Origin of the sequence: Corynebacterium tuberculostearicum, assembly GCF_013408445.1 — a bacterium.
Taxonomy (GTDB): Bacteria; Actinomycetota; Actinomycetes; order Mycobacteriales; family Mycobacteriaceae; genus Corynebacterium; species Corynebacterium tuberculostearicum.
In genome coordinates, this window is sequence record NZ_JACBZL010000001.1 from 1,317,645 (window position 1) to 1,548,330 (window position 230,686).

Consider the following 230,686-nt stretch of genomic DNA (forward strand, 5'->3'; position numbering starts at 1 on the left):
GGAGTACCTGGACATGGTGGTAGATTACCTTTCTTCCAGCCCGACTGGGCTGGATATCAGGTGTCCACCAAACAGGGGTCAGGTCCTAACCCACCCTAAACCCGCAGGGATCCCCAGAGTCACACGCCACAAGAAAGCGGGGGGTAAAAGCAAAGGTTTAGGGTTCGTTGCCTGCCACCTTCCCGCCAGGTGTGTGCAGTTCCATGGGGTCTAAAGCCATCAAGCGTGTGTGGTGAAGCACCGTCGCGTGAGGTATGTTGCCGTAGAACGCAAAAAAGGGAAGGAGACGGTGATTAACCGTTTCCTTCCCTGTTGTTTCAGTATGAAATTGTTCGTTGTTGTTTGGTGTCGGCGGTGACTTACTCTCCCACAACCTCCCGGTTGCAGTACCATCAGCGTGTGCAGGCTTAGCTTCCGGGTTCGGAATGGGACCGGGCGTTTCCCTGCAGCTATTGACCACCGACAAACATACGAAGCAAAAATACCCTTTTTGGGTGCCCTTTTGCTCTGGGTGTTGTGTCAGATACTGCATAGTGGACGCGGTCACGACAGTGACTGTTTCTTCTTCTCTTGTTGTTTTGCCAGTACACGTAGTGTGTTGGTGTTTGTTGTGGTCAATTAGTACCAGTAGCCTTCACACCTTACAGTGCTTCCAGGTCTGGCCTATCTACCCTATCGTCTTTAGGGGACCTTAACGAAACCTCATCTTAAAACAGGCTTCCCGCTTAGATGCTTTCAGCGGTTATCCCTTCCGTACGTAGCCAACCAGCGATACCCCTGGCGGGATAACTGGCACACTAGAGGTACGTCCGTCCCGGTCCTCTCGTACTAGGGACAGCTTTCTTCAAGTTTCAACGCGCGCGGCGGATAGAGACCGAACTGTCTCACGACGTTCTGAACCCAGCTCGCGTGCCGCTTTAATGGGCGAACAGCCCAACCCTTGGGACCTACTCCAGCCCCAGGATGCGACGAGCCGACATCGAGGTGCCAAACCATCCCGTCGATATGGACTCTTGGGGAAGATCAGCCTGTTATCCCCGGGGTACCTTTTATCCGTTGAGCGACACCACATCCACAAGTAGGTGCCGGATCACTAGTCCCGACTTTCGTCCCTGCTCGACATGTCTGTCTCACAGTCAAGCTCCCTTGTGCACTTACACTCACCACCTGATTGCCAACCAGGCTGAGGGAACCTTTGGGCGCCTCCGTTACATTTTGGGAGGCAACCGCCCCAGTTAAACTACCCACCAGGCACTGTCCCCAACCCAGATCATGGGCCAAGGTTAGATGCTCAATCCGATCAGAGTGGTATTTCAACAACGACTCCACCACCACTAGCGTGATAGCTTCCAAGTCTCCCACCTATCCTACACAAACCGAACCAAACACCAATACCAAGCTATAGTGAAGGTCCCGGGGTCTTTTCGTCCTGCCGCGCGTAACGAGCATCTTTACTCGTAGTGCAATTTCACCGGGCCTGTGGTTGAGACAGCAGAGAAGTCGTTACGCCATTCGTGCAGGTCGGAACTTACCCGACAAGGAATTTCGCTACCTTAGGATGGTTATAGTTACCACCGCCGTTTACTGGGGCTTAAATTCTCAGCTTCGCCAACAAAGTTGACTAACCGGTCCTCTTAACCTTCCAGCACCGGGCAGGCGTCAGTCCATATACATCAACTTAACGTCTTCGCATGGACCTGTGTTTTTGATAAACAGTCGCTTCCCTCTATTCTCTGCGACCCCACAACGCTTCCAGCCGTAAAGACCTTCACGTCGTGAGGCCCCCCTTCTCCCGAAGTTACGGGGGCATTTTGCCGAATTCCTTAACCACAGTTCACCCGAACGCCTTAGTATTTTCAACCTGACTACCTGTGTCGGTTTAGGGTACGGGCCATACACACACATCGCTAGAGGCTTTTCTCGACAGTACAGGATCACCACCATCAACCCTTGTGGGTCTACGCATCACGTCTCAACCAAATGTGTGGCGGATTTACCTACCACACGATCTGCACGCTTACACCACCAATCCAATAAGTGGCGTGGCTACCTCACTGCGTCACCCCATCACTTGAACCACACATCAGGCCCCACGACATCAGCACCACCAGTCTTCAAAGAAGACTAGCAGTGCATCCGCGGTGGTTAGTATCAGTGCTTTATCATGGGCGCGCATGTACGGGTACCAGAATATCAACTGGTTATCCATCGACTACGCCTGTCGGCCTCGCCTTAGGTCCCGACTCACCCTGGGAAGACGAACTTGACCCAGGAACCCTTAGTCATCCGGCGGATAGGATTCTCACCTATCAATTCGTTACTCATGCCTGCATTCTCACTCGCACACAGTCCACGCCTCCTTACGGTAACGCTTCAACCCATGCACGACGCTCCCCTACCCAAACAAAAAATGTTTGCCGCGGCTTCGGCGGTGTACTTGAGCCCCACTACATTGTCGGCGCAGAACCACTCGACCAGTGAGCTATTACGCACTCTTTCAAGGATGGCTGCTTCTAAGCCAACCTCCTGGCTGTCTTCGCGATCCCACATCCTTTTCCACTTAGTACACCCTTAGGGGCCTTAACCGGCGATCTGGGCTGTTTCCCTCTCGACTATGAAGCTTATCCCCCACAGTCTCACTGCCGTACAACACAATTAGTGGCATTCGGAGTTTGGCTGACATTGCTAAGATTGTAGTCCCGCTCAACCAACCAGTCGCTCTACCTCCACCAAGCTATAATACGACGCTGCACCTAAATGCATTTCGGGGAGAACCAGCTATCACGGAGTTTGATTGGCCTTTCACCCCTACCCACAGCTCATCCCCGCAGTTTTCAACCTACGTGGGTTCGCGCCTCCACAACCTCTTACAGCTGCTTCACACTGGCCATGGGTAGATCACCCCGCTTCGGGTCCAGGACATGCCACTTTGCACCCCATTAGGATTCGGTTTCCCTACGGCTACCCCACACGGGTTAACCTCGCGACATGCCGCTGACTCGCAGGCTCATTCTTCAAAAGGCACGCCATCACACACACACACGGTGCTCTGACGGATTGTAAGCACATGGTTTCAGGAACTATTTCACTCCCCTCCCGGGGTACTTTTCACCATTCCCTCACGGTACTCATACACTATCGGTCACACTGAGTATTTAGGCTTACCGGGTGGTCCCGGCAGATTCACAGCAGATTCCACGAGCCCGCTGCTACTCGGGCAACCCAACAACCCACATGCCATTGTCTTCAACTACAGGACTCTCACCTTCTCCGGCAGGCCATTCCAAACCACTTCACCTAACAACAACACACGAGCACGATGATGGTAGTCACCGTCAATTGGGGCCCACAACACCGCACACACAACCCCTACCAGGTATCACATGCACACGGTTTAGCCTCATCCACGTTCGTTCGCCACTACTAGCAGAATCATTATTATTTTCTCCTCCTACGGGTACTGAGATGTTTCACTTCCCCGCGTAAACCCCCACAACAGCTATGAATTCACTGAAGGGTAACCCCACATAACCAGGGCCAGGTTTCCCCATTCGGACATCCTCGGATCAACGCTTAATTGACAACTCCCCGAGGCTTAACGCAGCCTTTCACGTCCTTCATCGGCTCAGCATGCCAAGGCATCCACCATGCGCCCTTAATAACGAACACACAAACCACCACACACAAACATGCGGGTGGCCACACAAGTGAACTTGACAAAAAATTGATTAAAGAAAAAAGAAATCACACAAACACACACAAACAAACCACACGGCCCATTCATCTGTGTTTAATGCTCGCGTCCACTATACAGTTCTCACACAACACCCCAACCACACCCTGCCAACACGAACCGTGTCAACAAGCCTTATGGTCAGGCACAAAAAAGGGGATAATGCCCCAGACACCCAACAATGCACCAACATACAAACAACATTATTTCTTGTTCAACTGTGCATGGACAACGTGTGTCACAAAGCGCCATTCAAACACTTGGTCTTGTCTCATCAGGTGTGTGTTTCACCCGGACAATTTTCAATAATAAAAGTTGGCAGTATGACACTCGCATACTCAACCAACCAAGGGTGCAACTGCACCCGAAAAATAAAAGCTCCTTAGAAAGGAGGTGATCCACCCGCACCTTCCGGTACGGGTACCTTGTTACGACTTCGTCCCAATCGCCGATCCCACCTTCGACGGCTCCCTAACAAGTTTGGGCCACCGGCTTCGGGTGTTACCAACTTTCATGACGTGACGGGCGGTGTGTACAAGGCCCGGGAACGTATTCACCGCAGCATTGCTGATCTGCGATTACTAGCGACTCCGACTTCATGGGGTCGAGTTGCAGACCCCAATCCGAACTAAGGCCGGCTTTCAGCGATTCGCTCCACCTCACAGTGTCGCTGCGCGTTGTACCGACCATTGTAGCATGTGTGAAGCCCTGGACATAAGGGGCATGATGATTTGACGTCATCCCCACCTTCCTCCGAGTTGACCCCGGCAGTCTCTCATGAGTCCCCAACCAAATGCTGGCAACATAAGACAAGGGTTGCGCTCGTTGCGGGACTTAACCCAACATCTCACGACACGAGCTGACGACAACCATGCACCACCTGTACACCAGCCACAAAGGGAAAGACTATCTCTAGCCCGATCCGGTGTATGTCAAGCCCAGGTAAGGTTCTTCGCGTTGCATCGAATTAATCCACATGCTCCGCCGCTTGTGCGGGCCCCCGTCAATTCCTTTGAGTTTTAGCCTTGCGGCCGTACTCCCCAGGCGGGGCGCTTAATGCGTTAGCTACGGCACGAAAGTCGTGAAAAGACCCTCACACCTAGCGCCCACCGTTTACGGCATGGACTACCAGGGTATCTAATCCTGTTCGCTACCCATGCTTTCGCTCCTCAGCGTCAGTAACTGCCCAGTAACCTGCCTTCGCCATCGGTGTTCCTCCTGATATCTGCGCATTTCACCGCTACACCAGGAATTCCAGTTACCCCTACAGTACTCAAGTTATGCCCGTATCGCCTGCACGCCCGGAGTTAAGCCCCGGAATTTCACAGACGACGCGACAAACCACCTACGAGCCCTTTACGCCCAGTAATTCCGGACAACGCTCGCACCCTACGTATTACCGCGGCTGCTGGCACGTAGTTAGCCGGTGCTTCTTATCTAGGTACCGTCACAAAAAGCTTCGTCCCTAGCGAAAGGAGTTTACAACCCGAAGGCCGTCATCCCCCACGCGGCGTCGCTGCATCAGGCTTGCGCCCATTGTGCAATATTCCCCACTGCTGCCTCCCGTAGGAGTCTGGGCCGTATCTCAGTCCCAATGTGGCCGTCCACCCTCTCAGGCCGGCTACCCGTCGCCGCCTTGGTAGGCCATTACCCCACCAACAAGCTGATAGGCCGCGAGCTCATCCTACACCGAAAAAACTTTCCAACCATCACACTAAAAATGGCTCCTATCCGGTATTAGACCCAGTTTCCCAGGCTTATCCCGAAGTGCAGGGCAGATCACCCACGTGTTACTCACCCGTTCGCCACTCGAGTACCCTGCAAGCAGGGCCTTTCCGTTCGACTTGCATGTGTTAAGCACGCCGCCAGCGTTCGTCCTGAGCCAGGATCAAACTCTCCACAAAAAAAATTTCAGAACAAATCCGAAACAGGCCGTGAAAAGCCCGAAACCCAACAAAAGAACAAACCACCACAAACCACAAAAGCCTGTGCTGGCGTCCAAAAAATTACTACAAAGAAAAAATACAGTTCCCTCAACCCGACGGGGTCAAAAATAAGGAAACCAAAAAAGTTGAACACAATCACATGCCAACCAATCCATCTCAATGCAGCCGAAACACCAAACAGCATTCAAATAGGTACGCGTTTCACATACCCAACCGGCACACACCAACCAACAAACCACCTAGGTCTATTGGCAGACAAACCAATCAACACACAACCATGCACACAAAAAATAAAAAGTACATTGGCACACTATTGAGTTCTCAAACATCATCCACACACCACAAAAAATTAACCTACCGTTAACCTCTCGTTGGCGGCTCGTACAAACTTACTCAACTCAATGAACCCTGTCAAATCCTTGAACCAAGTCCGCACGAAATTCGCTCAAAAGTAACCTCCCGGCTACCTCGCGGCGACTTGGATTAATGTAGTCCAACCCCTCCAACAATGACAAATCCCCAGCACACGACGGAAAACGGTGTGCTGGGGGCGTCGTTAAAAGAGCTCTTCTTCTTGAGTTCTTTCAATTGTGGCGCCGAGGCGCTGCAGGTTTTCTACAAAGTTGGGGTATCCGCGGTCGATGTGGAAAACATCGTGGACCGTAGTGGTCTCATCCGCGCACAGTGCAGAAAGTACAAGACCCGCACCCGCACGAATATCGGAACTCCACACGTGAGTAGAAGAGAGTCGTTCTTTACCGCGGACTACTACATGGTGACCGTCAACCTGGGCGTCGGCACCCAAGCGCAGCATTTCATCCACAAAGCGGAAGCGGGATTCAAAGACATTCTCCGTAATGACGGTCGTTCCGTCCGCAATGGCAGAGATACCAATAGCCATCGGCTGCAGGTCGGTGGGGAATCCCGGAAATGGCAGGGTCTGGTAGTCCACAGCCTGTGGTCGCTGATCCATGCGCACGCGGAAACCATTCTCATAGGTCTCTAGTTCCGCGCCGGCGGACTTCAGCTTTTCTAGCGGCAAGTGCAGGTGGCGCGGGGAAATTCCACCCACGGTGATATCGCCCTGGGTCATAGCGGCGGCATACGCCCAAGTGCCGGCCACAATTCGGTCACCAATAACCTCATGCTGGGTGGGCTGCAGCTTATCGACGCCGCGGATGGTCACCACCGAGCTTCCCTCGCCCTCGATATCGGCGCCCATGGACTTGAGCATGGTGCACAGATCGACGATTTCCGGCTCGCGAGCCGCGTTATGGAGAACGGTTTCCCCTTCGGCGAGGACCGCAGCGGTAAGAATATTTTCGGTTGCGCCTACGGACGGGAAGTCCAGGCGGATATTCGCACCTCGCAGGTGCGTAGCCTCTGCCACGACGGCACCGTGTTCAATACGGGTGGTGGCGCCGAGCTTTTCTAGGCCGGTTTGGTGCATATCGAGCGGGCGGGAGCCAATTGCGTCACCACCAGGCAACGCTACCTTCGCGTGGCCACAGCGGGAGGTCAAAGGCCCGAGCACGCAGACGGATGCGCGGAATTGGCGGACCGCGTCAAAATCCGCGTTGGATTGCGGCTGTGCAGGGGTAGTAATCCGAACCTCAGAGCCTTCGATGACTACCTCGCAGCCGAGCCCCTCGAGAACCTTCTTCATGAGGGGGACGTCCAGAATTTCTGGGCAGTTCGTCAGCGTCGTAGTGCCCTCCGCCAGCAAGGATGCGGCCATGAGCTTCAAGACGCTATTTTTCGCGCCATCTACTTTAACGGTGCCCTCAAGGCGAGCACCGCCGGAAACAATAAACTGATCTTTCACAACTGCCTACGCTACCGGTTCTTAAGGCAACGCGCCGATACGGCGTGCGGCATTGACCGCTTCGTAGCGGGTGTGCGCACCGAGTTTGCGCATTACCGAGCGCAGATAAGACTTCACGGTTTCTGCGCCGATTCCCATTTCCTCGGCCGCTTCTACGTTGGTGTGGCCTAGGGCCACACAAGAGAGAACGTCGAGTTCGCGGGCGGAGAGCTTGGTGGATTGCTTCACGCGCACCGGCGAGACCATCTGGTCACACAGCGTCTCTAGCTCCTTGCGCAGTTCTTCGTCTTCTACGCGGTTGGCCAGCATGCGCAGCTTGGAGTGAGTGGAACGGACCTGTTCCCACTCGGCACCGTTCATGACGTGGCCGCGGGCCGCTCCGCCCTTGGACCCATCGGCACGTCGCATGGCGGAATTAACGGCCAGGTCTTGCTCGAGGGTGCGCGCGGTCATCGTCACTTCTTCGATGACCTTGTCACCCAAACGAACTGGGGAGTGCACGCCTACGTAGAGGACGCCGCGAATTTCGCGCTGCACCGTAACGGGCACGGCCACGATGGAGTGCAGGCCCTCATCTTGGATTACGCGGTCGTTCTCGTGCGAAATGGTGGTGGCACGAGTGTAATCGGATACACCTACCGCGCGGCGAGTGCTAACCACTCGCCCACCTACACCGACGCCAGAGTCAATGATCAGATTCTGCAGCGCTGGGGTGCGTAGCCCCACCCACTGTGTGATCTGCAGGCGATTATCGGGCAGCAGCGTGGCGTACATCGTCACCGGAATACCTGTAGCGGTCTTCAGGGACGACAGGGCCGCGCGTACGGATTCTTCATCATCTTTGAGGCGATGCGACTCCATGAGACTCTTTCCTCGTCGGGGGTAACCAAGCAGGTGTACCCGTCCTCCCCCGGGAATTTGGGGACCAGCGGGCAACTGAGTGGAAGTATAGACAGCATGTGGGGGTAATTCGAAATCGCCCTCGGCTTATCCGGCGCTGCAATCCCACATGAAATGCCCGAATACTCAGTCTAGAATTTATATACTAACTGGTCTACTTGTGTAGTGTACGCTTGCGTTGTACGCGATTTGAACCCAAATCTGATTCCCAAAGGAGTCCACAGAATGGCTGTCTACAACAACATCATGGAAACCATCGGCGGCACCCCGCTGGTCCGCCTGAACCGTATCACCGAGGGCAAGGGCGCTACCGTGCTTGCCAAGGTTGAATCCTTTAACCCGGCTAACTCCGTGAAGGACCGCATCGGCAAGGCCATCGTTGCAGCAGCCGAGAAGTCCGGCCAGCTCAAGCCAGGCGGCACCATCGTGGAGGCCACCTCCGGCAACACCGGCATCGCCCTAGCCCTGGCTGGCGCCACCTTGGGCTACAAGGTCATCCTGACCATGCCAGAGACCATGTCCAATGAGCGCAAGGTGCTGCTGCGTGCCTACGGCGCAGAAATCGTACTAACCCCGGGCGCTGCGGGCATGCAGGGCGCCGTCGACAAGGCGAATGAAATTGTCGCCGAGACCGATAACGCCATCCTTGCCGCACAGTTTGCTAACGAGGCGAACCCGAAGATTCACGAGGAAACCACCGGCCCGGAGATTTGGGAAGACGCCGAGGGCAAGGTTGACGCCTTCGTTGCTGGCGTAGGCACCGGCGGCACCGTTACCGGTGTGGGTCGCTTCCTGAAGTCCAAGAACCCAGACCTGCACCTGGCTGCGGTCGAGCCGTCCGACTCCCCTGTCCTGTCTGAAGGCCACGCTGGCCCGCACAAGATCCAGGGGATCGGCGCTAACTTCGTTCCTGAGGTACTTGACCGCGAGCTTCTTGACGAAGTCTTTACCGCCACCACCGAGGAGTCCATCAAGGCATCCCGCGACCTGGCTACCCAGGAAGGCCTGCTGGTTGGCATCTCCGCCGGCGCCAACGTTTCCGCAGCCCTGAAGCTGGCGGAGCGCCCAGAGTTCGAGGGCAAGACCATCGTGGTTGTCCTGCCGGACTTCGGTGAGCGCTACGTCTCCACCATCCTTTTCGAGGACATCCGCGAAGCTTAAATTACTTCGCTTGAATAAAAGCACCCGCCAACCTTGGCGGGTGCCTTTTTTATGCCAGTACTATGTGGGCATGAACATTATGAGCTACATCCGTGAAGACTTAGCAAATGCAAGAGATCACGATCCGGCCGCACGTGGCGACATCGAAAATGCAGTAGTGTACTCCGGCCTCCACGCGGTGTGGTCTCACCGCATTTCGCACTGGATGTGGAAGCGCGGGCTGCGCGGGCCTGCGCGCATCTTGGCGCAGATTAACCGCTTCTTTACCGGCGTGGAGATCCACCCTGGCGCCACAATCGGCCGCCGCTTCTTTATTGACCATGGCATGGGCATCGTCATTGGTGAAACCGCAGAGATTGGCGATGGCGTCATGCTCTACCATGGCGTCACCCTCGGCGGCCAGGTGCTCACCCAGACCAAGCGCCACCCCACCATCGAAGACAATGTCACCATCGGTGCGGGCGCCAAGGTGCTCGGCCCCATTACGATCGGTGAAGGTTCGGCCATTGGCGCCAATGCCGTGGTGACGAAGGATGTTCCCGCCGAACATATCGCGGTGGGCATTCCGGCCAAGAACCGTCCGCGCAACCCGAATGAGCGCATCAAACTGGTCGATCCCGACTACTACATCTAAATTCTTTCCCAGCGGCTCACAGGCAACTGCGGGCCGCTTTTATATGCCTTCTGAGCGCAGCAGGTCGCGGTATTCGGGATTCTTTTCTATAAAGTGCGCCACTGCCGAGCAGGAAGCAATGACTTGCTTGCCGACGCCCCGGACGTCGTCAAGCGCTGCCTTAATCAGCGGCGCGGACAAACCTTGGCCACGGAAAGCATCTTTAATGACCGTGTGGTTGAACTCGCGGGTCGTGCCGGCGTCTACGTAGTAGCATGCACCCGCCTCGACGCCGTCCACGGTAAGGACGTAGCGGGACTTTTCGGTCTGGTGTGCAATAGCGTGTTCCATGTGCCCATACTAAGCAAAAATGGCCCCTCTTTCGAGGAGCCATTATTGTGGCCAGAGCCAGGATCGAACTGGCGACCCCACACTTTTCAGGCGTGTGCTCTACCGACTGAGCTATCTGGCCAGAAACCCGAAGGTTTCCGCGACCCTGACGGGACTTGAACCCGCGACCTCCGCCGTGACAGGGCGGCGCGCTAACCAACTGCGCCACAGGGCCATATTCTATCGTTATTGTGCTCTCGGGCACGAATAGATACTCTACACAACGGCCCTAAAATCACACAAATCACCATGTCACTGCCCCTTTCCAGGACGGTGACATGGTGAAGAACTTAGACGTACGTACTATTTGCGGCGAACGAGCAGGAATCCGCCCGCAGCGCCCACCGCGATAAGGAGAACGACTCCAGCACCGATGAGCATGCCTTTGAGGTTACTGCCACCAGCAGAGTCCTCACCGGCCTGTGCGACATCAGCATCGGCGGACTGCTTCTCTGCATTGTCACCTTCCTTGGGCGCATCCTCGGCCGTGGTCGCCTCAGAGGCCTTAGCTAGGTTGATGGGGGTATCGGAAGGCTCGGCACCTGGCTCAAAATTCGGTGTGAACTCGGGACCGTCCATCGGCTCACCGTCGAGCTCCACCTTGAACGAGTAGCCCTGGTCCATGCCCGACGTAGAATCCAGCGTGCTATTACTCACGCTCTTTGCGAATACGAGATAATACGTGCCGGGGAGCGTCAGGGGTCCATCGATGTACTCGGTACGGTTGGCCCATTGCACGGCGGAATCGCCGGCGCTGCGCTCCACTTTTTCTTCGCTTCCCACGTAGATATCCCCTTGCGCGAGCACGCTGGCACGCGTGGGGTTATAAAAATCCCAATTCAAGTCGTAGCTCGCGTGCTCCGCGACCGTCTTGCGCCCCTGCACAGTCACGACCGGGCGCTTGCCGTAGGGCACATCAAACTTATAGAAGCGATATTCGCCATCAACGATGGCGTCGTTATAGGTCTCCCCCGGCGTCACGGCTGCCGCGGAGTCGAAGGTAGCGCCGCCGGCCACAGGTGCGCCCTCCTCAATCTGCGTGACCTCAGGGAGCTCACGAGACGCATACGGCTTCTTTTCGTCGCCAGCGAACGCGCCAGCCTTGACGTACTGCACGTTGACCTCAACGTCGAGCTCGACATCCTGGTTGATCTGGTCGGAGCTGGACGTGTCAGAGAAGTGCAGCGTTGTCACGATGTCCCAATCGTCCATCTTGATACAACGATCTTCCTCGTCCTCGGGCTGCTTTTCGTTTTGCACCAGCACGCTGGCGGAATAGGGCGGCCTGTAACGGCCGCCGCGCGTCGAGAGTGGGCTCGACTGTACCGTGGTTGCGTAGTCCTCACAGTTGGGCGCAGGGTTTTCAGCCTCGACCGTGGAGCTGAAGTCCGAGGTTTTCTTACCCTCCGCGTTCTGCTCTGGGATAGCAAAGACCGTGACATACGCGTTGTAGCCCTCAGGCACGGAAAGCTTGGTGTAGAACGGGCGATCCTCGCCCTCGTTCTTACCCATACGGGGCAGGACCTTCGTGTGGTAGGTGCCCTCCCCGAGATACTTGGCATTGTCAGGATCATCGGCGAACTCGAACGGGGTACCCTTTGCCTCGTACATGTTGACAGAACGCAGCGTGAGGAACTCCATGTTCTGCGCAAGCTCAGCAGCATTCGCCGCAGCGAGCGACTGGCCGCCCGTTGCCTCAGCGACGCAATCCAGCTCAGACTGCGCCTTCTCGTCAACCTGGAATCCGATGGTGTGAACCGTGAGCCCCACGCCGTCAGCAGCAAGCTCCTTGGCCACGTCGCACACCGGCGGCGGCGCGCAGGTGTCGATGCCGTCCGAGACGAGCACGATGGAGTTGTCGCCCTCGCCGCCGGCAGCCTTGAGCTGTTCCGCGGCCTTCTTCAGCGAGTTTCCGATGGGAGTGTAGCCCTTGGGTTCCAAAGCATTAAAGCTGTCTTTCAGCCCGGCCTTGTCGATCCTCCCGACCGGCGACAGTACGGAAATATCCTGGCAACCACGATCTTTATTATCCGGCGCATTCGACTCCTTGGAGCCATACGCGACGGCGCCGACAAGGGCGCTGTCCGGAAGCTTATCGACGAGCTGGTTCGTCGCGTCCTTGGCCGCCTGCATTTTCGATGGGCCGCCCTCGCTTTCTGGATCCGCCATGGAGAACGAGGCGTCCATAACAAGCGCCACCTTGGACTGTTTATCGCTCGTCGGTCCCAAGTCTGAACTCGGCGCTGTAGACGAAGCTGTCGTGGACGATTCCGCGGACTGCGCGGCTGCGAACGGGACCGCCAGCAAACTGAGGAAAATTATTGAAAGAACTGCGCCCCACGTGCGAGGCGAGAAATGTGATGTAGACATCTAACCTAGCCCTTGTAAAGAGAAGAGTGATTCAATACACAAACGTACCGGGGATGTCTAAAGGTCGCACCTGGAGCAGAAAAGAAAACACTCGGTCCTTACTTAAAACCAGCAAGGACCGAGTGCGTCGCAAAAATGCGACCCTGACGGGACTTGAACCCGCGACCTCCGCCGTGACAGGGCGGCGCGCTAACCAACTGCGCCACAGGGCCATATTGAATTGTGGCCTTAAAAAAGACCGGTATGAAGCGAAAGAGCTTCGTACCCCCAACGGGATTCGAACCCGTGCCGCTGCCGTGAAAGGGCAGTGTCCTAGGCCGCTAGACGATGGGGGCCCGTCGCGCTAAGGCGACCTCTAGAAATATACTGGAGACCTCACCTAGTTACAAAATCGCTCCCCCAGAAAGATTAAGAACCATGCCTGACCAGCATCAAACGTGCTCCTGCCACGAGCCACACGTGCACGGATATAACGCAGATTCAAAGAGTAAGGATCGCTACCTTGCACGGCTTAAACGTATTGAAGGTCAAACACGCGGCATCCACCGTATGATCGAAGAGGACCAATATTGCATCGACATCATTACCCAGATTTCGGCGGTGAAGTCGGCGCTGGAGAATGTCTCACTGGCGCTCCTAGAAGACCATATTGAGCACTGTGTGGCTGGTGCCGCCGCCGAGGACGGTGAGGTAGCCACCGAGAAGCTAGAAGAGGCCATGCGCGCCATTAAGAAGATGGTCAAAAACTAAAAGGAGCCACCCAAAAAGGTGGCTCCAGTTGTGGGCCCTGTGGGGATCGAACCCACGACCTGCGGATTAAAAGTCCGTAGCTCTACCAACTGAGCTAAAGGCCCAACGCCGCTACATTTTAGCGTGCGGTATTTGCAAAGTCCTAATCAGGGGGCGTCGGCAAGCGAAAGGCGCCCAGCTCGCCGCTGAGCGCCTGCCGGGGCGTGGCTAGACTAGCCTCGCATATCGCCCTTCTCCATGAAGCGAACCTGGAAGTCAAAGGCGGTCTTCAGGTCGTGCGGAGTGTGCTGGAACTTGTTTTCCTTGGCACGGTTGAAGTATTCCTCGAGCAACGGACGGTAATCCGGATGTGCCACGGAGATGACCTTCTCCACGCGTTCCTTCGGCGCCAGGCCGCGGAGGTCGGCCACGCCGTACTCGGTAATGATAACCATGGTGTCGTGCTCGGTGTGGTCCGTGTGGGACACGAACGGAACCAACGCAGAAATCGCGCCATCCTTGGCCACCGACGGGGAAACGAAGGTGGAGATATAAGCGTTGCGAGTGAAGTCACCCGAGCCGCCGGTGCCGTTCATAATGCGGGAGCCGGAGACGTTAGTGGAGTTGATGTTGCCGTAGATATCGGCCTCAATCATGCCGTTGGAGGAAATCAGGCCGACGCGGCGGATGACCTCTGGGTGGTTGGAGACCTGCTGCGGGCGCAGGATGATGTGCTTGCGGTAGCGCTCTGCCTCCTCATTCATCTTCTCCGCGTAGTCCGGGGACAGCGCGAAGGAGGTGGCGGAAGCCATGGTCATCTTGCCTGCATCGATGAGGTCGAGCATGCCGTCCTGAATGACCTCGGTATAGGCCTGAATATTCTCAAACTTGGAATCCAGCAGGCCGGCCATCACAGCGTTGGGGACGTTGCCCACGCCGGATTGCATGATGAACTTGTCATACTCAAGGCGACCAGCGGCGACCTCACCCTCGAGGAACTCAATGAAGTTGGCGGCGATCTTCTCGGAAATCTCGTCCGGTTCCTTGAATGGTGCGTTGCGGTCCGGAGCATCGGTCTTCACCACTGCAACAACCTTGTCCTCCGGCACCTCCATGTAGGTGGTACCGATGCGGTCGCCCGGCTTAGTGATAGGGATTGGCTGGCGGTTAGGCAGCTTTTCAATGCGGTAGATATCGTGCATGCCCTCGAGGTTGATGGACTGCCACTCATTGATCTCAATGATGATCTTATCCGCAGCCTCGATGAACTCGAGGTTATTGCCCACTGCGGAGGACGGCACCACGTGGCCTTCTTCGGTAATGCGCACGGCCTCAATAATGGCTACCTGGAAGTCACCGTAGAAGCCCTCTTCTACCTGCTGGCCCGAGTGAGACAGGTGGATATCCTGATAAAGCGCGGTGCCATCATTGAACTGCTTACGCAGGGTGGGATCGGAGTTATAAGGAGAGCGGAAGCGAATCGCCTCGGCTTCCGCCAGAACGCCATCGCAGTCCGGGGCGGTGGACGCGCCGGAGAAGACGTCGATCTTAAATTCCTCGCCCTTTTCATGGAGAGCCTTGGCCTTCTCTGCAATGGCGGTGGGCAGACCCTTGGGGTAGCCAGCACCGGTGAAGCCAGAAATGCCCACGCGGTCACCGTGGTTGACGTGCTGAGCAGCCTCTTCTGCAGAAACCACGAGCTTCTCGAATGGGGCGTACGCGATTCTCTCGGACAAGGGTAATCCTCCTTCATTAAGGGGCCAGCCAAAATAACGGCCGTTCTAATTAGTTACACAGCCCACATTAGCGAATCTTTGCAAGATTTCCACCACTTTTATGTGACCTCTACCCCATAAAGCAAAAATAGGGTACGTCGCCACTGTGGGCCCGGTTGCTATTTTCCCCCGTTAACTAGCACAATTGGGGCGTGAATTTGCGCATTGGACACTACGATCTCTCCTCCCCCGTCATCCTCGCCCCGATGGCGGGGGTAACCAACGTTGCCTTCCGCACGTTGTGCCGAGAGCAGGAGCTGCAACGCACCGGCACGGTGTCGGGCCTCTATGTCTGCGAGATGGTCACCGCCCGTGCACTGGTAGAGCGCAATGAAAAGACGCTGCACATGACCACCTTTGCGCCGCAGGAGGATCCCCGTTCCTTACAGATCTATACGGTGGATCCGGAATATACGTATAAAGCCGCAAAGATGATCGTCGACGAAAACCTGGCGGACCACATCGATATGAACTTTGGTTGCCCGGTTCCCAAGGTGACCCGCCGCGGCGGCGGTTCCGCGCTGCCTTATAAACGACGCCTCTTTGGCAATATCGTCTCCGCCGCGGTCAAGGCCACAGAGGGCACCAATATCCCGGTCACGGTAAAAATGCGCGTGGGCATTGACGACGAGCACCATACGCATCTCGACGCCGGGCGCATCGCCGTCGAGTCCGGTGCCGCCGCCGTTACCCTGCACGGCCGCACCGCCGCTCAGCGCTACTCCGGCGAGGCACGATGGGACGAAATCGCCCGCCTCAAAGAGCATCTGGCAGATACCGGCGTGCCAGTGCTGGGCAATGGCGATATCTTCCGCGCCGAGGATGCCCGCCGCATGATGGAACAAACCGGCTGCGACGGCGTGCAGGTAGGCCGCGGCTGCCTTGGCCGCCCGTGGCTTTTTGCTGAGCTCGGCGCCGCACTGCGCGGCGAATCCATCCCGGCAGAGCCCACCCTGGGCGAGGTCACCCAGGTAATCCTCCGCCACGCGGAGCTGCTGGCCGAGCACGATGGTGAGGACAATGCTTCCCGCGATATCCGCAAGCACATCGGTTGGTACCTGCGCGGTTTCCCGGTCGGTGGCCAGGTCCGAGCGGGCTTAGCCAAGGTCAATTCCCTCGATGCCTTGCGTGAGCTCCTTGCACCTTGGGCAGACTCCGATGCCCTGGCTGCCGACGCCGACGGAGCCCGCGGCCGCCAGGGCTCCCCATCCAAGGTGGCTTTGCCGGATGGTTGGCTCGACGATCCAGAAGACGACTGCGTTCCGGTTGCCGCTGACATTATGAACTCCGGCGGATAACCTAACAAAGGTATAAGAGCAGCTAGGGGCACACAGGAAGCTTTCATTTATGCTCCACTTAAGTTGCGCAAGCCCCGAAATTTTTCGCTATTATCTTTGGCATGCGTGCCGCTTACAGGGAACACCTAGACAATTTCTCCCACGACCTCATCGTGATGTGCGATACCGTTCGCGACATCATGGATAAGGCCTCCTTGGCGCTGCTGCAAGGCGCCTTGGACTCCGCGGAAGATGCCCTCACCATGGCTGAGGAGCTAGATGAGATCCGCGCTCGGTGCTCTGAGCGTGCTGTAAAACTCTTGGCCCTGGAAAACCCCATGGCACAGGATCTCCGCCAGGTTGTCTCCTCCATCTATATCGTGGAGGATCTCTACCGGATGGGCCGGCTTTCCCAGCACATCGCGGACTCCGCGCGCCGCCGCCACCCTGACACCGTGGTACCGGCGAATTACATCGGCTACTTCGAGGAAATGTACCGTCTCACTGAAGAAATGGGGTCGGTCCTGCACGATATCCTCGTCACCCCTGATGCGGATTTGTCCGTCAACCTCCGTGCCGACGATGATGCGGTGGATGATATCAACTCCCATATTCTGCGCATCCTGACTCAGCGCGAATGGGAAGGCAGCGTGCGTGAAGCAGTTGAGACCTCACAAATTACGCGTTACTACGAGCGCTATGCGGACCACTGCGTCTCCGTGGCCGGCCACATCATCTATCTGACCACGGGTCTTTTGCCCAATGCCTATGCCAAGAAGCTAGAAGAGGACAAAAAGGACGCCGACTTCGAAGCACGGATGGCAGATCTCGAGCGTCAATTCCGCCGTTAGACGGATTTAAGCACCAAAGAAGGGGGGCCGGTTCTTTCGAACCGGCCCCCCCTTCTCTCGGACAATCTCTCTTACTCTTTAGCCAAAGCGTCCAGAGATGTAATCCTCGGTCTCCTTCTGGGAAGGATTCTCGAAGATCTTGGTGGTGTCGTCGAACTCCACCAGGTGGCCCGGCTTGCCGGTTGCTTCTAGGGAGAAGAAGCCGGTCTTATCGGACACGCGGGCTGCCTGCTGCATGTTGTGGGTCACGATGACGATGGTGAAGTTTTCCTTCAGCTCGTGGATGAGGTCCTCCACAGCGAGGGTGGAAATCGGGTCCAGTGCGGAGCAAGGCTCGTCCATGAGTAGCACCTCTGGCTCCACGGCGATAGCGCGGGCGATGCACAGACGCTGCTGCTGACCACCGGAGAGGCCGCCGCCTGGCTTGTCCAGGCGGTCCTTAACCTCGTCCCACAAGTTGGCGCCGCGCAGGGATTTCTCCGCGACTTCCTTGAGCTTCTTCTTGTTCTTTTCACCGGACAGCTTCAGGCCTGCCACGACGTTGTCCTCGATGGACATCGTGGGGAACGGGTTAGCCTTCTGGAAGACCATGCCGATGGTGTTGCGTACGGATACCGGGTCGACCTTCGGTCCGTAAATATTGGTGCCATCGAGCAGGATTTCGCCCTTCACGTAGGCGCCGGGGATGACCTCGTGCATGCGGTTGATGGTGCGCAGCACGGTGGACTTACCACAGCCGGAAGGGCCGATGAATGCGGTCACGGCCTGGGCCGGAATCTGCATATTCACGTTCTGCACGGCGTGGAAGTCGCCGTAAAAAATGTTCACGTCATTGAGCGCGAGCTTAGACATTTGGGAGTTTCTCCTCTAGCAAGTGTTTGGCGGAATCGAGTGGTACGGCGTTTACTTCTTAACCGAGAACTTCGCGGAAACGATGCGGGCCGCAATGTTGAGGACGGCGATGAGGATAACCAGCGTCAACGCTGCTCCCCAGAGCTTGTCCAGTACGGCGGGCTGTGCGCCGGCCTTGTACATATCCAGCATCATCAGTGGGAGCGAGGACTGAGAGCCCTTGAAGGCGTCCCAGTTGATGACGGAGGAGGAACCAACCAAGACCAGCACCGGCGAGGACTCACCCATCACGCGGGCAATCGCCAGCATGATGCCGGTGACGATGCCGGACAGGGCGGTAGGCAGAACGATGCGGGCGATGGTCTTCCACTTCGGAACGCCGAGTGCGTAGGATGCCTCACGCAGATCCATTGGGACCACGCGTAGCATCTCTTCGGTATTGCGCACCACGATCGGAATCATCAGCAGCACCAGGGACAGCGCCACGGCGAAGCCGGAGCGGCCGAAGCCGAACAGGGTGATCCACATGGCGAAGATAAACAGGGCAGCAACGATGGAAGGCACACCGGACAGGATGTCCACCATGAAGGTGGTGATGCGGCCGAGCCAGCCGCCCTTGGAGTACTCCACCAAGTAGATGGCGGTAAAGATACCGATCGGGATAGAGATAATGGAGGCCAGAATGGTCTGGACGAAGGTACCAACGATGGCGTGAGCGGCACCGCCGCCGGCAGAGCTATTCATGATGCCGCGCTGGGAGGCGGTCCACCACTCAGGGTTGAGGATGACGCCACTGCCGCGGGCGATGAGTTCCCACAGAACCCACACCAGCGGAATCATGGCCAGAATCATTGCGCCCCAGACCACCGCGGTGGCGATGTTATTGGTCATCTTGCGGGAGCCGGAGATATCCAGGAAGGTCGCGCCGCCTTGGGAGGCAGGCTTGGCATTAGTAGTCGTAGTCATTGATCCTCCCCTCCTTACTTATTCTTCACGATGGCGCGGGCAATTGCGTTGACCACGAAGGTCAGCAAGAACAGCATGAGGCCGGCGGCGATGTAGGCACCAGCGCGCATCTCGTTACCGAACTCGGCAGATGCCAGGGCGATGGCCGTGGCGAAGGTCGTGCCGCCGTCGAAAAGCGAGAAGCGGAAGTCAATCAGCGGGGAGACAACCATGTACAGCGCCATGGTCTCACCCAGTGCACGGCCCAGGCCGAGCATGGAGCCGGCGATGTAGCCGGACATACCGAATGGCAGAACGGTCATGCGGATAACTTCCCAGCGGGTAGCGCCCAGAGCCAGGGCGGATTCCACCTGGCCCGGAGGGGTCTGCACGAAGACCTCGCGCGCGGTAGCAGCGATGATCGGCAGAATCATCACGGCAAGCACGATGCCACCGGTAAACAGGTTGCGGCCGGTTGCAAACGACGGCGAGTTATCGAAGACGTGGAACAGGAAGAAGCCACCCGCCCAGGATTCCATCCAGGAGTAGAAACCGGACAGTGCCGGGCCAAGAACCTGCCAACCCCACAGGCCGTAGACGATGGACGGAACTGCAGCGAGCATGTCCACGAGGAAGCCGAGCGGCTTAACCAAGCGGGCAGGCGCGTAGTTGGACAGGAAGATGGCGATGGCTAGGGCCACCGGCATAGCCAGCAGAAGGGCGAAGACGGAGATGAGAACGGTGGTACCGAACATGGTCGGGATACCGAACTTCATCGCAGAGGTATCGGTGGTCTCCCATCGTCCGCCATAGGTGAAGAAGCCCATGATGCCGCCGTCGTTAACGCCTAGGGCGGGAACCGCACGCCACAGCAGGAAGGCGGCAATGGCGGCAATCATAACGGTGATGAGGGTTGCCGAAGCAGTGGACAGGAATTCAAAGACACGGTCGCCTGGGCGCTTAACGCCGCTATTGGAGCTGGTGGTAGCTACCTCGTCGTGTCCGCTGTTGGAGACTCGCTCGGCAGAGGTGGCGTTTGCATCCGTCTGCTCTGGAGCCGTGGTGAGATTATTGTCTGCCATGAGACTGTTAATCCTTTTCAGCGTTAAGAATGGAAAATATCGTTACATACCTGCGCCCCCAAAGCGCGAATCGTGTGCGGCAGTGGGGGCGGGGAGGTATTAAGCTATTGCAGCTTTAGCGCTTACTGCAGAGCGTCAACAGCAGCCTTCAGCTTGTCCAGGTGTGCACCCTCAACCGGGATGAATCCCTGCTCAGCCAGCTGGTCATCCTGGTGATCCAGGACGGTGGTGAAGAAGGACTTGACCAGCTTGGAGGTCTCCTCATCGTAGCCCTTGGAGCAGACGATGTTGTAGGTGGTCAGAATGAGCGGGTATGCACCCTCGTTGTCGGAGGAGAACAGTGCCTCGGAGTCAACAACCATGTTGTGCTCGGAGTCGGTCTTCTTGAACTCCAGGTTCTCCAGAGCCTTGTTGACGGACTCGGTGGACAGCTCAACCGGGCCGTGGCCGAAGTCGATCTTGGCCTTCTTGACGCCCTCGCCTTCCTTCTGGTCTGCGAAGCCAGCCTCGACGTAGGTGATAGCACCATCGATGCTTGCAACCTGGTCAGCAACGCCGGAGGAGCCGTTAGCACCCTCACCAACAGAGTCTGGGAACTGCTTGCCCTCGGAGTCCCAGTCACCGGTAGCGGCCTTCAGGAACTTCTGGAAGTTTGCGGAGGTACCGGACTCGTCAGAACGGAAGATGACGGTGATGTCCTTGTCCGGCAGGTCAGTGCCCTCGTTATCAGCAGCGATGGCCTTGTCGTTCCACTTCTTGATTTCGCCCTTGAAGATCTTGCCCAGGGTCTTGGTGGAGAGGTTAATCTCGGTGTCACCCAGGTTGTAGGCGATTGCAACCGGACCGATGGTGGTTGGCAGGTGCCATGCCTCGTTGCCATCGCAACGCTTAGCAGCAGCCTCGACCTCACCCTCGTCTTCCTTCAGAGCGGAGTCAGAACCAGCGAAGTCAGCCTGGCCATTGGTGAAGGCCTCAACGCCGGCGCCGGAACCGGAAGCGTTGTAGGACAGGGAAGCGTCTGGGTGATCCTCGGAGAACGCGGTCTGGAAGTAGGACATTGCGTTCTGCTGGGAGGATGCGCCGTCACCGACGAGCTCGCCGGAGACGTCCTCGCCGCCAGCGGAATCGGAGGAGGAGCCAGACTCCTCAGAGCAAGCTACGAGAGCGGTGGAGGTTGCGGCTACGATGCCGAAGATTGCGGCAGTGCGCTTGAAGTTGCGAATCACGGGAAAACCCTTTCCGGTGCAGATCAGAGATTGATTGTCCGAGGAAACCGCATCTCCTAGAGAGATACTTCCTGCATCCCGCTCCGCCTTCTGGGGCGAGATGCAGGCGCACAGGTGCGGTTAACTCACAGGGTGTAAAGCTATCCGCAGGATCTGACCAAAAGGGTGCCAAGAGGTGAACACTGGGTGAACAAACGTCGTGCACCCCATGACGTTAGTCACACACGCCCCATACGACGTGCTCTTCATCGACTTCAAAGCCTAGGCGCTCATACGCCTTCAGCGCCGGATCATTATCCGCTTCTACATAAAGAATTACCCGCTGAGCGCCCTTTTCCACCATGCGGCGCAGGCCAATTTGCAGCAGCGGACCGCCCAACTTCTTACCGCGGTAGTCTTCCGCCAAGCCCACCACGTAGACCTCACCGAAGCCCGGAGTTTCCTCCGCATGCCACTTGGTCCAGTGGAAGCCGGCCAGGACCGGCTCCTCTGCCGTATCCCACAGGAAAAGCAGGTCTGCGGGGTCGAACCAGTCTGCCTCCATGCCACGGTGCAGGCGATCGAAATCCCAGCCGCCTTGTTCGGGATGCCAGGAAAAGGCCTCGTTATTTACCTTGAGCCACTGCTCTTCCACAAAATCCGTGCCCCACTTATCCACCGCTTCGGTGTAATTCAGGGCGGTCAGTGGCAAGCCTTCGGGGCGCGCAGCTGCTGCGAGCTCTTCTCCCCCGATACCCATGACCACCAGCTTGCGGGTGACCTGCAGATCGCGGGAGTGCGCCAGCGCCTGTGCCGCCGGCAGGTTTCCATGGGCCCAAGCTTGCAGGTTGGGGGTCTTAGCGGCGGCGTCGTAAAGCGCGGCACCATAGCCCTGCCCACGGAAGTCAGGGGCAATGAATAGCTCGGCGGTAGAGCCCTCCAGACTGGCTACGCCGCATGGCTCCTCCCCTGCCCAGGCCACCAGGTGGCGGTGCTGCAAGCGGGAATCGCTAAGACCGTTGAGGAATTGCTCCGACAGCGGCGCCATCCCATCCTGGCGTTCGGCCTGCTCAGCCAGCGCTTTTACGCGGCGAGCCAGCTCCGGGGCGTCCGGCAGTTTTTCTTCCGTAATCTTAAAGGCATTGCTAGTCATAGGCCCCAGAATACGTAGGGTAAGAATGAAAGGGTGAGTGTTCTAAAGATTGACCGGCGCATCGTGCACGTCCTCCTCGTGGTGTGCGTGCTGATTGCGGCCTGGGTGGCGGATGCCTGCGTGGCTATGCACACGGAACACAAGGTGGCTCAAGCCGTGAAAGCCAATTCGCGGCTGGATAATACGCCGGATGTCTTCATCGGCGGCACCCCCTACGTGTGGGCGGCGGCTTCGAAGGAAATCCCTTATCTCGAGGTCAAGGCGCTGGACGTGGAGGTGCCCAAGCTGGGCATGGTCAACGCTTCGACCGTACTGCGCGATATCACCGTCACCCCAGAGCAGGTCATGAACGGAGATATTGAGGGCGCGCCCGTCTCCACCTATTCGCGCGGCATTTCCTTGGATGGTGTGGCCCTGGGCCGCCTGTTGGGAATTACCGATCTCTCGATTGCTAACCCGGACGATATTTCCCCCTCCGGTGGCACCTCTGCAGAAGCAGAGCTAACGGGCACCCTGCCTGGCGACGCCCACAAGTCCACCGCCAAGGTCACCCTCCGCCTGGTTGGTCCGGAGTTTCGCATGCAGGTCTATGACACGGACGATGAGCGCCTACAAAAGGCCTTTTCCCTCAACTTCGACACCCGCCAGCTGCCGCTTCCGGCGCAAGCGACCGCGGTAAAGATGCAGGGAGGAACCATTTCCTTCGAGGTACAGCGCCGCAATATCAAGGTGCAGCTGGCCCAGCTCTCCCCGCTAGAGATTGAAGGCTCGGAGCAAAAGGCCGTGGAAGAGGCGGAAAAGAAGGCCGCCGATACCAAGCACCGGTTCGGCCCCGCGCCGCAGACTAGCGCAGGCGAATAAAGTCCCGGAGAACTTCCTTCATCGTGCGCTGATGGGCCTCCCGCCTATCCTGCGGGGCGAATACCTCAATGGCATCCTTCACGGAGGCCAAGGTAACCGCGTCAAAGCGCCCCTCCGATTCTCCATCGGCTTGGAAACGCTGCGGTTCGCGGCAGACGAGCTCTACCCGCATGGCGTCGTCGAAGGCCACCGTCTTTTCCTTGGTGAGCTTATTGAGCCATCCGCGCTTATCAGCACCGAAGAGGTGCAACAGGCCGACAACGCCGCCGAGCCCGCTAAACTCCTCCAACCCAAACAGGGCAAGGCCCTCATCGAAGGAATTGCGCGGGTTAGTCACTACCGGCAGCGGGCCCAGGAAAGTCCACGGGTTGGTATTCGAGGTAAACAGCAGTGGCACATCGTCCTTGCGCAGCTGTTCGCCGCTGCTGGACTCGGCCTTGACTGCAATATGCGGCGGGTTCTTCCGCGCACGGCTCCAAGCCCGAATGGCAACGTTGAGGTAGCGCAGCGGAGTGGCCGAAAATCCCTGCTCACGAGCGCGATCCACGCGGGCCAGGACATCCGCGTCCAAACCGAAGCCGGCATTGACGGCAAACCACCGCTCGTTCCACGTTCCTAGGTAAATGGTGCGGCGCAGATCCCGGTCGAGCATGCGAGCCAGCACATGGGTGGCCTCCATTGGGGTGTTGGGGAACCCTAGAGCGCGCACAAAGACATTGGCGGAGCCGGTAGGAATTACGGCCAGCGCCGGGATGGACTGCGGATCGGGACGCTGCTCATCCGCCGGACCGAGGAGCCCGTTGACTACCTCGTTGACGGTTCCATCTCCGCCCACAGCAATGATGACGTCGTAGTCATCCCTGGTCATTCCCTTGACCATCTCTTCTGCATGGCCAGGGTAATGCGTAAATTGCACCTTGAGGTGCAGGCCCTCTACCGCTTGTAGGCAGGGAACGATTTGGCGGAAGAGGGCGTTGGTTTGTGAGGTCGAGTTTGGATTCGAGATCATCAATGCGTGCACGAGGTCCAAGTCTAGTAGTTAAAAAGGCGGGTGCACGACTAGGCTGGACGCCCATGAGCGAAAATAATAATGAAACCACCCCTGAAAACATCGAGACCACCGCGGCTTCCCACCCGGAAAACGATCCAGGAAAACTCAATGGCAACGATGCCGTGAACCAGGCTGCCGAGCAGTGGAAGGACGCCGCTAGCCGCAATATCCCCGCTCTCGAGCTGGGCGATACCCCGGTACCGGACGATACCGCGAACCTGCGCCAGGGCCCGTCGCTGCACGACGGCCTGTTGGGACTACTCCCCCTTGTGGGCGTCTGGCAGGGCGAGGGCCAAGCCCACGATACGAAGGGCCAGGAATACACCTTTGGCCAGCAGCTGGTCATCGCCCACGACGGCGAGAATTACCTGACCTTTAGCTCCCGCACCTGGAAGATCGATACCGAAGGCAAGCCGGAAGGCCCATCCGTGCGCGAGACCGGCTTCTGGCGCATCTCGGAAAAGGATGAAATCGAGGTCACCTACACCTCTTCTACCGGCATCGTGGAAATCTTCTACGGCGAACCCTTCAATGACCGCGCATGGCAGCTGGAATCCGCCTCCACCATGGTCACTGAAACCGGCCCGAAGAACCTAGGCCCAGGCAAGCGCATGTACGGCCTCATGCCCAATAACAACCTGGGCTGGGTAGACGAGCGCATGGTTGATGGCGAGATGCGTCCCTACATGTCGGCGGAGCTCACCCGCATCGCAGGCTAAACTCCAAGCGCTGCATCAATAAGGTCTCGGATGACGTCCACGTTGTCCGGGGCCTTTAATTTTTTGTCATTGAGCCTAGTTACGCGCGCGGCAACGCGCACCGAGGACACCAACCACACCGAGTCCGCCTTTTCCAGATATTCCACGGTCAGCGGCTTGGCCTTGCAGCGATAGCCTTTCTCTTTGGCATGGGCGAAGAGCGCCGCTTGCGTGGTGCCGGGCAGGATCCCGCGCCCGGCCGCGGTGCGCAGTTTCTCGCCCTTGACGGCCACCACGGTAGAGGTGGCGCCCTCGAGAATTTCTCCGGTGTCCGGATCGGTGAGGATGAGATCCTCAAAGCCCTTCTCCCGCGCCATGCGCAGCATCGCCATGGTGGCCGCGTAATTGAGCGTCTTGGCGGGCAATTCCTCCGCTACGTGCCACAGGCGGGGGCTTGTCATGACGGCGACGCCGTGGGCGCGCTGCTCTAGCACCTTCTCCTCAATCGGCTGCACCACAACCCACGCGCTCGGCCGCCCCGTAGAAGCGCGCCCGCGGGTATAGGTCCACGTGCATTTAGCATCGCCTTGCTCGTCCCCGCAGAAGTCCGCGATGGCGAGCCGGGTGGCTTCTTCCCACTTGTCCATGGGCGGCTCCGGCAGGTTCATCGTGCGAGCTGAATCGCAGAAGCGCTGCGCGTGGCGCTGCAGGTTAGCGGCTTTGCCTCCGCGCACGAGCAGGGATTCAAAGATGCCGTCGCCGCGGGTGACCGCGGCATCGTCGGCATAGATGAGAGGCAACGTGGGCATGTGCCTGCGTACCGACCCTCCAAAGGGCTCCACAACGTAGATGACCGGCTCTTTTCGCGGCGAAAACTTCATACTTTTGATTATGCCCTACCATCGGTAGTTGTGAGTTATTCTTCGCCTCTTCTGCAGCGCGCCGGTGCCGCGGAGCACCAGGACGCGACCGTACTCGATGCCCAGGGCGTAGCCTGGCACTATGGCAATCCGCTGGGCGAGCAACGGGCCGCCGATGGCGGCACCATCGTCATTGACCGCTCCCAGCGCCGCGTCATTCGCGTGAGCGGCAAGGATGCCGCCGAGTTTCTGAATAATCTGCTTTCACAGAAGCTTGACGACGCCCCCGTGGGTTTCACCGCCGGCGCCCTCGACCTGGACATCCAAGGCCACATCCTCCACCACATGGATATCGTGCGGACCGACGACGCCTTTCTTATTGACGTCCCCGGGGCGCAATTCGACTCCCTCTTTAAGTTCCTCACCATGATGGTCTTTTGGTCCGAGGTCACCGTAGAGGAAGCCGATATCGCCATCCTTACCCTCCTGGGTGAGGCCGATGTTTCGCTGCCACCCATGGTGGAGTTTTCCCGCCAGGTCCAGTGGCCGGGAATCAAGCGCGTTGACCTGGGCATTCCGCGGGAATCCTTGGTCGAGGCAACGAAACACCTGGAGGAATCCGGTGCGCGGCTAGCGGGGCTCATGGCGTTTACCGCCGAGCGCGTCCGTGCCCGCGAGCCGGAGCTGGCAGCAGATCTGGATAATAAGTCCATCCCCCACGAGGTGTCGCAGTGGATCAGCCGCAGCACTGCTAACCCGGCCCACGTTCACCTCAATAAGGGCTGCTACCGCGGCCAGGAAACGGTGGCGCGCGTAGAAAATCTGGGCCGCTCCCCTCGCCTATTGGTGCAGCTGCACCTCGACGGCTCCGCGCCGCAACGTCCAAATGTGGGCGATGACATTACTTTCAACGGACGTAAGGTAGGCCGCATCGGCACAATTGTGGATGACTGCGATTTCGGCCCCATCGCCCTCGGCCTAGTGAAGCGCTCTGCGCTGGACGCCGGCACCCTAGAAGTGGGCGATACCGCGGCGTCTATCGATCCTTCCTCCATCCCCGAGGATGAGGGCCCCAAGGCTGGGCGCGAGGCAGTAAACCGGCTGCGCGGGCGTTAGATCTCCCACTAGCTAGGGGGCGGTGCGGAATTTTTTCGTCACACAGGCTATTGTGTCTTACAGGAAGATACTCAATAGACAAGTCGATGGGGCGCCCAAGAATCCCTGGCGCGCCCTACTAACCCAAGGGGGTCATGCACATGGGACGCGGACGCGCAAAGGCAAAGCAGACCAAAGTTGCACGCCAGCTCAAGTACAACTCACCCGAGATGGATATCGAGTCCCTACAACGGGAACTCGCCGCACAGCAAGAGGGTGACTCCCGCGATTATGAAGAGGATGACCCATACGCCGACTACGTCGACGAATGGGACGATGACGACCGCGACGAACGCTAATCTTCCGCTCGCCGCCGGATAGCTCAAGGGCCCTAGGAAATCTCCTAGGGCCCTTCCTCATACCCTCCCCCCTGGCAGGGGCAGGGCCCTGCTAGAAGTTGGGGTGCTCGCCGTGCATGACCACGCGCGGCTCCTCGCCGGAGGCGGAGCGGACGGTGCCCAGCTCCCACGCATCGATGTGGCGTGCGGTAAGCATTGCCAGGGCACGGTCACGGTCTTCGGGATTGACTACGGCAATCATGCCGACACCCATGTTGAAGGTCTTCTCCATTTCTGCCAGCTCCACCTTGCCCACCGAGGAGATGAGCTTGAAGATCTGGCCTGGGGTCCAGGTGGCGCGGTTAATATCGGCCGCTAGGCCTTCTGGAATGACGCGCTCGAGATTGCCAGCCAATCCACCACCGGTGACGTGGCAGAAGGTGGATACGGAGCACTCGCTGGCCAAAGCCAGGCAGTCCTTGGCGTAAATGCGGGTAGGCTCCAGCAGCTCCTCACCGAGGGGGCGGCCAAGCTCCTCCACGTGGCCGTCGAGAGGCATGCCGGCCTGCTCCAGCAGGACGTGGCGGGCCAGGGAGTAACCATTGGAGTGTAGGCCGGAAGAGCCCATGGCGATGAGCACGTCGCCATCGCGAACCTTGTCTGGGCCAAGTACGCCATCGGCCTCAACGACGCCGAGTGGGGTTGCCCGCAAATCGTGGACACGTAGTGGGGCTACCTAGTGCTTAGGCAGCTATTTCTTTTCTACTGGTGGTTAGACCAATGTGGTTTTCGAAGTCGACGGGGCTGACCATCCCTAGTGCAGAGTGCCGGCGCCGACGGTTGTAAACGACTTCCATCCAGTAGGCAACGGCCTTGCGCGCAGCATCGCGGGTAGGCCAACGCTTACGGTCGTAGAACTCGGTTTTAAGCGTCGACCAGAACGACTCAGCCATCGCGTTATCAAAGCACACACCAGTACGCCCCACAGACTGAGCAATGCCCAGGTTATGGCAGACTTCCCAGAGCTTCTCGCTGGTAAATTGCGTTCCGCGGTCAGCGTGGAACACCAGCCCATTAGGAACGTCACCGCGCAGTGTATGTGCCATCCGCAGGGCCCGTTCGACCAGGCATGTATCTTGAACGCTATCCATTGCCCATCCCAGCACCCTGCGGGAATGGCCGTCGCGGACCGCACACAAGTACAACCATCCCTCGCTGGTGCGTAGGTAGGTAATATCCGACATCCACACTCGGTTGAGCTCACCAGTATCAAACATGCGCTTGACCAGGTCAGGAAGAGCTGACTTACGCTTGGATTGAATCGTTGTCACCGGGACAAAGGCACGCGGTGAAATCCCTTCAATGCCCATCATGCGCATCCGCTTAGCCACAGTCTTGCGATTCAGGGTGATCTGGTAGCGCTCGGTAAGTTCTGCGGTGATCCGCGGAGCACCATAAACCTCATCGGAGTCTTTCCAAATCTGATGAATCTTTCGGTCAACGCCATCGTAAAATGCAGCACGATCATTTTCGCCAGATAGTCGCTTCTGCTGCGTATCAGCCCATTTGTAGTATCCAGACCGAGACACTTTTAATAGCCGTGCCATGCGTTTGATGCTGTAGTTTGCCTTCTCCTGCTGCATCAATTCGAACTTTTCTGCTCGCGTTGCTTCGCGGCGAAGAAGGCTGTCGCTTTTGACAAGAACTCATTATCCATCTTGGCTTCCGCCAACTCACGGCGCAGACGAGCATTCTCAGCACGAAGATCAGCCTCACTCATCCCATCCGAGGCCCCTCGGCGTTCACGCTCGAGTTTGACCCACCGGCCTAAAAGCCCGGCGGAGACGCCAATCTCCTTAGCCACATGAGCGATCGGGCGCTCTGACTCGATTACAAGGTTCGCGGCTTCACGCCGGTACTCCGGCGTGTACTTCTTGCGCTGTTGACTCACAATGAACATCCTCTCCTACGGACACAAGATCCGCACAAATAGGGTGTCCACTAAACGAGGGTAACCTCACGACCGCGGTGGCGGAAACATCGTATTCGTTTTCTTCCATCATGCCGGGGTGCTCGGCGGTCTCGCCGCCCAGCAGCGCGGCACCGGCCTGCAGACAGCCCTCGGCGATGCCCTTGACTACCTCGGCTACCTTTTCCGGCACGACCTTGCCCACGGCGATGTAGTCCTGCAGGAAGAGTGGCTCCGCGCCGCAGACAACCAGGTCGTCCACGCACATGGCGACGAGGTCGATGCCGATGGTGTCGTGCTTGTCCATGGCCTGGGCCACGGCCAGCTTGGTGCCGACGCCGTCGGAACCGGCGGCCAAGATGGGCTCCTTGTAATCGCCGAGCTTGAACAGGCCAGCAAAGCCGCCAAGACCGCCCAGAACCTCAGGGCGGGTGGCGCGCTTAGCGTGCGGGGCGAAAAGCTCTACGGCGCGGTCACCCTCTTCGATGCTGACGCCGGCTGCTGCGTAAGTATTGTCACTCATGGTTTCAGGTGTCCTTTGTTATTCGGTGCCGAGCAGGGTGCGCACGGCGTCTGCATTGGAGTTTCCGGCGGGCAGGCCAAGCGGGTACTCGCCCGAGAAGCAGGCGGTGCACAGCTCGGAACGGGGCTGTTCGGTGGCGGCCACCATCTCCTCGATGGAGACAAAGCCCAGGGAATCGGCGCCGATGGTGTCACAAATAGTGGCGCAGACGGTTTCCGGATCGTCGGAGGGGCTGGCGTTAGCGATCAGCTCGCCCGGGGAGGCGAAGTCGATGCCGTAGAAGCACGGCCACTTCACTGGCGGGGAGGCGATGCGCACGTGCACCTCGGCGGCCCCGGCCTCGCGCAGCATGCGGATGAGCGCGCGCTGGGTATTGCCGCGGACGATGGAATCATCCACCACGACGAGCTTCTTGCCGTTGATGACTTCACGCAGCGGGTTGAGCTTCAAGCGGATGCCCAGCTGGCGCAGGGTTTGGGTGGGCTGGATGAAGGTGCGGCCCACATAAGCGTTCTTGACCAAGCCGTGGGCGAAGGTGATGCCGGATTCGCGGGCATAGCCCACGGCGGCCGGATTGCCGGATTCGGGAACCGGGATGACCAGGTCCGCGCCCTCGGCCGGGTACTCACGGGCCAAGCGGCGGCCGATGTCCACGCGGGAGGCGTTGACGGAACGGCCTTTGATATCGCTATCCGGGCGGGCCAAGTAGACGTACTCGAAGACACAGCCGTGGCGCTTGGCCGGCGCAAAGTTCACGGAACGGATGCCGGCCTCATCGATGGCGACGAGCTCGCCGGGTTCAATCTCGCGGATGAACTGAGCGCCGCAGATATCGAGCGCACAGGTCTCGGAGGCCACCACCCAGCCTTTGGCCAAGCGGCCGAGGACCAGCGGGCGCACGCCGTGCGGGTCGCGCGCGGCGTACATGGTGTGACCATCGGTAAAGGTTAGGCAGAATGCGCCCTTCACGCGCGGGAGGAAGTCACGGGCGGAGTCGAAGACGGAGGTGTCTTCATCCACGCCGTCAGCAAGCAGCATAGACAAGCACATGGAGTCAGATACGGACTCCTCATGGGGCTTAATCAAGCCGCGCTGCACGGCTTCTTCGCGCAGCTCCAGGTAGTTGATCAGGTTGCCGTTGTGTCCAAGGGCGATGTCTACCCCAGTGGAGGAGGTAGAAAACATCGGCTGGACATTGGACCATTCCTTGCCGCCGGCGGTGGAATAGCGCGTGTGGCCCACCGCTACGTTTCCTTGGAGGGCGGACAGGGTGGACTCATCAAAGATATTGGCCACCAGGCCCATATCCTTGAAGACGACGATGCGGTCATCATCGCCCACCGCAATGCCGGCAGCCTCCTGGCCACGGTGCTGCAGGGCGAAGAGACCAAAATAGGTCAGCTTGGAGACTTCCTCCCCGGGAGCCCAAACGCCATAGACGCCGCATTCTTCGCGGGGCTCCTGCTCATTCTGATCGTCAAGATTGGTGATACTAGGAGTATGTACTTCTACCACGGCGTTTATATTAGCCTGTCGCGCCGCCGGAAACTAACGGAATAAGCGGCAACCACTGCGCAATTTCGCCCGCGCGGGAGCCGGAAGCATCGACGCGACCAGTGTTTACGGCCTCTTCCCAGTCCGCCAATCCGGTGGCAAGGCGCAGCCAGGTTTCCGGGTCGGTCTCCACCACATTGGGTGGGGTGCCGCGGGTATGGCGGGGTCCTTCAATGCATTGCACCGCAACAAATGGGGGTACGCGCAGTTCCACGGAATGGCCCGGCGCGTCGGCCTCGAGGGTGCGGGCGGTGCAACGGACGGCGTCGGCAAGCAGGGCCCTACCAGGCTTATCGTGCTCCGCCGGGGAGACAATCCAGTCTTTGATGGCCATGACGGCCGCGCGGGTGGCTGCGGGATCGACGGGCTTTTTCATAGCTACATCATAGCTACTGTTATCTTGTTGTTTATGTCACCTACGCCTTCCGTTGCGGAAAATCAGAAATCGCCGGCGCTGACGCTGCGCTTTATGGCATCGCCAACCGACGTCACCATGGCCGGCGCCACCGGCATCAGCGGTGGCCGCGTTCTGGAATGGATTGACAAGGCGGCCTATGCCTGCGCCGTGCAATGGTCCGGCCAGTACTGCGTGACCGCATACGTGGGCCATATCCACTTCACCCGGCCGATCCCTTCCGGGCACATCGTGGAGGTGCGCTCCCGCATCGCCATGACCGGGCGTTCCTCCATGCACATCGTCAACGAGGTACTTTCGGCCGACCCGCGCGAAGGCATTTTTACCCGCGCCTGCGATTGCCTGGTCATCTTCGTAGCCAAGGACCCTGCCACTGGCAAGTCCACGCCGGTGCCGCCCTTCGTGCCGGAAACCGATGAGCAGCGCCGCGTTGAGGAGGCCGCCAAGTCCCGCATTGAGCTGCGCCAGGCCATCGAGGCGGAGATGGAAAAGCAAACCTACGACGGGCCTTCCGACGCCCCGCGCATGGTCAACCGCTTCCTGGCCAAGCCCACCGACGTCAACTGGGGCGGCAAGGTCCACGGCGGCACGGCTATGCAGTGGATCGATGAGGCCGGTGCAGCTTGCACCATGGAGTGGTCCGCGGAGCGCACCGTAGCCGTCTATGCCGGTGGCATCCGCTTCTACCGCCCTATTTCCATCGGTGACCTCATCGAGGTCGACGCCCGCATGATGCGCACCGATACCCGCTCCATGCAGATGTCCATCCACGTCCGCTCCGGCAACCCGCGCGGCGGCCGCGATAACCTGCAAACCGCCATCCATGCCACAGTGGCCTATATCGCCCTGGACCACGATGGCCAGCCGCAGGTAGCCCGCCCCTTCCACCCGCACACCGAGGAAGACAAGCGCCTGGCCGAGCACGCCACCCTCCTGCGCGGGCTGCGCGCCAAGTACTCGCCAAAACCGCTAGTGGTAGCGCCATCGAACCAGCACATCGACTAGCTGCTCTCCCCTCGTTTCGGTGTTAGCAAGTCCATAGTGGCAGCGGGCTCCCCGCCTTTCTGCTTTAGATGGACGTATATGCGGCCGACGATTCCCGCCGCCCGCTTTCGCCTCCCACACACAGAAACGAGGGAATATGCACACCTCAACAATGCGTCGCTCGGCCCGCGCCGGCCTTGCCTTAATAACTTCCGCATTCCTCTTGGCGTCCTGCCAAAATCCGGATAACCGCCCGGAAGAGGAGACTTCGGCCGCCGCACCCGAGTCTTCCGCCCCGCAGAGCGCCGCCAGTTCCACGTCTGCAACCACGGAAGAAACTACCGAAACCTCTGCAGCGGAACACGAGGGTCCACGCGCCACTGCCGAGGGCCACGTGGTGGTCCTTTCTACCGGCGGCACCATTGCCAGCACGCACGATAAGACAGGTGCGGTGGTTCCCACCGTTACCGGCTCCAAGCTAGTGGAGCCTCTTTCCGGCGCCTTTGACAAGGACAAGCTCACATTAGAGGTCAAAGACATTGCCAAGCTGGATTCTTCCGCGATGACCTTGGACGATACCGACACCATCATCACGGCCGTAAATAAGGAACTACAGCGCGATGATGTCGATGGCGTAGTGGTCACCCACGGCACCGATTCCATGGAAGAGACCGCCATCGCCGTCGATACCTTCCAAGACAGTGAGAAGCCCGTGGCCTTAACCGGCGCAATGCGCCCCTTCGACGATCCGGATCCAGATGGCCCGGATAACTTGGCACTCGCGGTAAAGACCGTCACCGATCCCGCGAACGAGGGCCGCGGCACCTTCATTGCCTTCGCAGATCGCGTCATCCCTGCCCGCGGCGCTTTCAAGTCCGATACCTCCAAGGCCGATGGCTTTGCCAATAACAATGGTAAAAAGCAGCCTCAGCGCCCGAAGGCTCTGAAGTATGAGCCGCTGGGTAATACCCGCGTCGATATCATTGCCGCGTACCCCGGCGCGCCGGCCGACCTTATCCAGCGCTCCTTGGACAGCGGCGCCGAAGGCATCGTGATTGAGGGAATGGGCGCCGGCAATATCGGCGACGAGCTAGCACAGGCCGCTCAGGCCGCGGCCAAGAAGGTTCCGGTTGTGCTCACCACCCGCGTGGATCACGGCCCGGTGGAGGGTATCTACGGCGGGGCCGGTGGCGGTGCCACGCTTGCCGACGCCGGCGTTATCTCCTCCGGCACCTTGCGCGCTCCCCAAGCACGTATGCTGCTAGCCGCCGCGATTACGACCGGCACCGATGCTGAAGATCTCTTCGCTCACGCTGAATAAACACTCGCCTTAGAGTACCGGCTGGTGGAGACACAACATTAATGAACGAGTTTTCATCAGCCACGCTTAGTTTCGACCTCGTCCCCGTGCGCATAGTCCGCCAGGAAGCGAAGAAACCGGTGAGCCGGCTCTGGGAGTCGGTTCTGCGAGCTCCACACCACACGTAGGGGCCGGTCAAACTTGATCCCAGCTACCGGGACCTCTACATACTCGCCGGTAGACAACTGCGACTCCACTGCTCGCCTTGCTATAACCCCTGGAGCGCCTAAAGCGCCTATAGCAGCGCGTTGCGCCCCCAGAGATCCAAATTCTCCTGCAGGAGGAGCGAGTGACCCCAGAATGTCCTCTACTACCTCCCGCGTGCCGCTTCCCTGCTCACGCAGAACCAAAGGAGTAGTCTGCAGCTCCTCTTTAGATACCGCAGCCACCCCCTTCAATGGTTCGGATACTGTAGGAGCCCCAGATCCACTTCGGCTATCCGCGCGAGCCCAATAATGCCCTGCAGGGACGACAACAACGAGTTCGTCGTGTCCGGCTACGCGCTGGTGCAGTTCATGGGATACCCAGTTACCTTCCACAATGGCTAAATCCGCCAATCCCTGTACTACATGGCGCTGGGCCTCCCGGCTATTGAGCTGGCGCATACGCAGAAAAGTTTTCGGGTGAGCACGTTGAAACGCCGCAGCCCAGCGCGGGTAATCTACCTCGGCGACTGTATGCGAGACCACCAATTTAATTTCCTCGGTGACGTCTTCACCGATGGCTCTCTCAAGACCACGCGCGCAGTCGTTCAAGGCCTCCTCTAGCACCTCGAGTACCCGGACAACCTGGGAGCCGACTTCCGTAGTAAAACTACCCGCAGCTCCACGCCAAAAAATGCGTTGATTTAGATGCCTTTCAAAATTGGCAATGCGATTACTCACCGACTGTTGGGAGACATTCAGGTGTATGGCGGCCTGATTCATACCCCCATACCGTGCCACAGCAAGTACAGCGTCGACTGTCTGGGCATCGGGGACAAATCCGCGCCGAACTGGTAAAAAGTCATCACTACTACCGATTCGCGAGGGGTACATATTTTCATTGTAACCCCGACCAGAATGAACGCCCTCCCGTAATTTCGCCGTAAAGCATAGCCTCAAGCGCATGTTAAAAATTCAGAACGAGATAGACCTTCCCCCGCTCGGCCCAGGCTGGGCCGGGGCCGTTATGGGCCTCGGAATCTCTTCTACTCTTATCGACGTACACGTAACTCCCCTATTAGGCCCGGCCCCCTCGAAAGCCATGCTTGGGGCTGCAACTATTCTTGCTATATCGCTCGTATTTGGGTTTCTAAAGCACCACAATCCGGGATTTTACGCCGCCGATATGCCCGCTTGGGGCATGGTATCTATGGGCATACTTTCTTTGGGTAGCGCCTACTCCCTCATTTATGATGCCTGGTCGGTTCATACCTTGTGCTGGGCAATAGGAACGGTTCTCGGCGCGGTGACGTGCATCCGTTTTCTCATGTTTCTCATCTGCGATCACCCGCCAGCCCCCGCTTTCACCTGGGGACTACCGCTGGTCGCCCCCATGGTTGCGGCTACCTCCTCAGCTCAGTTGGCACCGCATGCCGGCGAGTGGGGATCGATAGTCCACAGCATCGGCGTAATCAGTTTTGCATTGGCATGGCTTACAGCAGTGCCTACATTCGCCTTCGTTTACCTGCGTACCATTCCGAAAGTTCCTACCAGCTTCGCTACTACTGCTTGGATCCCGCTCGGGCTGGTAGGCCAATCTACCGCGGGAGCACAATTGCTTGCAGGTGAACAATGGCACTTCCGCGCAATGGTCTACGGTGTAGCGATGCTCGGACTTGGCATCCCGCTGGCCATTTACGCCATCAGCAAGCACTGGGGAGCGGCCCTAGGAAGCACCCCCATGTCTTATAACCCCACGTGGTGGGCTAGCACATTTCCCGTAGGTACCTGCTGTCTTGGCACTCATACTTTGTCCACCCAACCTGCAGCACTGACGTTGGGAATGGGCTGGATGGATACCATCAGCGCCGCGCTTCTAGTGCTACTTCTTGTCCACGTCATGTGGGCTACTATCGGCGCAGCCGTGATCGGCTGGGCAAAAGCACGTTGAGTTTTCGAGTCTCATGACTCCTAGGTGAATACCCACCGTAGCGGCGTCAGCATGTGTACCCCCTTACACTTAAAAAGGAGTTTACAGACAGTCCGGCAATTCCTGGGTGGAGGAGATAGACCTGCTAATGTCGCCCTACCCCTAGACGACGACCATCCACACCGCCACGAGGTGTACCACCGCAGCCGCGATGGTCGCGGTGTGGAAGTGCTCGTGGTAGCCGTAGTAACGCGCGTTGCGCCCTGGCCACTTAAAGCCATAGACCAGCGCGCCTAGCGAGTACACCACGCCGCCGGCAAAGAGCAGCCAGACCACAGCGGCCCCCGCCTGCGCCCACAGCGTGGGCAGAAGCGGCAGCACCAGCCAGCCCAGCGCTAGGTAGACCACCACGTCCAACCAGCGCGGGTGGTTAATCCACACCAAGTTGAGCACCGCACCCAAAATGGCCCCACCCCAGGCAACGCCTAGCATCCATGCCGCCTGTACCGGCGATAACACGATAAGGCATAGCGGCGTATATGTCGCGGCAATAAACACCGAGATGGTCGCGTGGTCCGCTCGCCGCCACCACTGCACGGCACGCGCACTAGCCCAGGGGTAGCGGTGGTAGAGCGCCGAGACGCCGAAAAGCCCGACCAGCCCCACTCCGTAAACAGTTACACCAAGCCCCTGCCACCACTGCAGCGTCATCCACGCATAGGTAATGAGCACGGTGGAGGCAATCACCGACAGCAATGCTGCAATCGCATGTCCCCAGCCACGGCTTAGCGGCCTTGGCCCTCGATCGGCCATCCAATAAGTGCGCTGGACAAGGCCCGGCCCCGGCGCGCTATTCGCATGAATCTGTGCCACGGCGGTACGTCCCTTCCACTGACCCGCAACGGATAACTTACGATACCGTAAGTGTACGGGCGTAGGCAGAGGCCTTCAAGGGCCTCGTTACGTAACGCTCGACGAACGCTGCGGTTGCAGCGGTGGATTAATGGAACAAAACAAGAAAAACCCAGCCGAAGCTGGGCTTTTCGCGTATCCGCGCCTTCGAGCGACGAGGAATGGAGAGCGGTTTACTCCACCACGGAGTTAGCGCCCACAGCGTGGTCGAAGAGGTCCGGCAGGGTGGCGGACCAGGCGGAGACCAGCTGGGAGATGGCGACGGACTCGCCGCCGAGGGTAAGGGCGCCGGTTTCGGTGGTCTCGCCAACGATGGCGGCAGGAATGCCCAGCTCGCCGGCGCGGGCGAGGACCTGATCGGCGCGGTCGGCGGTGGTGGCCACGAGCACGCGGGAGGCGGACTCGGAGAAGGCGGCGACGAACTCGTCCTCGTGGACCGCGGTGAGGTCTAGGTTGAGGCCGAGGCCGGCGCCGTCGGCAGTAGCACCGGCGCGCTTTGCCATCTCAAAGGCGGTAACGGCAAGGCCGCCCTCGGAGATATCATGCGCCGCGGTGAGCAGCTCATTGCCGTGGAAGAACTCGGCCAGGCGCTTCTCGTTGGCCATGTCCACCTGTGGCGGCAGGCCATTGAGGGAGGAAGCCTCGGAGGTATCGGCGCTCACCTGTTGCCAGATGGAGCCGCCGAACTCGTCCTTAGTCTCACCTAGGGCGATAAGTACTTCCTTCTCACCTACGGTGCCCAGCTCGTTGCCGATGGCCTTGTGCACGTCATCAATAACGCCCAGCACACCCACCACCGGGGTAGGCAGGATCGGCTCTTCGCCGGTCTGGTTGTAGAAGGAGACGTTGCCGCCGGAGACGGGGATGGACAGCTCCACGGCGGCGTCGGCAAGCCCATGCACAGACTCGCGGAACTGCCACATCACGTCGGGGTTTTCCGGGGAGCCGTAGTTTAGGCAGTTGGTAATCGCGACCGGCTTAGCGCCAGTGACGGCGACGTTGCGGTAGGCCTCAGCCAGCGCGAGGCGGGCGCCCATGTTCGGATCCAGCTTGGTGTAGCGGCCGGATGCATCGGCGGACACGGCCACGCCGCGGCCGGTCTCCTCATCGATGCGCAGCACGCCGGCATCCGCATGGTGGGCCTGGACGGTATTGCCACGCACGTAGCGGTCGTACTGGTTCATGATGAAATCGCGCGAGCACAGCGCCGGGGAGGACACGAGCTTCTGCAGGGACTCAACCAGGCCGCGCTTGTCGGTGCCCTGGTACTTCTGCAGCTCGTCCTGCCACTCCGGGCGGGCATACGGGCGGTCATACTCCGGAGCCTCATCCGCAATGGTGCCGGCCGGGGCATCCACGACGACCTCGCCCTGGTGGCGGATGACCAGATGGTTGCCCTCGGTGACCTCACCAATCTCAGCACAGGTGACATCCCAGTGCTCGCAGATTTCGCGGAACTTCGCCACGTTCTCCGGAGCCACAACGGCGCACATGCGCTCCTGGGACTCGGAGGCGAGGATCTCGGCCGCGGTCATGTCCTTCGCGCGCAGCGGCACGTTATCGAGGTTGACCTCCATGCCGCCATCGCCGGAGGCAGCCAGCTCCGAGGTGGCGCAGGCCAGGCCCGCGCCGCCCAAGTCCTGAATGCCTACGACCACGCCCGCGTGGTAGAGGTCCAGGCAGCACTCGATGAGGACCTTCTCTGCGAAGGGGTCGCCCACCTGTACGGCCGGAAGCTTGCGCTCGGCACCGTCCTCGAAGGTATCGGAGGCCAGCACGGACACGCCGCCGATGCCATCCAGGCCGGTGCGGGAACCGAAGAGCATGACCTTGTTGCCCTTGCCGGACGCAAAGGCCAGCTTGAGGTCATCGACCTTGAGGGTGCCCACGCACAGCGCGTTGACCAGTGGGTTACCGGCATAGGTCTCATCAAAGACGGTCTCGCCACCAATATTGGGCAGGCCCAGGGAGTTGCCGTAGCCACCCACACCGGAGACCACGCCGGGAAGGACGCGCTTGGTGTCAGGGGCGTCGGCAGGCCCAAAGCGCAGCTGGTCCATCACGGCAATCGGGCGAGCGCCCATGGCCATGATGTCGCGGACGATACCGCCCACGCCGGTGGCCGCACCCTGGTAAGGCTCCACGTAGGAGGGGTGGTTGTGGGACTCCACGCGGAAGGTCACCGCGTTGCCGTCTCCGATATCCACCACGCCGGCGTTCTCACCAATGCCGGCGAGGATCTTCTCCCCCATCTCCTCGGTCATGGTCTCACCAAAGTAACGCAGGTGCGTCTTGGAAGACTTATAGGAGCAGTGTTCGGACCACATGACGGAGTACATGGTCAGCTCCGCATCGGTGGGGCGGCGTCCCAGGATATCGTGGATGCGCTGGTACTCGTCGTCCTTCAGGCCGAGTTCCGCGTAGGGCTGCTGCTCGTCCGGGGTGGACTGCGCCTTTTCTACGGTGTCATTATGAACGGTCATAAAAGTGGCCTCCTTAAACCGCCGGCGCCTGGGCGACGGCCTTGATGGCGGATACGAAAAGTCCCAGTCCGTCGGTGGATGGGCCGGTTAGCGTGTCAATGGCGTGCTCAGGGTGCGGCATGAGGCCCACGATGCGGCCGGACTCATCGCTCACACCGGCAATGCCGTTGACGGAACCGTTGTAATTATCGGTATAGCGGAAGACCACGCGGCCCTCGCCCTCGATGCGGGCGATGTCATCATCGCCGGCCTGGAAGCGGCCCTCGCCGTGCTTGGCCGGCACCAGGATCTTCTGGCCCTGCTCAAACTCGCTAGTCCACGCGGTGGTGGAATTGGCCACCTCGAGGTAGGTATCGGTGCAGTGGAAGTGCAGGCCCTTATTGCGGGTCAGCGCGCCTGGCAGCAGGCCCGCCTCGGTAAGGATCTGGAAGCCATTGCAGATGCCGAGCACCGGCATGCCCTGCTTCGCACGATCAATAACGGACTGCATCACCGGCGCGAGCGCGGAAATCGCGCCCGAGCGCAGGTAGTCACCATAAGAAAAACCGCCCGGCACTACTACCGCATCCACGCCGTGCAGATCGGTATCTGCGTGCCAGAGGCTTTTGACCTCTGCGCCGGCGGTGCGGGCAGCGCGAGCGGCATCCACATCATCCAGGGTTCCGGGGAAAGTGATTACTCCGATTGTGGCGGTCACTTACTTGACCTCCAGCCCAACAACCTCGTAGTCCTCGATGACGGTATTGGCCAGCAGCGTGGCGGCTACCTTATCTAGGTCATCTGCGGTGACGGAGTCATCGACCTCGAGCTCGAAGCGCTTTCCCTGGCGCACATCGCTGACACCGGATACCCCGATGCGACCCAGCGCGCGGACGACGGCTTGACCCTGCGGATCCAGAATCTCCGCCTTGGGCATGACATTGACAACTACACGAGCCATGAAATATTTGCCTTACTGTATGGGGCTTTGGTCTGCGCGGCTTAGTTTAGTTGGCACCCCCGCCTTTTACCTAGACTCACCCCCGCAGTGTGGGTTTCACCCCGGTTGAGCAAACTCTACGTGAACCCCAAACGACGCTCTGGCAAACTTCGGCGCGCTCTCCAGCCTGGCCCGGCGCGGCGCTCTACTAATAGACAACGCACACTGTCGCTCTCTTTTTAAGGTTGAATCTATGTCTTCTCGCCGCCTCGGCGCGCTGGCACTTGCCACCGCCTTGTCTTCTGCCGCCCTTGCCGTTCCTACCGCCACGGCCGCCACCGATGGCTCCGCCGCAGTCATCTCCGAGGTCTACGGGGGCGGCGGCAATAAGGGCGCTGCCTTCACCCATGACTTCATCGAGCTCTATAACCCCACCGATGCCCCGATTGACCTGACCGGCTACACCGTGGAGTACTTCTCCGCCTCCGGAAATACCGGCGGCAAGGTGGCGCTTTCCGGCACCATCGCCCCGCACGGCTACTTCCTGGTGCAAGGCGCGGCCGGCAATGGCGCGGGCGAGGCCCTGCCTGCCCCAGATGCCGAGGGCAGCCTCAACATGTCCGGCTCCAAGGGCTCCGTGCAGCTTGCCGACGCCACCGGCACCCCCATCGATGCCATCGGCTACGGCGCCGCTTCCCTCAAGGAAGGCACCGCCGCCGCGGGCCTGTCCAATGCCAAGTCCGCCTCCCGCGACGCCGAGGGCACCGATAGCGATGACAACGCCGCCGATTTCACCAGCGGCGCCCCTACCCCGACCAACTCCGGTAACGAGGCCCCCGCCCCGCAGCCTGAGGAGCCGGCAAAGCCCGAGCAGCCTGCTCCCGAGGGCGTCACTGCCATCGCCGATATCCAGGGCACCGGCGCCGAATCCCCGCTCAAGGACCAGACCGTGGCCACCGAGGGCGTCGTCACCGGCGTGTGGTCCGAAGGCGGACTCAATGGCTTCACCATCCAGACGGGCGGCACCGGCGCCGAGACTACCGACGCCTCCCAGGCCCTCTTCGTGTACATGGGCGATAAGCCGGCCGACCAATACCCAGCCCTCGCGGATTCCGTCGCGGTCACCGGCAAGGTCTCCGAGTTCTACGGTTCCACCCAAATCACCGCCTCCGCGGTCACGCAGCTCGATACCCCGCTGGAGAAGGTCACCCCGCTCAAGGTAGACCAACTTCCCGATGGCAACGAGGCACGTGAGCCCTTCGAGCACATGCTCATCCAGCCCGGCGAGCACACCGTGACCAATAACTACTCGCTCAACCAGTACGGCGAGGTCGGACTCGCCCCCGGCAAGGAAGCCCTCCGTCAGCCTTCCGATATCTTCTCCCCCTCCACGGAACCCAACTCCGATATTCAGAAGCTGACCAAGGACAACGCCGATAAGCTGGTCGCCCTGGACGATGGCCGCACCCGCGACTATCTCAAGACCGACCAGAACACTCCACTGCCCTATATCGCCCAGGATGATGCCCAGACCATCAAGTCCCTGCGCACCACCGATACCGTGACTTTCCAGCACCCAGTCATCGTGGGCTTCTCTCATGAGCAGTGGCGCTTCCAGCCCACCACCCCGGTCACCGGCAACACCAAGGGCGCAGACCTGCCCATCTCTTGGGAGGACTCCCGCGCGGCCGAGCTACACGCCATCGATGACGTCAAGGGCGAGTACACCATCGGCGCCTTCAACGTGCTGAACTACTTCACCTCCCTCGGTGAGGAATTCGGCGGCAGCGCCTACACCGACCGCGAGGGCAATAAGGTCACCGTCAACCGCGGTAAGACCCGCGGCGCCTATACCCAATCGGCACTCGAGGACCAAGAACGCAAGATCGTCGCCGCCATCAACGGCCTCGATGCCGACGTCATCGGCCTTTCCGAAATCGAAGATGGCTACGCCGTTACCGGTGACTTCGCCCAGCGCGATAAGGCGCTCAAGCACCTGACGGAAAAGCTCAACGAGGCCGCCGGTTCCGAGAAGTGGGCCTTTGTCCCCTCGCCTTCCCAGGACGCCGTACCGGACTCCCCGGACGTCATCCGTACCGCGTTCATCTATCACAAGGATGTGGTCAAGCCCGTCGGCGAATCCCGCATCTTCCAGGATGATCGCTTCACCGGCACCGCCCGCGAACCGCTCGCCCAAGAATTCCAACCGCTGAAGGAGGGCGAGGAATCCTTCGTTGCCGTGGCCAACCACTTCAAGTCCAAGGGCTCGGTAGCCAAGGGCGACGCCGACTCCGGCGACGGCCAGGGCAATAACCCGAACGTTCGCAACGCGCAGGCCCAGGCCGTCCTCGATGCGCTGCACAAGCAGGAGGACTGGAAGGACAAGCCGCTATTCGCCCTGGGTGATTTCAATACCTACACCCACGAGACCGCGCTCGATGTCTTCCGCAACGATGGCTTCACCGTCCCTGCCGAAAAGTACGAGGCTGACCCTTCCTACCAGTTCTCCGGCCTGCTTGGCACCCTCGACCACGTGCTGGCCAATAAGGTTGCCACCGGCACGCTTGACGACGCCCAAGTGTGGAACATCAACGCCGACGAACCCGTCGCCTTCGAATACTCCCGCCGCAACTACAACATCGTGGACTTCTACGATGACTCCCCATTCCGCGCCTCCGACCACGACCCGGTCAAGGTCGGCTTCACCCTCGGCGCGGACGACTCCGCCGGCCAGCCGGATGCCCCTTCAGACAAGCCCTCCGATGAGCCAGGTAAGCCAGAGGACAAGCCCTCCGATCATCCTTCTGAAAAGCCGAATAAGCCTGCCTCCGGCTCTGGCTCTAGCTCCAGCACCAGCTCCGTCGGCGCAGGCATCGCCGCCGCCATCGCGGCCATCGTCGGCCTTGTCGCCATCCCTGGTTTCCTCGCCGTGACCGGCAACCTCCACAAGGCCATCCCGGCCCCCATCTGGGTCATGCTGCCAAAGGAAGTGAAGAACTTCATCACTAGCCTGCAGCGCTAACCTCCCACAAACGCAAACCCCGCTCGCTTTTGGATAAATCCCAAGCGGCGGGGTCTTAATTTTTGTGATTTCAACGATTTCGTCCATATAAACCACCGCAACCGTCGACGGAAATGGGCGTTTATATGGACGAAAATCGCGAAGCTGTGCTTATTGCTCCGCGGATCCTCTGACGAGGGAATGCGCAGGCTATTTTGGAAGGTAAGCGCCGTAATCGGCAGGGGTCGCGCCGGCGTTGATGGCCCGGTCGGCGGCTTTGACGAAGTCATTGATTACTTTGCGGTCATCCAGGTTGCGGCCGGAAACCGAAAGGCGGACCGTATTGCCGCGCTGGGCGGAGCGCTCAGCAGCGCGAATAATGTTCTTGCGCCACCACTTGGCGGAACCAAAGCCTTCACCGAAAGAAAGGTTGCGGGCTTGGTGGAACTTACCGGAATTAATCTGGAGGATGCCGCGGGTGGAGGCGGCTACCTCAAACTTGAACTGCGGCAAGACCTGCAAGGTGCCGGGCGACATGCGCCAGCGAGGGGGCGCAAAGATGGTGGGCTCGAAGCCAATCTTGGCCATCTGGCGGGTAGCTCCGGCGAGGCGCAACTTCGCCTCGTGTGAATCGAGGTTGGCGAATTCCGCGCGGCGGCCCTGCACCGAGCGATCGAAACCGTTCAGGATAAGAACGCGGCCGGCATCGGCTTGGTCTTGGAGCCACTTTTTGGTGTCTTTGTCTTTGGCGAGGTGCCAGTTGCCGTCGATATGCGGGGCAATCAGCAGGGAAACAGGAATCTCCTCCCGATCAAGGATCGAGAGGAGCCGGCTAGCCTGCTTCCGTGTGTCATCAAAGATGCTGGAGATAGATACCAGAAGGTGGCCATTCATAAGGAAAATTATCGCACAGGAATTTAGGATTCGCGCGTTGGCCCCCTATCCGGGTTTTACTTCTCCAAGCCGGTGGCCTTGTTGATGGTCCACGCGTACTCGAAGGCATTCTGGCGCCACTTTTCATAGCGACCGGACACGCCGCCATGGCCCGCGGCCATTTCGGTTTTGAGCAAGAACTCGCCGCCGGTGGCCGTCGTTCGCAGCTGGGCGATCCACTTGGCCGGCTCAACATAGAGCACGCGGGTGTCATTGAGCGAGGTAATGGCCAGGATGTCCGGGTAGTCCTTAGCCTCGATGTTTTCGTACGGCGAGTAGGACTTCATGTAGTCATAAACCTCTGGGTCGTGGTACGGGTCGCCCCACTCCTCCCATTCAGGCACCGTAAGTGGAAGCTCCGGCATGAGAATGGAGGTCAGCGGATCGACGAACGGCACGACGGCCTGGATGGCGGTGAAGCGATCCGGGGCCATATTGGCAATCGCACCCATGAGCATGCCACCGGCCGAACCGCCCTCGGCCACCATCTGGTCAGCGGTGGTCACCCCGCGGGCGATGAGGTCATCGGCGACATCGATGAAGTCAGTGAAGGTGTTTTTCTTCTTGAGCATCTTGCCGTCGTCGTACCAGGTACGGCCCATCTCGCCGCCGCCACGGACATGGGCCACGGCGAAGATCATGCCGCGGTCCATGAGGGACAGGCGGGTAACGGAGAATGCCGGATCCACGCTGACCTCATAGGAACCGTAACCATAGAGCAGGGTCGGATTCGGCTGAGTGCGGTCGAGGTCGGCGCGGTGGACAATGGATACGGGGATATCGGTGCCGTCGGCAGCCGTGGTCCACAGTCGGTAGGCCACATAGTCATCCGGGTTATAACCGCCGGGAACCTCCTGCTCCTTGAGGAGAGTAAATTCGCCGGTATCCACGCGGTAATCAAAGAGCTGGGAGGGCTGGGTGAACGACACGTAGCTCACGCGCAGCACCGGTGCGTCCCACTCGGGGTTGCCGGATACGGACACGGTGAAGAGTTCTTCGTCGAAGTTGAGCTCTTCGAATTCGCTAAAGCCGTCGTTCACACGCATGATGGCGGCGCGGCCGATGCCGCCGCGGCGGTAGCCCACCACAATCTGATCGCGGTAGGTGTCCACGCCCTCGATGCGGGTGGTCTCCTCGTGCGGCAAGAGCGCCGGCAGGTCACGTAGGGTGGGCAGCTCATCCTTGGCCTTGGTATATCCGACCTCGAAGTTGGGGCCGGTGGCGTTGTGGGTGACGATCCAGTAATCCTCGCCCTTAACGACGGCGTGATCGACGTCGTAGTCCACGCCAGATTCGCGCTCCCACAGCAGGCGGAATTCACCCTCGGGGTTGTCTTCTTCGAGGACCCACACCTCAGAAGTCACCTTGGAGCTCACGCCAAGGAAGAGGTATTTATCGGAGCGAGCGCTGCCGATGCCGACGTTGAAGTGCTCGTCTTCTTCCTTGAACACCTGCACGTCTTCGGACTGCGCGGTACCGACCTTGTGGCGCCAGATGGCGTCAGGGCGCCATGCCTCGTCGACGGTCGTGTAAAAGATATAGCCGTCACCGGCCCAGGTGGCGCCGTAGAAGATGCCCTTGAGGTGGTCGTCGAGAAGCGCGCCGCTTTCCAAGTCCTTAATATAGAGCTCAAAACGCTCGTCGCCGGCGAAGTCCACGGAATAGGCCAGGTAGCGGCCGGAATCAGAGATGGAGGCAGCGCCGAGGGCAAAGAAGTCCTTGCCCTCCGCCAGCGCGTTGGCGTCAAGGATAATCTCCTCGCCTTCCGGGGTGCCTTCCTCTGGGATAACCGGGGCAGTCCATGGGTCAGCCCCCTCCTCTACCGGGAGCCGGCAAGAATAGCCGTAGCTCTTGCCCTCCTCGGTACGGCCGTAGTACCAGTAATCGCCGCGGCGAGAAGGCACGGACATATCGGTTTGCTTGATGCGGGACTTAATCTCCTGGAAGATATTCTCCGTCATCTCATCCAAGTGCGCGGTCTTCGCCTTGGTGTAATCATTTTCTGCGTTGAGGTAATCCAGGGTTTCCTGGGATTCCTTATCGCGCAGCCACTCGTAGTTATCCACGAACTCGCGTCCGTGGAAGGAACGGGTCACGGGGTGGACGGCGGCCACGGGGGCGGAAAGATTCTCGTTGCTCATGCCGCCCCACTGTACGCGTGGCGCCCCGTAGAGCGAGAGCTAGGCCTCGGGCGAGAGGAAGTCCGCAAAGCGCTCGCCGGAAAGCCGCTCATAGGCCTCGATGTAGCGCAGGCGGGTGGCGGAAACGACGTCGCCGGGAAGCTGGGGCGGGGTGCCGTCGGCGGCTTGATCCCACCCGGAGGCGTCGGAAGTCAGCCAATTGCGCACGTACTGCTTGTCGAAGGACGGCTGGACCTCGCCCTCCACGTAGGAATCGGCCGGCCAGTAGCGGGAGGAATCTGGGGTAAGGACCTCATCGGCCAGCACGAGGGTGCCGTCTTGGTCTAGGCCGAACTCAAACTTGGTATCGGCGAGGATAATGCCCTTCTCCTCCGCGAGCGCGGCGGCCTCGGAGTAGATGCGGAGGGTGGCCGCGCGCAGCTCTTCGGCGCGCTCTGCGCCCAGCTTGTCCACCACGTAGTCGAAGGAGACGTTCTCATCGTGCTCGCCCTGTTCTGCTTTGGTGGCCGGGGTGAAGATGGGCTCGGGCAGGCGGGAAGCCTCAACCAGGCCCTCCGGCAGCTCGATACCGCAGACGGTGCCGTTGGCTTTGTACTCCTTCAGGCCGGAACCGGTGAGGAAGCCGCGGGCCACGCACTCGAAGGGCAGCATATCCAGCTTCTTGACCACCATCGCGCGGCCGAGGCACTCGGCGGGGATGCGCTCATCATCGAGCGGGCCGGCCAGGTGGTTGGGGAAATCGATGGAGTCGAAGAAGAACTTCGAGGTTGCGGTCAGCACGCAACCCTTGTCCGGGATGGCCGGTTCGAGGGCGTGGTCGTAGGCCGAGATGCGGTCCGAAACCACCATCAACAGGGTGTTCTCGTCTACATCGTAGATATCGCGGACCTTGCCGGAGGCAAGATGGGTATAAGAAGAAAGCTCAGGTCGCATGACCTTCATTCTAGCGCCCAGGGGTAGCGAGCACGTTTCGATCAAATAAGCCCCGAAATCCGCGTGTGAACTGCTCCCCATTAGTTGGACTGAGAAATCAGTTTCCGATTAGTGGGGAGTAGTTTTCATTGAGAGCTCGAAGTTTGGTGAGTGAGCATCAGCGGGAGCAGTTGGTTGAACTATTTGAGCAAGGCGTGGGCTATCGTGCCGCTGCTACTGCTCTTGGTGTCTCCACATACGCCGCCCGTATGCTCTGTCGTCGGTTTAAGCTGCATGGCAGACTATGTCTTGTGGAAAAACCGACTAAGCAGCAGTATTCGTTCGAAATCAAGACCGAAGTTGTCCAACGCCACCTTTCTGGTGAGACAGCGATGGATCTTGCGCGCGAGTTTGGCCTGTCATCAGAGCACTTGGTCGGCGGATGGTCGAGGAAATGGCGTAAAGGTGGCGATGAGGCACTAAAACCGAAGCCGAAGGGCAGGCCCAAGGGTTCGGGCACGCCGAAGCCGCTTTCGGAGGAAGCGAAGCTGCGTCGCCAGATCGCGCGGTTGGAAGCGGAAAACGCATATCTAAAAAAATTGCGGGACTTGAGGAATCAGGGACACGCCTGAAGGTCCAGGCGATTGTCATCCTCAAGTCACGGCATCGTCTGCACTACCTTTTGGATGCGGCCGGCATGGCACGGTCGACATTCTTCTATCACCAGAAACGACTCAGCGATCCGGATAAGCACGCTGCGCTCAAAGACGCGATCTGGGAAAGCTTCGAGCGCAACAAGCATCGCTATGGCTACCGACGAGTGCTACTTGACCTGCGCAACCAGGGGTGGGTGGTCAATCACAAGCTCGTCTACAAACTCATGCGCGAGATGGGGCTTCGAGCCAAGGTCCGCCAGCGCAGGCGATATGTTTCTTATAACGGGACGATCAGCCACATTGCCGACAACACACTTGACCGCAAGTTCACTCCAGATAAGCCAAATACCGTCTTTGTTAGCGACGTCACCGAGTTCAGGGTCGCAGGCCGCAAGGTCTACCTGTCACCGGTGATGGATCTGTTCGACCGTTCAATCGTTGCCCACACCGTGGCTACATCGCCGTCGACAGCGTTTACCGCCGATTCTTTAACTAAGACGATTAAAACGTGTGCGCCTGAGCCTGGGTGGATGATGCATACCGATCAAGGTTTCCAGTACAAGCATTCGTCCTGGCGCAACCTGATTCATGACAACGGTGGTGTTCAGTCAATGTCGCGTAAAGCCAACTGTTACGACAACGCGGTCATGGAGAATTTCTTCGGGCACTTGAAAACCGAGATGTACCACGGAGAAGTCTTCGACACCGTCGCAGAGTTCAACCAGGCCATCGACGAGTACATCCAGTGGTACAACACCGAACGCATCCAACAACGACTCAAGGGTCTGACCCCGATGCAATATCGAAATCAGACCCTTGAAGCCCTAACCGCCTAGAATTAAACCAGTCCAACTTTCGGGGGCCAGTTCAGTGGAATTCGGGGCTTATTTGATCGAAATGCGAAAAGTGGGGCGAAATGCGACAGGGGCGCCCTGCGACAGGTAGGGCGCACCGCGATAGGAAGGCGCCCTGCGCGGCTCGTTTTAAAGGATCTCGCCCGGGGTATAGGCCGCGGCCTTGGGGTGCTCGCCTACCAGGGCGTTAATGCGGTTGAGCACCTGGCTGACCTGGGACTCGGCGGCGCCGATGAAGGCGTGCTTATCGGCCAGGGCGGCCTCGAGGTCGGACTCGTCCATGGGCAGGCGGTCATCGGCGGCGAGGCGTTGGACTAGGTCCTGCTCGCCGCCGTTTTCGCGCATATTGAGTGCGACGGCCACGGCGTTTTCCTTGATGACCTCGTGGGCGGTCTCGCGGCCCACACCAGCGCGCACGGCCGCCATAAGGATGCGGGTGGTGGCCAGGAAGGGCAGGTAGCGCTCCAGTTCGCGGTCGATCATGGCCGGGAAGGCACCGAACTCGTCGAGGACGGTGAGGAAGGTTTCGAATTGGCCGTCGAGGGCAAAGAAGGCATCGGGAAGCGCGACGCGCCGAACGACGGAGCAGAAAACATCGCCCTCGTTCCACTGCTGGCCAGCGAGGTCTGCGGCCATGGTGAGGTAGCCGCGGAGGATGACCTGCAGGCCGCCGACGCGCTCGCAGGAGCGGGCGTTCATCTTATGCGGCATGGCGGAGGAGCCAACCTGGCCTTCCTTGAAGCCCTCGGTGACGGTCTCGTTGCCGGCCATCAAGCGGATGGTGGTGGCCAGCGAGGACGGGGCGGCGCCGAGCTCCACCAGGGCGGAGATGGCGTCGAAGTCGAGGGAGCGCGGGTAGACCTGGCCCACGGAGTTGAAGATGCGGTGGAAGCCCAGGTAATCCGCGATAGCGGTCTCCAGGGAGGCGAGCTTGTCCTCGGAACCGCCCATGAGATCCAGCATGTCCTGGGAGGTGCCCATCGGGCCCTTGATGCCGCGCAGCGGGTAGCGTGCCAAGAGATCTTCGACGCGTTCGATGGCCAGCAACATCTCGTCGCCGGCCGTTGCGAAGCGCTTGCCCAGGGTGGTGGCCTGCGCGGCCACGTTGTGGGAGCGGCCCGCCATGACCAGGGACTGGTACTCGGCGGCGTGGCGGCCGATGCGGGAGACCACTGCGATGGCCTTATCGCGGATGATCTCCAGCGAGGTGTGGATCTGCAGCTGCTCCACGTTCTCGGTGAGATCGCGGCTGGTCATACCCTTGTGAATGTGCTCGTAGCCGGCCAGCGCATTGAATTCTTCGATGCGGGCCTTCACATCGTGGCGGGTGACGCGCTCGCGCTCCGCGATGGACTCGAGGTTCACGTCCTCTACCACGGCCTCGTAGGCATCGATGGCCTTGGCGGGGATATCTACGCCCAGATCCTTCTGGGCGCGCATGACCGCAATCCAGAGCTTGCGCTCCAAGATGATTTTATGCTCCGGGCTCCAGATATTGGACAGCTCTGCGGAGGCATAGCGGGAGGACAGGACGTTGGAAATCTTCTTCTTTTCAGCCACGTGGCTATTATTCCATGCCTGCCCCGCCGCGGGGTGAAGGGTTAGAGAGAAATCTCACCGTCTTCTGCTCGCTTGCCGATGTCCCGGCGCACAAAGCCACCCGCAAACTCGATGTCGTCGACGGTGGCGTAGGCGTCTGCGCGGGCGTCGGCAAGCGTGGCACCCTTGCCCAGCACGCTGAGCACGCGGCCGCCCGCGGTGCGGTAGGCGCCGTCGGTATGCACGGTGCCGGCATGGAGGACGCGCTGCGGATCGTCCAAGGCGGCGCCGGAAATGGCATCGCCCTTGCGCGGGGAAGCCGGGTAGCCCTCGGCCGCCATGACGATGATGACGGCGAAGCCATCCTCCCATTCCAGCGGCGGGAGCTCGGAGAGGGTGCCGGTGGCCGTGGCGTGGAGGGCCTCAGCCAGCGGGGACTTGAGCAGGGAGAGCACTGCCTGGGTCTCCGGATCGCCGAAACGGCAGTTGAACTCGACGACGGCCGGGCCTTCTTCGCCCCAGGCCAGGCCAGCGTAGAGCAGACCGGAATAGGGAGTGCCGCGGCGCGCCATCTCCTTGGCCACAGGGGTGCAGACCTCGTCCACGATGCGCTGCACGCCGTCCTCCGGCAGCCACGGCAGCGGGGTGTAGGCGCCCATGCCACCGGTATTGGGGCCCTCGTCGTTGTCATAGGCGCGCTTGTGGTCCTGGGCTGGGAGCAGCGGGACAACGGTCTCGCCATCGACTAAGCAGAAGAGAGAGACTTCGGGGCCGTCGAGGAAGGATTCCAGCAGCACCGGGTTGCCGGCCGCGAGGACGGCATCGACGTGGGCGCGGGCGGCGGTGCGGTCTGGGGTGACCACGACACCCTTGCCACCGGCCAGTCCGTCGTCTTTGACCACGAACTGCGGGCCGAAGCGGTCGAGCGCGGCCTCAATGTCTTCCTCGCCCGCACCTGGGCGCAGCTGCTCCGCGCGGGCGGTCTTGACGCCGGCGGACTCCATGACGTCCTTGGCAAAGGCCTTGGATCCCTCGATCTGGGCTGCCTCCTTGCTAGGTCCGAAGACAGCGATGCCGGCCGCGCGCAGGGCATCGGCCACGCCGGCGACGAGGGGAACCTCAGGGCCGATGACAACGAGGTCCGCGGCGATGCTCTGGGCGAGCTCCACCATGCGATCAGCGTCATCTACCTGGGAGTAGTCCGGGTGGACGGTAGCGAGGGTGGACATGGCCGCGCTGCCCGGCGCGGCGTGGATTTCGGTGCTCTTGGGGTCGGCGGACAGGCCCTTGACAAGGGCGTGTTCACGGCCGCCCGAACCAATTACGAGAATGCGCATGCCCACCATCATAACCAGCGGGTAGCCTGGCACACATGGCTTCTGTATTTACAAAGATCATTAATGGTGAACTACCCGCTCGCTTTGTCTACCGCGATGAGACCTGCGTGGCTTTCCTCTCCATCGAGCCGCTGCGTTACGGCCACACCCTGGTCGTGCCCATCGAGGAAGTAGATAAGTGGACCGACCTGGATCCACAGACCTGGGCCCACCTCAACGAGGTCGCCCTGGAAATCGGCGGCGCTATCAAGACCGCGTTTGATACCCCGCGCACCGGCTACATCATCGCCGGATTCGATGTCCCGCATACCCACATCCACCTCTTCCCCACCGAGAAGATGGAAGAGTATGACTTTGCCAAGGCCTTCGACGCCGATAACACAGACGATGCCGCGATGGATGAGGCGGCCGCCCGCATCCGTCAGCACCTCGGCTGCAACGAGGACGGCGTTCGGGAGGACTAGGGCTCAGAGGGGGCGTCGGCAAGCGCGGGCAGGCGCACCGTAAAGGTGGTGCCGCGGCCGAGCTCGGAGTCGACGCTAATGCTGCCACCGTGCTGCTCCACTAGGGAGTGGACGATGGCCAAGCCCAGGCCGGAGCCGCCGGTATCGCGGGTGCGCGAGGTATCGGCGCGGTAAAAGCGCTCGAAGATATGCGCCGCATCTTCCTGGGACATGCCCTTGCCATCATCGCTGACATCGACCAGTACATCATTGGCCTCGCGGCGCAGGCGCAGCGTCACCGCGGCATCCTCGCCGCCGTGGCGGATGCCGTTGGTCACCAGGTTGAGCAGCACCTGATGCAGGCGGCTGGCATCGCCATTGACCACCGGGATGGACTTGGCATCATTGGCCACCTTAATCTCGCGGCCGGGGAAGGCGGCACGCGCGGAAGAGCCCACGGACAGGGCCAGCTCCAGCAGGTCTACGGGGTGCAGGTCTAGGCGCGTCCCCTCGGCGCGGGTAAGAGCCAACAGGTCCTCCACCAGCAGGGACATGCGCTTGGACTCATCATCGATCTTAGAAAAGACCAGATCCACGTCTTTGGTGGCGCCCGAGCGATAGAGCTCGGTATAGCCGCGCAGGCTGGTCAGCGGCGTGCGCAGCTCATGCGAGGCATCGCCGACGAAGCGACGCATCTGTTCCTCTTTCTCCTGCGCGCGCACGACGGAGCGCTGCAGCTGCCCCAGCATGATATTGAGTGCGGCGGCCAACTGGCCCACCTCGGTGTGCAACGGCCACTTGGGAACTCGCTTGTCTAGGTCACCTGCCGCGATTTCTGACGCCGTCTTTTCCACCACCCGCAGCGGCCGCAACGCCCTGCGGATAAACCAGAAACCCACGGCCGCAATGGCAGCCAGGGCGATGGCGGCAATGGTCACTTGGACCATGGCTAGGCCGTGCAGGATTTCCTTCTCGTGGGTCATATCCTTGGCAATGACCGTGATGACGCCGTTGGAATCCGCGAAGGCGAGCGCGCGCCACTTGGTGTTGTTCTCGATGGACCCCACGGTGGTGGGGTAGCCGCCGAGCGGGATCTTCTCCGCATTCGGGGTAGTCGACGATGGTCCCGAGTAGCGGATGGTGCCATCGGGCAGGTAGTTCAGCACCACGTATTCGGTAGGCGGGCGCTTGGTGTGATCGCCGATGAAAAAGTCATTGCTGATATCGCGCCCCCATGTGGTCGACGCGGAGCGCAGCTCATCATCGACGTTGTTGAAGAGCACGTTGCGCATGATGGAATTCACCGCAAAGGACGAGCCCGTAATGCCGAGCCCGGAGACCACGACGAGGAGGATGACCAGCCACGTCCGCAGCGGCATGGCCTGTGGAATCTGGGAAAACATCCGCCGCTTGGGGGACTTTCCCTCCCCTTCGCCTTGCCCCAGGCCCTCATGCCACATGGACTGCGGGCGCGCCGCCGCCGGTGCAGGCGCCTGGTCCTGGGTCTCCTGTGAATCTTCCATCACTTAAGCACTTTAGGAGCGCGGGGTGCGCAGCACATAACCCACGCCGCGCACAGTGTGGATCAGCTGCGTCTCGCCGGTATCGATCTTGCGGCGAAGGTAAGAGATATAGGACTCGACCACGTTGCCATCGCCGCCGAAATCGTAGTGCCACACGTTGTCCAAAATCTTGGACTTAGACAGCACCACTTCCTTGTTTTGCATCAGGTAGCGCAGGAGGTTGAACTCGGTGGGCGAAAGCTCGATGAGCTCACCGGCCTTGGTGACCTCATGGGTGTCATCATTGAGCGTTAGATCCGCGTAGCTCATGGTGGCGTCGTTGGTGGATTCTTCCGCCGCGCCGCCGCGGCGCATAATGACGCGCAGGCGGGTGATAACTTCTTCCAGGCTAAATGGCTTGGTCACGTAATCATCCGCGCCGATGGTCAGTCCGTGGATGCGCTGGTCCACACCGTCCTTAGCGGTGAGGTAGAGCACCGGGCCGTCCAGGCCTTCTTGACGCAGCTTGCCCAGCAGCTCGAAGCCATCCATACCCGGCATCATGACGTCCAGGATGTAGGCATCTGGGTTTACTTCACGGGCAATGCGCAGCGCCTCGTTACCGGAATTGGCGCTGTAAACCTCGAAGTCCTGGAACTTCAGCGATATGGTAAGCAGCTCCACAATATTGGGTTCGTCATCGACGACAAGAACCTTGGCGAGTTTAGTGTCTTCCATGTTCTCCTCAGACTCCCTTAAAGGTTGTGATTTTCTAACACGTCATCATGGCACGCTTGCTTTCCAGCCTACTGAAGAGTTTCTGCCTGAATCCTGTGAACGTGGATGCTCGGCCTGCTCGGCGCAAAAGAAAACCACGCCCCTCCCCAGGTGAGGAAGGGCGTGGCAGCTAGCGCAGAGCGCTATTTAGAAGTCCTGCGGGCGCGGGATATTGCGCAGGTTGGACTTTGCCATGGTGATCATCTGGCCAACGCCACCGTCCAGAACGGTGCGGGTGGCAGCCTTGGAGAAGCCCATGAGCTGCTCGATGGTCAGCGTCGGTGGCAGGGAGAGGGCGTTGGGGTCAGTAACGACGTCGATAAGAGCCGGGCCGTTATAAGCCAGCGCCTTCTTGATCTGCTCCGGTGCGTCCTTCGGATCCTCGATGCGGAAGTGCTTGATGCCGGAAGCCTCTGCAATCTTGGCAAAGTTGACGGAATCGTGGTCGGTCTCGTGCTCCGGCAGACCCTGCACCAGCATCTCCAGCTTGACCATGCCCAGGGAAGAGTTGTTGAACACGAACATCTTGATAGGCAGGTTGTGCAGCTTCACGGTGAGCAGCTCACCCATCAGCATGGACAGTCCGCCGTCACCGGAGAAGGTGATGACCTGGCGGCCCGGGTTAGCGGCCTGTGCACCCAGTGCCTGTGGCAGGGCGTTGGCCATGGTGCCGTGGCGGAAGGAGCCGATCTGCTCGCGCTTGCCGTTGGCGGTGATGTAGCGAGCGCCCCACACGTTGCACATGCCGGTATCGACGGTGAAGATGGCATCCTCATCGGCATTCTTGTCAATGAGGTCAGCAACGTACTCCGGGTGGATCGGGGTGTGCTTGTCCACGTTGGAGGTATAAGCCTCAACGACGTGCTCCAGCTTGCCGTAGTGCTTCTTAAGCATCTTGTCTAGGAAGGAGCGATCCTTCTTCTCGTCCACGTGCGGCAAGATGTTCTCGATGGTGGCGGCGACGTCACCGGTAACCGGGTAGGAAATCTTGGTGCGGCGGCCGATGTGGGAGCCGTTGATGTCCACCTGTGCCACGTTGGCATCCGGCAGGAAGTCGTTGTACGGGAAGTCGGTACCCAGCAGGATGAGCAGGTCAGCCTCGTGAGTGGCCTCGTGTGCCGCACCGTAGCCCAGCAGGCCGTTCATGCCTACGTCGAACGGGTTCTCGTACTGGATGTACATCTTGCCACCCAGGGCGTGGCCGATAGGAGCCTTGATCTTCTCGGCCAGCTTGAGCACCTGCTCGCGGGCGTCCTTGACGCCGGCGCCGACGAAGAGGGTCACGGAATTAGCCTCGTTGATGGCCTGGGTCAGGGCAGCGGCCTCGGCCGGATCCGGGAAGACGACCGGGCGGCCAGCAGAGATCTTGGACTCGACGAAGGAGTCATCCTCAGCGTCCTGCATGGAAACGTCACCCGGGATAACGAGGACGGATACGCCATTGCCGGCCATGCTGGACTGGATGGCGTGGTGCAGGACAACGCCGCCCTGCTCAGCGGAGTTGACCATCTCGCAGTAGCCAGAGCACTCCTGGAAGATTGCCTCTGGGTGGGTCTCCTGGAAGAACTTGGAGCCGATCTGGCGAGATGGGATGTGGGAAGCCAGTGCCAGCACCTTGGCGCCGTTGCGGTGGGCGTCGTACAGGCCCTGGATCAGGTGGGTATTGCCCGGGCCGCAGGATGCGGCACATACGGCCAGCTTGCCGGTGGTCAGGGAATCTGCCTCGGCAGCGAAGGCTGCTGCTTCCTCGTTGCGGACGTGAATCCACTCGATGGAGGAGCGACGAACGGCATCCACGATCGGGTTCAGGGAGTCACCGACGAGGCCATAAATGCGCTCGACACCCTGCTTTTCCAGGGTGTCAACTAGCTGTTCTGCATAGTTACGTGCCATTAAAAATCATCCTTAACTCTTAATTGGTGTTAATACCACTGTGCTACTTAGACCGCAGGAAAGTCCACTCTTCTCCTATACACTCACATACTGCGTCCCGCTGTGAGGAAGGCAATACTAACCTATCTTGAGCTGCAAACTGCAACGACCGTTCGGTACTGTTTGGTACTGTTTACTGCGCTATGAGTATCCACCCGCCCCGCGCACAAGACCACGCCGCTGCGGCCTCCACGGCCGCCCAGCGGTGGTCTTTCTGCGCCGTCATCTCTCTGGGGTTACTCATGGTTGGGCTGGATAATTCCATCCTCTACACCGCATTGCCGCAGCTATCGCAGCAATTGCACACCACCGATACCCAGCAACTCTGGATTATCAACGCCTACGCGTTGGTGCTCTCCGGCCTCCTTCTTGGCGCCGGCACGCTGGGCGATCGCACCGGCCACCGGCGGATGTTTCTCATCGGCTTGGCCGTCTTCGGCGGCGCTTCCCTGCTCGCCGCGTATTCCCCCAGCGCTTGGACGCTGGTCTTAGGCCGCGCCTTCTTGGGCTGCGGCGCCGCCATCATGATGCCGTCTAGCCTGGCGCTTATCCGCCTGACTTTTCCCGATGAGGTGGAGCGCAACACGGCCATTGGCATCTGGGGTTCTGTCGCCGTCATCGGCGCGGCGGCTGGCCCCACCGTGGGCGGCTTCTTTTTGGAGCACTTCTGGTGGGGCTCGGTCTTTTTGCTCAATGTCCCGGTTGTGGTCGTGACCATTGTGCTGACCTTGTTCCTTGCCCCGCCAAACGCTCCGAACCCCCTAAAACACTGGGACTTCCCCTCGTCCCTGTATTCCCTTATCACTCTCGCCAGCCTAGTGCTGGCCATTAAATCCCTGGCACACAACTGGCCGGTGAGCGCTGCCGCAGGCATCGTCTTCATCTGCGGCGCGCTCGCCTTTGGCCGCCGCCAGGCTCGCTTGTCAGATCCCCTGCTGACCTTCGACATCTTTGGCTCCCGCATCTTCAGCGGCGGGGCCCTAACGGCGGGCGGCGCCATGTTCGGCCTCGCCGGCCTGGAGCTGTTAAGTACCCAAAAGCTCCAGCTTGTCGACGCCCTCTCACCCCTCCACGCCGGCCTCATTATCTCCGCCATGGCTCTATCTGCCATCCCTACCTCCATCCTGGGTGGTGCCACCTTGCATCGCGTGGGGTTCCTCCCACTCATTAGCGGCGGATTCTTGCTCATGGCCGCCGGCATGGCCCTGGTGGTGGTGAGCCGGGGTGAGACGCTTCCCCTACTCGTCTCCGCCCTCGTGCTCACCGGCCTAGGCGCGGGCCTGGCCATGTCCGTGTCCTCCACCGCCATCATCAATGCCGCTCCGCTTCATCGCACCGGCATGGCCTCGGGTGTAGAAGCGGTCTCCTATGAATTCGGCACCCTGCTCTCCATTGCACTGACTGGCACCCTCGTGCCGCTGCTCATGGCCCGCGAACTGCCTCCTCACCTCGCAGAACTAGGTACCGACGCGCTGTATCACCCCGTTTCCCACGCGGCCGCCGCGAGCGCCTACAATGCCGGATATCTTTCCACCATCGGCGGCCTAGCTTGCTTCGCCTTGCTCCTAGCCGCGATAACCGCCTGGTGTTTCCGCGATAACCCGAAATCAGGAGATCCCTATGCCGCGACTCAACAAAAAGAACGCAGCCCTTGAAGCTGCGCTCGACATCATCGCCGCCGAGGATGTCTCTGGCTTGACCTACGACTCCCTGGCGCAAGCAACCGGCATGTCCAAGTCCGGACTCATTTATCACTTCCCTACCCGCCACGACCTGCTCGTAGACTGCCATGGATTTTGCGCCGCACGCTGGGAAGCAGAACTCGAGAAGCTGGCCGGCGGCCACCCGGCAAGCGAGCTCAGCTGGGCCGAGCGTTCCCGCGCGCTCGTATTGTCGATGGGCAAAAATGATCCGCTCATCAAGCTGTTGATGTGTGTACATTCCCAGACCCACCCGGATTTTTCCGCCCAGTGGGCCGAGGTGGATGCGCGCTGGATGGTCGATCCTTCCGCCGCCGAGACGGACGAGGATAATCTGCTGATCATGCTTCTTAGTACCGGCCTGTGGGTGCACGATCACCTCAACCAGCGCAAGCTATCCCCCGCTAACCGCCAGCGCATGGTCGACCGGCTTTTTCGACTTATCGACGCCCCCTCAAAAACCACCGAAGGCTAGGCCCACACCGGGGCCCAGCCTCCTTTTGAGCTGGAGACGAGACTTGAACTCGCAACCTACGCATTACAAGTGCGTTGCGCTACCAATTGCGCCACTCCAGCACCGCGGGAGAAATCCCGCTCGTTGCATAGTACCCGAGCACCGCCGCCGAGGGGAAAGCCGGTCCCCCATCTATGCATTGACAGGGTGCAGGGGCTAAAGTTCAGGCAGAATCAATCCCACATTCCCAGCGCTTTTCGAGGGTTATTTCCGTGTCATTTTTGTCCGCTATGCGGGAGCGCCTGCGCGCTTCCTCGGGCCAGGTAGCCATCATCGACGCGGCTAAAGCCGCACCGCCGCCATCCCCACTCGCTCCGGTCAATCTCCATGACGCCGCCCAAGTCACCGGCGTTATGGAGATCGCCGCTCGCATTGGTGAAATCCTCATCGGAGCCGGCACCGCCAACTCGGATGCGCGCGCCCAGGTGCACCTGGCAGCGTCGTCGTATGGCTTGCACTACTGCCACGTGGATATCTTGATGAATACCATCACCATCCACACCACCATCGGCACCGGCGAGCAGCGCCAAAACCTGCATGTATTCCGCGTGGTGCCGAGCATTGGCGTGGATTTCTCCAAGCTCGCGGCCGTCGATAAGCTCATTCGCTCCATCCACTCCGGCCAGATGCCGCCGGCCATGGCGGAGCAGCGCCTAGACGAGATCGACCGCATGCCAGCGCCTTATAAGCCGTCCACGGTCATGCTCGGCTGGGGCGCGATGGGTGGCCTGATTTCCATGATGCTTGGCGGCGACCTGCTCGTCGGCGTGGTGGCGTTTGTGGTCTCCGCGTTCATCATGGGCTTGAACGCCTGGTTGGCCAATTACCGCCTGCCGCCCTTTTATCAGAATGCGGTCGGCGGCTTTTTCGCCGTCTTCCCGGCCGCCATTTTGTACAACGTCGCAGCCTCCTTCGGCATTAATTTCTCGCCCACGCAGATCATTGCCTCCGGCATCATCGTGCTGGTGGCGGGGCTGACGTTGGTGCAATCGCTTGTCGACGGCATCACGCGCGCCCCCGTTACCTCCTCCGCCCGCTTCTTTGAGGCGCTGCTATCTACCGGCGCCATCATCGCCGGCGTCGGTGTGGGCATCCAGCTGGCCGATTCGCTGGGCTTTAACCTGCCGCCGCTGGCCACGCTGGCCCCACCGGTCTACCACGAAATTCCACTGCTAGTGCTGCTCGGCGGCACGGGTTCTGCTGCCTTTGCGCTGGCCTGCGGCGCAGCCTGGATTGAGATCACCATGTCTGGCCTTACGGCCGCAGCCGGCATGATTTTCTATTACTTCGTGGTGGTGCCCTTCGGCGTCGGCCCGGTGATTGCCTCTGGTCTTTCCGCGGTGGTCGTTGGCCTCGCCGGTGGTTTGATGTCGCGCCGCTGGGGAATTCCGCCGCTTATCACCATGATCGTGGGCTATACGCCGATGCTGCCCGGCCTCATGCTCTACCGCGGCATGTACGCCTCTCTCAATGAGCAGATGATTACCGGCTTTACCAATATGGCGATGGCGCTGGCCATCTCCGGCGCCCTGGCCGCCGGCGTGGTACTGGGCGAGCGCGTGGCTCGCCGCCTGCGCCGCCCGCAGTATTTCCGCCCTTACTCCACCTTTAAGCGCATCGGCCGCTTCTCCTTCCACAAGGCCACGCACTTGGCCCGCAAGGCCCCGCGCATCCCGCGCGTACCGATGTCCCCGTTTGCCCCACGCGTCAATCGCCCGGAGCTACCACCCAAGCTCGGCCCGAAGCCGCCGCAGCAGCACCCGCGCCACGAGTCCCAAAGCCATGCGCCACACACCCGCTCGGCCGCGGACCTGTGGCCGGAGGATTCCCAGTGGCCGGCGCAGCCGCAGCAGCGCGAGAAGACCACCTATACCGTGCCCGGCACCGAAACGTTTCGCGCCCAGAAACCGGAGCAGCCAGGCCCCGAATCCGGACCCGAACGGCCCTAAACGCCGCCGGTAGCGTACAATATTTGCTCTGATAGCTTTTCTTGCAAGCGCTTAAGTAGTTTCCACAACGTTCAGGAGGACACGTCGTGCCACCCAAGGTCCAAGACACCCACCCACAGGCTGACCAGAATCACGCCCTTGAGGAGGAGACCTCCCGCGCAGCCCGCCGCATCGTGGCCACCTATGCGCAGGACTTCCTCGACGGCGTGACCCTGATGTCCATGCTGGGCGTGGAGCCAAAGGGCCTGGTGCACAAGAAGGTGCTGGCGGAGCAGGCCGACGCCGCTCCGAAGAAGTCCACCAAGAAATCCAGCAAAAAGTCCACGAAGAAGTCGACTAAGAAGTCCACCAAGAAATCGACGAAGAAGTCGACCAAGAAGGCTACAAAGAAGGCCACCAAAAAGGCGACGAAGAAGGCCTCCAAGAAGGCAACGAAGAAGTCCACTAAGAAGTCTTAAGTTATTCTTGCACCATGAGTGAGCGTGGCAATGACTTCGTGGTGGTGGCCAACCGCCTGCCGGTAGATCTGGAAACCCGGCCCGATGGCAGCCATACCTGGACGCCCTCGCCGGGCGGTCTGGTCACCGCATTGTCTCCAGTCCTCGAATCACACCAGGGATGCTGGGTGGGCTGGCCCGGTGTGGCCGATGCCGCGCCAGAGCCCTTCCGCACCGATACCGGCGTGCTGCTGCACCCAGTCAAGCTCACCGAGTCCGATTTCGAGGGCTTTTATGAGGGTTTTTCTAATGCCACCTTGTGGCCGCTCTACCACGATCTCATCGTCACCCCTACCTATGACCGCGATTGGTGGCACGCCTATCGCGAGGTCAACCTGCGTTTTGCAGACGAGGTAGCCGAGGTCGCCGCCGAAGGCGCCACCGTGTGGGTACAGGACTACCAGCTGCAGCTTTTGCCTGGCATCCTGCGCCAGAAGCGCCCGGATCTCACCATCGGATTTTTCCTGCACATCCCCTTCCCTTCCGCCGATCTCTTCCGCCAGCTGCCCTGGCGCGAGGAGCTCGTGCGCGGGCTGCTTGGCGCGGATCTCATCGGCTTCCACCTGGAGGCCAATGCCCGCAACTTCTTGGAGCTTGCCCGCCGCCAGGGCCTCGACGTACAAGGCGAGGCCAGCACCCGCGAGGTCACCGCGCATATTCGCCTGCCGCAGGGGCGCACCATCGGCGTGGGTGCCTTCCCCATTTCCATCGCCGCGAAGGACTTTGCCGCATTCACTGGGGAGGAGAAGGGGGACGTCGCCAAGCTGCGCGAAGAGCTGGGCTCGCCCAGGCGCATTATCTTGGGCGTGGATCGCCTCGATTACACCAAAGGCATCCTGCAGCGGCTGACCGCCTTTGAGGAGCTGCTGGACACCGGCGCGCTCGACCCGGAGGAGGTGACGCTGGTGCAGCTCGCCACGCCGTCGCGCGAGCGCCTCGACCATTACAAGGCCACCCGCTCCAAGGTGGAAGAAGCCGTTGGCCGCATCAACGGGCGCTTCGCCCGCGTAGGTCACCCGGTGGTGCACTACCAGCACCGCGGCGTGGCCAAGAGCCTCCTGCGCTGCTACTACCGCATGGCCGATGTCATGCTGGTGACCCCCTTCAAGGACGGGATGAACCTGGTGGCCAAGGAATACGTGGCCTGCCACGACGATGGTTCGGGCGCGCTGGTGCTCTCCGAGTTCGCCGGCGCGGCCGATGAGCTCAACCAGGCCTACCTGTGCAATCCCTTCGATATCGAGTCCGTCAAGGCCGCCTTGCTCAACGCGCTCAAGGCGCTTGACGACGCCCCCTCCACCATGACCCAGCGCATGCTCACCATGCACCAGCAGGTCACCGAGCACGACGTGCAGCTATGGTCCCAGGCCTTCCTGGGCTGCCTGCGCCAAGCCGAAGAACAGGAGGCGGGCGCATGATGTCTCGCTTTCCCCGCCTGGCCGCAGTGCCCATTGCCGCAACCTGCGCCGCCGCACTTCTGGCCGGCTGTGGTTCCGGCGACGAGGAACCCCAAGCCCCTGGCGATGAACAGATCCTGGACAAGCAGTGGCAGGTAGTCTCCATCAACACCACCCCGGATGCCGCCTCCACCATCCCGGAGTCCATCCCGCAGGCACCCACGTTGAGCTTTGGTCAATCCACGATGGTGGGCACCACCGGGTGCGCCCAAATGGTGGGCAAGGTGACCTATTCCACCGATGATGAGCGCCAAAACATCCGCGAAGGCAACCGCCTCCACTTCGATGAGGTGGAGTTTGACGAGACCGCCGAGGATTGCCACGGCGCGTCCGTGTGGGCCGATAACCTACTGCGCAACCTGATTTCCGCGGACCACGATTTCCACTACGCCGTCAATTCCAATAACCAACTGGTCTTAGAACTGGTCACCGATGAGGTGGACTCGCCGTCTATCAAGTTGGTTTCCCTCGGCGGTTAGTTGCGTAGGCTAGAAGCCATGACGCTTTCAACTGCCATCAAGGCCCTTGCCGCCGCCGAGCACCTCGCGGTGGTCTCGGACTTCGACGGCACGCTCTCCCCCTTCGCCACGGCTATCTATGAGGTCGAAATGAACCAGGAATCACTGAGCGCCCTGGATAAACTGGCCCACCTGCCGAATACCACCGCGGCCGTTCTCTCCGGCCGCCACCTCGAAGGCCTCAAGCGCGTGTGCCCGCTGCGCGAGCCCGTTGTCTTCGGCGGCTCCCACGGCGCCGAATCCTCGTGGGAGGAGACAGATCTGACCCCCGCGATGCGCGAGCACCTCGCCACCAAGGAAGCCGAGATCCGCGCGATCATGGAGCGCTTCCCCGGCGCGGATATCGAGGTCAAACCTTTCCAGCGCGTATTGCACCTGCGCGCGCTCGAGGATTCCGATCCAGAAGCTGCCGCCCAAGCCTATGAAGCCGCCCTCGCGCTCGATCCGGGCGGCTTCCCCCGCACGGCCGGCAAGTCCGTGGTGGAGTTCTCCGCCACCCAGGCCACCAAGGGCACGTGGATTGAGAACCTGCGCGAGCGCACCGGAGCCACCGCCATGGTCTTCTTGGGCGATGACGTCACCGATGAGGACGGTTTCCGCGCCCTGCACCAGCCGCCAGACGTTGGCGTCAAGGTCGGCGAGGGCGATACGTCGGCCGTAGTGCAGCTTGCCGACGTCGACGCCGTCGCCCACTTCCTCACCGAGCTCGCCGCCGCCCGCGCGGCCCATGTCGGCCGCCCCGACAACGGCGGCGCTGCCTAACGCGCCGCTGCCTAGCGAAGCGGCACCTAGCGCGGCGGAGCCACCGTCCGCCCGGCCGCGAAGCTGGTCTGCAGCACGCGCCGTAGCATCGCGGCTTCGCTCGCGTCCGAGCCCTCCGCGCCGGCGATAAGCTTGGCGAGCATGTGGCCGGCGGCCGCGCCCTTGGCCTTATTGGGCTGGACGATCGTCGTCAAGCCAAGGCGCTGCGCCGCATCAATGCCGTCGAAGCCGGTAACGGACAGCTCGCCGGGGACGTCGATGCTCCGCTCGCGCGCATAGGTCATCACGCCCAGCGCCATGGAGTCGGTGGTGCACAGGACGGCGGTGAGGTCTGGGTGGGCGTCGAGAAGCAACTGCGCGGCCGCTCGCGTGGTGTGCGCATCGTTGATGTGCTGGGTGACCACGGGCACGGTCTCGGGCGCGATGCCCGCCTGCGCAAAGACGTCCATGGCACCCATGACTCGGGCACGCTGCACGTGCATATCGGCGCCCTGGAGCTCACCCCACGAAATGGGGCCATCGTGGCGCTCGCGTTTGAGGCGAATCGCCAGCACCCCGATCTTGCGGTGGCCGGCCTCCACCAGCGCGCGGGCGGCCGGGGCAATCGCCGCGCGGTCATCGATGCCCACAAACGGCAGGCCCGAATCCGTCGGCTGATCGCAGACCACCACCGGCAGACCACGGCCGCGCGCCGCCTCCAAGTAGGCATCCCCGGCCGCCACGGAGTAGACCACAAAGCCATCCACCGCGGCCGAGCCCACCAGGCTTGCCGCCTCCGCCTCGCCCTCCGGACCGGCCGGGATGAGGGTGAGTGTGGTCTGCGCGCCGGCCGAGGCTTCTGCCATGCCGGCCAGGAAATCCACCGAGGCCATATCCTCGAAGGCATAGGACAGGTGCTCGGTCAGCAGCACGCCCACCGAGCCCGCGCGGCGAGTGCGCAGGCTGCGGGCCGTGGGGTCCGGCCCGGGATACCCCCGCGCCTTCGCCGCCGCCAGGATGCGCTCGCGCGTTGCGGCCGAAAGCTGATCCGGCCGGCTATAGGCATTGGAGACCGTCGTGCGCGAAACACCCAGCTCGGCGGCCAGCGAGGCCAGCGTTTTGCGGGTGGGGCTGCGTTTCACCATGACCGCAAGCATACCCCGCGGCCGTATTTTCAATACATATTCAATTGACAATGGTTCCCATCAAACGCACACTGGAAACTATGCATACCTCACTTCGCGCATCCGCAGCCCTCCTCGCGGCCGGTGGCCTCCTGCTGACCGCCACCGCCTGCTCCTCCGACACCGAGGACTCGGCCGCCGAGCCGGGCGCCCAGAAGAAGATCTCCATCGTCGCGTCCACCTCCATCTGGGCCGACGTCGCCCAGGCCGTGGCCGATACCGCCTCCGGCGTGGACATCGAGGTCAAGCCCATCGTCGAGGGCAACGGCGTTGACCCGCACCACTTCGAGCCTTCCGCGGCCGATATCGCCAAGGCCGAGGACGCGGACCTGCTCGTGGTCAACGGCGGCGGCTACGATTCCTGGATTTACCAGGCCGTCTCCGACCAGGACAATATCGTCTCCGCCCTGCCGCTCACCGATCACGGCAAGCTGGCCGATGACCCCAATGTCATGACCATCGACGCCGCTAAGGCCACCGCCAAGAAGGACCCGAAGAAGGTCACCAATATCGAGGGCAACGAGCACATTTGGTACGACCCGGCCGCCCTCGACGAGGTCGCAGGAAATATCGCTGACCAGATTAACGAGCTCAATACCGATGCCAATGCCAGCACCGAGCGCGTGGACTCCCACGTCGACCGCCTCCGCGACAAGCTCAAGGAACTGCCGGGCGACCTCTCCTACGCACAGACCGAGCCGATTGCGGACTACATCATGAAGTACACCTCCGGCAAGGACGTCACCCCAGAGGGCTACCGCAAGGCCACCATTTCTGAGGGCGAGCCCACCGCGGCCGACCTCGCTGCCTTCACCAAGGCGATTAAAGAGGACAAGGTAGACCTGCTCATCTTTAACCCGCAGACCGAAACCGATACCGCCGGCCGCATCAAGTCCGCAGCGGAAGATGCGGACGTTTCTATCGTCGAGATCGGCGAAACCCCACCGGATGGCAAGGAATTCTGGACCTACTATGACGAGGTCACCGATTCCCTGGGGAAGCTCTAGTGCTCATCCACTTTCATGACGCAGCGGTTGCCCCGCTGTGGTCCAGCCTTAACCTCGCCGTTGACCGCGGCGAGTTTATCGCCGTTTTGGGCCCCAATGGCGTGGGCAAATCCACCCTGCTCGGTACCATCTTGGGAACCCGCAAGCTCACCGCCGGCAGCGTCGACGTTAACTGCCGCGTCGGCTTCATCCCGCAGCAACGCATGTTCCCGGCCGACCTGCCCCTGCGCGCCCGCGACTTAGTCTCGCTCTCCCTGGCACACGGCGCTTTCCGACGCCGCCGCCCTCCCCGCCACCGCGTCGACGAGCTCCTCGCCGAGGTCGGTGCCACCGGCCTGCGCGACCGCCGTGTCGGCCAGCTTTCCGGCGGCCAGCAGCAGCTCATCCGCCAGGCCCAAGCGCTGGCCAACGACCCCGAGCTCATCCTCGCCGACGAGCCGCTGCTCTCGCTCGACCCAGCGCGCCAGCAGGACACCGTGGACAAGCTGGATGCGCTGCGCCGCGAGCGCGGCACCTCCATCATGTTTGTCACCCACGGAATCAACCCGGTGCTCGGGGTGACCGATAAGGTGCTCTACCTCGCCCCCGGCGGCCATACTTTCGGCACCGTGGATGAGGTCATGCGCTCCGATGTCCTTTCCGAGCTCTACGGTTCCAAGGTCAACGTCTTAAACGTCGATGGGAGGCTCATCGTTGTCTAGCTTTATTGAAGACACCCAGTACCTGCTCAGCGTGGACTTTGTGCAGTCCTCGCTTATCGCCTCCGCGCTGCTGGGCATCCTGTCCGGCGTGATGACCTCGCTCATCGTTCTGCGCCAGATGTCCTTTTCCGTCCACGCCACCTCCGAGCTCGCACTTATGGGCGCCTCGGCCGCGCTGCTCTTCGGCCTCAACCTCGGCTTCGGCGCCGTGGCCGGCGCCATCGTGGCCGCCATCATCCTCGCCGTACTGGGATTCAAAGGCCAGCAAGACAGCGCCATCGGCGTGGTCATGAGCTTTGGCTTGGGCCTCTCGGTGCTGTTTTTGCACCTCTACCCCGGCAACGCGAATACCGCGATGACGCTTTTGACCGGCCAGATCGTCGGCGTATCTTCCGCCTCGGTATGGCTTTTGGCCGCAACCACCGTAGTCATCCTCGCCGCCGTAGCCATTCTGTGGCGGCCCATGCTCTTCGCCTCGGCCGACCCGGTCATGGCCCAGGCCGCCGGCGTACCCACCCGCTTCATTTCCGTCGCCTTCGCCGTACTCGTAGGCTTGGCGGCCGCACAGTCGGTACAAATCGTCGGCTCGCTGCTCGTCATGGCGCTGCTCATTACCCCGGGTGCTGCGGCCGTGCAGATTACCTCCTCGCCCCTGCGCGCGGTCATGTGGGCCACCATTTTCGCCGAGGTCTCGGCCGTCGGTGGCTTTGTCTTATCGCTCGCGCCCGGCCTTCCGGTCTCGGTCTTTGTTACCACGATTTCTTTTGTCATTTACCTGGTGTGCCGCCTCATTGGCTGGCAGCGCAATAAAAAGGCGGTGCGCGACGAGGTCGCCGCAAAGCGCTTCCACGCCGACTGCCACAGCACCGCCGAAGAGCACCACGCCGACTAGACTGGGCGGCTATGCACGTACACCGCCGCACCGCGGATGTGGATGGCCGCACCCGCCGCTTTCTCGTCATCGCGCCGGATAACCCCGGCCCGCGCCCGAACCTCTTGCTCTTCTTCCACGGCTCGCTGCAGTCCGGAAACGTGATGCGCCGCTTTACTAACGGCACCTTCGACGAGCTTGCCGACGCCACCAATACCGTCCTCGTCTACCCCGACGGCGTCGACCGCCATTTCAACGATTGCCGCAGCATCCTGCCCGTCACCGCCCGCGCGGAGAACGTGGACGACGTCGCCTTTACCGCCTTCCTCGTCGAGGAGATGCGGCGCGAGTTCGGCACCGGCCGCACCTTTGCCTGCGGCTACTCCAATGGCGGGCAGATGGTGCTCCGCTTGCTTTTCGACGCCCCCTTTAGCCTCACCCGCGCCTGCATCTTCGCCTCCACCCTGGGCGAGGGCGACAACCACGCGCCCAGCAACCCGGCCGGTTACCGGCCCACTCCATTGCTGTTTTTCCACGGCACCGCCGACCCGTATGCGCCGTATGAGGGCGGGGTCGCCGGGCTGGATGCCGAGCGCACCCGCGGCCGCGTGCTTTCCGCGCCGGCCACCGCCGAACACTTCGCGCTGGCCAATGGCTGCCAGCCACCCCGCGACTACCACCCCACCGCGGATGTCACCGCCACCGCATACGACGGCGATTTCCCCGTCGAGCTGTGGACCATGGAGGGCCTCGGCCACGTGATTCCCTCTAGCATGAAAACCGACCCACGCATAGGCCCAAATACGGATTCCTTCCGCGCTGTGGATAAGGTCCGCGAGTTCTTCGGCCTCGACGACGCCCAGGCCTAGTTATCCACACCCGCACCCAACGCACCGGGCGCCGGCGTGCGCCCGCACTTAACGTGTGGAGCCGTGAACGCGCTACAGAAATTCTTGACAGGCCTGGCCGCCGGCATGGACATTATCGCCGACTGCCACGGCCTTACTAAGCGCGCGCTTATCGACGCCGGCTGCCCCGACACCACCGCCGCCCGCCTGCTTGCCCTCGCCGATACCTACTTCGGCCCCACCGCGTTTAGCCGCCTCCAGCGCGAATCCATCGCCGCGGCCCGCACCAACGAGCACAGCCTCACCGCGCTGCTGGCCATCGAGCGCCACGCCACCAAGCTGAAGAGTAAGCGCCAGGCCTGGGCGCTGCGACGGGAGCTATGTGGGATGAAGGGGGATGCGTCGGACGTCGACAAGCAGGGGCGCCAGCGCGTGCGTGAGATTAAAGGCCCACCGCAACGCAAGCCCGGTGTCAAGCTCTACCGCCGCGCCGATGGGCCGTGGACCATGACGATTACCGGCAAGTCTGCGGACATCGCGGATATGCACGCCGCGCTCGATAAGGACGCCCCGCTCGATTCGGTGCGCAAGATTTTTCAAGGCGACGCCGCCGCTTCCCGCACGGCCGTGACCACCAATGTGGTGCTGCGCCTGGACGAACTCGACCGCGTCGTCGACACCGCCGGCGATGACATCACCCTGCAGCTGACCAATGGTGCCCGAATGACCGGCGCGGACCTAGTGCGCCGCGCCTTTACCGTGCACGGATATGTGACTCTGATCCACCCCGTGAAGGGCCCGGTGAACCTGTACCGCACCGAGCGGCTCGCCTCGCCGAAGCAGCGCACCATGGCCGCCGCGGAAAATCCCACCTGCCCGTGGCCGCAGTGCAATTACCCCGCCGATGAATGCCAAGTCCACCACCTCACCGCGTGGCGCCACGGCGGCGAGACCAACCCCGAAAACCTCACCATCGCCTGCCCATATCACAACGGCGTAAACGACGATGACCCCAACGCCCCGCCGCTGCGCGGCCGCCTGGCCAGGGTGGATGGAACCATTAAGTGGCTGCCACCCTGGGCGGAAAGCGGCTAGAAACCTCGCCGGAGGTTACTGGGCCGCGCGGCGCTGGCGTGCGAATTCGGAGAGCACGGAACCGGCCGCGACGGAAGCATTGAGGGACTCGACCCAGTCCGTCATCGGGATGGACATGATGACGTCGCAGTTCTCACGCACGAGGCGAGAGATACCCTTGCCCTCGGAACCGATGACGATGACCACGGGATCCGTCGCGCCGTTATAGGTGTCCAGCGTGTGCTCGCCGCCGGCGTCGAGGCCGACGACCTGGTAGCCGCTCTTTTGGAATTGCTGCACGGTGCGGGTGATATTCGTCGCGCGGGCGACCGGCAGGCGCGCCGCCGTGCCGGCCGAGGTACGCCACGCCACCGCGGTTACGGACGCGGAGCGGCGCTCGGGGATGATGACGCCGTCGCCGCCGAAGGCCGCCACGGAGCGGATGACCGCGCCGAGGTTGCGCGGGTCGGTAATGTTATCCAGGATGACGAACATGCCTGGGCGTGCGTTCTCGGCCGCACGGGCGATGAGCTCGTCGACGTCGGCGTACTTATACGGCGGGATCTGCAGCCCGATGCCTTGGTGCATGCCGTTACCGGTCATGCGGTCCATCTCGTGGCGCTGCACCTCGATGATGGGGATATTGCGGGTATTGCACATGGCTACGGCCTCGGACAAGCGCTTGTCATTGCGGGTACCGGCCACGATGTAGAGCGTGGTGGCCGGCACCTTTGCGTGCAGGCACTCGATGACCGGGTTGCGGCCCACGACCATCTCGGCGGTCTCTTTCTGGTGGCGGCCGGAGTTGCGGCGGTCGCGCTCCAGCTTGGCCTTGTGCTTGGCGTGGTAGATGCGGTCCTCTGCCTTGGGCGTCGGGCCCTTACCGGCCAAGCCCTTGCGGCGCTGGCCGCCGGAGCCCTTGGTTGCGCCTTTCTTATTGGTCTTGCGGATTCCCGCGCCACCGCGGCCGTGGGTACGTGCCATAATTTATGTCCTTTCGGAGTGCTTAACGCTGCGCCAGCGACCAGGTCGGGCCGTCTGGGGTATCGGTGATGGTGATGCCGGCGGCCGCGAGGCGGTCTCGGACGGCGTCGGCAGTAGCGAAGTCTTTGTCCGCGCGCGCCTGGGTGCGCCGCTCCAGCTCAGCTTGTACCAACGCATCCAGCGCGGCATCCGCCCCGCTAGCTTGCGCTCCATCTTCCCACTCCAGCGGGTCAAAGCCAAGTACGTGCGCCATCGCGCGGACCTGGCCAGCCAGCGTGCGTGCCTCGGCCTCATCGCCGGCCGCGAGCGCCTTATTGCCAGCACGGACGGTGGTGTGGATTTCTGCCAAAGCCTTGGGCACCGCGATGTCATCATTCATCGCGTCTGCAAAGCCCTGCGTCCACTCGCCAAGCTCCAGATCGTCAAAGTGGCCGAGGAAGTCCTCGATGCGGCGGTAGCCAGCGGCGGCCTCGGTCAGCGCAGCCTCGGAGTACTCCAGCACGGAGCGGTAGTGTGCCGAGCCCAGGTAGTAGCGCAGCTCCACCGGGCGCACCAGCTCCAGCATATTCGGGATAGACAGCACGTTGCCCAGGGATTTCGACATCTTCTCGCCTGACATCGTCACCCAGTGGTTGTGCATCCAGTAGTTAGCGAATTTATCGCCGGCCGCATGCGACTGCGCAATCTCATTTTCGTGGTGCGGGAACTGCAGGTCTAGGCCGCCGCAGTGGATATCGAAATTGGAGCCCAGGTAATAGGTGGACATGGCCGAACACTCTAGGTGCCAGCCAGGGCGGCCGTCGCCCCACGGGGTGGGCCAGCTGGGCTCACCCGGCTTCGCGGCCTTCCACAGCGCAAAGTCCTGAGGCCCGCGCTTGGCGGAATCCTCGCCCTCGCCCTGCTCCATTTCCTCTACCTTGTTGCCGGACAGCGAACCATAATCGGAGCCTTCGGCCTTGGTCCACGCGGCAACGTCAAAGTAGACGGAGCCATCGGCGGGGTAGGCAAAGCCGGCGTCGATAAGCCGCTGCATATAGTCGACCATCTGGGTGACAAAGCCGGTCGCGCGCGGCTCGACAGAAGGCGGGATAACGCCCAGGGTGTTATAGGCCTTGGTGAACTCGCGCTCATAGGTGGACACCCACTCCCACCAGGGGCGATTATTCTCGGCCGCCTTGGTGAGGATCTTGTCATCGATATCGGTGACGTTGCGCACCAGGGCTACGTCATAGCCTTGGGCGAGCAGCCAGCGGCGCAGGATGTCGAAGGCGACGCCGGAGCGCAGGTGCCCGATGTGCGGCTGGGCCTGCGGGGTGGCGCCGCACAGATAGATGGAGGCGTGGCCGGGGCGAATCGGCTCGAAATCGCGTTGGCTGCGGGTGGCTGTGTCATAAATGCGCAAAGTACTCACGCCACCCAGTCTAATTGACGCGTGCGCGGGGTTAGTGTGGTGGGCTAGGCGCGCCAGACGACGGCCGTGGCAACCGCCGCGCGGCCCTCCTTACGGCCGGTAAAGCCCATATGGTCCGTCGTGGTGGCAGAGACGGACACGGGGGCACCAAGGATTTCGCTCAGTACCGCTTCGGCCTCTTCGCGGCGCGGGCCCATCTTGGGGGTCTGGCCGATGAGCTGCGCTGCGGCGTTGCCGATGATAAAGCCTTCGGATTCGAGGAGTTCGCGGCATTCGCGCAGCAGTTTCGCTCCGGATACGCCGTCGTATTCGGGCCTGCCGACACCCACGAAGGAGCCGAGGTCGCCGAGGTGGGAGGCGGATAAGAGGGCGTCGACAAGCGCGTGCGCTACCACGTCGCCATCGGAGTGGCCCTCGCAGCCAGCATCGCCCTCGAAGAGCAGGCCGGCGATCCAGCAGTCCTTGCCGGCCTCGATCTGGTGGGCGTCGGTGGCGATGCCAACACGCGGGATAATCGGGTTAGTCATGGGTCTCCTCAGTCAGGGCGTGGGCCAGGGTGAGATCGATGGGCGTGGTGATTTTGAACGCCAGGGTATCGCCTGGCACGGTTGCCACGCGCTCACCGTGCCATTCCATGAGGCTGGCATCATCCGTGGCGGTGAATTCGGGCTGCTCGGCCCAATAATCGAGGTTGGCTTGGCGCAGCGCAGGCAGGCGGAAGGCCTGCGGGGTTTGCACGGCGCGCAGGCGGGAGCGGTCGGGAGTGCTCACCACGGCGTCGGCCGCGACTTCCTTGATGGTATCGGCCACGGGAACCACGGGCACGGCCGCGGGGGCGCCTTCGAGCACGCGCTTGGCGACGCCCCGCACCATCGCCGGCGGAGTCAGCGCCCGGGCCGCATCGTGGATGAGCACCACGGCGTCGTCGTCGGGGATTGCCTGGAGGCCGGCCCACACGGAATCGGCGCGCTCGCTGCCGCCGTGCACAAGGCGGATGGGCGCGGCGTCGATGCGGCCGATAATGCGGGCGGCCTCGGGCTCCATATCTGGGCTGACCAGCACAATGACCTCGTCCACCACGCCGGAGGCCAGCAGCGCGCGCACGGAGCGCTCCAGGAGGGTGCGCCCACGCAGCTCGACATAAGCCTTGGGCACCTCGGCACCGAGGCGGGTGCCCTGGCCGGCGGCCGCGATGAGCGCGATGACGCGCGGTTTAGTCTTCGTCGTCGAAGGAGAGGTCATCGAGATCGATGTCGTTGTCGATATCGGTGGTGATGGACTTATCGTCTACCAAACCGGCCGCGCGGTGGCGCTCGATGGTGGCATCGATCTCTTCCATCATGGTGTCAGCCTTCTTCTCATCAACCGGCTTGGCCAGCGCGAGCTCGCCTACCAGGATGGTGCGGGCCTTGCCCAGCATGCGCTTCTCGCCGGCCGAAAGGCCACGGTCCTGGTCGCGGCGCCACAGGTCGCGAACGACCTCGGCAACCTTATTGATATCGCCGGAAGCGAGGCGCTCCTGGTTAGCCTTATAACGGCGGGACCAGTTGCCAGCCTCTTCAACGTCCTCGTCACGCAGCACGGAAAAGACCTTTTCCAGGCCCTCCTTACCCACGACGTCGCGCACGCCGACGTTATCGGCGTTCTTGATGGGCACGCGGACGACTAGGTCGGACTGGTTGATGTGCAGCACCAGGTATTCCAGCGTCTCGCCACCCATCTCGCGGGTCTCGATATCCTCGATGACGGCCGCACCGTGGTGCGGGTAGACGACGACCTCGCCGACCTTATACTCCATTGCCACTCCTTGTGTTCCCGATTTATCCCGGTTGACTAAGGCCGCCATTTTATCACGCACGGCCGCCCCGCCTGCGGATACCCCCGTATACCCCCACGGTCTACCCGCCCGGTTTGGGACTAACTGTGTACTTTATTGCCAAAGGGACTAGGCTAAAGCGTTGACAAGCCCTGTGATCGCAATTGATGGAGGATGCTCAACGTGCAGTCCCTGAAGTCCGCCGCCCGCCGCGGTGCCATTATTTCCGTTACCGCCGTCTCCGCTCTGGCGCTGGCTTCTTGCTCGGCGGGTCACGTCACCCAGACCGCTGACAAGGTGGCTGCGGTCGATGGCGCTTCTGCAAGCACGGAAGACAACAAGGTTGCGGTTCGCGATGTCACCATCTTGGTAGAGCCGGATGGCACCGCTGCGCTGAAGTTCACCGCCGTGAACCAGGGCTACGACACCGATGTCATCTCCCTGGAGTCCGTAGAGGTCGACGGCCAGCGCGTAGAGATGGACAAGGCTCAGCCGCTGCACCGCGACCAGTCCATCATCGCGGATTCCCAGAAGAACCTGGACGCCACCACCCAGCAGGATTCCGAGACCGTCCAGTACATCGCCACCACGCTGAAGAATGATGACTTTGGCTACGCCGGCGACCGCCCGGTTACCTTCGAGTTCTCCAATGGTTCCATCGACGTGGACGCCACCATTGCCGCCACCCAGATGCAGTCCGGCGAATTCGACCGCGATGTCGAGTCCTCCGAGGGCTACTCCTCCGAGGCTCCAAAGAACTAGGCCGCGCCGCCCCAAAGCCCCGCCTCCAGCCCGTTTCGGGCCGGAGGCGTTTGCGTGTTTTAGGCTAGAGGCCATGGCCAAGAAATCTCGCCCCATCCATACCTGTTCCGAATGCGGCTATGTCTCGCCGAAATGGCTGGGGCGCTGCCCCGACTGCGGGTCCTGGGGCACATTGGAGGAACGGGCGCCGGTGGTGGCGGGGCCGGGGACAGCGGGGGCGTCGGCAAGCAAGGGCGTAGCGCCGTCGAGCCCGGCGCAGCCGATTACCAAGATTGGGGCGCAGGCGACTAAGACGGTGCGCACCGGCATCGGCGAGCTCGACCGCGTGCTAGGCACCGGCATTGTGCCCGGCTCAGTGGTGCTCATGGCCGGCGAACCGGGCGTGGGCAAATCCACGCTGCTGCTGGAAGTAGCCTCGCGGTGGGCCCAGCTCGGCCGCACCGTGCTCTATGCGACGGCCGAGGAATCCGCCGGCCAAGTCCGCTCCCGCGCCGAACGCACCGGGGCGCTCCAGGAATCGCTGTACTTGGCGGCCGAGTCCAACTTGGATGCGGTCTTTGGGCAGGTGGATAAGCTCAAGCCGAGCCTCATCATCGTCGATTCGGTGCAGACCATGCACGCCGTGGGCGTGGAGGGCGTATCGGGCGGCGTGGCGCAATCGCGCGCGGTAACGGCCGCGCTGACTTCGCTGGCGAAGTCCACCGGCATTCCGGTGCTGCTGGTGGGCCACGTGACCAAGGACGGCAACGTGGCCGGCCCGCGCGTGTTGGAGCATCTTGTCGACGTCGTCTTGAACTTCGAGGGCGACCGCCAATCCAGCCTGCGTATGCTGCGCGGCATCAAGAATCGCTTTGGCGCCACCGACGAGGTGGGGTGCTTCGAGCAGACGGCCGGCGGCATTCGGGAAGTCGCGGACCCTTCCGGGCTGTTTCTATCGCACCGCGGCACGACGCCGGATGGCTCGGCCGTGACGGTCGCGATGGACGGCGTGCGGCCGATACTCGCGGAGGTGCAGGCGTTGACGGTGGACCCGGTTGCAAAGAACCCGCGGCGCGTGGTGACCGGGCTAGACTCCAACCGCGTGCCGATGGTGCTTGCGGTGCTGCAGGCGCGCGCCGGCCAACGCACCAACGATAAGGATGCTTATGTCGCCACGGTGGGCGGCATGCGGATTACGGAGACCGCCACGGATCTGGCGGTGGCGCTGGCAACGTGGTCCTCGCTGCACGAGCAACCGCTGCCGGCCAAGACGGTGGTCATCGGCGAGGTGGGCCTGGCCGGCGAGTTGCGGCCGGTGCCCAATGTGGAGCGGCGCTTGATGGAGGCCGCGCGGCTGGGCTATAAGAACGCGATTATCCCACGCGGGGATATCGAGCCGGTAGAGGGCATGCGCGTGCACCAGGTCGGGACGCTGGGGCAGGCCATCGCCGCGGTATCGGGATAGCGCCTAGCGCAGCGTGAAGTCCTGCGGCGGGGAGGAGTTATCGCCGATGACGGTGTGGGCGAAGTAGGCCCCAGGTTCGGCCGCGGGGCGGTCGGTGCACTCGCCCGGCTTGGAAGCCTGGCGGGACCACTCGGCCTCGAATTTCACGTCCTTGCCGGCCGGGAAGGTCTGCGAGCCGGTCTGCACGGAGGCGTAGCAATCCGTATCGGACCATACACGCTGGTTATCGGCCATCTTGTAGACCTCGAAGCGCAGCAGGTTCTTGTCCAGGTCGATCTTGCAGTCCGCGGCCGTGGGGTTGGTGACCGTCATGAAGAACTTCGGCAGCTCGCCCTCCGGCACGGAGTAGTTCAGCATGGAGGTGCGCACCTGGAGGTCCGCGAGGTCGCAGGTCTTCTTGGCCGCCTCGGAGCTTGCAGGCGCAACGCTCGACGGCTCACTTTCGGCCGGCTTGCTTTCCGACGCCCCCTCAGCCGAGGCCTCCGCAGCCGTCTCCGAGGCAGCCTCGGAGGTCTCCGGGGCGGCAGAAGACGAGGTCTGCTCCGGCGTGGGCGCAGGGGCGGCGGTATCGGCCGACTCATCGCTGCTGCCCCCGAAGGCGGCCACGGCCGCCCAGATCAGCACCACGGCCAGCACGAGCACGATGATGAGCGCCGCCACGCGGCGGCGCTTGTAGATCTCTTCAGGTAGGGGCTTTTTCTGCGTCACGCTGTCAATTTTAAGCGGTGGGCGCGGGCCGGTGCGCTAAGCCCGCGCCGCGTGTCAGGCTGTACTACTTCACGCCGAGGGTCTGCAGGGTTTCCACGCTGGAGTCTTCCAGCAGGTAGCGCGCGCCGATAACGCCCAAGGCACCCTCATCCAGCAGGCGGCGCACGTTGGGAACGCTGGCCACCAGCTGGGCGACGGTCTGGCGGGTGTGTTCCCGCTCGACGTCGTCAGTCGTGGCATTCGGGCCCGCCACCAAGGCGGAGGCGGCGACCTTCTCAATAATGGGTCGCTGCAGGCCGGTGGGCAGCTCGCCGCCAGCCACGAAACCGGTAGCCGCGCCCACCGCGCCACAAGATTGATGGCCAAGGACCACCAGCAGGTTGGGTTTGAGGGCGGCGAGGGCGTAGTCGAGGGAGGCTAGGACGGCGTCGTCAAGAATGTGGCCCGCGGTGCGGATGACAAAGGCATCGCCGAAGCCGATATTGAAGACGTGCTCGATAGGGGCGCGGGAATCGGAACAGGAAATGACCACCACGCGGGGGTCCTGGCCGTGAGTTAGGCCCTCGCGGTTATAAATCTCGCGCACGTCGACGGTCTCGCCGTCTAATACACGCTGATTTCCCGCTTTGAGGGCCTTCCATACGGCCTGCGGTTCGTGGGCAACATTACGTAAAGGCATAGGCCACATTCTAATGCCCTAGACTATCTCCCACGATGGATTCGCAAGCTCTTCTTTCCTGGTTCGATGCCAATGAACGCGACCTGCCGTGGCGCCGGCCTGGCACGAGCGCGTGGGGTGTGCTGCTCAGCGAGGTCATGAGCCAGCAAACACCGGTCGCGCGCGTGGCTCCGGTGTGGGAGGAATGGATGCGGCGCTGGCCCACCCCGGCGGACTTTGCCCAGGCCACCCGGGCGGAGGTTCTGCGCGCCTGGGGCAAGCTGGGCTATCCGCGGCGTGCGCTGCGCCTGTGGGAGTGCGCGGCGGCCATTGGCGAGGGTGAAGTGCCGGCGGACGTCGATAAGCTGCTGCGCCTGCCGGGCATCGGTGACTACACCGCGCGGGCCGTGGCGTGCTTCCACTTTGGGATAAACGTGCCGGTGGTCGATACCAATGTGCGGCGGGTGTATGCGCGCGCGGAGGACGGTAGGTTCTTGGCGCCGCAACCGTCGAAGCGGGAATTAGCGGCCGTGGCGGAGCTGTTGCCGGCCGAAAATGGGCCGCGTTTTTCGGCCGCGCTCATGGAGTTGGGCGCGCTAGTATGCACGGCGAAGAATCCTTCCTGCGAGCAGTGCCCGCTGCGCGCGAGCTGTGCGTGGCAGCTCGCTGGCCGGCCGCAGCCCAGTGCAGAGGAGCAGGCGCGGGCGAAAAAGCGCGTGCAAAAATTCGTCGGCACGGACCGACAGGTGCGCGGCAAGATTCTGGACGTGCTGCGCGCGGCGGAGCGGCCGGTGCCGCAGTCCGAAATTGACGTGGTCTGGCCCGATGCGGCACAGCGCTCCCGGGCGTTGGCTTCGCTGCTTGCCGACGGCCTCGCCGAGCAAAACGACGCCGGCCTGTTCCACCTCCCTATTTAGGGCGTTAATAATGGCCGGCTATAATCGCAGGTCGCGATCCCGAAGGTGTGATCTGGTTAACGCCAGCGGCCGCGGAAATTGAATCCGCCTGGCAGGTTCACCCACATGCCGCCGCGGGAATTGAAGGTGACCGGCCCTACCTTGGTAGACATCGACGCGCCGGATCCGGAGACGTTGATCCAGCTATTCTTGCCGGTCTTTTTTCTTGAACGATACTGAAGTCCCATAAGCATATATTTTAGCAATTCCACTTCCACCGTTCCTACTGCGCAGTAGGTTTTGGGCATGGAAAAGATTTGACGGGAAACCGGCATCTTCTGATTGCGCGGGCTAAATGGGGTCCGAGCCCGCGGAACTGCACAGAAAAAGCCACCCAGCCTCGCAGAAAGCGAAGTGCTGGGTGGCTTTAATCCTTGCCCCGAGTTACATCGGCTGGCCGGCGCCTGCTGGCGGCGGGTTGTGGCCGTCGTCATCGGAGTCGGAACCGGAGCCGGACTCTAGGTCGGTTCCGGCGGCGGTGGAGCCGCCATCGCCCGGAACGTCCGGGGTGATGGTGTCGGGCTCGCCGGCGTCGGTGGAGTCGGCGTCGTTTTCGCGCACCTCGGCGTCGTCAAGCTGCGGCTCCTCGGTGTCCTCCGGCAGAGGCTTCGGGCGCGGGCTGAAGGTGAACTTCGCGCCCGTGTTGTCCTTGGACTCGCCGTCCCAGCCCTCGACGTCGACGGTGATGATTTCGCCGGCGCCGATTTCGCCGAAGAGGATCTTCTCAGAGAGCTGATCCTCGATCTCGCGCTGAATGGTGCGGCGCAGCGGGCGAGCGCCCAATACTGGGTCGAAGCCGCGCTTAGCCAGCAGGTCCTTTGCCTTCTGCGTGAGCTCGATGCCCATATCGCGCTCGTCCAGCTGCTTGGCCACGCGGCCGATGAGCAGCTCGACCATCTCCACAATCTGCTCCTGGGTGAGCTGGTGGAAGACGACGATGTCATCGATACGGTTCAAGAACTCTGGGCGGAAGTGCTTCTTCAGCTCGTCGTTGACCTTCTGCTTCATCCGGTCGTACTGGGCATCCGAATCGTTTTCGGAGGAACCGGTAAAGCCCAAGCCCACCGGCTTCGAGATGTCCTGGGTGCCCAGGTTCGAGGTGAAGATGAGAACGGTGTTCTTGAAGTCGACGACGCGACCCTGGCCGTCAGTAAGGCGGCCATCTTCCAGCACCTGCAGGAGGGTGTTGTAAATCTCCTTGTGAGCCTTCTCGATCTCGTCGAAAAGCACGACGGAGAACGGCTTGCGGCGAACCTTCTCGGTCAGCTGGCCACCCTCTTCGTAGCCGACGTATCCCGGAGGGGCACCGAAGAGGCGGGAAGCGGTGAAGCGATCGTGGAACTCACCCATGTCGATCTGGATGAGGTCATCATCCGAACCGAAGAGGAAGTTAGCCAGGGACTTCGACAGCTCAGTCTTACCCACACCGGACGGGCCGGCGAAGATGAAGGAACCGGACGGGCGGCGCGGATCCTTGAGGCCCGCACGGGTGCGGCGGATGGCGCGGGAGACGGACTTGACCGCCTCGTCCTGGCCGATGATGCGCTTGTGCAGCTCCTCTTCCATGTTGAGCAGACGGTTGGATTCCTTCTCCGTCAGCTTCAGCACCGGGATGCCGGTCCAGTGCGCCAGAACCTCGGCGATCTGGTCCTCGCCTACCTCGGCGATTTCCTCCAGGTCGCCAGAGCGCCACTGCTTTTCCTTCTCTGCGCGCTCCTCGCCCAGCTTGCGCTCCTTATCGCGCAGGCCGGCTGCCTTCTCAAAGTCCTGGGCATCGATGGCCGCTTCCTTTTCCTTGCGGACCTCAGCGATGCGGTCATCGACCTCGCGCAAGCCCTTCGGCGCGGTCATGCGCTTGATGCGCATACGAGCACCAGCCTCATCGAGGAGGTCAACGGCCTTATCCGGCAAGAAACGGTCATTGATGTAGCGGTCCGAGAGGGAAGCTGCAGCATGCAGCGCCTCATCGGTGTAGGACACGCGGTGGTGCGCCTCGTACTTATCGCGCAGGCCCTTCAGGATCAAGAAGGTGTCATCCAGGGAAGGCTCCTCCACCTTGACTGGCTGGAAGCGGCGCTCCAGGGCGGCATCCTTCTCGATGTGCTTGCGGTATTCCTCAAGGGTCGTAGCACCGATAGTCTGCAGCTCGCCACGAGCCAGCTTCGGCTTCAGTAGCGAGGCTGCGTCGATGGCGCCTTCAGCAGCACCAGCACCAACCAGGGTGTGGATCTCATCGATGAACAAGATGATGTCGCCGCGCTGGTTGATCTCCTTGAGCACCTTCTTCAGGCGTTCCTCAAAGTCACCGCGGTAACGGGAGCCGGCAACCAGGGAGCCCAGGTCCAGCGAGTAAAGCTGCTTGTCCTTGAGGGTCTCCGGAACCTTGCCGTTGACGATGTCGAGCGCCAAGCCCTCGACGACGGCGGTCTTACCAACGCCCGGCTCACCGATGAGAACCGGGTTATTCTTCGTACGGCGAGACAGCACCTGCATGATGCGCTCTACCTCAGACTCACGGCCAACGACCGGATCGAGCTTGCCGTCTTTAGCGGCCTGAGTGAGGTTGCGGCCGAACTGGTCGAGCACCAGGGAATTGGAACGCTCGCCGGAACCGCCGGAGCCACCACGGCCGCCCGCGCCGGCACCCGCACCAGCACCCGCGCCGACCGGACCGGAGCCCTGGCCGTTGGAGGAACCGCCCTCCTGCTGGCCGCCCTCATAACCGGACAGCAGCTGGATAACCTGCTGGCGCACGCGCGGCAGGTCGGCGCCGAGCTTGGTCAGCACCTGGGCGGCGACGCCATCGCCCTCGCGAATGAGACCCAATAGCAAGAACTCAGTACCGATGTACTTGTGTCCCATCTGCAGACCTTCGCGCAGGGAAAGCTCCAGGACCTTCTTGGCGCGTGGGGTAAAGGGGATGTGGCCGGTGTGCGGCTGGCTGCCCTGGCCGATGATTTCCTCGACCTCGCGGCGGACATCCTCCAGGGAGATACCCATGGATTCCAGCGCCTTGGCGGCTACGCCTTCGCCCTCATGGATAAGGCCGAGCAGGATGTGCTCGGTGCCGATGTAATTGTGGTTAAGCATGCGCGCTTCTTCCTGCGCCAACACGATGACGCGGCGAGCACGATCGGTAAACCTCTCGAACATGATTCCCCTATACTTTCGCTTCTAATGTGATACCCACTCTAACGCGGCAGTCCGCCGATAATTTCCGGTTTTGTTCCCAGATGCCCGCAATACCGCCAGAATCCACCATATGCGCAGCTCACACGGGTGTACGCCGGTAGCGAACAGGGGCATGGGCATGTAATCTAGAATCGTTTTATCGTTCCCTGCCCCTCCCTACTATTAAAGGACGTCGCGACCGTGCCCCAGCTTCCTGAGTTCTTTGCCACCCAGCACAACCTGCACGAATTGGCCGTATTGGATGAGGCTCCATCGTCTACCCTCTTTGCGGTCGAAGATGGAACCACGCACCAGCAACTAAGCGTGGAAATCTTCGCGCCGGAAATTACCGGCGTGGTGGATAAGTCCACGGCACTGCATGGGTTGCATCACCCAGCCATCGCGCCGCTGGTAGGCACGGGCACCACCGCGGACGGGCAGGAATTCATCGTGCGCGAAGGGGTTTCCGGAACCCAGCTTTCTGAGCTTCCCAGTAATCTCAGCCGCGAGGAGGCCGCCGACGTCTTCGGCCCGCTGGCGGGTGCGGTGGACTTCCTAGTTTCCCGCGGGCGGGCAGACTTTGCGGTGCATGGGCTGAGGGAGGCCCGGGTGGGCGTCGATAAGCAACGCCAGGTTTCGGTGCTGGCTGCGGCCGGGCCGTCCGGCGAAGAGCACGGCGATGCGGTGGCGGCGTTTGAGGAGCTTGTTGCCCGCAAATGCCCGGAGTATAAGCCCACCGGCAATGCGGGTAGTGCCAAGGACGTGGTGGCCGACCTGCGCCCGCAGCGCGATTTCGATACCGCGCAGATTCCCCGCGTGCAGGAGCCAGAACCGCGCCCTCAGCAGCAGTTTGCCCCGCCGCAACAGCCGCAACCGATGGCCCAGCCCATGGCCCAGCCGCAGCAACCGATGGCGCCCGCGCCGAAGAAGAAGGGCAAGGGCGGGCTCATTGCGCTCATCACGGTGCTGGCGGTGGCCGCGATTGCTGCTGCGGCCGCGCTGTGGTTCTTCCTGTCCTACCCCAGTTGGAATGACAAAGAGCAAAACCTCGCGGATGCGTACCCGGACTTGGTGGGCTCCCGCAGCGGCCAGGACGGATTCGATGGGGCTAAGTGCTCCTCGCGCGAGCCGGAGCCTGGCCAGGAGGCCAAGATTTCCTGCGTGGGCGATGGGTTCAACTACATCGTGACCTACTACCCCAGCGTGGAAGAGCGCGATGCCATGCTTCCCGACGCCGAACCGGTCGAGCTTTCCAATGACCAATGCACCATCCAAAGCTTTGAGACCACCGCGGATGTTCCTACCTACGTAATGGCCGTGGAAGGCACCCAGTCCGCATTCCTGGTGTGGGGCGATAATGCTGAAGAGGAGCGGCTGAACCTGCCGCTGTGCGCCTCTTAGTTTGTCCTTGTTCCTATTCCCCGGAGGGTACGCGCTTGAGGAACGGGGCCAGTACGACGACCACCAGCGAAAGCGCACCGGCAAAAAGGAAAGCCCAGTGCGCGCCATGGGCCGTGGCGGCGGCCTCGTTCATGCCTTGGGCCGCACCGGACTTGGTGCCACGGGTCAGGAAGGTCATCAGGAAGGCAGTGCCGGCCGCGCCCGCCAGCTGCTGCAGGGTATTGAGGATGGCGGAGCCGTGCGAGTAGAGCTCGTCTGGCAGGGAGGCGAGGGACGTCGTCATCAGCGGCGTCATCATAAGCGCAATGCCCAGGGCAAAAAGGATGTGCATGCCAATGACCATCCATACCGCGCTGTCCTCGTTGAGCAGGGTCATCAGCCACGTGCCCGCGGCTAGGAGCAAGGCGCCGGGGATCATGAGCGGGCGGGGCCCGTGGATGTCATAGAGGCGGCCGACCATCGGCGAGATGCCGCCTTGGAGCAAGCCTCCAGGCATGACGACGAGCCCGGTGACCAGCGAGCTTACCGCCAGGGAGGTCTGCAGGTAGATGGGCAGGATATTGACCACGCCGAGCAATAGCCCAAACATGAGCAGCATGCCCAGTACCGCCACGGTGAAGTTGGGAACCGTAAACGGGCGCATGTCCAAAAGGGCGCGATTGTCCTTGGCCAAGCGCAGCTGGCGGCGGGTGAAAAGCGCCAAGGCCACGAGGCCGACGATGAGAACGACGATGTCTACGAGGCCATCTCCCTCCAACATGTTTTCCAGGGACGATACGGCGTAGACCAATCCGCCGAAGGCGAAGACGGACAGCACGACGGACGGGAAATCCAGCGGGGTATCGCGCTTATCCCCCACGTTGACCAGGCGGAAATAGCCGGCGGCGCAGATGAGGCCAAGCAGCGGCGCCATAGTCCAGAAGATGACGTGCCAGCTAGACATGCTCAACACGAAGCCACCTACAGTGGGGCCGAGCGCTGGGGCGACGGAAATGACCACGGAGATAATGCCCATTACGCTGCCGCGGCGCTGCGGCGGGACGAGGGTCATCGCCACCGTCATCAGGGTGGGGATCATCAAGGCGGTGCCGGTCGCCTGGAATACGCGGCCCACCAGCAGCACGCCGAAGGCCGGGGCGAGCGCCGCCAGCACCGTACCGGCAAGAAAAACGCCCGACGATGCCAAGAAGATTTGCCGGGTGGTGAACTTATCCATGAGAAAGCCGGTGGTCGGGATGACCACGCCCATGGTGAGGAGGAAACCGGTAAGCAGCCACTGGGCGGAGGTCGCGGGGATGCCGAAGTCCGCCATGATGGTGGGCAGCGCCACCGACAGGGCGGTCTCGTTCAGGATCATCACCATCGCGCCGAGAACGAGGATGGTGAGGTTGATTTTTACCTCTGCGGAAATGTGGGGATCTGGTTTCTGAGACACCCAGACAGGATACTGAGGCCGCGGGTGCGGGGAAAGTCGAGGAGTATAGTTTTAGTGTCTTCATCCGCGCGGTGAGACCGCGCCACCCGAGCCTAAAGCGAGGTACACCCCAGTGCGTTTTCTCAACGATTCCCATCCGCCGTACGAATTGACCTACTCCGACGTATTTATGGTCCCGAGCCACTCCGAGGTGGGCTCGCGCCAGTCGGTAGACCTCACCACTGAGGACGGCACCGGAAATACCATCCCGCTCATCGTGGCCAATATGACTGCCGTGGCCGGGCGCCGCATGGCCGAGACCATCGCCCGGCGCGGCGGGCTGACCATCCTGCCACAGGACCTCTCCTTGGAAGCGGCCGCAGAAACCATCGCCTCTGTTAAGGCGGCGGACTTGGTCTATGACACCCCAATTACCGTGAAGCCGCACCACACCGTGGGCTATACCAGCAACCTTTTGCACAAGCGCGCCCATGGTGCCGCCATCGTGGTCGAGGGGAACATGCCCATCGGCATCATCACCCCAAAGGACCTGCGTGGGCAGGATAACTTCACCGCCGTCGGCCAGCTGATGACCACCGACTTGGTCACGCTGCCGGTGGGCATTGACCCACAGGAGGCCTTTACCAAGCTGCGCAAGACCTCCCGCAAGCTAGCCCCGGTGGTCAACCCGGATGGCACCTTGGCCGGAATCCTCACGAGGAAGGGTGCGGTGAGGGCGAAGATGTACAGGCCGGGCGTCGACAAGCAAGGCCGCTTGCACATCGGTGCTGCGGTGGGCATCAACGGTGACGTGGAAGGTCGCGCCCGTGCCCTAGCGGAGGCCGGTGCTGATGTCCTCGTCATCGATACTGCACACGGACATCAGGAAAGCATGCTCACCGCGCTGCGCAAGGTGAAGGCGCTGGATCTGGGGCTTCCCATTGCCGCCGGCAATATTGTCACGGCCGAGGGTGTGCGCGAACTGGCCACGGCCGGCGCGGACATTATCAAGGTCGGTGTGGGCCCGGGCGCGATGTGCACCACCCGCATGCAGACTGGCGTGGGCCGCCCGCAATTCTCGGCCGTCTTAGAATGCGCTGCGGCCGCCCGGGAGGTAGGCGCCCATGTTTGGGCCGACGGCGGCGTGCGCGACCCGCGCGATGTCGCCCTCGCACTGGCCGCGGGCGCCTCCAATGTCATGATTGGCTCTTGGTTCGCCGGCACTTTTGAATCCCCAGGTGACCTGCACAAGGATGCCGACGGCGCCTTTTATAAAGAATCCTTCGGTATGGCCTCGCGCCGGGCGGTGCGCGGCCGCAATTCCGATACCGAGGCCTTTGAGCGCGCCCGCCGCGAGATGTTCGAAGAGGGCATTTCTACCTCCCGCATCTACCTCGACCCCGAGCACGGCGGCGTGGAGCACCTGGTGGACCGGATTATCTCGGGCGTGCGCTCCTCGTGCACCTACGCCGGCGCCGATTCCCTGGCCGCCTTCCGCGAGCGCGCCACCGTGGGCGTGCAGTCCGCCGCTGGCTTTGCCGAGGGGCAGCCACGGGCCACGAACCGCTAAAACAATAACCCCAGTGATGTGCAGATGGCCTGCAGGGATCGCTCTGGGGCTTTCAAATGCGACACTACCATGGGAGCCATGACGCCTCAATCAGCTACCCAACGCCAGCTAATTGAATGGTTTTCAGCTCCCAGAATGAGGAGATTCCTCGATCATCCTGACCCAGCGGCTCTTTATCTATGGAACACCCGCGTCTCGAAGGCATTCCTAGAAGATATTCAGCACACTGAGGTACTTCTGAGGAACCACATAAACACAGCACTCTCGGCCAAGTACGGCCCAGAGTGGTTTGACTCCCCAAAAATTCCTTTCACTTCCCAATCCAAGAAAGCAATAACAAAAGCCCAGAGACGCACCAATTTCAATAAGAATCGGAACACAGGAAAGGTAATCGCAGAATTGAATTTTGATTTCTGGCGATACCTGTTGACCACGACTTATCAGACGACGATCTGGCCATGCCTTCACTCCACCTTTTCCTCACGGGTTTCCCGAAAGGATTTCGAGGCTCAGGTACAAACCATTTACACCTTTCGAAACAGGGCAGCCCACCATGAACCCATCATTAGGGACTGCCGCGACATTGAAGAGAAACAATTGGACAACATATCAACAGCAATTCACAAAGTTTGTTCCTGGATCTCCCCGGAAGCGGCCTCCTGGATACTCGAACAGTCAAGAGTTCGAGTGCTAAGAAGCCAGCGTCCCTAGAAGCCCTCCGCTCAGCACGTGCTACGTTGACAGATATGTTGACTCGCTATGACCAAGCGGCCTCCCGCGCGGCCGCGCAGGTTATGGGGCAGTACTCCACCAGCTTCTCCCTGGCCACGCGGCTTTTGCGCGGGCGGGTGCGCGCCGATATCCGCCACCTATACGCGGTGGTGCGCATTGCAGACGAGCTTGTCGACGGCGCCGCAGCCCAAGCCCACACCGACCCCGCGGCCGCACTGGATGCCTACGAAAAGACCATTCTGGCCGCGCCGCAGCAGCGACTGCACACCGACCCGGTTGTGCACGCTTATGCCATCACCGCTCGCCGCTGCGGCTTCCACCGCGAGCACCTTGTTGCCTTCTTTAGCTCCATGCGCGCGGACCTGACCCATCGCGAATACTCCCCGTCGGAGCTGCAGGACTATATCTACGGCTCAGCGGAAGCCATCGGGCTATTGTGCCTGCAAATTTTCTTGGCCGAGGAGAACGTCTCCCCTGCCGACCGCGCCGCCATGGAGCGCGGCGCCCGCGCGCTAGGGTCAGCCTTTCAGAAGATTAATTTCCTGCGTGACCTGCGCGAGGATAGCTCCACTTTAGGCCGCACCTATTTTCAGCAGGCCCCATCTGGTCGGATTGATGAAGCCACCAAGTCCGCGCTCATCGCAGAGATCCGCCGAGAGCTCGCCACCGCCGCGCTCACCATAGACTTGCTCCCGGCTTCCGCGCGGGTGGGTGTGAGCGCGGCGGCGGATATCTTTGCCGAGCTCACCAATCGCCTCGCCGCCACCCCGGCTACGGCGCTTGCCACTACGCGGGTATCCGTGCCGAACCACACCAAGGCTTGGCTCGCGGCCCGCGCGGTGCGCCGTCGCGGCCACGGCAGCCAGACCTCGCCCACTGCCCAAAACTAAGGAGAACGTCATGCACGCCGTTGTCATTGGAGCCGGCATCGCCGGCCTCGCCACCGCCGCTTTGCTCGGCCGCGAGGGCTACGAGGTCACCGTCGTGGACTCGCTGGATGAGGTAGGCGGGCGCGCCGGCAGCTTCGAGGAAGCCGGCTTCCGGTGGGATACCGGCCCGTCGTGGTACCTCATGCCCGAGGCTTTCGATCACTTCTTTGCGCTGTGTGGCACCTCCACCGAGGCAGAGCTGGACTTGGTGGACCTCTCCCCCGCCTACCGCGTCTTTCACGGCGATGCGCCGGTGGACGTGCACTCCGGCACCGAAGAAGTTACCGCGCTTTTCGAGTCACTGGAGCCCGGCGCGGGCGAGAAAGTCCGGGAGTACTTAGCGCAGGCCAGCGATACCTATGACATGGCGCTCAAGCACTTCCTTTACACCACCTTCTCCGCGCCGCTGAACCTGGTGCACCGCGATATCCGCACCCGGATTTCGCGCCTCATGGCTCTGCTGACGGTGAACCTAAAGCAGTACGTGGGCCGAACGTTTTCCGATGCCCGCCTGCGCCAAATCTTAAGCTACCCGGCGGTCTTTTTGTCCTCCGAGCCGGCCGCCGCACCAGCACTGTATTCCTTGATGAGCCACACCGACCTGGTGGAGGGCGTGCGTTACCCGCAGGGCGGCTTCGCCGCCGTGGTCCAGGCCATCTACCGGCAGGCTCAGAAGTTTGGCGCCACCTTCCGCTTGGGCGAAGAGGTGACCTCCATCAAGGTCGCCAACCGTAAGGTCACCGGCGTGCGCACGAATAAGGGCGCCATCCACGCCGATATCGTGGTCTCGGCGGCGGACATGCACCACACCGAGACCCAACTTTTGCCGCCGCAGTTGCGCACCTACCCGGAGCGCTACTGGGGCCGGCGCAATCCCGGTCTGGGCACCGTGCTCATTTTGGCCGGGGTGAAGGGCGAGCTGCCAGAACTAGCGCACCATACGCTGCTTTTTAGCCAGGATTGGGATCCGGATTTCCGCGCCGTCTATTCCGGTCCGGAGCCTTCCCGGCCGTTGGGTGCCTCGGAATCCATCTACGTGTCCAAGACCTCGGCCACCGACCCGAGCGTAGCGCCCGCGGGCCACGAAAACCTCTTCATTTTGGTGCCGGTGCCGGCCGCGGAGGCGCCCGGGTTCGGCGATGCCTACCACGCAGAGGCATCCGAGCGCGTCGCCGCGATTGCCGACGCCGCCCTTAACCACATCGCAGCCACAGCCGGGGTGCCGGATTTGGTGGAGAGGGTCGTCGTCAAGCGCACGCTCGGCCCGGCCGATTTTGCCGAGCGCTACCATGCTTGGTCGGCCGGTTCTATTGGGCCTGCGCACACGCTGCGGCAATCGGCGTTTTTGCGCGGACGCAATGCCTCGCGCAAGGTCGATGGACTCTATTACGCCGGTGCCACCACCGTGCCGGGCGTCGGCGTGCCAATGTGCCTGATTTCGGCTGAGAACATTATCAAGCGCCTGCGTGGCGATACCTCCGCCGGGCCACTTGTGCGCTAAATGCTCTAGGTATCCAGCAAAACTACGCGTCCGCTCCCGCTCATATCTAAGCATTTGGGCAGGCGGTTTTCAGGCTCTGCGTCGTCTAAGAATTTCGGCGCAGAAACATCACACTGCCAGCCATCGACTTTGAGGAAGCCACGAGTATTCATTTCCTCCAGCTTAAATTCGTGGTGCACATAGCTATCCACGACCTGCATAGCTTTGGTGCAGTTCGTGCCATCGACTTGCACGTAGACGTTCTTTCGTCCCCATTGGGTATCTATCTGGCCACAGATAGTGCCCAGTTTTGCAGAGCCGTTGGAATCGGGCGTAGGCGGGAAGTTATCCGCATAGTACTGACCGTTATCTTTTACGGTGAAATGATGGCCCTTCGCCGTGACCGTGAACTCGTCCGAGTTTGGGGCCTCGAAGGTAACGCCTTCAATTTCAACCTTCTCCCCTGCCTTGAGCTGTTTCGGTGGAGTCAGGTCACCTGGGTCCACCACGCCAGACGGGAAGAAGCCCTCCCCCTTTTTGAAGCTGACCATATTAGCCTCCCACTGCGGCTGGTTTGGGTCTGGCATTAGGGGTGGATCTGCAAACTGCACGGTGCACCACGGCCCTTCGGAGAGTTCATTAAAGGAGCACCAGACCTTTTCATCGGGACTTTTAACTCCCCATGCCTTCGACTGCGCGTATTCGGGACCCTTCGCCAAAAAGTCCTCGGCCGAGCGCATCGTGAGACCGGAGTCATCCACTTTCTTATCTGATTCGGTGGTTTCTTCCGCTGTGGTCTCTGGAGAGGAAGCCTCCGCCGAGCTAGCTGCGGTGCTTTCGGTCATCTGTGGGCGGAATTGGGGCGCTTCCTCGTTACCGTCAGCAGAGGAACACGACGCAAGCCCGACGGCCAATACAGGTAGGGCAAGGATAGGGAGAATTCTTTTCATGTCCTGCATTTTTCCATGCGGTGGGAACCTGTGCTGACCTTTCGCAGCATGAATGTGGGAAGAAACACCAGCTGAAAATAACAAGGCCGTCAGCCCGCGCGGGCTGACGGCAAAGCGAGAGGACGCTAGGTGCTACTTCTGCTCCGGTTTAACCAGTGGGAAAAGCACGGTTTCGCGGATTCCCAGGCCGGTCAGGGCCATCAGCAAGCGGTCCATGCCCATGCCGGTGCCGGCCGTAGGCGGCATGCCCTGCTCCATTGCGGCAAGGAAGTCTTCATCCAGCACCATGGCTTCGTCATCGCCACCGGCGGCCAGGCGGGCCTGATCCTCAAAGCGCTCGCGCTGGATAACCGGGTCCACCAGCTCGGAGTAGCCGGTTGCCAGCTCGAAGCCGCGGACGTAGAGATCCCACTTCTCGGTCACGCCCGGCTTGGAACGGTGCTGACGAGTCAGCGGGGAGGTCTCGACCGGGAAGTTCTTGACAAAGATGGGGCCTTCCAGCTGGTCCTCGCACAGGACCTCCCAGATTTCCTCCACCAGCTTGCCGTGGCCCCAGCCGCCGTCCTTGGGGACGTCAAGGCCGATGACGTCGGCAATGCCCTTGAGCGTTTCAACGTCGGTAACGATGGTGACCTCCGGCTGGCCCGGGAACTTGCGCTGCAGGGCCTCATTGAGGGAGGGGTACATCTCGATTTCGGGCCACTCTTCGCCGCCAAAATCGAACTCAGTGCCATCCGCCAGGGTGACGGTGGTCGAGCCAAAGACGTCGCGCGCTACGGCCTGGATGGACTCGCGCGTCATGCGGGCGCAATCGTCGTAGTCGCCCCATGCAGCATAGGTCTCGAGCATGGCGAACTCCGGCGAGTGGGAGCGGTCCACGCCCTCATTGCGGAAGTTACGGTTGATTTCGAAGACGCGGTCAATGCCGCCGACGACGGCACGCTTCAAATACAGCTCCGGCGCGATGCGCAGGTAGAGGTCAATATCCAGCGCATTGGAGTGGGTGATAAACGGGCGAGCGGCCGCGCCACCGTGCAGGGTCTGCAGCATCGGGGTCTCGATTTCAACGAAGTCCTGGCTTTCCAGGTAGTTACGCAGTGCGCGCATGACCTTCACGCGGATCATGGCGTTCTTGCGGGCCTCTTCGCGGATAATGAGGTCGTTATAGCGCTGGCGCACACGGGTATCTTCTGCCATATCGGCAAAGGACACTGGCAGCGGGCGCAGGGACTTAGCGGCCATGGTCCACTCGGAAACCATGATGGACAGCTCGCCGCGGCGGGAGGAAATCACACGGCCGCGCACGGAGATGAAATCGCCCAAGTCAACATCGGACTTCCACGCGTCGAGGCGCTCCTTGCCTACCTCGGCCAAAGAAAGCATGGCCTGCACCTGGGTGCCGTCGCCATCTTGCAGGGTGGCAAAGCACAGCTTGCCGGTATTGCGCATAAAGATAAGGCGGCCGGCAATGGCGTGGGTTACCTCGGTTTCCTCGCCTGGGGCCAGGTAGGTCACGCCTTCTTCCGTGCCCGGCTCTTCGCCCTCGGCCACTACGCGGAAATCGTGGCGCAAATCCTTCAAAGAGATGGTGCGCTCAACGGTGACCGGGTAGGCCTCTACGCCGGATTCCAGCAGGCGATCGCGCTTCTCGCGGCGGATGCGCAGCTGCTCAGGGACATCGTTTACTTCATTATTCTTCTGCTCGCTCACGTTAGCCTAGGGTAGTCGATCCCCACCGCAGCACGCGATTTAGCCCACGCCAACCTCACCCCGGAAAAGATTTACGCATAATTCACTTCACCGTCACCTCCGCGCCAACGCACTGTTACTGAGATCCCCTTATATATATGGCTGTCCCCGTGTCTAAACAATATTTTCAACCCATTTGGAGCAGTAACTATGGCGCTTAAAGGCCGCAACCTTCTCTCTAGTCTCTTTGCCTCCTCTCGTTCCAGCCTGACCTGCACTTACAAGTGCGGTAATGCTTGCTTTGGCGAGTGCGAGAACAAGTCCAATAACCCGTACTTTGCTGACCAGTTCTCCCGCCGTACCGCGCTGCGTGCGGGCAGCCTGTCCGTCGTCACCGTTGGCGGCGGCGCTGCTTTGGCGGCCTGCTCCAACCCGGATGATGCGTCTAATGAGGCTTCTTCCTCCGAGGGCAAGGGCGGCAAAACCTCTGAGGCGAACGTTGAGCTCACCTCCGCAGAGGGCATGAAGTTCGACCCAGTACAGCCAAACGAGAAGGACGAAGTGGTCATCCCGGATGGCTACGAGCAGTCCGTCCTCATTGCCTGGGGCGACCCGCTGTTTGAGGACGCGCCGGAATTCGATGACAAGAACCAGACCGCCGAGGCAGCCGAGAAGCAATTCGGCTTCAACAATGACTTCGCCGGCCTCATCGAGCACCCGGACGATGACAACCGCCTTATCTACGTCTGCTCCCACGAGTACACCACCGAACCGCAGATGTTCCCTAACTACGATGCGGATAACCCCACCGAAGAGCAGGCCAAGATCGGCTGGGCTGGCCACGGCCACTCCATCGTGGAGGTGTCCAAGGTAGGCGATACCGGTGAACTCAAGCGCGAGTTTGGTCCACTCAACCGCCGCATTACCGCTACTACCGAATTCACCTTGGTAGGTCCGGCTGCCGGTTCCGAGTTTGTAAAGACTTCCGCCGATAAGACGGGCAAGAAGGTCAAGGGCACCCTGGCTAACTGCTCCGGCGGTATCACCCCGTGGAACACCATGCTCTCTGGCGAAGAGAACTTTGACCAGTACTTTGCACACGCCAAGCTGGATGACAAGAAGGCACAGGAGTCCCTGGAGCGCTTCGGCTTGGAAGATGGCGAGACCCAGCGCAAATGGGAGCGCTTTGATAAGCGCTTCGACGTCTCCAAGGAGCCGAACGAGCCTAACCGCTTCGGCTGGTTGGTTGAGATTAACCCGCTAGATCCTAAGTCCACCCCGGTCAAGCACACCGCTCTGGGCCGATTCAAGCACGAGGCCGGCAACGTCCACATCGCCTCCGATGGCACCGTGGTGTGCTACTCCGGCGATGACTCCCGGTTTGAGTACATCTACAAGTTCGTCTCCACCAAGAAGTACGAAGAGGGCAATATCGAGCACAACCTCAGCATCTTGGATCACGGCACCCTGTACGTGGCCAAGCTGGAGGGCAACTCCCCCGAGGATGAAATCGATGGCTCTGGCGTTTTGCCAGAGGACGGCTCCTTCGACGGCAAGGGCGAGTGGGTCAAGCTGCTGACCTCTGATACCGAGAACAATAAGTTCGAGTCCCACGTTGATGGCATGTCTGCCGAAGAGGTTGCCGTCTACACCCGTGAGGCCGCCGATAAGGTGGGCGCCACCAAGATGGACCGTCCTGAGGATATGCAGGTTCACCCAGACTCCGAGAAGGTCTACGTCGCCCTGACCAACAATAAATACCGCGGCGCTACCGGAGAGAACGCCAAGAAGAACAAGGAAGAGCCGATGGAGTGGGCTCCTATCAAGGAGAACAAGAACGGCCTGGTCATGGAGATTGAAGATGACCACGCTGGCGAGAAGTTCACCTGGAACCTCTTCCTGGTCTGTGGTGATCCGAAGGAGGCCAATACCTACTTCGGCGGCTTTGATAAGGAGAAGGTATCCCCGATTTCCTGCCCGGATAACCTGGCCTTCGATAGCCACGGCAATCTGTGGATCTCCACCGACGGTAACGCGCTGGAGTCCAACGATGGCCTCTACGCCGTGACCACTGAGGGCGATACCCGCGGTGAGCTGAAGTGCTTCCTGACCGTGCCGGCAGGTGCCGAGACCTGCGGGCCCATCGTCACCGATGAGCGTGTGATGGTCAACGTCCAGCACCCAGGTGAAACCGATGATGCCACCTTTGAAAAGCAGACCTCCCACTGGCCTGACGGTGGCAAGTCCACCCCTCGCCCAGCAGTGGTTGTGGTGTGGAAGAAGGACGGCAACATCGGCGTCGATAAGAAGTAAGCACCACCTGGTTTAAGTACCCACCGCGCGGCCCTCGTTCCTCCGCTGGAACTGGGGCCGCGCTGTTGTTTTCCCTGCCGGCAGCATGAGGTACTGCGCCGCCTGCGCCTTCCAAATATAAATCCACCCGCCGGTCTCCCCCACAGGCTAATACCTATGTGAGTTATGGCATACTATCCGCACGTGTGAGACACGCCACCCAACTGCCCATGAGGAGACGCACACCATGAACTCTCTAGTCCTCGCCATCATCGGCATTGCGATGATGGGCGCCGGCTATCTGCTCTATTCCAAGGTCCTAGGAAAGAGCATTTTCCGGCTATCCCCGAACTACTCCACCCCGGCCCACACCATGGAAGACGGCGTGGACTTTGTGCCTACCAATAAATACGTCCTGTGGGGCCACCACTTCACTTCCGTGGCGGGCGCCGCGCCCATCATTGGTCCGGCTGTAGCCGTCATCTGGGGCTGGGGTCCGGCGTTTCTCTGGGTCACCCTCGGCACCGTCTTCTTTGCCGGCATGCACGATTTAGGTGCGCTGTGGGCGTCGCAGCGCCACAAGGGCCAGTCCATCGGCACGTTGTCTGGGCGCTACATTGGCAAGCGCGGGCGCAACCTCTTCCTCATCGTCATCTTCCTGCTGCTATTGATGGTGAATGCGGCCTTCGCCGTGGTCATTTCGAACCTGCTGGTCTCCACGCCTACGGCCGTAATACCCACGTGGGGCGCCGTCGTCGTCGCGCTGCTTATCGGCCAGGCCATCTACCGCCTGAATTGGAACCTGCCGCTGGTCTCCATCGTGGGCGTTGTCGCGCTCTACGCGCTGATGATCATCGGTGACCGCGTGCCCGTGGTCCTGCCGGATACCGTCCTGGGGATCCCAGCGAACGGCGTGTGGATCATCTTGTTATTCATCTACGCCTTTATCGCTTCGATGCTGCCGGTATGGGTGTTGCTGCAGCCGCGCGACTACATCAACGGCCTCCAGCTCTTTGTGGGCCTGGCCATTTTGTACGGCTCCTTCCTCATTACCCGCCCTACGCTTGCCGCACCGGCGCTGCGCGACAACGTGCCGGAGGACACCCCGGGCATCTTCCCGCTGCTCTTTGTCACCATCGCCTGCGGCGCTATTTCAGGCTTCCACGGCGTGGTGGCCTCTGGTACCTCGTCCAAGCAGGTGGATAAGGAAACTGACGTGCGCTTTGTGGGATACTTCGGCGCCGTGGGCGAGGGCCTACTCGCGCTGGGCACCATCATCGCCACCACCGCAGGCTTTAAGTCCCTGCAGCAGTGGGAAGAGATCTACTCCGAGTGGAATGCCGGCGGCGTGGAGGCCTTCGTACAAGGCGGCGGCGCGCTCATGAATGAGGGCATGGGGATTCCCACCTCCCTCTCCGGCACCATCTTGGCCACCATGGCCGTCCTCTTCGCTGCCACCACCATGGACTCGGGCGTGCGCCTGCAGCGCCTCGTGGTGCAAGAAATTGGCGAGATCATGGGCGTGCGCATCAAGGCCTTGGCCGCCACCGTCATCGCGGTGGGCTTGGCCTTCGGCCTGACCTTCTCCGCCGGCGCGGATGGATCCGGCGGCATGACCATCTGGCCGCTGTTTGGCACCACCAACCAGCTCATGGCGGGCCTTTCCTTGGCCATTGTGGTGGTCATCCTGACCTACCTGCGTCGGCCGACGTGGCCGGTGGTCATCCCGCTCATCTTCGTTACCGCCATGTCACTGTGGGCCGCACTGCTCCAGCTGAAGTCCCTATTTACCAGCCAGAACTGGCTGCTATTCTGCATGGACGTCATCATCGTGGTCGCCGCCATCTGGGTCATTGTGGAAGCCGTCGGCGCCATTTCCCGCGCCCGCAAGGAGACCCCGCTGGAGTGGACCGATGATGACCTTGACGCCCCGCTGCCCGAGCATGCTCGACAAGCTTAAGGCACTTGCGGCCGGGCTCAATGAGTACTACCAGGCCCCGTATCGCGCCAGCTTTGCCAAAGCCCAGCAGCAAGAAGATGATCTCTTCCTGATGCTGGTTGCCTCGGAGGCGCTCGGCATCCCCAACCCGGCCAGTTATTACACCCTGGAGCTTTTGCCGTTGGTCTATGAGGATTTCCACGCCTGGCATACGCGCATGGGAATGGATAGATCCCCGCTGGAGAATATTCAATGTTGTTAGAGGCCGCACCCATCATGTTCTTTGGCGGCAAGGGCGGGGTGGGCAAAACCACCTTGGCCACCGCTACCGCGCTACGCTTGTCCCGCAATCACCGCGTCTGCCTGGTGTCCACGGACCCGGCGCATAACCTGGGGCATATTTTTGGTGCCTCGCTTGGCGACGCCCCCGTAGACCTCACCCCTACCCTGTCCGCCATCGAGATCAACCCTGCACGCGCGACCGAGCAACACCTAGCGCAGGTAGGGAACTCGATGCGCCGCTTTATGCCCGAGCACCTGCACGGTGAGGTTAAGAAGCACCTCGACTTGGCCCGGCAATCGCCCGGCACACAGGAGGCGGCCCTATTGGAGCGCATAGCGGCGCTCGTCGTGGAGGAGTCGGACTTCGACTACCTCATCTTCGATACCGCCCCCTCTGGGCACACTTCGCGGCTGATGGCCTTGCCGGAGATCATGGCCGCCTATACCGATGGATTGCTCTCCCGGCGCGAGAAATCCGATAAATTCGGCTCGCTGGTGCGCGGTATGTCGCAAGGAAGCGGCGCGGATAATGACCCAGTGGACCGGCGCAATCAGGAAATTCGCGCCACGCTTTTCCAGCGCCGCGAGCGCTTTGCCCAGCTGCGCACCGCTCTTACCTCCCCGTGCACCGTGTTCCACATCGTGCTCACCGCTGAGCGCCTGCCTGTGCTGGAATCTGCCGAGTTTCATGCGGACCTCACGAGCAACGGTGTGCGGGTGGGATCCATGCTGGTTAACCGGCGCACCCCGGAGAACCAAGGCGAGTTCTTGGCCGCCCGACGCGCCGCCGAGGATGAGGCGCTCGCACTCCTGCGCACCCAGCTGCCCGATACCCCGGTGCGCGAGGTTCCGTGGTTGCCGGAGGAAGTGGGGACTCCGGGGGCCGTCGGCAAGCTGGCGGCCTACCTCTAGCTCCACCCGCCCGCGCCGCTGTGGGCTTGGGTCTGCTAAAACCGAAACTATGACTTTGCTCACCAACGAATACCTATCCCACTTGCGCGAGGAGGCCGCGGCCGATTCCCGGCTGCGCATCGCGCGCAACGCCATTACCAACGTCGGGGCGGCCAAGGCGGCCCTGGACCGCGACCGCATTACGGCCCTCTACCCCACCACCGAGGTCAAGCTGGATAGCTTGGGCGTATCGGACCAGAAGCGCTCGGGCCGCTGCTGGATGTTCGCGGCGCTGAACGTCTTCCGTCACCGCGCGGCCAAGGAGCTCAACGTTGATAACTTCGAGTTTTCCTTCACCTACCTGCAGTACTTTGACAAGCTGGAACGTGCCAACTTGGTACTCAACCAGCTGCTGGACAAGAAGGACGCCGGCTGGGACGAGCGCACCGTCGCCGCGGTGCTAGACCACGCGGGGGCCGATGGCGGCTGGTGGTGCTTCTTTAGCAACCTCGTAGCCAAGTACGGCGCCGTTCCTGCCGAGGTCATGCCGGAGGTGCGCTCGTCTGGAAATACCGCGGAGATGAACCGCGACCTCGCCACGGTGGTGCGTCGTGCCGCCGCCCAGGACGGACCGCGCGAAGAAATCCTCGCCCAAGCGCGCAAGGATATCCACCGCATCCTGGCCATCCACCTGGGCACCCCGCCGGAGGAATTTACCTGGGCGTATCGCACCAAGGACGAGCAATTCGTGCGGCTGCACTCCACCCCGCGCGAGTTTGCGGATAAGTACCTGCCGAACTTGGACGAGTACGTGGTGCTGGCCGATGACCCCCGCTCCACCAACCCCAAGCATCGCGTGTTTAGCAGCGCCGAGGAGACCAATGTGTTGGGCGGCGCACCGCAGGAGTACCTCAACGTCAGCGCGGCCGAGCTGAAGGACACTGCCAAGCGCAGCCTGGCGGCCGGCGAGCCGGTGTGGTTTAGCTGCGATGTCAACCGCCAGTTCTCCTTCCTCAACAGTGTATGGGACGAGGGATTGGTAGATACTGATGGCCTCTACGGCATCGATTCCTCCATGAGCAAGGAGGAGCGTTTTACCTCCGGCGAGACCGCGCCCACCCACGCGATGGTGCTCACCGGCGTCGATGGTGACCGCGCCTGGCGCGTGGAAAACTCCTGGGGTTCTAAGCCGCCACGCAAGGACGACGGCGAGGACGTGCCCGGCAAGGGCTTTGCCACGATGGCCGATGCCTGGTTTGACCAGAATGTCTTCCACATTGCCGTGCGCAAGGAGCACCTGAGCGACGCGCTTGCCCAGGCCCTTGCCACCGAACCGATTGAGCTTCCCCTCTGGGACCGGATGAACTAAGGAGAATCGAGAAATGACAGAGATTAACCCGAACGAGGTTCATGCCGCCACTGCCGAGCTCACCAGCGATGCCACGCTGCGCCTGGTACGCAATGGGGTGGCCCAGGAGGGCGTCGACAAGCTCAGCCTCGACCGTGAGCAATTGCGCAGCCTTACCCCGGTAACCAGCCATAAGCTAGATTCCTGGGGCGTGGCCGACCAGAAGGCTTCTGGCCGCTGCTGGATTTTTGCCGGCCTCAATTCCCTGCGCGGCGGTCTCATGGACAAAGCCAAGCTCAAGGATTTCGAGCTTTCCCAGACCTATATTTACTTCTTTGACAAGCTGGAAAAGGCCAATTGGTTCCTTACCGCCATGGCCGAGCTGAAGGACCGCGAGATTACGGACCGCACGGTGACCAAGCTCATGGATGATCCCATCGATGACGGCGGCCAGTGGTCCATGTTCGTCGCCCTGGTGGAAAAGTACGGCGTGGTGCCGCAATACGCCATGCCGGAGACCGCGTCTTCCGAGGCCACGGCGATGCTTAACCGCAACCTGCAAACCGTGCTGCGCCGCGCCGCCCACCGCATCCGCAGCGGCGAAGAGGGCGCGCATAAGCAGGCGCTTGCCGACGTCTACCGTATCCTCACCGCCAACCTGGGCCTGCCACCCGAGGACTTTGTATGGCAGTACCGCGATAAGGACGATGAGTTCCACCGCGCTGGCACCTATACCCCACAGGAGTTTGCCCGGGAATACCTGCCGGCGGACCTAGGCGAGTACGTGTGCGTGGTCAACGACCCGCGCAATGCCTATGGCGAGCTCTACACCGTGGAGTACCTAGGCAACGTGGCAGGAAAGCGCGTGACCTATTTGAACGCGCCTGTGGAGGTGCTGCGCGATGCCGCGCGTGCCTCCATCGAAGACGGCCAGCCGGTCTGGTTCGGCTGCGATACCGACCAGCAATCCGATGATGAGCACGGCGTGTGGGCCAAGCACCTGCACGATTATGAGGCCTTCTACGGCGTGGAGATGGACCTGGACAAGGCGCAGCGTTTGCGCCTGCATGAGTCCCTCATGACCCACGCGATGGTCTTTACCGGCGCCGATATCGCAGACGACGGCACCGTCAATCGCTGGCGCGTGGAGAATTCCTGGGGCCCGAAGAAGGCCGATAAGGGCTTTTGGACCATGGCCGATGACTGGTTCGACGAGTTCGTCTTCGAAATCGCCGTGCACCCCTCCCGCCTGCCGGAGCAATACCAAGCGGCGTTGCAGTCCGAGTCCGTCACCACCCTGCCGGCCTGGGATCCGATGGGCGCGTTGGCGCGTTAAGCCTGCGGCACGCTATGACTGCGGCGTGCCAAGGCGGCGCACATAGAGCATGCACTCCAAGTCGCGGTCCTCGTTGACCGCGATGGTGCGCTCGCCCACCTGAGTGAAACCGCGGCTGTCATAGAACTGATACGTGCAGCCGTCATCGGTAAACAAGTAGACATTCTTTCCCTCGTGACGGGCTTCGAAGGCCTCGAGCAGCGCCGTGCCCACGCCGCTCACGCCGGAATTGGGGTCGGCAACGAGGAAGCCGATTTCGCCATCAATGGGGTGCTTACCCAAGTACTTGAGCAGCATGTCCTGATTGGCGGCATCGTAATCATCGCGGTGCCCACCCGGGCGCAGGTTATTAAAGATTTCCACCGCATGAACAAATGCCTTGCGCCACCACGGATATGGCAGCGCGGGCTTGCCCTTCATGGAGGCTAATAGCACGCCGAGGAAGCGGTCGCCATCGTAGGCGGCCAGGATATCGGTGGCCTTGGCGCGCTCTAAATCCCAAAAGTAGCGGCCATAGGCGCGCTCGAAGCGGCGGCTCTTCACAAACCAGTGCAGGTGCATGCCCTCGATGGCAAAAGAAATAGCCTTGGGCTCATCGCGCGGGTCAAGGTCGCGGATCTGGATATCGGTCATTAGTCCTCCGATGGCTGCTGGGAAGCGGTACCCTGCGCGCGCTGTTGCTCGCGCTCGAGCTCGGCCTTGGCTTCGTGTTCTTCAATATTATTAAACCCGATGCCCAGCGGCAGCCCGACGTTATCGATGAGCCGGACGCCGCCGATTGTCGCGGCGACGAGCAAGCGGGCATCACCTTCCTCGGGAGGGGTGCCGAGGTCGCGGCCGCGCACCTCAAGGTAGTCCGGCTCAACGCCTGCTGCGCGCAAGACTTCCGCGGCAACCTCACGGACCTTATCGGCACCGGCTTCGGCGGCATGGGCGCCGGCGGTCAGCGCGGCGGATAGTGCCGCGGCTTGGTCACGGGATTCGGCCGGGACGTTGGTATTGCGCAGGCTCATCACCACGCCATCGGGCATGCGTACGGCGGGCACGCCCTGCACGCGGACACCCAGGTGGAAGTCTTGAACCGCGTGGTGGATGGCGAGGAGCAGCTCGTAGTCCTTTTCGCCGAGGAGGACGTCGGTAGGCGAAAGCGTCAGAATGAGCGCAAGGTACAGCGAGAGATCCTCGCTGAGGTCCGGTTCAAGGGCGGTCGCGGCGTCGGCCGGAGCCACGGCGATGCGGCGGCCATGCGGCCACAAAGTTTGTGGCGAGTAATCCCAGACAATATCCACGCCCTCGGCGCGCAGGAGCTCAAGGTCCTTCTCGTGCGGGGACTGCAGGGCCACGACGGTAACCGCGCCGCGGATGTGCTTGGCCGCGCGCACCAACGCGATATGGCCGGCGTGCACGCCGTTGGTCAGGGGCACGAAGGCCACCGGGCGGCCAGTCTTATAAAAGGCGCTGCCGACCATACGGATGCGCTCAATCTCGCTGATGACGGTGGCGTTTCCCAGCTCTAGGCTCATCGGCTCTCCTCTTGTAGGGCCCACATTTCCAGCTCCTCGCGGCCGTCTACCTCACCTAGGCGGCGGGCAACCTCCACGTAGCTGCGGCGCAGGCCGGGGTCGGTGGCGCCGCGATAGGCGGCGATGATTTCTTCGGTGTCCATGTCCTCACCCACCATGGGCTTTTCCTCTGCAGAGGGAAAGAAACGAGCATCGACCGCCGCAGAGATGTGCAAGCGCCGCAGCATCTCGGCGTAGTAGGCGCGGGCGGCAAAGGCAGGACGTTCGGCATCGGAAAGCGCGACGGCTTCGCCGCGGAACTCGGTGATATTGAGCTCCACCACAGTCTCGCCCAGCTCGTCCAGGGTGGTCACGGCCCAGCGCATGAGTGCAAATGGGGCGAGTGCCGCAACGACACAGCCGCGCGTTTCTAGCGGATCTAGCACTTGGACACCGCGCGAGAGGCAAGTGTGGAACACGATAAGCCCGTGGTGGACGTGGGGTTCAAGAAGTTCCACGGTGGCTTCTAAGCGGGCATCGCCCACGGCGATGATGAGGGCCTCAAAAGAGGCAAGTTCGGCCGGGTCCGAGAGCATCTGCACCTCATGGCCGGCGCGTTCCATGGCATTGGCCAAGGTAAATCCGGCCAGGCTCCGGCCAAAAAGGGCTACCCGCATGCGTGGCGGGCGCATTTATTTATCCTTCTTCTTCGCCTGGGCCAGCAGCTCGGCCACGGATACCGCGCCCTCGCGCTTATCGTCGCTGCGGCGGCGGCCACGGGAATCGGGTTCTTCGGCGGCTGCGCGGTGATGGGAGCGGGCTGCCTTCTGGCGCACCGGCTCGGACTTTTCTGGAGCCACGTGCTGACCGGAGCCCGGGTACTCCGCGCGCTCATCGCGCTGCGGCGCCGCCTGCTGCGGAATATCCTGGGTCTCATCGTTGGCCTTGGTGGCAGCCTCTGGCTTGCGGTGGCTGCCGTGGTGCTCGCTGGCCGCGGACGTGCGGGTGTTCTTCAGGGAATCATCGCCGCCGGTATCCCAGCGCACGGCTTGGAAGCCACCAGTATTGAAGGTGGAGGCACCAGAAGTCTTGCCGGAGGTGCGCTGCGCACGAGTCTTTTCGCTGATGATGTCATTGAGCGGGTTGGACTCGGCGTGCGCCGCGGACGGCTGATTGCCCAATCGGCCGGCGATGGCATCGGCGGACGGGGCGCCGGAGGAGGACTGGGTGAAGTCCACATTGCCTTCCTCAGAGCCAGGGCGAGTAGCGGCCGCGGTCTGGGCCTCGAGCTGCATGATGCGGCGCGCCTCGGCGTGCAGGGCGGCCGGCTCATAGGTGAAGTCCTGGCCGGAAAGATCCTCGATCTGCTTGCGGATGGAAGCCAGCTCGGTGCGGATCTCATCCAGCAATTCTTGATCCGGCAGGGGCTGGCCGTCGGCGGCGCGGGCCTGCTTAAGCTCAGCGCGGTGAGCGCGCTCCTGCAGCTCCAGCTTGGTCACGGACTCCTCGGCCTTGCGGCGGTAGCGCATCACCAGGAAGAAGCCAAGCACGGCGGCCCACAAAGCGGCGATGAGCGCAATCTTAAGGGCTGCGGCAGAGCCGGAAATCAGCATGACGATGCTGGCTACAACGGCCAGCACCACGAGGACGATGAGCCCGATCTGGCCCAGATCCGGCTTGGTCGTCTTGGCGGGAGTTTTGCTAGAAGAAGAGCGCGGCTCAGTCATGCTCACTAATGTACCGCTTGTACCCCATCTGGTGGGGGCGGGGTCTCGCAGTGTCGCTCTAGCCGCAGGCCAGCCGCGGCCATCGCGAGGCCACCGAGCGCGGAGGCAATGACGCCCACGAGGTCATCGGAGGCCGCAGTGAGCGTACCGGCGTTAGGAATGACGTAGACGGCAATGCCGGCATAAATGCCACCCACGATGGAACCCGTCCATGCCGAGGCCTTTCCTACCAGCATGAACTGCGTGATGGTCATGGGGTTGAGCTGCGAATTATCCAGGCCAATGCCATGCTCGTCCTCGGTGGCTTGATCCACCTTCCAGGTCAGCGCCAGACAGACAACGGCCATGAGCCACAGCGTGGCCGAGACCGTTACCGGAATTTGCAGCATGGAGCCATAAAAGCGCGTGGTGAGTATGGCCGCGGCGGCGGCAAAGAAGACCCCGGTGCCGATGAGGGCACCCAGCGAGGTCCGTGTCATAGCTCCTCCATCATGCCCAGCCGGCGAATATCGGCGCGCTCTTTCGGGTCGAGTGCTGCTACCCGCTTGGCGACGCCCTCCCCACTCAACCTAGCACCAGCATCGGCCGCCAACCACGGAATCAGCACGAAGGCGCGCTCGTGGGCATAAGGATGCGGGACGATAAGCTCCGGGTCGTCGGAGGTATAACCTTCAATGTCGACGATGTCCACATCCAGCGTGCGCGGTCCCCAGTGGCGCACGCGGACGCGCTCGGCGGACTCTTCAAGCTTCTGCCCGCGGCGCAGCAGTTCCTTCGGGGTCTCGTCGACGTCCACGATGAGCACCGCGTTGAGGAATTCATCCTGGTCCGTCACGCCCCACGGAGGGGTGGCATAGACGGGCGAGGCGGCGACGATCTCGCCGGCGAACTCGTCGAATACCGTGCGCAGAAGCTCCACGCGGTCATCCATATTGGAGCCGATAGACAGCACCGCACGCATTAGAGGGTCCTCGCGTGCTTGCGGGAGCGGCGGGCGACCACGGCGACGTCGGCAAAAGTGCGCGGAATCGGCGCCTGCGGCTTGTGCAGGGTGACCTCCACGGCATGCAGGCCCTCGAAGGTCTCCATGATGGTATCGGCGACCTCGCTGGCGACGGTCTCGATGAGGTCGCGGGCGGGGCCTTCGATGATTTTCGCGGCGACGTCGGCAAGCTCGGCGTAATTGATGGTCTTGGTCAGATCATCGGTGGCGGCGGCCTCGGCGAACTCGGACCAGCAGGTGATATCCACGATGAAGGGTTGGCCGGTGCGCTTTTCTTCCTCGAAGACGCCGTGGTAGCCAAAGCATTCTAGGCCGATGAGCTCGATGCGGTCTGCCATGTTTTACTCCTTCGGGTTGCGCGGTAGGGCGGTGGATTTCATGGTGCCATTGCCATCGGCGCCATTGCTATAGCTGCCGCTGGCATTGGCCCCACCCTTGTAGCCATCGCCGGCGTTCCACGCGGCCGCAACATCGACGGCGTCGCGGGAGACGGCGACTTCATGCACGCGCACGCCCCACGCGCCCATCTGGGCGGAAATGGCGGTCACGGCCGCAGTCGCGGGATCGGCCAGCAACGGGCTGGACTCCACGCCGCGGTCCTCCCGGATGGCGGCGAGGAAGCGCTTGCGGGAAGCGCCCACCAGCATGGGGAATTCGGCGTCGAGGAACTCCGGCAGGGCCTTGAGCAGCGCCCAGTTATCCTGCGGGGTTTTGGCAAAGCCCAGGCCCGGATCGAGCACGATATTATCGCGGCGCACGCCGGCCGCCAGCGCGTTATTCGCCAGGCGCTCGAGGGTCTCATGCACATCGCGCACCACATCGCCGCCGTGGTCGGCGCTTCCGGCCGCGGAGCCAAAGGCGCCTTCCTGCAGCGTGCGCCAGTGCATCAGGCACACGGGTACGCCAGCCTCTGCCATCGCGCGATACATCTCCGGATCGGCCAGGCCACCGGAGACGTCATTAATCATGTCCACGCCGGCCGCTGCGGCCGCACGGGCCACCGAGGCGCGCATCGTATCCACGGAGGTGCGGATGCCCAGCTCACTCAGCGCCTTAATGACGGGAACCACGCGGCGCTTTTCGACGTCCGCCTCCACCCGCACCGCACCCGGCCGGGTGGACTCGCCGCCGACGTCAATCATGTCCGCGCCTTGCGCCACGAGTTCGCGGGCGTGGTTGATGGCGGCGTCGACGTCCAACCACTTACCGCCATCGGAGAAGGAATCCTCCGTGACGTTGACAATGCCCATCACCAGCGTGCGGTTGGCGATGCTCAGATCCGATACCGAGGTTGCCTGCTGCATGGCGTGCTCCTTCTCGCTTTCGTGGTGAACCGGGGGTTTAGCTGCGAATCAGGCTGAGCACCTCGGCGCGGGAGGCGGCATTATTTTTGAAGCCGCCGCGCACCGCGGAGGTGGTCGTCGTCGCACCCGGCTTGCGAATGCCGCGCATGGCCATGCACAGGTGCTCGCACTCAATGACCACGATGACGGACTGCGCACCGAGGACCTCCACCAAGGCGTCCGCTACCTGCTGGGTGAGGCGCTCTTGGACCTGGGGACGCTTGGCGTACATATCCGCCAGGCGAGCAAGCTTGCTCAAACCGGTAACGTGGCCGTCCTTGCCCGGGATGTAGCCAATATGCGCCACGCCGTAGAACGGCACTAGGTGGTGCTCGCAGGTGGAATAAATGGGGATATCGCGCACCAGAACCAGTTCTTGGTGGTCCTCAGCGAAGGTCTTGTGCAGGACCTCGGTCGGGTCCTCGTGCAGTCCGGCGAAGACCTCGCGGTAGGCGCGGGCCACGCGGGCCGGGGTTTCGCGCAAGCCCTCGCGGTCAGGGTCCTCCCCTACCGCAAGGAGCAGCTCACGCACCGCTGCCTCCGCCCGGTCTTGGTCAAAGGCGGCGCGAGCGGGAATGTGATTATCAGGCATTAGTTATCTTCTTGCTTGTCGTCCTCGCGCGCATAGGGGTTCTTGCGGCGATCCTTCTCATCCCAGCCAGGGGTAAACCACTGGCTGGTCTCGGCATCGGCATTCGCGCCGGCATCCGGCTTGTGGTGCTTTCCACCACCGGTAGCGGGGCGTGCGGCCGGACGGGCGGATGACTCGGAAGCCGGGGCGGACTGGGCGTCGCGGGACTGCTGGGCCGGCTGGGCCGGCTTGGACTCCGCGGATTCCTTAGCGGTGCCGCGGCCCAACTCGCGGGCGGTGTCCGGGTCGACGTAATCGCCGGCGTGCTGACCAAAGTTGAAGCCCACCTCACCCTTCGGCTCTTCGCCGGCGAGGCGGCGCTCACGGGCGGCCCGGGAGGCATCGAGAAGCGTCATCCGCTTAGGAAGCTCCTCGCCGCGCTCCTTCGCCAGCTCGACCGGGGTCTTCACTGGGGCGTAGCCAATCTGGCGCGGGAAGCGATCGTCTTCACCTGGGAAGACGTCGAAGGCCTCGCGCGGCTCGATACCGTCGAAGATGCGCTCCAGGTCGGGGCGACGCAGGGTTTCCTTCTCCAGCAGGGCCTCGGCCAGCTTATCCAGGTAGTAACGGTTGTTGCGCAGGATGTCATAGGCCTGCTCGTGCGCGCGCTCGAGCAGGTAGCGCATCTGCTCATCAATCTTGGAAGCAACCTCATCGGAGTAATCGATGGAGCCGCCACCACCCATCTGGCTGAAGGGATCGCCCTGCTCCTTGCCGTACTTGACGGTGCCCAGGTCCGGGGAGAAGCCGTACTCGGTGAGCATGGAACGAGCGATCTTGGTGGCGTTTTCAATATCGGAAGACGCACCGGTGGTCGGCGCACCGAAGACCAGTTCCTCGGCCGCGCGGCCACCCATGGCAAAGACCAAACGAGAGAAGAGCTCGTCACGGGTGTACATGCCCTTGTCGTCTTCCTGGGAGGTCATGGCGTGGCCGCCGGTGCGGCCGCGGGCCAGGATGGTGACCTTGTACACGCGCTCAATATCCTTGAGTGCCCACGCGGAAAGCGTGTGTCCGCCCTCGTGGTAAGCGGTGACCTTCTTCTCGTGCTCGGAGATAATCTTGCCCTGGCGGCGCGGGCCGCCCACCACGCGGTCGGTCGCCTCTTCCAAAGCGTCGTAGGTGATGACGTTGCCGCCGATGCGGGCGGTCAGCAAAGCGGCCTCGTTGAGCACATTGGCCAGGTCCGCGCCGGACATGCCGGCGGTGCGCTTGGCCAGCTGCGCTACGTCAACCTCTTCTGCCAGCGGTTTATTCTTTGCATGCACGCGCAGGATCTGCTCGCGGCCGGCCAAGTCCGGGTTGGTGACCGGAATCTGGCGGTCGAAGCGGCCTGGGCGCAGCAGCGCCGGATCCAGGATATCCGGGCGGTTGGTGGCGGCGATGAGGATTACGCCCTCGCGGTCACCAAAGCCGTCCATTTCTACCAGCAGCTGGTTGAGGGTCTGCTCGCGCTCATCGTGGCCGCCGCCGGTACCGGAACCGCGCTGGCGGCCCACGGCGTCAATCTCGTCCACGAAGATGATGCAGGGGCTATTTTCCTTCGCCTGCTTGAACAGGTCGCGCACGCGGGAGGCACCCACGCCGACGAACATCTCCACAAAGTCAGAACCGGAGATGGAATAAAACGGCACGCCGGCCTCGCCAGCCACGGCGCGGGCAAGCAAGGTCTTACCGGTACCCGGAGGGCCATAAAGCAGCACGCCGCGCGGGATCTTGGCGCCTAGGTCGTGGTAGCGGGTGGGGTCATCCAGGAAGTCCTTGATCTCTTGCAGCTCGTCCACGGCCTCGTCCGCGCCGGCCACGTCCTCAAAGGTATTGGTCGGCATATCCTTGGTCAATTCCTTGGCCTTGGAACCACCGATGCCAAACATGCCACCAGCGCCCTGCTGCATGCGGGACATGAGCCAGAAGAGCACGCCGAAGAGGATGATCATCGGCAGCAGCATGCTGAGCATGGAGCCCAAGAAGGATTCCTGCGTGACATTGGTCTGGTACTTTTCGGCACCGGAATCCTTGACGGCGTTAAAGACCTGCTCGGAGGCGCGGGCCGGGTACTTGGCCACGATCTCCTGCACGCCGTCGCGCTCGTCTACCGTGATTTCGTCCTTGAGCTTGATGCGCAGGCGCTGCTCGCGGTCATCGATTTCCACCTCATTGACGTTTTTGTCTTTGAGCTGGGTCAGCGCAACGGAGGTATCCGCTTGCACGTAGCCGCGGGCGTCGTTGCTAAAGAAGGTAAAGGCGTACAGCGCGATAAGGATGAGGGCCGCAATCCCGCCGTAGCGAAGAATCTTGTTGTTTTTCATTACTGCGCGATTTTAGTTGGTGGTATAGACATCAGGGTGGAGGGTGCCCACGTAAGGCAGATCGCGGTAGCGCTCCGCATAGTCCAAGCCGTAGCCGATGACGAATTCATTCGGGATATCAAATCCGACATCCAGCAGGTCAATATCGGCCTTGACTACCTCCGGCTTGCGCAGCAGGGTGACCACATTCAGCGAGGCAGGGTTGCGGCCTTCCAGGTTGCGGATGAGCCACGACAGGGTGAGGCCGGAATCGATGATGTCTTCCACGATGAGCACGTTGCGCCCGGCAATATCGCGGTCCAGATCCTTCAAAATGCGCACCACGCCAGAAGAGGAGGTGGAGGCGCCGTAGGAGGATACGGCCATAAACTCCAGCTCGGAAGGGATCGATAGCTTGCGTGCAAAGTCCGTAAGGAAGAATGCGGCGCCCTTGAGCACGCAGACCAACAGGAGGTCTTGCTCAGAGTCGGCATACTTTTCTGAGACCATATCCGCGAGTTCTTGGACGCGGCTTTGCAGTTCCTCTTCTCCAATGAGGATTGCTTCTACATCGTCACCGTAGCGGTTTGCGGGAACGGCGAAGTCTTTCTTGTCGTGCACGTGTGCGCTCCTTTAATGACCAGACAATAGTGCCAGTTTGCCACCTATACGGGCTACTTCCAACCTCTGCCCCACCTGCCGCGCCGATCGCACGGCCACCGGGCCTTGCCCGTGCCAGTGGGTGCACAGCTTGCCGACGTCCCCCACTCCCCTCCTTGTTACCTCTACCCCCTCGCTGACCAGCCACGCCGCGATCGCCCGCCGGCGCCGCGGTTCCGCCATCGCCGCCAGCTCGGCGCAGTCGGTGGTGGGTGGGGTGCGCAGGGCGGCGTCGTCAAGCGCGGCGTCGCCTGCTGCTTGCGCCAGCGCTGGCACCGCGTCCCCGCCGATAATGCGGCTCAACTGCGGAATGACCTCGCGGCGCAGCGCCACGCGGCGGAAATTCGTGTCCTCGTTCTGCGGATCCTGCCACGCCGAAAAGCCCAGCTCCGCGCAAGCGCCTTCGGTATCGGCGCGGCGCACGTTCAGCAGCGGCCGCACCACGCGGGCGCCTTCCACCTCGCTGCGTTCACTCATGCCGGTCACCCGCCCGCGCAGCGCGCCGAGCAGCAGCGTTTCCGCTTGGTCATCGGCCGTATGCGCCACGGCAACCTCTAATCCTTCGTCCGCGCACGCGGCGGCCAGTGCTCGATACCGCGCCGCCCGCGCGGCCGCCTCCATCGACTCTGCCCCTGCGGCAGCGCTCACACCGGCCGCAACGCCGAGCACCCGCGCCCGCGCGCCTAGCTTTCGCGCCTGTTCGGCCGCGCGCTCGGCCTGCGCCCGCGATCCGTCCTGCAGCCCGTGGTCTACGCACAGCGCGAGCACCTCGTGCCCCTCCGCCACGAGCGCCGCCATGAGGGCCAGCGAATCCGCGCCCCCGGAAAGCCCCACCGCCACTGCGTGGTCAAGGCCAGCGGTGCGCACGCCGCGCCGACACGCCAGAAAGTGCGGCGAAACTCGCGGCCAGAAGGGCTTATTAGAACTCATGCAATGCGGAAGCCAACGCGTCTTGAGCCTTGCGGGCGGCCAAGATATCGCCGTCATTTACAAGGAAGGCAAAGGCATATACGCGCCCGGAATTGCCCTGCACGGTGCCGGCTAGGGCCGAGACCCCAGTCAGCGTGCCCGTCTTGGCGCGCACATAGCCCTTGGCCGCGGAATCGCCATAACGCTCGTACAGCGTGCCATCGCCGCCGGCCACCGGCAGGTAGGACACCAGCGGGCGCAGGCGCGGATCCTTGACCGCGCCATTAATGAGCTGCGACAACAGCCCGGCCGTGAGCCGATTGTCCACCGAGAGCCCGGAATTGTCCTTAATGTCGACGCCCTCGACGTCGAATCCCTGCTCCCGCAGTACCTCGAGCGTGGCCTGCGTATCGCCTTCAAAGCTGGCTTCCTTGCCACGGGACATCGCCAGCTCACGCGCAATGGCCTCGGCCATGACATTATCGGAATGGCGCACCATTTCTCGGGCGCGGTCCGCTAGCGGCGGCGAATCCACGCTCGCCACCTCCTGCGCATTCTCTGCCACAGAGCCCATGCCTACCTTGCCCGCGCCGAGGCGATCGCCTAGCTGCTTAGCCACATCCAAAGCCGGCTCATGACTCCTCGGCACATCCCCCGTCGTCGCGCCCAGGCGACCACCGTAGAGCATGGCCGGTTCCATTGGCGCGACGAAGCCGCCGTCCACGTTTTCCGGATCCCAGCCCGGGGCCTGCGCCTCGCCGGACCATACGGAGGTATCGATGTAGACGCCATCGACCTGCTCGACGTTTTCCGAAATCTGCTCGGCCAAATCATCGAGCTGCTCATGCGTCATCCACACATCGCCCGCGGCCTTAATAACCACGTTCCTCTCATTCGCACCGCGGTAGACCTTAGTGGTGATTTTCTCGTTCTCATCCAGCGCCAACGTCGCCGCCGCGGTAGTGAGCACCTTCGTGGACGAGGCCGGGGTCAGCCGCTTATCCGCGTCGCGCTGCCACACCACGTCACCGGTTTCAGTATCGATCACCTCGCCGCCAAAAGTGGCAAGGTCTTTATTCTTAGCGAGCTCATCCAGCTTCGCGCTCAGCGCATCCAGATCTGCCTCGCCCGGCTGTGCTGCGCTCAACGGCTCCTCAGGAGCCTCGACCGCCTGCGCCTCCCCGTGCGAGAGATCGCCATATTCGCGCTGGAGGGTAACGCCCAGCGCAGCCGTACCTCCGACCGCTGCCGCTACCACGAGCGCGGTCGCTGACCACCAAACATGCTTTGCTTTCATTGCCTTTAACCCTAGCGCGAATCCGCAACGCGCTAGACTATGGGCAGTAATTGATACCCAATCCCCCATGGAGGACATCGCTGTGAGCGTTGAAGTAACCATTGAAATCCCGAAGGGCTCCCGCAACAAGTACGAGGTTGACCACGAATCCGGCAAGGTCTACCTCGACCGTTACCTGTTCACCCCGATGGCTTACCCGGCTGACTATGGCTTCATCGACCACACCCTGGGCGAGGACGGCGACCCGCTCGACGCCCTGGTCATCCTGCCGGAGCCAGTCTTCCCGGGCGTAGTCGTTGAGGCCCGCATCGTCGGCGTCTTCAAGATGACCGACGAGGCCGGCGGCGACGATAAGCTGCTCGCCGTCATCGACGACCCACGCTGGGAGCGCTACCAGGACATCAACGATGTGGAGCAGCACATCAAGGACGAAATCGAGCACTTCTTCGTCCACTACAAGGACCTGGAGCCGAACAAGGAAGTCACCGGCTCCGGCTGGGGCGACAAGGCCGAGGCAGAGAAGATCCTCGACGAGGCAAAGGCTCGCTTCAAGTAAAACTTCTGGGCGCGGGCCCCTTGGCCCCCTCCCGGGCGTTTCGATCAAATAGCACCGCGAAAGCGGCGGTTTTCAAGACCGTATTTGATCGAAACGCCCCTTTTTGTCCCCTTTTTTCGCCCTTCTTCGCATCCGCAAGCCCCTCCCCGCGACACCATCCCGTCCCCGCAGTACAATTCGATCACATAGCAGGCCGAAACCACCGGCCTCGGGGGACCTAATTGATCGAAATGAACGCCTAGGGGTGGGCGCATGAGAATCTTCACCACGCGCAAGGCCGCGCACCGCGCTATCAACAACCAAGCCGTGAAAATCTGCCACGGTCTCTATACCGAAGGAAAGCCCTCGCCGCGCGAACTCGCGGAAATCGTCTCCCATCGCTGGCCCGATTCGGCGCTCGACGGCTACTCGTGTGCCCACCACTACCTCGGCCACGCTTTAAGTTTCCCACTCCACTTCCTGCGCGCGGGAATGATGGCCTCCAGCCCGTACTTCCGCAGCCGCCGCGCCCGGCCGAAGGCGCTTGGTCAGCTCAATGGAATTAACGTGTGCAATCCGCTGCAGGCCACAGAAATCATGGCGGAGGAAGACGCCGTCGCCTTCCTCGAGGCCTGCTTTGCCGGCCAGTACGGCGCCTCCCAGATGGAGGGCCACATGCTTGATTTCCAGCGCTTCCCGCAGCACACCCGGCGCGTCCTGGAAAACACCATCCTCGGCGCTGATAGCGTCCCCGAGCGCAACCTCACCCGCGCGCTTCGGCCCCATGTCACCGTGCACAACAACAGATACATTGGCCCTTACCGCTGGGACTTACTCTTGGAGGAGCACAAGCTAGCCATCGAAGTCGACGGCTACGCCTACCACCAGGGCGAGAACCGGCAGCGGTTCGAAATTGACCGCCAAAAGCTTAACGACGCCGTCCACAGAGGCTACAAACCCCTCCACTTCACCGCTGCCACAATCGAGCACCACCTCGACATGGCCGTTGGCCAAGTCCTCGCGATAGTCCACGGAAAAGGCGACCTTGTACAGCCACCGTGGCAGTGGCACCACTACTGGCGGTGGGAACGAAGTCGCTGAGCAAGCTGGTCGGTGCAAAGAGGCGCGAGCCAGCCATCGAGCTCGGGCTCTGGAGCAACGCTCCGGTCAAAAGACGTATTCGCGGAGGCAAGACCAGCGGCCGGCTTGCCTAAGGTACGGACGATTTCCAGCTCGCCAAAGGCGGGAGGAAAGCTTCGTCTGAAGAGGCGGTCTCACCGCTAGTGAGCAACCACGCCCGGTGTGGATACGCGTACGTTCCGTGGCGTCCAATGGAAAGAAGTGTTGCGCGCAAGACACTGTCCGCGATGGCTTCCGAGGGCCCGGGCTTCTCCACCAGACAGACCGCATGGTCCTTCGCATCTTTATTTCGAGCAGTCGTGACCTAACTTTCTGGCCGGATTGTGCTCTGATTCAGCAACGTACGAGTTTTAACCTTCACTAGGTTGAGATTCCACAGTCGGGCCTCATCGACCATAGCGAATTCGGTGGTGTCCTCATCCGAGATGTCGACTTCGATGGTTACGGCATTGTCAGCGGAAGAAATGATGGTGAAGTTAAGCCCTTCAAGCCTGTCAATTAAAGTGGTGACCGCTTCGCTTCTCGGGGAGGTCTTGCCCGAAAGCGAGGTAGCAATATCAACGAGCTTCTTTTCACCGGGTGCTTCATCGCCACTGTCGATGAAGCAATATTGCTGAATTGGCGATCCATCCTCTACAGAGGCAATGAAATGATCTTCCGCTGAACCAACTTTCGTAACCGTAAGCATCCCCGTGACGTCCTCAAAAGCTAGCTGCTCCCGTGGACTGCGGTTATTGCAGGCAAAGTGAATGGTGTCGCCTTGCCGCTTAGTGATAACAATCCCTGAATCGCCAGTCATGCATTCATAGCCAGGTTCGACACCTTCCATGTAACTATGGAGGTACTCGTTAAAAACACTGAGCCAGTCTGACTTTTGTCCGGTTCGCAGACGAAAGCTTGAGCTATTACTTACGCCATCGGTAAGTCGAATGCTTTTTTCTGTCTCATTATCAAAGAGCACGAACTCAGCGCTATAGGTCCTAAGCCTCATTGCCGTGGGTGCCGTTCCTTGGCGAACTTCAAATTCGAGGTTGACAATATATTCGGAGTGAGGCTCCAAGCTCACCTCGATATCGCATTCAATGGTGATGCCATCGATTTCAAGCGTGCCTTGTCGAAGCTCTGTCCGCATCCCTGCCAGACTTTGCATCAAAAATTTCCCTTTCAAATCAGATGAATGCTGAAAACGTGGTGGAAAAGACCCACTCTCGCCATAAACAGAAAGCCGTACCTTGGGCTGTACGTAACTCTAATCACGCCCAAGACAGGTTCGCCTGAATTCAGCTCAGTTGCCGCTGGAAATTGATGCCCTGCACACATCCGCCGCGTCAAGGCGATTCTGGAGTACCTCTCCACGCACCGTTAAAACGCGCACGCACGCCTGCGCGGGGCCAGCGCCCTGTGCGTCACTTTGACCCCTCACACGAACCGACGATCTAAGTGCCACAGCCAGATCCGTGACTTGCACCTGCGTGCGCTCTACCACAATTCGTTCTTCACCACTACGAATCACGCGGTCCTTCGCATCCAAATTCTGAGCAATCGTGGCCTAGCTTTCCGCCCGGTTCGTGCTCCGATTCAGCAGACTGCGAGTGCGAACCTTCACAAGGTTGAGGTTCCATAGTCGGGCCTCATCGACCATAGCGAATTCGGTGGTGTCCTCATCCGAGATGTCCACTTCGATGGTGACGGCATTGTCGGCGGAAGAAATAATGGTGTAATTAAGCCCTCCCAGCCTGTCAATTAAGGTAGTGACCGCTTCGCTAGTCGGGGAGGCCGTGCCCGAAAGCGAGGTAGCAATATCAACGAGCTCCTTTTCCTCGGGTACCTCATCACCACTGTCAATGAAGCAATATTGCTGAATCGGCGATCCATCCTCTGCAGGGGCGATGGAATGATCTTCCGCTGAACCAATTTTAGTGAGAGTAAGCGTCCCCGTGACGTCCTCAAACGCTAGCTGCTCGCGTGGACTGCGGTTGTTGCAGGCAAAGTGAATGGTGTCGCCTTCCCTCTTGGTGATAACAATCCCAGCATCATCAGTCATGTACTCGTAGGCGGGTTCGACACCTTCCCAATAACTATGAAGGTACTCGTTGAAAACACTTAGCTTGCCATCTTTCTGTCCGGTGCGAAGGCGAAAGCTTGAGCAATTGCTAACACCGTCAGTAAGGCGAATGCTGTTTTCTGTCTCATTATCAAACAGTACGAACTCAGCGCTATAGGTCCTAAGTCTCATTGCAGTGGGTGCAGTTCCTTGGCGTACTGCAAATTCGAGGTTCACAATATATTCGCTGTGAGGCTCGAGGCACACATCGATAGCGCATTCAATAGTGATGCCATCTATTTCAAGTGTGTCTTGGCGACGCTCTAAACGCATTGCCGTCAGATCTTCCATTTAAAAGTATCCCCTTCAACGTAAATGAGTAGTGAAAAAGTGGTGGAAAACCCGCTTTCGCTATGAAGAGAAAGCCGAAACATCGGATTCCTATGCAGCCCAAAGTACATGCCCAAAATCTCATACGCTGGCGCATTGGCTTGGGCGGCATCCATCCTTCACGGGTTCCGTTGATTGTCCTGTTCCAGCGCACTCCCAGCAGCCACTCAGGCAGATGTGACCCAGGTCGCCTACAATCGCTTTCAGCCTCAGCACAACAACCCCGGAAGGACCCCACCACTATGGAGCTGCAGCTCAACTTCGTGCACGTCGACGCCGACATGATCACGGATCATGATTTCCTGTTGGACTCGCTTCAGAGCCAGGGGCTGGATGCCTTTCGGACCTTCGACCCGAAGATGGAGGAGGTTGCGGCGACACTGACGGAAATCTTCGGTCAGGAATTCCCAGCGCATTCGGCCATTACGGTAACGGTGGAATCGGGCAACCTGGAGCTGCAGGACCAGCTCACCAAGTTGGCTTACCTGCACGGCCTCGTTGTCTTCCTCGGCACCACGGACATCCTAGTCAATGCGACGGGCATCGATATCAGTAGTGCTGGGCTCGCCTCCTTGACCAACTCCATGGGCACGGTGTGGCGGCAGGTCAGCAGGGAAACGGTGGACCGCGCGTTCGAGGATGCGATTCGCCTGCCCGTGGGCGAGCAGACCTGGGTGCAGGTCATCAACCACGGCTCAGACTCCTACGACTACGGGGTGGACATGTCCATGCGCCTGCTAGCAAACGGGCGCTGTGAGATGGTGTGGACCAGCTTTCCCGCCGCAGATGCTGCCCCGGTATTCCGCAGTCTTACTGTCGGCAGCTACGAGGAGGCCCGGGAACTCCTCCTATCTTTCAGTGACCACAACCCGCTGATTGCGGAGCTCGACTGGGAGCCGTTGGCCCAGCGCCCGCAGAAGAACTTCCTTGACGCCGGGTTCCGCCACGAGCTTCCGTGGCGCCGGCTGGATGCAGTGAAGGAGCTTCCCGCGGGCGTGATGGTCCACCTGCATGCCTGGCCCACGATGTCGCTGGCGTACGGACGGAATGCACAGGGACAGTGGGTAGCAATGGCCTACGATCACCTGGGCACCGAGAACGTGCAAACGTTCGACATCGCAGACGAGGCCATCGCGGTAGTGGAACACTATCTAGGCGGGAACGGAGAGACCTTTTTTGAGATTTTCCCCGCCTCGTCAGTCTCGGATCCGGCACCGTACACCACGGTCACTGCCATGGAGCTGCCCGAGCGCGAGGAGCAGTGGACTGAAGCATCGCTCTGCACGATGCACCGCATCCGCGCCGCCCACAACGGCGAACCTGGGCCCCGGATGCAGCAGTTCATTTCTGCGGTAAACGCCAAGCTGGGAAGTGAAATCCTGCTCGCCGAGGAACACGTCGAGCCCCACGCCCTCACCCGGTTGCTGATCCCCGCTGAGGTCACGGCGGTCACCCTAGAGCGACTTGCCCACGTGGCCTCGAACTACGGCGTCTCTCTGGTGATGGATGACACCATGGCGCTGTACAACCCGTCAGGGCGGGCTTTGCCCAATGCAGAAAAGTGCACGTTGACGCTGCTATCCGAGAATCGCTACGCCAATACCTGGGAGACCACTACGCCGTCGGCAGTCACGGAAGCGGCGCTGCGTCTGTTCCCGGGTTGGAGGCTTAAGGTCATGTCCGGGCGGAATGTGGACTTTCAGGAGCGCTACGCCCTCGAAGTGCGGCAGCAGGATGGGGGTTTTGAAGTAAACCTGGCCGCCCCCGACGGCGGCATGTACGCAATTCCCGATATCCCCCTCCCCTACGCGTTGGAGATGATTGTTGAGTTCACCTACGGTCCGGCACAGATGGTTGACAAGGTGAATTGGGAGCGCAGCCACACGCCCGCAGATGTGAGCGAAGAAGAGCGCTTCGTGCTCAGCGGCACCCTTACTGGCCGAAACCCGTACCTCTTTGAAGAAAGACTTCTTAACGCCGTCCGGGGCGAGGGCCTCTCGGAGGTCGGCACCTGGGCAGTGGTCCATGACCGGCTGGTCCCCGGCGATTACTGCCAGGTCGACCGTGTGGAGCCCGCAGAGAGCGGTGCGGCGCGCTACCTCGTCGAGTGGGGCCACAACAACGGTGAAGAGGAACACTTCCAAATGCTCCTTGAGGACATCGACCAAGCCCTGTCGCTCCTTCATTGGTTTGCGCAGGGAAACCGCGCGGAGTTTGAGGCCCTGCCTTGGACGCGACAAGAGGGGCAACCGCACTAGTCCCGGCACGTGACTAGGGTATGAGGCATGAAAAACGTTCAACCAACCGAAGTACCAGAAGGCGCTCAGCTCATTGATGTCCGCGAGAATGATGAGTGGGCGGTGGAGCGCGCGAAGGGCGCGACCCATATCCCGATGAGTGAGATTACGGGTCGCATCCAGGAAATCGACCCAGACAAGGATATTTACGTCATCTGCCACGCGGGCGGCCGCAGCATGCAGGTCTGCCAGTATCTGGAGCATGCGCTGGGCTGGGACACCATCAACGTCGATGGCGGCACGGATAAGTGGAAGGCTGCCGGACTTCCCATCGAAACGGATTAATTGGCCTTAACCAATCTTTTGGGATTATTATGATGGTATGGCTTCCACGAATAATTCTGTAATCCCAACTGCCCTACTCGAATCCCCGTCGTTCCAGCTGGAGCGCCTCCGCCGCCGCACCCGCGATGGCGTCGAGGCTGCCCTGCAGACCAAGCAGACGACGCTGCGCGAGTACTGGGTCCTTACCTGCCTGGTGGACGCGGATGCCGCATCGCAGTCCTACCTGTCCGAGACCCTGGCCATTGATGCCTCTGACATGGTGCGTCTTATCGACGCCCTCGAGGACCGCGGCTGGGCCAAGCGCGAGCGCGATCCAAAGGATCGCCGCCGCCAGATCGTCGCGTCCACCAAGAAGGGCGCGAAGGTTCACAAGGATCTGGCGGAGCTTGTTGCCACTGCCGAGGACGAGGCCTTGGATGAGTCCACCAATAAGCAGCTCAAGCACCTGCGAAAGTTGGCCAAGTCCATCATTGCCGCGGACGAGGACGAGGCATAAATGGCGGGCCCCGAATCGCTCGTCCCGCAGCAGTACCTTCTAGGTAGCGCGGCGCCGCGGCCCCGCACGCTGTGGGACATCATCACCACTACCGCGGAGATGCACCCAGACGCCGCCGCGCTGGACGACGGCGAAATCATCACCTACTCCGAGCTCATCCACGAGGTCGAGCTGTGGGCCACCGAGCTGCACGCCAATGGCGTGCGCCGGGGCGATCGGATCGGCATTCGGATGACCTCCGGCAAGCGCGAGCTCTACCTCGCCATTTTGGCGACCCTGGCGGCGGGCGCGGCCTACGTGCCTGTCGACGCCGATGACCCAGACGAGCGCGCCGAGATGGTCTTCGGCGAGGCCGATATCGATGGCGTCTTTACTGATGAAGGCTTCCGCTTCCTGCGCGATTCTGCGCGCCCGGACGCCCCCGACAGGTCCGCCGAGGAGCCGGCTGAGAACCCCAATACCCCGCGCCCAGAAGACACCGCGTGGATCATCTTCACCTCCGGTTCTACCGGCAAGCCGAAGGGCGTGGCTGTAAGCCACCGTTCCGCGGCCGCCTTTGTGGATGCCGAGGCCAGCCTCTTTTTGGTCAATCACCCGCACGGGCCGCTCGGCCCGGAGGATCGTGTGCTCGCCGGGCTGTCCGTCGCCTTCGATGCCTCCTGCGAGGAAATGTGGCTGGCCTGGGGCCACGGTGGCTGCTTGGTCCCGGCGCCGCGATCTCTGGTGCGCTCCGGCATGGACTTGGGCCCGTGGCTCATCCGCCGCGATATCACCGTCGTGTCTACCGTGCCTACCTTGGCGGGCCTGTGGCCGGCTGAGGCGCTGGATAATATCCGCCTGCTCATCGTCGGCGGAGAAGCCTGCTCGCAGGAGTTGGTGGACCGCCTGGCCACCGAGGACCGCGAGATGTGGAATACCTACGGTCCTACCGAGGCCACGGTCGTCGCCTGTGCGCAGCAAATGCTGCCCGGACGGCCGGTGTCCATTGGCTTGCCGTTGAATGGTTGGGACCTGGTGGTCGTCGATAAGCAGGGCATGCCTGTGGAAATGGGCGGCGTCGGCGAGCTGGTGATCGGCGGCGTGGGACTGGCGTCCTACCTGGATCCGGCTAAGGACGCGGAGAAGTACGCCCCGCTGGAGTCGATAGGCTGGCAGCGTGCGTATCGCACCGGTGACCACGTGCGCCTGGAAGAAGACGGGCTGTACTTCGTCGGCCGCGTGGATGACCAGGTGAAAATTGGCGGGCGCCGCATCGAGCTCGGCGAAGTCGAAGCTAACGTCGCGGCTCTGGATAACGTCTATAACTCGGCCGTGGCCGTGCAGAAGACCCCGGGCGGCGAGTCCGTCCTGGTGGGCTATGTTTCCCTCGAAGATGAGGCCAAGGGCTTCGATCACGAGGCCGCGCACGCCCGCTTGGCCGAAACCATGCCGGCCGCGCTCGTCCCGCGCATCTGCGTGATGGAAGAACTGCCGGTGCGCACCTCCGGCAAGGTTGATAAGAAGGCCCTGCCGTGGCCGCTGCCGGGAGTGGGCGTGGAATCGACCACGCTGACCGAGACCGAGAAGTGGCTCGCGGAGCTGTGGGTAGAAACGCTCGGCGTGTCCGTGGAAGACGAGAACGCCGACTTTTTCTCGCTCGGCGGCACCTCGCTGGCGGCCGCGACCCTCGTGGGCCATATCAGGGAGCGCTACCCCACCGTGGCCGTGCGCGACCTCTACGACCACCCGCGCTTGGGCTCGCTGGCTGAGCTCATTGCGGGAGCCGAACCGCGCCCCGCGGCTGCCGACGTCCCCTTGCGCGAGGTCACCAAGGTCGGCTTCGGCACCCGGCTCGCCCAGACCCTGATCCAGATCCCCGTCATGACGCTGGCCGCATCCAGCTGGCTGGCCTGGCTCATGCTGGGTTCCACCGTGGCGGCATCGCTGGGCTTTGAGTGGGCCGCGGCCTATCCGTGGTGGCTGGTCATCGTCATGCTCATCGTCTTTGTCACCCCCGTCGGCCGCATCCCCATTGGCGGCTACGGTGCGCGTCTTATTACGGCCGGCATTAAGCCGGGCGATTACCCGCGCGGCGGTTCGACGCACCTGCGCATCTGGGCGGCCGAGCGCTGGGCTAATACCTCCGGCGCGAGCTCGCTGGCCGGTGCTACGCGCGTGAATAACTACGCCCGCACGCTTGGTGTCAAGGTCAAGCGCGGCGTGGACCTGCACTCCCTGCCGCCGGTGACCGGCCTGCTCACCTTGGGCAAGCACGCCGCCATCGAACCTGAGGTGGACCTCTCCGGTTATTGGCTGGACGGCGATATCCTGCATGTCGGTGCCATCGACGTCAAGGAAGGCGCTCGCGTGGGCGCGCGCTCCACGCTGCTTCCTGGCACCGTAGTGGGCAAGTATGCCCACGTGGAGGCCGGTTCTACCGTTACCGGCCGCAAGAAGATCAAGGACGGCCAGCGCTGGTCGGGCTCGCCTGCCCAGAAGGTGGGTCGCTCCAAGCACCGCTTCCCGTCCCATACGCCCAAGCGCCGGCCGTGGTGGGTGGCCATTTATGACGCCACCTCCGTCCTGCTGGCCATCCAACCGGTTGTAGCGCTGGCGGTAGGCGCGGCCATCGTCTTGGCCCTCGTGCATTCCACGGGTGGCGATAGCTTCGTCGGCGCGATCTTCTTCGCGCCCGTTGGCGCGCTGGCGGCCTTTGCCACCTATATGCTGCAGACTTGGCTGGGCGTGCACATCCTCTCGCTGGGCATTAGCCCGGGCGTAGCACCCGTGCGCTCGGCCAAAGGCTGGCGCCTGTGGGCCATCGAGCGCCTCATGGACGAGGCTCGCACCAAGCTCTTTCCGCTCTATGCCTCCCAGCTGACCCCAGCGTGGCTGCGCTCGCTCGGCGCGGAGATTGGCGCCAACGTGGAAATCTCCACCGCGGTTATGATCCCCAAGCTCACCGAGGTCAAAGAAGGTGCCTTCCTGGCCGATGACACCATGATCGGCGGCTACGAGCTCGGCGGAGGCTGGATGCGCACCGGCGAGACCAAGGTGGGCAAGCGCTCCTTCGTGGGCAACTCCGGCATCACCGCACCCGGCCGCAAGCTATCCAAGAACTCGCTGGTTGCCGTTCTTTCTTCTACCCCCAAGAAGACGAAGGCCGGCGCCAACTGGTGGGGTGCACCGCCAGAGCGCATGCGCCGCGTGACCGTAGAGGTGGACTCCCCCGCTAACTCGGGCGAGGCGCTGACCTATAACCCGGGCTTTGCCGTCAAGGCCGCCCGCGGCGTGGTGGAAACCATGCGCCTTTTGGCACCGATGTTTTCTGCCATGCTGCTCGCGGCAACCCTTAGCGTCTACGACTCGCTTCTCGACGCCCTCGGCTTCCCCCTCACCTGGCTCCTCTCCGGCCTCGTGCTCATGGGCATGGGTGCGGTGGCCATGGCCGTCACCGTCGCGGTGAAGTGGATCTGCGTGGGCAAGCACCGCGCGGCCGACCACCCGCTGTGGTCCGCTTTTGTCTGGCTCAATGAGCTGCAGGATACCTTCGTGGAGGTCGTCGCCGCGCCGTGGTTCTTCCAGCACACCTACGGCTCCGGCGAGATCAACCTGGGGCTGCGCGCCCTCGGCGTGGAGATCGGCCGCGGCGCGTGGATCGATTCCTACTGGTTCCCGGAAACGGACCTCATCCGCGTCGGTGAGGCCGCCACCGTGGGCCCTGGCACCGTGGTGCAAACCCACCTTTTCCAGGACCGCGTGATGAGCCTAGATACCGTCACCATCCAGGACGGCTCCACGCTGGCCGCCCACTCGGTGGCGCTGCCGGCCTCGCTCATCGGCACGGCCTCCACCGTGGGTCCAGGCTCGCTGGTCATGCGCGGCGACCGCGTGCCCACCAACGCCGTATGGCAGGGCAACCCCATCGAGCCGTGGGAGCGATAGGCCGCCGCCATAATCTGCGCCCTACCGCGAAAAGTCCTGGTATTTAATCATCTCGCCGGACTTGAAGTCCCAGGCCTCCACCCGGATACGGTCAGCAAAGACCTTGACCCGCAGTCCGGTGGAGGCCTCTTCCTTTTCCTTAACAATTTTTTCGTCATTATCGCCATCCGGTAGGTACTCGTTGAGGATGGCGCCGGTGTTGACCACTGGGAAACCGATGCGGCCGGCCTCGCCGGTGCCGTCATAGCGGCGGGTTCCCCACCAGTTATTCTGACGCAGCGAGGAGTGGCTGTGGCTGCTAAACCACACGATGTTGTTGTACTTATTGACCACGTTGGATAGCGCCTCGAGGTCCTCAAAGTCATTCTGGTACCACGCCGAATGGGACATCGATACCGTCTGCGGCAGCAACGGATGGCTAAAGACCAACGCCGGCGTGCCCTTAGCGTCCCAATAAGCCAGGCGCTCATCTAGCCAGTTGAGCTGCTCCTTGCTAAGGCGCTGGAACGGATCCTTGCCGTGGCGCAGAATATCGGAATAAAACTCGGTATTTACCGAAATGAGCGGCACCCCATCCACCACTTCTTCCTTCCACGGCTTGTCCTGGCCGGAGTGCTTCAGGAAGCGATCCAGGTAGGTCTTAGAGCCTTCCTTGCCATACATTTCGTGATTGCCGATGGTCCACAATTCCTTGCCCGAATCGTGCGGCACCTCGCTGTGCGCGGCCAAGAAATCATCCCACTGCTGCTGCGAGCCATCGTCTACGAGGTCGCCGTTGAGTACGAGTGCCCCGGCCTTATCCTCCATACCGTTCAACTGGCGGACCGCGTCTTTGTAGTCTTGGGGGTCACCCTGGACGTCGGAAAGCACGTCCACGGTAGCCTGCGGCGAGCCCTGAAGCTCACCGAGCGGCTTGACGACGCCCACGTTATCCACCGCCCACCACCAGTCATCATTGCCGTTGTTGTAGCTGAAGCTAACCTGCATATTCTTTGCTCCGGCCGGCACGTCCAAGCCAATGGACTCGTGCTTGGAGAAGACATCCTTATCAAAGACGGCGATTTCCTGAGCTTCCCCACCATCGAAGGAGACCGTCACCGTGGCATTTTGCCCGTCCTTGCCCTGGCGGTAATGGTGGTCGAATTCCACATTCACCCTCTCCTGCCCCGCCACCGGGATGGCCGGGCTCTTTAGACCCGCGGTCATGGAATCACCTTCGGCCAAGCGCTGCTGCTTGTTGTCGATGATGGCGAAGGTGTCATGCGCCTGGGTGAAATAGTGGCGCATATCGGTACCAGAGGCCCAGGTCCAATGGCGCATGTTGCCAAAGGTCCAGCCCTTCCAGCGCGCCTCACCCGAGTCCACGCCGTGTACGTCAGTGCTCCACCCCTCCGGCGCGCGGTGGGTAAACCATGCCGGGGTATCCACCCCGTCGAAGCTCTCCTGCCACAGCACCCGCGATTCTGTGCCTTCCCCCGGCTGCACATCGTCTCCCGCCGAGGACCCCTCGGACGAGCCCTGGGAAGACCCCCAGGAAGAGCCTAACGATGACCCCAAAGAAGAACCAAAGGAGGAACCCGGAAGCGAGGACTGGGCCGCCGCGACGGGCGCGCCCACCATTGCGGTGAGCGCTAGGACAGAAGAGAAAGCACAGAGTTTATTTTTCATAATTCAATTTCTATCCGGCCTGGGCAACGAGGCGGTTACATGTACGTAAACTCTTGGCAAGCACTACATGCCTGCCAAGAGTTCTCGCTTTGAGTTCAGTGTGAATCTAGGCGTGGCGGTCGAGCCAGTCCACGACGGTATCGAGGGCCTGATCGGCAGCCGGCTCATTGAAGACCTCATGCTTCTGGCCTTCCCAAGTCACATACTCCACGTCCTTAGAGGAGATGGAGTTGTACCAATCCTGGGAGAAATACGGCGGCACGATGCCGTCCTTGGTGCCGTGCATGATGAGCGTCGGTGCGGTGAAGAGGTCCGCATTGACGGCGTCATAATTCGCGATTGCTGCCAGCTGCAGGGCGGTACCGGCGCTGGCCTTCTGCGCGATGAGCGGGCTCGAAGCATACTCGTCCTTCACCGTCTGGCTGGTGGAAACACCATCCGTAAACGGGTTGGAAAGCTTAACGTCCTTGCTCCACTCCGGCGATTGTGCGCCGATTTCAGTGCGGTGCGGAATCAGGTTCTGCGCATAGTGCGCATTGAAGCTGGCGAGCTGGGCCAGCGGCAGGCGTTCAAAGATGGTGGGATCCAGCTTCTTCTGGGTCTCCGAAATATCATCCGGGGTGATATTCTTTCCGGCCACGTTCTTGCCAGAAAGGTTCAGCGGCGCGCCGCCACCGTTGGTGATGATGCCATCGACCTTGCCCGGCTCACGGATGCCATAGGCCTCCACAGTCAGCGAGCCCATCGAGTGGCCCAGCAGGAAGGTCTTTACTCCCTGGTTTTCCTCCTTGGCTATGTCCACCACATGGTCAAAGTCATCCAGGATGTACTGGAAGTTATCGATGTGCCCCAGTGGCACGCTGCCGCCAGCGGACTTGCCGTGCCCGCGGTGGTCTACACGGTAGACGTTGTAGCCCGCATCCAGCAGGCGCTTGGCGACGTAATCATATCGCCCCGAATGTTCAGAGACACCGTGCGCAAGAACCACCGCACCGCGTGGGTTGGCTACCTTCTGCTTGCGGTAGTAGATCTTGACGCCCTCGCCGTGAGCGCTGTCGAAGTAGCCTTCCTCATCGGATACCTGCTTTTCCGAGACGGTTGGGCGTCCAAGGACATCTGGTTTCTGATCTGTCGCGGGCGCAGGCGCCGGGGCTTCCTGGGCGATTGCCCATGCCGTGAGCGTGCCAGATACCGCAACTGGTGCCGCCAGTACTGCTGCCGCCGTCAGGCAAGCGGTTACGTGCTTCTTCATCATCACTGTCTCCTCGTGGTGCTGGAGGTCATATCCTTGCGTTAGATGAGATTGGGATAACAGTGATGCTAAATATCCTGAGACGGAGTTCACAAATAGTTTTCGACAATATTACCTACGGTTCCGTAACATAACCGCACGGAAATACCCCTTTAAAATCCCCTAATTTCCACGAAACTATTCCTCCCCAATTACCCCCTTTTGGCACCTCTAAAACAAAAAGCGGGAAACCCGGACTTACCGAGTTTCCCGCCTACTGTGCGGCTACTTTAGCTCAACCTAGTCACCAATCTGATCGCGACCACGCTTCACGATGTTCTCATCAACCTCGCCCACCAGCTCGTGATCCTTGTTCGTGTACTCGAACTTGGACAGCACATAGCGCATGGCGTTAATGCGGGCACGCTTCTTGTCGTTGGACTTAATGGTGATCCACGGCGACTCTTCCGTATCCGTGTAGCGGAACTGCTCTTCCTTCGCACGAGTGTAGTCATCCCACTTATCCAGCGAAGCCAAATCCATCGGGGACAGCTTCCACTGACGTACCGGGTCGATCTGGCGGATAGCGAAGCGGGTGCGCTGCTCCTTACGGGTAACAGAGAACCACAACTTGGTCAGGGAGATACCCGAGCCAAGAATCATATTCTCCAGCATCGGAACCTCACGGAGGAACTCCGCGTGCTGGCTTTCGGTACAAAAGCCCATAACGCGCTCCACACCGGAGCGGTTGTACCAAGAGCGGTCGAAGAAGACGATCTCGCCACCGGCTGGGAAGTGTTCAATATAGCGCTGGAAGTACCACGAGGTGGACTCACGCGGCGACGGCTTCTCCAGAGCCACAGTGCGAGCACCACGCGGGTTCAGGTGCTCGTTAAAGCGCTTAATGGTGCCACCCTTGCCGGCCGCATCGCGACCCTCAAAGATAATAATGTGGCGCTGGCCGGTTTCCTTGGTCCAGTTCTGCCACTTCAGCAGCTCGATCTGCAGAGCACGCTTCACAGACTCGTACTCATCGCGAGTCATACGCTCATCATAGGGGTAATTTTCCCGCCAAGTCTGAACCGGGGAACCATCCGGCATGATCAACGAAGGATCATCTTCATCGGTTCCATCGACGACGTAGCCGTCAGTTTTTGCCAGGTCAATCTCGGGAAGGTCGTCGTCTTTAATATCAGCCATGCATTTAGTGTAACCCGAATGTAGACATCTAGCGCGCTAAATTTCTGTAGTTACCCCTGCCCCCAAATGAACAACAAAACAAAAAGAAGGCCTACCGAAACGGTAGGCCTTCTTGCTTCAGCGAGCGTTAAAGCTCAGAACTGAAGGATGTTCTTATGCGAACATGCCGATCAGCTTGGAAGCACCCTTAGCTACATCAACCAGCGGGGATGCAACCAGGAAGAGCTGGTCGAAGACGTACTTGATCGGCTCGAAGATGCCCTCGGAGGAAGCAGCGAACTGGGAAATGAAGTCAGACATTTTGTCTCCTTAAGACTTGTTTAGGAAATGAAATTACTTGGAGGAAAGGAAATCAGCGTAGGAAGAAAGATTCTCGTTGATGCCCTTGATCGGTGCCATCTCGCCGCCTACGAACAGGTGACCGAAGCCCTGCAGGCCGCCAAGAACCTTTGCCCAGCCTTCCCAGGTGTTAACGAAGTTGTCCAGGTGAGTCTGTACGAGGGAGAGATCCATGTTTGAACTCCTAAAATAGTTCCGAAGCTATCTTGCCCCGGAGGGGTTTGCAGTTTGCAGACACCCTCAGTGGGCGTCACAAGAAATATTTTGGCACAAGTTCAATCTAAAGCAAGTCAATGTTGCATAGGTGTCTTCACATCTAGGCGATTTGATAAGAAAAGAGTTATATCCCATAGGGGGTATTGGAAAATTTTTACCTCACGACACAATCGCCCTGAACTGCGATTTTTGTTTGCTAAATAGTTGATTGCGTTAAATAAAATTTAACACTGTAACGCTTCGGGGTGTAGCGAACGATAGCTATACCCGTAAACTAGCCTTCCCAAGCGAAAAAATTTTTCTAATCCAGCCCGTTAAAATTACCCCTATACGGGGTCAGTGGGGCGCATGGTTCGCGTGTTAAGCACCGTGGCGCTGAATTGTAAGCCTGCCTGAGCAATAAATCGGGCATTGTGAATTGAACATGTGCACCGATTAGAAAACTACATTGACAAGCAGATTCAGCGATTGGCTCGAGAATTTGCGCCGCGCCCATATCGTATCGGCGAAGCAAAGTGGTGTAGACACGCCGAAGCGCCCCACCTCATGCGCTCTAAAGCACAGAAGCGGGGCGCTCAAAAGGGGCTAGAAGGCTGCTAAGAGCCTTGTCTGAGCCCGTCTCTAGACCTATCGGGGATTGGACTTAGAAGCCCATGCCGCCCATGGCGTCAGCGTCCGGCATGCCGTTGTTGGCGCCGGCCGGCTCAGGCTTGTCGGCAACGACAGCCTCGGTGGTCAGGAACAGAGCTGCAATGGAAGCAGCGTTCTGCAGAGCGGAGCGGGTGACCTTAACCGGGTCATTGATGCCAGCCTCCATGAGGTTGACGTACTCACCGGTAGCAGCGTTCAGGCCCTCGCCTGCCGGCAGGGAGGAAACCTTGTCAGCAACAACGCCTGGCTCGAGGCCAGCATTGTGTGCAATCTGCTTCAGCGGTGCAGACAGGGCCTCGCGGACGATCTTGACGCCGGTAGCCTCGTCGCCCTTGAGGTCATCCAGGGAATCCAGGACGGAAGCGGCCTGCAGCAGTGCTACGCCACCGCCGGCAACGATGCCTTCTTCCACGGCAGCCTTTGCGTTGCGGACTGCGTCCTCGATGCGGTGCTTGCGCTCCTTGAGCTCCACCTCGGTAGCGGCACCGACCTTAAGGACGGCAACGCCGCCGGAGAGCTTAGCCAGGCGCTCCTGCAGCTTCTCGCGGTCGTAGTCAGAGTCGGAGCTTTCGATCTCGGCACGGATCTGCTTGATGCGGCCGTCGATCTGCTCCTGGGAGCCAGCACCCTGAACGATGGTGGTCTCGTCCTTGGTGACGACAACCTTGCGTGCCTGGCCCAAGTACTCGAGCTCGGCGGTCTCGAGGGAGAGGCCGACCTCCTCGGAGATGACCTGGCCGCCAGTGAGGATGGCCATGTCCTGCAGGGTGGCCTTGCGGCGGTCGCCGAAGCCCGGTGCCTTAACCGCAACGGACTTGAAGGTGCCGCGGATCTTGTTCACAACGAGGGTGGACAGGGCCTCGCCCTCAACGTCCTCAGCGATGATGAGCAGCGGCTTGCCGGACTGCATGACCTTCTCCAGCAGCGGAACCAGGTCCTTGATGTTGGAGATCTTGGAGGAAACCAGCAGGATGTACGGATCCTCCAGGACCGCCTCCTGACGCTCCATATCGGTAGCGAAGTAGCCGGAGATGTAGCCCTTATCAAAGCGCAGACCCTCAGTTACCTCGAGGTCAACGCCGAAGGTGTTGGACTCTTCCACGGTGATAACGGAGTCCTTGTTTACGGAGCCGTTGCCCACGGTGTACATAGCCTCGGCGATCTTCTCGCCGATGGCCGGGTCAGCAGCGGAGATGCCAGCGGTGGTAGCGATCTGCTCCTGGGTTTCTACTTCCTTAGCAGAGGAGAGCAGGGAGTCTACAACCTTCTTGGTTGCGGTCTCGATGCCGCGCTTGATGCCCATGGGGTTGGAACCTGCGGCTACGTTGCGCAGACCCTCGCGTACCAGAGCCTGTGCCAGCACGGTTGCGGTGGTGGTGCCGTCGCCTGCGACGTCGTCGGTCTTCTTGGCAACTTCCTTGACCAGCTCGGCGCCGATCTTCTCGTAAGCATCCTCGAGCTCGATTTCGCGAGCGATGGAAACACCGTCGTTGGTAATGGTCGGGGCGCCCCAGGACTTTTCCAGGACGACGTTGCGGCCCTTGGGGCCGAGGGTGACCTTGACGGCGTCGGCAAGCGTGTTGAGGCCGCGCTCGAGGCCGCGGCGGGCCTCTTCATCAAAAGCGATAATCTTTGCCATTGTGTTTGTGCTCCTTGGTTTATTGAGGACGACACTCACGTCTTTCTCGCTGCGGACGCCCGCGACGGCATGGCTGGTGAGTGTGAACCAACCTCAACCACAACGATGTAGATTTATCTGACACTCATACTGTGCGAGTGCTAACGACCATTCTGGCACTCTCCTACCGTGACTGCAAGAAAAATGGCGCCCCCGCGAAGGGACGCCATTATATAAGGAATGGATCAAAAACTAGGAGCTCTTCACCGTGCGCTTGGTCCAGCGGTAGATGAACGTCAGCGCGATAATAAAGAGGATCACGCCCACCACGGTGGCGGAGGCACCACCCTCAAAGATTTCCAGCGGGCTGTCGCCGCCAGCGGCGGCAATGATGCCGGCGTTGACCACACCAAAGAGGGACTCACCTACGATGAGGCCGGTAGCCAGGAGGGTACCCATACGCTTGGCAAACTCCGGGTGGGATTGCTTCGCGGCCCACTTGTCATAGAAGGTGCCCAAAATAGCACCGATGGGGATGACGATGGTCAGGGCGGCCGGTAGGTACATGCCCATGCCGGCGGCCAGCGGGGACAGCGAGTACTTATCGGTGAACTTGCGCAGGAGCTCGTCAACAATAATAAGGACAGCACCAATGGCCATACCGATAAAGATGAGGTTCCAGTCCAACGAGCTATCGAAGATGCCGGAGGCAACGGAGGACATCAGGGCGGCCTGCGGGGCGGCCAAGGCGTCTTCACCGGCGCCTTCCATGCCTTGGAAGCCGAAGCCATTGAGCATGACCTGCAGAATCGGCGGGATGACCAGGGAGCCGAAGACCACGCCGATGATGAGCGCTACTTGCTGCTTCCACGGAGTAGCGCCGACGAGCTGACCTGTCTTGAGGTCCTGCAGGTTGTCATTGGAGATGGTGGCAATGCCAAAGACGATGGCCGCGGTGAAGAGCGTGTAGGCCACCAAAGACAGAGGATCCGCAGTGGTGCCGCGGGTGACGGCCGCGATGAGCAGCGAGGCGGCGAGCACGGCGATGATGCCGATGGAGGAAATGGGCGAGTTAGACGCACCAATCAGGCCAGCCATGTAGCCGCACACGGAGGCGATAATCAGACCTACCAGCAGGGTAAAGAGGACGGAGACGGTGATGAGCACGGCCATGTGGTCGTGAATATCGGTACCGCGTACGAAGTCCCACAACAGCAACGCGATAGGCACCATGAACGCCACGATGGTGGTGGCGACATAAGGGAAGGGAATATCGCGCTCGGTGACATCCACGGTGGAGCCGGACTTGCGGGCGCGCGAGGAGGCTAGGGACTGGCGGATGCCCACAGCAATGGGAGCGGCGATCTTCAGCAGGGTCCAAATGGCGGCAATGGCCATGGTGCCCACGCCGATGAAGCGGATGTCATCGGAGAAGGTGGTATCGACGACGTCGGCAAGCGCGGTGGCGCCCGTAATATCGCCGGTGGTGAAAATGGGCAGCAAAATGAAGTAGGAAATCACCACGCCTACCAGCATGGCAATGCCTACCGGCAGGCCCACCAGGTGGCCCACGCCGATAAGCGCGGTGGACAGGCTGGTGCCCAGGGTGGTCGCGCCAGCGCCGAGCTTGAAATAGGCGGTGACTTCGGAGGCGGCGGCCTTCATTGCGGTCAGCAGCGCCATAACGGCCGAGGTAATGCCACCCGCGACGATAACACGCAGGCCCTTGGCATTTTCTTCCTGGCTGGTGCCGGAGGCATTTTCATCGCCCACCTTGAGGACCTCGGCCGCGGCCACGCCCTCCGGATAGGGCAGATCGGAGCCGGTGACCAAAGCGCGGCGCAGCGGGATGGAATACATCACGCCCAGCACGCCGCCGATGATGCACACGCCAGCCGTCTGCACGAAGCCAAAGCCCTGCCAGTACCCCACCATCACCAAGCCGGGGAGCACAAAGATGATGGCGGACAAGGTACCCGCGGCAGAGGCAATGGTCTGCACGATGTTGTTTTCTTTAACGTTGTGGCCCTTGAACCGGCGCAGCACCGCCATGGAGATCACGGCGGCCGGGATGGAGGTAGCAAAGGTCAAGCCCACCTTCAGGCCTAAGTACACATTGGCGGCGGTGAAGATGAGGGTGATCAGGCCACCGATAATGATGCCGCGCAGAGTCAGCTCGGGCAGGGAGGCCTTGGAACCTGCGGCGGATGATGCGTTCGCCATGCCAGGTCCTTTCTATTCTCGGCTATGAAAGTTTCTTGTTTCACCCACGCAGCGGGCTACAGCGGGCTGCAGCCTGCTACGTCCGTTTCTGTCTGCTTGGTGCCGGTTGCTTTCTCGGTTTGGGTCCGAACGGTCAGAATCCGCACAGGGTGGAATGAATAAATTTTAGTTCACCACCCCAGCGTTTTCCTATTCCGGTTGCTCTATAGCTTGGGGCGGGCGGGTACCGTAGAGAACATGACTGCACTTAATGAAAGCATTCGCAACGATCGCGAGACCATTTTCCGCCAGCTCAGCGAGCTCGTGGCCTTTAATTCCGTCCACGACGAGGAAGGTTTGGAGGACCAGACCAAGGGCGCAAGCCAGTGGGTTAAGTCCGCACTGGAAGAGGCCGGAGTGAGCGTGGAAGCCATCACCACGGCCGATGGTTCCACGGCCATCTTGGGTGAGCGCAAGGGCGATGAGGGCGCCAAGACGGTGCTGCTGTACTCCCACTATGACGTGGTGCCGGCCGGCAACCGCGAAGCTTGGGAATCCGATCCGTTCACCCTGACCGAGCGTGAGGCCGCCGATGGCACCACCCGCTGGTACGGCCGCGGCGCCGCCGACTGCAAGGGCAATGTGGCCATGCACTTGGCCGCCCTGCGCGCGGTGGACAATAACGGCGGCACCAAGGTGAACCTGAAGTACCTCATCGAGGGCTCCGAGGAGCGCGGCGGCGAGGGCCTGTCCCAGCTCATCAAGGACCGCCCGGAGCTTTTTGCTGCCGACGCCATCCTTATCGCCGATGCGGGCAACGCCGCTGTGGGCCAGCCGACCTTGACCACGTCCCTGCGCGGCGGCGCGCAGATTGGCGTCCAGGTCGATACCTTGGCCTCCGCCGTGCACTCCGGCCAGTTTGGCGGCGCGGCCCCGGATGCGGCCAAGGCGCTGATGCGCGCCATCGACTCCCTGTCCGATGAGTACGGCCGCACCGTTATCGACGGCGTAGATACCACCGCCGAGTGGTCCGGCCAGGAGTACCCGGCAGACGCCTTCCGCGCCGATGCGCAGCTGTTGGAGGGTACCAAGATCATGGGCGAAGACGACCCGGCCGGTGCCACCCCGGTGGCCAACATGGTCTGGTCCCGCCCGGCCATTACCGTGACCGGCTTTACCTCCACCCCGGTGGCAGAGGCCGTCAACGCCGTGCCCGCCACCGCTTCCGCGCAGCTCAACCTGCGCGTTCCAGCCGGCGCCGATGCCGCCGCGATTGCCGACGCCGTCTGTGATCACCTCCGTGCCCACACCCCATGGGGCGCCCACGTGAAGGCCGAGGTGCTCGAGGCCAATGCCGGCTTCTCCACCGATCCGGAAAAGCCCGCCGCCGCGCTACTGGGCGAGTGCCTCACCGAGGCCTACGGCACGGATACCGCCGCACAGGGCATGGGCGGCTCTATCCCGCTGACCACCGAGCTGCAAGAGGCTCACCCGAACGCGGAGATCGCTCTCTACGGGGTGGAGGAGCCAAAGTGCACCATCCATTCGGCCAATGAGTCCGTCGATCCCACCGAGATCGAAAACATCGCTGCCGCAGAAGCGCTCTTCTTGCAGCGCTACGCCTAAGGGCTCACCCCTCCCGGCCGCCGCTTCGGTTTAGCGGCTTGCCGCCAACTCCCCGCGTCCCGAACCGATGGGATGCGGGGTTTATTTCTGTCCTAAATCGGCCCGAAATAGCGGCATATAATACAGTGCATAAAATTATTCCTTTCAAAGCCGTGGAAAAACTGATAAAGTGGTAAAAGTTGGCCCCGCGCTCGGCCATGTTGCTTGCACTGTGCCGCCGCGTCGTACTCAGCGGCGCGCGGCTCGTGAATGTTCTCGCTTCTCGTCAGCTGTGTTCTCGTGTGTGTGCTCGTGGTATTCGCGGCAGCGGGGTATAAGAACGTGACACAACCATAAGGAGCGTAGTAACCAACGTGCTAGTACTTCTGGGTGCTCTTATCGCCGCCTCCGTGGTCGCGCCGCTGCTCATCATGCGAATGGGTCGCCCGGCTTTTGGAATTTTGGCACTGGTTCCCAGCGCAGGCTTCGTATGGACTCTCGTGCATTTCCTGCGCGGTACCTTCACAGACGGCGGCGCGGTCGAACGCACCGTGGAGTGGATGCCGTCCGCCAACCTGAGTTTTAGTCTCCGCTTGGACGGATTGGGCGCGCTATTTAGCCTCATTATCTTGGGCATGGGCGCGCTGGTGCTGGTGTATTGCTGGGGCTATTTTGATGGCACGCGGCGCCGCCTAGCCATGTTCGCCGCACAAATGGTGGGCTTTGCCACCGCCATGTTTGGCCTGGTGGCCGCGGATAATTTCCTGCTAATGTACGTGTTCTGGGAGATTACCTCCATACTGTCCTACCTTTTGGTCAGCTACTACGCGGAGCGTGCCTCTTCCCGCCGCGCCGCGCAGCAGGCACTCATGGTCACCGCACTGGGCGGGCTGTCCATGCTCATGGGCATCATCCTGCTCGGACGCCAGACCGGAGCGTGGACCTTTAGCGATATCGCCGCCTATCAGCACTTTGCCCAGACGCCATTTGTCACGGTCGCCATCGTGCTCATCTTGGCGGGCGCGCTAACGAAGTCCGCAATCGCGCCGGCACACTTCTGGTTGCCGGGTGCGATGGCGGCGCCGACTCCGGTCTCCGCTTATCTCCACTCCGCCGCGATGGTAAAGGCGGGCATCTACCTAGTCGCACGCCTCGCGCCATCGATGTATGAGGTTGCCACCTGGCACGTGGTGGTTATCTCCCTTGGCGTATTTACCATGCTGCTGGGTGGCTGGATGGCGCTCAAGCAGCGCGACCTGAAGCTGGTGCTGGCCTATGGCACCGTCTCCCAGTTGGGCTTTATTACTTCCATCGCAGCTGTAGGTTCCCGCGAGGCTATGCAGGCCGCTCTCGCGCTGACCTTTGCGCACTCGCTCTTTAAGGCGGCGCTCTTTATGGTCGTCGGCGCCATCGACCACTGCTCGGGCACGAGGGATATCACCAAGCTATCCGGCTTGGGGCGCAAGGAGCCTTTCCTCTTTGGCATCGCTATCATCTCTGGCCTGTCCATGGCTGGCGTCCCACCGCTCTTTGGCTTCGTGGCCAAGGAGGCTGTGCTGGAAGCCACCATGCATGAGGAGCTACTGGCCGGTATGCCGCGCAATATGATGCTGGTGGCCTATGTCCTCGGCTCTATCCTCACCATGGCCTATACCCTGCGCTTTTTGTGGGGCGCCTTCGCTACCAAGCAGGAGGTTAATGGCACGGAGCCAGCAGAGGCCGTCGCCAAGATGCATCCCGTCACCATGGGGCTGTGGCTCTCCCCTGCCCTACTCACCGCCCTAACCGTGGTGCTGGGTGTATTCCCCAAGCCGCTCTCGGCGGCCTTTGACCAGCACCTCAACTCCACCTTCGGCCCGAAGGAGCATAGTGAGTTGGCGCTGTGGCATGGCTTTAGCGTGGCGCTGGGCCTTTCCATGCTCATTATTGTGGGCGGTATTGTCATGCACTGGCAGCGCCAAGTCCTAGTCAAGTGGCAATTCCCCTACCCTGCACTGGGCAATGCGGATGATGCCTATGATTCGGTCATCGCTCTTCTGCGCCAGCTCTCGCTGCGCACGACGGCAACCACGCAGCGCGGCTCCCTGCAGCTGAACCTCACGGTCATCTTTGCCACCTTGATGTTGCTGCCGGTAGCCATGCTCATCAAGGGAGACCTCACCGATATTCGGATGATTGTGGCGGAAAATCCCTGGCAGATCGTGGCCGCCTTCATCATCATGGTGGCCGCTGTGGCCGCTACGGTAACCGATAATCGCTTGTCCGCCGTCATTATCGTTGGCGTAACCGGCTATACGCTTTCCTTCATATTTGCGCTGCATGGCGCTCCGGATCTGGCGCTTACCCAGCTGCTGACGGAGACCATCGTGATGGTACTTTTCATGCTGGTGCTGCGCCGCATGCCGGCCTCCACCGAGTGGAAGCAGGATCCCAAAATGGGGCGCCTACGCGCGTGGCTTTCGGTGGGCACGGGCCTGACGGTAACCGTGGTGGCGATGTTTGCCATCAACGCGCGCCAGTCCAAGCCCATCTCTGAGTTCATGCCGGATCTGGCCAAGGAGATTGGCCACGGCGCCAATACCGTCAATGTTTTGCTGGTGGACCTGCGCGCATGGGATACCTTTGGCGAGATCACGGTCATCATCATCGCTGCGTTGGGCGTGGCCTCTCTGATTTATCGCACCCAGTCCTTCGCCCGCGCGAGCCGCCGCCCCACCCTGCAAGTTACTGGGCGGCGCTGGCTGGCCGCCGGGGTGGAATCGGAGCAGGCACTCAACCGCTCGCTGATGATTGACGTCTCCACCCGCGTGCTCTTCCCGTCCATGGTGGCGCTGTCCTTCTACTTCTTCTTCGCCGGCCACAACGCCCCGGGTGGCGGCTTTGCCGGCGGCCTCGTCGCCGCGCTGGCGCTCATCCTGCGCTACCTGGCCGGCGGGCGCGCAGAGTTGGAAGAGACCCTGCCTATCGACGCCGGCCGCACCATGGGCACCGGCCTCTTCTTGTCCGCACTGGCCGCAGTGACCCCCATGTTCTTTGGCCACCCACCGCTTACCAGCGGGTACACCTCGCCGGAGATTCCGCTCATCGGCAAGGTTTCGCTGCCTTCGGCGTTGGTCTTCGATGCGGGCGTCTACCTCATCGTCGTGGGCCTTACGCTCTACATCCTGAATTCCTTGGGTGCCAAGTTGGATGAGGAAGAGGAAATGCGTAAGCAGCGCGCCCGCGATCGCGCCCGCTCGCTGGCCCGGCAGCAACGCCAACGCACCGCCAAGCAAAAGGCGCAACGGGCGCAACGCAAGGAAAAGAAACAAGCCGCCACAGCAAGCACAGCCGCGACAACAGGAAAGGAGAAATAAAATGGAAGCCAACCTCTTCCTTCTCTTGGCCGCCGGCGTACTCGTTGCGGCAGGCGTCTACCTGCTGCTAGACCGCACCATGACCAAGATGATGTTGGGCTTGTTGCTACTGGGCAATGGAGCCAACCTCTTCCTGCTGCAGTCCGGCGGCTCGGCCGGTTCCCCGCCTATCGACGGCCGCGAGTCGGAGCCTTACGGCGCCGAGATTGCGGATCCACTGGCGCAGGCGATGATTCTTACCGCCATCGTTATCTCCATGGCACTTACGGCCTTCATCCTTACGTTGGCCTACCGCCAGTACCGCTACCGCACGGACGATGTCATTGAAGATGACGCGGAGGATACCGCGATTGCGGCTAAGGCTGCGCGCCCTGGCAATGCGACCGCCAACCCGGACCACGATGAGTCCAATGATCCGACCACGGGCCGCGCCACCAAGCAAGGCGATAACTTCGGACCCGAATCCTTCGAGCAACCAGTAAAGGGGGCCCACGATGAGTGAGACCGTACAGCCGCTTGTCGATGTCCTCTTTCCCTACATCGGCTACCTCATTCCGCTGCCCATTATCATCCCGGCGGTGGCCGCGGCCCTCGCCTTGATTTTTTGCCGCATCCCCAATGCGCAGCGCCAGATCGTGTTCTTCTCGCTGCTCATTACCGCAGTGGTTAATGCCACCCTCATCCTCATTGCAGATTTTGAGGGCATCCAAACGCTGCAGGTAGGTGGCTGGGACGCCCCAGTGGGCATCACGCTTGTGGCGGATCGCCTCTCTGCGGTGATGCTCTTTACATCCTCCGTGGTGCTGTTTTCTGTCATTTGGTACGCCATTTCCCAGGGCGTGCACGATGGCACCAAGGACGAGCCGGTGGCTGTCTTCCTGCCCACCTACATGCTGCTGTCCATGGGCGTTAATATCTCCTTCTTGGCCGGCGACCTCTTCAACCTCTACGTGGGCTTCGAGGTCTTCCTCGTGGCGTCGTATGTGCTGTTGACCCTGGGTGCCTCGGCCGGTCGCGTGCGCGCCGGTGTGGGCTACGTGATGGTGTCGATGGCCTCGTCCATGATTTTCTTGCTCGCGTTGGGCTTTGTGTATTCCTCCGTGGGCACGATGAACATGGCCCAGATTGGCCAGCGCATGCAGGACATCCCGGAGGGAACTCGCATCGCCATCTTTGCCACGCTGCTCGTCGCCTTCGGTATTAAGGCGGCCGTGGTTCCGCTGGACGCCTGGCTGCCGGACTCGTATCCCACAGCGCCGTCGCTAGTCACGGCCGTCTTCGCCGGCCTGCTGACCAAGGTCGGTGTCTACGCCATTATCCGCGCCCGCACCTCCGTCTTCACCGCCGGTGGGCTCGATACCGTGCTCATGTGGGTCGCCCTCGCCACGATGTTGGTGGGCATCTTAGGCGCGATTGCGCAGTCCGATATTAAACGCCTTTTATCCTTTACCCTGGTTAGCCACATTGGCTACATGATCTTCGGTGTTTCCCTCGGCACCGCCCAGGGCCTGTCCGGCGCCATCTTCTACGCCGTGCACCACATTCTGGTCCAAACCGCGCTATTCCTGGTGGTCGGACTCGTTGAGCGCCAGGCTGGCACCTCGTCGCTACGCCGCTTGGGTTCGCTAATGTACTCGGCCCCGTTGATCGGAATCTTGTATTTCATCCCGGCCATTAACCTGGGTGGCATCCCACCGTTCTCCGGATTCTTGGGCAAGGTCATCTTGCTGCAGGCCGGTGCTAATGAAGGTTCCTGGATGGCATGGGTGCTCATCGTCGGTGCGGTGGTTACCTCGCTGCTGACCCTCTACGTCATGATGCTGGTGTGGGCCAAGGGCTTCCAGCGCGACCGCGCCGATGCCCCGGAAGGCAACATGGCGCTCGCGCGCCCCGCCCCGCTTTCCGATATCACCGATGAGGTGGAATTTTCCTCCCGCCAGGATGTGGGCCGCGTGCCCTTTGGCATGATTGCGTCTACTACCCTGCTGGTGGCCGCGTCTACGTCCATTACCTTCCTGGCCGGCCCAATGTCCGGCGTGACTACCCGCGCTGCCGAATCCGCACAAGATACGTCCATCTACCAGTACGCGGTGCTGGGCGACCGCGCGGATGATCCCACCCGCCACCTCAACCAGAAGGAGCGCTACACCGGCGGCGCGGACTCCTATGAAAATCGCCGCAACCCCTCCCCCGAGGCGGAGCCTCCGGCCTCACCGGGCTTAGATGCCCGCACCGACCCAGAAGCCGGCGGCCGCGATTCGCATTCCACGGATGTAAAGTCCCCGGACGCCGCCAAGAGGAAGGATATTAGCGATGACTAACACGCGCTTTTCCGGCCTGCGCCACCGCTTCCGCCCGTGGTTCATCGTCTGGCTGGTAGTCATGTGGTGCATGCTCATGGGCGAGGTTACCGTGGGCAACCTGGTAGCCGGGCTTATCATTGGCTTCGTCATTGTCTTTGCCCTGCCGCTGCCGGCCATGCCTATCACCGGCATCGACGTCTCTTGGGGCAAGCTCATTGTGTTCATGCTCCGCTGGTTCTGGGAGTTGTTCTACGCCTCGCTCAAGGTGGGCTGGCTGGCCGTGCGCCCGCAGCCGGTGCCCAAAACCGCCATCTTGGAGCTGCCCATGCGCTTGGATAATGAGTTCGTACTCTCCCTGGCCGTGACGCTGTATAACCTGCAGCCAGGCGGCACGGTGACCGATATCGACATTGCCAACCGCATGATTACCGTCCATATCCTGGACGCCCGCGATGAGGCCCAGATTCAGCGCGAAATCGGTGCCGTGGCCCACCTTGAGGCCTCATTCATCGACATCTTTGAAAGGAGCCACCCCTAATGGATCCGCAAATCTATAATGCGATTTTGCTGGTGGCCGCCGCGCTGCTGGTGGTCTCCTTCCTCATCACCGTCTGGCGCATTGTCACCGGCCCCAATTCGCTGGACCGCTTGGTGGGTATGGATGGCTTTACCGCGATGTTCCAGTGCGCGCTGGCTACCTATATGTGCTGGTCGCTTAACACGACCGTGGTCTCAGCCATGCTGGTCATTGCGCTGCTGGGATTCATCTCCACCGTGTCCGTCACTAGGTTTAGGAAGAGGGATAGCCAATGAGCTGGTCCTTTATTGCAGATGTACTCTCGCTCATCCTCATTATTGGCGGCAGCGTCCTCACCTTGGCCGCGGCTATCGGCATCGCCCGCTTCAAGGACACCATGTCTCGTGTGCACGCGGTAAGCAAGCCGCAAACCACCGGCCTTATCCTGACGATCCTTGGTGCCATCATCCGCATCACGGGCGCGGAATCCTTCAGCGTTGCCGAGCGCGGGGATTTAGGAATACTCGTTTTGCTGGTACTGTTTGCCATGTTCACTAGCCCGGTAACCGCGCAGCGCACCTCGCGTATTGCACGCCGTGAGGGCCTGTACGGCACCGAGGAATCCATGTCCCGCAACGACCGACCCGCCGCGAAGTCGCTGCGTCGCAAGTAGGAGACGCTTTTCACCGTGAAAAAGCTTTATGGGCTTCCCACTATGGTGACTTTGCTCGCCGCTCTTATCGGCGTCATCGTCTACCGCTTCAGCATCTTCGACGGCAATAGCGCCTTTGTGTGGCGCGTTCCCTTGGATCTGAAGATTTATTGGCTCGCCGGCGGCGAGGTGGCCCAAGGCGCGGATCTCTACGATAATGCCTACATTGGCGACCTGCCTTTTACCTATCCGCCCTTTTCCGGCACCCTTTTCACGTGGCTTTCCACGCTTGACGACGCCCCCTTAATCCTCCTCTGGCAGGGCGGCACCGCCCTCGCCTTGTTCACGGTTATTATGCTGGTCCTGCGCGAGCGCGGGCTCAAGCTCTCCCCGGCAATATGGCTGCTGGGCATCTTGCTGCTGTGCTGCACCCCGGCGAATGAGCCGGTGCACGGCACCCTATTCTTTGGCCAGATCAACATCTTTTTGATGCTGCTGGTGGCCTTGGACATCCTCCCGCGCAAGCGCGCTTTGCCGGGCATCGGAATCGGTTTGGCCGCGGGTATGAAGCTCACCCCGGCCTATATGGGTCTGGTTTTGCTCTTCCAGAAGCGCTGGTGGCAAGCGATCATCGCCATCCTTACCTTTGCGGTGACCGTTGCCATCGGTTTCGTGACCATTCCGGATGCCGCCGATTTCTGGACCGACGCTATCTTTAAGTCCTCGCGCGTGGGCGAGCACACCAACCCCGGTGCGCAGTCGATTCGCTCGGTGATGGTCCGCGCCTGGGGCATTGATGGCGGCCGGATTTGGCTTACCGCCGTGGTCGTGGTCTTCATCTTGACCTGCCTGGCGCTGCGCACCGCGATGAAGCACCGCAATAATTCCGCTGCACTTGCGCTTGCCGGCATCAGCTCCTGCTTGGTCTCCCCGTTCTCCTGGTACCACCACTGGGTGTGGACGGTGCCGCTGGCCGTCGTCGTGCTAGTTGCCGTCAACCAGGGGCTGGGCAAGCGCCTGCACGGTTTCCTCGGCGCGCAGGTCGCTGGCCTCGTGTCGGTGCTCGCTATGTGTGCGGTGACCCTGCCGTTCATCTCCGCACCCGTGTGGCTATCTGCGGCGAGCCGCTCGCTCAACCACTGGGATCTGCAGCCGTGGGGAATGTTGGCCTTCACCGGTGCCGGTGTCCTCTTTATCGCCTTTTACGCGGTGTGGGGTTTTATCCCTGGCACCCAGCCGGAGGAGGAAGCGCCCGCCCCGGGCCGCCACCACCTGCCTGCGCAGCCCGAGCCCGCTACCGCGGAAACCGCTGTACGCCCAGCACGCTCGTTTAATACCGCAGCTACGAGCCGTGGGGGTCAAGGTCATTCACGGGCAGCGCAACCCGTCAGCGATGAAACGGCAGAAATGCCCGCGGTGGGGCCGGAAACGCGCGCGTTCCCGGCGGCGCAGGACATCACCGATATCCCGGATACGCCGGCCTACGGGCGCCACTCGCGCGCAGAGGACTAGCCCCGGACTCGCCTGCCCGCCGCTTTAGAGCGGGCGGAAGGTGCGCAACTCGCGGCAGGTCTCCTCGACCACCTCGCGCCAGCTGCCGGTCTCTTTGAAGAGGCGGCGCTGCCGCTCATAGCCGGCACCGCCATCGATAATTTCGTGGATCAGTTTGAGCTCGTTGACGCATCCCAGCTCGCGCGCGATGGGGCTAAGCTCGTCCACCATTTCCGCTAGCTCGTCCTTGACCCAGGCCTCATCGGTCTCGTGGGAGGTTATCACCAGCGCATCCATGCCGTAGCGGGCACCGCGCCATTTATTTTCTGCTACGTGCCAGGGCTGCAGGATGGGGAGGGGTTCCGCGGCGTCGATAAGCCGGTCGTAGTAGACCACCAAGCAGTGAGTGAGCGCCACGATGGCAGAGAGCTCGCGCAGGTTGGACGTCGCATCGGAGACGCGCACCTCCACCGTGCCCCACTTGGACGCCGGCCGAATATCAAAGTGCATGGAACCGGTGTGGTTAATAACGCCGGAAATGGCTTGGTCGCGCATATAGGACTGCCACTCGGCCCAATCGCGGAATTGATACGGCATGCCTGCGGTGGGCAGCTGTTGGTACAGCATGGTGCGGTTGGAGGCATAGCCGGTATCGAGGCCTTCCCACCCGGGCGAGCACGCAGAAATGGCCAGCAGGTGGGGGTATTTGGTCATCAGCGCATTGATGATGGGCCATACGCGGTCCTCGTGGCTAACGCCCACGTGCACGTGCGTGCCCCAAAGCAGCATCTGCTTGCCCCAGTACTGGGTGCGCGCGATGATTTCTTGATAGCTGGGCTTATCCGAAAGCGGGTTCTCGCGGAAGTCCGTAAACGGGTGGCCGCCAGAGGCCCAGACGTCTACGCCCAGCTTATCGGCGGCTTCTTCCACCGCTTTCAGGGAAGTGTTCAGGTCAGCGATGGCTTCCGGCACGGTATGGCAGATGCCGGTGACCAGCTCTACCGTGTTCTGGAGGAATTCCTTTTCCAGATGGATCTCGGGGTGGGCTGCAGTGGCGAGGTCAATGAGTTCTCCGCCGCGCGGGACAAGGTCGCGCGTGTCGCGGTCCACGAGCGCCACCTCCCATTCCACGCCGAGCGTAGGTTCGGGAGAGCGGGCGAATTGTTCTGCCGGGATCTTCACCCATTCAGCTTAACGGGTGACAGGTATTAAGACGTGAATTTTATTTAACCTGTTCGCACCGGCGGTCCTGCGGGCGCGGAAAAGTTCAAATCACAAAAGTCCAAGGCCTTCGGCCGAAGAACTATGGTGCTTGCTCTTCGGCCGGATGGCCTTGGACTTTAAGTTAGGTGCGCGGCTTGCTTAGGCCTGCGGTACCGCCAGGGCGACGACGACGGCACCGTCATCGGTTGCTTCCTTAGGCAGGTCGCGGTTCATCGGGGCGATATCGGCCTGGTAGCGAGCGGCGACCTCCTTGGCCAGAGCCTCAGCGGAGGCGTCACCCTCGGGGAAGAAGACGGTGGTCTTTGGAACGGTGAGGACATCGCCCGGCAGGTTGCCCACGTAGCCAACCTTGAAGCCGCCGCCCTTGAGGGAATCGGCTTCCTTCTTGGCCTTGTCTACCTCGCCGGAGTTATTGAGGACGCTGACCTTAATATCGTTGCGGTCGCGCGCGGCGGAGTGGGCGTTTTCCTCGCCTGCGGCGGCATCTCCCTCGGCCGCGGCTCGCTCATCGGCAGCGCCGGAGGCAGCTCGGTCGCCTGCGCCGTCGCCTTCGCCCTCACCTGGCGCCGGTGCGGGGGCTGGGGCGCTAGCACCTTCGGAAGCGCCAGGGGCACGGGAACCTGCGGCGTCGGGGCCAGCGGAGCCTTCGGGCGCGGCACCGATGGTGGAACCGGTGGAGTTTTCCTGCGTGCTCTCGGAGGCAACGGTGGAGTCATCGTCGCCCGAGGTCATGGAGTACAAAGCCCAGAGGCCGAGCATGACGGCCACGGCGATGAGGACCATCGCCAGGCCGCGCAGCGGGAGGCCGCCCTTTTTAGCGTGCGCGCCTCCGCCAGCGGGGCGCTGCTTAGCAGCACTGGAAGCGGAGGCGCCGGCAGCAGAGCCGGCGCGGGTTTCGTCGGATACCTTGTCGGTCGAATTTTCCGGATTCACATTAGTCACATACGCAACACTAGTACTCAGAATTAACTATCTGGGGTATTTCCCCGCGCGGCGCGCCGCGTGTCTTCTCGCTCCTCGCGCAGGCGCCGCAGCCGTGCAACCAGGAGGGGGTGGGATTGGGCGGCCGCGGGGGCGTCGAGAAGCAGGTTTAGGCGCTGGTGGTAGCGCACCGGGGAGATGTCCAGCTGCGCGCGGATGGCCTCTTCCTTGCGGCCGATGCTGCGCGGCGCGGTTTCCTCGAAGTCCAAAATGGCGGCGTCTAGGTCAGACAAGGGGGTCATGCCTAAACTGTAAGGCATGACTATTCGCCCCATCGTTATCCACGGCGAGACCGTGCTTCACGAACCCACCCAACCGGTGGAAGAATCCGAGATTTCCACCCCGGAAATGCAGCAACTCATCGCGGACATGTATGAAACCATGGACGCCGCCAATGGCGTAGGCTTGGCCGCTAACCAGGTAGGAATTGGCAAGCGCCTCTTTGTCTACCACTGCCCCGATACGGACGGCCCCAATGGCACCGAGCTGCCGTCCGAGGAGGCGGGCATGCGCAAGGGCTGCGTTATCAACCCCGTGCTGGAGACCTCCGAGATTCCAGAGACCATGCCTGCCGACGACGGCTCCGATGACGAGGGTTGCCTCTCCGTGCCGGGCGAGGGCTTTCCCACCGGCCGCGCCGACTGGGCGCGCGTGACCGGCAAGGACGAAAACGGCAATGACATCTCCGTCGAGGGTTATGGCTTTTTCGCCCGCTGCCTGCAGCACGAGACCGGCCACCTCGATGGCTTCCTCTACACCGATACCCTCATTGGCCGCTATAAGCGCCAGGCCAAGAAGGCCATTAAGCGCCACGGCTGGACCGAGCCGGGCTATTCCTGGGTACCGGGTGAGGACGCCGATCCCTTCGGCCACGACGACTAATGTCTCGCATTTTCCGCTCCGATGCCGTCCAGGTGGGCGAGCGCGTGGTGGCCCGGCGCGACTTCGGCGATGTGCATAGCGATGTCATTGGACATGTGCTGAGCCTCGACCCGCTGGTCATTCGCCCACAAGAGGTCGGCGGCTACCCTTCCGACCTAGAGGCGGTGGAGATCCCGCCGGAGCAGCTGAAGATCATCAAGCGCCTCTCCCCGCGCATGGTCCGCAATTCCGATATCCGCGCCGTGGAGGTTGCCGCGGCCTCGGCTTTCCCCGGCACAGAACACGCCTGGACCAGCGATAGTTCTTGGCTCCTGCGCGCGAGCGAGGGGGTTTCCGGCCACTCCAACTCTGCCGTGCCGGTGGGCCCTTCGGCCGGTTTTACGCCAGTGCCATTGGAGGAGATTAAGGCCTTTTACTCCCGCCACAATCTGCCGGTGCGCCTATTGGTTCCGGAGCGCATTGGCAAGCCGGCCGAGCGCCTGCTCGCCGACCCAGCTTGGGAGACCGAGCCAGAGATCCTCGCCATGGTCCTGCGGGATCTGCCCACGCTTGCCGACGCCCCCTCTACCTCCCCCACTTTCCACATCGCCGCCCAACCCGATGACGAGTGGCTGGCGATGTATCAATCCCGTACCGATGCCCTTTCTGCCGAGGCGTTGCAGAGCCTTGGCGCTCACATCGAGGGACCGCTCGGCTTTGGCCGCCTGGTCCTCGATGGCGAGACCGTCGCCATCGCCCGCGGCACCCTGAGCGAATCCGGCGATGGCACCACGTGGCTGGGTCTTTCTTCCATCGAAGTGGCCGAGGACTTCCGCCGCCGCGGATACGGAGCGCTCGCGCTCCAACATTTGCTGCACTGGGGCCACAACAACGGCGCTGAGCACGCGTACCTCACCGCGCCGACCTCGAATATCGCCGGCGTGCGGCTGGCGGAGAAGCTCGGCTTCATCGAGCAGCACCGGCGCATCTACGCCCGCCTGCGCGACTAGCTCTCCGCGCTGCGGACTTCCGGTCTGGGCGGTGAACGTTATGGGACTCCTTGTGGGCTGGGTAGTGAGCTTGACTCACTACCCAGGTAACCTATGTGGCATGCGCATCGCCACGTGGAATATTAACTCCGTCCGTACCCGCACACAGCGGGCACTGAACCTTATCTCCAAGCACGACATCGACGTTTTGTGCCTGCAAGAAACTAAGGTGAAAGACGATAAGTTTCCACGCGAGGTCTTCGAGGATGCGGGTCTCCATGTCACCTGCCACGGGCTCAACCAGTGGAACGGCGTGGCCATTGTGTCCAAGGAAGAGCCCGAGGACGTCTTTATCGGCTTTCCGGGCCAGCCAGGCTTTGCCAAAGATCCAGAAAAGCCGCAAGACCGTGAGGCCCGAGCACTAGGGGCTCGCATCCGTGGCGTAGAAATCTGGTCACTCTACGTGCCCAACGGCCGCGAGATCACGGATCGCCATTATGACTACAAGCTGGACTTTCTCTATCACTTGGCGCGCTATGCGGAAAATCATGCGCAGTCCAAATTGCTTATGAGCGGTGATTTCAATATTGCCCCGCGCGATGAGGACGTGTGGGATATAGAGGCCTTCCGTGGCAAGACGCATGTCACCGAGCCAGAGCGCGCCGCGTTCCAGATGCTGGAAGAAGCAGGCCTCGAGGAAGTTACTCGCCGGTTCACGGAGGACCAGCGCTATACCTACTTCGATTACAAGGGCATGCGCTTCCAAAAGAACGAAGGCATGCGCATCGACTTCCAGTTGGCTTCAGCCCCGCTTGCCCAGCACGTGACCGGCGCGCAAGTAGACATGGTCGAGCGCGCCGGCGATAAAACCTCCGATCACTGTCCGCTTCTCGCAGATTACAATCTGCCCGATTTCAATTCCGTGCGATAAATGTCTTGGTCTCTTGATCTCAGCTTCTGGCAGCTCGTATTCCTGATCCTTGATTACGGCATCAAGATCATTGCCGTTGGCTTCGTGCCCGAAGGCCGCCGACCTTCCAGTTCAACCGCGTGGCTGCTGGCAATTCTGGTGCTGCCGTTTATCGGCCTGCCGCTGTTTTTGCTCATGGGCTCGCCGTATATCAACCGGCGTCGCCACCGCATCCAGCAAGAAGCCAATGAGAAGATTGAAAACGTCACAGCCCGCACCCCGGATCATCCGCAGGGCCTCCTTTCGGCGGAAGTAGAGTCGGTTATTCGGCTTAACCGCGAGCTGACTGGGTTCCCAGCATTGGTGGGCCATAACCTTGGCCTGCACGCGGATTATGACGAGTCCATTCGCGCCATTGCCGCCGCTATTGACCGCGCCGAGAAGTATGTATCCATCGAGATCTACATCCAGTCCTGGGATGAGACCACAGACGTCTTCTTTGAGTCGCTGCGCAGGGCTACCGCCCGAGGTGTAAAGGTGCGCTTGCTCTTGGATCAGATCGGCAGCTTCAAGTACAAGGGCTACTTCAAGCTGGGCAAGCGGCTAACGGAGATTGGCGTCGACTGGCATCTCATGCTGCCCATCCAGCTGCACAAGGGCCGCTTCCGCCGCCCTGACCTGCGCAATCACCGCAAGCTGGTGATTATCGATGGCAAGGTGGGCTTTATTGGCTCGCTGAATATGATTAAGCGCCAGTACAAGACCAAGGACCGCTACTGGATTGACTACATGGTGGAGCTTTCCGGCCCGATTGTGACCTCCATGTCCGCAATCTTCGCCGTGGATTGGTACCTCGAGGCAGAAGAGAACCTGCCACTGGATGAGCTGCCATATGACGACGCCCAGACTGCCGACGCCAACCACCTCCAGATAATCCCCTCCGGGCCGGGTTACACCACTGAGCCCAACCTGCGCATGTTCAACTCCCTGGTACACCACGCCAAGGACCGGCTGGTACTGTGCTCGCCCTACTTCGTCCCGGATGAATCCCTACTGGAGGCCGTGACCACCGCCTGCTACCGCGGCGTGGACGTGGAACTTTATGTCTCTGCCAAGGCGGACCAATTCATGGTCAACCACGCCCAATCCTCCTACTACCAGGCGCTGCTGGAGGCGGGCGTGCACATCTACCAATTCCCCTATCCCTTTGTTCTGCACTCCAAGTTCATCATCACCGACCCGGATGACCCCGGCCGCGATCCGCTGTGCATGTTCGGCTCCTCCAATATGGACCCGCGCTCGTTCGGCCTAAATTACGAATCCACCATGCTGGTGGCCAAAGGAGACCTCATTGACCAGTTCAACCAGCTCGTATCCAACTACCGGGCCGTATGCCACGAGCTGACCCTTGAGGAATGGAATGAGCGCGGATTTATCCGCCGCTACGTGGATAATGTCATGCGTCTTACCTCCGCGTTGCAATAAAGGGTGCTGTTGCAAAGTTGGGGCAGTAGAAAGACCGGCGTGAAATAATCAGAGCCATGGGCATCTTCTCCGGTCGGCATTTCCCCCGTGACATCATCCTGTGGGCGGTGCGGTGGTACTGCCGCTACGGCGTGAGCTACCGCGACCTCGAAGAAATGATGACCGAGCGGGGTGTGCCAGTCGATCACACCACGATCTACCGCTGGGTGCAGAAATACGCCCCTGAGCTGGATAAGCACACTCGCTGGTACCGGCAGGTACCCGACTGGCAGGCCCAGTCCTGGCGGGTGGATGAGACCTATATCCGGGTCGGCGGCACGTGGTGCTATCTCTACCGGGCTATTACCGCCGGTGGGCAGACCTTAGACTTCTACCTCTCACCAAAACGGAATGTGGCTGCGGCCAAGCGTTTCCTGGCCAAGACGCTGCGATCGAATACGACAGCCGGGTCCCCGCGGGTCATCAACACCGACAAGGCACCAGCTCTGGCCAAGGCAATATCCGAGCTGAAGGCGGAGGGAATCTGCCCTCAGACGGTGGAGCACCGGCAGGTGAAATACCTGAACAACGTTCTCGAGGGAGATCATGGCCGACTTAAAAGAATCCTGGGACCGAAGGGGGCGTTCAAAAACCGAATTTCCGCCTACCGGACGTTGAAAGGGATGGAAGCGATGCATTCATTACGGAAAGGTCAGGGCACGATGTTTGGCTTATGGGCACCCCAATCCGGACGCGGTGATCGTCAACCGGGTCTTCGAGACGGCCTGAGAACGCCGGCACGCAGCGGCCATCAGGAAATGAGAAACTGGGTCGTCTCGGCTCTCCGCCCAACTTTGCAACAGCACCCTGTAGATCTATATCCAGGGGTGATCAACCAACAAAACCGTGCAATACGGGTTACGGTTTAGGCTCCCGCCTCGCCTTGCGGCTCGTTGGGCTGCCGCCCAAATCAATAGATTTGGTTGCCACCAAAGACTCCACTACTTAAGGCACACACGCATTCTCACCGCCACCACGGGGAAAGAAAAACAATTAAAAATAAACCTCTCCTCAATTTCGACAACCTGACGCATCCGCCCACTCCCCTCTACGCCCACCGAGGACGTGTCCGGGACACTCCGTAGTGTGGTGGGCATGAACTTTTTCAACCGACTCCACGAGACTCTCACCCACCTAGAAAACGCTCTAGACAACGCTGCCCACCTGCAGGCGGGCAGGCCTGTCTTTGCCGTCATTGACACAGAGACCACGGGGTTTAACAAGCGATACGACCGCATCATTGAACTCGCCGTCGCCCGCTTTGATGAATCCTTCCGGCTTGTCGACCAGTGGCACACGGACCTGACCCCTGTTTGGTGGACACCTGATATCCAGCCCAGTCGGGCTGGAAGAAAGGTAATCTACCACCATGTCCAGGTACTCCGAACAGTTCAAACGCGATGCCGTGGCCCTCTACGAAAACAATGAGGACCTCTCACTGAACTCAGCATCAGCAGAGCTCGGTATCAACCGTGCCTCGCTGCATTCTTGGATCAAGAAGTACGGCACCGGCAAACGTGCCCGCACAAAAAGCATGCGCGACAAGGTCCAAGCAGCGAATGATTCCGAACGGATCCGCCAGTTAGAAAAAGAGAACGCAAAGCTGCGCGAAGAACGTGACATCCTGCGCAAGGCCGCGAAATATTTTGCCGAAGAGACTCACTGGTGATCCGCTTCCAGTTTGTCTATGACCACCGAACCGAATTCTCGGTTAAGCGGATGTGCCAGGTGTTAAAGCTCAATCGCTCCTCGTTCTACAAATGGGTGCAAACCCGCGAAGAACGCAGGTTAAAGACGTGTTCGGATGCTCTTATTGGTGCAAGAATCAAGACCATCTTCGATGATGAATACGGGCTTTATGGTGCTAAACGCATCGCTGCAAGCCTTAAAGCCGATACGAGCTTTGGCCCGATAAATCACAAGAAAGTCGCACGAATCATGAAATCCATGGGACTTAAAGGCTTTACCAAACGCCGCCGATGCGTCACTACCAGGCGTAAGCCTGGTCACCGCGTCATGCCAGATCTAGTAGGCCGCAGATTCACAGCTGACAGGCCAAACCACGTCTATGTAGGCGACATTACGTACCTGCCGTGTAAGGGCGGCAAGAACATGTACCTGGCCACGGTCATCGACGTCTACTCGCGCAAACTTGTCGGACATGCACTCGCCGATCACATGCGGGTATCACTGGTTATCGAAGCTTTGTCCCATGCCAGGAAAGTCCGCGGAAGCCTTAAAGGGGCAATTTTCCATTCTGATCACGGCAGCGTGTACACCTCACAAGCCTTTAGGAACTATTGCTCGTCGTTGGGTGTGCGCCAGTCTATGGGAGCGGTAGGAACGAGTGCTGATAACGCCCTAGCAGAATCGTTTAACGCCACGCTCAAGCGGGAAATCTTGCGTGACAGGAAAGTCTTTGACAATCCGATCTCCTGCCGCCAAGAAGTCTTCCGGTGGTGCATGCGCTACAACACACGCCGACGGCACTCCTGGTGCAATCTTTCAGCTCCTGACGTCTTTGAAGCCGAGAATTCAGCTACACTGACTAGAGCAGCATAGCTAACCCCCGACGTGTCCACTTTCCGGGGGTCAGGCCCCACGTTGATTAATCCTGACGGCAAGCAGATTAAAAACTCCCACATCCACGGCATCACCAACGCTGATGTCGCCCACGCGCCCACCTTCCCAGAGGTCTACACCGAGTTCGCCGCACGTGTAGATGGGATGGTGCTCATGGCACACAATGCCCCCTTCGATTCGAAGATGATTCTTGCTGAAGCCGAGCGCATCACCCCAGACGGGGAAGACGTGTACTTCCCCTTCGTAGATACCATCGCCCTGGCTAAGCAGATGGTGTCCCTGCGCTCCTACAAACTCTCTGCTTTGCTTGACCATGTTGGGTTGCATAACCCGCAGTCCCACGCGGCTATCGCCGACGCTACCGCCACCGGACAGATGCTCAACAAACTTTTCGGGAAAGAAGCAACCAAGATTGGACGCCAAATCCTCGACCAGGCCGTCACCTTCAACGCCGGCTACACCACTAACTGGGGACTACCTTGCAAGCCCACCGTCACACGCCGCTAACGCGCACCAGTCCGCCGGCCGATAAAAGTCGCCCAGTACGCGTGTCTATCATGCGCGTGCTGGGCGACTTTCGCTTTCAGTGTTTAGGATGCTGCGAGCTTTTGGGCGCGCTGGTAAGACACTCCGAGGACTGTTCCCATATCTCGCACGGTCATTCCAGCGTTTCTCATTGCAACAGCGAGGTCATGAGTGCTTGCCTGTGCCGCAGCGGCCAGTCGTGCCGCTTCTTCGCGTTCTTTTTCGGCGCGAGCTTTCATTTCCGCAAGGCCCGGTGGGAGAACAACATCAACAATAATGTTGAGTTCGTCTGGGTCTAGGCCTGCCTGAAAGGCCAGTGCTTCGCGCATCTCGTCGGCAGCATTAGCTAGCCGCTTAGTTTGGGACACTGCCCCCAGTTCGGCGCATTCGAGCACCCATACTCCGCTGGTTCCGCGTTCTGCGGTTACTGTGTATGTCGTGGTCATTACCTCCACCAGCCTTTCCCTAGTTCTTGGGCGTATTGGTCGAAAAACTTCTTGACTGTCACATCGTCAATCTCACGGTGCCTACCTAAGGTTCGGGTTGTGCTGCCTACCCGATAAGCGTCATGGCGCGATAGGGCGATTTCCTCAAATTCAAGACCGCGCCGCTTGGCTTCCGCTTTCAATTTCTTGATGACGGCGTTTCGCTTCATAACGGTAGTCTACCGACAGGAGACTAAACAAGTCAACCATGGGTAGACAGTTTTCTTGCTCATGTTCCAAAGAAAATTAGGCGTGGGCCGGAAAGGCCAAGCCCTAGCGGGCAAAAGGCCACATTGGCGCAGAAATAGACGCTTGTGCCAAACAGACAATCACGCAAGCGATTGACGAATTAAGCAGATAAGCAAGTGACAACGGCGAGCCCATTAAGCCGCGGTGCGGATGCAACAAAGATAAGGACCCCAGATAAGCACGCTTATCCGGGGCCCTCGACGGCGTTCATCTCGTCTTCGCCAGCGCTACGTTTAGTCGGTCGATCCTTCGCGGGCGAGAAGCTCATCGCGACGCACGCGCATCAATCACAACGAGAAAATTCTTCCTGCGTCACAATCTTGCTTGAAGTTTCATCGACAGTGCTTTCTGAGGAACCTGTAATAATCTCTCCGGGCTTGAGCTCGCGTATTTCCGATAGTTTCGCATCTACTGGATACGGCTGAACATCCTCATGCGAAGTGGAAGCATTCGCAATCAACAGCTCATCAGCTTTTTCTGGTGCTTCAACTGGTGACTCTGCTTGCCAGTTCGAATCCGGATTTGAGATATCAACGTTGAAGTACCCAGACACGGGAACTTTAGCGTTAAAGCTTGCGTATTTATGATTCTCGCCGTTTACGTTCGGACCAGTCAAATCTACGCCGTCTAACTCAACTCCGCATGATTCCACCTCTACAATTACGCCACCGGATTCATTAAGTGAGAATCCAACTTGTCCGGAAATGTCTGTATAAACGGCATTTCCACAGGCTGTAAGAGAGAAAAGTCCTCCTCCCAATAGGAAATAAAGGAACAATTTCTTCATCGCTATCCTCCTAAATGCCCAGGCCAATGCGTAGGATGTACTGTTACTACAACGACGCAATCATTTCTAATCCAGTATTCATTAGAGTAGACATTTCTACATACTGTTCGAAGATTATCTCTAAGCTGTCGATTGCAGTTCGCAAATCCAGATGATGCTCCTCCAGATTCTTTTACATCGAAGTAGCAGATATCATGCCGAGCACATGCACCTCTAAAATCTGCAGAGGTCCCTCCAGGGTAGTAATAAAAATCTGGTGACTTAGTGCAGTAGTCACGCAAATCTCCGGCATTTGGATCGTAGTTATATCGACCAGGCCGTCACCTTCAACGCCGCCCACACCACCGGCTGGGGACTACCTTGCAAGCTCGCCGTCACACGCCGCTAATCCCGTGCTCTGGTTAGGGGGCGCTCCCACAGCTCCACAGAGTGAAGTGTCCCAGGTTTTGTTCCGTCTGAGTAGATGGGAAAATCTGGAATATGCCAAGAAAATTTGACCAGGATGCAAAGGACCGTGTGGTCCGTCTTGTAGAGGACCGTATCTTGGCGGAAAATATGTCGATGCAAGCCGCGTGCAAGGCAGTAGCTCCAAAGTTGGGGGTTTCATGGCACACGGCTCGTCAGTGGACCCAGCAGGCCCGTCGTGCGGGAAGCATCCCAGAACCTGTGCCTGAAGACTTGGCCGCGGAAAACGCGAGGCTACGCCGTGAAAATCAAGAGCTACGCGACACCAATGAGCTACTGAAGGCTGCCTCGGCTTTTTTCGCGTCGGAACTCGACCCAAAACGTCGGAAATGATCCGGTTCATCGATGAGTATCGGGATCGTTTCTCCATCGAGTTCATTTGCGAGACGTTAAACACCCACCGTGTTGGCGGTTTCATCACGTCCCGTGGATACCGCCAATCAAAAGCCCGTGGTATGAGTGCCCGCAGTCTTCGTGACGCTGCTCTAGTCGCGCACATCGCCGAGGTCCATGAAGAAAATTTTAGCGTCTACGGCATCCGTAAGATGTGGCATACTCTGCGCCGTGAAGGAATCGACATTGGCCGTGAGCAGACCGCACGCCTGATGCGTCTTGCTGGAGTCAGAGGCAAAGGTAAAGGTAAGTCTCCTATTACTACCCGCAAGCCGAAGGGACCAGATCTGCGTCCTGATTTAGTTAATCGCAAGTTCAACGCCCCGGCACCGGCCCGATTGTGGGTGGCCGATATTACTTATGTGCGCACTAGAAAAGGATTCGTGTACACCGCTTTTGTTACCGACGTGTTCTCCCGAAGGATCGTCGGGTGGGCACTATCTGATTCAATGCGTACCGAGGCGCTGCCGCTGCAGGCGCTTAATCAGGCGATTGTCAGCGCGAAGGAAACAACGGGGCTGATTCATCATTCAGATCATGGCTCACAGTACGTCAGCATTGTCTACAACGAACGGCTGGCTGAGTATGGAATTGCTGCCTCTACCGGGACAGTAGGAGATTCCTATGACAATGCTTTGGCCGAAAACGTCAACGGTTCCTACAAAAATGAGCTGATTCATCGGCGGTCGTGGGACAGCGTGGTTGACGTGGAGATCGCGACGTTTGAATGGGTTAATTGGTGGAACGAGGTACGGCTTCACCAAAGTCTCGGCTATCGCACGCCAGCTGAGGTTGAGTCAGAGTTTTGGGAAACCAACCCGGCCCAAGAAATAATGGAAATCAAGGCAAATGCCTAGGAACAAAACCCGGGACACTTCATACCGCTGGAATACTCGACTGGCGGGGGCGTTACACTCTCAGCTGTCTTACTTTGAGGTTCTAACACGCAACGCTATGAACAACGCACTTCAAGACTGGAACGATAAGGAAAAAGGCTCCAGAGACTGGTCCCTTGAACACCAATCAGCACAGCTTTTATACGACATGTTCAAAGGGCCAATTGGACAGGCTAGAAAATGGGCTCGGAAAGAATCTCAGCGTCGCCGCAATGGACACGCGCGCAAGAACGCTCCGCTCAGCCATGATGATGTAATAGCTCAACTCACATTAGGTAATTGGTCGAATCTTCTCGGAGAAGCGTTGCCAGACCATCGTCCAAACGCAAAAATACTGTGGAAAGAGTGCTTACACCACGCCTTTCCCCGCGTTGACCTTAAGGACCAATCGAGGGAAAACATTGGGAAGAAAGTCGAAAGACTGACACGTTTACGCAACCGAGTATCACACCAAGAAAACCTCTTGGAAACCAACATCCGAGGACGACTCAACGATCTTCTGACAGTACTTAAAGCCATCGACGCTAGCTACCCTGCCTGGGCTATGACAGATTCTCAAGTGCGACGGGTAGCGCAAGAAGATCCTCGCAAAAGTTGGAGGTAAGGCGTCCCTGGATCCCCACAAGGTCTATCCTTGCAGTTGGGCAAAGATTCTTTCGTTAAAGTCATAGACGTATGGTCCCCACTTTTGTATTGCATTTAGCAATGCTTGGTCATCAAGTCCGACGGACGTATCGACCACGGCCCGCGTATAAAGCTCGACATGTTCTCCGGAGTCGAGGACAAATGCCGTGGGCGCTGGTTCAAAAACATGGAGCTGATTAATAGCCTGAGCCAGTGCCGTACTCAAAGCCGGATGCTGGTTATTGAGCGATGAACCAATGGTAAAGCGCAGTTCGTTTTCTGCCACTTCAATATCCAAGAATTGCCCGCCAATACTTGTTTCTACCACTTGAAAGTTGCCTGCCATACGAGTCTCCGGCATTACTCCGGTAAGACGTGCCATACACATTTCAACTCTCTCAACAGTAACGCTTTCACACTTTTGTGCATCGGGGGACGCAACATCGCTAAAGATATCCAGCACCTCGCCTTGTGGTTGAAGGCGTGCGGGTACAGAAGTTGTATTGCTGGAAGAGATAATTGAATAGGCGAGCGCTTGCGCATACCACTGCTCCACCTCGTCAAGGCTTCGACGCCACCATGCCTGCAGCCGCGCAGCTGTCAGGAATTCTCCGACTAGTAGAGATGCCTTTGCCTGTATTTGCCCCTCGCTGACAACAAAGCGGCATAAACCTGTCGAAGATTGTTGCAAGGCACTGATCAGTGCCAACGCGGTCATTTCATCTGAAACAAGACCAGGAATGAGAAAAGTTGCCTCTGTCGATTCATACTCATGATTGGCTCTGATAAAAGCCTGCAGTCCATCGATGGGGAGGTTTCTCGTGATCTGACCGGTCTCAGTACCGAGATACACGTGGTGGCCAAGATCTGCGAGGGCAACTGCGTATGCATTGATTGTTGTAGGAATGTTCATCTCTAACTCATCCTTGCTCTGAGACAGGGATCGATGACCAAGCTCGGATAGGCCCGTCATGAAGTCCCTGGAAGAACTGATACTTCTCTAGAGGGATACGCGCCGGCGGATCGTAGTCTTTCGCTTCTACCAATTGATCCTCATAAGTATCTGCAACCTGCGCCGGAGTTAAGCGCACTAGATAGCCTTCTGTCCCATAAAAGGAATCGTCATACGGGGACACACCCAGCGGCGCGAGGATGTCTTCGACCTGCTTTTCTCCAAACTGGGACCACATAATCCGCGCGTGCTCGTCGGTAAAAGACTCTTCCGGAAACTCAGTGACCTTTGGCAAGGAATCAAAATCAAAACCGTAGTCTTTAAACGGTTCGGTTTGATCAGAAAGAAACCTCATATATCGATACCACCGGCCATTGGAATTTTTAGCAGTTTCATTTGTCAGACAGCGGTATACATAGCAATCGAGGTAAGTTTCATAAGGTTTCGAAGGAATCGCACGCATTGAAAAACGAAGCATTCCATAGCTTGCTCGGCGGGAAAAAGTTTCATCAGTGTTGTCTACCCATGGTTCATGCTCTATAGAAATGTAGTACGGGACCTGCGGCGTAATTTCTTGCTGGAGTGCAAGGTCGTAGGAAAACTCGGCAATTCCTGGGAGCTTAGTTGATTGTGGGAATGAGCATGGCCCGAATACAGCCGTCCACTCCGAGTTAGTAGGAACAAAAACAAACTGAAGAATATGATTCTGTGGCTTGATTAGTCCTGCTAGTTGGTTTCTGCCAGCCGCTACTTTTTTGACATGAACGTTGCACTCGACCTTGTGATTTTCCCTGTAAAGATAGGGTTTTGCATAAGGGCTATCGAAGCCTGAAGCCCACTTCTCAAATTCCTTGACGACAGTTTCAATTGGAAATCGAAGGAGTTTTACTTCGTACGATATAGGTGCGATGGACTCGGTGAAGAAAAACTTCTTCATTAACCTTCACTCCTTTCATGTTCTCGATCCCACGTGTGCTCTGGATAATCAAAAATTGCTGAAGATCCATAGGCTTGCGCAAGAGGGTAGCCTGCATTAATTAGCGTGGCACGTCCGGTGAGGAAATCTCTATTGAAAGGATCTAGCCCAAAAAGATGCGCGCAGTCAGCCAGATCCTGGGTAGTAAACCGTTTCCGTAAAGGTCCTTTCTTAGCTTTTAGTCTTTCCAACCCAGGGAAGTGAAATTCTTCCGCCTCTGGCCATTGTGTAAATGCTTGAAACCTTGACTCGCCTTCACCGATGCCTACGTCGAAGAATTGCTCGCCTCGATTTTCGGGTACTGGTTCTGAAAGTCCAATAGCGGCATGGATGTCATAGGAGTGGACCGTGAGGTTCTTAGTGCCAGTGCGTGAGCCGAGTGCGTCCTCTAGCTCTCGCTCGTCAGGATGGTCCTGGATAAGCACTTGGGTCATTCCCGGGACGAAAGGAATCGATCCAACAAGTCCAATGAAACTCAGAAACTGTTCGTATTCCATAGGCCTATCGCACAGGAACCATACCCATTCAGGATTCTTGGTTTCCAGGACTGCCGTCCAACGGCGAGGAATCTTCGGATCCCGTACCCCAAGGCGCAGCGCGTTGGGAAGGTCATCGACCGTCGTGTCAATCTCTACATATTGCTGTGACCAGTAACTGTTGGCAGCACCTTCAGGCGTGATGAAAATTCGCGAGCGTGAAGCCGCCTCTACGGCATAGTCGTAGGGAAGTTTTAGGAACAATTGGTCATAGGAATATGGCGCAAACAGATAATCAATATCTCGGCGAAGGTAAAGGGTCATTCTCATACCATTCCAAGTTAAGGGTTGTAGCTATCTACTGCGTTTCGATTGGCCGTGATGACTTTCATGAGGTCGTCGGATTCGTCGATGTCGTCGAGTGTAAGAAGCCAGACGTCTGCATTCGGATTGGCATCCAATAGTTGGCGTGCATGGTGAAACGCTCGTGGTGCAGGAGGTCGATCAAACTCCGTCTTTATTGACCGGCCAGAGCTATCGACAATATTAACGTCAGGGCGTCCGCGACTAAGAGTCTTTAGAACCTTTTTGTCAAGTTTTTCATCGTAGACAAAATCAACATCACGCTGATTTAATCGTGCAGCCGATGCGCCTCGCTTCTGTGCGAATAATGCTTGCATCTGGGCAAACTGGTTTTGCGCGGAGGTTTTCCCAACTGTTCGCTTATGCAGATCCAATGGTTTAGGAGCATTCCGCAAACCAATTTTATTTAGGATATGCGGTTGAGTTACTGGGACTTGAATTACTGAATTTGCAACCTTATCTTGGAGGCTCGAAATTGCCGCAATGACTTGCGTCTCCTTGGTCTTGTACCCAAAGGCCATGATTTCGGAAGCTTTAATATCGCTTAGCGGTGTTGTCCTGTCCCATTTCATGAACACGTTAAGTTCATCTGGGGTTAACGTGTGGATATCGAGCTGATGGACAGTAAATGTCCTGGGATATCCGCCGCAGCGCGAGATAGCAGGCTGAATATGTGCTTTAGTCTTGTTGTGTGTTGGCCTGTGTATGGCGAAGGAATACGTCGGTTGTTGGCGAGATGCTGCTAGTGCGATCCCGCATTTTCCTGGTTTACTCAGACCAGCGATAAGGCGGTCTGCTTTTTGTTGCTTGCGTACGCTTAGGAGTTTTTTGACATCTGGGAGCTTGGCTAAGAGTTTCCGGATAGCCGATGCTGCCTTTAACCCTTTGCCGAACTTAACAATGGCCCCGCCTGGAATGAAGCTTAATGCAGTCCAGAGGCAGCCTGAGATTTCTCCCTTGAAGCAATTGATTACGTCGGTAACGCCTATAAAGTCAAGCAAGATGTTTAGTGCTTCTTTGCCGATGGTTTCTTTAATGGCATCAAGAACGCTTGTCGGTGCGTTGTCACCTGCTCCAGCCATGGAGGCTTCTTGTAGTTCTGCTTCTTCTGCGAGTTGCTTTTGGATTGCTGCGTCGTAGGCTTCTTGAGCTGCTTGGCCTGCACGCTGAGCGTCGTAGCCGGCTTGATTGGCTGATTGGCGTGCGGTTGCAGCAGAACTTGCGGCATCACTTGCTGATTGGTGTGCTTGTAAAGCATAGCTGGTAGCTGCATCGGCATTAGCGCCAGCTTGTCGTGCATCGGCTTCCGCTTGGTTGGCGGCAGCATGAGCTCGCTCTTTCTGGGCTAGAGCAAAGCGTAGGGAGTTTTCTGCGTTGCGCACATGGTCTTGTGCGATTCGGGCAGATTGAGCTGCCTTTCCTGCCCACTGCGAAGCTTGATTGGCGTAGTCTCTTGCTTTTACAGAATCGCCATAGGCGGCGTAGTAGGACTGCTGGGCTTTAGCTGCGCTTTCGGATGCTTTTTGTGCTGCGGAAAAACCCTGTTGAAGTAGAGCGTCGATACTGTCGTTGTAAACTGTGCGCTCGGCATCATCGCCAGACTTTCGAAAAGCTTCAACAGAGACAAATTCGTTGAGCATGGCTCGGTCGCCGAGCACGGCTGCTTCTGCAGAAGCTTTAAGTTCGGGTCCGCCGGTTCTTGCGAGTTCGTAGGCTTGGCGTTGTTGGTCTTCATATCGAGCTTTTTCAAAGCCGCCTTCAACGACAAAATCGGCAAGGTCATCGTAGGTTCCAGAAGAAATGGCTGCGTCAGCTTTTTCCTTAACGGTATTGCCGCCGGCGTCGCGAAGCTGCCAAGCTTGTCGAGTTAGTTCCGGGACTTTCATAGTGTGAACAGTCTCGTTAAGGAACGTGTCTAACTCTGCTGGAGGGTCTTCGATATGCTCGTCGGCAGCTTTGCGGATTTCTGGGTTGGGATCTGCCTGCCACAAGAATTGGGCCTTGGTGACATTGTCTTGGTATTTGAGGGAGTCGAAAGACTTCACGAAGGCCAGAAGATCTTCGTGAGATCCGGTTTGGAGTGCGACTTGAGCGCCGCCCTGGACCATGGAATCGCCTACTTGTAAAGCAGAGACTGTAAGTTGCTGGACTTTTGCAGTGTCGATACTCTCCTCAGGAACTTGCGCTAGAGAGGCAAGTTCTGTCAGATCTGCTTGCAGGCGTTGTTTTTCTTCCTTGTTATCGTGGACTACCTTATCTTGTGCATCTTCGAGTTCACGTGCATATACTGCTTGGTCTTTGAGGTATTGGGCTTCTTGTTCTTGGCGCTGGGTGGCAGCTTCTTGAGAAAGTTTGGCGATGTCATTGGCAAGGTTGATGGCCTCGATGGATTTTATCGCTGATTCTTGGGCTGATTGGGCATTAGCGCCGGCTCTTTGTGCGGCGGCAGAGGCATTGCCGGCTTCTCGTGCTGCGTCTTCTGCGGCTTGGGCGCTTTTGTTTGCGTGGTCGGCGGCTTGTCGAGCTGCTGTACGGGCTTTTTGTACTAGTTCGGTGATCTGGTTGACGATTCCGTCGACTTCGTTAGAGGCTGCGCGTGCTCGAGAGGCTGCTGCGCGTGCTCGTGCGGCACCTGCTCGTGCTTCTGCTGCGGCTTGGTCACCGGCTCCTGCGGCGGCTGCTGCTTCGGATGCAGCGGCTGCTGCCGCATCTGCATTGTTTGCAGCGCTGGCTGCGGCGCCGCTGGCGGTGCGGGCAAAGCCGGCGGCGGCGTCTGCGTGGACAAAAGATTGCGCGGCTTTGTCAGCAGCCCGTGCAGCATCACGAGCTTGTTCGGCTGCTTGGCGCGCTTGAGATGCCATGGAGGCGTCATAGCCTGCCGCAGAAGCACGGGATGCTGCTTCTTGGGCTGCAATCCGTGCCCGAGAAGCAGCAGAGGCTGCACGAGCTAGAGCATCGGCAGTTTGGGCTAAGGCTTGTCGTGCTTCTGCTGCTGCAGCCACTGCGTTATCGGCTACTTGGGCAGACTGGTTAGCAAGCTTTCCTGCCGACGCTGCGGCATTGCCTGCCCTTACTTGTGCTGCATCGGCGGCTAGTGCCTCATCTTTTGCTTTTTGAGTAGCCTGTCGAGATGCCTCTGTTGCCCGTCTGGCTTGGTCAGCGTTTGTTGCAGCGAAGCTTGCGGCACGCTGGGCTTTATCGGACTCTTCGATAGCGGTATCGACCAGTTCGGTAATACTCATCTTCTCTGAGTCTTGGGCCGCATCAACAAACTGCCCATAGCGAAGATACGACTCAATTGCTGTATCTGTATCTGTCATCAGTGCTTCTGAAGCGCCTGCAGCAACTGATGGGAGTGGGGATCGGGAAAGTTCGTAGACTTCGCGTCGTTTATCATCCCAGCGAGCTTTATCTGCACCTGTTGCTGCAAACTCGCTTAGGGCTTCTTCAGTGTCTGTAGATAGTGCCTTTTCGGCTGCTGATTTAAGGACACTTCCTTCTGGCGCTTGGGTCGCTTTCCACGCGGTGGCACGATCATCTTCGGTTTGGGCTGTTTGCCACCCAGTATCGATAAAGTTGCTAAGACTGTCGATATCACCTGCATCAAGTGCCTGTTTGGCTGCGTTTTGAACGTTTTCTTCAGATAGTGAAGAGATTGTCACCACTATTTGGCGAAGGTCTTGAGTGCGGGCCTCATCCATGCCTGATTTCGCATAAGCAGATAATTCTTCTTGCCCGCCTCGAAGTACTTCTTCAGCAGCTGCCTGCGAGGCAGGGAAGTTGGTGCTCACCATTTCAATGGCATAGTTTCGCGCTTGCTGTTCATCAGCAATCTCAGCACCCAGGTCGCGTTGATCTACTTGGGCAAGCGCATGCGCTGACGAAAGGCTAAGCCCTACTGCAGCAGCGGTGATAACGGACATGATTTTTCGAGCGCAATGTGTCACTGTCTTCGCAGGGTGATGATGCTTGTAGCGCATGTGCGGACTTTCTTATCTAAAGGTATGGGTTAATTGGGCGCTATGCGTTACAGCGAAAGCAGCCTGAAAAGGCATACACAGTGGCGGCCCTTTTATTACATGTTTTGTGTTTACTTCCCGGGTAGGGCAAGGCCCTGGTCGATAAACCACACCGATTCACTCGTGCGAGAAGTGGTGGTCGCAACCTTTTGCGTCCCACTTGCTGTGAGAACACGATTTTGATTTAGTGCCGAAGCAAGGCGAGTTCCTGTGGGAGTTTCTGCCACACTTGCAGGACACCACGTTGCACCTTTGGCGTTCGGGTTGCTTTGAACAGCTACCGATCCGTTAGAGTGCATGGTCAAGAAGACGCCTGGATATGCGGCTGCTTCCAAGGACAGGCACTGAGAACCATCGCGGGCTGGGACTACTTTAAAAGACGCGTCGAGGCGATCATTAAAGCCTGAGTTTCTATCTATGCTTGATAGTTCTACTCCGGCCCAAGACAATCGCAGTATTTTTCCGCCGGCATATCGGCCAGCAGAACGCATACTGATCACGTGTGGGTTGGCTGTATCCACGCTAAGGTCGCCAGTGCCAGCACCGGTTGAGGTCGCTACCGGGGTGACCTGCATTTCAACAACGGTAGAACGATTATTGCCAACGTCGATGCTTTGGATTTTTCCTGGTTCCACTACTCGCTGCCAGTACACATCACCATCAGGCAACTTAAAGGCCACTGAAACCGGTACTTTTAAGCGATTGACAACTCCATACGATCCCGTAATGTTCACGGCCACCCAGCCTGTGGGCTTTGTAAGGAAAAAGCACGCTTTAGAATTTTCCAGCTCTGAAGAATCAATACGCACGTACTCCGCCCCAGTAGCACAGTCTTTTTGAACGAGACCACCGTCGCCTGCTGTGGTGTTCACAGGCGTTTCCGCTAGTGCGGGAGAGGTAGCAAGACCAGCAGAAACTATGCAGGTAAGTACTCCGATAGATAAGCGTTGGACAAAAGAATTCACAATAGGCTCCTTGAATCTAGGTACGCAGTTGAACACCGTGGTTACTTCGACAACGGGATATACGTCGTCGAAGAGGAATTAATGGTTGAACGCACAGTTCCGGCAAACTTGCTCCATACCTGTGAACCAATGTGATCGGAGCTAAAAGGACCTTGAACCTTTGAGGTCTGTGTCGGGCCAAAGGATTCGACTACGAGGCGAACCCATGTTTTGTCAGAGCCGGTGTAGGAATTTTCTACGCTGTCGTTGTCGAAGACAACATCGTCATCATCTGCATTGGGGGAAGCTACTTCATCGAATCGGATGTTTAGTGTTCTGCCGCCGCCTTCAGGATGATCACTAGCAGTAACCAGTGAAAACCCTTCATCAGAGATACGCTCTACGGTTACTTTGCTTTTAGCTCCGCCCACACCTGTAAAAGTGCATACGGAGCCCTCGGTAATTTCGTCAGGGCACCCTGAGAGAGGAAAGTACTTATCCATGTTTTGGATAACTTCACGATAAACCCCGGCTGCATGCCACCGCTTGAAGTCGGTGGTGTTAAACAGTGGATAAATCTGACGGTAACTCGAAATATTCTGATTGTCATAAGCCTCCAGGGCCTTGCCAGTAGGTTCAAAATACTGAATAGATCCGCCCTGGAAATCCTGCTTTATGCCTCCGCCTGCAGCGTATTTTTCCGATGTGGGAAACTTCAAAGAGCTACGCTCCCATCCCTGACTTCCCCAAAAATCCCGAATGGGGCCAGAAATACTATGGACCCCGCCAGCTTGTGACCAGTAGATAGATCCGCCTTGAAAATGGTTGTAGCGCCCAGTCTTTTCTGGGGTAAGCAACTCATCAGTGGTTGGGTATCCTAGCTCACCGGTCTCCCAGCCTTGCTGAGCCCATTTATCGCGAATTCCTCCCCACACTTGATGAGCATCAGTCTCTGGCGACCAGTAGATAGACCCGCCCTGGAAATGGTTAAACCGCCCCTTACCATCAGGGGTCTTCAACTCATCAGTAATGGGATATCCCAAGGCCGCGCCTTCCCAGCCAAGATCTCCCCACTTATTGCGAATACGCCCACCCACCTGGTGAGCAATTCCATTATCAACACCGGCATGCCAGTAAATGGAGGCATCCTTAGCAAACACCTGGAACCGACCATTATTTTTAGCTACACGCTCATCAGTTGTAGCGTCACCAAAAGTCTTCCACCCACCAAGCCGGTGATACGCCTCTTCAATACGACCACCAATCCAATGACCGTGAAAAACCTTGGCACTTGAAACACCAGCACCAGCAAAAGTAACACTTGCACATACCGCAATAGTTGCAGTCAGCTTCTTAGCGAATTTCATCCGTAGCCCTTTCACACCACCGCATTTAAAAACAGCTGAACACCAGATAATTGACAGCCTGAGTTAGGGTATCGCTACGGTTGCACACAGTCCATAGATGTGTGTTTTGAAACCTTATCTAAAAACTAAATAATTCGTTAAAACGCCAGATGAGCACATGCGCAGACTCGATTTTCGCGTCTCGCGAAAGGTATTCAAAATAACCTATATGAGGGGTACATATAACTCTAATCTAAACATTTACACTGCACATTCAGGCTGGGCAGTGTACACATTGCATGTCAACGATGCGCTTTGGTGGGTGAAGCGGTGACGGACATTGTTCATGAAGCCCAGGACACGCACCTGTGCGCCTTGTTCATCGAAGCCCACGGGGGCGGTGGAGACTACGAGTACGCGCTAGACGCCGCCACGCTCGCCCGACTCGTGCGCGCAGCACAGAGGGCACTTTCTTAACAACGTCCCGCAGATAATCCAGACAAACTTCTAGGCTTAGCCACCAGCCTCAAAGGAAAGCTGTTGCGGAGACAAGTAACCGCCCCGGCAGGCAGCCCATGAGCTGCCATCCGGGGCGGTGCTGTGCGTTAGAGCCGCTTAGGCGTCGCGCTTTTGCAACAAGAGGACACCGAGGCCCCACAGGATAACGGCCCAGGCAACAAATACCAGGCAAAATCCCCAGTTTTCCTTCCACGGAGCATCAACAGGTTCCATCTCCAGCAGCCAGGACTGGAAAGACTTAAACGGCATGTAGTTCACCAGCTTGCTGCCGACCTTGGGGATGGTGGCTACGAGATTGTCCACGCCGAGGAAAAGGATGAGGCCAATTGCCACGGCACCAGCCGTCGAGCGCAGCAGCAGTCCTAGGCCTTGCGAGAAAAGGACGAGCAGCGCGGCAGCCAGCGGGTACTTCCACAGCTGCTTTTGGCCCATCTCGTCATCCCAAGGGTGAAATTCCGCGGCTACTTCATCGTGGGCAAAAAGCTCGGTAAGCAGGTAGGCGCCCGCCACGGCGATAAAGGTCAGCGCGGCCGCGATAACCGCGTACATGAGCAGCTTAACCAAGGCCACCGACCAGCGGCGCGGGGTAGCCATAAACGTAATGGTCTGCGTACCAAAGCGGTACTCGGTGGTCACGATCATGATGGCCTGGATCATGAGCACGGGCAGGCCGAGGAACAATAGGAAAGACACCGCGCCATCCGAGGTGATAACCCCCATGCCCATCGCTGCCTCTTCAGGATTTTCTGCCGGCTTAGTCAAACGAGCATTGAGGATGGCCCAACCCCAGGCAAAGAAAAGGAAGATGAAGGTGGTCCACCAGAAGGAGCGGGTGGTGTGCAGCTTGGTCCATTCGGACTTCAAGGTATTCAGCATGGCGAATTAAACCTCCTGCCGGGTGGGTCGAGCGAACGGAGTGGCGGCGCCAGCGGTTCCGGGGGTGGGGGCACCGGTGGAGCCGTGGTACTGGACGGCGTCGCCAGTAAGCTCCATGAAGGCATCCTCCAAGGAGGCGCGCTTGAGGCTGAGCTCATTAAGCGGCACCCCGGTGGAGTAGGCCAGCTGGCCCACGAAGTCCGTGGTCTGGTTGGAAATCACCAGGCGGGGGCGGCCTTCCTCGTCGGTGGACTCAGTAAAGGCGATGCCCTCAGAGCGCAGCGCGGAGCTGAAAGCATCGAGATGGTCGGAGCGCACCAGCACAGAGGACTGCGAGTGGTCCTTCACAAAGTCATAGGTGGGCTGGTCCGCCACTAGGCGGCCCTTACCAATGACCACCAGGTGATCGGCGGTCTGAGACATCTCCGAGAGCAGGTGGGAGGAAATCAAAATGGTGCGGCCCTCATCGGCCAGGGCGCGTACGAGCTGGCGGACCCAGCGAATGCCCTCTGGGTCGAGGCCGTTGACCGGCTCATCCAGGATGAGGATGCCGGGGTCACCGAGCAGCGCGCCGGCCAGGCCCAGGCGTTGGCCCATGCCGAGGGAGAAGCCGCCGACCTTCTTACCGGCGACGTCGGAAAGCCCTACCAGCCCCAAGACCTCATCAACGCGGGAAGTAGAAATGCCGTTGGACTGCGCAATCCATTTCAGGTGGTTGGCGGCGCTGCGGTTGCGGTGCACCGCCTTGGCATCGAGCAAGGCGCCTACCTCACGCAGGGGATCTTTCAGCTCGTGGTAGCGCTTGCCGTTGATGCGCGCCCTGCCGGCCGTCGGCGTGTCCAAGCCCAGGATCATGCGCATGGTGGTGGATTTGCCCGCGCCATTGGGACCCAAGAACCCGGTAACCATGCCGGGTTTTACCTGAAAGGTGAGATCGTCAACGGCGCGGACAGACTTATATTGTTTAGTCAGTCCTTCTACTTCGATCATAGCACTAGCGTGCCATAAATCCGGCAACTTTACCTGTTTAATGCCTCCACGCTCTCCCGCAGGGTGGGAAAGGCGTGGCGGAAGGCGGCCAGAAGGGGGAGGCTTTCTACCTCTTCAAAAGGCACCCAGCGCAGCTCATAGGACTCTTCATTAGCTGTAGTAGGAAGCGGGGCGCCGGTGCGCGTGCGTGCTAGGACGGTGGTGTAGGTCCACTCCCCCGGCAGATCCCCCGCCGCGGGATAGGGCCCGGCCGTTACTCGCGCATCGAGCACCTCTACGTCCTGGGGTGCAATCGCGCATTCTTCATGGGTTTCACGCAGCGCGGCCTGGGTGGGCGTCTCCGTAAAGTCGCGGGCGCCACCCGGAATCCCCCAGGTATCGCCGTGATTGGTCCACGCGGCGCGGTGCTGGAGGAGCACCTTGCGCCCGGCGACGAGGAAGAGGCCGGCGGCACCAAATTTTCCCCAGACGCGAATGCCGCCGGGGCCTGCCGCCCAGCCGTCTCCACTGTGAGGGTTATGCATGCTGCCTATCCTAGCCACACACGCGGGTATATGGTGGCGCCCAGCACACTGCGGGCGCTATTCTGAGTGAATGACCGAGCAGGCAGTCCGGGCAGAAAGCGTGCATGACGAGCACGCTCACCCGAGCGATCACTGGCTCGATGAGGTCACCGCGCCCACCGGCCCGGCCTTCAGCGGGCTCAGCAGCCGCGCCATGGAATGGTTCGCGGGCCCGGCGCGCCTGCTGCGCCGCTTCTACTACTTCGCCTCCACCACCCCAGGCAAGCTTTTTACGGTCACGCTCATTCTCACCGTTGCCCTAGGCGCCGCCGGCTTATCGATGTCCCAATCTTCCGCCGCCCGCCACTCCGACCTAGACGAGCTGCTGACCACCACCGAGCCGATGTCAAACGCGGCACACCACCTTTATAGTTCGCTCTCAGTGGCCGATACCGTGGCCACCACCGGCTTCGTACAGGCCGGCGTGGAATCGGAGCGCAACCGCGATAGCTATAACGAGGCCATCGATGCCGCCTCAGTGGCGGCTACCGAATCCGTGCTGGGCACCACCAAAGAGGATGGCCGGGTGCGCGAGCTGGTGACCTTTATCCAACGCGAGCTGCCCGTCTATACCGCAATGGTGGAAAAGGCCCGCGCCAATCACCGGGCGGGCAATGCGGTGGCCAATTCCTATATGTCCAATGCCTCGGCGCTCATGCGCGAGCGTATTCTGCCGGCTGCCTCCGAGCTATTCCAGCTGACCACCGCCAAGGTAAACCAGCAGCAGCAAGAGCTCACCTCGCCGCAGTGGGTGCCGCTCTCCGGCCTCTTGGCGGCGCTCTTCTTCCTCGCCGTGGCCCAATGGTGGCTGTGGCGCCAGACCCGCCGGCGTTTTAACCGCGGCTTCTTAACTGCCAGCGTGCTGCTTTTCTTGGCCATCTCCTGGGTGGCGCTATCCAACCTCGCCACCTGGTCCACCGGCCACCAGGGCTTCGAGACGGCCTCACGCCCGTGGGATTCGCTCACGGCCTCACGAATTGAGGCGCAGCAGGCGCGCACCTCCGAGACCCTCGCGCTGGTGCTGCGCTCCTCCGAGGAGGATTCAATGGTGCGTTTTTCCAGCTCCATCAACTCCATCGAAGGGGCCCTCGAGGATTATGAGGAAGCGCTCAATGATGAAGATGTGGAGGTCACCGACCCAGAACTCATCCACAGCGCCCGGGCTGCCGCCGAGCAGTGGCGCGGCACCCACGACAAGCTCATGGGTGCGCTCAAGGACGGCGACTATGACGAGGCCATCTACCAAGCCACGGCGACCGAGCCCAAGAACGGAGAGATGACCGCGGCGCGTTCCTATGACGAGCTCGACGCGGAGCTTTCGGATCTCATCGGCCAGGCGCGCATCGCCATGCGCAGCTACTTGGAGCGCGGCCTGACCGCCATGACAGCGGTGTCCTCGGCCGTGTTCCTGCTGACCTTGTGCGCCATTATTGCCGTATGGCTGGGCATCCGTCCCCGACTGCAGGAGTACCTCTAATGCGCCGCCCACGCCTTACCCTCGCCGCGCTCGCCTGCGCCTGCGCCGCGCTGCCACTTGCCTCCTGCGATGTTCGCTCCACCCCGCCGCTAGAGGCGCCCGCCGAGCGCCCCCTCGACTCCCGGCCGGGCCCGCCGCTGCCGGAAGGAGCGAAGGTTGAAAAGGCCGGCTCCACCGCCGCGCAGCGCGCCTCTGAGGAAGAGATTAAGGGCAGCTACCGCCCGGATGATAAGAAAGCGAAGGAGCGGGTGCCGGACATCGTCAAGCGCGGCCGGCTCATCGTGGGCGTGGATCGTTCCAATAACTTGATGAGTTACCGCGATGCCGCCACCGGTGACGTGCGCGGCTTCGAGGTGGATATCGCCCGCGAGATTGCCCGCGATATCTTTGGCGATCCCAATAAGGTGGACTTCCGCTTCATAGAATCCTCCGACCGCGTTAATGCCCTCAATACCGGCGCGGTGGACATGATCGTGCGCACCATGACCATTAGCCCGGAGCGCGAGCGCGAGGTGGCCTTTTCCATTCCCTATATGAACACCCAAACCCGCATGCTGGTGCTCACCAATTCCGGCATGAAGTCCGTGAAAGACGCCGCCGGTAAGACCCTATGCGGTGTAGGCGCGTCCACCGCGCTAGAAACCATCCGCGAGCACGCCCCCAAGTCCGATATCTTGGTTACCCGTTCCTGGGGCGATTGCCTGATGGCCCTGCAGCTTAACCAGGCCGATGGCATCGTCGTCGATGATGCCCTGCTCTCCGGCATGGCCGCCCAAGACTCCTATACCTCCATCGTGGGCGAGCCGCTAGAGACCGAGAATTACGGCGTGGCCGTGCGCCGCCCCAGCAAGCAGCATGACACCCGCCCGCTGCTGCGCCAAGTAAATTCCACGCTCGAACGCATCCGCCGCGACGGCACCTGGTCCACAATCTTTGAAGAGTGGCTCGGCGCCTACCTGGAAGAGCCCACCCTGCCGGCCGGTAAGTACATCGAGGAGGACGCTAAGCCATGAGCCATAACCCGAATTTCAGCGACGACGAGCTCGAGTACATCGAGCCGGAGAACCTCGATACGCAGCGCGCCTTCCGCCAGCCCACCAATGCCGCCAATTCCGCGCAGGAGCCGGATGCGCTGGACGATGCCCCCTTGGACGACGGCCCCGCCACCGCCGCCGTTGCTTTCGACCCCTTTGCAGACGAGGATGACGAGGGCACCGCGGCCGTGGCCTTTGCCCCCTTTGCGGACGAGAATGAGCCCGGCGATGACGCCGGTACCTCCGCGGTTGCCTTCGATCCCTTCGCGGACGAAGACGAGGACGCCGATGGTTCCATCGATCCAGACCACATTTCCACCCTGTTAGCAGACCTAGACAATATCCGCGCCCAGCGCGAACAACAGCGCGCCCAAAAGGCCCAGGAGGACTCCTCGCAGCGCTCGCGCCGCCGCGCGCTCGACACCTTTCGCGAGCGCCGCGGCACCCACCGCGCCGAGCGCCGCGTAGCTGATGGCATGGTGCGCCTGCCGTTTATCACCCCGGCCGAGCCGACCGATGCGCTCATTGACCCCACCGAGGAATCCTCCGGCAAGAAGATTCCGCCACCACAGCTACAGCCCGGTGACATGGTGGCCGGACAGTACGAAATCTTGGGCGTTATCGCCCACGGCGGCATGGGCTGGATTTACCTGGCCAATGATCACTTTGTCTCCGGAAGAGTGGTGGTCCTCAAAGGTATGCAGGCCCAAAAATCGGCCGATGAAACCGCCGCTGCGGTGGCAGAACGCGAATTCCTCGCCGATATTACCCACCCTGGCATCGTCAAGATTTTCAACTTCATCGATGACGCCCGGGTGCCCGGCGGCTTTATTGTCATGGAGTATGTCGGCGGGCCGTCGCTAAGAAGCAGGCGCAAAAAGCAACCGGATAAGCTCCTGCCCGTCGATATCGCCATCGCCTATATCCTAGAAATCCTGCCGGCCCTGGAGTACCTGCATTCGCGCGGGGTGGTCTATAACGACTTAAAGCCGGATAACATCATCGTCACCGAGGACCAGGTCAAACTCATTGACCTAGGCGCGGTCTCCGGCATTGGCGCGTTTGGCTATATCTACGGCACCAAGGGCTACCAGGCCCCGGAAGTGGCCACCGAGGGCCCGTCCATCGCCAGCGATATCTACACCATCGGCCGCACCCTGGCTTCGCTCTGCCTCAAGCTACCTACCGAAGACGGCGTCTATCTGCCGGGCATCCCCACCCCGACCGAGGAGCCGGAGCTGCGCCGCTTCCTATCGCTCTACCGCCTGTTGCAGCGCGCCACCGACCCGGATCCGCAGCGCCGCTTTACCTCCATTAAAGAGCTGCGCACCCAGCTCTACGGCGTGCTGCGCGAGGTCATCGCCATCCGCGACGGCCTGCAATACCCATCCCAACATTCGCTTTTCTCGCCGCAACGTACCACCTTCGGCACCAAGCACCTGGTTTTTCGCACCGACCAGCTTATCGACGGCATCGATCGCACCGTCCAAATCACCGCCCCCGAGGTCGTCTCCGCCCTGCCCACCCCGCTGCTGGACCGCGATGACGTGGGCGCCGGCCTGCTGCAGGGCGCTTCCTATGCGGAGCCACAGGAAGCCCTGGAGACCCTCCGCCAGGCCATGCAGACCCCCGAGTACGAGCACTCGGCCGAAATCCCGCTGGGCGTGGTGCGCTCCATGATCGACCTAGGCTATACCGGCCAAGCCCGCCAGTGGCTGAGCTCCATCGAGGACCGCCTCGGCCGCGACTGGCGTTTCCAGTGGTACGCCGGCATTACCGAGCTGCTTCACGATGACTACCGCGACGCCCAGAAATACTTCTCCACCGTCCTCGACCTTCTGCCGGGCGAGGCGGCACCCAAGCTCGCCATCGCCGCCATCAACGAGCTCATCCTGCAGCAGCTGGACTACAGCGATACCGCGCTCATTGACCCCACCGTGGCCCGCGCCTGCTCCAATATGCATTCCACGCTGGCAGATCTCCCCAACTCCGCCTTTGAGGGCCAGCCGGAAATCTGGAACCACGTCACCCAGGATCCGGCCGCGCTGCGCTTTAACTCCATGCGCCTCTACGGCATTGTGTGGTCCACCAACCCCACCACCGTCTCCTCCGCCTTTGGCCTCGCCCGCCAGCTGCGCTCCGAGGGCCAGGTGGAGGTAGCCGTCGTGGTCCTCGACAAGGTCCCCAATGCCTCGCGCCACTATCGCATGGCCCGCTTGACGACGATCCTCCAGCTCATCGTCCACGATCTTTCCGAGTCCCGCATCCGCCGCGCCGCCCGACGCCTCGAAGAGGTCCCCACCAACGAGCCGCGCTTCCTCCAGATTAAGATTGCCGTCATCTCCGCCGGCCTGAATTTCCTGCGCAATGCCGATCTCTCGCGCGCCGCCTCCCCCAACGACCTCTTCGAATACGCCTTTACCCAGCGTGGCCTGCGCACCGGTCTCTCCGAGACACTCCGCGCCCTCGCGCGCCAAGCACCGTTTAGCCGCCACCGCTACGCGCTCGTCGACCTAGCCAACCAGGTCCGCCCCGTCACCACTTTTTAGTCTGCCTTCCTGCTACCAGCCAACAGGGTGCAGAAAACTAGAAAAGGGGCGCGCGGTCTTTTACACCACACGCCCCGTTGTTCAAAGTCCAGCCGTTAGCTAGACGTGAGAATCTTTACTTGTAGAGGCCAGCCTCACGCGCCATTGCGGCGATTTCGGCGGACTTCTGAGCGATAGCCAACTCTTCGTTGGTCGGTACGACAAAGACCTTAACCGGGGAATCCTCGGTGGAGATCATGCGCGGCTGGTCGGAACGGACCAGGTTGCGCGGACCTGACCCCTGTTTGGTGGACACCTGATATCCAGCCCAGTCGGGCTGGAAGAAAGGTAATCTACCACCATGTCCAGGTACTCCGAACAGTTCAAACGCGATGCCGTGGCCCTCTACGAAAACAATGAGGACCTCTCACTGAACTCAGCATCAGCAGAGCTCGGTATCAACCGTGCCTCGCTGCATTCTTGGATCAAGAAGTACGGCACCGGCAAACGTGCCCGCACAAAAAGCATGCGCGACAAGGTCCAAGCAGCGAATGATTCCGAACGGATCCGCCAGTTAGAAAAAGAGAACGCAAAGCTGCGCGAAGAACGTGACATCCTGCGCAAGGCCGCGAAATATTTTGCCGAAGAGACTCACTGGTGATCCGCTTCCAGTTTGTCTATGACCACCGAACCGAATTCTCGGTTAAGCGGATGTGCCAGGTGTTAAAGCTCAATCGCTCCTCGTTCTACAAATGGGTGCAAACCCGCGAAGAACGCAGGTTAAAGACGTGTTCGGATGCTCTTATTGGTGCAAGAATCAAGACCATCTTCGATGATGAATACGGGCTTTATGGTGCTAAACGCATCGCTGCAAGCCTTAAAGCCGATACGAGCTTTGGCCCGATAAATCACAAGAAAGTCGCACGAATCATGAAATCCATGGGACTTAAAGGCTTTACCAAACGCCGCCGATGCGTCACTACCAGGCGTAAGCCTGGTCACCGCGTCATGCCAGATCTAGTAGGCCGCAGATTCACAGCTGACAGGCCAAACCACGTCTATGTAGGCGACATTACGTACCTGCCGTGTAAGGGCGGCAAGAACATGTACCTGGCCACGGTCATCGACGTCTACTCGCGCAAACTTGTCGGACATGCACTCGCCGATCACATGCGGGTATCACTGGTTATCGAAGCTTTGTCCCATGCCAGGAAAGTCCGCGGAAGCCTTAAAGGGGCAATTTTCCATTCTGATCACGGCAGCGTGTACACCTCACAAGCCTTTAGGAACTATTGCTCGTCGTTGGGTGTGCGCCAGTCTATGGGAGCGGTAGGAACGAGTGCTGATAACGCCCTAGCAGAATCGTTTAACGCCACGCTCAAGCGGGAAATCTTGCGTGACAGGAAAGTCTTTGACAATCCGATCTCCTGCCGCCAAGAAGTCTTCCGGTGGTGCATGCGCTACAACACACGCCGACGGCACTCCTGGTGCAATCTTTCAGCTCCTGACGTCTTTGAAGCCGAGAATTCAGCTACACTGACTAGAGCAGCATAGCTAACCCCCGACGTGTCCACTTTCCGGGGGTCAGGCCCCGCTCCTTATCAAAGTGGATGCCGTACATATCCAGGTTGTACAGGGAGTCCTGGCGGACCTCGGTATCGTTCTCGCCCACACCGGCGGTAAAGGTGATGGCGTCCACGCGGCCCAGGGCAATCATGTAGGAACCGATGAAGCGGCGCAGCTGGTGGATGTAGATGTTATAAGCCAGCCAAGCGTCTTGGTCCTCGTTGTCGATGCGCTCGCGCAGCGTACGGAAGTCGTTAACGCCAGAGATGCCCTTGACACCGGACTGCTTGTTGAGCAGGTTGTCAATCTCATCCACGCTCATGCCCGCCTGGCGGACGAGGTGGAAGATGATGCCCGGGTCAATGTCACCGGAGCGGGTACCCATAGCCAAACCGGCCAACGGGGTCAGGCCCATCGAGGTATCGATGGCGCGGCCATTGCGGATGGCGGCAGCGGAAGCACCGTTGCCCAGGTGGAGAGTGATCTGGTGGGTGTGCATCGGGTCGCGGCCCAAAAGGGCCGGCACCTGCTGGGAGACGAACTCGTGAGAGGTGCCGTGGAAGCCGTAGCGACGGATATCGTACTTGGAAGCCACCTCATTGTTGATGGCATAAAGCGCAGCTGCCGGCGGCAGGGTGTTAAAGAACGCGGTATCGAAGACCGCAACGTGCGGAATATCCGGCAGCATCTTGCGGGCCACGCGGATGCCATCCAAGTTGGCCGGGTTGTGCAGCGGAGCCAGCGGGATGAGGTCTTCAATCATGGACTCAATCTGGTCTACGATGAGCTGCGGCTCGGAGAAGAGGCGGCCGCCGTGAACAACACGGTGACCAACGGCGATAACATCCACGTCGGTCGGGCCAACGTTGTGCTCGCTCATGATGGCAAAAGCGCGCTCAAGGCCGAAGGAGTGAGTAGGGATTTCCAGCTCTTCCTTGTACTTCTCGCCACCGGTCTTGACGGTGACGGCGCCGAGGGGCTCGCCAACCTGCTCGACCAGGCCAGAGACCAGCGGGGTATCCGTGGCGCTGGACTCGGGATCGACCAGCTGGAATTTAACGGAGGAAGAACCTGAGTTAAGGACCAGAACGTATGACATTTATTTCTCTCCAGCCTGAATAGCGGTGATTGCAACGGTGTTGATGATGTCCGGAACGGTCGCGCCACGCGACAGATCGTTAACCGGCTTGTTCAGACCCTGCAGGATCGGGCCCACGGCGAGCGCACCGCCGGTGCGCTGTGCCGTCTTGTAGCCAATATTGCCGGCCTCCAAGTCCGGGAAGACGAAGACGTTTGCCTGGCCGGCCACCTCAGAATTCGGCATCTTCTTAGCCGCAACGCCTGGGTCGCAGGCGGCGTCGAACTGCAGCGGGCCATCCACCTTGACGGAAGAATCCAGCTTCTTAGCGGCTTCGACGGCGGCCACTGCACGGTCAACGTCCGGGCCGGAGCCGGAGGTGCCGGAGGAGTAGGACAGCATGGCCACACGCGGGTCGATGCCGAACTGGGAGGCGGTCTGTGCGGAAACGATAGCGATCTCGCCCAGCTGCTCGGCGGTGGGGTTCGGGTTGACGGCGCAGTCACCGAAGGCCCACAGGCGGCCGCGCATGACCATCAGGAAGATGGAGGAGACCACGGAAGCATTCGGCTTGGTCTTAATGATCTGGAAGGAAGGCTTAATGGTGTGGGCGGTGGTGTGAGCAGCGCCGGAGACCATGCCATCGGCCAAGCCCTTGTGCACCATCATGGTGGTGAAGTAGGAAATATCCTTCATCGTCTCGCGAGCCTGCTCGAGGGTTACGCCCTTCTTCTTGCGCAGCTCGGCAAAGTCGGCGGCGAATTCCTCTGCCAGCGGGGACTCGAGGTGGTTGATGATCTCGGCACCAGCCAGGTCGAGCTTCAGCTCTTCGGCGCGGGCCTTGATATCGGCCTCGTTGCCCAGGATGGTCAGCTTGGCAACCTTATCGCGCAGGACCACGTGTGCGGCCTCGAGGATGCGGTCATCGTCGCCCTCTGGCAGGACGATGTGGGAACCGGCGGCGCGGGCCTGGTCAATGAGCTGCTTCTGGAAGAGGTCTGCGGACATGACCGGGGAGACGTCGCCAAGCGCAGCAAGTGCGCCCGGAACCGCTTCCAGGTCGGTGAAGATGCCAGCGACGGTAGCCCCCAGGGATTCCGCATTGTGCTGGGCAAGCTCGCCGGTGCGCTGCGGGGCGCCGGAAATGATGGCCAGCGGCAGGCCAAGGGCGGCAGCTACTTCAGCATCGAAGGCGATATCGCCGGTGCCCTGCGCCACGATATTCTCAGCGGCGGGAGCCTCAGCCAGTACGGCGGCGACGGTGGCATCGAAGTCTTCGAGGCGGATGAGCTCCGCGCCCAGGTCCTTAGCCAGGGCGGGCACATCGAGGCCATCGAAGCCACGGCCGATAGCGCTAATAACTGCGGAATGCGATGCAGACATGCAATTTACCTTTCATTCACGGTCACTTGAACACAATTAACGCGCCTCATAACTTCATGTCAGTCATCACAGTTATCAGCGCGCGGTGACTACTCCACTGTACGCGATTTACCCCCTCCTATGCCCCATCGTGACCTCCCTAAACTGGGGTTAGTAATGCTGTGGTTTTTATCGCATAGTGACCGCGTAGAATATGCAGCACAACGAAAGAAAGGACACCCTAAGCACATGACTACCCCAGTGCGCGTCGCCGTGGTCGGCTCCGGCCCGGCAGGCATTTACGCCTCTGACCTTCTAGTGAAATCCGACCTCGATGTGCAGATCGATCTTTTTGAGAAGATGCCCGCCCCCTTCGGCCTGATCCGCTACGGCGTGGCACCGGATCACCCGCGTATTAAGGGCATCGTGCAGTCCCTGCACAACGTTATGGAAAAGGAAGAGATCCGCTTCCTGGGCAATATCGAGGTGGGCAAGGACATCACCGTCGAGGAGATGCGCGAGTATTATGACGCCATTATCTTCGCCACCGGTGCTACCGCCGATAAGCGCATGGGCATCCCAGGCGAGGACCTCAAGGGCAACCATGGCGCCGGCGAATTCGTGGGCTTTTATGACGGCAACCCCAACTTTGAGCGCGATTGGGATCTCTCCGCAGAGTCCGTCGCCGTGGTTGGTGTGGGCAATGTCTCCCTCGACGTCTCCCGCATCCTGGCTAAGACCGCGGACGAGCTGCTCGTGACGGAGATCCCCGATAACGTTTATGAGGCGCTGAAGAAGAACCGCGCCAAGGAGGTCCACGTCTTCGGCCGCCGCGGCCCGGCGCAGGCCAAGTACACGCCGAAGGAGCTCAAGGAGCTGGACGAGTCCCCGACCATCGAGGTCATCGTCAACCCCGAGGACATCGAGTATGACGCCGCCTCTGAGGAGGCCCGTCGCGCCGCCAAGTCCACTGACCTGGTGTGCCAGACCCTCGAGTCCTACGCCATGCGCGAGCCGGGCGATGCCCCGCACAAGCTCTACATCCACTTCTTCGAGTCCCCAGTAGAGGTATTGGGCGAGGACGGCCACGTCACCGCCATTAAGACCGAGCGCACCGAGCTCAATGGCGATGGCTCCGTAACCGGTACCGGCAAGTTCACCGAGTGGCCGGTGCAGGCCATCTACCGCGCAGTGGGCTACCACCCGCAGTCCGTCGACGGCGTACCTTTCGACGAGACCCAGGCCACCATGCCTAACGACGGCGGCCACGTGCTGGCCAATGTCGACGGCGAAAAGCTCCCCGGTCTCTACACCACCGGCTGGATTAAGCGCGGCCCGGTGGGCCTGATTGGCAATACCAAGTCTGATGCCAAGGACACCACCACCATGCTCATCGCTGATTACAAGGCCGGCGACTTGGATCCGGCCACCAAGCGCGATCCGCAGGATATCCTGGACTTCCTGGCTTCCCGCGATATCGCCGTGACCACCTGGGAAGGCTGGCACCGCCTGGATGCCGCCGAGCGCGCCGCTGGCGAGCCGCACGGCCGCGAGCGCATCAAGATCGTCGAGTGGGACGAGATGGTCAAGCACGCCGGCCCACAGGCCTAACCCGTGCCGCATATCATTTCCGCCGCGCCCCTGGGGCAGCTGGCGGCCTTGGACGTCCACCAGCTCTACAAGCTGCGGGTGGACGTCTTTGTGCACGAGCAGCGCTGCCCGTACGCCGAGATTGACGCCACCGACGCCGATCCCCAGACCGTGCACCTGCTGGCCTGGGACGCGGACACCCACGAGCTGCTGGGCACGGCCCGCGTCTTTCCGGCCGCGCCTACTGACGCCGCGCTTGCCGACGCCGCCAACGGTGCCCAAATCGGCCGCTTCGCCCTCGCACCCGCCGCGCGTGGCACGGGCCTCGGCCGGGAACTTTTCCAGGCGGCCGTCGACCTAGGCGAGCGCATGCACCCAGGCCAGCCGCTTTACCTGGAGGCGCAGGCCGGCCTCGTGGACTATTACGCCAGCTTTGGCTTTACTCCGGTAGGCGAGCTATTCGACGACGAGGGAGTCCCCCACCAGCCGATGCTGCGCCCCGCGCCCTAGTCGGCGTCGTCCACGCCGGAGGCAAGCTTTGGGTCGAGCTCCACGCCGCCCTCGTACTCCACGACCTCGATATCGGGGACGTTATCCGCCTCCGGCTGGATGCCGCGCGCACCGCCCTGGGCCAAAAGGCCCGGCGTGGAGGTCACCTCGATCTTGTGCGCCGCTAGTGCTGCGCGGTCGCGCGCCTCCTCCGCGCTTTCCGCGGTGGCAGATACCAAGCCCATGCGACGACCCTTGTAAGCCCCGGGCTTGCCAAAGAGTTTGACGTCCGTCTCGGCGTAGTTGAGGGCCGCGGCGACGCCGGTATAGGCAACCTCATTTAGCTCCTCATCCGCGTGGATGACCACGCTAGCGCCAGGGGTGACCAGGGTGGCGTCGATGGGGTAGCCCAAAATCGCGCGCGCATGCAGGTCAAAGGCGGAAAAACGCTGGGTATAGCAGGTCAGCATCGCCGTATCCGAGGGCCGCGGGGACACGGAGGAAAAGTACACATCATCGCCCGCAACGAAGAGCTCCACGCAGTACACGCCGCGCCCGCCCAACTCATTAGAGATGCGCGCGGCCACCGAGCGCGCGTTTTCCAGCGCAATCTCGCTCATGCCGGTAGGCTGCCACTCCTCCACGAGGTCGCCGCGCTCATGGCGGTGACCGATGGGCTCGCTAAACCACGTGGCCAACTTGCCCGTCGCCGGATCGATGGAGCGGATAGCCAGCAGGGTGACCTCGAGGTCAAAGTCCACGAAGCGCTCGGCCACCACGCGCTGCGAATCCGAGGACACGCGCCGCACGGTCTCCCATGCGGTGCGCACGTCCTCCTCATCGCGGGCAATCATGTGGCCCTTGCCGGAGGTGGACACATCCGGCTTAATAATGCACGGAAAGCCCAGCTCCCCCACCGCTTCTTCCAGTTCCTCCACGGAGCTAGCAAAGCGATACGCGGAGACCGGCAGCCCGATATTCTCCGCCACCTCGCGCACGCACTGGCGGTCCTGCGTCATGGCGCAGGCGCGGGCGGAGGGGACCACGATGGCGTCGCTATGCGCCTCCATCTCCTCCAGCGCTTCTACCGCAACGGTTTCTACCTCCGGAACCACAAAATGCGGCTGAATCTCCTGCGCCAGCTGCAGGATGCGCCCGGCGTCCTTGATATCGGCGACGTAGCTATACTGCGCCACCTGGTGCGCCGGCGCGCCCGCATACGAGTCCACCGCGTGGACCTCCAAGCCCAGGTTCTGGAAGGACATGGCCAGCTGCTTGCCCAGCTCGCCCGAGCCCAGCAGCAATACCTTGGTGGCATTGCTGGTCAGCGGCGTGCCAATATGACCGGCGATCTCGCCTGGACCTGACCCCTGTTTGGTGGACACCTGATATCCAGCCCAGTCGGGCTGGAAGAAAGGTAATCTACCACCATGTCCAGGTACTCCGAACAGTTCAAACGCGATGCCGTGGCCCTCTACGAAAACAATGAGGACCTCTCACTGAACTCAGCATCAGCAGAGCTCGGTATCAACCGTGCCTCGCTGCATTCTTGGATCAAGAAGTACGGCACCGGCAAACGTGCCCGCACAAAAAGCATGCGCGACAAGGTCCAAGCAGCGAATGATTCCGAACGGATCCGCCAGTTAGAAAAAGAGAACGCAAAGCTGCGCGAAGAACGTGACATCCTGCGCAAGGCCGCGAAATATTTTGCCGAAGAGACTCACTGGTGATCCGCTTCCAGTTTGTCTATGACCACCGAACCGAATTCTCGGTTAAGCGGATGTGCCAGGTGTTAAAGCTCAATCGCTCCTCGTTCTACAAATGGGTGCAAACCCGCGAAGAACGCAGGTTAAAGACGTGTTCGGATGCTCTTATTGGTGCAAGAATCAAGACCATCTTCGATGATGAATACGGGCTTTATGGTGCTAAACGCATCGCTGCAAGCCTTAAAGCCGATACGAGCTTTGGCCCGATAAATCACAAGAAAGTCGCACGAATCATGAAATCCATGGGACTTAAAGGCTTTACCAAACGCCGCCGATGCGTCACTACCAGGCGTAAGCCTGGTCACCGCGTCATGCCAGATCTAGTAGGCCGCAGATTCACAGCTGACAGGCCAAACCACGTCTATGTAGGCGACATTACGTACCTGCCGTGTAAGGGCGGCAAGAACATGTACCTGGCCACGGTCATCGACGTCTACTCGCGCAAACTTGTCGGACATGCACTCGCCGATCACATGCGGGTATCACTGGTTATCGAAGCTTTGTCCCATGCCAGGAAAGTCCGCGGAAGCCTTAAAGGGGCAATTTTCCATTCTGATCACGGCAGCGTGTACACCTCACAAGCCTTTAGGAACTATTGCTCGTCGTTGGGTGTGCGCCAGTCTATGGGAGCGGTAGGAACGAGTGCTGATAACGCCCTAGCAGAATCGTTTAACGCCACGCTCAAGCGGGAAATCTTGCGTGACAGGAAAGTCTTTGACAATCCGATCTCCTGCCGCCAAGAAGTCTTCCGGTGGTGCATGCGCTACAACACACGCCGACGGCACTCCTGGTGCAATCTTTCAGCTCCTGACGTCTTTGAAGCCGAGAATTCAGCTACACTGACTAGAGCAGCATAGCTAACCCCCGACGTGTCCACTTTCCGGGGGTCAGGCCCCCTGGATTATCCATGAAAATGCTCCTTCTAAGCCGCAGGCAGCGGCGTTTACTGCCTTAAATTATTTCATATTTAGGCCCCAACCCCACCACCTACATGCCAGGTGAGCCGGATAGGCGAAGGCGCCCTGTGGGCAATTCCACAGGGCGCCTTGAAAGGTTCAGCCTAGGCTGCAGGTGCCTCAGCCGGAGCCTCGGCTGGGGCTTCGGCCGGAGCCTCCCCTGCCGGCTGCTCGGCGGGCTGCTCTGGCTCGCCTACCGGCTCCGCCACGGTAATGATGTTGTCCTCATAACCCAGCGCGCCACCAACGAACTGGCCACCGCAGGTAATGAGAACCAGGCGGTTCTCGCCTTCCTTATCATTAACCACGTCCGGGAATCCGGAGCCCTTCGGCAGGCGGTACGGCGCCTCGGTCACGCGGAAGGTACGCTCTTGGCCGTCGATGACCACGGTAAATTCCTGGTCCTTCTTCAGCTTGGTGAACTTCTCCGCATAACCAGTGCCCTGGCCCTGGTAGTTAATGTGGCCGGTAATCACACTCGAGCCCACATTGCCCGGCTCGCCCGGCACAGCGGAGGCGGAGTACCAGCCCACGCGGGTGACGTCGTGTGGCGGAAGCAGCACGCCCTGGTCCGTGACCTGTACGGGGTCCACGGCCGCGTACTCGCCATCGATGCCCACGGACATGCCTTCAAAGCCCTTGAATTCACCAGGCGCGGCCTCATACTCGTGCTCCTGCTGGCCCGAATCATCCACGAAGGCATCGGACTTCGGCCCGGATTCTTCCGACGCACTCTCGCTGGCCACCGTCTCTGGTGCCGAGCCGGCCTCATCCTCATCATCGCGCGCCAAGTACAGCACTACCTGCAGCAAGACCAATGCCACCACAACGATGGCCGCGATAATAGCGATCAGCTTGCCACGGCCCATGCCCTGCTTGCCGACGCCCCCTTCTTCCTCACTCGCCGGATACTGCGACATTCCATTGTCTTCCGGCTGCTGTGGTTGCGCATGCTTTCCCATAGCTAGCTTCCTCTACTTCCTCGTTTTGTCTACCTTGTGCAGGTTATATGCAAATCCCCTCCAGCGTGTGCAGTCACACCCTGGAGGGGATTTTTGGTGTTTAAGTCTCAACCCCGGTGGGGCGACCCGCGGGCCGCCTCACCGATGCTTATGGACTACTTGATGTAATCCTGCATACCCGGCTCAAGCTCGGTTGCGCCGGACGGTACGGACTTAATCTCAACGCGCTCGGCGTTGGATGGCAGTGCGTTGCCAGTCTCTTCAGGTTCCTGACCCTGGACCTCGACGCCACGGCCGTGTCCATTGTCAGCGTTGCCGCCCTTAGGAGCGTCCTGACCCTTGACCTCGTGACCATTGCCACCATCGTGGTTACCGGTGTTGTCACCGTGGCCGCCATTGTGGCTGCCGGTGTTGTCACCGTGGCCACCGTTGTGGTTGCCATGATCCTTGTGGTCGAAGTGATCCTTGATGATCTTGCCCAGGCCGATGCCCGGAATCAGGATGAGCCACCACTTATTGTCCTTGGAGGAACCGTTGGAGGAACCATCCGAGGAGCCGCCTGGCTTGTCCTGATCGTGGACCTCGTGGGAGATCACGGTCTGGTCATCATCATTGATGTCCTTGTGCTCAGCAATGTGGTTCGGCTTCTCCGGAGTAGTACCCGGAGTTTCCTCGCCCTTGTCATTGACCTCGGTGGAGGTGAGCTCTTCGAAGGCAACCGCAGCCTGGACAGGCTCCTTCACATCATCGTTCACGGTGATGGTGACAGGCACCATGCCCTTGGACTTCTCCGGAGTGAAGGTCTTCTCACCGGTACCCAGAACAGACTTGCCGTCCTTCTTGGAAATGAGCTCAGCCTTCAAGGTGTATTCCTTACCCGGAACTAGGCCACCATACGTCACCTCATCGATGACCTTGGCACCAGCAACAACCTCATGGGAACCCTTAGCAAAGTCAGCATTCGTGGTAACCCACGGCTCACCTGGCTTGTGCTCCTCAGTCGTCGGCTTGGTCGGCTCAGTCGGGTTGGTCGGCTCAGTCGGGTTGGTCGGCTCAGTCGGGTGGACCTGACCCCTGTTTGGTGGACACCTGATATCCAGCCCAGTCGGGCTGGAAGAAAGGTAATCTACCACCATGTCCAGGTACTCCGAACAGTTCAAACGCGATGCCGTGGCCCTCTACGAAAACAATGAGGACCTCTCACTGAACTCAGCATCAGCAGAGCTCGGTATCAACCGTGCCTCGCTGCATTCTTGGATCAAGAAGTACGGCACCGGCAAACGTGCCCGCACAAAAAGCATGCGCGACAAGGTCCAAGCAGCGAATGATTCCGAACGGATCCGCCAGTTAGAAAAAGAGAACGCAAAGCTGCGCGAAGAACGTGACATCCTGCGCAAGGCCGCGAAATATTTTGCCGAAGAGACTCACTGGTGATCCGCTTCCAGTTTGTCTATGACCACCGAACCGAATTCTCGGTTAAGCGGATGTGCCAGGTGTTAAAGCTCAATCGCTCCTCGTTCTACAAATGGGTGCAAACCCGCGAAGAACGCAGGTTAAAGACGTGTTCGGATGCTCTTATTGGTGCAAGAATCAAGACCATCTTCGATGATGAATACGGGCTTTATGGTGCTAAACGCATCGCTGCAAGCCTTAAAGCCGATACGAGCTTTGGCCCGATAAATCACAAGAAAGTCGCACGAATCATGAAATCCATGGGACTTAAAGGCTTTACCAAACGCCGCCGATGCGTCACTACCAGGCGTAAGCCTGGTCACCGCGTCATGCCAGATCTAGTAGGCCGCAGATTCACAGCTGACAGGCCAAACCACGTCTATGTAGGCGACATTACGTACCTGCCGTGTAAGGGCGGCAAGAACATGTACCTGGCCACGGTCATCGACGTCTACTCGCGCAAACTTGTCGGACATGCACTCGCCGATCACATGCGGGTATCACTGGTTATCGAAGCTTTGTCCCATGCCAGGAAAGTCCGCGGAAGCCTTAAAGGGGCAATTTTCCATTCTGATCACGGCAGCGTGTACACCTCACAAGCCTTTAGGAACTATTGCTCGTCGTTGGGTGTGCGCCAGTCTATGGGAGCGGTAGGAACGAGTGCTGATAACGCCCTAGCAGAATCGTTTAACGCCACGCTCAAGCGGGAAATCTTGCGTGACAGGAAAGTCTTTGACAATCCGATCTCCTGCCGCCAAGAAGTCTTCCGGTGGTGCATGCGCTACAACACACGCCGACGGCACTCCTGGTGCAATCTTTCAGCTCCTGACGTCTTTGAAGCCGAGAATTCAGCTACACTGACTAGAGCAGCATAGCTAACCCCCGACGTGTCCACTTTCCGGGGGTCAGGCCCGGTTGGTCGGCTCAGTCGGGTTGGTCGGCTCAGTCGGGTTGGTCGGCTCAGTCGGGTTGGTCGGCTCAGTCGGGTTAGTCGGCTCAGTCGGGTTGGTCGGCTCAGTCGGCTCAGTCGGGTTGGTCGGCTCAGTCGGCTCAGTCGGGTTGGTCGGGTTAGTCGGCTCAGTCGGGTTAGTCGGCTCAGTCGGCTCAGTCGGCTCAGTCGGGTTGGTCGGCTCAGTCGGCTCAGTCGGGTTGGTCGGGTTAGTCGGCTCAGTCGGGTTGGTCGGGTTAGTCGGCTCAGTCGGCTCAGTGGTTTCCTTATCGCCGCCCGGAACAGGAACAGTGGTAGGAGTTTCCTCGTTCTCCTTCGGCACAGTCTGGTCATCATCATTGATGTCCTTGTGCTCACCAATCCAATTCGGCTTGTCATTATCCGGGGTGTCCTCACCCTTGTCATTGACAACCTTAGAAGTCAGAGTCTCGAAAGCAACCGCAGCCTCAACCGGCTCAGTAACCTTCTTCTCATCCACGGTGATGATCACAGACTCAGTGCCATTAGCACTCTTCGGGGTGAAGGTATGACCCTTAGTCTCACCCAGAACAGTCTTACCGTCATCCTTGGAAATCAGCTGAGCATCAAGAGAATATTCCTTACCCGGAACCAAACCCTCATAGGAAACCTGGTCCACAATCTTGGCACCAGCAACAACCTCATGAGCACCATTCTCAAAGTCCGCGTTCGTAGAAACAATCGCATTCTTCTTCTTGGTCACAGTCTGGTCATCATCATTGATGTCCTTGTGCTCACCAATCCAATTCGGCTCGTCATTATCAGGGGTGTCCTCACCCTTGTCATTGACAACCTTAGAAGTCAGAGTCTCAAAGGCAACCGCAGCCTCAACCGGCTCCTCCACATCATCATTAACGGTGATGGTGACAGGCTCCTTGCCATCAGCCTCATCCGGAGTGAAGGTGTGACCCTTAGTCTCACCCAGAACGGTCTTACCGTCATCCTTGGAAATCAGCTGGGCATCCAGGGAGTATTCCTTACCCGGAACAAGACCCTCGTAGGAAACCTGGTCCACAATCTTGGCACCAGCAACAACCTCATGAGAACTATTAGCGAAGTCCGCGTTCGTAGAAACAATCGCATTCTTCTTCTTGGTCACAGTCTGGTCATCATCATTGATCTCCTTGTGGTCAGCGATGTGGTTCGGCTTCTCCGAAGTAGTACCCGGAGTCTCCTCACCCTTGTCGTTGACCTCAACAGAAGTCAGCTCTTCGAAGGCAACCGCAGCCTTGACAGGCTCCGTCACATCATCGTTCACGGTGATGGTGACAGGCTCCATGCCGTGGGACTTCTTCGGCGTGAAGGTAGCTTCACCCTTGCCCAGAACAGTCTTGCCGTCCTTCTTGGAAATCAGCTCAGCCTTCAGGGTGTATTCCTTACCCGGAACCAGACCCTCGTAGGTGACCTCATCAACAATCTTGGCACCAGCAACAACCTCATGAGAACTATTAGCGAAGTCAGCGTTAGTGGAGATCTTCGGTTCATCACCCGGGGCCTGACCCCCGGAAAGTGGACACGTCGGGGGTTAGCTATGCTGCTCTAGTCAGTGTAGCTGAATTCTCGGCTTCAAAGACGTCAGGAGCTGAAAGATTGCACCAGGAGTGCCGTCGGCGTGTGTTGTAGCGCATGCACCACCGGAAGACTTCTTGGCGGCAGGAGATCGGATTGTCAAAGACTTTCCTGTCACGCAAGATTTCCCGCTTGAGCGTGGCGTTAAACGATTCTGCTAGGGCGTTATCAGCACTCGTTCCTACCGCTCCCATAGACTGGCGCACACCCAACGACGAGCAATAGTTCCTAAAGGCTTGTGAGGTGTACACGCTGCCGTGATCAGAATGGAAAATTGCCCCTTTAAGGCTTCCGCGGACTTTCCTGGCATGGGACAAAGCTTCGATAACCAGTGATACCCGCATGTGATCGGCGAGTGCATGTCCGACAAGTTTGCGCGAGTAGACGTCGATGACCGTGGCCAGGTACATGTTCTTGCCGCCCTTACACGGCAGGTACGTAATGTCGCCTACATAGACGTGGTTTGGCCTGTCAGCTGTGAATCTGCGGCCTACTAGATCTGGCATGACGCGGTGACCAGGCTTACGCCTGGTAGTGACGCATCGGCGGCGTTTGGTAAAGCCTTTAAGTCCCATGGATTTCATGATTCGTGCGACTTTCTTGTGATTTATCGGGCCAAAGCTCGTATCGGCTTTAAGGCTTGCAGCGATGCGTTTAGCACCATAAAGCCCGTATTCATCATCGAAGATGGTCTTGATTCTTGCACCAATAAGAGCATCCGAACACGTCTTTAACCTGCGTTCTTCGCGGGTTTGCACCCATTTGTAGAACGAGGAGCGATTGAGCTTTAACACCTGGCACATCCGCTTAACCGAGAATTCGGTTCGGTGGTCATAGACAAACTGGAAGCGGATCACCAGTGAGTCTCTTCGGCAAAATATTTCGCGGCCTTGCGCAGGATGTCACGTTCTTCGCGCAGCTTTGCGTTCTCTTTTTCTAACTGGCGGATCCGTTCGGAATCATTCGCTGCTTGGACCTTGTCGCGCATGCTTTTTGTGCGGGCACGTTTGCCGGTGCCGTACTTCTTGATCCAAGAATGCAGCGAGGCACGGTTGATACCGAGCTCTGCTGATGCTGAGTTCAGTGAGAGGTCCTCATTGTTTTCGTAGAGGGCCACGGCATCGCGTTTGAACTGTTCGGAGTACCTGGACATGGTGGTAGATTACCTTTCTTCCAGCCCGACTGGGCTGGATATCAGGTGTCCACCAAACAGGGGTCAGGTCCCCGGGTTCTCACCAGTCGGGTTGGTCGGCTCAGTCGGGTTGGTCGGCTCAGTCGGGTTGGTCGGCTCAGTCGGGTTAGTCGGCTCAGTCGGGTTAGTCGGCTCAGTCGGGTTGGTCGGCTCAGTCGGGTTGGTCGGCTCAGTCGGCTCAGTCGGGTTGGTCGGCTCAGTCGGGTTGGTCGGCTCAGTCGGCTCAGTCGGGTTGGTCGGCTCAGTCGGCTCAGTCGGGTTGGTCGGCTCAGTCGGGTTGGTCGGCTCAGTCGGCTCAGTCGGGTTGGTCGGCTCAGTCGGGTTGGTCGGCTCAGTCGGGTTCGTCGGCTCAGTCGGGTTCGTCGGCTCAGTCGGCTCAGTCGGGTTCGTCGGCTCAGTCGGCTCAGTGGTTTCCTTATCGCCGCCTGGAACAGGAACAGTGGTAGGAGTTTCCTCGTCCTTCTTGGTCACAGTCTGGGAGCCATCATCGATGTCCTTGTGCTCACCAATCCAATTCGGCTTGTCATTATCCGGGGTGTCCTCACCCTTGTCATTGACAACCTTAGAAGTCAGAGTCTCGAAAGCAACCGCAGCCTCAACCGGCTCAGTAACCTTCTTCTCATCCACGGTGATGATCACAGACTCAGTGCCATTAGCACTCTTCGGGGTGAAGGTATGACCCTTAGTCTCACCCAGAACAGTCTTACCGTCATCCTTGGAAATCAGCTGAGCATCAAGAGAATATTCCTTACCCGGAACCAAACCCTCATAGGAAACCTGGTCCACAATCTTGGCACCAGCAACAACCTCATGAGCACCATTCTCAAAGTCCGCGTTCGTAGAAACAATCGCATTCTTCTTCTTGGTCACAGTCTGGTCATCATCATCGATGTCCTTGTGCTCACCGATCTCGTTCGGCTTGTCATTGTCAGGGGTGTCCTCACCCTTGTCGTTGACAACCTTAGAAGTCAGCGTCTCGAAGGCAACCGCAGCCTCAACCGGCTCAGTAACCTTATCGCTCACGGTGATGGTGACAGCCTCAGTGCCCTTAGCCTCATCCGGGGTGAAGGTATGACCCAGAGTCTCACCCAGAACGGTCTTACCGTCCTTCTTGGAAATCAGCTGAGCATCCAGGGAGTATTCCTTACCCGGAACCAGACCCTCGTAGGAAACCTGGTCCACAATCTTGGCACCAGCAACAACCTCATGAGAACTATTCTCGAAGTCCGCGTTCGTAGAAACAATCGCATTCTTCTTCTTGGTCACAGTCTGGGAGCCATCATCGATGTCCTTGTGCTCACCAATCCAATTCGGCTTGTCATTATCCGGGGTGTCCTCACCCTTGTCATTGACAACCTTAGAAGTCAGAGTCTCGAAAGCAACCGCAGCCTCAACCGGCTCAGTAACCTTCTTCTCATCCACGGTGATGATCACAGACTCAGTGCCATTAGCACTCTTCGGGGTGAAGGTGTGACCCTTAGTCTCACCCAGAACAGTCTTACCGTCCTTCTTGGAAATCAGCTGAGCATCCAGGGAGTATTCCTTACCCGGAACCAGACCCTCGTAGGAAACCTGGTCCACAATCTTGGCACCAGCAACAACTTCCTTCGAACCATTCTCAAAGTCCGCGTTCGTAGAAACAATCGCATTCTTCTTCTTGGTCACAGTCTGGTCATCATCATCGATGTCCTTGTGCTCACCGATCTCGTTCGGCTTGTCATTATCCGGGGTGTCCTCACCCTTGTCGTTGACAACCTTAGAAGTCAGCTTCTCAAACGCAACCGCAGCCTCAACAGGCTCCTCCACATCATCGCTCACGGTGATGGTGACAGCCTCAGTGCCCTTAGCCTCATCCGGGGTGAAGGTATGACCCAGAGTCTCACCCAGAACGGTCTTACCGTCCTTCTTGGAAATCAGCTGAGCATCCAGGGAGTATTCCTTACCCGGAACCAGACCCTCGTAGGAAACCTGGTCCACAATCTTGGCACCAGCAACAACCTCATGAGAACTATTCTCGAAGTCCGCGTTCGTAGAAACAATCGCATTCTTCTTCTTGGTCACAGTCTGGGAGCCATCATCGATGTCCTTGTGCTCACCAATCCAATTCGGCTTGTCATTATCCGGGGTGTCCTCACCCTTGTCATTGACAACCTTAGAAGTCAGAGTCTCGAAAGCAACCGCAGCCTCAACCGGCTCAGTAACCTTCTTCTCATCCACGGTGATGATCACAGACTCAGTGCCATTAGCACTCTTCGGGGTGAAGGTGTGACCCTTAGTCTCACCCAGAACAGTCTTACCGTCCTTCTTGGAAATCAGCTGAGCATCCAGGGAGTATTCCTTACCCGGAACCAGACCCTCGTAGGAAACCTGGTCCACAATCTTGGCACCAGCAACAACTTCCTTCGAACCATTCTCAAAGTCCGCGTTCGTAGAAACAATCGCATTCTTCTTCTTGGTCACAGTCTGGTCATCATCATCGATGTCCTTGTGCTCACCGATCTCGTTCGGCTTGTCATTATCCGGGGTGTCCTCACCCTTGTCGTTGACAACCTTAGAAGTCAGCTTCTCAAACGCAACCGCAGCCTCAACCGGCTCAGTAACCTTATCGCTCACGGTGATGGTGACAGCCTCAGTGCCCTTAGCCTCATCCGGGGTGAAGGTATGACCCAGAGTCTCACCCAGAACGGTCTTACCGTCCTTCTTGGAAATCAGCTGAGCATCCAGGGAGTATTCCTTACCCGGAACCAGACCCTCGTAGGAAACCTGGTCCACAATCTTGGCACCAGCAACAACCTCATGAGAACTATTCTCGAAGTCCGCGTTCGTAGAAACAATCGCATTCTTCTTCTTGGTCACAGTCTGGGAGCCATCATCGATGTCCTTGTGCTCACCAATCCAATTCGGCTTGTCATTATCCGGGGTGTCCTCACCCTTGTCATTGACAACCTTAGAAGTCAGAGTCTCGAAAGCAACCGCAGCCTCAACCGGCTCAGTAACCTTCTTCTCATCCACGGTGATGATCACAGACTCAGTGCCATTAGCACTCTTCGGGGTGAAGGTGTGACCCTTAGTCTCACCCAGAACAGTCTTACCGTCCTTCTTGGAAATCAGCTGAGCATCAAGAGAATATTCCTTACCCGGAACCAGACCCTCGTAGGAAACCTGGTCCACAATCTTGGCACCACCAACAACTTCCTTCGAACCATTCTCAAAGTCCGCGTTCGTAGAAACAATCGCATTCTTCTTCTTGGTCACAGTCTGGTCATCATCATCGATGTCCTTGTGCTCACCGATCTCGTTCGGCTTGTCATTATCCGGGGTGTCCTCACCCTTGTCATTGACAACCTTAGAAGTCAGCGTCTCGAAGGCAACCGCAGCCTCAACCGGCTCAGTAACCTTATCGCTCACGGTGATGGTGACAGCCTCAGTGCCCTTAGCCTCATCCGGGGTGAAGGTATGACCCAGAGTCTCACCCAGAACGGTCTTACCGTCATCCTTGGAAATCAGCTGAGCATCCAGGGAGTATTCCTTACCCGGAACAAGACCCTCGTAGGAAACCTTGTCCACAATCTTGGCACCAGCAACAACCTCATGAGAACTATTCTCGAAGTCCGCGTTCGTAGAAACAATCGCATTCTTCGACCCCTCGGAGCCACCGCCGTTGTCCGGAGTATCCGGCAGACCAGGCTGGTCCGGGGTAAACACGCGCTGAGCATCGGTAAGCCCCTTATTACCATCAAGCTTTCCATTAGGACCCACGATGGTGATATAAGCACCCTCCGGCGCCTTTGGAACCTCTACCTCTGGATCCCTTTGCAGCTTCCACGGCTCACTGGACTCAATATCGAACCCTGTTAGCTGCTTAAACTCGTCCAAGTTTCCCTTGTAGCCATGGTAAAAGGAACCGACAACAATGTCGACATCCTTTAGCTGGGGATTCGTTGCAGCTTTGCGCGCAATCTTGGCGGAAGCATTGTCACCAATCAGCATCGATAGGTAGTAGGAGTAATTAGAAGCAGCCGCTTTCGCGGATTCCTTAGCACTTTCATCGCCATTGGACTCAGCTTCCTTAGCCTCCTGATATGCGTGCTTCAGCTTGGTGGCTACATTAATCGCAGCATTCCGGAGATCCTCTTGAGATGCACCTGTAATTTCAGGATAATCCGGGATCGGTGCTTTGCCTGCGGTCGCAATTTGGAACCTATGGCCACTTGCTTCCTTAGGAATCGGCTTCGGCTCGTCAATACACCAGCCCCAGCCCATATCGTTATCGGGGTTACCGGTCTGACCAAAGCTAGTCCCCTCAACCTTTACGGGCTGACCACCCCACACCAGGGTGCCCCAGCTGTAATCGTAGCCCTCTGACTTCAAACCTTCGTCACCAAGGTCATTATCCACAGATATTCCATCTGCCGCCTTAGCCCCCGGAACGGTGACCATGGCCGCAATTACCGCAATTGCAGCGAGCACTGCGGTAAAGACCATCCACCCCTCTCGGGATATGTTTCTTAATTTACTCATTCTTTCCTCTTCGAGCGGTACAAATACTTACATTCGTTTTCCTGTACAGCGAGTGTTTTCGCTGAGCAGAACCTGAAATTGAGACTTGAACACACTGCGGTTAATCAGGGTTTTGAACCCGAATCTGGATTAACTCTTATTGTGCTCTCAGAATAGTATCATGGGAGAATTTAAGGCGCCAGCCAGAAATCTTCAGAAAACTGCACGTTATGCAGGATTTCTCACTTCATACCCGCAGGTAGATGCGTTTATTTTTACGGTCAACCTAGTGTTAAATACATATGTTCGACGCCCGTTAGGAACTTTCTAAGACTAAAGAGTCAAACCGGTAGCTTAACCAATACTAAGATTAGATTTAACAAGACCCATGTAAACACCTCTATACGCTGCGTTTTATCTAACCTCGTGCAAGTTTGGAAGGGCGAGTTGCATACAATTTCATCGCATTATTCCGGAATTATCCATAGAAAGTTGGTGTTACAGGAGTGACTGGAGATCATTCGATAGAGGTGCACGCACGTTCGACATACTAGACATGCAGTAAACCTTAACCCTATTGCCATTCACCTTCAAGAAGGCATATGTGAGCAAAAACTCTGCCCAGGGTAGCCACAATCACACTTAGGGGTCTCGCACAGGGAGTGAGGGAGACTTGGGCAAAGAAAAATCCGCACGGGCGTCGGCAAGCGGATGCTTTACCGAGGCCGCAGTGCGGATCCTGGAATAGATTAGGCCTTAGAGAACGGCAGTAACCTCGTAGCCCTTCTCCTGCAGGAGCTGGGAAACTGCCTCGAAAGTATCGCCATCCTTGTCCGGGTTGTAGGTCTCCGGGTTCAGGGCAATATTGGCGGTGTTGCCCTCGTAGCGGACGCTGATGAAGTCGTAGCCGGCTTCGGCATGGGCGGCGTCGATAAGAGCCTGCACGTCGTCGGTGTTGCCCTGCTCAGCAACAGCAACCTGCTCCTGCTCAGGTGCCGGCTCAGCCTCCTGTGCCGGGGTGCCCAGGCCGAAGAATCCCATAATGGTGGCAAGCAGGCCGCTCACAAGCTTGATGATCATTGAAATAACTCCCTGTGTGGTAATGCGCGGGAATAGGGCCCGCGAAAGCTGAAAACTCTCTGCACTTAAAGCAAACTTAACTTTAGCTTAGTATCGAGTTACGTTCAACAGGGAAAGCCTTAATTCACCATGCCATGGTCTTGTGGGCGATTAAGGGACGCTGAAACACCACAGCGCCCGTGCTCCGTCTCAATGACGGGACACGGGCGCTTTTTACTTGGTGAAGGCTAGCTCCCCTAGGGGGACGGGGAGCTAGTTAGGGAATAGGGACCTTGGTTGCCTACTTGGAGGAGCTGGAAGAACCACCGTTCGGGGAGCAGGCATTAGCCACCAGCCCCAGAGCCAGAGCACCAGCAGCAGCCAGTGCAATGCCGCCGCCGACGCGGCCAGCCTCAGACTTCTGGAGCATCACATTGATCTGGTTGGCCTGGCGAGCCAGCGGACCGTTGAAGATACCCAGCTGCTTCTGCAGCGCAGCATTCTGCGCACCCAGCTGTCGGTTGATTCCATCAATCTGAGCAGAAACCTGCTTTACCAGCGGGGAGAAGCCCGGGATATTCATCTGGGAAGCCAGACCAATCGGCAACAGGAACAGCAGCGGGATGCCCACACCAGCGGCAGCTGGGGCACAGCGCTTCCAATCAACATGGGAAGAACCAGAGGACAGGCCTGGCAGAGCGGGAGCGCCCGGTACGGTCGGAGCGTCCTGGCCAGCGACAGTCACGGTTTCCTCGTTGCCATCCTGGTCCTTGACGGTGACCTTGTCGCCTTCCTTCAGGTCGACGCCCGGAGTTACGGACCACTTACCGTCCTTATCGGCGGTGATGGTCTTGGTGGTCTTCTTGCCGTCCTTATCCGTCACAGTGACGGAGACTTCGGTGCCCGGCTTAGCGGTACCGGTGATCTCCTTATCACCTTCGGTGACCTTGTCGATGGAAGGCTTGGTAGCGGTGGCACCATCATCAGTCTTGGAACCGACAGTGGTGGTCTCCTTATTGCCATCCTGGTCAGTGACAATTACTTTGTCACCCTCCTTCACCGGCTCCTCCGGAGCAACAGTCCACTTACCATCATCACCGGCAGTGTCCTTGGACTCAGACTTCTTATTACCGTCCTCATCCTCGACGGTGACAGTCACATCCGTGCCAGGCTTAGCCTCACCGGAAATATCCTTATCACCCTCGTTGACCGGGTCGATGGAAGGCTTAGTCGCCTCGGAGCCATCGTCAGTCTTGGAACCGACAGTGGTGGTCTCCTTATTACCGTCCTGGTCAGTGACAATAACCTTGTCACCCTCCTTGACCGGCTCCTCCGGAGACACAGTCCACTTACCATCATCACCAGCAGAATCCTTGGACTCAGACTTCTTGTTACCGTCCTCGTCCTCAACAGTGACAGTTACATCCGTGCCAGGCTTAGCCTCACCGGAAATATCCTTATCACCCTCGTTGACCGGGTCGATGGAAGGCTTAGTCGCCTCGGAGCCATCATCAGCCTTAGAACCAACAGTAGTGGTCTCCTTATTGCCATCCTGGTCAGTGACAACAACCTTGTCACCCTCCTTGACCGGCTCCTCCGGAGACACAGTCCACTTACCATCATCACCAGCAGAATCCTTGGACTCGGACTTCTTATTACCGTCCTTATCCTCAACAGTGACAGTTACATCCGTGCCAGGCTTAGCCTCACCAGAGATGTCCTTATCACCCTCGTTGACCGGGTCGATAGAAGGCTTGGTGGTCTCGGAGCCATCGTCAGTCTTGGAACCAACAGTGGTGGTCTCCTTATTGCCATCCTGGTCAGTGACAACAACCTTGTCACCCTCCTTCACCGGCTCCTCCGGAGACACAGTCCACTTACCATCATCACCAGCAGAATCCTTGGACTCGGACTTCTTATTACCGTCCTCGTCCTCAACAGTGACAGTTACATCCGTGCCAGGCTTAGCCTCACCGGAAATATCCTTATCACCCTCGTTGACCGGGTCGATAGAAGGCTTGGCGGTCTCTTCACCGTTGTCCTTGTCCGGGGTCTCATCCTTCTCGAGCGGGTTGGTGCCGGCCTTAACCTCATCGCCATCGTTGACGCCATCACCATCGGTGTCGGCCTCATTCGGGTTGGTACCAATCTCAACCTCGGTACGGTCAGTCAGACCATCACCATCGGAGTCAGCCTTCGTCGGATCCGTCGGCTCATTGTTGTACTTACCGTTCTCGGAACCATCCAACTCCTGCTTATCGGAAAGGCCATCACCATCGGTATCCGTCTTGGCAGGATCAGTACCCTTCTCCTTCTCCACGCCGTCGTTCAGGCCATCACCATCGGTGTCAGCCTTCAGCGGATCGGTGCCATTCTCGACCTCCTGGCCATCCTCGACGCCGTCGCCATCAGAGTCAGCCTTCGTCGGATCAGTACCGAGCTCCTTTTCTTCGCCGTCGCTCAGGCCATCACCATCGGAGTCAGCCTTATTCGGATCAGTACCGTCCTCGGCCTCCTGCTCATCGGAGACACCATCACCATCAGAATCCTTGGCTGTGTCATCAGGGGTCTCGTCAGCAACGGTTGGGTTGGTGCCGGCCTTGACTTCGTCGCCATCATTGACGCCGTCGCCATCGGTATCCGCTTCATTCGGGTTGGTACCAATCTCAACCTCGGTACGGTCAGTCAGACCATCACCATCGGAATCAGCCTTCGTCGGATCCGTCGGCTCATTGTTGTACTCACCGTTCTCAGAACCATCCAACTCCTGCTTATCGGTCAGACCATCACCATCGGAATCAGCCTTGAGCGGATCAGTACCCTTCTCCTTCTCTTCACTGTCAGTCAGGCCATCACCATCAGAATCGGTGTTCTTCGGATCAGTACCGTCCTTGACCTCGTCACCATCATTGACGCCGTCGCCATCGGTATCCGCTTCGTTCGGGTCGGTACCGTGCTCCTTCTCCTGGCCGTCAGTCAGGCCATCACCATCAGAGTCAGCCTTATTCGGATCAGTACCGTCCTCAGTCTCTTGCTCGTCGGAGACACCATCACCATCGGAATCCTTCTCAGAAGAAGATGGGTCAGTTGGATCGGTCGGGTCGGTTGGGGTGCCGCCGGTGCTCTCGGAGTTGTTGTCGTCCTTGCCCTTCTCGTGGCCGTCAACTGGAACCTCAGCCTTTACCGGTTCATCCAAAGATGGATCCTCAACGGTAACGGTAATCGGACCATCGACACCTTCACCCGGAGTAACAAGAATCTCGCCGGTTTCTGGATCAATCTTGGCCGGAATGCCCTTGCCATCTTCGTCCTTGGCAGTCACCGTGGTTTTACCAGTCGGGTTCTCCACCTTTACGCCGGTCGACTGCTCGTCGTCCGTCGGGTCAACGGTGCTTGGCTTGTCAGCTCCCTCGACGGAGACCTTCGGCTGCTCGGCACCATCTTCGTCCTTAGCGGTCGGGCTGGTGCCGGCCTTAACCTCGTCACCGTCGTTGGTGCCGTCGCCGTCGGTATCCGCCACGTTCGGGTCGGTACCAATCTCAATCTCGGTGCGGTCGGTCAGGCCATCACCATCGGAATCCGCCTTAGCCGGATCCGTCGGCTTGTTGTCGTACTTAGTGTTCTTAGAACCGTCGAGCTCTTCCTTATCACTCAGACCATCACCATCAGTGTCAGCCTTAGTCGGATCGGCGCCCTTCTCCTTTTCCTCAGAGTCGCTCAGGCCATCACCATCAGAATCGGACTTAGTCGGATCAGAGCCAAGTTCCTTTTCTTCACCGTCGTTCAGGCCATCATCATCGGTATCAGCCTTCAGCGGGTCAGTGCCATCGGTAACCTCCTGGCCATCCTCGACACCATCGCCATCGGTATCAGCCTTGGTCGGATCGGTACCGCGCTCCTTCTCCTCACCGTCGGTCAGGCCATCACCATCGGAGTCAACCTTATTCGGATCAGTACCGTCAGCTGCTTCCTGCTCATCGGTAACACCATCGCCATCGGAGTCCTTGGCAGGCTCTTCAGGAGTCTCATCCTTCACCGTCGGGTTGGTGCCGGCCTTGGCCTCGTCACCGTCGTTGGTGCCGTCGCCGTCGGTATCCGCCACGTTCGGGTCGGTACCAATCTCAATCTCAGTACGGTCAGTCAGACCATCACCATCGGAATCAGCCTTAGTCGGATCCGTCGGCTTGTTGTCGTACTTAGTGTTCTTAGAACCGTCGAGCTCTTCCTTATCACTCAGGCCATCACCATCAGTATCAGCCTTAAGAGGATCAGTACCCTTCTCCTTCTCTTCACCGTCATTCAGGCCATCACCATCAGAATCGGCCTTCAGCGGGTCGGTGCCGTCCTCAATCTCCTGGGCGTCATCGACACCGTCGCCATCGGAATCGGCCTTGTTCGGATCGGTACCGCGATCCTTCTCCTCACCGTCGGTCAGGCCGTCACCATCAGAGTCAGCCTTATTCGGATCAGTACCGTCAGCTTCCTCCTGCTCATCGGAAACACCGTCACCATCGGAATCCTTGGCAGGCTCTTCAGGAGTCTCATCCTTCACGGTCGGGTTGGTGCCGGCCGTGACCTCGGCACCATCGTTGACGCCGTCACCGTCGGTATCGGCCTCATTCGGGTTGGTACCGATCTCAATCTCGGTACGGTCAGTCAGACCATCCTCATCAGAATCAGCCTTCGTCGGATCCGTCGGCTCATTGTTGTACTTACCGTTCTCGGAACCATCCAGCTCCTGCTTATCGGTCAGACCATCGCCATCGGTATCGGCCTTGAGAGGATCAGTACCCTTCTCCTTCTCCTCGCCGTCGGTCAGGTCATCACCATCGGAATCAGCGTTCTTCGGATCGGTGCCATTCTTGACCTCGTCACCATCATTGACGCCATCGTCATCGGAGTCAGCCTTGTTCGGATCAGTACCGCGCTGCTTCTCCTCACCGTCGGTCAGGCCATCACCATCGGAATCAGCCTCGTTCGGATCGGTACCGTCCTTGGCTTCCTGCTCATCAGTAACACCATCACCATCAGAGTCCTTCGCAGGCTCGGAGTTGTTGTCATCCTGGCCCTTCTCGTGGTCGTTGACCGGAACCTCAACCTTTGCAGGTTCGTCTAGGGAAGGATCCTTGACGGTTACGGTAATTGGGCCATCAACGCCCTCACCCGGGGTAACGAGAATCTCGCCGGTTTCCGGATCAATCTTGGCCGGAACACCGTTACCGTCTTCGTCCTTGGCGGTCGCCGTGGTTTTACCAGTCGGGTTCTCCACCTTTACGCCGGTCGACTGCTCTTCGTCGGTAGCATCCACCGGGGTCTTGGAGGACTCGTCGACAGCTACCTGCGGCCCTGCCGGCTTATCATTCTCATCATTCGGATCAGTGGGGGCAGAGTTGCCCTCAGCATCAGTGTTATTTACCTCGTCGCCGTCGCTAACGCCGTCATCATCGCTGTCGGCATTAGTCGGATCGGTCGGCTCGCCGTTGTTCTTGGAGCCGTCGAGCTCTTCCTTATCGGTCAGACCATCACCATCAGTGTCGGCCTTCTTAGGGTCGGTACCCTTTGCGGCTTCTTCCTTGTCCGTCAGACCATCCTTATCGGAGTCCGCGGAGGCGTCCTTGACCACGAGCGGGAAGGTCTGGGTACCGGTGCTGTCACCATCGGTGACCTTGACGGTCACGTTATAGACGGCCTCGCCGTCTTGGGTCACAATGTCAGCGGTGTCTTTCTTATAAGCAGGGGTACCGGTGATCTTGCCGTTTTCATCGATGGTGATTCCCTCAGGTGCACCAACGAGCTCGTACGTGGGGTTAGACAGCTCCGCATCGTCAGCGGTCTTGGCAGAAACCTGAATCGGGTCAATGGCGTCATCGGACCAGGTCTCTTGGCCTTCAATCTTGTCAACGACCAGATCCTTAGGAGCCGGCTTCTCGTCACCTGCTGGGACCTGAACAACGATGGTGTCGGTGAATTCTTCGCCGTCGATAGTAGCGGTAACCGGCAGCTCAAAGACCTGAGCCGGGGCACCCGGCTCCTGCTTGGGAACGGTGATGGTTGCAACACCGTTCTCATCGAAGCTCACGTCTGTACCCTTAGGGGCGTTGGTGGTATCTGCCGTGAACTTAGATCCCTCAGGCAAGGTATCCACGGGCTCACCGTTGAGAGTCAGCTTCGGAGAAGCCGTAGCAGTGGCGTTCTCGCCGTCCACGGCAAGGTTCTGCAGTGCCGGGTAGTCAACGCCGTAGGTCTTATCGGCCTCAGGGTCGGTTGGGGTCTCCGGCTCAGATGCGTCCGCAGCCTCAACCGTTACGGTTGCCGGCTCCGACGGCTTCTTACCATCCTCAGTTGCCACGGCCTTAATCTCGTCATCGGCCTTGAGTTCTTCGCCCGCAGGAATATCTGCAGTGAAGATGCCCGGCTTGTCCGCATCCTCAGTAGCGGTGACTTCCTTACCAGACGGCAGGGTTACCTTCACCTCGCTGCCTGCAGGAGCCGTGACAGTGACCTTGGTGTCATCAGCCTTTACCGGCTCGATGGACGGGGTCTCGGTTGCTTCGGTCGGGGCATCCTTGGTGGCCTTGAACGTGCCACCCTTGGTGCGCTCACCATTCGGGGACTCCGCAACGAGGGTGTACTCCGTACCGTCTTGCAGTTTAAGCTTGCCGGATTTGAACTCGCCCTTTTCGATGGCGGCGGCGTCGGCAAGCGATGCAACGTCGATAGCGTCAGCAGCCTCATAGTTAAGGTTGCCGTCTTCGTCTTCCTTCAGCTTGTTAGTCGGCACAGCGACAATCTTGACCGGCGCTGCTTCCGCATTCGTGACATCAAGCAGCGGGATGTCCTTGCCCTGAGTGTCCTTATCCTGCTCACGCTTAATGGTGCCCGACAAAGATTCGATCTTCGGGAGGACTTCCTTCTCACCCGGCTGCGGAGCAGCAGGCTTGAAGGACTTCGCGTCTACCGGATCGGTGCCATCGGTAAGGACCTCGACATCGTCGCGAACACCATCGCCGTCGGTATCTACAGCCGACGAATCGGTACCAAGTTCACGCTCGTAGTCGTTAGTGAGCCCATCCCCATCGGAATCCGCAATGTTGAGGAAGTCGGACTTGAGCGTGTTCCTCAGCAGCGTCGGCTCAGCACCGCCGTCTTGCTTTTCGTCGTTCGGCAGGGTCTTAGGCCACTTGTCCGTAAAGTCCACCGAGATCCAGGAGGTGGTGTCGATACGCTTACCGTACGGGGAATTGGCGAGGTTTTCCGCGCCCTCTTCAAGCTGGTACTCGATGGTAAAGCTGCCGGTGGCGTTAGACGGGAAACCCACGATGTTGCTCGTGTTGACCCACACTTGGTCCTTAGTCTTTGCGTCAATGTCGGTCCCGTGTGGGACGTAGGACAGTTCGGGGCGAGTTGCGGTAGTCGCGAGCCCTGTCTCCTTGTCGAAGTCCATCTTCCACTTCTTCGCACCCTTAAGTGGATTGCCTTCCATATCAGACTTGTAGACCGTGACGTCGGTAATGTGTTTCGCTACATCAGGGCTGATGTACTCGTTAAGAATCCAGTTCCAGTACCGGTTGCCAGAGTAATCAAAGAACGAGAACGTGCCGGTGGCGGTGGACTTAATAGACCCGTTCTCCTGGTCGTACTTCAGCTGCTTAGTGATACCGTTGTTGCCGAACACACTCTCTCCCGCGCCCGCGAAAGTGCTTGAGGGAATGCCGTTCTTCCCCGCAAGCTGACTCTTGCTAACGAGGTTCACGTGCTGCACAGAGTTATTGAAGATTCGACCATCCTTACGGACCCAGTAGTAGTCAACCTGCGAACCCACTGCCGGAAGGCCAAGATCCTCAATCTTCTTGCCATTCTTCAAGAAGATCTGAATATAAGAAGCATACGGGACACCAGATGCGCCAGGAAAGTTCCTAGTGTTTTCGAACTTCAGTCCCCACTCAGAGCCCTTCGGATCACGCTTGGTGAATGAACCCTGTTGGTCACCATTCACACCCACCAGCTCAATGCGGGCGATCTGGGAGTAGAGGGCCGCATCACGGAATCGGATGTACTGGCCGTTCGCATCCGTATCCCCCTCCGGGGTCTTACCGGTATTCCAAATCGCCTTCCTTAGATGCGGAACCTTGAAGACGTACTGCGGGTTATTTTGCTGCGCATCCACAAACTCCGGCACAAGGCCGGCATAGAGCAGTCCATCGTCGGTACCGTTGTCATTTACACGACCTGCAGCAGCCGGAACATAGTTGCCATTGGCGTCGGTGATATCAGCTGCAGCAGCTACTGCCGCATTTTGCGGTGCAACTACAGGGTGAACGAACGGGGCCACAAGAGCCACAGAGAGAGCGGCCGCGGCAATAGTCGTGCCACGGCGGCGTACGGCCGTGCGCATAATGTGCTTCTTGTTCATACCAAGAAGTCCTTTCCTTAAAACACGAAGACTTTGAGTCGCACGAGGTAGGGAGCGACTATTTAAGAGGATGTTTCCGCTTCTTTCCTCCCGGAAGCGGCGAGCACCGTAAGCTCCACCAAGCGAGGTAAGAGATTAGGGAGAACCTACCGTTCAGCTCACGTGTGATAGTAGCCGGTTTCAGAAATTATGGTTAGCGTACTGTTGGCTGAAAGTTCCTTAAATTGGTTCACCGTCAACATCGCGAAATTTTCATTACGGTTGAGCTGCAGAAAGAATGTTATCGGTATTATCATTAGGATAAATGTGAGTTATCACACTTCTGTGTTGAAGTTTCCAAAACGTATGCATCCAAAGAAATGTGCAGGTCAGTGCAAATTTTTATGCTTATCTCATTCCTAAATCACTCTCAGCCAAAACCTACATTGGCACCGAATTAAAGACATTTCTTGCTCCATAAGAATTCTCTCTAGTTTCTGCGAATCGCAGGATCCCACAAGGACATATTGGGCAACAAAACTAAGAACCCCGCCACGTAGCACAAGCTACGCGCGGGGCTCTCACACCACGGCGGTAGGAATTACGCCTTACTGGTCCTCCATTACATCGTGGCGCACGATGGTCTGATCGCGGCCCGGACCAACGCCGATATAGGAGATACGGCAGCCAGACAGCTCTTCCAAGCGCAGGACGTAATCCTGGGCCTTCTGCGGCAGCTCCTCAAAGGTGGAGCACTCCGTGATGTCCTCATCCCAGGCCGGCATGGTCTCGAAGATGGGCTCGGCATGGTGGAATTCGGACTGGGTAAGCGGCAGCTCGTCGTAGCGCTTGCCGTCGACGTCATAAGCCACGCAGATCGGAATCTCCCCGATGCCGGTGAGAACGTCCAACTTGGTCAAGAAGTAATCGGTGAAGCCGTTGACGCGGGTGGCATAGCGCGCAACAACGGAGTCATACCAGCCACAGCGGCGCTTGCGGCCGGTGTTCACACCAATCTCGCCACCGGTGGTCTGCAGGTACTCGCCCCACTTATCAAAGAGCTCGGTGGGGAACGGGCCGGCACCCACGCGGGTGGTGTAGGCCTTGATAATGCCCAGCGAGGTCTTGATGCGCGTTGGACCAATGCCGGAGCCCACGGAAGCACCACCGGCGGTCGGGTTAGACGAGGTCACGAACGGGTAGGTGCCGTGGTCCACGTCGAGCATGGTGGCCTGGCCGCCCTCCATAAGCACGTGCTTGCCAGCTTCGAGGGCTTGGTTGAGCTCCAGCTCGGCGTCGATAACCATCGGGCGCAGGCGGTCGCGGTAGCTCAGGAAGTACTCCACAATCTGGTCGGCCTCGATGGCCTTGCGGTTGTACATCTTCACCAGCATCTGGTTCTTGATATCCAGCGCGGATTCCACCTTCTGGCGCAGGATGGACTCATCAAAGATGTCCTGCACGCGGATACCAATGCGCGCGACCTTATCGGCGTAGGTCGGGCCAATGCCGCGGCCGGTGGTGCCGATAGCGCGCTTGCCCAGGAAGCGTTCCTGCACGCGGTCCAGGGTCTGGTGATACGGCGCCACCAAGTGCGCATTGGCGGAAATCTTCAGGCGCGAGGCGTTCGCGCCGCGGGCCTCAAGGCCATCAATCTCATCAAAGAGCGCCTCAAGGTTAATTACCACGCCATTGCCCAGCACCGGGGTGGCGTTCTCGGACAAAATGCCGGCCGGCAGGAGCTTCAGCTCGTATTTTTCGCCGCCTACCACGACGGTATGGCCGGCGTTATTGCCGCCGTTCGGCTTGACCACGTAGTCAACCTTGCCGCCGAGGATGTCGGTCGCTTTGCCCTTGCCTTCGTCGCCCCACTGGGCGCCGACAATGACGATCGCTGCCATTGTTTAGTCACTTCCTCATTATTGAAGCCAAAATACTCTCCAACTTTACACTTTCCCGGCGCAAAAAGCCCGCGTAGCATTGTCCGCATGCGTTTTTTGTTCCTCCGCTGCGGCGCCCCGGGCGTGGCCATGCCTGCCGACGCCCACGACCTCTCCCCCATCCCTACCCGCAAAGAGCTCTCGCTTATCGACGCCTTCCTCAACCCCCTCCTTCCCACAGACCCCACTCCCTCGCTCGATGACATCGCGGCGCAACCCGACGTCCGCCACCTCGGTGCCCCTGAACCTGCCCCACAGGCCCCGCACTTAGCTGAGCCCGCCCGCATCGTCGTCGCCGGCTCCGACGCCGCCCTCTCGGCCGTACTGACCCGCCTTATGCGCTCCGACCGTCTCTGGGCCGAGGTCGCCTTCATCCCCGTCCCCTCAACCGCAGCCTCCACCACGTCCGCGGCCGCGCAGAACTGGGGACTTCCAACCGACGCGGCCGAGGCCCTCGAGTTCGCACGCACGGCCCCGGTCCGCCCCGCGCCGCTCATCCGCAATGACTCCGGCCTCGCCGTCGCCGGCTCCGCCACCATCTCCGACGCCTCCAATGGCTCTTTCACCGGCGAAGTCATCATCGACGACCACACCCTAGCCGCCACTTCCCCCAAAACCTTTGGCGCACGCCTCGTCCCGATGACCGACGCCCCCGGCATCCTCGCCGCCCGCGCCATCTCCCCCGTCGAGTCGCAGGGCCGCCTGCGCTCGCTCCTGCGCAAGCCCGGCCAGCTCGACCCCGAATCCGTCAGCACCGGCCGCGCCGTCCAGGCCGGCGGCCCACAGCTGCGCGTCATCGTCGATTCCGTCCCCCACAAGCGCCCGGTGACCCGCGTGACGTTCTACCGCCACCTGCGTGACCTCCAGATCGTCCGCCCTTAGCCCCAAGCGACGCCCTTGCCTCCGCGCGAGGACGTTAGTCCTCGCGCCCCCACACCTCCGGCGGGTAGGCCGGGTGCTGCGAGGTCGGCACAAGGTGCGCCACGGCCGATTCGCGCGAGAGCCCGCACACCATCAGCATGTCCACCACGATGGAGCGCGTCTGGCCCAGAATCATATAGGCCGATAGCGTGCCTTCCCTGTCAATGATGTCCAGCCCGGCGCGCCCGCCCACGATGCGCAGGCGCTGCACCAGGTCCGGAATCTCAATCGCCTCATCGTGCCCATGCTTCTTGCCCTGGCCGTAGAGCTCACTAATCGCGAGCATGATTTCAGAAAGCTCATCGAGCAACTCCACCTGCTCATCCGAAACCTTGTCGCGGTCCTCCGTCAGGCCCAGCGCCTGGCGGGAAAGCACGCGCACGCCGCGGACCGCGTTATCCACCGGCAACAGGATGCGCTCCAGCGAGCGAATGCTGCGGCGCGACGCCCACAACAGCGGCGAAACTTCCGAGGCCTCCCTACCCGATTGCGCTGCGCTCAGCAGGGTATTGACGCTATCTTGCGTACCGCGCACCGCCTCGCGCGCGTCGCGGATGACGCCGGGGTCTTGGTGGCGGATGCCATAAGTGACGTCGGCAAGAATGCTCGAGGCAACCTTAAGCACCTTCGACACCTCGCGCCGCGCCTCCACCAACGGGGAATTGGGAATCAACGCAATGGTTATCAAGCCAATGCCCGAGCCAATCATCGCGTCGATCGCGCGGTGCAGGCCGCCCGGGCCCTCCGTGGGTGGAAAAATCGTCGCAATCAAAATCGCGCCAAAGACAATCTGGTTGGTCACCAGCGGCGACTTGGTCAAAAACGAGCCCACCACCAGGCCCGCGCCCACAATGAAGAAGATCTGGAACGGCCCTTGGCCCACAATCTGGAAGAGCAGGTCGCCCACAGCCACGCCAATGATGCCGCCAATCGACATCTCCAGCGCCTTTTTCATCCTGTCCCCACCGGACATCCCCAGAATGATGACCGCAGAAATCGGCGCAAAGAACGGCTGCGGGTGCCCCACCACATCGCCGGCCACCCAGTACGCGAGCGCCGCGCCGATGGTCGCCTGGATGATGTAGACAAACCGCGAGCGGATGCGGTTGACCCGCGAGAGCACCGAGCGGTCAATCACCCGCAGCTTCTGCCGCGTTGAGACTCTTTCCTTCGCTTCCGACATGACTTCCAGCATAGAAGACCGCCCTTACCATTGCCGCCGGCCCCGCGCATCTCGGCCGTCGGCTGGCTTGTGGATAGCTCTTGCCGACGCCCCCTTTTCCCTCACCTATCCACAATTTCCCCTTTCCCGCCCGCGCACCGCTTGTTCAGCCCTCGAGCTCCTTTTAGCTTCGGCCATGTGAACACCGAATTTCTCTTGCTATGCCGCCGCGGCGTCGATCTCGTCGCCGAATTTCAGGGCTGCTCCGAAGACTCACTCCTCGAGGCCGGAGCCAGCCCCCTTCTGGCTGCCCAGCTCGCCCGCCTGCAACATGTCTATTTCGGCCGCACGTCCAATAGCCGCAAGCAGCACCTCGCGCGCGACGCCGCCCGCAGCCGCGCTCACGACCTCGCCACACTCGATAGCATTGAGTCCTATACCCGCCGCGTGCGCGATACCAACCGTGCCTGGGACCTGCGCCTAGAACTCTGTCGCACCGAGGCCCGCCTCATCCCCTCCGTGGCCAAGAAGCTCCTCAAGCAGCTCAATCCGCCTCGTCGTCCCGAGCCCGGCGTGCGCTATACCCGCCGCCCCGACGGACCCCACACCATCTCCATTACGGCCGATCCCACGGATATCGCCGATATCAAGGGCGTTCTCTCCTCCGTCAACAAAGATGATCCCCTCGCCGCCGCCAAGAAGGTCCTCCTCGAGGGCAACCCCGGCGCGCTGCCGGCCGTGCACACCAACGTCATCCTCACGCTGGACCAGCTCGACCGCATCGTCGCCGCGCCTGCCGACGCCTCCGATATCACCCTCCAGCTCACCAACGGCGCCCGCATGACCGGTGCGCAGCTCGTCGCTCGCGCCTTAGCCCAGCGCGGCTACGTCAGCCTGGTCCACCCGGAGCACGGTCCGGTGAACCTGTACCGCACCGAGCGCATGGCCACGTGGAAACAGCGCATGCTCGCCGCGGCCGAGCATCCCGTGTGCGCGTGGCCGGGCTGCAATACGCCTGCCGACGACGCCCAAGTCCACCACCTCACCGCCTGGTCCGCCGGCGGGCCCACCAACCAAGAAAATCTGGTCACCTTGTGCGCGCACCACAACGCCGTCAACCAAGATGACCCCTCCCGGCCCACGGAACGCGGCCGCATGGTGCGCATCGATGGCCGCGTCGCCTGGATACCACCGTGGAGCAACACCCCACGCTTCGTCCCCAGCCCCGCTAGGCCGCCAAACCCGGCCCCTAACCACAACCCCAACCCCAGCCCCAGCTCCAGCGCCAGCTCCACAGGCAACCCCTAACTGCGCCGGCCGCTCACCGAGTCGCCGCCCAGACCCGGTCCGGAGCCGCCCCGGCCGAAAGTACGAAAAAGCCGCCTCCCACGCGGGGAAGCGGCTCATTCGGCATGCCTATATGCGAGACTGCCTCAACTTAGAACATGGTGGCCAAATTACTTGGAGATGGACTTGCCCACGGAGTGCAGGTCCTGGCAAGACTCGATGACGCGCTCGGACATGCTCTGCTCTGCCTTCTTCAGGTAGGAGCGTGGGTCGTAGGCCTTCTTGTTGCCAACCTCGCCGTCAATCTTGAAGACGCCATCGTAATTCGTCATCATGTGGCGAGCAATCGGGTTGGTGAAGGCGTACTGGGTATCGGTATCCACGTTCATCTTGATGACGCCGTAGCCCAGAGCCTCTTCGATCTTTTCCTTCTCGGAGCCGGAGCCGCCGTGGAAGACGAAGTCGAAGGCGTACTCGTCCTCACCCAGGCCGAGCTTCTTCTGTGCGACCTTCTGGCCCTCGAGCAGGACCTCCGGGCGCAGCTTCACGTTGCCTGGCTTGTAGACGCCGTGAACGTTGCCGAAGGTAGCGGCCAGCAGGTAGCGGCCCTTCTCGCCGGTGCCTAGGGCATCGATGGTCTTTTCAAAGTCCTCAGGGGAGGTGTAGAGGTTAGCGCCCGCCTTGGCCTGGACGCCGTCCTCTTCGCCGCCGACGACGCCAATTTCGGCCTCGAGGATGACGTGCGCGTTCTTAGCCTTTTCCAGCAGCTCCTGGGCGATGACTAGGTTCTCGTCGATGGGGATAGCGGAGCCGTCCCACATGTGGGACTGGAACAGTGGGTTCTCGCCGCGGTCGACGCGCTCCTGGGAGATGGCCAGCAGCGGGCGGACGAACTCATCGAGTACTTCCTTCTGGCAGTGGTCGGTGTGCAGCGCGATATTCACGCCGTAGTGCTTGGCGGCCTCGTGAGCAAATGCGGCCAGTGCCTGAGCACCCTTGACCTTGTCCTTCAGTGCCAGGCCGGAACCGAAGGCGGCACCGCCGGTGGAGAACTGGATAATGCCGTCGGACTCGGCCTCAGCAAAGCCCTTCAGAGCTGCGTTAATGGTCTCAGATGAGGTGCAGTTGATTGCTGGGAACGCGAAGCCGTTCTTCTTCGCGGTGTCCAGCATCTCGTTATAGACCTCAGGGGTTGCAATTGGCATGAGTTTCCATCCTTAAAAAGTGGGTTTGTGGTCAAACACGTTCCAACAGCCAAGTATGCCCGTTTCACGGAAATTCTGCCGCAAAAACCGTGTGACATTTTCAACCCGGTCATTTCCGAGACCAATCCACCCCGACAAGCGTGGGCTATTTAGCCATATTTCGCGCGACGCGGGCGCAAGCCTCCATCAGCATCCAGCCGGAAAGCTGCACGGACAAATCGCGCTCATCTACGCGAATGATGCCGACCTTCTCACTCATGGTGCGCCGGCCGAAGCCGTAGTTATGCGGCAGGCGCGCATCGGACAACCAGTCGGATCCGAAAATCGGCAGGCCGTCGACCTCGAGGCGGTGTTCCCACACCGATTCGGCCGAGGCCACCACCATGCGCGCGGCCAGCTTCTTCGTCGCACGGTTGGCGGGGGAATCGCCGGGCAGGCGCACGGCGACGTCGGCAAGATAGCGCATCAAAATGCCTTTAAACAGGCCACCGTCACCATCGCCGGTCTCCCAGTCCACCACGCCGGAAGGCGTAGCCATGCCCGAGGCCACGGTCTGCACCAAGCCCCGAATGCGGATGATGTAATCCATCATCTCGGAAGCCATCTCGGCCTCCTGCACGCTGTCGATCTGTTCCAAATCGCCCACGCCGGCCTTTTCCCGCAGCGCCAGCACGATTTCCAGGCACGCGCCCAGCACTACGCCCTGGCAGTAGGGGTGGATGTTTTTTACCACCTCAGGGCCGTCCATGCGCATGCGCACGCCGTCCATGATGTAGCCGTCGTCATCCAGCAGATGGTCGTAGATCCAGTCAACGATGTGGCGTGCTTCCTCAATGCGCCCCATGCGCGCGAGCATGATGGCGCCCGGGCCGTTGGAGGGCACGTTCATGAAATTCTCGCCCAGGCGCCACGGCAGCACGCCCAGCGTTTCATCGAGGCCTTCGTGGATATTGCGCTGCAGGGCCGCCAGCCGCTTCGGCGTCTTTGTCTTCTTCAGTTTCTCCACGCGGCCGAAGGCCAGCGCGAGCCAGGCCTTGTCGTCGTAGTACTTATTCTTGGTCAGCTGCGCGAGGTTGCGGATGCGAATGCCGCGCAAGGTGTCATAGATGCGGTGGCGGCGCACCTTGGTGTTTTTGCGCAGCGCCGCATCAACGAGGCAGTCCAGGTAGTGGGCCTGCCACCAGTAGTGCCAGTGGACAAAGAGCTTTTCCTTCGTGGTGGGCGGCCAGCTGACCACGGCAAGATTGGTGCGCGGCAGGCCCCATACGGAGTGCGCGTGGCGCTCGTTGATGGCGGCCTCTGCGAGTTCGGCGCGGTGGGCCCACTTTTCTTCCACGGTTCCTCAATCACTCCAGTCGCACGGGTAGATATAGCTAGTTTAACGATCTTCCTACCAGGAGTTGGCCAGATCGGCGTGCTGGCGGATCCAGGCGTGCATGGCAATGCCGGCCGCAACGCCCGCGTTGATGGAGCGGGTGGAGCCAAATTGGGCGATGGAGCAGGTCATCACCGCGGCATCCTGGGCCGCTTGCGTCACGCCGGGGCCTTCCTGGCCGAAGAGCAGCAGGCTGCGCTCCGGTAGCTCGGCCGTTTCCAGGGGCACGCAACCGGGGGTGTTATCGATGGCAACGACGGTAAGGCCTTCCTCGGCCGCCCACGCAATAAGCTTCTCGACGCTCTCGTGGTGCATCAAGTGCTGGTACCTATCCGTGACCATTGCCCCGCGGCGATTCCACCGGCGGCGGCCGACGATGTGCACGGTATCGACGGCGAAGGCGTTGGCGGTGCGCACGACGGTGCCGATATTGGCGTCGTTTTCAAAGTTCTCAATGGCGATGTGTAGGCTATGCCGGCGCTTATCGATGTCCTCTTTGATCGCCTCCCTGCTCCAGTAGCGGTAGGCGTCGACGACGTTGCGACGGTCTCCTTCGGCAAGCAGCTCAGGATCGTATTTCGCGGCCTCCGGCCCTTGCGGCAGCGGACCTTCCCAGGGGCCTACGCCATGGCGGCCCTCGTTCCACTCGGTCGGCCCCTTGGCCTGGTCGGCCGAGCTGTCTGCGTTAGGCGAGGTCAAGGTCGCCCAGGCCCAGCAGGGAGCGGTACTCGAGGCCTTCTGCAGCGATGACGTCGCCGGCACCGGTCTCGCGGTCCACAACGGTGGCCACACCCACGACCTCGGCGCCGGCCTCGCGCAGCGCGGCCACGGCGGTCAGCGGGGAGTTTCCGGTGGTCGTGGTGTCCTCTACGACGAGGACCTTCTTGCCTTCTACGTCGGCGCCCTCGATGCGGCGCTGCATGCCGTGCTTCTTGGCTTCTTTGCGCACGACGAAGGCGTCGATATCGCGGCCTTCGGCATGCATGATCGAGGTAGCAACCGGGTCGGCGCCGAGCGTCAGGCCACCGACGGCCGCGAAATCCCAATCTGCGGTCAGCTCGCGCAGCAGGGCACCGATGAGGCGGGAGGCTTCATGGTGCAAGGTAGCGCGGCGGAGATCCACGTAGTAGTCAGCTTCCTTGCCCGAGGACAGGGTCACCTTGCCGTGGACGACGGCTAGCTCCTTGACCAGTTCAGCGAGGCGGGCCTTCTTCTCGGCGTCCAGGTTTTGGGCATGCGCGTTCTGGGCGTTGGTGGTGTGAGAATCCACAGTCATCTGCTCCTTGTCGTGGTTCGTGGGCGGCGGCCGGCCGCCGGTATCGGACTCTAGGCTACTCTCCCCGGCGCGGGTCCGATTCCTCGGCCGCGGACTCGCTTGCCGGGGTGGGGTCGACTGGGTTGGGGTCGGCCGCGCGGGGGCCGTCGGTGGTGGAGTCGGCGGAGGGGCTGTCGAAGATGGAGGCGGCGCGGAACTGCTGGCGCGGCAGGCGGGCGGTGTGGGAATCGGGGGTGGGGCGCTCGCGGCCGTCGGCAATCGCGTCTACTTCATCGCCGCCGAGGGCGCTGTGCTCGACCGGGCCGCGGGTTTCGGAGTAGGCGCGAGACGGCATCTGCAACGGCTCTTCCGGCCGTTGGATGACGGGTCGCTCGAATTCGGGCGCGCCTGCGGCCGGCGCGCCGCCGACGACCTCGACGATGGGCTGGGCGGGAATCTCGCGGGCTGGGTCCAATTCCTCGAGGCGCACCACGTGGGTGGCCGAGGAACGCGGGGGGAGGACGCGGGCGGCGTCGGCAAGCAGGGCGAGAGGTGGCAGCATCGCATCCCATTCTGCGGAGCGTGCCTGCTTCGTGGTCTGCGCCAAGACCCACTCCGTTTCCATCCACAGTGCGGTAACGGCTTCGGGCATTTGCTGCAGGGCGACGTGGACGCGCTCATCCACCATGCGCTCGGTCACGGCGCTATCCGAGGAATACACATCGAAACCCTCGATGGTCATCGCCAACAGCAGGTCCTCGGAGGCCTTCGCGTCGTCCCGGTCGAAGCGACGGAAATCCACGACCATGTCGGAGGCCGCTCCGGTGCGCATGGCCATGACGTTGACGCCGTCGATATCCATCAACAGCATCTCGTGGCCGTACACATTGCCGGCGACAATGTCTTTGGGAGCCGCTCCCGTGGAGGCCACTCCCCTAGTCCATTCGTCTACGAGGTAAGGGTCGGCCTTCATGAATTCAAATCCCTTGGCTTCCGCCCAATTGCGGCGCTCGCGGCGCATGGTTCCTGGCAGGATCGGCCGGTGGCGTGCGTGTGGCTTGGAAGGCGCGGAGTGTTCGCTCGCGGTCTCGAGGGTCGACTGGTGCTCCGATTCGGGGGTCGGTTCGCGCTCCGGAGCCGGCTCGGGTTCGTCGGTTGACTCAGGTTCTTGCTGGGGCGGGGTCTCGGGCGCGGGCTTGGGTGTGGGTTCCGGCTTGGGTTCTGGTGTGGGCGCGGAAACTGAAGCTGGGGTGGCCGGGTCAGCGGCAGGGCCGCGCTTGGGGGCGACGCTCGAGCCCGAATCGGCAGGCTCGGCCGGGGCAGCGTTTTCGGGTGCGGCGCTGGAGGATGCAGAATCCGTCGGTGTGGGGTTCGTTGGAGTGGCGTCTGCGGGGGCGGGATCCACGGAGCTGGGGTCCGCGTCGGTGGCGGGTGTAGGGGTGGAGGTGCGCTGTTTGCCGTCGTAAAGCAGCAGGGCACCGCCAGCAATGCCGAGAAGAACCGCGAGAGCAAGGATTAGAAAAGCCATCACCCCACGATAGTAGTAGGAACGAGCAAGCCCCCAGCGCTCGGCGCGCGGACGCGCGAGGCTGAGGGCGAAGGCGAGGGGGCGGGCTGGGGCAGTTAGCCGTTGACTGTGAGGCGGTCGCCGCGCTCCACCGGGTTGTGGGGGTTGGCGGACCACTGGGACCAGCCGCCGACATAGTGGCGCAGGCCGGTGAAGCCGGCGTCTTCCATGGCGGCGAGGGCGAGGGCGGAGTGGTTGCCGGAACCGGAGTAGATGATGGCGCCTTGGACGTTGTCGGGGGTGAGGCCGGCGTCGAAAAGCACTTCGCGGATTTCGCCCGCAGACTTCCAGGTGCGCAGGCCATCGTTGTGGAACAGGCGCTCCGGCACATTGACGGCGCCAGGGATGTGGCCGGCCTTGAGGTCGAGGTTCTCGCGGCGGCCGGCGAAGCGGTTGCGGGTGCGGGTATCGATGAGCAGGCCATCGTGATTGCGCACGTCATCGATGGTAGCCACGGGCATCTGGCCGGGGTTGACCTCGGCGGTGGCACCGACGGCGAAGTTGCCAGGGCCGGTCAGCGTGGTATAGCCCAGGTGGCGCCAATTGGCCAAGCCGCCGTCGAGGATGCGGACGTTGTCCAAGCCAGCCCAGCGCAAGGTCCACCAGGCGCGGCCGGCGAAGAGGCCACGGCCTTCGTCATAGACCACGACGGGGCGGTCCTCGCGGATTCCCCACTGGCGGAAGTGTTCCTGCAGCTTATCCGGATCCGGCAGCGGGTTGCGGCCTACCTGGGAGCCGGGCAGGCCGGCGAAGGAATTGGCGGTATCGCTAAACAACGCCGTCGGGATGTGCAGGGAGGTAAATTCGTTGTAGCTCTGGCGCAGCTGGGGCTGCCAGTGGGTGGCCAAGAGGGTGAAACGCTCGCCGTGATAAATGGATTCGCGGAGTTCTTGCGGGGAGACCAAAATGCTCATGCCCCCGAGTCTAAGGGCATGAGCAGGATTTGGCGCGGCGGGCGCTGCGCGGCCGACTAGCGGGCGGCGATGTCTAGTTCGGCGCCGCCATCGGCGACGTCCACGTGAACGGTGTCGCCATCGACAATATCGCCGGCCAGTAGCTTCTTGGCGAGCTTGTCACCAATGGCCTGCTGGATGGTGCGGCGCAACGGGCGGGCGCCATAGGCCGGGTCGTAGCCGCGCTCGGCCAGCCAGGACTTGGCGGAATCCGAAACCTGCAGGGTCAGGCGGCGGGCGTCGAGGCGCTCGGACAGACCGCGCAGTTGGATGTCGACGATGCCGCGCAGGAGCTCCTCCGAAAGGGGCTCGAACATGACCACATCATCGAGGCGGTTGATGAATTCGGGCTTGAAGGCCTTCTTCACCGCGTCCATGGTCTCCTCGCGGGTGCCGCCGGCGCCCAGGTTGGAGGTCAGGATGATGACGGTATTGCGGAAGTCGACGGTGCGTCCTTGGCCGTCGGTAAGCCGGCCTTCATCCAGGACCTGCAGGAGGACGTCGAAGACGTCGGGGTGGGCCTTTTCTACCTCGTCGAAAAGCACGAGCGTGTAAGGGCGGCGGCGCACGGCCTCGGTGAGCTGGCCGCCGGCCTCGTGGCCGACGTATCCCGGAGGGGCACCGACGAGGCGGGAAACGGAGTGCTTCTCGCCGTACTCGGACATATCGATGCGCACCATGGCGGATTCATCGTCGAAGAGGAAGTCCGCCAAGGCCTTCGCGAGCTCGGTCTTGCCCACACCGGTGGGGCCGAGGAAGAGGAAGGAACCGGTCGGGCGGTTGGGGTCGGCCACGCCCGCGCGGGAGCGGCGAACGGCGTCCGAAACCGCGGTGACGGCTTCCTTCTGGCCGACCACGCGGTTGCCCAGCACGGATTCCATGTTGAGCAGCTTCTCGGTCTCGCCCTGCAACATCTTGCCGGCCGGGATGCCGGTCCAGGCGGAAACGACCTCCGCGATGGTGTCCGGGCTTACCTCCTCATCGAGCATCGTATTGCGCTGCTCGGCGGCCTTGACCTCCGCGGCCGCGAGATCCTTTTCCAGCGGTGGAATCTTGCCGTAGTTGATCTCAGAGGCCAGTGCGAGGTCGCCGTCACGCTCGGCAATTTCGGCTTGGCGGCGCAGGTCATCGAGTTCTTCCTTGATGTTTTGGACATCGTCGATGGCCTTCTTCTCGTTGGCCCAGCGGGCCTTGAGCTCGCCAAGCTTCTCGCGCTGGTCCGCGAGCTCGCCTTGCAGGGTGGCCAGGCGATCCTGGGAGGCCGCGTCAGATTCCTTCTTCAACGCCAGCTCTTCGATCTCCATGCGGCGAACGATGCGCTCGAGTTCGTCGATCTCCTGCGGCGAGGAGTCGATCTCCATGCGCAGGCGGGAGCCTGCTTCATCGACGAGGTCGATGGCCTTATCCGGCAGGAAGCGGTTGGTGATGTAGCGGTTGGATAGCTCGGCGGCCGAGACCAGCGCGGAGTCCATGATGCGCACGCCGTGGTGGACCTCGTAGCGCTCCTTCAGGCCACGCAGGATGCCAATGGTGTCTTCCACGGAAGGCTCGGCAGCGTAGACCTGCTGGAAGCGGCGCTCGAGGGCGGCGTCCTTTTCGATGTACTTGCGGTACTCGTCCAAGGTGGTAGCGCCAACCAAGCGCAGCTCGCCGCGGGCCAGCATGGGCTTAATCATGTTGCCGGCGTCCATGGAGCCGTCGCCAGTTGCGCCGGCGCCGACGATGGTGTGCAGCTCATCGATGAAGGTGATGATCTCGCCCTCGGAGGACTTAATCTCATCGAGCACGGCCTTGAGGCGTTCCTCGAATTCGCCGCGGTACTTCGCGCCGGCGACCATGGAGCCCAAATCCAGGCTGATGAGGGTCTTTCCCTTGAGGGACTCGGGGACGTCGCCAGCCACGATGCGGCGGGCCAGGCCCTCCACGATGGCGGTTTTGCCCACGCCGGGTTCGCCAATGAGCACTGGGTTATTCTTCGTGCGGCGGCTAAGCACCTGGACCACGCGGCGGATTTCTTGATCACGGCCGATGACCGGGTCGATCTTGCCCTCGCGGGCGCGCGCGGTGAGGTCCGTGGCGTACTTTTCTAGGGCCTGGAACTGGTCCTCTGGGTTCTCGGAGGTCACCTTGGCAGCGCCGCGCACGGAGGGGAAGGCACCCTTGATGGCGTCATAAGTAGCACCACGGCCGGTAAGTAGCTCGGCGGCGTCGGTCTTAGAGCCGGCAATCGCGGCGAGGAGGACCTCGGTGGAGACGAATTCATCGCCCAGCTCCCCGGCCAACTCCTGCGATTTAGTCAGGACGTTGAGGCCATCGCGGTTAAATTGCGGGTTGGCCATATTGGCACCCTCGGCCTTGGGATAAGAATCAACGAGCTCGCGGGCTTCCTTGAGCACGGTATCCGGGTCTACGCCGGTGGCCTTAAGAACTGGGGCGGCAATGCCACCTTCTTGGCTAAGAATGGCCGCCAGCAGATGGGCCGGGCGGATATCCGGGTTGCCATTAGAGGAGGCGGTTTGCAGGGCGTCCTGCAAGGCCTCTTGAGTTTTAGTGGTGGGGTTAAATGAGTTCATGTGTGCGTTGCTCCTTCTAAGTTTTATTCACCCACTGTAGGGCTTCACTTAGCACAACGCACCCAGAGTTGAGCCTATTCCACTCAACCTAAATATTTTTTGGGTGTAGGTCGCTCAACTTTGCACAGGACGATTAAACCTGCTTGTACTCCTCGTTTTCGTGGCCAAGAATCTGCAAGCTATGCGCAATGGCAAAGAAGGATACGGTCACTACCTGGACAAAAAGCGCCCACTTGAGATCTTCATTGAAGCTCTTAAAATCGCCAATGCTGCACAGGTGCGCAATGCCGTTGGCGCCGGCCCACACGGCCAGGGTACTGATATAGACCAGCTGGTCAGTAGGGGTAATGCCCATTTCGATGACGAACTTGCGCAACAGGTCCATCATGATGGCAAAGTTCTTGGTCATGCCCTCGTGGGAGCTGCCATCGCCATTGTGTGGAACGATGGAACCGCTGGCCAGCGCGATAATGGAACTGAAACGCTCTGGGTACATCATCGCGTAATTAAAATAGGCAGCCGCAACAATCTGCAGTTGGTCTACAGTGGGGGTGTCTTCCGGAAGCGCGGCGAGACAATCCTCGAAGACCTGGGCCATCTCCATGGTCGTGAGGGTTTCGGCCGCCTCACGCAGCGCGAAATCATTGTCCACGATGGCGGCTAGGAAGTCTTTAGAAGTTCCGAGCTTGTCGGCCACGTGATCAAAGAAGTGGCGGTCTACACCGCGGCGGCCGGCAACGCGCAAGGAGGCCTCGATGATGACCTGCTTAGCTTCCTCAGGATCCATCTGCTCGAGGTTATCCGGAGCCACGAAGGGCTTTTCACGCTCGCTGCCCATAACCCCTTCTACGATGGCGCGGGCATCGTTCATGATAGGACGACGGTGCGGGATCTGCTTATTTTTAAACCAATATTGCAGGGCATCGACTACAAGGCGATCGACCTGCTTAAGGTTGGCGGCGCGAATAACGGCGTGCTGCAGGCGCAAGATGCCAACCACACTTAGATGGCCCATGCCATGGATGACGGCCCAACACGCCAAGGTGATGCGACCGATTTCTAGGGGCGAGATGTCTCCGTCTTGGGCAACGACGGCTCCTTGCTCTTCGGCAAAACGCTTGACGACGTCCAGCCCCATGTCCGCACCCGGAGTCCCCGACTTTTCCCCCTTGGCAAATTGGCAGACGTGCTCCTCATCGAGGGCATCGTATTGCTCAAAAAGGTAGTGATAGATGGCGGGCTCGTCTTGTGCGTAGGCAAAATAAGCCTCTGCCAGCTGCATGAGAACATCGCCGCCGGAATTATCCTCCGGCAGGTGGCGCGCCGCTTCCACCATGTATTCAGACATGCGACGATCCAAGAAGGCGGGGATTTCCGCGAGCATGTCAGCACCGGTGGCGAATTCCTCAGCCACCGCCTGTGGCGAGAGACCAGCCTGGTCCGCCACAGATTCCACAGTAACGGCCTGCTCGCCTTCGCAGCCCGCTACATAAACAGCGGCTTCCAGGATGATCACCCGCCTGGAAGCCCCATCCAACTGGTACATCTAGTTCCTCATCAAGACAAAGATTGATACCCGCTGATTCTAACAAAATTTAAGGTACAGGGATAGTCACAATCGAATGTTCTTTTCGAGAAAGCCATTTCTCACCGATGTTAACGGTGGCAGTGCGGCCGATAGGCAAAGGTCACGGCCGCTAGCATCCCCATCACGCCCCACCGACGGATTATTTTCTTAACTTTAATGCGGCCAATCTCATAGTTTTTTTAAGGTTGACGAGGGGGCGTCGGCAAGCGAGGCTATGCCTGCTTCTGTCCTACATGGCCGATGCCCTCTTGAAAGATGGTGCCGCGCGGCGGCAGAAGGCGCATGGATTTGAAGGCAATGTAGACGCCGATGGAAATCGCCAGGGAAATGGCGCCGAAGGCGCCGGTGAATCCGTACATCACAGCCATAGGTGCAATGATGGTCCACGAGATTTCGAATGGGCCGAAACCGATGTAGGCCATGCCGTATTCGGACAGCGTGCCGGACTTGAGCTTGGGGTCCACAATCTTGAGGATGGCGATGCCGGTCGCCACGGTGGCGGTGGCCCAGCCCCAGCCAAAGATGCCGCGCTCAATCCAGCGCTCACCAAAGAACTCGGCCGGGAACCACAGCAAGAAGAACACGCAGAAGATGGTGCCCAGGACGAAGAGCAGGAGAAGTGCCTGCCAATAAGAGGCAATAGCGGCCGGGACAATGGCGGCCACGCCGAAGGCAATGAGGTAGTCCGTGGCCGCACCAGAGATGGAGGAAATGGAGTCCTTATCCAGGTAGTCCTCTGCGCCAACGAAGTTCATAAGCGCGCGGAAGATTAGGCCCACCACCATGGACATAGCAAAAAGCGGAACGGAAACGTTTTCCCAGATGCTGCTCAGGCCCTGGTTGATCCCATAGGCGGTCATCACGGTCAAGATGATGAAGCCGAAGTGCAACGCGAGCGGCTCAATGGAGGAGGGGTTGGTGGTAGCGCGGCCGAGCGACGGGCGCTCATCGATGTTTTTGATGTAGCCGCGGCGCAGCTCTTCCGGCAGCTCCTTAGGCACGTGGGAAACCTTGCCCTTGCGAATGCCCCAGTTGCCGGCGATCACGCCGCCAATGATTGCCGCCAGTGTGCCGACGGTCGCGGAGGTAAAGCCCAGTGAGGAGGCGGCATCGGCGCCCACGCCTTCGAGCGCGCCACCCACAGCCGCGGCGGTACCAAAGCCGCCGGTAAAGCCAACGGGCAGCATCATGCCGAACCAATTTGGGGTATCAAATAGCGGCGCGAAGAGGAAAAGACCCAACACGATGAACAGGCCCCACTGGCCGGTAAACATCATGGTGGAATAGCCCCACATATTGCGCGCGCCCTTGCCCATGTTGCCGCCTACTTCCATGGAGTAGGCCATAGACGCAAAGACCACCGCGATGAGGATGGAGGTGTAGTCACCCAAATTATCGGAGAAGTTAATCCAACCCAGCACGTTTGGACCAACCAGCAGGCCGATGAGGCCGGCGGTAATCGGGGCAGGTAGCAACAGGTCCTGGAAGATGAACTTCACTTGGTGACGCAGGACGTTACCGATGACCATGAGCAAAGAAATCCAGCCCACATCCAGCATGAGCGTATAAGCGGAAAAATCTTCCATGGAGACCCTTTCTAGCTGTGCAATTATGGCGGCTTGCCCCCGTTAGAGGGCAGACGGATAGGGAATACAATACCTTCCGCTAAGTGATCCACAACATAGGCTCCCGTTTTCACCCCCACTACAGCTTTCAGTAGGTAGCTCGACCTCCGGTGCGGCACCGACTATTAGGATGATGAGACATGTGGGAATTGGGCGAGCATTTTCGAAATTACGCAGACGAGTACCGCGATGCGGTGCACGAGCATTTCTTTAACGCGGTGCCCGAATCCCGGCAGATATTCGCCCTGTCTATGCGCGATACCCATACCTCTATGGTCCCCGCGCTGGCGTGGGTGATTGAACATACGGAGCCGGGACAGCCCCTGCTTGCCGACGTCTCCGCAAAACTCACCCAACTGGCCCGCGATCACCGCCGGCATGGGTTTCCGGCCGAGATTTATTCTCGTTTTGAACACGCCCTGATAGCGGGCCTGCGAGTCCTGGCACTGACGCAGTATCAGTACGATTTCGCCCGCGATGTCATCCACCGCGTATGCACGACGATGGCCGAGGCCGCCGGGGAATCTGATGCCGCCGGCGAAGCACCGGCGCACTCGGCGCAAGTGGTGGCGGTGGATCACCCCACTCGCGAGACCTCCATCATCCGTGTGGAGGCTGGCCTGGCTGTGCCCTATCAACCGGGTCAGCACTTTCCGGTGACCACGCAGTACTTGCCGGGACAATGGCGGATGCTCACCCCTGCGCAGCCGAGCGACGGAACCGGCCAAGTGGTCTTTCATGTCTCCACCGCGGGCGAGGCTTCCCGGTCCCTCGCGCACGCGCAGCCCGGCGATTGGTGGACCTTGGGCCAGCCCGCCGGCGGCATTAGCCTCCAGAACGCGGACGCAGGAGAACTGGTCATCATCGCCTACGGCACCGGCTGGGCCACGGCTCGCTGCGCGGTGCTCGCCGCGCTTGACGATAAAGACCGCAGCCGAGTACCGCGCCTCTTTGCCGTGGCGGGCAGCCCCGGCGCCCACTATGACACCTACTTCCAGCAGAACCTGGCAGCCCTCGGCGTCCCAGTGCGCCGCATCGTGCGGGAAGAAAAAGACCCGTGGTTGCTCAATGCCCGCGAATTAGCCGCCGGCGCTGACTACGTAGTCTCCGGGGAACCGACCGATGTAGTAGTCAACGAGGTGGAGTTATCCACAGGCACTCCCCCGCGCTTCCTACTCGTCGGGCCGGCTGAAGAGGTTATGGAAGGCGCGGAAAGGTTGGTTCAAAGGGGCGTCGGCAAGCAGCAGATCGACGTCCTTAGCTGGGGCCGCGACGGGCGCTGGCAGCCGGAAGACTACGCGGCGCTGACCTAGTCCGCAGTGGCCACAACCGGCAGGGCGCGGCGGGTTTTCGCTACCTCATTCGGATCGATGTCGGCATAGAGGATGTCATCTTCGTAGTCGGCCTCGGCCATGCGCACGCCATTCGGATCAACGATGGTGGAATGGCCAATGCCCGTTGGTCCGGAAGGATTGCCCGCCTCAGCGTCACCACCCGGGCGCGATTGGCCGGCCGCGAGGATATAGCTGGTGGAATCCAAGGCACGCGCGGCCGTGAGCAGGCGCCACTGCTCCAGCTTTCCGGGGCCGTCCGCCCAGCTCGTGGGCACTACAATGAGCTGCGCGCCCTGGCTGGCCAGCTCCTTAAACTGCTCCGGGAAACGGATGTCATAGCAGGTGGCTACGCCCACAATAAGGTCATCCACGTCGAAGGCCACGAGCGATTCGCCGGCGAAGACCGTATCCGATTCGCGGTAGTCAAAGGCATCATAGGTGTGGATCTTGTCGTAGCCACCCAGCACGCCAGGGCCTGCAATGAGCGCCGTATTGGTCACGCGATTAATGGTCTTGCCCTCGCGCTCCACGGTATCGGCTGGGCAAAACATGCCGGCCACGACGGTAACCTCGAGCTCCTCTGCGAGCGTTTGGATCGCCGTGGCGAACGGGCCTTCGAGCGTCTGCGCCTGCTCATCAAGGCGCCCAGAGCGGAAATTCTGCGCCGTGGCCTCCGGTAGCACGATTAACCGCGCGCCGTTTCCGGCCGCCTCCCGGATCTTGGCAAGCGCCAGTTCCTGGTTTTCGGTGATATTTCCGGTGGACGTTAACTGCACTGCTGCTACCTTCATGCCTCCCAAAATAATGAAGCAGGGCGGAGTTATCCACAGGCTGTGCCTTTACCCCTAGCGCGGCGTTGTGTGGTCCTTCAGGCTTAAGGGCATGAGTTATGTAGAAATTCCCACGCACCTGCCCGATTACGTCCGCTCCCTCATATCGCGTCCTCCGCTGCCACCGCCGACGGCCGCGCTCGATACTGCCTGTCGCACCGCGGCCGCACTAGAGCGAGCCCGTGCCACCTGGTCCAGCACCGTGGCTGCAACGGAGGATGCCACGGCCGAGCAATTGCGTTCCGTCGACGCCTTCCTCCACACTGCTGCCGGGATGGATTCTCACCTGGGCCATACATTAGGAGATGCACGATGACCCTATCCGTGGCTTTAAAAAACAGTGCCAGTACGTTGCACAGCGAACACGCTGAACTGCGCTTTCGCCTTATAGATGCGCACCAGGATTGGCGCGACCTATCACTGGGTGGGCCCGCCGGCGAGGCCGCGCGCACCAGTTTGGCCAGCTACACCGACTGGCTCGCACAACCGCTGCACCAGATGGAGCAGGTTGCCACCACCCTTGAACTCCACGCCAACCTGCAGGCCCGCCGCGAGGAACTCGAGGACCGCATCATCGCATTTCTAGGACAAGTGGATGAACGCAATGGCGCCGCGGCCAGCGCCGCAGGGCTCTTGTTGAATCAGGTGCGGGCGCTGGGCGATTCCCTCGACTGGCTCTGCTCCCAAGAAATCGATGCCCTGTGTACGCCTAGCGGGGTGGCCCCACCCGTGCGCTTGGAAGACTTCTCCGATCTTCCAGTGGATACCGTCCACGAGATTAATCTTGCCCACGCCAGCGAGCACGTATCTCAGCTAGCCGCGCAGAACCCAGATATGCGAGTGCTAGAAACTAGCGACGGGCGGCTCGTAGCCATGGTGGACCCTGGCGGCTTCCGGACTACGCCGGCATCACTTACCACCTTCGTAGAAGGGGTTCACTCCTCCGATCCAGAAACCTGGCAGCGCGCGGTGGACCGCGGCCGCAATCTTGCTAAGGCCAGCGGCGGGCCCGCGGTGGTGTGGTTGGGCTACCAGGCGCCCTCCTCCCTGTCCCGTGCGGTTCACGCCACTCCCGCGCGAACTGCCAGTCAAGAACTCGCCCGGTTTCAGCGCTCGCTTGGTGCACGCTATCCACAGGCCAAGCGCACCGTAGTGGGATATTCCTATGGTTCTGTCGTCACCGGGCACGCCGCAAAGCAAGAAAAGATTGCTAATGACGTAGTGCTCGTCGGTAGCCCCGGCACCGGCGCTGGCCACGCCTCAGAACTGCACGGCCGCATCTGGGCAGCCACAAACGCCAACGACCCCATCGCTATTACGACGGGGCCTCACGCCGGCATCCATGGCCCCGATCCCACCATTGATACCTTTGGCGCCACTCCCCTTCCCGGTGCGGATGGTCTCCCTGGCGATCATGGCTCCTATTGGGAGGACCCCTGGTTCTTGCGTGGCCTAGGCCACGTGGCACGCGCGAACTAGTCCGAGGGGTAAGGCCTTTTAGAACAAACCGGCCGGCTGGTCCGAATAGGAGACCAACATATTCTTAGTCTCCTGATAGTGGCCCAGCATCATCAAGTGGTTCTCACGCCAAGGCCGAAGAAAACCCCGCAGCCAGCGGGAAAGCTGGCTGCGGGGTTGGGTTTAACTCGTCTGCAGATTGAGATTTAGTCCTGGCCGTATCCACGGCCGCGGGCGCGCTTGCGCTCACGCGCGGTGCGTGGGCTCCACATCACCACGGAGGTGGACCGTGGGACATGGACAAGCTCACCACTGCGCTGCGGGCGGCGTCCAGCGGCCTGCTCGCGCAGGGCCCGGACCTCGTCAGCTAAAGCGTCGCGCTCGGCCTCGAGTCGATCGCGTTCCTCGGTCAACTCGATGATGGACTTGATGCCGGCAAGGTTGACGCCATCGTCTTGGGACAGCGCCTGAATCTTGCGCAGCAGCTCGATATCCCGGTCGGAGTAGCGGCGGCCACCGCCGCGAGTGCGGGCCGGGGAGACCAAGCCCATGCGGTCATAGGTGCGCAGGGTTTGGGCATGCATTCCGGAGAGTTCCGCAGCTACGGAGATGACGTAGACCGCGGTGCCGGAATCTTCTGCCTTTCCAGTGCTCATTTTTTAACACACCTCCTGCCTTAAGCATTCTCGGCGCCGGCCCAACCCGCACGCGGGTTGAAACCGGAGTCCTTTTCCGCTTGAGCATAGGTACGCAGGGCGCTGGAGGCGGCGGCATCGAGCTTGGTGGGCACGGTGACCTGCACGGTAACCAGCAGATCACCGGAGTTGCCACCGCGCTTGGCGATGCCCCTTCCGCGCACCCTCAACGTTCGTCCATCCGGCGTTCCAGCGGGGATCTTCACGCGCACCGGGTTATCCAAGGTAGGAACCGCGATGGTATCGCCCAAGGCCAGCTCGGTGAAGGAAACCGGAACGGTGACATGGAGGTCATCGCCCTCGCGAGTAAAGACCTTGTCCGGCTTTACAGTCACCGCTACGAAGAGGTCACCGGCCGGGGTGCCGTTGGGACCTGCTTCGCCCTGACCGGCGAGGCGGACCTTTTGCCCATCGATGACGCCGGCGGGGATGCGCACGGTGATATTGCGGGTGCGGTGAACCGTACCGGTGCCGTGGCAATCCTTGCACGGATCCGTGATGCGGCGGCCGGTGCCATCGCAGTCCTTGCATGGGGCAGAGAAACCGAAGGCGCCGCGGTTTTCCGAGGTAAAACCGGTACCACTGCAGGTGCCACAGGTAGAGGTCTTGCCGGAAGCGGAGCCCGAGCCGTGGCACGTGGTGCACGGCGCATTGCCGCTGAGTGCCAGGGGAATGGTGGTTCCCTTAGCGGCCTCGCGGAAGTCGAGGGTTATTTCCGTTTCGACGTCGGCCCCCCGCGACGGTTTAGCTGAGTGGCCAGCACTACCGCCGCGGTTGAAAACGCTACCGAAGATATCCCCAACACCGCCGCCTTGAGCCGATCCTCCAGCGGATCCTCCGAAGAGGTCCGAGAGGTCGAATTCTTGCGCACCTTGTCCACCCATGCGCGTGGATCGAAACCCGCCGGGAAATCCGGCGCCTCCCATCCGTCCAAAGCCGCCTCCATTGCGGAGCATGGCCTTGAACTGGTCGTATTCCTTGCGCTCGGTGGCGTCGGAAAGCACGTCGTAGGCTTCCGCAACCTTTTTGAACCTTTCCGCTGCCGCGGGGTCGTCCGGGTGGGTATCGGGGTGATTTTCGCGTGCTAGCTTGCGGTAAGCACGCTTAATCTCGTTCTGGTCTGCGGACGAGGAGACCCCCAGATCCGCATAGTAATCTTTGTCTGCCCATTCGGGTTTAGCGCTCACTGGGCATCTCCTCCTTTCAAAGAGAATCGATACAAGTTAAGTAAAAGGGCGCCGCGGGAAGGTCACTAGTCAATTCCCAGGGCGCCCTTTATGTTATTTACTCGGATTCTTCCGAGCTGCCGGACTCATCGCTGGGGTCCGCGATGATGACCATGGCATTGCGCACGAGCCTGTCGCCTACGCGGTAGCCCTTGCGCAGCACAGTGCCAAGCACCTGCTCATCGCCGGAGGACAAGTCCTGCACGGCCTCGTGGACCTCAGGGTCGAAGGCATCGCCTTCCACACCAAAGGCAGCGAGGTCGTGCTTTTCCAGCGTGCTGTAGAACTTATCCGCAAACGCCTTGAGCGGGCCTTCCAAGTCGCCGTGTTCACGAGCCAGTTCCAGGTCATCAAGGACAGGCAGCATATCTGCGATGACCTTGGCCTTGGCGGTCTCGATTACGGCCTGGCGGTCGCGCTCGGTGCGGCGGCGGTAGTTGGTGTATTCCGCATTCAGACGCTGCAGGTCTTCCGTGCGTTCTGCCAACTGTGCTTCCACATCGCTGGCGCCGGTGCCTACGGGCTCTTCGCCCGCTGCTTCGGCTTCTACCTCATCAGCGTTGACATCCGCCAGCGCTTCTTCGAGGTCAGCATCGAGGGTGGGATCCAGCTCGGCTTCTTCGGTGGCGTCAGCCTGTGCTTCCTGCGCAGCCTGGGCCTCCTCAGCCTGTTCGGCAGCAGCCTCAGCGCGGTCAGCCGAGGTAGCCTCCGGATCCGTGTTTTCCGGGTCGCCTGGGTTGTGCGGCATTCCGCTGTCCTGAGTCATTACTTGTTGCCATCCTTGTTCTCGTCCTCGTCAACGACCTCAGCGTCGACAACGTTCGGGTCACCCTGCGCAGCACCAGCATCGGCAGTGCCCTCAGCACCGGCCTCAGCAGCCTGTGCCTCGTAGATCTGCTTGCCCATCTCCTGGGATTCGGTGGACAGCTTCTCCACTGCGGACTTGATGGCCTCGAGGTCATCGCCCTTCAGAGCCTCATCAACGGCGTCAGCAGCCTCGGTGACCTTGGTCTTAACGTCCTCGGATACCTTGTCAGCGTTGTCATCCAAGAACTTGCGGGTCTGGTAGGAGGTGGACTCTGCGTTATTGCGCAGCTCCTGCTCCTCGCGGCGCTTCTTATCCTCTTCGGCGTGCTGCTCAGCATCCTTGACCATGCGGTCGATTTCTTCCTGGGACAGGCCGGAACCATCCTGAATCTTGATGGTGTTTTCCTTGCCGGTACCCTTGTCCTTTGCAGTCACGTGGACGATGCCGTTGGCATCGATATCGAAGGTGACCTCAATCTGCGGAACACCGCGCGGTGCCGGAGCAATGCCGCCGAGCTCGAAGGAGCCGAGCAGCTTATTAGCGGTAGCCATCTCGCGCTCGCCCTGGAAGACCTGGATCTGTACGGAAGGCTGGTTGTCTTCCGCGGTGGTGAAGGTCTCGGACTTCTTGGTCGGGATGGTGGTATTGCGCTCGATGAGCTTGGTCATCACGCCACCCTTGGTCTCAATGCCGAGGGACAGCGGGGTGACGTCGAGAAGCAGCACGTCCTTAACCTCGCCGCGCAGCACGCCTGCCTGCAGGGCAGCGCCGACTGCAACAACCTCGTCCGGGTTAACGCCCTTGTTGGCATCCTTGCCGGTCAATTCCTTAACCAGGTCGGATACGGCCGGCATACGGGTGGAACCGCCAACGAGAACAACGTGGTCGATATCGCCGACGGAAAGGTCAGCGTCCTTGATGACCTGGTTGAACGGAGCCTTGGTACGGTCCAGCAGATCCTGGGTGATCTTCTGGAACTCGGTGCGGGTCAGGGTCTCATCCAAGAACAGCGGGTTCTTGTCGGAGTCGACGGTGATGTACGGCAGGTTAATGTTGGCCTGCTGGGAGGAGGACAGCTCAATCTTTGCCTTCTCTGCAGCCTCGCGCAGACGCTGTACGGCGCGCTTATCCTTGGTCAGGTCAACACCCTGGGAGGTCTTGAAGCGGTCTACCAGCCAGTCGACGATGCGCTGATCCCAGTCATCGCCACCCAGCTCGTTATCGCCGGCGGTTGCCATAACCTCGACGACACCATCGCCGATTTCCAGCAAGGAGACGTCGAAGGTGCCGCCGCCCAGGTCGAATACCAGGATGGTCTGCTCCTGCTCGCCCTTTTCCAGGCCGTAAGCCAAAGCAGCTGCGGTTGGCTCGTTAACGATACGCAGCACGTTCAGGCCTGCAATCTGGCCAGCTTCCTTGGTGGCCTGGCGCTGTGCGTCCTCGAAGTATGCAGGAACGGTAATAACGGCGTCAGTAACATCCTCGCCAAGGTATGCCTCTGCGTCGCGCTTCAGCTTCATCAGCGTGCGCGCGGAGATCTCCTGGGAGGTGTAGTCCTTATCGTCAATGTTGATCTTCCAGTCGGTGCCGATGTGGCGCTTGACGGAGCGAATGGTGCGGTCAACATTGGTTACCGCCTGGTTCTTAGCGGACTGGCCGACCAAGATTTCGCCGTTCTTCGCAAAAGCAACGACGGAAGGCGTAGTGCGGGAGCCCTCAGAGTTTGCGATAACGGTGGACTCGCCACCTTCCAGTACGGAAACGACAGAGTTCGTCGTACCAAGGTCAATACCTACTGCGCGTCCCATGATTTCTTCTCCTTTTATCTTGGGGTAATTAATAAAGTTGATTGTCAGTGACTCAACTTCTCGTTGCGTCCGAGCGCTACTGTAACAGAACTTCGACACCCGGTCACACAACCTTGAGCCCGTGTCACTCAATCCTTACAACGGACAGCCTACAAAAGTTATTCCCCGCCACTCAACTTTTCTTTTAAAACTTTCCTTTACCCAGCTCAGCGCCACTCTTGTCGACGCTCACTCCCCGCCTTCCACACAATCACCCCTTCACCCGACACTGCCCCACACCCAAACGGAGCCCCTTAAATAACCCTAAGAGGATCCAAAAGTCACCTCAGAAAGGATCCAAAAGAGGATTGGCAGCCCGCCCCTGCTACCGCATACTAGGAATCACAGCAGTTAAGAGCTGCTACCCCAGAGAGAGATTGTAGTTTTACTCCGCCGATCCGAAAGGAATGTATATGTTCGATACCCTCGCAGACCTCAGCTCCGCCATCGACTTCGAGGCACTCATCAAGGGCATCAAGGGCCTCATCGAGGCTTCCTCCGAGTCCAACACCGACTCCGAGGGCCTGTCCTCCGTATTCGAGGGCCTGTCCTCCAAGGATGACGCAGAGGCTGCTGCAGAAGCTAAGTAATTAGCCTTCTGTACTCCTTCATGAAGACCAGCTAAACCCCCTCACCTTCTTCCTCCGCTCGGAACCCACCACAAGGAACCGCGCACGAAGGTGCGGGGTTTCGCTGTTTTCAATCACTGTTTCACGTTCGCTGTACCTACACTAGGGAGATAAAACCCATTGAGCCTTAGCATCCAGGAAGCGTGGACAGCACCGTGTCGAAACCTTCACAGCCGCCCCTTCACCAACGCATCCGCGCGGCCATGACCCTGCAGCGAACAGCCGCTTTAACTGCGGTGATTTGTGTAGCACTGACACTACTTGGCGCATTCCTTACCTCCACTGAATATCAATTGTCCGCCGCAGTCTTGGGACTGGCCCTTACAGCCATTGCGACGTCTGCTTACCGCTGGCCGTTGAGCATGAGCGCCGCGTTCGTCATCACTTGGGCGATCGCCACGCTTCTCGCCAGAACCCCTCTTGTTAGCTCAATATTTCTCGCTCCTGTGTTTCTTGCAGTAGTGGCGTATCACGGAAAGCACATACGCACGATCGCAATAGGTTTGGTTCTGTGGCTTTGTGGACTAGTCGATCCTGTGGAGCTCACATTAAGCTTGCATCCTGCACCAGCCCTTACGTGGGGAATGCTTATTGGAGTCGGCGGCGTTATTGGAGCAATATTCGCGCATTCAGCTGATCGCTACAGATCCGCAATGATGGAGTGGAACGATGACGTGAAGCGTCGTCAATCTGATCTCGCTGAAACCTTGCACAACTCGGTAGTTTCTAATCTGACCGTAAATACGATGCAGTTGGAGGCTCTCAGCCTTGAATACTCCAAACAGCCGGAGCTAGTCCGAAAGCTCGATGCACTCAGTGATTCCATGCGCTCATCAATGTCCGAGGTTCGCGCACTAACAAAGGTCCTGCGCAACAACATTGATGGGGTAAACGATGGCATGAGTTTTGGCACCACGACAAAACCCACGAGTTTTGCTCAACTCATCTCAGAGGAAGAAGAGCGCCTTCAGCGCCTCAACCGGGCGCCCGTAGTAGAAGTACGCGGTGAGGAGTTTGCGCCGGAATTCCCACAGGAGATCCTCGACCCCATCGCGGCTATCACTACGGAAGCATGCCTTAACGCCGTGAAGTATTCACCTCCGGGCGCAGAAATTACGATTTCTGTCCGCCCGCATGTGGGTTGGACTGTCGTAACCATTACAAATCCCATTGCAAAACCCACGAGCAAGACCACCGATATGTCCTCCGGTATTGGAATGTCCTCGATGACTCGGATCGCTGCTACGATCGACGCACGCTTAGAGACAAACTTGGAATCGGAAAGATGGGAGTTGACTCTTTCTCTGCCCCCCAGTCTCCATAAGCGGCGTTAGTTCCACCACGTTGTATAGCAAGCGTTTAATTCTTGCACTAAGCTGTCGCTTGTTTCTGGCAAATACAAATCTTTAAAAAGGAGCGCCCTCATGCAGGCCGCACTCGCTAGCTTTCTCGCCCCACTGATGTTGTCTTCTTCCATCTTCGGCGCTGGCCTTACACCCGGCGAGCTGCCGCAAACTACGAAATACGAATCTCCTGTTGATATCGCTTTCGGCTGCCCTGCACCATGGTGCGGGAGGTAAAAACATCCCTCTTGGTCGTCGATGACGACCCACTTGTCCTTGAGGCCTTGGGGCGCTATTTTGCCTCGGCTGAGGACATGGAGGTGCGCGCCACCGCAGAAAATGGCAAGGTCGCTCTCGCGCTTTTGCAAGAGCAGGACTTTGACGTCATTGTCGCGGACATCCATATGCCCGAGATGGATGGCACTACCCTCTTGCGTGAGGTCAACAAGCTGGAAGACCCACCAGTCTTCGTCGCCATGACCGCAATGGACAATGATGAGACCCTCAAAGAGGTCATGGCCAATAAGGCTGCGGCTTATATTCTGAAAAGCTCCAAGCCGGTCTACATTTTGGATACTGTGCGTGAGGCTGTACGCGGCGGCACGGTTGTCACCCCACAGTCGCTTACCCGCTTGTTTGAGCAGCTTCCTGATTGGAACGCTGAGGGAACCAGCGCCGATGCGGCAGCAGCGACCGCGAAGATTAAGGACACCCACCACATCTCGCCTGCTTTAGAGCAGGTCTTGGACCTGGTCTGCCAAGGCAAGTCCAATGAAGAGATTGCCAAGAGCACACACTATGCACCGGGCACAGTGAAGAAATATGTGTCCACCCTGCTCAGTGAATTCCACGCTAAGTCCCGCCTCGAGCTGGCGGTGAAGGCACTCAAGGCCGGCTACGGTTCTTAAAATCCGATTGTTGGACAATCCGGGGGTGGACTACCCCCGGATGCGTCAATACCCCCTCTAAACCCCACATGCTGGGGTTTATTTTTTGTTTTTCTACCCCCGTATACCGTTTTACAAAGGAGACTAGCATCACGTTTGGTGCTTCCCTATAATTACGACAACACCAAAGTTCACAGTATTTCCTAGGCAACAATCGCAGCCTGAACCTGCAAGGTTGCCGCACGTCAGGGCGCTAAGCCGCTCGCGTTTCTTCCTCTGCCCACCCATAGCCACGTCATAGAAAGCAGGTGAGTGTTGAACACCAACTTGGCGCGCGTTCGTCGCAGCAGCGATAGGCCTCCCGTCCGCATTCGGCCCGCATAATGGCCCGCTGAACATCGCACTTCATCTTGAATCCCTGCGACCCTCACATTGCGTCGCGCGCACCCGCGTGTTCGCTCCTCACCCGACTGCAGCCCTGCAGCACCACATAGCTCACCGCTTACGTCCCAGCCGCCCGTATCGCCCGGCAGCCCACTGTCCGGCACGAATACTGCTAGCGGTTAAGGGGATGTGACCCGTTTGAAATAGAGGTAGAACCCATATGACTTCTCCTGCAAATACCCGCTTGCCCATCTCTGATGATGTGGAAGCAGTCCTGCCCGCAGCTATCAACCGCGCCCACGACTGGTTGAAGTCCACTGCGGACGAAGAAGATAAGGCCACTGAACAGCTCGCGGACCTGCTGCGCGATGAGGACGGCGTGAAATTCACCATGGACTTCGTCGACCGCGTCATGCGCCCAGAAGATGACAAGGTTGCCGCGCATGCGCTGAAGGATATTTCCTCCCACTATGACCCGTCGTTCCTCGGCAGCATCAATGGTGCGCTCGTTGGCGCCGGTGGTTTCTTCGGCCCCATCCTGCCGAACCTGGTCATGCCGGTTGCCCGCCTGTACATGCGCAAGATGGTTGGCCACCTGGTTCTGGACGCCGAGTCTGATGCTCTCAACAAGATCCTGGACAAGGCCGCCGAATCCGGCGAAC

General features: G+C 60.1%; 184 protein-coding genes, 6 tRNA genes, 3 rRNA genes and 5 pseudogenes (2 of these 198 only partly in view). 81 read left to right on the top strand and 117 right to left on the bottom strand.

What is annotated here, in order from left to right:
• The 6 genes from BJ985_RS06255 to ramA all read right to left on the bottom strand — a co-directional run.
• The gene (locus tag BJ985_RS06255; protein ID WP_100067808.1) for an IS3 family transposase occupies window positions 1-15 on the bottom strand (it extends 1,178 nt beyond the left edge of the window). Within the gene, window positions 1-15 belong to an annotated coding region that runs on past the window's edge; the region does not span the whole gene.
• 331 nt (window positions 16-346) lie between these two features.
• Window positions 347-464: ribosomal RNA gene (gene rrf, locus BJ985_RS06260) — 5S ribosomal RNA — on the bottom strand.
• A 135-nt stretch (window positions 465-599) separates the two neighbouring features.
• Window positions 600-3,669, bottom strand: a 23S ribosomal RNA gene (locus BJ985_RS06265).
• 450 nt (window positions 3,670-4,119) lie between these two features.
• A 16S ribosomal RNA gene (locus BJ985_RS06270) occupies window positions 4,120-5,637 on the bottom strand.
• Together the 16S, 23S and 5S rRNA genes form the textbook arrangement of a ribosomal RNA operon.
• A 598-nt stretch (window positions 5,638-6,235) precedes the next feature.
• Window positions 6,236-7,504 carry a UDP-N-acetylglucosamine 1-carboxyvinyltransferase gene (murA, locus tag BJ985_RS06275; protein ID WP_005325837.1) on the bottom strand — a complete coding sequence of 423 codons (1,269 nt, stop codon included), beginning with the start codon at window positions 7,502-7,504 and terminating at the stop codon, window positions 6,236-6,238.
• 21 nt (window positions 7,505-7,525) lie between these two features.
• Window positions 7,526-8,365: an acetate metabolism transcriptional regulator RamA gene (gene ramA, locus BJ985_RS06280; protein ID WP_005325834.1), complete on the bottom strand. Its 840-nt coding sequence runs from the start codon at window positions 8,363-8,365 to the stop codon at window positions 7,526-7,528.
• Between the two features lie 264 nt (window positions 8,366-8,629).
• Between ramA and cysK the strand changes: the two genes are divergently transcribed.
• Together cysK and epsC are read left to right on the top strand one after the other, a co-directional pair.
• Window positions 8,630-9,565: a cysteine synthase A gene (gene cysK, locus BJ985_RS06285; protein WP_005325832.1), complete on the top strand. Its 936-nt coding sequence runs from the start codon at window positions 8,630-8,632 to the stop codon at window positions 9,563-9,565.
• Window positions 9,566-9,635: 70 nt separating this feature from the next.
• Window positions 9,636-10,199 (top strand): serine O-acetyltransferase EpsC, encoded by a 564-nt coding sequence (epsC, locus tag BJ985_RS06290; protein ID WP_179386942.1) that lies wholly within the window; start codon window positions 9,636-9,638, stop codon window positions 10,197-10,199.
• A gap of 39 nt (window positions 10,200-10,238) precedes the next feature.
• Here the strand turns inward: epsC and BJ985_RS06295 are convergent, their stop codons facing one another.
• The 6 genes from BJ985_RS06295 to BJ985_RS06320 all read right to left on the bottom strand — a co-directional run bounded on the left by BJ985_RS06295 (window position 10,239) and on the right by BJ985_RS06320 (window position 13,273).
• The gene (locus BJ985_RS06295; protein ID WP_179386943.1) at window positions 10,239-10,529 is read right to left on the bottom strand and encodes a GNAT family N-acetyltransferase; all 291 of its coding nucleotides are present in this window, start codon (window positions 10,527-10,529) and stop codon (window positions 10,239-10,241) included.
• 48 nt (window positions 10,530-10,577) lie between these two features.
• Window positions 10,578-10,650: transfer RNA gene (locus BJ985_RS06300), tRNA-Phe, on the bottom strand.
• Between the two features lie 19 nt (window positions 10,651-10,669).
• Window positions 10,670-10,743: transfer RNA gene (locus BJ985_RS06305), tRNA-Asp, on the bottom strand.
• Between the two features lie 128 nt (window positions 10,744-10,871).
• On the bottom strand, window positions 10,872-12,755 hold the full coding sequence (locus BJ985_RS06310) for a vWA domain-containing protein (RefSeq protein WP_179386944.1): 1,884 nt from the start codon (window positions 12,753-12,755) through the stop codon (window positions 10,872-10,874).
• 321 nt (window positions 12,756-13,076) lie between these two features.
• Window positions 13,077-13,150, bottom strand: a tRNA-Asp gene (locus tag BJ985_RS06315).
• 50 nt (window positions 13,151-13,200) lie between these two features.
• A tRNA-Glu gene (locus BJ985_RS06320) sits at window positions 13,201-13,273 on the bottom strand.
• 82 nt (window positions 13,274-13,355) lie between these two features.
• On the opposite strand from BJ985_RS06320, the gene BJ985_RS06325 reads away from it, so the two are divergent.
• Window positions 13,356-13,688, top strand: a complete 333-nt coding sequence (locus BJ985_RS06325) for a metal-sensitive transcriptional regulator (RefSeq protein WP_218840695.1) — start codon at window positions 13,356-13,358, stop codon at window positions 13,686-13,688.
• Between the two features lie 31 nt (window positions 13,689-13,719).
• Here BJ985_RS06325 and BJ985_RS06330 read toward each other — a convergent pair.
• Both BJ985_RS06330 and scpC read right to left on the bottom strand, forming a co-directional pair.
• Window positions 13,720-13,792, bottom strand: a tRNA-Lys gene (locus BJ985_RS06330).
• 108 nt (window positions 13,793-13,900) lie between these two features.
• Window positions 13,901-15,403, bottom strand: a complete 1,503-nt coding sequence (gene scpC / locus BJ985_RS06335) for a succinyl-CoA:acetate CoA-transferase ScpC (RefSeq protein ID WP_179386945.1) — start codon at window positions 15,401-15,403, stop codon at window positions 13,901-13,903.
• 191 nt (window positions 15,404-15,594) lie between these two features.
• Between scpC and dusB the strand changes: the two genes are divergently transcribed.
• Both dusB and phoU read left to right on the top strand, forming a co-directional pair.
• Window positions 15,595-16,740 carry a tRNA dihydrouridine synthase DusB gene (gene dusB / locus BJ985_RS06340; protein WP_179386946.1) on the top strand — a complete coding sequence of 382 codons (1,146 nt, stop codon included), beginning with the start codon at window positions 15,595-15,597 and terminating at the stop codon, window positions 16,738-16,740.
• Window positions 16,741-16,841: 101 nt separating this feature from the next.
• A complete protein-coding gene (gene phoU / locus BJ985_RS06345) occupies window positions 16,842-17,570 on the top strand; it encodes a phosphate signaling complex protein PhoU (RefSeq protein WP_179386947.1) in 729 nt (242 codons plus the stop codon).
• A 78-nt stretch (window positions 17,571-17,648) separates the two neighbouring features.
• Here the strand turns inward: phoU and pstB are convergent, their stop codons facing one another.
• The 5 genes from pstB to mshD form a co-directional block, all read right to left on the bottom strand.
• Window positions 17,649-18,422: a phosphate ABC transporter ATP-binding protein PstB gene (pstB, locus tag BJ985_RS06350; RefSeq protein WP_005325820.1), complete on the bottom strand. Its 774-nt coding sequence runs from the start codon at window positions 18,420-18,422 to the stop codon at window positions 17,649-17,651.
• Between the two features lie 51 nt (window positions 18,423-18,473).
• Window positions 18,474-19,388: a phosphate ABC transporter permease PstA gene (pstA, locus tag BJ985_RS06355; RefSeq protein WP_179386948.1), complete on the bottom strand. Its 915-nt coding sequence runs from the start codon at window positions 19,386-19,388 to the stop codon at window positions 18,474-18,476.
• 14 nt (window positions 19,389-19,402) lie between these two features.
• Window positions 19,403-20,449: a phosphate ABC transporter permease subunit PstC gene (pstC, locus tag BJ985_RS06360; RefSeq protein WP_049378494.1), complete on the bottom strand. Its 1,047-nt coding sequence runs from the start codon at window positions 20,447-20,449 to the stop codon at window positions 19,403-19,405.
• A gap of 122 nt (window positions 20,450-20,571) precedes the next feature.
• Entirely contained in the window at window positions 20,572-21,675 is a 1,104-nt protein-coding gene (pstS, locus tag BJ985_RS06365; RefSeq protein ID WP_179386949.1) for a phosphate ABC transporter substrate-binding protein PstS, read from the bottom strand.
• Between the two features lie 214 nt (window positions 21,676-21,889).
• Window positions 21,890-22,807 (bottom strand): mycothiol synthase, encoded by a 918-nt coding sequence (gene mshD / locus BJ985_RS06370; RefSeq protein WP_005325815.1) that lies wholly within the window; start codon window positions 22,805-22,807, stop codon window positions 21,890-21,892.
• Between the two features lie 33 nt (window positions 22,808-22,840).
• Between mshD and BJ985_RS06375 the strand changes: the two genes are divergently transcribed.
• Window positions 22,841-23,668, top strand: a complete 828-nt coding sequence (locus BJ985_RS06375) for an LmeA family phospholipid-binding protein (RefSeq protein WP_179386950.1) — start codon at window positions 22,841-22,843, stop codon at window positions 23,666-23,668.
• Here the strand turns inward: BJ985_RS06375 and BJ985_RS06380 are convergent.
• Window positions 23,652-24,677, bottom strand: coding sequence for a diacylglycerol/lipid kinase family protein (locus tag BJ985_RS06380; RefSeq protein ID WP_179387593.1), 1,026 nt, complete (start codon window positions 24,675-24,677; stop codon window positions 23,652-23,654). The genes BJ985_RS06375 and BJ985_RS06380 overlap by 17 nt on opposite strands.
• Before the next feature lie 65 nt (window positions 24,678-24,742).
• On the opposite strand from BJ985_RS06380, the gene BJ985_RS06385 reads away from it, so the two are divergent.
• Window positions 24,743-25,438, top strand: a complete 696-nt coding sequence (locus BJ985_RS06385; RefSeq protein ID WP_005325810.1) for a heme-binding beta-barrel domain-containing protein — start codon at window positions 24,743-24,745, stop codon at window positions 25,436-25,438.
• Here the strand turns inward: BJ985_RS06385 and BJ985_RS06390 are convergent.
• Window positions 25,435-26,298: an aminodeoxychorismate lyase gene (locus BJ985_RS06390; RefSeq protein WP_005325808.1), complete on the bottom strand. Its 864-nt coding sequence runs from the start codon at window positions 26,296-26,298 to the stop codon at window positions 25,435-25,437. The two genes, BJ985_RS06385 and BJ985_RS06390, sit on opposite strands and share 4 nt — an antisense overlap.
• 30 nt (window positions 26,299-26,328) lie before the next feature.
• Here BJ985_RS06390 and ygfZ point away from each other — a divergent pair, with 30 nt between their 5' ends.
• Window positions 26,329-27,393, top strand: coding sequence for a CAF17-like 4Fe-4S cluster assembly/insertion protein YgfZ (gene ygfZ, locus BJ985_RS06395; RefSeq protein ID WP_005325807.1), 1,065 nt, complete (start codon window positions 26,329-26,331; stop codon window positions 27,391-27,393).
• Window positions 27,394-27,533: 140 nt separating this feature from the next.
• Window positions 27,534-27,731: a DUF3073 domain-containing protein gene (locus BJ985_RS06400; protein WP_005330028.1), complete on the top strand. Its 198-nt coding sequence runs from the start codon at window positions 27,534-27,536 to the stop codon at window positions 27,729-27,731.
• A 91-nt stretch (window positions 27,732-27,822) separates the two neighbouring features.
• Here the strand turns inward: BJ985_RS06400 and BJ985_RS06405 are convergent.
• The 5 genes and pseudogenes from BJ985_RS06405 to BJ985_RS06425 all read right to left on the bottom strand — a co-directional run.
• Window positions 27,823-28,428: pseudogene (locus BJ985_RS06405) on the bottom strand (phosphoribosylformylglycinamidine cyclo-ligase); the annotation flags it as partial.
• A 25-nt stretch (window positions 28,429-28,453) separates the two neighbouring features.
• A protein-coding gene (locus tag BJ985_RS06410; RefSeq protein WP_101679514.1) for an IS3 family transposase occupies window positions 28,454-29,670 on the bottom strand; the annotation gives its coding sequence in 2 pieces (ribosomal slippage) (window positions 28,454-29,409 and window positions 29,409-29,670; 1,218 coding nt in all).
• A gap of 61 nt (window positions 29,671-29,731) precedes the next feature.
• A pseudogene (locus BJ985_RS06415) lies at window positions 29,732-30,202 on the bottom strand (phosphoribosylformylglycinamidine cyclo-ligase); the annotation flags it as partial.
• 18 nt (window positions 30,203-30,220) lie between these two features.
• Window positions 30,221-31,717 (bottom strand): amidophosphoribosyltransferase, encoded by a 1,497-nt coding sequence (purF, locus tag BJ985_RS06420; protein WP_005325804.1) that lies wholly within the window; start codon window positions 31,715-31,717, stop codon window positions 30,221-30,223.
• Between the two features lie 10 nt (window positions 31,718-31,727).
• Window positions 31,728-32,132 carry a sterol carrier family protein gene (locus BJ985_RS06425; protein WP_005325802.1) on the bottom strand — a complete coding sequence of 135 codons (405 nt, stop codon included), beginning with the start codon at window positions 32,130-32,132 and terminating at the stop codon, window positions 31,728-31,730.
• A gap of 33 nt (window positions 32,133-32,165) precedes the next feature.
• Here BJ985_RS06425 and BJ985_RS06430 point away from each other — a divergent pair, with 33 nt between their 5' ends.
• Both BJ985_RS06430 and BJ985_RS06435 read left to right on the top strand, forming a co-directional pair.
• Entirely contained in the window at window positions 32,166-33,176 is a 1,011-nt protein-coding gene (locus tag BJ985_RS06430; RefSeq protein ID WP_179386951.1) for an acyl-CoA thioesterase, read from the top strand.
• 136 nt (window positions 33,177-33,312) lie between these two features.
• Window positions 33,313-34,476: an asparaginase gene (locus BJ985_RS06435; RefSeq protein ID WP_179386952.1), complete on the top strand. Its 1,164-nt coding sequence runs from the start codon at window positions 33,313-33,315 to the stop codon at window positions 34,474-34,476.
• Window positions 34,477-34,532: 56 nt separating this feature from the next.
• Here the strand turns inward: BJ985_RS06435 and BJ985_RS06440 are convergent, their stop codons facing one another.
• On the bottom strand, window positions 34,533-35,624 hold the full coding sequence (locus BJ985_RS06440; protein ID WP_005325797.1) for a LysR family transcriptional regulator: 1,092 nt from the start codon (window positions 35,622-35,624) through the stop codon (window positions 34,533-34,535).
• On the opposite strand from BJ985_RS06440, the gene BJ985_RS06445 reads away from it, so the two are divergent.
• The gene (locus BJ985_RS06445; protein ID WP_005325796.1) at window positions 35,623-36,609 is read left to right on the top strand and encodes an SLAC1 family transporter; all 987 of its coding nucleotides are present in this window, start codon (window positions 35,623-35,625) and stop codon (window positions 36,607-36,609) included. The two genes, BJ985_RS06440 and BJ985_RS06445, sit on opposite strands and share 2 nt — an antisense overlap.
• A gap of 141 nt (window positions 36,610-36,750) precedes the next feature.
• On the opposite strand, the gene trhA is transcribed toward BJ985_RS06445, so the two are convergent.
• From trhA to purS, 4 genes are all read right to left on the bottom strand, one after another.
• Window positions 36,751-37,461 carry a PAQR family membrane homeostasis protein TrhA gene (gene trhA / locus BJ985_RS06450; protein ID WP_179386953.1) on the bottom strand — a complete coding sequence of 237 codons (711 nt, stop codon included), beginning with the start codon at window positions 37,459-37,461 and terminating at the stop codon, window positions 36,751-36,753.
• A 212-nt stretch (window positions 37,462-37,673) separates the two neighbouring features.
• The gene (gene purL / locus BJ985_RS06455) at window positions 37,674-39,983 is read right to left on the bottom strand and encodes a phosphoribosylformylglycinamidine synthase subunit PurL (protein WP_179386954.1); all 2,310 of its coding nucleotides are present in this window, start codon (window positions 39,981-39,983) and stop codon (window positions 37,674-37,676) included.
• Between the two features lie 13 nt (window positions 39,984-39,996).
• Window positions 39,997-40,680 (bottom strand): phosphoribosylformylglycinamidine synthase subunit PurQ, encoded by a 684-nt coding sequence (gene purQ, locus BJ985_RS06460; RefSeq protein ID WP_005325791.1) that lies wholly within the window; start codon window positions 40,678-40,680, stop codon window positions 39,997-39,999.
• The gene (gene purS / locus BJ985_RS06465) at window positions 40,681-40,923 is read right to left on the bottom strand and encodes a phosphoribosylformylglycinamidine synthase subunit PurS (protein ID WP_005325790.1); all 243 of its coding nucleotides are present in this window, start codon (window positions 40,921-40,923) and stop codon (window positions 40,681-40,683) included.
• Window positions 40,924-41,155: 232 nt separating this feature from the next.
• On the opposite strand from purS, the gene BJ985_RS06470 reads away from it, so the two are divergent.
• Window positions 41,156-43,924, top strand: a complete 2,769-nt coding sequence (locus BJ985_RS06470; protein WP_179386955.1) for an ExeM/NucH family extracellular endonuclease — start codon at window positions 41,156-41,158, stop codon at window positions 43,922-43,924.
• Between the two features lie 189 nt (window positions 43,925-44,113).
• On the opposite strand, the gene BJ985_RS06475 is transcribed toward BJ985_RS06470, so the two are convergent.
• Genes BJ985_RS06475 through BJ985_RS06485 form a run of 3 tightly spaced genes read right to left on the bottom strand, consistent with a single transcriptional unit; the run spans window position 44,114 to window position 47,910 of the window.
• Window positions 44,114-44,797 carry a DUF2334 domain-containing protein gene (locus BJ985_RS06475; protein WP_005325788.1) on the bottom strand — a complete coding sequence of 228 codons (684 nt, stop codon included), beginning with the start codon at window positions 44,795-44,797 and terminating at the stop codon, window positions 44,114-44,116.
• A gap of 56 nt (window positions 44,798-44,853) precedes the next feature.
• A complete protein-coding gene (locus BJ985_RS06480; RefSeq protein ID WP_179386956.1) occupies window positions 44,854-46,977 on the bottom strand; it encodes a S9 family peptidase in 2,124 nt (707 codons plus the stop codon).
• A gap of 39 nt (window positions 46,978-47,016) precedes the next feature.
• Window positions 47,017-47,910, bottom strand: coding sequence for a phosphoribosylaminoimidazolesuccinocarboxamide synthase (locus BJ985_RS06485; protein ID WP_179386957.1), 894 nt, complete (start codon window positions 47,908-47,910; stop codon window positions 47,017-47,019).
• Window positions 47,911-48,084: 174 nt separating this feature from the next.
• Between BJ985_RS06485 and BJ985_RS06490 the strand changes: the two are divergent.
• Window positions 48,085-49,381, top strand: a pseudogene (locus tag BJ985_RS06490) (IS3 family transposase).
• Between the two features lie 147 nt (window positions 49,382-49,528).
• Here the strand turns inward: BJ985_RS06490 and purB are convergent.
• Window positions 49,529-50,959 carry an adenylosuccinate lyase gene (gene purB, locus BJ985_RS06495; RefSeq protein ID WP_005325782.1) on the bottom strand — a complete coding sequence of 477 codons (1,431 nt, stop codon included), beginning with the start codon at window positions 50,957-50,959 and terminating at the stop codon, window positions 49,529-49,531.
• A gap of 41 nt (window positions 50,960-51,000) precedes the next feature.
• Window positions 51,001-52,275, bottom strand: a complete 1,275-nt coding sequence (gene purD, locus BJ985_RS06500) for a phosphoribosylamine--glycine ligase (RefSeq protein WP_179386958.1) — start codon at window positions 52,273-52,275, stop codon at window positions 51,001-51,003.
• Window positions 52,276-52,310: 35 nt separating this feature from the next.
• Between purD and BJ985_RS06505 the strand changes: the two genes are divergently transcribed.
• On the top strand, window positions 52,311-52,739 hold the full coding sequence (locus BJ985_RS06505) for an HIT family protein (RefSeq protein ID WP_005330004.1): 429 nt from the start codon (window positions 52,311-52,313) through the stop codon (window positions 52,737-52,739).
• Here the strand turns inward: BJ985_RS06505 and BJ985_RS06510 are convergent.
• The 3 genes from BJ985_RS06510 to BJ985_RS06520 form a co-directional block, all read right to left on the bottom strand.
• Complete coding sequence (locus BJ985_RS06510; RefSeq protein ID WP_179387595.1) at window positions 52,736-54,241, bottom strand: sensor histidine kinase; 1,506 nt, start codon at window positions 54,239-54,241, stop codon at window positions 52,736-52,738. The two genes, BJ985_RS06505 and BJ985_RS06510, sit on opposite strands and share 4 nt — an antisense overlap.
• A 12-nt stretch (window positions 54,242-54,253) precedes the next feature.
• Window positions 54,254-54,958: a response regulator transcription factor gene (locus tag BJ985_RS06515; protein WP_179386959.1), complete on the bottom strand. Its 705-nt coding sequence runs from the start codon at window positions 54,956-54,958 to the stop codon at window positions 54,254-54,256.
• 186 nt (window positions 54,959-55,144) lie between these two features.
• A complete protein-coding gene (locus BJ985_RS06520) occupies window positions 55,145-56,890 on the bottom strand; it encodes a pyruvate dehydrogenase (protein ID WP_179386960.1) in 1,746 nt (581 codons plus the stop codon).
• Between the two features lie 182 nt (window positions 56,891-57,072).
• On the opposite strand from BJ985_RS06520, the gene BJ985_RS06525 reads away from it, so the two are divergent.
• Together BJ985_RS06525 and BJ985_RS06530 are read left to right on the top strand one after the other, a co-directional pair.
• On the top strand, window positions 57,073-58,584 hold the full coding sequence (locus BJ985_RS06525; RefSeq protein WP_179386961.1) for an MFS transporter: 1,512 nt from the start codon (window positions 57,073-57,075) through the stop codon (window positions 58,582-58,584).
• Window positions 58,550-59,104, top strand: coding sequence for a TetR/AcrR family transcriptional regulator (locus BJ985_RS06530; protein ID WP_179386962.1), 555 nt, complete (start codon window positions 58,550-58,552; stop codon window positions 59,102-59,104). Before BJ985_RS06525 ends, BJ985_RS06530 begins: the two co-directional genes overlap by 35 nt.
• A gap of 28 nt (window positions 59,105-59,132) precedes the next feature.
• On the opposite strand, the gene BJ985_RS06535 is transcribed toward BJ985_RS06530, so the two are convergent.
• A tRNA-Thr gene (locus BJ985_RS06535) sits at window positions 59,133-59,205 on the bottom strand.
• Window positions 59,206-59,355: 150 nt separating this feature from the next.
• On the opposite strand from BJ985_RS06535, the gene thrE reads away from it, so the two are divergent.
• The 5 genes from thrE (at window position 59,356) to otsB (ending at window position 64,326) form a co-directional block, all read left to right on the top strand.
• Window positions 59,356-61,092: a threonine/serine exporter ThrE gene (thrE, locus tag BJ985_RS06540; protein WP_179386963.1), complete on the top strand. Its 1,737-nt coding sequence runs from the start codon at window positions 59,356-59,358 to the stop codon at window positions 61,090-61,092.
• Window positions 61,093-61,178: 86 nt separating this feature from the next.
• On the top strand, window positions 61,179-61,550 hold the full coding sequence (locus BJ985_RS06545) for a hypothetical protein (protein ID WP_005325749.1): 372 nt from the start codon (window positions 61,179-61,181) through the stop codon (window positions 61,548-61,550).
• A 14-nt stretch (window positions 61,551-61,564) separates the two neighbouring features.
• Entirely contained in the window at window positions 61,565-63,007 is a 1,443-nt protein-coding gene (locus BJ985_RS06550) for an alpha,alpha-trehalose-phosphate synthase (UDP-forming) (protein WP_179386964.1), read from the top strand.
• Window positions 63,004-63,525, top strand: a complete 522-nt coding sequence (locus BJ985_RS06555) for an META domain-containing protein (protein ID WP_179386965.1) — start codon at window positions 63,004-63,006, stop codon at window positions 63,523-63,525. The genes BJ985_RS06550 and BJ985_RS06555 overlap by 4 nt, the downstream gene beginning before the upstream one ends.
• A gap of 18 nt (window positions 63,526-63,543) precedes the next feature.
• A complete protein-coding gene (gene otsB, locus BJ985_RS06560) occupies window positions 63,544-64,326 on the top strand; it encodes a trehalose-phosphatase (RefSeq protein ID WP_179386966.1) in 783 nt (260 codons plus the stop codon).
• Window positions 64,327-64,352: 26 nt separating this feature from the next.
• Here otsB and BJ985_RS06565 read toward each other — a convergent pair whose 3' ends face one another.
• The gene (locus tag BJ985_RS06565) at window positions 64,353-65,450 is read right to left on the bottom strand and encodes a LacI family DNA-binding transcriptional regulator (RefSeq protein WP_179386967.1); all 1,098 of its coding nucleotides are present in this window, start codon (window positions 65,448-65,450) and stop codon (window positions 64,353-64,355) included.
• A 50-nt stretch (window positions 65,451-65,500) separates the two neighbouring features.
• Between BJ985_RS06565 and BJ985_RS06570 the strand changes: the two genes are divergently transcribed.
• From BJ985_RS06570 to BJ985_RS06590, 5 genes are all read left to right on the top strand, one after another.
• Entirely contained in the window at window positions 65,501-66,496 is a 996-nt protein-coding gene (locus BJ985_RS06570; protein WP_179386968.1) for a metal ABC transporter solute-binding protein, Zn/Mn family, read from the top strand.
• Window positions 66,496-67,197 (top strand): metal ABC transporter ATP-binding protein, encoded by a 702-nt coding sequence (locus BJ985_RS06575; protein WP_150850867.1) that lies wholly within the window; start codon window positions 66,496-66,498, stop codon window positions 67,195-67,197. Before BJ985_RS06570 ends, BJ985_RS06575 begins: the two co-directional genes overlap by 1 nt.
• Window positions 67,175-68,089 (top strand): metal ABC transporter permease, encoded by a 915-nt coding sequence (locus BJ985_RS06580; protein WP_179386969.1) that lies wholly within the window; start codon window positions 67,175-67,177, stop codon window positions 68,087-68,089. The genes BJ985_RS06575 and BJ985_RS06580 overlap by 23 nt, the downstream gene beginning before the upstream one ends.
• Window positions 68,090-68,100: 11 nt before the next feature.
• Window positions 68,101-68,937, top strand: a complete 837-nt coding sequence (locus tag BJ985_RS06585) for a CE1 family esterase (RefSeq protein WP_005325727.1) — start codon at window positions 68,101-68,103, stop codon at window positions 68,935-68,937.
• 63 nt (window positions 68,938-69,000) lie between these two features.
• Complete coding sequence (locus BJ985_RS06590) at window positions 69,001-70,011, top strand: HNH endonuclease signature motif containing protein (protein WP_179386970.1); 1,011 nt, start codon at window positions 69,001-69,003, stop codon at window positions 70,009-70,011.
• 15 nt (window positions 70,012-70,026) lie between these two features.
• On the opposite strand, the gene rlmB is transcribed toward BJ985_RS06590, so the two are convergent.
• Genes rlmB through BJ985_RS06615 form a run of 5 tightly spaced genes read right to left on the bottom strand, consistent with a single transcriptional unit; the run spans window position 70,027 to window position 74,183 of the window.
• Window positions 70,027-70,974: a 23S rRNA (guanosine(2251)-2'-O)-methyltransferase RlmB gene (gene rlmB / locus BJ985_RS06595; RefSeq protein WP_005325725.1), complete on the bottom strand. Its 948-nt coding sequence runs from the start codon at window positions 70,972-70,974 to the stop codon at window positions 70,027-70,029.
• Between the two features lie 22 nt (window positions 70,975-70,996).
• The gene (gene cysS, locus BJ985_RS06600; protein WP_179386971.1) at window positions 70,997-72,385 is read right to left on the bottom strand and encodes a cysteine--tRNA ligase; all 1,389 of its coding nucleotides are present in this window, start codon (window positions 72,383-72,385) and stop codon (window positions 70,997-70,999) included.
• A gap of 44 nt (window positions 72,386-72,429) precedes the next feature.
• Window positions 72,430-72,912, bottom strand: coding sequence for a 2-C-methyl-D-erythritol 2,4-cyclodiphosphate synthase (ispF, locus tag BJ985_RS06605; protein ID WP_005329967.1), 483 nt, complete (start codon window positions 72,910-72,912; stop codon window positions 72,430-72,432).
• A complete protein-coding gene (gene ispD, locus BJ985_RS06610; protein WP_179386972.1) occupies window positions 72,905-73,627 on the bottom strand; it encodes a 2-C-methyl-D-erythritol 4-phosphate cytidylyltransferase in 723 nt (240 codons plus the stop codon). The genes ispF and ispD overlap by 8 nt, the downstream gene beginning before the upstream one ends.
• Window positions 73,599-74,183 (bottom strand): CarD family transcriptional regulator, encoded by a 585-nt coding sequence (locus tag BJ985_RS06615; protein WP_005325718.1) that lies wholly within the window; start codon window positions 74,181-74,183, stop codon window positions 73,599-73,601. Before BJ985_RS06615 ends, ispD begins: the two co-directional genes overlap by 29 nt.
• 192 nt (window positions 74,184-74,375) lie before the next feature.
• On the opposite strand from BJ985_RS06615, the gene BJ985_RS06620 reads away from it, so the two are divergent.
• Window positions 74,376-74,963 carry a hypothetical protein gene (locus BJ985_RS06620; RefSeq protein WP_179386973.1) on the top strand — a complete coding sequence of 196 codons (588 nt, stop codon included), beginning with the start codon at window positions 74,376-74,378 and terminating at the stop codon, window positions 74,961-74,963.
• A gap of 73 nt (window positions 74,964-75,036) precedes the next feature.
• Complete coding sequence (gene radA / locus BJ985_RS06625) at window positions 75,037-76,407, top strand: DNA repair protein RadA (RefSeq protein ID WP_179386974.1); 1,371 nt, start codon at window positions 75,037-75,039, stop codon at window positions 76,405-76,407.
• Between the two features lie 3 nt (window positions 76,408-76,410).
• On the opposite strand, the gene BJ985_RS06630 is transcribed toward radA, so the two are convergent.
• Both BJ985_RS06630 and BJ985_RS06635 read right to left on the bottom strand, forming a co-directional pair.
• A complete protein-coding gene (locus BJ985_RS06630) occupies window positions 76,411-77,115 on the bottom strand; it encodes a hypothetical protein (protein WP_179386975.1) in 705 nt (234 codons plus the stop codon).
• 64 nt (window positions 77,116-77,179) lie between these two features.
• On the bottom strand, window positions 77,180-77,794 hold the full coding sequence (locus tag BJ985_RS06635; RefSeq protein WP_179386976.1) for a carbonic anhydrase: 615 nt from the start codon (window positions 77,792-77,794) through the stop codon (window positions 77,180-77,182).
• A gap of 35 nt (window positions 77,795-77,829) precedes the next feature.
• Here BJ985_RS06635 and BJ985_RS06640 point away from each other — a divergent pair, with 35 nt between their 5' ends.
• On the top strand, window positions 77,830-78,690 hold the full coding sequence (locus tag BJ985_RS06640) for an iron-sulfur binding domain-containing protein (RefSeq protein WP_049377888.1): 861 nt from the start codon (window positions 77,830-77,832) through the stop codon (window positions 78,688-78,690).
• Between the two features lie 56 nt (window positions 78,691-78,746).
• Here BJ985_RS06640 and BJ985_RS06645 read toward each other — a convergent pair whose 3' ends face one another.
• Both BJ985_RS06645 and BJ985_RS06650 read right to left on the bottom strand, forming a co-directional pair.
• Window positions 78,747-78,917, bottom strand: coding sequence for a DUF4236 domain-containing protein (locus BJ985_RS06645; protein WP_080970400.1), 171 nt, complete (start codon window positions 78,915-78,917; stop codon window positions 78,747-78,749).
• Between the two features lie 196 nt (window positions 78,918-79,113).
• Entirely contained in the window at window positions 79,114-81,882 is a 2,769-nt protein-coding gene (locus BJ985_RS06650; protein WP_005329940.1) for an ATP-dependent Clp protease ATP-binding subunit, read from the bottom strand.
• Between the two features lie 219 nt (window positions 81,883-82,101).
• Between BJ985_RS06650 and BJ985_RS06655 the strand changes: the two genes are divergently transcribed.
• Window positions 82,102-83,301, top strand: a complete 1,200-nt coding sequence (locus BJ985_RS06655; protein WP_179386977.1) for a serine/threonine protein kinase — start codon at window positions 82,102-82,104, stop codon at window positions 83,299-83,301.
• 13 nt (window positions 83,302-83,314) lie between these two features.
• On the opposite strand, the gene BJ985_RS06660 is transcribed toward BJ985_RS06655, so the two are convergent.
• A complete protein-coding gene (locus tag BJ985_RS06660) occupies window positions 83,315-84,736 on the bottom strand; it encodes an MDR family MFS transporter (protein ID WP_179386978.1) in 1,422 nt (473 codons plus the stop codon).
• A gap of 112 nt (window positions 84,737-84,848) precedes the next feature.
• Here BJ985_RS06660 and BJ985_RS06665 point away from each other — a divergent pair, with 112 nt between their 5' ends.
• The 3 genes from BJ985_RS06665 to crtI all read left to right on the top strand — a co-directional run bounded on the left by BJ985_RS06665 (window position 84,849) and on the right by crtI (window position 89,447).
• The gene (locus BJ985_RS06665) at window positions 84,849-86,285 is read left to right on the top strand and encodes a GuaB1 family IMP dehydrogenase-related protein (RefSeq protein WP_179386979.1); all 1,437 of its coding nucleotides are present in this window, start codon (window positions 84,849-84,851) and stop codon (window positions 86,283-86,285) included.
• Between the two features lie 746 nt (window positions 86,286-87,031).
• Window positions 87,032-87,907 (top strand): phytoene/squalene synthase family protein, encoded by an 876-nt coding sequence (locus tag BJ985_RS06675; protein ID WP_179386981.1) that lies wholly within the window; start codon window positions 87,032-87,034, stop codon window positions 87,905-87,907.
• A gap of 10 nt (window positions 87,908-87,917) precedes the next feature.
• The gene (crtI, locus tag BJ985_RS06680; protein WP_179386982.1) at window positions 87,918-89,447 is read left to right on the top strand and encodes a phytoene desaturase family protein; all 1,530 of its coding nucleotides are present in this window, start codon (window positions 87,918-87,920) and stop codon (window positions 89,445-89,447) included.
• Between the two features lie 5 nt (window positions 89,448-89,452).
• Here crtI and BJ985_RS06685 read toward each other — a convergent pair whose 3' ends face one another.
• Window positions 89,453-90,376, bottom strand: a complete 924-nt coding sequence (locus BJ985_RS06685; protein ID WP_179386983.1) for a hypothetical protein — start codon at window positions 90,374-90,376, stop codon at window positions 89,453-89,455.
• A 132-nt stretch (window positions 90,377-90,508) separates the two neighbouring features.
• Window positions 90,509-92,086: a lysine--tRNA ligase gene (gene lysS, locus BJ985_RS06690; protein WP_179386984.1), complete on the bottom strand. Its 1,578-nt coding sequence runs from the start codon at window positions 92,084-92,086 to the stop codon at window positions 90,509-90,511.
• Window positions 92,087-92,275: 189 nt separating this feature from the next.
• Between lysS and BJ985_RS06695 the strand changes: the two genes are divergently transcribed.
• From BJ985_RS06695 to BJ985_RS06720, 6 genes are all read left to right on the top strand, one after another.
• Window positions 92,276-94,378 (top strand): PhoX family protein, encoded by a 2,103-nt coding sequence (locus BJ985_RS06695; RefSeq protein WP_049360198.1) that lies wholly within the window; start codon window positions 92,276-92,278, stop codon window positions 94,376-94,378.
• Between the two features lie 226 nt (window positions 94,379-94,604).
• Window positions 94,605-96,317, top strand: coding sequence for a carbon starvation CstA family protein (locus BJ985_RS06700; protein WP_179386985.1), 1,713 nt, complete (start codon window positions 94,605-94,607; stop codon window positions 96,315-96,317).
• On the top strand, window positions 96,301-96,558 hold the full coding sequence (locus BJ985_RS06705; protein WP_005329921.1) for a cory-CC-star protein: 258 nt from the start codon (window positions 96,301-96,303) through the stop codon (window positions 96,556-96,558). Before BJ985_RS06700 ends, BJ985_RS06705 begins: the two co-directional genes overlap by 17 nt.
• A complete protein-coding gene (locus BJ985_RS06710; RefSeq protein ID WP_179386986.1) occupies window positions 96,549-97,490 on the top strand; it encodes an ArsA family ATPase in 942 nt (313 codons plus the stop codon). The genes BJ985_RS06705 and BJ985_RS06710 overlap by 10 nt, the downstream gene beginning before the upstream one ends.
• A 49-nt stretch (window positions 97,491-97,539) precedes the next feature.
• On the top strand, window positions 97,540-98,838 hold the full coding sequence (locus BJ985_RS06715) for a C1 family peptidase (protein WP_179386987.1): 1,299 nt from the start codon (window positions 97,540-97,542) through the stop codon (window positions 98,836-98,838).
• Window positions 98,839-98,851: 13 nt separating this feature from the next.
• Window positions 98,852-100,153: a C1 family peptidase gene (locus BJ985_RS06720; protein WP_179386988.1), complete on the top strand. Its 1,302-nt coding sequence runs from the start codon at window positions 98,852-98,854 to the stop codon at window positions 100,151-100,153.
• 12 nt (window positions 100,154-100,165) lie between these two features.
• Here the strand turns inward: BJ985_RS06720 and BJ985_RS06725 are convergent, their stop codons facing one another.
• From BJ985_RS06725 to dacB, 13 genes are read right to left on the bottom strand one after another with little or no spacing between them, the layout of a single operon-like run.
• On the bottom strand, window positions 100,166-100,786 hold the full coding sequence (locus BJ985_RS06725) for a GNAT family N-acetyltransferase (RefSeq protein WP_179386989.1): 621 nt from the start codon (window positions 100,784-100,786) through the stop codon (window positions 100,166-100,168).
• Entirely contained in the window at window positions 100,786-101,676 is an 891-nt protein-coding gene (locus BJ985_RS06730) for a pantoate--beta-alanine ligase (RefSeq protein ID WP_179386990.1), read from the bottom strand. The genes BJ985_RS06725 and BJ985_RS06730 overlap by 1 nt, the downstream gene beginning before the upstream one ends.
• Entirely contained in the window at window positions 101,673-102,347 is a 675-nt protein-coding gene (locus BJ985_RS06735; RefSeq protein ID WP_179386991.1) for a 6PGD fold domain-containing protein, read from the bottom strand. The genes BJ985_RS06730 and BJ985_RS06735 overlap by 4 nt, the downstream gene beginning before the upstream one ends.
• Window positions 102,348-103,382, bottom strand: coding sequence for a DUF6779 domain-containing protein (locus BJ985_RS06740; RefSeq protein ID WP_179386992.1), 1,035 nt, complete (start codon window positions 103,380-103,382; stop codon window positions 102,348-102,350).
• Window positions 103,383-103,387: 5 nt separating this feature from the next.
• Window positions 103,388-103,861, bottom strand: a complete 474-nt coding sequence (locus tag BJ985_RS06745; protein ID WP_179386993.1) for a DUF3180 domain-containing protein — start codon at window positions 103,859-103,861, stop codon at window positions 103,388-103,390.
• A complete protein-coding gene (folK, locus tag BJ985_RS06750; protein WP_179386994.1) occupies window positions 103,858-104,343 on the bottom strand; it encodes a 2-amino-4-hydroxy-6-hydroxymethyldihydropteridine diphosphokinase in 486 nt (161 codons plus the stop codon). Before folK ends, BJ985_RS06745 begins: the two co-directional genes overlap by 4 nt.
• Window positions 104,343-104,723 carry a dihydroneopterin aldolase gene (folB, locus tag BJ985_RS06755; RefSeq protein WP_179386995.1) on the bottom strand — a complete coding sequence of 127 codons (381 nt, stop codon included), beginning with the start codon at window positions 104,721-104,723 and terminating at the stop codon, window positions 104,343-104,345. The genes folK and folB overlap by 1 nt, the downstream gene beginning before the upstream one ends.
• A gap of 3 nt (window positions 104,724-104,726) precedes the next feature.
• Entirely contained in the window at window positions 104,727-105,689 is a 963-nt protein-coding gene (gene folP / locus BJ985_RS06760; RefSeq protein WP_179386996.1) for a dihydropteroate synthase, read from the bottom strand.
• A 37-nt stretch (window positions 105,690-105,726) separates the two neighbouring features.
• A complete protein-coding gene (folE, locus tag BJ985_RS06765) occupies window positions 105,727-106,320 on the bottom strand; it encodes a GTP cyclohydrolase I FolE (RefSeq protein WP_005325658.1) in 594 nt (197 codons plus the stop codon).
• On the bottom strand, window positions 106,320-108,668 hold the full coding sequence (ftsH, locus tag BJ985_RS06770; RefSeq protein WP_179386997.1) for an ATP-dependent zinc metalloprotease FtsH: 2,349 nt from the start codon (window positions 108,666-108,668) through the stop codon (window positions 106,320-106,322). Before ftsH ends, folE begins: the two co-directional genes overlap by 1 nt.
• Window positions 108,669-108,680: 12 nt before the next feature.
• Window positions 108,681-109,268 carry a hypoxanthine phosphoribosyltransferase gene (gene hpt, locus BJ985_RS06775; protein WP_179386998.1) on the bottom strand — a complete coding sequence of 196 codons (588 nt, stop codon included), beginning with the start codon at window positions 109,266-109,268 and terminating at the stop codon, window positions 108,681-108,683.
• A 12-nt stretch (window positions 109,269-109,280) separates the two neighbouring features.
• Window positions 109,281-110,237 carry a tRNA lysidine(34) synthetase TilS gene (gene tilS, locus BJ985_RS06780; RefSeq protein WP_179386999.1) on the bottom strand — a complete coding sequence of 319 codons (957 nt, stop codon included), beginning with the start codon at window positions 110,235-110,237 and terminating at the stop codon, window positions 109,281-109,283.
• Window positions 110,227-111,513: a D-alanyl-D-alanine carboxypeptidase/D-alanyl-D-alanine endopeptidase gene (gene dacB, locus BJ985_RS06785; RefSeq protein ID WP_179387000.1), complete on the bottom strand. Its 1,287-nt coding sequence runs from the start codon at window positions 111,511-111,513 to the stop codon at window positions 110,227-110,229. The genes tilS and dacB overlap by 11 nt, the downstream gene beginning before the upstream one ends.
• A gap of 82 nt (window positions 111,514-111,595) precedes the next feature.
• Here dacB and BJ985_RS06790 point away from each other — a divergent pair, with 82 nt between their 5' ends.
• The gene (locus BJ985_RS06790; protein ID WP_005329894.1) at window positions 111,596-112,069 is read left to right on the top strand and encodes an inorganic diphosphatase; all 474 of its coding nucleotides are present in this window, start codon (window positions 111,596-111,598) and stop codon (window positions 112,067-112,069) included.
• A 252-nt stretch (window positions 112,070-112,321) separates the two neighbouring features.
• Entirely contained in the window at window positions 112,322-113,149 is an 828-nt protein-coding gene (locus tag BJ985_RS06795) for an endonuclease domain-containing protein (protein ID WP_179387001.1), read from the top strand.
• A 343-nt stretch (window positions 113,150-113,492) separates the two neighbouring features.
• Here BJ985_RS06795 and BJ985_RS06800 read toward each other — a convergent pair whose 3' ends face one another.
• Both BJ985_RS06800 and BJ985_RS06805 read right to left on the bottom strand, forming a co-directional pair.
• On the bottom strand, window positions 113,493-114,338 hold the full coding sequence (locus tag BJ985_RS06800) for a hypothetical protein (RefSeq protein ID WP_179387002.1): 846 nt from the start codon (window positions 114,336-114,338) through the stop codon (window positions 113,493-113,495).
• A gap of 399 nt (window positions 114,339-114,737) precedes the next feature.
• Window positions 114,738-115,583 carry a hypothetical protein gene (locus BJ985_RS06805; protein ID WP_179387003.1) on the bottom strand — a complete coding sequence of 282 codons (846 nt, stop codon included), beginning with the start codon at window positions 115,581-115,583 and terminating at the stop codon, window positions 114,738-114,740.
• Window positions 115,584-115,864: 281 nt separating this feature from the next.
• On the opposite strand from BJ985_RS06805, the gene BJ985_RS06810 reads away from it, so the two are divergent.
• Genes BJ985_RS06810 through BJ985_RS06825 form a run of 4 tightly spaced genes read left to right on the top strand, consistent with a single transcriptional unit; the run spans window position 115,865 to window position 122,624 of the window.
• Window positions 115,865-117,880, top strand: a complete 2,016-nt coding sequence (locus BJ985_RS06810) for a hypothetical protein (protein WP_179387004.1) — start codon at window positions 115,865-115,867, stop codon at window positions 117,878-117,880.
• 27 nt (window positions 117,881-117,907) lie between these two features.
• A complete protein-coding gene (locus BJ985_RS06815) occupies window positions 117,908-118,204 on the top strand; it encodes a rhodanese-like domain-containing protein (protein ID WP_005325643.1) in 297 nt (98 codons plus the stop codon).
• Between the two features lie 37 nt (window positions 118,205-118,241).
• Window positions 118,242-118,700, top strand: coding sequence for a MarR family winged helix-turn-helix transcriptional regulator (locus BJ985_RS06820; RefSeq protein WP_005325642.1), 459 nt, complete (start codon window positions 118,242-118,244; stop codon window positions 118,698-118,700).
• Window positions 118,701-122,624, top strand: coding sequence for a Pls/PosA family non-ribosomal peptide synthetase (locus BJ985_RS06825; RefSeq protein ID WP_179387005.1), 3,924 nt, complete (start codon window positions 118,701-118,703; stop codon window positions 122,622-122,624).
• Window positions 122,625-122,645: 21 nt separating this feature from the next.
• On the opposite strand, the gene BJ985_RS06830 is transcribed toward BJ985_RS06825, so the two are convergent.
• The 7 genes from BJ985_RS06830 to BJ985_RS06860 form a co-directional block, all read right to left on the bottom strand.
• Window positions 122,646-124,292: a metallophosphoesterase family protein gene (locus BJ985_RS06830; RefSeq protein WP_179387006.1), complete on the bottom strand. Its 1,647-nt coding sequence runs from the start codon at window positions 124,290-124,292 to the stop codon at window positions 122,646-122,648.
• 106 nt (window positions 124,293-124,398) lie between these two features.
• Window positions 124,399-125,547 (bottom strand): alpha/beta hydrolase, encoded by a 1,149-nt coding sequence (locus BJ985_RS06835; RefSeq protein ID WP_179387007.1) that lies wholly within the window; start codon window positions 125,545-125,547, stop codon window positions 124,399-124,401.
• A 276-nt stretch (window positions 125,548-125,823) separates the two neighbouring features.
• The gene (ppk2, locus tag BJ985_RS06840) at window positions 125,824-126,723 is read right to left on the bottom strand and encodes a polyphosphate kinase 2 (protein ID WP_023019951.1); all 900 of its coding nucleotides are present in this window, start codon (window positions 126,721-126,723) and stop codon (window positions 125,824-125,826) included.
• A 153-nt stretch (window positions 126,724-126,876) separates the two neighbouring features.
• Entirely contained in the window at window positions 126,877-127,023 is a 147-nt protein-coding gene (locus BJ985_RS06845) for a hypothetical protein (RefSeq protein WP_179387008.1), read from the bottom strand.
• A gap of 33 nt (window positions 127,024-127,056) precedes the next feature.
• Entirely contained in the window at window positions 127,057-127,236 is a 180-nt protein-coding gene (locus BJ985_RS06850; protein WP_179386185.1) for a hypothetical protein, read from the bottom strand.
• Between the two features lie 685 nt (window positions 127,237-127,921).
• Window positions 127,922-129,568 (bottom strand): chaperonin GroEL, encoded by a 1,647-nt coding sequence (gene groL / locus BJ985_RS06855; protein ID WP_005325634.1) that lies wholly within the window; start codon window positions 129,566-129,568, stop codon window positions 127,922-127,924.
• 231 nt (window positions 129,569-129,799) lie between these two features.
• Window positions 129,800-131,770 carry an OPT family oligopeptide transporter gene (locus BJ985_RS06860; protein WP_179387009.1) on the bottom strand — a complete coding sequence of 657 codons (1,971 nt, stop codon included), beginning with the start codon at window positions 131,768-131,770 and terminating at the stop codon, window positions 129,800-129,802.
• Between the two features lie 237 nt (window positions 131,771-132,007).
• On the opposite strand from BJ985_RS06860, the gene BJ985_RS06865 reads away from it, so the two are divergent.
• The 8 genes from BJ985_RS06865 (at window position 132,008) to BJ985_RS06900 (ending at window position 141,694) form a co-directional block, all read left to right on the top strand.
• Window positions 132,008-133,375, top strand: a complete 1,368-nt coding sequence (locus BJ985_RS06865; RefSeq protein ID WP_179387010.1) for a dipeptidase — start codon at window positions 132,008-132,010, stop codon at window positions 133,373-133,375.
• 353 nt (window positions 133,376-133,728) lie between these two features.
• Window positions 133,729-136,710, top strand: a complete 2,982-nt coding sequence (locus BJ985_RS06870; protein WP_179387011.1) for a Na+/H+ antiporter subunit A — start codon at window positions 133,729-133,731, stop codon at window positions 136,708-136,710.
• Window position 136,711: 1 nt separating this feature from the next.
• Window positions 136,712-137,212, top strand: a complete 501-nt coding sequence (locus tag BJ985_RS06875; RefSeq protein ID WP_005325630.1) for a Na(+)/H(+) antiporter subunit C — start codon at window positions 136,712-136,714, stop codon at window positions 137,210-137,212.
• A complete protein-coding gene (locus tag BJ985_RS06880) occupies window positions 137,205-139,031 on the top strand; it encodes a Na+/H+ antiporter subunit D (RefSeq protein ID WP_179387012.1) in 1,827 nt (608 codons plus the stop codon). Before BJ985_RS06875 ends, BJ985_RS06880 begins: the two co-directional genes overlap by 8 nt.
• Window positions 139,024-139,551: a Na+/H+ antiporter subunit E gene (locus BJ985_RS06885; protein WP_005325615.1), complete on the top strand. Its 528-nt coding sequence runs from the start codon at window positions 139,024-139,026 to the stop codon at window positions 139,549-139,551. Before BJ985_RS06880 ends, BJ985_RS06885 begins: the two co-directional genes overlap by 8 nt.
• Window positions 139,551-139,826, top strand: a complete 276-nt coding sequence (locus BJ985_RS06890; protein WP_005325614.1) for a monovalent cation/H+ antiporter complex subunit F — start codon at window positions 139,551-139,553, stop codon at window positions 139,824-139,826. The genes BJ985_RS06885 and BJ985_RS06890 overlap by 1 nt, the downstream gene beginning before the upstream one ends.
• Window positions 139,823-140,203 carry a monovalent cation/H(+) antiporter subunit G gene (locus tag BJ985_RS06895; RefSeq protein ID WP_179387013.1) on the top strand — a complete coding sequence of 127 codons (381 nt, stop codon included), beginning with the start codon at window positions 139,823-139,825 and terminating at the stop codon, window positions 140,201-140,203. The genes BJ985_RS06890 and BJ985_RS06895 overlap by 4 nt, the downstream gene beginning before the upstream one ends.
• Window positions 140,204-140,218: 15 nt before the next feature.
• A complete protein-coding gene (locus BJ985_RS06900) occupies window positions 140,219-141,694 on the top strand; it encodes a glycosyltransferase 87 family protein (RefSeq protein WP_179387014.1) in 1,476 nt (491 codons plus the stop codon).
• Window positions 141,695-141,718: 24 nt separating this feature from the next.
• Here the strand turns inward: BJ985_RS06900 and BJ985_RS06905 are convergent, their stop codons facing one another.
• The 3 genes from BJ985_RS06905 to BJ985_RS06915 all read right to left on the bottom strand — a co-directional run bounded on the left by BJ985_RS06905 (window position 141,719) and on the right by BJ985_RS06915 (window position 144,138).
• On the bottom strand, window positions 141,719-142,855 hold the full coding sequence (locus tag BJ985_RS06905) for a glutamate--cysteine ligase (protein ID WP_179387015.1): 1,137 nt from the start codon (window positions 142,853-142,855) through the stop codon (window positions 141,719-141,721).
• 180 nt (window positions 142,856-143,035) lie between these two features.
• A complete protein-coding gene (locus BJ985_RS06910; protein ID WP_236587116.1) occupies window positions 143,036-143,839 on the bottom strand; it encodes a LytR C-terminal domain-containing protein in 804 nt (267 codons plus the stop codon).
• Window positions 143,840-143,862: 23 nt separating this feature from the next.
• Window positions 143,863-144,138 carry a DUF3263 domain-containing protein gene (locus BJ985_RS06915; RefSeq protein ID WP_179387016.1) on the bottom strand — a complete coding sequence of 92 codons (276 nt, stop codon included), beginning with the start codon at window positions 144,136-144,138 and terminating at the stop codon, window positions 143,863-143,865.
• On the opposite strand from BJ985_RS06915, the gene BJ985_RS06920 reads away from it, so the two are divergent.
• From BJ985_RS06920 to BJ985_RS06955, 8 genes and pseudogenes are all read left to right on the top strand, one after another.
• On the top strand, window positions 144,137-144,760 hold the full coding sequence (locus BJ985_RS06920; protein WP_005325608.1) for a peptide deformylase: 624 nt from the start codon (window positions 144,137-144,139) through the stop codon (window positions 144,758-144,760). The genes BJ985_RS06915 and BJ985_RS06920 overlap by 2 nt on opposite strands.
• On the top strand, window positions 144,760-145,749 hold the full coding sequence (locus BJ985_RS06925; protein WP_179387017.1) for an N-acetylglutamate synthase, CG3035 family: 990 nt from the start codon (window positions 144,760-144,762) through the stop codon (window positions 145,747-145,749). Before BJ985_RS06920 ends, BJ985_RS06925 begins: the two co-directional genes overlap by 1 nt.
• A gap of 100 nt (window positions 145,750-145,849) precedes the next feature.
• Window positions 145,850-146,659 carry an exodeoxyribonuclease III gene (locus BJ985_RS06930; RefSeq protein WP_005325598.1) on the top strand — a complete coding sequence of 270 codons (810 nt, stop codon included), beginning with the start codon at window positions 145,850-145,852 and terminating at the stop codon, window positions 146,657-146,659.
• A complete protein-coding gene (cls, locus tag BJ985_RS06935; protein WP_005325597.1) occupies window positions 146,660-148,123 on the top strand; it encodes a cardiolipin synthase in 1,464 nt (487 codons plus the stop codon).
• 56 nt (window positions 148,124-148,179) lie between these two features.
• Window positions 148,180-148,891, top strand: a pseudogene (locus BJ985_RS06940) (IS6 family transposase).
• Window positions 148,892-149,257: 366 nt separating this feature from the next.
• Window positions 149,258-149,590 carry an exonuclease domain-containing protein gene (locus tag BJ985_RS06945; RefSeq protein WP_179387018.1) on the top strand — a complete coding sequence of 111 codons (333 nt, stop codon included), beginning with the start codon at window positions 149,258-149,260 and terminating at the stop codon, window positions 149,588-149,590.
• Window positions 149,532-150,724, top strand: a protein-coding gene (locus BJ985_RS06950) for an IS3 family transposase (protein ID WP_100067808.1) whose coding sequence is annotated in 2 segments (ribosomal slippage) — window positions 149,532-149,811 and window positions 149,811-150,724 — 1,194 coding nt in all. Because the reading frame shifts where the segments join, the coding sequence is not laid out codon by codon here. Before BJ985_RS06945 ends, BJ985_RS06950 begins: the two co-directional genes overlap by 59 nt.
• Before the next feature lie 42 nt (window positions 150,725-150,766).
• Window positions 150,767-151,252 carry a 3'-5' exonuclease gene (locus BJ985_RS06955; RefSeq protein ID WP_218840697.1) on the top strand — a complete coding sequence of 162 codons (486 nt, stop codon included), beginning with the start codon at window positions 150,767-150,769 and terminating at the stop codon, window positions 151,250-151,252.
• Between the two features lie 83 nt (window positions 151,253-151,335).
• Here BJ985_RS06955 and BJ985_RS06960 read toward each other — a convergent pair whose 3' ends face one another.
• The 3 genes from BJ985_RS06960 to BJ985_RS06970 form a co-directional block, all read right to left on the bottom strand.
• Window positions 151,336-151,716: a hypothetical protein gene (locus BJ985_RS06960; protein ID WP_005325318.1), complete on the bottom strand. Its 381-nt coding sequence runs from the start codon at window positions 151,714-151,716 to the stop codon at window positions 151,336-151,338.
• The gene (locus BJ985_RS06965; protein ID WP_005325312.1) at window positions 151,716-151,925 is read right to left on the bottom strand and encodes a hypothetical protein; all 210 of its coding nucleotides are present in this window, start codon (window positions 151,923-151,925) and stop codon (window positions 151,716-151,718) included. Before BJ985_RS06965 ends, BJ985_RS06960 begins: the two co-directional genes overlap by 1 nt.
• A gap of 362 nt (window positions 151,926-152,287) precedes the next feature.
• Entirely contained in the window at window positions 152,288-152,791 is a 504-nt protein-coding gene (locus BJ985_RS06970) for a hypothetical protein (protein ID WP_156794342.1), read from the bottom strand.
• A gap of 480 nt (window positions 152,792-153,271) precedes the next feature.
• Between BJ985_RS06970 and BJ985_RS06975 the strand changes: the two genes are divergently transcribed.
• A protein-coding gene (locus BJ985_RS06975; protein WP_179387020.1) for an IS3 family transposase occupies window positions 153,272-154,506 on the top strand; the annotation gives its coding sequence in 2 pieces (ribosomal slippage) (window positions 153,272-153,560 and window positions 153,560-154,506; 1,236 coding nt in all).
• A gap of 97 nt (window positions 154,507-154,603) precedes the next feature.
• The gene (locus tag BJ985_RS06980; RefSeq protein WP_005325306.1) at window positions 154,604-155,149 is read left to right on the top strand and encodes a hypothetical protein; all 546 of its coding nucleotides are present in this window, start codon (window positions 154,604-154,606) and stop codon (window positions 155,147-155,149) included.
• 24 nt (window positions 155,150-155,173) lie between these two features.
• Here the strand turns inward: BJ985_RS06980 and BJ985_RS11735 are convergent, their stop codons facing one another.
• The 9 genes from BJ985_RS11735 to BJ985_RS07025 all read right to left on the bottom strand — a co-directional run bounded on the left by BJ985_RS11735 (window position 155,174) and on the right by BJ985_RS07025 (window position 167,154).
• The gene (locus BJ985_RS11735; RefSeq protein ID WP_005325305.1) at window positions 155,174-156,082 is read right to left on the bottom strand and encodes a hypothetical protein; all 909 of its coding nucleotides are present in this window, start codon (window positions 156,080-156,082) and stop codon (window positions 155,174-155,176) included.
• Between the two features lie 7 nt (window positions 156,083-156,089).
• Window positions 156,090-157,058 carry a hypothetical protein gene (locus BJ985_RS11740; protein ID WP_236587117.1) on the bottom strand — a complete coding sequence of 323 codons (969 nt, stop codon included), beginning with the start codon at window positions 157,056-157,058 and terminating at the stop codon, window positions 156,090-156,092.
• On the bottom strand, window positions 157,058-157,897 hold the full coding sequence (locus BJ985_RS06995; protein WP_040425393.1) for a hypothetical protein: 840 nt from the start codon (window positions 157,895-157,897) through the stop codon (window positions 157,058-157,060). The genes BJ985_RS11740 and BJ985_RS06995 overlap by 1 nt, the downstream gene beginning before the upstream one ends.
• Before the next feature lie 17 nt (window positions 157,898-157,914).
• On the bottom strand, window positions 157,915-161,916 hold the full coding sequence (locus BJ985_RS07000; protein ID WP_179387021.1) for a coiled-coil domain-containing protein: 4,002 nt from the start codon (window positions 161,914-161,916) through the stop codon (window positions 157,915-157,917).
• 110 nt (window positions 161,917-162,026) lie between these two features.
• A complete protein-coding gene (locus tag BJ985_RS11835) occupies window positions 162,027-162,920 on the bottom strand; it encodes an AbfB domain-containing protein (protein WP_179387022.1) in 894 nt (297 codons plus the stop codon).
• A 41-nt stretch (window positions 162,921-162,961) separates the two neighbouring features.
• Window positions 162,962-164,266: an LGFP repeat-containing protein gene (locus tag BJ985_RS07010; protein WP_179387023.1), complete on the bottom strand. Its 1,305-nt coding sequence runs from the start codon at window positions 164,264-164,266 to the stop codon at window positions 162,962-162,964.
• Window positions 164,267-164,860: 594 nt separating this feature from the next.
• On the bottom strand, window positions 164,861-165,640 hold the full coding sequence (locus BJ985_RS07015; protein WP_150851243.1) for an ABC-2 transporter permease family protein: 780 nt from the start codon (window positions 165,638-165,640) through the stop codon (window positions 164,861-164,863).
• Between the two features lie 6 nt (window positions 165,641-165,646).
• Window positions 165,647-166,630 carry an ABC transporter ATP-binding protein gene (locus BJ985_RS07020; protein WP_179387024.1) on the bottom strand — a complete coding sequence of 328 codons (984 nt, stop codon included), beginning with the start codon at window positions 166,628-166,630 and terminating at the stop codon, window positions 165,647-165,649.
• Window positions 166,631-166,659: 29 nt separating this feature from the next.
• Entirely contained in the window at window positions 166,660-167,154 is a 495-nt protein-coding gene (locus BJ985_RS07025; RefSeq protein WP_005329848.1) for an NUDIX domain-containing protein, read from the bottom strand.
• A gap of 70 nt (window positions 167,155-167,224) precedes the next feature.
• Here BJ985_RS07025 and BJ985_RS07030 point away from each other — a divergent pair, with 70 nt between their 5' ends.
• Genes BJ985_RS07030 through BJ985_RS07040 form a run of 3 tightly spaced genes read left to right on the top strand, consistent with a single transcriptional unit; the run spans window position 167,225 to window position 172,253 of the window.
• Complete coding sequence (locus BJ985_RS07030) at window positions 167,225-168,670, top strand: GlnX family signal transduction membrane protein (RefSeq protein ID WP_179387025.1); 1,446 nt, start codon at window positions 167,225-167,227, stop codon at window positions 168,668-168,670.
• Window positions 168,670-169,683 (top strand): glutamate ABC transporter substrate-binding protein, encoded by a 1,014-nt coding sequence (locus BJ985_RS07035; protein WP_179387026.1) that lies wholly within the window; start codon window positions 168,670-168,672, stop codon window positions 169,681-169,683. Before BJ985_RS07030 ends, BJ985_RS07035 begins: the two co-directional genes overlap by 1 nt.
• Complete coding sequence (locus tag BJ985_RS07040; RefSeq protein ID WP_179387027.1) at window positions 169,680-172,253, top strand: serine/threonine protein kinase; 2,574 nt, start codon at window positions 169,680-169,682, stop codon at window positions 172,251-172,253. The genes BJ985_RS07035 and BJ985_RS07040 overlap by 4 nt, the downstream gene beginning before the upstream one ends.
• 115 nt (window positions 172,254-172,368) lie before the next feature.
• Here BJ985_RS07040 and BJ985_RS07045 read toward each other — a convergent pair.
• Window positions 172,369-172,503 (bottom strand): annotated as a pseudogene (locus BJ985_RS07045) (acetate kinase); the annotation flags it as partial.
• A gap of 90 nt (window positions 172,504-172,593) precedes the next feature.
• Here BJ985_RS07045 and BJ985_RS07050 point away from each other — a divergent pair.
• Window positions 172,594-173,786 (top strand): IS3 family transposase gene (locus tag BJ985_RS07050; protein WP_100067808.1). Its coding sequence is split into 2 segments (ribosomal slippage): window positions 172,594-172,873 and window positions 172,873-173,786, totalling 1,194 coding nucleotides; the frame shifts between segments, so codons are not numbered across the junction.
• Here BJ985_RS07050 and BJ985_RS07055 read toward each other — a convergent pair.
• Both BJ985_RS07055 and pta read right to left on the bottom strand, forming a co-directional pair.
• Window positions 173,773-174,897 carry an acetate kinase gene (locus tag BJ985_RS07055; protein ID WP_236587118.1) on the bottom strand — a complete coding sequence of 375 codons (1,125 nt, stop codon included), beginning with the start codon at window positions 174,895-174,897 and terminating at the stop codon, window positions 173,773-173,775. The two genes, BJ985_RS07050 and BJ985_RS07055, sit on opposite strands and share 14 nt — an antisense overlap.
• Window positions 174,898-176,259: a phosphate acetyltransferase gene (gene pta, locus BJ985_RS07060; RefSeq protein WP_179387028.1), complete on the bottom strand. Its 1,362-nt coding sequence runs from the start codon at window positions 176,257-176,259 to the stop codon at window positions 174,898-174,900.
• A 228-nt stretch (window positions 176,260-176,487) separates the two neighbouring features.
• On the opposite strand from pta, the gene BJ985_RS07065 reads away from it, so the two are divergent.
• A complete protein-coding gene (locus tag BJ985_RS07065; RefSeq protein ID WP_179387029.1) occupies window positions 176,488-177,849 on the top strand; it encodes an FAD-dependent oxidoreductase in 1,362 nt (453 codons plus the stop codon).
• 3 nt (window positions 177,850-177,852) lie between these two features.
• Window positions 177,853-178,338: a GNAT family N-acetyltransferase gene (locus BJ985_RS07070; protein WP_179387030.1), complete on the top strand. Its 486-nt coding sequence runs from the start codon at window positions 177,853-177,855 to the stop codon at window positions 178,336-178,338.
• Here the strand turns inward: BJ985_RS07070 and purT are convergent.
• The gene (gene purT, locus BJ985_RS07075; protein ID WP_179387031.1) at window positions 178,335-179,702 is read right to left on the bottom strand and encodes a formate-dependent phosphoribosylglycinamide formyltransferase; all 1,368 of its coding nucleotides are present in this window, start codon (window positions 179,700-179,702) and stop codon (window positions 178,335-178,337) included. The genes BJ985_RS07070 and purT overlap by 4 nt on opposite strands.
• A gap of 45 nt (window positions 179,703-179,747) precedes the next feature.
• Here purT and BJ985_RS07080 point away from each other — a divergent pair.
• Window positions 179,748-180,940, top strand: a protein-coding gene (locus BJ985_RS07080) for an IS3 family transposase (protein ID WP_100067808.1) whose coding sequence is annotated in 2 segments (ribosomal slippage) — window positions 179,748-180,027 and window positions 180,027-180,940 — 1,194 coding nt in all. Because the reading frame shifts where the segments join, the coding sequence is not laid out codon by codon here.
• Between the two features lie 203 nt (window positions 180,941-181,143).
• On the opposite strand, the gene BJ985_RS07085 is transcribed toward BJ985_RS07080, so the two are convergent.
• The gene (locus BJ985_RS07085) at window positions 181,144-182,001 is read right to left on the bottom strand and encodes a class F sortase (RefSeq protein ID WP_179387032.1); all 858 of its coding nucleotides are present in this window, start codon (window positions 181,999-182,001) and stop codon (window positions 181,144-181,146) included.
• A gap of 155 nt (window positions 182,002-182,156) precedes the next feature.
• Window positions 182,157-183,137, bottom strand: coding sequence for a VaFE repeat-containing surface-anchored protein (locus BJ985_RS07090; protein WP_257020386.1), 981 nt, complete (start codon window positions 183,135-183,137; stop codon window positions 182,157-182,159).
• Here BJ985_RS07090 and BJ985_RS07095 point away from each other — a divergent pair.
• Window positions 183,136-184,328, top strand: a protein-coding gene (locus BJ985_RS07095) for an IS3 family transposase (RefSeq protein ID WP_100067808.1) whose coding sequence is annotated in 2 segments (ribosomal slippage) — window positions 183,136-183,415 and window positions 183,415-184,328 — 1,194 coding nt in all. Because the reading frame shifts where the segments join, the coding sequence is not laid out codon by codon here. The genes BJ985_RS07090 and BJ985_RS07095 overlap by 2 nt on opposite strands.
• A gap of 30 nt (window positions 184,329-184,358) precedes the next feature.
• Here the strand turns inward: BJ985_RS07095 and BJ985_RS07100 are convergent.
• From BJ985_RS07100 to BJ985_RS07125, 6 genes are all read right to left on the bottom strand, one after another.
• Window positions 184,359-185,894: a VaFE repeat-containing surface-anchored protein gene (locus tag BJ985_RS07100; protein ID WP_179387597.1), complete on the bottom strand. Its 1,536-nt coding sequence runs from the start codon at window positions 185,892-185,894 to the stop codon at window positions 184,359-184,361.
• Between the two features lie 55 nt (window positions 185,895-185,949).
• A protein-coding gene (locus BJ985_RS07105) for an IS3 family transposase (RefSeq protein ID WP_100067808.1) occupies window positions 185,950-187,142 on the bottom strand; the annotation gives its coding sequence in 2 pieces (ribosomal slippage) (window positions 185,950-186,863 and window positions 186,863-187,142; 1,194 coding nt in all).
• Between the two features lie 63 nt (window positions 187,143-187,205).
• The gene (locus BJ985_RS07110; RefSeq protein ID WP_179387033.1) at window positions 187,206-191,666 is read right to left on the bottom strand and encodes a VaFE repeat-containing surface-anchored protein; all 4,461 of its coding nucleotides are present in this window, start codon (window positions 191,664-191,666) and stop codon (window positions 187,206-187,208) included.
• Window positions 191,667-192,437: 771 nt separating this feature from the next.
• Window positions 192,438-192,761 carry a malonyl-CoA-ACP transacylase gene (locus BJ985_RS07115; protein WP_179387034.1) on the bottom strand — a complete coding sequence of 108 codons (324 nt, stop codon included), beginning with the start codon at window positions 192,759-192,761 and terminating at the stop codon, window positions 192,438-192,440.
• A 280-nt stretch (window positions 192,762-193,041) separates the two neighbouring features.
• A complete protein-coding gene (locus tag BJ985_RS07120) occupies window positions 193,042-201,153 on the bottom strand; it encodes an Ig-like domain-containing protein (protein WP_179387035.1) in 8,112 nt (2,703 codons plus the stop codon).
• Window positions 201,154-201,740: 587 nt separating this feature from the next.
• Window positions 201,741-203,033, bottom strand: a complete 1,293-nt coding sequence (locus BJ985_RS07125; protein ID WP_179387036.1) for an adenylosuccinate synthase — start codon at window positions 203,031-203,033, stop codon at window positions 201,741-201,743.
• A gap of 87 nt (window positions 203,034-203,120) precedes the next feature.
• On the opposite strand from BJ985_RS07125, the gene BJ985_RS07130 reads away from it, so the two are divergent.
• The gene (locus BJ985_RS07130; RefSeq protein WP_179387037.1) at window positions 203,121-203,954 is read left to right on the top strand and encodes a hypothetical protein; all 834 of its coding nucleotides are present in this window, start codon (window positions 203,121-203,123) and stop codon (window positions 203,952-203,954) included.
• A gap of 34 nt (window positions 203,955-203,988) precedes the next feature.
• On the opposite strand, the gene BJ985_RS07135 is transcribed toward BJ985_RS07130, so the two are convergent.
• Window positions 203,989-205,188 carry an FUSC family protein gene (locus tag BJ985_RS07135; protein ID WP_179387038.1) on the bottom strand — a complete coding sequence of 400 codons (1,200 nt, stop codon included), beginning with the start codon at window positions 205,186-205,188 and terminating at the stop codon, window positions 203,989-203,991.
• Between the two features lie 165 nt (window positions 205,189-205,353).
• Between BJ985_RS07135 and BJ985_RS07140 the strand changes: the two genes are divergently transcribed.
• A complete protein-coding gene (locus BJ985_RS07140) occupies window positions 205,354-206,463 on the top strand; it encodes an HNH endonuclease signature motif containing protein (protein WP_179387039.1) in 1,110 nt (369 codons plus the stop codon).
• A 149-nt stretch (window positions 206,464-206,612) separates the two neighbouring features.
• On the opposite strand, the gene fbaA is transcribed toward BJ985_RS07140, so the two are convergent.
• From fbaA to BJ985_RS07185, 9 genes are all read right to left on the bottom strand, one after another.
• The gene (gene fbaA, locus BJ985_RS07145; RefSeq protein ID WP_005329326.1) at window positions 206,613-207,647 is read right to left on the bottom strand and encodes a class II fructose-bisphosphate aldolase; all 1,035 of its coding nucleotides are present in this window, start codon (window positions 207,645-207,647) and stop codon (window positions 206,613-206,615) included.
• A 145-nt stretch (window positions 207,648-207,792) separates the two neighbouring features.
• Entirely contained in the window at window positions 207,793-208,983 is a 1,191-nt protein-coding gene (locus BJ985_RS07150) for a glycoside hydrolase family 76 protein (protein WP_179387040.1), read from the bottom strand.
• A gap of 54 nt (window positions 208,984-209,037) precedes the next feature.
• The gene (locus BJ985_RS07155; RefSeq protein ID WP_179387041.1) at window positions 209,038-209,721 is read right to left on the bottom strand and encodes a TrmH family RNA methyltransferase; all 684 of its coding nucleotides are present in this window, start codon (window positions 209,719-209,721) and stop codon (window positions 209,038-209,040) included.
• Complete coding sequence (gene pyrE / locus BJ985_RS07160) at window positions 209,708-210,298, bottom strand: orotate phosphoribosyltransferase (protein WP_005325539.1); 591 nt, start codon at window positions 210,296-210,298, stop codon at window positions 209,708-209,710. Before pyrE ends, BJ985_RS07155 begins: the two co-directional genes overlap by 14 nt.
• A gap of 55 nt (window positions 210,299-210,353) precedes the next feature.
• Window positions 210,354-211,805, bottom strand: a complete 1,452-nt coding sequence (locus BJ985_RS07165; protein WP_236587119.1) for a TtfA family protein — start codon at window positions 211,803-211,805, stop codon at window positions 210,354-210,356.
• Between the two features lie 95 nt (window positions 211,806-211,900).
• On the bottom strand, window positions 211,901-212,758 hold the full coding sequence (locus BJ985_RS07170; RefSeq protein WP_005329334.1) for a sulfurtransferase: 858 nt from the start codon (window positions 212,756-212,758) through the stop codon (window positions 211,901-211,903).
• A gap of 56 nt (window positions 212,759-212,814) precedes the next feature.
• Window positions 212,815-215,370, bottom strand: a complete 2,556-nt coding sequence (gene clpB, locus BJ985_RS07175; protein ID WP_179387042.1) for an ATP-dependent chaperone ClpB — start codon at window positions 215,368-215,370, stop codon at window positions 212,815-212,817.
• A 133-nt stretch (window positions 215,371-215,503) separates the two neighbouring features.
• Window positions 215,504-216,886, bottom strand: a complete 1,383-nt coding sequence (locus BJ985_RS07180) for a TetR/AcrR family transcriptional regulator (RefSeq protein ID WP_236587120.1) — start codon at window positions 216,884-216,886, stop codon at window positions 215,504-215,506.
• 284 nt (window positions 216,887-217,170) lie between these two features.
• Window positions 217,171-218,544 carry a sodium/glutamate symporter gene (locus BJ985_RS07185; protein WP_179387044.1) on the bottom strand — a complete coding sequence of 458 codons (1,374 nt, stop codon included), beginning with the start codon at window positions 218,542-218,544 and terminating at the stop codon, window positions 217,171-217,173.
• Window positions 218,545-218,723: 179 nt separating this feature from the next.
• Between BJ985_RS07185 and BJ985_RS07190 the strand changes: the two genes are divergently transcribed.
• The gene (locus BJ985_RS07190; RefSeq protein ID WP_179387045.1) at window positions 218,724-219,896 is read left to right on the top strand and encodes a 2-polyprenylphenol hydroxylase; all 1,173 of its coding nucleotides are present in this window, start codon (window positions 218,724-218,726) and stop codon (window positions 219,894-219,896) included.
• Here the strand turns inward: BJ985_RS07190 and BJ985_RS07195 are convergent.
• A complete protein-coding gene (locus BJ985_RS07195; RefSeq protein ID WP_179387046.1) occupies window positions 219,893-220,708 on the bottom strand; it encodes a carbon-nitrogen hydrolase family protein in 816 nt (271 codons plus the stop codon). The genes BJ985_RS07190 and BJ985_RS07195 overlap by 4 nt on opposite strands.
• A gap of 91 nt (window positions 220,709-220,799) precedes the next feature.
• Here BJ985_RS07195 and BJ985_RS07200 point away from each other — a divergent pair, with 91 nt between their 5' ends.
• Window positions 220,800-221,063, top strand: coding sequence for a hypothetical protein (locus BJ985_RS07200; protein ID WP_179387047.1), 264 nt, complete (start codon window positions 220,800-220,802; stop codon window positions 221,061-221,063).
• Entirely contained in the window at window positions 221,060-222,226 is a 1,167-nt protein-coding gene (locus tag BJ985_RS07205) for an alpha/beta hydrolase (protein WP_179387048.1), read from the top strand. The genes BJ985_RS07200 and BJ985_RS07205 overlap by 4 nt, the downstream gene beginning before the upstream one ends.
• 185 nt (window positions 222,227-222,411) lie before the next feature.
• Here BJ985_RS07205 and BJ985_RS07210 read toward each other — a convergent pair whose 3' ends face one another.
• From BJ985_RS07210 to dnaK, 4 genes are all read right to left on the bottom strand, one after another.
• A complete protein-coding gene (locus BJ985_RS07210; RefSeq protein WP_179387049.1) occupies window positions 222,412-222,861 on the bottom strand; it encodes a heat shock protein transcriptional repressor HspR in 450 nt (149 codons plus the stop codon).
• A gap of 20 nt (window positions 222,862-222,881) precedes the next feature.
• Window positions 222,882-224,087 (bottom strand): molecular chaperone DnaJ, encoded by a 1,206-nt coding sequence (gene dnaJ / locus BJ985_RS07215; protein WP_179387050.1) that lies wholly within the window; start codon window positions 224,085-224,087, stop codon window positions 222,882-222,884.
• 97 nt (window positions 224,088-224,184) lie between these two features.
• Entirely contained in the window at window positions 224,185-224,892 is a 708-nt protein-coding gene (gene grpE, locus BJ985_RS07220; RefSeq protein WP_179387051.1) for a nucleotide exchange factor GrpE, read from the bottom strand.
• Complete coding sequence (gene dnaK, locus BJ985_RS07225) at window positions 224,892-226,742, bottom strand: molecular chaperone DnaK (protein WP_150851079.1); 1,851 nt, start codon at window positions 226,740-226,742, stop codon at window positions 224,892-224,894. Before dnaK ends, grpE begins: the two co-directional genes overlap by 1 nt.
• A gap of 452 nt (window positions 226,743-227,194) precedes the next feature.
• Here dnaK and BJ985_RS07230 point away from each other — a divergent pair, with 452 nt between their 5' ends.
• From BJ985_RS07230 to BJ985_RS07245, 4 genes are all read left to right on the top strand, one after another.
• Window positions 227,195-227,371 carry a hypothetical protein gene (locus BJ985_RS07230; protein ID WP_179387052.1) on the top strand — a complete coding sequence of 59 codons (177 nt, stop codon included), beginning with the start codon at window positions 227,195-227,197 and terminating at the stop codon, window positions 227,369-227,371.
• A gap of 182 nt (window positions 227,372-227,553) precedes the next feature.
• A complete protein-coding gene (locus BJ985_RS07235; RefSeq protein WP_236587121.1) occupies window positions 227,554-228,744 on the top strand; it encodes a sensor histidine kinase in 1,191 nt (396 codons plus the stop codon).
• A 257-nt stretch (window positions 228,745-229,001) separates the two neighbouring features.
• The gene (locus BJ985_RS07240; protein WP_236587122.1) at window positions 229,002-229,661 is read left to right on the top strand and encodes a response regulator transcription factor; all 660 of its coding nucleotides are present in this window, start codon (window positions 229,002-229,004) and stop codon (window positions 229,659-229,661) included.
• Window positions 229,662-230,244: 583 nt separating this feature from the next.
• Window positions 230,245-230,686, top strand: the beginning of a protein-coding gene (locus BJ985_RS07245) for a bifunctional proline dehydrogenase/L-glutamate gamma-semialdehyde dehydrogenase (RefSeq protein WP_179387054.1). The gene runs 3,002 nt beyond the window's last position; only the first 442 of its 3,444 coding nucleotides appear in the window; the start codon lies at window positions 230,245-230,247; the stop codon falls past the right edge of the window.

Excerpts from the sequence above, each read along its gene's own strand:
- BJ985_RS06820 (WP_005325642.1), top strand. The coding sequence starts at position 118,242 with ATGGCTTCCACGAATAATTCTGTAATCCCAACTGCCCTACTCGAATCC.
- folP (WP_179386996.1), bottom strand. The coding sequence starts at position 105,689 with ATGCAGCAGGCAACCTCGGTATCGGATCTGAGCATCGCCAACCGCACG.
- BJ985_RS06640 (WP_049377888.1), top strand. The coding sequence starts at position 77,830 with ATGGATTCGCAAGCTCTTCTTTCCTGGTTCGATGCCAATGAACGCGAC.
- BJ985_RS06970 (WP_156794342.1), bottom strand. The coding sequence starts at position 152,791 with ATGAAGAAATTGTTCCTTTATTTCCTATTGGGAGGAGGACTTTTCTCT.
- BJ985_RS06710 (WP_179386986.1), top strand. The coding sequence starts at position 96,549 with ATGTTGTTAGAGGCCGCACCCATCATGTTCTTTGGCGGCAAGGGCGGG.
- BJ985_RS06890 (WP_005325614.1), top strand. The coding sequence starts at position 139,551 with ATGGATCCGCAAATCTATAATGCGATTTTGCTGGTGGCCGCCGCGCTG.
- BJ985_RS07230 (WP_179387052.1), top strand. The coding sequence starts at position 227,195 with ATGTTCGATACCCTCGCAGACCTCAGCTCCGCCATCGACTTCGAGGCA.
- ispD (WP_179386972.1), bottom strand. The coding sequence starts at position 73,627 with ATGACCTCTCCTTCGACGACGAAGACTAAACCGCGCGTCATCGCGCTC.
- BJ985_RS06705 (WP_005329921.1), top strand. The coding sequence starts at position 96,301 with ATGCTCGACAAGCTTAAGGCACTTGCGGCCGGGCTCAATGAGTACTAC.
- BJ985_RS06475 (WP_005325788.1), bottom strand. The coding sequence starts at position 44,797 with ATGAATGGCCACCTTCTGGTATCTATCTCCAGCATCTTTGATGACACA.
- BJ985_RS06295 (WP_179386943.1), bottom strand. The coding sequence starts at position 10,529 with ATGGAACACGCTATTGCACACCAGACCGAAAAGTCCCGCTACGTCCTT.
- BJ985_RS06445 (WP_005325796.1), top strand. The coding sequence starts at position 35,623 with ATGTTAAAAATTCAGAACGAGATAGACCTTCCCCCGCTCGGCCCAGGC.
- radA (WP_179386974.1), top strand. The coding sequence starts at position 75,037 with ATGGCCAAGAAATCTCGCCCCATCCATACCTGTTCCGAATGCGGCTAT.
- BJ985_RS06895 (WP_179387013.1), top strand. The coding sequence starts at position 139,823 with ATGAGCTGGTCCTTTATTGCAGATGTACTCTCGCTCATCCTCATTATT.
- ramA (WP_005325834.1), bottom strand. The coding sequence starts at position 8,365 with ATGGAGTCGCATCGCCTCAAAGATGATGAAGAATCCGTACGCGCGGCC.
- BJ985_RS06880 (WP_179387012.1), top strand. The coding sequence starts at position 137,205 with ATGAGTGAGACCGTACAGCCGCTTGTCGATGTCCTCTTTCCCTACATC.
- BJ985_RS06485 (WP_179386957.1), bottom strand. The coding sequence starts at position 47,910 with ATGCGACCTGAGCTTTCTTCTTATACCCATCTTGCCTCCGGCAAGGTC.
- BJ985_RS07035 (WP_179387026.1), top strand. The coding sequence starts at position 168,670 with ATGCGCCGCCCACGCCTTACCCTCGCCGCGCTCGCCTGCGCCTGCGCC.
- BJ985_RS06930 (WP_005325598.1), top strand. The coding sequence starts at position 145,850 with ATGCGCATCGCCACGTGGAATATTAACTCCGTCCGTACCCGCACACAG.
- BJ985_RS07200 (WP_179387047.1), top strand. The coding sequence starts at position 220,800 with ATGAGTTATGTAGAAATTCCCACGCACCTGCCCGATTACGTCCGCTCC.
- cls (WP_005325597.1), top strand. The coding sequence starts at position 146,660 with ATGTCTTGGTCTCTTGATCTCAGCTTCTGGCAGCTCGTATTCCTGATC.
- BJ985_RS07090 (WP_257020386.1), bottom strand. The coding sequence starts at position 183,137 with ATGGTGGTAGATTACCTTTCTTCCAGCCCGACTGGGCTGGATATCAGG.
- BJ985_RS07010 (WP_179387023.1), bottom strand. The coding sequence starts at position 164,266 with ATGAAATTCGCTAAGAAGCTGACTGCAACTATTGCGGTATGTGCAAGT.
- BJ985_RS07205 (WP_179387048.1), top strand. The coding sequence starts at position 221,060 with ATGACCCTATCCGTGGCTTTAAAAAACAGTGCCAGTACGTTGCACAGC.
- BJ985_RS07025 (WP_005329848.1), bottom strand. The coding sequence starts at position 167,154 with ATGCATAACCCTCACAGTGGAGACGGCTGGGCGGCAGGCCCCGGCGGC.
- BJ985_RS07115 (WP_179387034.1), bottom strand. The coding sequence starts at position 192,761 with ATGATCATCAAGCTTGTGAGCGGCCTGCTTGCCACCATTATGGGATTC.
- otsB (WP_179386966.1), top strand. The coding sequence starts at position 63,544 with ATGACGCTTTCAACTGCCATCAAGGCCCTTGCCGCCGCCGAGCACCTC.
- BJ985_RS06815 (WP_005325643.1), top strand. The coding sequence starts at position 117,908 with ATGAAAAACGTTCAACCAACCGAAGTACCAGAAGGCGCTCAGCTCATT.
- BJ985_RS06725 (WP_179386989.1), bottom strand. The coding sequence starts at position 100,786 with ATGACCGATATCCAGATCCGCGACCTTGACCCGCGCGATGAGCCCAAG.
- BJ985_RS06325 (WP_218840695.1), top strand. The coding sequence starts at position 13,356 with ATGCCTGACCAGCATCAAACGTGCTCCTGCCACGAGCCACACGTGCAC.
- BJ985_RS06925 (WP_179387017.1), top strand. The coding sequence starts at position 144,760 with ATGTCTCGCATTTTCCGCTCCGATGCCGTCCAGGTGGGCGAGCGCGTG.
- BJ985_RS11740 (WP_236587117.1), bottom strand. The coding sequence starts at position 157,058 with ATGAAGAAGTTTTTCTTCACCGAGTCCATCGCACCTATATCGTACGAA.
- BJ985_RS06645 (WP_080970400.1), bottom strand. The coding sequence starts at position 78,917 with ATGGGACTTCAGTATCGTTCAAGAAAAAAGACCGGCAAGAATAGCTGG.
- BJ985_RS06700 (WP_179386985.1), top strand. The coding sequence starts at position 94,605 with ATGAACTCTCTAGTCCTCGCCATCATCGGCATTGCGATGATGGGCGCC.
- BJ985_RS06825 (WP_179387005.1), top strand. The coding sequence starts at position 118,701 with ATGGCGGGCCCCGAATCGCTCGTCCCGCAGCAGTACCTTCTAGGTAGC.
- groL (WP_005325634.1), bottom strand. The coding sequence starts at position 129,568 with ATGGCAAAGATTATCGCTTTTGATGAAGAGGCCCGCCGCGGCCTCGAG.
- BJ985_RS06550 (WP_179386964.1), top strand. The coding sequence starts at position 61,565 with ATGAGTGAGCGTGGCAATGACTTCGTGGTGGTGGCCAACCGCCTGCCG.
- BJ985_RS06860 (WP_179387009.1), bottom strand. The coding sequence starts at position 131,770 with ATGGCGAACGCATCATCCGCCGCAGGTTCCAAGGCCTCCCTGCCCGAG.
- BJ985_RS07125 (WP_179387036.1), bottom strand. The coding sequence starts at position 203,033 with ATGGCAGCGATCGTCATTGTCGGCGCCCAGTGGGGCGACGAAGGCAAG.
- BJ985_RS06810 (WP_179387004.1), top strand. The coding sequence starts at position 115,865 with ATGGAGCTGCAGCTCAACTTCGTGCACGTCGACGCCGACATGATCACG.
- phoU (WP_179386947.1), top strand. The coding sequence starts at position 16,842 with ATGCGTGCCGCTTACAGGGAACACCTAGACAATTTCTCCCACGACCTC.
- BJ985_RS06850 (WP_179386185.1), bottom strand. The coding sequence starts at position 127,236 with ATGGATCTCTCCCTCGTACAGACTCACCTGGACAACTTCGTTAACACC.
- BJ985_RS06835 (WP_179387007.1), bottom strand. The coding sequence starts at position 125,547 with ATGATGAAGAAGCACGTAACCGCTTGCCTGACGGCGGCAGCAGTACTG.
- BJ985_RS06735 (WP_179386991.1), bottom strand. The coding sequence starts at position 102,347 with ATGCGCCCGCCACGCATGCGGGTAGCCCTTTTTGGCCGGAGCCTGGCC.
- BJ985_RS07130 (WP_179387037.1), top strand. The coding sequence starts at position 203,121 with ATGCGTTTTTTGTTCCTCCGCTGCGGCGCCCCGGGCGTGGCCATGCCT.
- BJ985_RS06510 (WP_179387595.1), bottom strand. The coding sequence starts at position 54,241 with ATGGAAGATTCACAGGAGACCCAGGACCAGGCGCCTGCACCGGCGGCG.
- ftsH (WP_179386997.1), bottom strand. The coding sequence starts at position 108,668 with ATGAAAAACAACAAGATTCTTCGCTACGGCGGGATTGCGGCCCTCATC.
- BJ985_RS06565 (WP_179386967.1), bottom strand. The coding sequence starts at position 65,450 with ATGGTGAAACGCAGCCCCACCCGCAAAACGCTGGCCTCGCTGGCCGCC.
- crtI (WP_179386982.1), top strand. The coding sequence starts at position 87,918 with ATGCACGCCGTTGTCATTGGAGCCGGCATCGCCGGCCTCGCCACCGCC.
- BJ985_RS06435 (WP_179386952.1), top strand. The coding sequence starts at position 33,313 with ATGCACACCTCAACAATGCGTCGCTCGGCCCGCGCCGGCCTTGCCTTA.
- clpB (WP_179387042.1), bottom strand. The coding sequence starts at position 215,370 with ATGAACTCATTTAACCCCACCACTAAAACTCAAGAGGCCTTGCAGGAC.
- BJ985_RS06585 (WP_005325727.1), top strand. The coding sequence starts at position 68,101 with ATGCACGTACACCGCCGCACCGCGGATGTGGATGGCCGCACCCGCCGC.
- BJ985_RS06965 (WP_005325312.1), bottom strand. The coding sequence starts at position 151,925 with ATGAAGCGAAACGCCGTCATCAAGAAATTGAAAGCGGAAGCCAAGCGG.
- BJ985_RS06555 (WP_179386965.1), top strand. The coding sequence starts at position 63,004 with ATGATGTCTCGCTTTCCCCGCCTGGCCGCAGTGCCCATTGCCGCAACC.
- BJ985_RS06520 (WP_179386960.1), bottom strand. The coding sequence starts at position 56,890 with ATGGCACGTAACTATGCAGAACAGCTAGTTGACACCCTGGAAAAGCAG.
- purL (WP_179386954.1), bottom strand. The coding sequence starts at position 39,983 with ATGACCGTTCATAATGACACCGTAGAAAAGGCGCAGTCCACCCCGGAC.
- BJ985_RS07030 (WP_179387025.1), top strand. The coding sequence starts at position 167,225 with ATGACCGAGCAGGCAGTCCGGGCAGAAAGCGTGCATGACGAGCACGCT.
- pstB (WP_005325820.1), bottom strand. The coding sequence starts at position 18,422 with ATGTCTAAGCTCGCGCTCAATGACGTGAACATTTTTTACGGCGACTTC.
- BJ985_RS06920 (WP_005325608.1), top strand. The coding sequence starts at position 144,137 with ATGACTATTCGCCCCATCGTTATCCACGGCGAGACCGTGCTTCACGAA.
- ispF (WP_005329967.1), bottom strand. The coding sequence starts at position 72,912 with ATGACTAACCCGATTATCCCGCGTGTTGGCATCGCCACCGACGCCCAC.
- BJ985_RS06845 (WP_179387008.1), bottom strand. The coding sequence starts at position 127,023 with ATGTCTGACTTCATTTCCCAGTTCGCTGCTTCCTCCGAGGGCATCTTC.
- BJ985_RS06615 (WP_005325718.1), bottom strand. The coding sequence starts at position 74,183 with ATGGAGTATAAGGTCGGCGAGGTCGTCGTCTACCCGCACCACGGTGCG.
- BJ985_RS06515 (WP_179386959.1), bottom strand. The coding sequence starts at position 54,958 with ATGGAAGACACTAAACTCGCCAAGGTTCTTGTCGTCGATGACGAACCC.
- BJ985_RS06620 (WP_179386973.1), top strand. The coding sequence starts at position 74,376 with ATGCTCAACGTGCAGTCCCTGAAGTCCGCCGCCCGCCGCGGTGCCATT.
- tilS (WP_179386999.1), bottom strand. The coding sequence starts at position 110,237 with ATGAGTTCTAATAAGCCCTTCTGGCCGCGAGTTTCGCCGCACTTTCTG.
- grpE (WP_179387051.1), bottom strand. The coding sequence starts at position 224,892 with ATGACTCAGGACAGCGGAATGCCGCACAACCCAGGCGACCCGGAAAAC.
- BJ985_RS06530 (WP_179386962.1), top strand. The coding sequence starts at position 58,550 with ATGCCGCGACTCAACAAAAAGAACGCAGCCCTTGAAGCTGCGCTCGAC.
- folB (WP_179386995.1), bottom strand. The coding sequence starts at position 104,723 with ATGGCAGACCGCATCGAGCTCATCGGCCTAGAATGCTTTGGCTACCAC.
- BJ985_RS06795 (WP_179387001.1), top strand. The coding sequence starts at position 112,322 with ATGAGAATCTTCACCACGCGCAAGGCCGCGCACCGCGCTATCAACAAC.
- BJ985_RS06385 (WP_005325810.1), top strand. The coding sequence starts at position 24,743 with ATGAGCGAAAATAATAATGAAACCACCCCTGAAAACATCGAGACCACC.
- BJ985_RS07015 (WP_150851243.1), bottom strand. The coding sequence starts at position 165,640 with ATGCTGAATACCTTGAAGTCCGAATGGACCAAGCTGCACACCACCCGC.
- BJ985_RS06380 (WP_179387593.1), bottom strand. The coding sequence starts at position 24,677 with ATGATCTCGAATCCAAACTCGACCTCACAAACCAACGCCCTCTTCCGC.
- BJ985_RS07020 (WP_179387024.1), bottom strand. The coding sequence starts at position 166,630 with ATGATCGAAGTAGAAGGACTGACTAAACAATATAAGTCTGTCCGCGCC.
- BJ985_RS07040 (WP_179387027.1), top strand. The coding sequence starts at position 169,680 with ATGAGCCATAACCCGAATTTCAGCGACGACGAGCTCGAGTACATCGAG.
- BJ985_RS07120 (WP_179387035.1), bottom strand. The coding sequence starts at position 201,153 with ATGAACAAGAAGCACATTATGCGCACGGCCGTACGCCGCCGTGGCACG.
- BJ985_RS06425 (WP_005325802.1), bottom strand. The coding sequence starts at position 32,132 with ATGAAAAAGCCCGTCGATCCCGCAGCCACCCGCGCGGCCGTCATGGCC.
- purD (WP_179386958.1), bottom strand. The coding sequence starts at position 52,275 with ATGCGCATTCTCGTAATTGGTTCGGGCGGCCGTGAACACGCCCTTGTC.
- BJ985_RS06480 (WP_179386956.1), bottom strand. The coding sequence starts at position 46,977 with ATGAGCAACGAGAATCTTTCCGCCCCCGTGGCCGCCGTCCACCCCGTG.
- BJ985_RS06885 (WP_005325615.1), top strand. The coding sequence starts at position 139,024 with ATGACTAACACGCGCTTTTCCGGCCTGCGCCACCGCTTCCGCCCGTGG.
- BJ985_RS06635 (WP_179386976.1), bottom strand. The coding sequence starts at position 77,794 with ATGCCTTTACGTAATGTTGCCCACGAACCGCAGGCCGTATGGAAGGCC.
- BJ985_RS06830 (WP_179387006.1), bottom strand. The coding sequence starts at position 124,292 with ATGAAAAATAAACTCTGTGCTTTCTCTTCTGTCCTAGCGCTCACCGCA.
- ppk2 (WP_023019951.1), bottom strand. The coding sequence starts at position 126,723 with ATGGCTGATATTAAAGACGACGACCTTCCCGAGATTGACCTGGCAAAA.
- BJ985_RS06580 (WP_179386969.1), top strand. The coding sequence starts at position 67,175 with ATGGGAGGCTCATCGTTGTCTAGCTTTATTGAAGACACCCAGTACCTG.
- BJ985_RS06470 (WP_179386955.1), top strand. The coding sequence starts at position 41,156 with ATGTCTTCTCGCCGCCTCGGCGCGCTGGCACTTGCCACCGCCTTGTCT.
- BJ985_RS06740 (WP_179386992.1), bottom strand. The coding sequence starts at position 103,382 with ATGACTGAGCCGCGCTCTTCTTCTAGCAAAACTCCCGCCAAGACGACC.
- BJ985_RS06720 (WP_179386988.1), top strand. The coding sequence starts at position 98,852 with ATGACAGAGATTAACCCGAACGAGGTTCATGCCGCCACTGCCGAGCTC.
- pta (WP_179387028.1), bottom strand. The coding sequence starts at position 176,259 with ATGTCTGCATCGCATTCCGCAGTTATTAGCGCTATCGGCCGTGGCTTC.
- BJ985_RS06800 (WP_179387002.1), bottom strand. The coding sequence starts at position 114,338 with ATGCAAAGTCTGGCAGGGATGCGGACAGAGCTTCGACAAGGCACGCTT.
- BJ985_RS06915 (WP_179387016.1), bottom strand. The coding sequence starts at position 144,138 with ATGCCTTACAGTTTAGGCATGACCCCCTTGTCTGACCTAGACGCCGCC.
- BJ985_RS06960 (WP_005325318.1), bottom strand. The coding sequence starts at position 151,716 with ATGACCACGACATACACAGTAACCGCAGAACGCGGAACCAGCGGAGTA.
- BJ985_RS07085 (WP_179387032.1), bottom strand. The coding sequence starts at position 182,001 with ATGGGAAAGCATGCGCAACCACAGCAGCCGGAAGACAATGGAATGTCG.
- BJ985_RS07000 (WP_179387021.1), bottom strand. The coding sequence starts at position 161,916 with ATGCGCTACAAGCATCATCACCCTGCGAAGACAGTGACACATTGCGCT.
- fbaA (WP_005329326.1), bottom strand. The coding sequence starts at position 207,647 with ATGCCAATTGCAACCCCTGAGGTCTATAACGAGATGCTGGACACCGCG.
- BJ985_RS06310 (WP_179386944.1), bottom strand. The coding sequence starts at position 12,755 with ATGGACGCCTCGTTCTCCATGGCGGATCCAGAAAGCGAGGGCGGCCCA.
- epsC (WP_179386942.1), top strand. The coding sequence starts at position 9,636 with ATGAACATTATGAGCTACATCCGTGAAGACTTAGCAAATGCAAGAGAT.
- pyrE (WP_005325539.1), bottom strand. The coding sequence starts at position 210,298 with ATGACTGTGGATTCTCACACCACCAACGCCCAGAACGCGCATGCCCAA.
- dnaK (WP_150851079.1), bottom strand. The coding sequence starts at position 226,742 with ATGGGACGCGCAGTAGGTATTGACCTTGGTACGACGAACTCTGTCGTT.
- rlmB (WP_005325725.1), bottom strand. The coding sequence starts at position 70,974 with ATGGCACGTACCCACGGCCGCGGTGGCGCGGGAATCCGCAAGACCAAT.
- BJ985_RS06390 (WP_005325808.1), bottom strand. The coding sequence starts at position 26,298 with ATGAAGTTTTCGCCGCGAAAAGAGCCGGTCATCTACGTTGTGGAGCCC.
- BJ985_RS07190 (WP_179387045.1), top strand. The coding sequence starts at position 218,724 with ATGTGGGAATTGGGCGAGCATTTTCGAAATTACGCAGACGAGTACCGC.
- BJ985_RS06715 (WP_179386987.1), top strand. The coding sequence starts at position 97,540 with ATGACTTTGCTCACCAACGAATACCTATCCCACTTGCGCGAGGAGGCC.
- BJ985_RS07135 (WP_179387038.1), bottom strand. The coding sequence starts at position 205,188 with ATGCTGGAAGTCATGTCGGAAGCGAAGGAAAGAGTCTCAACGCGGCAG.
- BJ985_RS07210 (WP_179387049.1), bottom strand. The coding sequence starts at position 222,861 with ATGAGCACTGGAAAGGCAGAAGATTCCGGCACCGCGGTCTACGTCATC.
- dacB (WP_179387000.1), bottom strand. The coding sequence starts at position 111,513 with ATGAAAGCAAAGCATGTTTGGTGGTCAGCGACCGCGCTCGTGGTAGCG.
- BJ985_RS06745 (WP_179386993.1), bottom strand. The coding sequence starts at position 103,861 with ATGACACGGACCTCGCTGGGTGCCCTCATCGGCACCGGGGTCTTCTTT.
- BJ985_RS06730 (WP_179386990.1), bottom strand. The coding sequence starts at position 101,676 with ATGAGCCTAGAGCTGGGAAACGCCACCGTCATCAGCGAGATTGAGCGC.
- BJ985_RS07165 (WP_236587119.1), bottom strand. The coding sequence starts at position 211,805 with ATGGCTTTTCTAATCCTTGCTCTCGCGGTTCTTCTCGGCATTGCTGGC.
- BJ985_RS07055 (WP_236587118.1), bottom strand. The coding sequence starts at position 174,897 with ATGTCATACGTTCTGGTCCTTAACTCAGGTTCTTCCTCCGTTAAATTC.
- BJ985_RS06945 (WP_179387018.1), top strand. The coding sequence starts at position 149,258 with ATGAACTTTTTCAACCGACTCCACGAGACTCTCACCCACCTAGAAAAC.
- BJ985_RS06505 (WP_005330004.1), top strand. The coding sequence starts at position 52,311 with ATGGCTTCTGTATTTACAAAGATCATTAATGGTGAACTACCCGCTCGC.
- pstA (WP_179386948.1), bottom strand. The coding sequence starts at position 19,388 with ATGACTACGACTACTAATGCCAAGCCTGCCTCCCAAGGCGGCGCGACC.
- pstC (WP_049378494.1), bottom strand. The coding sequence starts at position 20,449 with ATGGCAGACAATAATCTCACCACGGCTCCAGAGCAGACGGATGCAAAC.
- BJ985_RS06805 (WP_179387003.1), bottom strand. The coding sequence starts at position 115,583 with ATGGAAGATCTGACGGCAATGCGTTTAGAGCGTCGCCAAGACACACTT.
- BJ985_RS06440 (WP_005325797.1), bottom strand. The coding sequence starts at position 35,624 with ATGCGCTTGAGGCTATGCTTTACGGCGAAATTACGGGAGGGCGTTCAT.
- folE (WP_005325658.1), bottom strand. The coding sequence starts at position 106,320 with ATGCCTGATAATCACATTCCCGCTCGCGCCGCCTTTGACCAAGACCGG.
- BJ985_RS06685 (WP_179386983.1), bottom strand. The coding sequence starts at position 90,376 with ATGAAAAGAATTCTCCCTATCCTTGCCCTACCTGTATTGGCCGTCGGG.
- BJ985_RS06675 (WP_179386981.1), top strand. The coding sequence starts at position 87,032 with ATGTTGACTCGCTATGACCAAGCGGCCTCCCGCGCGGCCGCGCAGGTT.
- mshD (WP_005325815.1), bottom strand. The coding sequence starts at position 22,807 with ATGACTAGCAATGCCTTTAAGATTACGGAAGAAAAACTGCCGGACGCC.
- BJ985_RS06650 (WP_005329940.1), bottom strand. The coding sequence starts at position 81,882 with ATGTTCGAGAGGTTTACCGATCGTGCTCGCCGCGTCATCGTGTTGGCG.
- BJ985_RS07065 (WP_179387029.1), top strand. The coding sequence starts at position 176,488 with ATGACTACCCCAGTGCGCGTCGCCGTGGTCGGCTCCGGCCCGGCAGGC.
- BJ985_RS07110 (WP_179387033.1), bottom strand. The coding sequence starts at position 191,666 with ATGGTCTTTACCGCAGTGCTCGCTGCAATTGCGGTAATTGCGGCCATG.
- BJ985_RS06570 (WP_179386968.1), top strand. The coding sequence starts at position 65,501 with ATGGTTCCCATCAAACGCACACTGGAAACTATGCATACCTCACTTCGC.
- BJ985_RS06400 (WP_005330028.1), top strand. The coding sequence starts at position 27,534 with ATGGGACGCGGACGCGCAAAGGCAAAGCAGACCAAAGTTGCACGCCAG.
- BJ985_RS06875 (WP_005325630.1), top strand. The coding sequence starts at position 136,712 with ATGGAAGCCAACCTCTTCCTTCTCTTGGCCGCCGGCGTACTCGTTGCG.
- folK (WP_179386994.1), bottom strand. The coding sequence starts at position 104,343 with ATGCGTGCGGTGCTGTCTATCGGCTCCAATATGGATGACCGCGTGGAG.
- BJ985_RS06695 (WP_049360198.1), top strand. The coding sequence starts at position 92,276 with ATGGCGCTTAAAGGCCGCAACCTTCTCTCTAGTCTCTTTGCCTCCTCT.
- BJ985_RS06525 (WP_179386961.1), top strand. The coding sequence starts at position 57,073 with ATGAGTATCCACCCGCCCCGCGCACAAGACCACGCCGCTGCGGCCTCC.
- BJ985_RS07170 (WP_005329334.1), bottom strand. The coding sequence starts at position 212,758 with ATGAGCATTTTGGTCTCCCCGCAAGAACTCCGCGAATCCATTTATCAC.
- BJ985_RS06865 (WP_179387010.1), top strand. The coding sequence starts at position 132,008 with ATGACTGCACTTAATGAAAGCATTCGCAACGATCGCGAGACCATTTTC.
- cysK (WP_005325832.1), top strand. The coding sequence starts at position 8,630 with ATGGCTGTCTACAACAACATCATGGAAACCATCGGCGGCACCCCGCTG.
- BJ985_RS07185 (WP_179387044.1), bottom strand. The coding sequence starts at position 218,544 with ATGGAAGATTTTTCCGCTTATACGCTCATGCTGGATGTGGGCTGGATT.
- BJ985_RS11735 (WP_005325305.1), bottom strand. The coding sequence starts at position 156,082 with ATGAACATTCCTACAACAATCAATGCATACGCAGTTGCCCTCGCAGAT.
- BJ985_RS06995 (WP_040425393.1), bottom strand. The coding sequence starts at position 157,897 with ATGACCCTTTACCTTCGCCGAGATATTGATTATCTGTTTGCGCCATAT.
- BJ985_RS06980 (WP_005325306.1), top strand. The coding sequence starts at position 154,604 with ATGAACAACGCACTTCAAGACTGGAACGATAAGGAAAAAGGCTCCAGA.
- BJ985_RS06430 (WP_179386951.1), top strand. The coding sequence starts at position 32,166 with ATGTCACCTACGCCTTCCGTTGCGGAAAATCAGAAATCGCCGGCGCTG.
- BJ985_RS07195 (WP_179387046.1), bottom strand. The coding sequence starts at position 220,708 with ATGAAGGTAGCAGCAGTGCAGTTAACGTCCACCGGAAATATCACCGAA.
- purS (WP_005325790.1), bottom strand. The coding sequence starts at position 40,923 with ATGGCTCGTGTAGTTGTCAATGTCATGCCCAAGGCGGAGATTCTGGAT.